Genomic DNA, 224,376 nt, shown 5'->3' with positions numbered 1-224,376 from the left:
TTCATCACAGCTCCTCGGTGAGGGCGACCCGGCTCAGCAGGTCGGGGAAACGGCGGCGGGTGCGGTGCAGCCGGGCCTTGACAGTTCCGACCGGTACGCCGAGAGCGTCCGCGGCCTCGGCTGTGGTGAGTCCGGACCAGACGACGAGCTCGAGCGTCTCGCGTTCGTGCCGGGGGAGTTCGGCCACGGCGCGACGGATCGCCGACATCCGGCGTTCGTCGTCCAGGCGGCGGGCGACGTCGGGCGCATGATCGTGGTCCGGTACCGGGTCGGGCAGGTGGGTGAGCAGGTTGCGCATCCTGGCCGCCGTACGGGCCAGCGCCCGGCACTCGTTGCCGGCCACGACGAGCAGCCAGCCGCGAGCGCTAGGGGCGGTCAGTGGGCCCGGTGGATTGCGCTGGAAGCGCCGCCAGGTGCTCAGGAACGTCGACTGGACCACGTCGTCGGCAGTGCTCCACGAGGCCGTACGCCGGAACGCGAACGCCCGTACGTCGTCCGCGTACCGGTCGAACAGCTCGCCGAGTGCGAAATGGTCCCCGACGCGCAACCGCTCCCAGAGCTCCTGGTCGGACCCCGTCGCCATGGCCGGCTCCGTATCGTCAGTCAGGGTGATCTTCACACTCTCTAGTGACCGGCCACCGGATGGATGGTTGCATCAGAGCCGGTTCAGGATGTCTCGCAGCCCGTCCGTGACGTCGTCGGGCAGGTCGATGAGCAGGCCGCGGTGGACGCCGTACCAGGGGGAGAGGCGAGCCCAGTCGTGAGCGCGTTCGACCTGGTGAGGGGTGGGTTGGTAGACCTCCAGCAGACCGGCTTGGACGGCAGCTGGGGCGCCGGTGAGGGGCCAGCACAGGTCCAGGGCGGGGTCGCCGATCACTGCGTCGGTCCAGTCGATGATGCCGGTGATCCGGCCGTCGGTCATGAGGATGTGATCGGGGCCGAGGTCGCAATGGATGAGCGACGTGCGGACGCGGGCCACGCGGGCGAGCAACTCCAGTGCTCGAGTCCGGGCCTCTGCGGGGAGCAGCGGCACGATCTGCGTCCTGCAGTCCTCCAGGAAGCTCGCCTTCTCCGCATCCGCTGTGGCGGCGTCCAGAGCGCCGCGAGCGACCGCTTCGACCGGGTCCACGCCGTGCAGGGCCTTGAGGAAGGCGCCCAGCTCGCGGCCGATCGCCGTACCGCCGTTGGTGAAGGGTGAGCCGGGGAGCATCAGGTGCCGTACGCCGTTGTCTGTCAGCTCAGGCACCGGGACCGGCAGAGGTAGTTGGGGAGCGAGCCAGGGGAGGAGCGTCGCCTCGGCCAGCAGGCGCGGCCGCACCGCGGGCCGTCGCGGGGATCGGTGGATCCACGGACCCTCGATCCACGCCTCGCTGTCCCAGCCCTCGAGGATCGTCACACCAGGCTCCGGACGTACGCACCGAGCAGGCCGACCGCGTCCGGCATGAACGGCCACGAGGGGTCGTCCAGCTTGGCGACAAGCTCGGCGGGGGACATCCACGCACCCCACTCGACTTCCTCCGGCTGGTGCCGCACCGGGCCGTCCCAGACGCAGGTGTACAGGTACGCGTGGTAGCGCGTGTGGTCGTCGGCGTAGTCGCCCTCCGGCAACCGGGTCAGCTCGACGCCTGAGATCCCGAGCTCCTCCTCCAACTCCCGTACGACGGCGTGGAAGGGGTCCTCACCGGCCGCGACGACTCCGCCGGCGGAGAAGTCGTAATGGCTCGGGTAAACGTCCTTGATCGGCGTACGGCGGTGCACGTAGATCTCGCCGGCCGTATTCCGGACGACTACGCCGGTGGCGGAATGCCGCAGGTTGTCGCGCCGCATCACCGACCGTGGCACGGCTCCGGTGACCTGGTTGTCGTCGTCCAGGATCGCCACCAATTCGTCCACGCGCGCAGTCTCACATATGGGCGGCACACGTAACCCTGTGGACACAGCAACCCCTTTAGTCGTCGGTACCGCGTAGGCTCGTTCGCATGAGTGTTCGGCGGATCATGGGTACCGAGACCGAGTTCGGGATCTCGGTGCCGGGCCAGCCCGGGGCCAACCCGATGCTGACCTCGAGCCAGGTGGTGAACGGCTACGCGCAGACGCAGCCGCTCGCGCGCAAGACGCGGTGGGACTTCGACGAGGAGCACCCGCTACGTGACGCGCGAGGTTTCGATCTGAGCCGGGAGGTGGCGGACTCCAGCCAGCTCACCGACGAGGAGACCGGCCTGGCGAACGTGATCCTCACGAATGGCGCCCGGTTGTACGTCGACCATGCCCACCCGGAGTACTCCGCTCCGGAGACCACGAACCCGCGGGACGCGGTGGTCTGGGACAAGGCCGGCGAGCTGGTGATCATGGAGGGCGCGCGCCAGGCCCGGCTGATCCCCGGCGCCCCCCAGCTGAACCTGTACAAGAACAACACCGACAACAAGGGCGCGTCGTACGGCTCGCACGAGAACTACCTGATGCGCCGGTCCACGCCGTTCGCGTCGATCGTGCGGCACCTGACGCCGTTTTTCGTCAGCCGTCAGGTGGTCACCGGCGCCGGCCGGGTCGGTATCGGCCAGGACGGCGCGGCGCACGGCTTCCAGATCAGCCAGCGGGCCGACTACTTCGAGGTCGAGGTCGGCCTGGAGACGACGCTGAAGCGCCCGATCATCAACACCCGCGACGAGCCGCACGCGAATCCGGATCGGTACCGCCGGCTGCACGTGATCATCGGCGACGCGAACCTGTCCGAGATCTCGACGTACCTCAAGGTCGGTACGACGTCGCTCGTGCTCGCGATGATCGAGGACGGCTGGCTGACCGACGACCTGGGTGTCGACCGTCCGGTGTCCGCGCTGCACGAGGTCAGCCACGACGCGTCCTGCACGCACCTGCTCACATTGAAGGACGGCCGCAAGATCACCGCCGTCCAGCTGCAGGCGGAGTACCTGGAACAGGCCCGCAAGTACGTCGAGGACAAGTACGGCGACGACGCGGACCGGCAGACCAAGGACGTGCTGCACCGGTGGGAGCAGATCCTCGACCAGCTCGCGATCGACCCGATGAAACTGTCCGACCAGCTCGACTGGGTCGCGAAGTACAAACTGCTCCAGCAGTACCGCGACCGCGACGGCCTCGAGTGGGACGACCCGAAGCTGCACCTGATCGACCTGCAGTACGCCGACCTGCGCCCGGACAAGGGCCTGTATTACAGGTTGGTGAAATCCAACCGGATGCAGCGGATCGTCACCGACGAGGAGATCCGGATGGCGGTCGCGCACCCGCCGACCGACACCCGGGCGTACTTCCGCGGCCGCTGCATGCAGCAGTACGCACCGCAGGTCGCGGCTGCCTCCTGGGACTCGGTGATCTTCGATCTGCCGGGTAAGGAGTCACTGCAACGGATCCCGACGCTGGACCCGTTGCGGGGCACCAAAGCGCATGTCGGCGCACTTCTTGACCAATGCGACACCGCCAGTGACCTGGTTCGCACCATTACTGGGGGCGCCGCCGGGTAGGGTCGCCATATAGAGAAAGCACTGCGGAGGGTCGGTTGGGCGTCCGACGCAGTCGGCGGTTCTAGGAGGTGTGTGTCATGGCGAAAGACGGTGGACAGCAGCACAAGCAGTCCAAGCGTTCGTCGACCGAGGAAGAGGTCGAGCAGGTCGAGGCGTCCGAGGACGTCCAGGAGCGCAAAGAGCGACTCGACGAGGACGTCGACTCGATCCTGGACGAGATCGACGAGGTGCTCGAGGAGAACGCCGAGGAGTTCGTCCGCGGATTCGTGCAAAAGGGTGGGGAGTGAACCGCTCGATGACTTCTGATGCCTCCGGCCGGTTGCCGGAAGCCTTCCTGACCCCAGGTGGCTCGTCGTTCATGGACTTCCTGGCCGGGCATGCGCCCGACCTGTTGCCGGGACGACGGGCCCTGGGGTCGGGCGACCTGTCCAGCGAAGTCCCGCACGGTACGACGATCGTGGCGGCCACCTTCCCCGGTGGCGTGATCATGGCCGGCGACCGGCGGGCCACGATGGGCAACATCATCGCCCAGCGTGACATCGAGAAGGTGTTCCCGGCCGACGAGTACTCGGCGGTCGCGTTCGCCGGCTCGGCCGGCTTCGGGATCGAGATGGTCCGGTTGTTCCAGGTCGAGCTGGAGCACTACGAGAAGCTCGAGGGCGCGACACTGAGCCTCGACGGCAAGGCCAACCGGCTCAGCGCGCTGATCCGCGGCAACCTGCCGATGGCGATGCAGGGCCTGACCGTGGTGCCGCTGTTCGCGGGGTACGACCACGACATCAACGCCGGCCGGATCTTCTCCTACGACCCGACCGGCGGTCGGTACGAGGAGACCCACTTCTACAGCGTCGGCTCGGGCTCGTTGTTCGCCCGCGGCGCGCTCAAGAAGCTGTACCGCGAGGACCTGTCCGAGACCGACTGCGTGACGGTGATGATCCAGTCGCTGATCGACGCGGCCGACGACGACTCGGCGACCGGCGGCCCGGACATGCTCCGGCGCATCTTCCCGGTGGTCGGCGTGGTCACCGCGGACGGTTACCGGCGGCTGCCGGAGGACGAGGTGGCGGCGCTCGTCGACGCGGCCTGGAGCCAACGGCACCGGCGTCCCGACGGCCCGGCCGCGACGTCCCTGACCTGATCCCCGCCTTTCGACTGATAAGAGGACGACACCTTCGATGAGCGTTCCGTTCTACGTCTCGCCCGAGCAGCTGATGCGGGACCGGGCCGACTTCGCCCGGAAAGGCATCGCCAAGGGCCGCAGCGCGATCGCGCTGCAATATGCCGACGGCATCCTGTTCGTGGCCGAGAACCGCTCGCCCGCGCTGCACAAGGTGGCCGAGATCTACGACCGGATGGCGTTCGCCGCCGTCGGCCGGTACAACGAGTTCGAGAACCTGCGGATCGCCGGCGTGCGGCTGGCCGACATGCGCGGGTACTCCTACGACCGGCGTGACGTCACCGGCCGGGCGCTGGCCAACGCGTACGCGCAGACGCTCGGCGCGATCTTCTCCTCCGGCGGCGAGAAGCCGCTCGAGGTCGAGATCCTGGTCGCCGAGATCGGCGCGGCCCCGGCCGACGACCAGGTCTACCGGCTCACGTACGACGGCTCGATCGCCGACGTGCAGGGGTACGCCGTGATGGGCGGCCCGGCCGACCAGGTCGCGGACTACATCGGCGAGCACTACTCCGAGGGCATCTCGCTCGCGGGTGCGCTCCGGCTCGCGGTCGATGCTCTCGGCCACGACGGCACCGAGGTCCGGCAGCTGACCCCGGACCAGCTCGAGGTCGCGGTGCTCGACCGGACCCGGACCCAGGTGCGCAAGTTCAAGCGGATCTCCGAGGAGACGCTGGCCCGCATCCTGTCCGAGTCCCGCCCCGCCGAGGAGGCCACTGAGCCGGCCGACGCGGGCGAGAAGACGGACACGGCGGAGACCGGCGCGTCGGACGGCGACACACCGGTCGCCCCGCCGGCGGATGATGCACCGATCGCTCCGCCGGAAGATCCCGACGACAACCGTCCCCTGTGACGGACCAGCACGAGACCTCAGCCGTCACCGACAACGTGGCGGCTGAGCCGTCTCACGGGCCGTCTCAAGGGTCGTCTCGGGTGTCGTCTCGGCCCGCCGATCCCGCTCCGTGGGAGTTGCTCGGCGAGGAGCCAGGCTTCCAGCGTTTCCTCACCGTCCGGCTGCGGCGCTACCGGATGCCCGACGGCCGCGAGGTCGAGTGGGACGTCTTCGGGCCGGAGGCCGGCATCACGTCCGGGATCACCGTCCTGCCGCTGACCCCGGAGGGCCGGATCGTCACGATCCGGATGTTCCGCGCCGGCCCCGACAGCGTGGTCACGAACCTCCCGGGCGGTCTGGTCGAGCCCGAAGAGGACGTGGCCGTTGCCGGCGCGCGGGAGCTCGAGGAAGAGACCGGCTACACCTGCGAGACGCTCGACGTCGTCGGCTGGCAGTGGTCCGGCGCCTCGTCGACGTTCCGCAAGTACGTCGCGATCGCGCGCGGCTGCCGCCCGGACGGCAAGCAGCAGCTGGACGAGGCCGAGGACTGCGTGCCGGTCGAGCTGTCCGTGGACGCGTTCCGTGCCGAGCTGCGCACGCCGGGTGCGATGACCGGAATTGATGCGGCCTATCTCGCGTTGGACCACGCAGGCTTGCTCTAGAAAATCTGCGGAGGAATCGATATGAGCGACTGGAACGCGAACGTCATCACCCAGTTCCGGGAGAACGAAGGCAAGGTCGGCGGCAACTTCGAGGGTGCGCCCATGGTGCTTCTGCATCACGTCGGCCGTCGGAGCGGGCAGGAGTTCATCGCCCCGACGATGTACCTGGCCGACGAGACCGACCCGAGTGTCATCTACGTGTTCGCCAGCAAGGGCGGCGCGCCGACGAACCCGGACTGGTACCGCAACCTGGTCGCCGCCGGTGAGGGCGTCGTCGAGGTCGGCACCGAGACGTACAAGGTGTCCGTCGAGGACGTGACCGGCGCCGAGCGCGACCGGATCTACGCCGAGCAGGCGAAACGCTACCCGGGCTTCGCGGAGTACGAGGTCCGTGCGGCCGGCATCCGCACGATCCCGGTCCTCAAGCTGACCCGGGTGTCTTGACGGGCGGGTCCGCGCGCTGAGTGGATAGGGGCGTGACCCCTGAAGCTCAACAGACCAGCACCCGTCCGGACGGGTTCGACCTCGGTGCCACGGTCGGCCTGGTGCACGGGCCGACCACCGATCCCGATGCCGAACGGATCGTCCGGGACACGCTGACCCGGGCCGGCGTGAACACGATCGTCGACGGCGAGGCCGCGGTGACGGTCCACCTCGGCGGCACTGGCCTCGGCGTCGAACCGGCCACCGGCCTGCCGGCCGAGGGGTACGTCGTTGCCGTCGGCGACCACCGCATCGTCCTCGACGGCGTTGACACCCGCGGCACGTACTACGCCGCGCTGACCCTGGACCAGCTTGTCCAGGGCAACGATGTCGGCCATATGGATGGCGTCGAGATCCGCGACTGGCCGACGCTGGCGTACCGCGGCTCGATCGAGGGCTTCTACGGCACGCCGTGGTCGCACGCGGACCGCCTCGACCACCTGGACTATCTCGGCGCGCACAAGATGAACACGTACCAGTACGCGCCGAAGGACGACGTGTACCACCGCGAGCAGTGGCGCGACCCGTACCCGGCCGACAAGCTGGCCGAACTCGGCGAGCTGATCGAGCGGGCTCGGCGGAACAAGGTCGATTTCACCTTCGCGCTCTCGCCCGGGCTGTCGATCGCCTACACCTCCGACGAGGACTTCCAGGCGCTGATCGCGAAGTTCGAGGCGCTGTACGCGCTGGGCGTCAGGGTGTTCAACGTGCCGCTCGACGACATCGAGTACGAGAAGTGGCACTCCGACGAGGACGCCACGAAGTACGGCACGGGTGGCGGCGCGGCCGGGGCCGCGCAGGCCGACCTGTGCAACCGCGTCCAGCGGGAGTGGATCGCGACCAAGCCGGACGTCGCTCCGCTGCAGATGGTCCCGACCGAGTACTACGACCTCGAAGAGACGCCGTACAAGCAGGCGCTGCGGGAGCAGCTCGATCCGGCCGTGATCGTGCACTGGACCGGTACTGCGGTCGTTCCGGAGCGGATCACGAGCGAACAAGCGGCCGCGGCGAAAGCGGTGTTCGGGCACGACATCCTGATCTGGGACGACTACCCGGTCAACGACTACGCGCACGGCCGGATCCTGCTCGCGGCGTACACGGGCCGCGAACCCGGACTCGCGGAGCACGTCGTCGGTGTGATCTCGAACCCGATGAACCAGGCCGCGGTCAGCAAGCTCGCCCTGTACTCGTTCGCCGAGTTCGGCTGGAAGCCCGCGACGTACGACGCCGACGCGTCCTGGCACCGTGCGATCGCCGAGCGTGCCGGGGGAGACGCGGCGACAATCGCGGCGCTGGAGGTGTTCGCGGACCTGACGACGTACGACGGGAAGCTGCATCTCATCAACGCGCCGGTGCTGGCGTCGAAGATCGCGGCCTTCAAGGCGACCTGGGACGACGGCGATCTGGCCGGCGCGATCGCTGACCTCGAGCCATACCTGGAAGCGATCGAGAACGCGTCCGCGCAGATCCGCAGCGGTGTCGTCGACCCGGAGTTCGAGGCCGAGACCGACTCCTGGCTGGACGCCTCGTTCTACTGGGGCGGCGCGCTGCGGCAGGCGCTGCGCGTGTTCGAGGCACAGGCGCAGGGCAACGCCTCGGACGTCGCGACCGCCCGCGACGAGATCGAACACCTGATCACGCAGGCCAATGAGATCCGCGACGTCCGCCTCCCGCACAGCAAGGTCCCGCTCCGGATCGGCGACGGGGTGGCCGACGCATTCGTAGCCCAGGCGACCGGGTCGGTATCCTGAGGGCGGACCGCGACTGGCGCTGAGGTGGACGACCACCGGGGAACGGTCTGCCATCCGGCTTTCGCCGCGCGCCTGGGCACCCTTTGACGAGGAGGAGTGCGCAGATGACTGCCGAGCTGATGATCGGGACCGACCTGGCCGCCGAGATGGTGGCCAAGGCGGCGGAGCGTGCCGCTGCGCTGCAGGAGCAGTACGGCGTGCAGCCGTGCCTGGCGACCGTGCTGGTGGGTGACGATCCGGCGTCCGCGACGTACGTGCGGATGAAGCAGAACCGGTCGAAGAAGGCTGGGATCGCCTCCCGGAGCGTCGTCCTGCCGGCCGCGACGACGACCGACGAGCTGGTCGCGGAGATCCGGAAGCTGTCCGATGACCCGGAGGTGCACGGGATCCTGCTGCAGCACCCGGTGCCGGCGCAGATCGACGAGCGGGCCGCGTTCGAGGCGATCGACCCGGCCAAGGATGTCGACGGCGTGACGATGCTGTCGTTCGCGGCGATGGCCCTCAACGACGCGAGTGAACCTGGTTTCCACTCAGCGACGCCCGGCGGGATCATGCGGCTGCTCGCGGCGTACGACGTACCGCTCGAAGGCGCGCACGCGGTCGTGATCGGCCGCAGCCCGATCCTCGGCAAGCCGGCCGGGATGTTGCTGCTGGCATCGAACGCGACGGTGACCTACGCGCACTCGCGGACCCGGGACCTGCCCGAGCTGGTCCGGACCGCGGACGTGGTGATCGCCGCGGTCGGCAAGGCGAACTTCGTCCGCGGCGACTGGCTGAAGCCGGGCGCGGTCGTGGTCGACGCCGGCTACAACGAGGGCAACGTCGGCGACGTGCACTTCGAGGAGGCGGCCGAGGTGGCCCGCCTGATCACGCCGGTCCCGGGCGGCGTCGGGCCGATGACGATCGCGCTCCTGCTCGAGCAGACGGTCGATGCCGCCGCGGCCCAGCTGGGTTGACGGCCGCACCCGTTCGCGCCGTGCACGATCCGAGACGGCTGTCCACTCCTTGACTACTCTGGCCTAGGGTTGGGGGAGACGAACCGGAGACCAACCGGTAACGAAGTATGGAGGCGAGCACGTGGCGGTACGCGCGATCCGGGGTGCCACCCAGCTGGACGTGGACGAGCGCGAGCACCTGCTCGAGCGGTCCGCGGAGCTGGTGAAGGCGGTCCTGGAGGCGAACGATCTGGAGAACGAGGATCTGATCAGCATCCTGTTCACCGTCACGTCGGACCTGCGTTCGGAGTTCCCGGCCGTCGCGGGGCGGCAGATCGGGCTGACCGACGTACCGCTGATGTGCATGCAGGAGATCCCGGTCCCGCACGCGCTGCCCCGCGTGGTCCGCCTGATGGTGCACACCGAGACCTCACGCTCCCGCGACAAGATCCAGCACGTCTACCTCCACGGCGCCGTGGCCCTCCGCCCAGACCTGACCGGCGCCCAGTGACCGAATTGCGGGGTCCTGTTCGCATCGTCGGCACCGGATTGATCGGTACGTCGATCGGCCTGGCGCTGGCCCGACTGGGTGTCGTCGTGGAGCTCGTAGACGGGAACCCGGACAACGCGCTGATGGCCGAGCGGATCGGTGCCGGCTCCCGCCTGGTCCAGATCGAGCCGCAGTTGGTCGTGGTCGCCGTACCGCCGGACCATGTCGGCGCGGTGGTGGCCGAGCAACTCCAGCAGACCGACGCGGTGGTGACGGATGCGGCCAGCGTGAAGTCCAAGCCGCTCGCCGACGCCCGCCGGCTGACCGGCGACCTCAGCCGGTACGTCGGCAGCCACCCGATGGCCGGCTCCGAGCGGAACGGTCCGCTCGCCGGACGTGCCGACCTGTTCGACGGCGCCACCTGGGCGATCACGCCGCACGAGACGAGTTCTCCGGACGCGGTCGACCTGGTACGCCGGCTTGCCGAGGCGGCCGGCGCCCGTACCGTCGAGATGTCCGTCGAGGACCACGACCTCGGCGTCGCTCGCGTGTCGCACCTGCCGCACCTGATGTCCGCGCTGGCTGCCGGGACGCTGGCCGACGCACCGTCGTCCCACCTCGAGCTGTCCGGTCAGGGAGTCCGCGACGTCACCCGGATCGCGGCCGGCGACCCCACGCTCTGGACCCAGATCGTGTCCGCGAACTCGGGCGCGCTGACCGGCCTGCTGGAGCAGATCCGCGGCGAGCTCGACCGCCTCCTCGTTGCCCTAGGCAAGGAAGAGGCCGGCGACGAGCTGACCGCGATCCTCGGCCAGGGCGTCTCCGGCGCGGTCCGGGTCCCCGGCAAGCACGGTACGCCACACATCGACCTGGTCACGGTCCTGGTGACGATCCCCGACCGGCCCGGTCAGCTGGCCAAGTTGTTCGCCGACGCGGCCGAGTCCGGCGCCAACGTCGAGGACCTCCGCATCGACCACAGCCCCGGCCGCCCGGTCGGTGAGGTCGAGCTCGCCGTCAAACCCGCCTCGGTCGACCAACTTGTCGATGTGCTGACCGACCGTGGTTGGGTGGTCCACCGGTAATTCTGTCCCCCTGCGAAGGTAATCTTCGGGGCATGATCATCGCTGTGGACGGCCCGAGCGGCTCCGGTAAGTCGAGCACCGCCCGCGGAGTGGCCACCCGGCTCGGACTGCGGTTCCTCGACACCGGGGCGATGTACCGCGCGGTGACCTGGTCGGCGGTCGAGCACGGGCTGGATCTGGACGATACCGCCGCGGTCGCGCAGCGGGCCCGGGACCTGCGCCTGGAGATCAGCACCGACCCCGGCCACCAGTTCGTGATCGCCGACGGCACCGACGTCACGGCCGCGATCCGGGAGCCGCGGATCAGCGAGGTGGTCTCGAAGATCGCCACCAACCTCGAGGTGCGCAAGGAGCTGATCCGGCGGCAGCGGGCCGTCATCGACAACGCGCAACCGTCCGGCGGGATCGTGGTCGAGGGCCGCGACATCGCCACCGTGGTCGCGACCGATGCCGAGCTGAAGGTGCTGCTGACCGCCGACCAGGAGGCCCGGATGGCGCGCCGCGGCGCCGAGGTCGGCTCGTTGACCGCTGAGCAGCTGCGGGACCAGATCATCCGGCGCGACGCCGACGACTCGACCGTGTCGGAGTTCCAAGTCGCCTCCGACGGCGCTGTCACGATCGACTCGACGTACATGACCCTCGAGGAGGTCATCGACGCGATCAGCCGACTGGCAAAGGAGAGTGTCCCTCAAGGCCAGGATCGATGACGGCGGAAGTTACCGGGCACAAGGATCTGCCCCGCACAGATGATCTGCCGCCGTTGCCGTACCGGATGGCGCTGCCGATGCGGAAACTCGCGCGGCCGTACTTCCGGCGCAAGTACAACCTGACCATCCACCATGAGGACCGGTTCCCGCTGACCGGTCCGCTGCTGATGACGCCGAACCACCTGAGTCTGCTGGACGCGCCACTGCTCGGCGCGATCGCGCCGCGGATGCTGCACCAGCTGGGCAAGATCGAGGTCTTCGGCGGTCTCCAGGGCGCGCTCCTGCGCCGGATCGGCCAGATCCCGGTCGACAGGTCGTCGTACGACATGCTCGCCGTCCGGCGGTCGATCCAGGTGCTGCGGGACGGGCGGGTGCTGAACATCTACCCGGAGGGCACCCGCGGACCGGGCGATTTCAGCCGGATCCGGATCGGCGTGGCGTACCTGGCGATGGTCACCGGGGCCCCGATCCTCCCCGTGGCGCTGATGGGGACACGCCTGCCGTTGGGTAGCGTGGAGGGTCATCCACCGGCCGGGAGCCGGGTCGACGTCGTGTATGGCGAACCGTTCGCCGTCGACCGCGTACCCTTTCCTAGGAGACATTCCGACGTACAGGCGGTTGCCGACCACATCGGCGACGTGCTGCGCGCCCATGTGAAGGCGGCCGTCGAAGAAACCGGCCATCCTCTTCCGGGCTGGCGAGACGAGAAGGACCCTGATGACTGACCTGCCCACCGAAGTACCGACGCACGACCGTGAGGACACGGGCCCGCTCCCGGTGCTCGCGATCGTCGGGCGGCCGAACGTGGGCAAGTCCACGCTGGTCAACCGCATCATCGGCCGCCGCGAGGCGGTCGTCGAGGACACCCCGGGCGTGACCCGGGACCGCGTGTCGTACGACGCCAACTGGGCCGGCCGGGAGTTCACGGTCGTCGACACCGGCGGCTGGGACCCGGACGCGGTCGGCATGGCCGCCCTGGTCGCGGCCCAGGCGGAGGTCGCGATCAACGCGGCCGATGCGGTCCTGTTCGTGGTCGACGCCGTGGTCGGCATCACCGACGCCGACGAAGCGGTCGTCCGCGTACTGCGGAAGTCCGGCAAGCCCGTCGTACTCGCCGCGAACAAGGTCGACGACCAGCGCGTCGAGTCCGAGGCGATGAACCTGTGGAGCCTCGGCATCGGCGAGCCGTTCCCGGTCTCCGCGATGCACGGCCGCGGCACGGGCGACATGCTGGACGCGGTGCTCGCTGCGCTGCCCGAGGCCCCACCCGAGCGCGACGGCGAGCTCAGCGGACCGCGGCGCGTCGCGATCGTCGGGAAGCCGAACGTCGGCAAGTCCTCCCTGCTGAACAAGGTCGCCAAGGAGGACCGGGTCGTCGTCAGCGACGTCGCCGGGACCACGGTCGACCCGGTGGACGAGCTGATCACGCTCGGCGGCAAGGAGTGGCGGTTCATCGACACCGCCGGCATCCGGCGCAAGGTGAAGAACTCCCAGGGCCACGAGTACTACGCCTCCCTGCGGACCAACGCGGCGATCGAGCGGGCCGAGGTGGTCGTGGTCGTCATCGACGCCTCCCAGTCGATCACCGAGCAGGACCTGCGGATCATGAACGCGGTCGAGGAAGCCGGCAAGGCGCTCGTGATCGCGTACAACAAGTGGGACCTGATGGACGAGGAGCGGCGCTACTACCTGGAGCGCGAGATCGACCGCGACCTCGTGCAGTTCCGCTGGGCGCCGCGGGTGAACATCAGCGCGCTCACCGGCTGGCACATGGAGAAGCTGGTGCCCGCGATCGAGGCCGCGCTGGAGGGCTGGCAGACCCGGGTCCCGACCGGTCAGCTGAACGCGTTCCTGGGCCGGATGGTTGCCGCCCATCCGCACCCGGTCCGCTCCGGCAAGCAGCCGAAGATCCTGTTCGGGACCCAGGCCACGACCATGCCGCCGACCTTCGCGATCTTCACCTCAGGCCAGATCGAGGCGTCGTACCAGCGCTTCATCGAGCGCCGCCTGCGCGAGGACTTCGGTTTCGTCGGCAGCCCGGTGCACGTCCAGATCCGGGCCCGCCAGAAGAACAAGAAGCGCTGAGGTGCCCTGGTCAGGACCAGGGCACCGAATGCTGTAAGGTAAAGCCCGCTCACCTCAACGGCGAGCAACGGGCTGTGGCGCAGTTTGGTAGCGCACCGGTCTGGGGGACCGGGGGTCGCAGGTTCAAGTCCTGTCAGCCCGACACGCGAAGAGGGGCACCGACATCGTCGGTGCCCCTCTCGGCGTCTCTGTTGTTCAGTGGACCTCTGCGAGTTCCTTCTCCTCCGGTTTATCGGGGACGTTCAGTGACTCGCCCTCGATGTCGACCTTCGGGGTGATCCGGTCGAGCCACTTCGGGAACCACCAGGCGCGGTCGCCGAGCAGGCTGAGGATCGCCGGGACCAGCGTCATCCGGACCACGAACGCGTCGATCAGGACGCCGATCGTGAGGCCGAAGCCGATCGCCTTGATGATCGGGTCCTCGACCAGGATGAAGCCGGCGAAGACCGACGCCATGATCAGGGCGGCGGCGGTGACGACGCGGGCGCCGTGGCCGAGGCCCTGGATGGTCGCGTCGTTCGCGTGCCGGCCGTGGACGAACTCCTCGCGGACGCGGGAGACGATGAACACCTCGTAGTCCATCGCGAGCCCGAACAGGATGCCCATCATGATGATCGGCAGGAAGCTCACCAGCGGACCGGGGGAGTCGATCCCGACCAGCTTCGCCAGGTGCCCCTGCTGGAACACCGCGACCGTGATCCCGAACGTCGCCCCGATCGTCAGCACGAACCCGAGCGTCGCCTTCAACGGCACCAGCACCGACCGGAACGCCAGCAGCAACAGCAGGAACGACAACCCGATCACCACGAACAGGTACGTCGGCAACGCGTCGGAGAGCTTGTTCGACACGTCGATCCCGACCGCGGTGTTCCCGGTCACGGAGATGCTCGCGTCGCCGGCGGCGAGCGGCTTCACCGCGGAGCGCAGGTTCTTGACCAGGTCGGAGGTCTCCTCGCTGGCCGGTCCGCTCTTCGGGATCACCTGCAGCAGCCGCGTCGTACCGTCCTGACTTGCTGCGGCCGGCTGTGCGGCGACGACGTCGGGCAGACCCTGTGTCTTGCCCAGCACCTGCTGTGCCAGCGCGTTCGAGGTTGCCGGGTCGTTGCTCTGCACAACGACTACCAGCGGTCCGTTCGCGCCCGGTCCGAAGGCGGCGGCGGTCAGGTCGTACGCGACCCGCTGGTTGGTGCCGGCCGCCGCCGACGCGCCGTCCGGCAGCGCGAGCTGCATGTCCTTCACCGGGAGCGCCAGGAACCCGAGCCCGATGATGCCGACAGCAACGATCGGCACCCGCAGCCGGGTCACCAACCGGCCCCAGCGGAAACCGAACCCCTCCTTGTGCGCAGCCGCGGTCGGCGCCTTCCGCATCTTCCGCGGCAGCACCCGGTTCCCGACGAAGCCGAGCAACGCCGGCAGCAACGTCAAAGCGACCAGTACGGCGGTCAGCACCGTCGCGGCAGCGGCAAGACCCATCGCGGTAAGGAACGGCACCCCGACCACCGACAAGCCGGCCAACGCGATGACCACCGTCGCGCCGGCGAACAACACCGCCGATCCCGCCGTCGCGGTCGCCCGCGCGACCGACTCCTCCGGATCCATCCCTTCACCCAGTTGCGAGCGGTGTCGCGAGCTGATGAACAACGAGTAGTCGATCCCCACAGCAAGCCCGAGCATCAACGCCAGGATCGGCGCCGTCGACGACACATCGGTGAACGCGGTCACGATGAACAGGCCGGCCATTCCGGCCAGTACACCGAGCAGCGCCGTCACCAACGTCATGCCGGCGGCGACGAGCGACCCGAACGTGACGACCAGTACGACGGCAGCCACCGCGACACCGATCACCTCGGTCGCACCGATCTCCGGAACACCAGCCTTGATCTGCCCGCCCGGGACGACCTTGAGATCACCCGAACTCAGTCCGCTCAGACCGTCGTACCCGTCGACGCTCTCGTGTGACAGCTCATCGGCAGGTTTGTCGAACTGGACGCTGATCAGTCCCGTCGTACCGTCCGGGCTGATCGCCTTGCTGGTGAACGGGTCGACCGCACCGATCACCTCGGGCACCTTGGCGACCTTGGCAACCGTCGCGCCGACCGCCGCCTTCACGGTCGGGTCGGCGAGCGTCTTGCCCTCGGGCGCCTTCACCACGACCGTGGACGACGCACCGCTCGCGGCCGGCAACTCCTGCTTGAGGGCATCGAGCGCCCGCTGCGACTCGGTGCCCGGGATCGAGAACGTGTTCGCGGTCTTGCCGCCCAGCGTCAGCGCACCGACGCCCAGCAGAACGAGGAACAACGCCCATACGGCGGCGACGAGCCGCCTGCGCTGGTAGGAGAACCGGCCGAGCCGGTACAGCAGATTGGCCATCGGGAAGTGCATCCGTTCGGGTCGGTACGGCGTACGGGCAGAGGTGATCGTCCGCGCGGTGGCGGAGGGCGGGTCAGGGCTCAGGCGCGGCGGAGCAGTCTCCGCAGGGCGATGTCGCAGAGTCTTCGGAGGTCGTCGTCGGTGCGCTCCCCGGAATGCCGGCACTCGCCGAGCAGACCGTTGATGGCGAACTTGGCGAGGTCCCGTTCGAGCGGGTCGTCGGACCCGGCCATGTAGTCGGTCAGTCGCATGCCGTCGGCGACCAGCTGCCCGAACTCGGGCATCTGCTCGATCACCGCCAGGATGTCCTGGAGCACGTCGACCACCCCGCGGTGCTCGACGGCGAGATCGATGAAGCGCTGGATCGCGAGCTCCTGCGCCTCGGCGCGAGGCAGTTGGGCAGCGGCCTTGACCAGCTCGGCGACGTCGGCCGCGGCGGGCTCGAGGACGGCCGCGAGCACGGCCGGCTTGCCGCTGAAGTGGTACAGCACCGTCGCCTTCGAGCAGCCGGCCGCCGTCGCGATGTCCTGCAGTGACGTCGCGTTGTAGCCGCCGGCCTGGAACAGGTTCATCGCCTGCCGGACGATCTCGTGCCTGGTCCGCTCCCGGGCCGGGGTGGTGACTGCCATGTCAGCATCTTGACTGACCGATCGGCCAGTTTTCAACCGATCGGTCAGTATTGTGGCCCGGTTCACCTGCTGGTCCGAGTTTGCTTGCGGTGTAATCCTGTAATTCAGGAGGCATGGCCATGACTGACGAGATCGCTGGGGACGACGTACTGGATGCCTACTCCCGGGTGGTCTCGGGGGTGGCCGAACACCTGATCCCGCGGGTCGCGAGCCTGCGGATCCACAGCCGGCGCGGCGACTCGTCCGGCTCCGGCGTGGTGCTGACCGGCGACGGTCACCTGCTCACCAACGCGCACGTGGTCGGCGACGGATCCGAGGCTTCCGCGGAGTTCGCCGACGGGACGACGGCACAGGCCCGTGTCGTCGGAGTGGACCGGCTGTCCGATCTCGCTGTACTGCGGGCCGACCGCGACATCCCGGATCCGCCAGAGTACGGCGACGCGGATCACCTGAAGGTCGGGAACCTGGTGGTTGCCGTGGGTAACCCGCTCGGCCTGGCCGGGAGCGTGACAGCCGGTGTGGTCAGCGCGCTAGGCCGGTCGCTGCCGGTGCGGAGCGGTTCGGCGCAGCGGATCATCGAGGACGTCATCCAGACCGACGCCGCACTGAACCCAGGCAACTCCGGAGGAGCGCTGGCCGACGGCAACGGTCGCGTGATCGGCATCAACACCGCGGTCGCCGGGATCGGCCTCGGCCTGGCCGTCCCGATCAACCCGACGACGCGCCGGATCATCTACTCGCTCCTGCATGACGGCCGCGTACGCCGCGCGTACCTCGGCCTCGTGACCACGCCCGCGCCGCTCCGGCCGTCACTTGCGGAACGGTTCGACCAGCGGACAGCGCTCCGGGTCGTCGAGGTCATCCCGGCGAGCCCGGCCGCCGCCGCGGGCCTGCGCCAAGGAGACCTGGTGCTGGCGGTGGACGGCGTACCGCTCCGGGACGCTCAGTCGCTGCAGCGGCAACTGTTCGAGGACGCGATCGCCCGCCGCACGGAGATCACCGCGATCCGCAACAACGCCCTGGTCGACGTGATCGCCTACCCCGCCGAGCTCACCGACCGTTGAGGCCGGCCCGGAGGAGGACGCAGGTGCCGGGCTTCAGCGGGGCGCCCGGGAAGATGAAGTCGCGGGTGACCTCGGTGAACCCGAAGCTCTTGTTGAGGTCGAGGATCGCGGCGTTCGCCTGGTTGGCGAAGTAGTAGACGGCGTCGGCGCGCTCGGCGGTCCAGCGTAGGCGGTCGCGGGTCAGCAGCTCGCCGATGCCGTGGCGGCGCCAGGCGGGGGAGACGATCAGGCCGATCAGGTAGTACCCCGTCGGAGCGGTTGTCGGCGGGTCGTCGGGTTTGAGTTCGTGGTGGATCACGCCGCCGTACCCGACGACCTCATCGCCGACGACCGCGACGGCGATGTATTTGTCCGGGTCGGCGAGGTCGGCCACCAGCCGCTCGCGCCGCTCGGCCGCGGACCCGTGGGTCCGCGACACGATCAGCTCGGCACACGCGTCCAGGTCACGCAGTTCTCCCGGACGCACCTGGACGTCGACGGTCTGCCGGGCGACATCCGGCTCGTAGTCGGCGAATCCGGTCACCAGCCGCGCTCACGCCACTCGGCGAGGTGCGGCCGCTCGGCGCCGAGGGTGGTGTCGGAGCCGTGGCCGGGGTAGACCCAGGTCTCGTCGGGGAGCTCGTTGAACAGCTTGGTCTCGACGTCGTTGATCAGCGACGTGAAGCGCTCCGCGTCGCCCTGCGTGTTCCCCACGCCTCCCGGGAACAGCGAGTCGCCGGTGAACAGGTGCGGGGCGCCGTCCGGGTCGTCGTACACCAGGGCGATCGAGCCGGGGGTGTGGCCGACGAGGTGGATCACGCGCAGGCTGCACTGGCCGACGGCGATGTGGTCGCCGTCGTCGACGAGCTGGTCGGTCGGGACCGGGATGCCCTCGGCGTCGTACCGCCCGGCGACGGTGGTGGCGCCGGTCCGCGCGACGACCTCGGCCAGTGCATCCCAGTGGTCCTGGTGGCGGTGCGTGGTCACGACACGCGCGAGACCGCCGTCACCGATCAGCTGGAGCAGTGTGTCCGCGTCGTTCGCGGCGTCGATCAGGACCTGCTCGTCGGTCTGGCGGCACCGCAGCAGGTAGGCGTTGTTGTCCATCGGCCCGACGGCGACCTTGGTGATCATCAACTGGGCCAGCTCGTGTGTCTGGGCCGGTCCGCCGACCTTGACGTTCCCGTGGTACTCCGGCATGCGCCTCTCCCTGGATGTCGGGTGATCCTGTGCGACACCGCCGATCCTCGCACTGATCGCACCGGCTGCGCAGACCACCCTCGGCGATCGAATATACTTTCGAAGCACCCCGCGGAGAAAGCAGTGCGGCCGGCGGCGGAAGTTTTTGTCGGTGGGCCTCGTTAGCATGACGGGGCATGCCCCGGATACCCTCGAGAACGGCTGAGAGTGAGCTTGTGTCTGACCGTCTGATCGTGCGTGGAGCGCGTGAGCACAACCTGAAGGACGTCTCGGTCGACCTGCCGCGGGACGCCATGATCGTCTTCACCGGACTGTCCGGGTCCGGCAAGTCCAGCCTGGCCTTCGACACGATCTTCGCCGAGGGCCAGCGGCGCTACGTCGAGTCCCTCTCGGCGTATGCCCGCCAGTTCCTGGGGCAGATGGACAAACCGGACGTCGACTTCATCGAGGGGCTGTCGCCGGCCGTCTCGATCGACCAGAAGTCCACCTCGCGCAACCCGCGATCGACCGTCGGCACGATCACCGAGGTCTACGACTACCTCCGGCTGCTGTTCGCCCGGGCCGGGCGGCCGCACTGCCCGGAGTGTGGTGAGCCGATCGCGCGGCAGACGCCGCAGCAGATCGTCGACCGGGTGCTCGAGCTCGACGAGGGCACCCGGTTCCAGGTGCTCGCCCCGGTCGTCCGCGGCCGCAAGGGCGAGTATGTCGACCTGTTCCGGCAGCTGACCGGTCAAGGCTTCTCCCGGGCACGCGTCGACGGCGAGACGATCCAGCTCACCGATCCGCCGAAGCTCGACAAGCAGAAGAAGCACAACATCGACGTGATCGTCGACCGGCTCGCGGTGAAGGGTTCGGCCAAGCAGCGACTCACCGACTCGGTGGAGACCGCGCTCGGGCTGGCCAGCGGTCTGGTCGTGCTCGACTTCGTCGACCTCCCGGACGACGACCCGCACCGCGAGCGTCGCTTCTCCGAGAAGCTCGCCTGCCCGAACGATCACCCGCTGGCCATCGACGAGCTCGAGCCGCGGTCGTTCTCGTTCAACTCGCCGTACGGCGCCTGCCCGGTCTGCACCGGGCTCGGCACCCGGATGGAGGTCGACCCGGAGCTGCTGGTGCCGGATCCGTCCAAGTCTCTCGACGAGGGCGCGATTCAGCCGTGGGCCGGGCAGAACGTCTCGCAGTACTTCGAGCGTCTGCTCGACGCGCTGGCCAGGGACCTGAAGTTCAAGACCAGCACGCCGTTCGGCGAGCTGCCGGCGAAGGCGAAGAAGGCGCTGCTCACCGGTCACGACAAGCAGGTCCACGTCTCCTACCAGAACCGCTACGGCCGCGAGCGGTCGTACTACACCAGCTTCGAAGGCGTGATCCCGTATGTGGAGCGCCGGCACACGGAGGCGTCCAGCGACACCGGCCGCGAGCGCTTCGAGGAGTACATGCGCGAGGTGCCGTGCCTGGCCTGCAACGGCGCGCGGCTGAAGCCGATCTCGCTGGCGGTCACGCTCGGCGGGAAGAACATCGCGGAGATCAGCGCGATGTCGATCGACGAGGTGCACGACTTCCTCGTGCAGATGGAGCTGAGCCCGCGGGAGAAGCAGATCGCGGAGCGGGTGGTCAAGGAGATCGGCGAGCGGCTGCGGTTCCTGCTCGACGTCGGCCTGGACTACCTCGCGCTGAGCCGGCCGGCCGGTTCGCTGTCCGGTGGTGAGGCGCAGCGGATCCGGCTGGCGACCCAGATCGGTTCAGGTCTGGTCGGCGTGCTGTATGTGCTCGACGAGCCGTCGATCGGTCTGCACCAGCGGGACAACCGGCGGCTGATCGAGACGCTCGTCCGGCTCAAGGAGCTCGGCAACACGCTGATCGTCGTCGAGCACGACGAGGACACCATCGACCACGCCGACTGGGTCGTCGACATCGGCCCCGGCGCCGGTGAGCACGGCGGCCAGGTCGTCGTCTCCGGCACGGTCGAGGACCTGCGGAACCACCCGGACTCGATCACCGGTCAGTACGTGTCCGGTCGCCGGGAGATCCCGATCCCCGCCGTCCGGCGGCCGCTGACCGAGGGCCGTGAGCTGACGGTGTACGGCGCCCGGCAGAACAACCTGAAGGACATCGACGTCACGATCCCGCTCGGGGTGTTCGTCGCGGTCACGGGTGTGTCGGGGTCGGGCAAGTCGACGCTGGTCAACGACATCCTGTACACCTCGCTGGCGCGGCAGATCTACGGGGCTCGCACGGTTCCCGGCCGGCACACGAAGATCTCTGGGATGGAGCTGGTCGACAAGGTCATCCACGTCGACCAGTCGCCGATCGGGCGGACCCCGCGGTCGAACCCGGCGACCTACACCGGAGTGTGGGACCACATCCGCAAGCTGTTCGCGGAGACGCCGGAGGCGAAGGTCCGTGGGTACCAGCAGGGTCGCTTCTCGTTCAACGTCAAGGGCGGCCGGTGCGAGGCCTGCTCGGGTGACGGCACGCTGAAGATCGAGATGAACTTCCTTCCGGACGTGTATGTCCCGTGCGAGGTGTGCCACGGCGCGCGGTACAACCGCGAGACGCTCGAGGTGCACTACAAGGGCAAGACGGTCGCGGACGTGCTGGACATGCCGATCGAGGAGGCCTCGGAGTTCTTCGCGGCGATCCCGGCGATCTCGCGGCACCTGAAGACACTCGTCGAGGTCGGCCTGGGGTATGTGCGACTCGGCCAGCCGGCGCCGACGCTGTCCGGTGGTGAGGCGCAGCGGGTGAAGCTGGCGTCGGAGCTGCAGCGGCGTTCGACCGGCCGGACCGTGTATGTGCTCGACGAGCCGACGACCGGTCTGCACTTCGAGGACATCCGCAAGCTGCTGGGCGTGCTGAGCGGTCTGGTGGACAAGGGCAACTCGGTGCTGGTCATCGAGCACAACCTCGACGTCATCAAGACGGCCGACTGGCTGATCGACCTCGGTCCGGACGGCGGTCGCCGCGGCGGCACGCTGGTCGCGGAAGGTACGCCGGAGGAGGTCGCGGCGAACCCGGCGTCGTACACCGGGCAGTTCCTCGCCGAGATCCTCGAGGGTCGGGCGGCGAAGCCGAGCGCGAGGCAGCAGGCCGCGAAGGCAGCGCCGGTGAACTCAGGGCCGGTGAAGGCAGCGTCGGCGAAGAAGGCCGCCGCGAAGAAGACGGTGGCAAAGAAGGCTGTCGCCAAGAAAGCGGTGAAGAAGGCCGCGCCGGCCAAGAAGGCGGCGACCCGGAAGCGCGTCGCCGGCTGACCAGCCCTTTCGTCAGCGGCGGAACAGCTGCTGGACGAGGTGCCGGACCCAGGTACGGCGTGGCGACGGCAGGAGCGCCGCCGGCAGCATGACTGTCGGCGGCTCGGCCAACGTGACCGGCACCTGGACCATCCGGTCGCCCTGCAGCCAGAACACGTCCGGACTGCACTGGTCCGGCGCGTCGCGATAGGTGTCCGCGACGAACTTCGCCAGCCCGTCCGCCGCCTCCTGCCCGGCATCCGCGGCGCAGAAGGCGACCGTGCTCAACCGCGGTACGCCGAGTAGTACGCCCAGGCCGAGAGACGCCTGCGGCAGCAGATTCTCGCGATCGACGACCGCCATCGACACGAGCGGGTCGTCGTCCCGGCTGAGCACCGAGAACCCGTCGTGCTCGACCGGCCGCAGGTCGGAGATCTGCTCCAGCGTGAGCTGCACCGGCGACGGCACGGCCGGATCGCCGAGGCCGAGCATCGATCGCCGTACGACGGTCAGCCGCCGCAGCTCGGTACCGGTGCGGATGAACACCACGACCTCGAAGTGGTCCCCGAACGGGATCAGCGCGTCGGCCACCGGGCCGGCCGTGCGGGCGGACCACCCGCGTTGCACGAGCAGCGCCCGCTGCCGCTCCGCGACGTCGCCGAACCGGTGCTCCTCGGTGGCCAGCTCACCCTCGGCGACGACGGCGCGGAGCCAGGCCTCGATCTGCTCGGCCCAACGGTGCTGCGGGACCTGATTGCACCGATCGATGATCTCGCCCAGCCCGACGACCGCGGACATCTGCAGGGCGCCGCGGCCCCAGCCGACCTCGACCGTGCGCTCGGCGGTGTCGACGACGCAGCCCGGCATCCACATCGGTGCGAGGTCCGCGATCGCCCGAAGGACGGTCGAGTCGTTCGTCGTTCCTGTCATCCCATGGCCTTCCCCACGCCCAAAGTCTGTCAGGCACCCGGTCGACGCGAGCCCTCGCGGGGGGTGGCGGCCAGCAGATTCGCAGCGGGTTCACAGCAAACCTTCAAACTGCAGTTCAATCCTGAAGTCGTTGAACCGTTCGGGTCATCCGGTCGTTTGACCCGGTATATAGCGTTCAACTACTTCGACCAGCAGGCTCCTGGAGGTCCAGATTCATGAGCGATGACACGATGGCACCAGCCACCCCGCAGCAGACCGAGGCCGTGCCCAGCGCAGCGGCGGACGGTCGGCGCGACCGGAGGACGGTGCTCCGCTGCGCGGCCATGGCCGCGCTGGTGGGTGCCAGCGCCCCGATCCTCGCGGCCTGCGGCGGCAGCGACGACGCCTCCGGCGGTGGCGCCTCGACGCCGTCGGCCACCGGCTCGAGTTCCGCGCCCACAGCGAGCACTCCTAGCGCGTCATCGAGTGCACCGTCGTCGAGCGCTCCCGCCAGTGGCGGGACGGTCCTCGGCCCGGTGTCCGACGTACCGGTCGGCGGCGGGAAGGTGTTCACCGACGCCAAGGTCGTGGTGACCCAGCCGACCGCGGGTCAGTACAAGGGCTTCTCCGCGGTCTGCACGCACCAGGGCAACATCGTCGGCTCGGTCGAGGACGGACAGATCGTCTGCCCGTTCCACAACAGCCACTTCAAGATCACCGACGGCAGCGTGACCAGCGGTCCGGCGCAATCGCCGCTGCCCGCGGTGAACGTCGCCGTCCAGGGCAGCAACATCGTTCAGTCCGCCTGACCCTTTGCTGGGCCGGCCAGCCAATTTGATAGGTCCACCAGGCAACTTGATAGGTCCACCAGGCAAGTGGGGGGTTCCCCACCCGGAGTCAGGGTGGGGAACCCCCGACTTCGTGGGTCAACCCATGAAATGCGTCGAGCCGGGACATGGGTCTGGCCGGGAGGTGGGTCTAGCCGGGATGTGGGTCAAGCCGGGATGTGGGTCAAGCCGGGACGTGGTCAGGACTGGGCCGGGTCGGCCTTCCCGACGTACAGCAGCTTGTTCGGCGAGGCGTCGCCCGGGTCGCCGACCTTGTCCGGCGTCGAGTTGCCGACCAGCGCCTTCGCGACGTCGGCCGGTGTCGCGTCCGGGTGGTCGGCCAGGTAGAGCGCGATCCCGCCGGCGACATGCGGCGTCGCCATCGACGTACCGCTCATCTTCGCGGTCGCGTCCGGGTCGGTGATGCCGACCGAGGTGATGTCGACCCCCGGCGCGAACAGGTCGACGCACTTGCCGAAGTTCGAGAACGACGCCCGCTTGTCCTGGTCGTCGGTCGCGCCGACGGTGATCGCCGAGGGCTCCCGGGCCGGCGAGCTCAGGCAGACGTCCGCACTATCGTTGCCAGCAGCAACGGCATAGGTGATGCCGGCGCCGACCGAGGCTTTGACCGCCGCGTCCAGCGCGTCGTCCGCGCCACCGCCCAGGCTCATGTTCGCGACCGCGGGCTTCTTGGCGTTCTTGGTCACCCAGTCGATCCCGGCCACCACGGACTCGGTCGACCCGGATCCCTTACAGTCGAGAACCCGGACCGCGATCACCTTCGCACCCTTGGCCAGGCCGTACGTCGTGCCCGCGATCGTGCCCGCCACGTGGCTGCCGTGGCCCATGCAGTCGACGCCGTTCTGGCCGTCGCCGACGGTGTCGGTGCCGACCGACGCGCGGTCACCGAAGTCCTTGTGCTTGGCGTAGATGCCGGTGTCGATCACGTAGACGTTCACGTTGTCGGCGGTGGTCGAGGCCTCGTACTTCTTGTCCAGCGGCAGGTCGCGCTGGTCGGCCCGGTCCAGGCCCCACGGCGGGTTGTCCTGGCTGACGGTGATCTTCTGGTTCTGCTGCACGAACGCGACCCGCGAGTCACCGGCGAGCTTCTTCGCCTGGTCCTCACTCATACTCGCGGAGAAGCCCTTGATCGAGGCGTCGTACTGGTCCTTGACCTTGACGTCGTAGCTCGTCGCCAGACTCTGCGTGGTGACCCGGGTCTGGGCCTGCGACCGCTGGCCGTTCAGTACGACGATGTAGCTGCCGGGGATCGCGTTCGAACTGCCGGCGCCGCGGATCGTCACCGGCGCCTGCTGGGATGCGTTGCTGCCGGCCGCCGTCGCGACGATGCCGGTGACCGCGAGCGCTGAAGCCGCGACCGCACCGAGTAGTGCGCGTGGCATGCTCAGGGATGGGGACATGGGCGGAACTCCCTCGAGTCAGCGCAAGGCCTTGTTGCCTCACGCAAAGGTCCTGCACATCTACCCTGGGTCACACGCTAGAGACGTCGCTCATCCCAACCGGGGGTCAAACCGGGCTTATGGGCCAAGCCGCAACACGACTGCAAAGTTCACTGGGTTTGGCGGGATTGATGGTTGGCGTACTTACGGGCCGCGAACTCGTACGCCTCCTGCACCAACGGGACGAGCGGCGGCGCCTCAACCGGATTCACCACGGCAATCCAGTACTGCGCGGCGTAGAACGGGTGCGGCATCAGCGTGTTCCGTGCTGTGTAGTCATGCACCGAGTCGAGCACCCAGTCCGCGTCCCGCTCGGTCGGCACCGGACCGAAGAGTGAGGTGTACGTCGCCTTGGTGAGGCCGAGGTTCAGCCGCCAGGCGCCGGGCTCGTCCAGCCGGGACACCTTCTCGTAGTGGTCGCCGGTGACAATGGTGGCGAACGGCTGCTGTCGCTCCGGCGGGAGGTCGGCGGCCGGATCGTAGAGGTAGAAGAGGTCGTCCTGGGCCTCGAGCACCCGGACACCGTCGTACGCGCGGATCATCCGATCCAGGTCGTCAATCGTCATACCTTCAAGTCTGTCATTGAACTTGCGGTAGAAACTTTGCCGGAATTCCGGATTGTCGGCGACCCGAACTAGGGTGGTTGGGTGGCTGATCCGTCCTCGTACCGTCCCGCTCCGGGATCGATCCCCGACTCACCCGGCGTCTACCGTTTCAGCGACTCCGCCGGGCGGGTCATCTACGTCGGCAAGGCGAAGAACCTGCGGGCCCGGTTGTCGTCGTACTTCCAGGATCTGGTGAACCTGCACCCGCGGACGCAGGCGATGGTGACGACGGCCTCGAAGGTCGAGTGGACCGTGGTCGCCAGCGAGGTCGAATCGCTCCAGCTGGAGTACTCCTGGATCAAGGAGTACGACCCGCGCTTCAACGTGAAGTACCGCGACGACAAGTCGTACCCGTGGCTCGCCATCACCCTCAACGAGGAGTACCCGCGGGTGATGGTCGGCCGAGGTCAGAAGAAGAAGGGCGTGAAGTACTTCGGTCCGTACAGCCACGCCTGGGCGATCCGCGAGACCGTCGACCTGCTGCTGCGGGTGTTCCCGATGCGCTCGTGCAGCAAGGGCGTCTTCAACCGGCACCGCCAGATCGGCCGGCCCTGCCTGCTCGGGTACATCGGCAAATGCGCCGCGCCCTGCACCGGGCAGGTGAGCCAGGAGGAGCATCGCCAGATCGTCGAGGACTTCGCGGCGTTCCTGTCCGGCCAGACCGCGACGTACGTGCGCCGGCTGGAGAAGGAGATGAAGGCCGCGGCGGCCGAGCTGGAGTACGAGCGGGCCGCGAAGATCCGCGACGACCTGGCCGCGCTGGAGAAGGCGCTGGCCAAGAACGCCGTGGTTCTCGGCGACGGCACCGACACCGACGTGATTGCGCTGAGCGAGGACCCGCTCGAAGTCGCCGTGCAGATCTTCTACGTCCGTGGCGGGCGGATCCGCGGTGAGCGCGGCTGGATCGCCGACAAAGCCGACGGCACGGCAACCACCGGCGATCTCGTCTCGCGCTTCATCCAGCAGATGTACGCCGACGACTCGGTCGACGCGATCCCGCGCGAGATCCTGGTCCCGACGATGCCGGAGGACGCCGACGCGCTGACCCAGTGGCTGGAGGGGATCCGCGGCGCGCGGGTGTCGATCCGGGTCCCGCAGCGCGGCGACAAGAAGGCGCTGATGGAGACCGTCGAGCGGAACGCGCTGCAGACGCTGACCATGCACAAGACCAAGCGGGCCAGCGATCTGACCACCCGCAACCAGGCGCTCGAGGAGATCCAGGCCGGGCTCGACCTGCCCGAGGCGCCGCTGCGGCTGGAGTGCTACGACGTCTCCAACCTGCAAGGCACCGAGGTGGTCGCCTCGATGGTCGTGTTCGAGGACGGCCTGCCCCGCAAGAGCGAGTACCGGCGGTTCGTGATCAAGGGCGTCGACGGCCAGAACGACGTCGCCTCGATCGCCGAGGTCCTCACCCGCCGCTTCAAACGCCTCCTCGACGAGCGCGCCACGATGACCGGGGACGACGACCCGAACGGCGCGCTGATCGACCCCGAGACCGGGCGAGCGAAGAAGTTCTCCTACGCGCCGGGGCTCGTCGTGGTCGACGGTGGTCCGCCCCAGGTTGCCGCGGCCCGCCAGGCGATGGACGAGCTGGGGCTCGGCGACATCCCGGTCTGCGGTCTCGCCAAGCGGCTCGAGGAGGTCTGGCTCCCCGACGAGGAGGACCCGGTCATCTTCTCCCGTACGTCGGAAGGCCTGTACCTCCTGCAGCGACTGCGGGACGAGGCGCACCGGTTCGCGATCACACACCACCGCAGCCGGCGATCGAAGTCGATGGTCGAGAGCACGCTCGACGAGGTCCCCGGTCTCGGCGAGGTGCGGCGCAAGACGCTGCTGCGTCATTTCGGCTCGCTGAAGAAGTTGCGTCAGGCCACCGTCGACGAGGTGGCGAGTCTCCCCGGATTCGGGCCGCGGCTGGCGGAGTCGGTCGTACTGGCGGTTAACGCTGCCGCAACGAAGGCGGAAACCGGCCGGGCACCGTCGGTCAACACGGCCACGGGCGAGATACTGGGCGACGACGTCCCGGCGCCGGCCGGACTGTCGTCAACGGATTTGGCCGACGGGGACCCAGGGAGAACTGAGAACTGATGGACGACACGGGCGGCAACCTCATCATCGTGTCCGGCATGTCCGGCGCGGGACGAAGCTCCGTCGCCGACGTACTGGAAGACCTCGGCTGGTTCGTCGTGGACAACCTGCCGCCGATGTTCCTGACCACGCTCGTCGAGCAGGTCATCGGCACCGGCGCGGCGCCGCGGCTCGCGGTCGTGGTCGACGTCCGGACCGGCCTGTTCTTCGAGGAGCTGAGCTCGGCCATCCACGACCTGCGGCTGAAGGGGTACCGCCCGCTGACGCTGTTCCTGGAGGCGTCCGACGATGTGATCGTGCGCCGGCAGGAGAGTGTCCGCCGGCCGCACCCGCTGCAGGGCGAGGGCCGGCTGCTCGACGGCATCCAGCGCGAGCGCGAGCTGCTCGGCGACATCCGGGCCGGCGCCGACCTGGTCATCGACACGTCGAGCCTGAACATCCACCAGCTCGCCGCGAAGATCGTGAACGCGTTCGGCGACGAGGAGAACGCCGAGCTGCGCGCGACTGTGGTGTCGTTCGGGTTCAAGTACGGCATCCCGGTCGACGCCGATGTGGTCGCCGACATGCGCTTCATCCCGAACCCGTACTGGCAGCCGGACCTCCGCCCGATGACCGGCCAGGACAAGCCTGTGTCAGACTTCGTGCTCGGCCATCCGCTGGCCCAGCAGTTCCTGCAGAACTACGTGGACGTGCTGGACACCTTGCGGAGCGGCTACCTGAACGAGGGCAAGCGCTTCGTCACCGTCGCGATCGGCTGCACCGGGGGAAAGCACCGCAGCGTCGCGATGGCCGAGGAGATCGCCCGGAGGCTGCGCGAGAAGGGCTCACCGACGTTGGTGGTACATCGTGATCTGGGGCGGGAGTGACCCAGAACGCTTGGGACAGCTCTGCCCGCGAAGAGCACGGGCCTGAGCGCTCTGATGTTTCCTCTGGGGGGCGACCCTCAGACCCCCGCCCGTCTCCCAAGGTCGTAGCACTTGGCGGGGGACACGGCTTGGCTGCCTCTCTCTCCGCGCTTCGTCACGTCACCGACCAGCTGACCGCGGTCGTCACGGTCGCCGACAACGGCGGCTCGTCCGGGCGGCTGCGCCAGGAGCTCGGCGTACTGCCTCCGGGTGATCTGCGGATGGCGCTGGCCGCGTTGTGCCGCGACGACGAGTGGGGCCGCACGTGGGCCGACGTACTGCAGCATCGCTTCCGCAGCAACGGTGAGCTGCACGACCACGCGGTCGGCAACCTGCTGATCGTCGCGTTGTGGGAGCTGCTCGGCGAGGCGGTCGACGGACTCGACTGGGTCGCGCGATTGCTCGGTGCACAAGGGCGGGTGCTGCCGATGTCCTCAGTACCGCTCGATATCACCGCGCGGGTGCTCGGGCTCGATCCGGCCCATCCCGAGGCGATCACCGAGATCCGCGGTCAGGCCGAGGTGGCGACGACCGAGGGGCACGTGGTCGACGTCGCGCTCGACCCGGCCGACCCGCCCGCGTGCCCGGAGGCACTCGTCGCCATCGCGGAGGCCGACTGGGTCGTGGTCGGCCCGGGCTCGTGGTTCACGTCCGTGATCCCGAATCTGCTGGTCCCCGAGCTCTGCCGCGGTCTCGAGCTGACCAGTGCCCGCCGGCTCCTCACGCTGAACCTGGGGGAGCAGAAGGGCGAGACCGACGGCTTCTCGCCCGAGACCCACCTCGAGGTGCTGGCCGCGCACGCCCCCGACCTGCGGATCGACGTCGTCCTCGCCGACACCGGCCACGTGCCCGACCCCGAGTCACTCCGCCGTACGGCGGAATCCCTCGGGGCCGAGCTGGTGATCGCCGATATCGCCGACGACGAACAGGAGCTGCACCACGCCCCGGACAAGCTGGCGAAGGTCTACCGCGAGATTTTCAGCTAGTCGAAGTCGACGTCCAGGTCCATGGGCTGGTTGTAGATCTGCTTGCCCTCGGCGTCGTACCCGTGCACCCGGACGCTCTTAACGTTGGAGTTCCCGCCGGTCAGGCCCCAGATGAAGAAGCCGTTCGACATCAGTGCCCGCGTCGGTCCTGCCGGCAGGTCGACGACGATCTGCGCGACCCCGTCGGGAACCATCGCGAAGTCGGGCGACTTCGCGAACTTCCCGTCGGCCTGGACCGCGCCGCGGGTGTAGTCGTACGCACCCTTGGCCGTCGGCGTCAGCATGTGACACCACGCGAACACGCGCTTGTCCGGCGAGATCAGCAAGGCCGTCAGCTTGTCGCCGGTGCCGGTCTTGAGCGCCACCTGCCACGCCCGCGAGATGGGTCCGGCGGCCTTGATCACTGCGTCGTCGGTGTTCACGCCGCCCTTGTCGAGATCCTTGAAGTAGATCTCGTCGACGCCTTCGCACCGAGTGGTGACCTGTTCGTCGGTGAGCGGACTGACGGGTGGCGCGGCGATGAGCGGCCTCCCGGTCCCGGGCTCCTTCGTGAGCACGACCACCGGCGTGATCGCCTGCGCGGTCTTGACGGTCACCGCCGGATCGACGGTCCGGGCCGGGGCAGCGAACGGCTTGGGCGTCTGGTCGTAAACCTTCTTGCCGCTCGAGTCGTAGCCCCGGATGCGATTCAGCGTGATGAGCTTGTTGTCCTTGCCGAGATGCCCGAGGGTCGCATATCCGTCCGTTCCGACCAGGGCCTCGCGAGGACTGCTCTCCCCGGCGATGTCGAGCAGCACGCGGCTCACACCGGGCACCGGAACCCGGAATCCCTCCTGCATGGTCAAGGGATTCCGGTACCGGCTCCTCTCCTCGACCGTCGCCGCACCGGAGCGGGCGAGGCTGTCCGGCTTCGTCGGGCCGCTCATCGTGCACGTCGCGACGATCGACTTGTCGGGCGAGAGGAGCAGGGCGTTCAGTACGGACTGGTCGCCGCTCTTCACGAGGACCTTCCACCGGCCGTTGATCGGACCTGCATGGTCGATGGTCTTGCGCTCGCTGTGGGCGAGGCGCTGGTAGGCCAGGTCGTAGCGCGCGCAGCGGTCCAGCACCTCGGCGTCCGGCAACGGGCTCATCGGCGGCGCCGGCACGACTGTCTTGCCGGTCTCGTTGTCGACGATGCGGCCGGTCTTGACGTCGATCGTGATGGTCTGACCCGTCGGCGTACCGGCCGGGCCGGCGCTCTCGTCACGGGTCGCGGACCAGGTGGCGATGCCCCCGATGATCGCCGCAGTGGTGAGGACCGCGGTGGAAGCGGTCGCGATCCTGGTTCGGCGGACCGAACGCCGGGCCCGGATCAGCAGGTCGTCGACGTCGGTGTTCAGCGGCCGGTCGGTGTCGTCGGCGGCGGTCGCCAGCAGGTGTTCGATGTCGTTGTTCACGGGGCGCTCCTTTCGGTCTGGTCGAGAAGTTCGCGGAGGCGGGTGAGGGCTCGGGAGGTCTGGCTCTTCACGCCGCCGACGCCGATCCCGAGGACGGCGGCGGTTTGTTCGATGCTGAGATCGCCGTAGTGACGCAGTACGACGCAGGCTCGTTGGCTCGGTGGCAGCGCGGCCAAGGCCTCGACGACCAGCATCCGGTCGTCGACGACACCGGCCGCGTCGGGCAGCATCCGGTCCAGGTCGTCGGCGTCGACGAACCGCTCGCGCCGCCACGGCTTGCGGGACTGGTCGAAGACCGACGTGACCAAGCACTGGTGGGCGTAGCTGTTCAGGCCGTGCGTGCGGTCGATCCGGTTCCAGCGGCGGTACACCTTGACCAACGCGTCCTGCGCGGCATCCTCGGCGCGGTGCCAGTCACCGCACATCAGGTACGCCGTACGCCGCAGCCGCCGGATCATGGCGGCGGCGAACTCGGTGAACTCGGCTTCATCCGATGCCTTCATGCGCCTCCTCTCACAATGTCGCCGGGGTAACGCGATCAACGTGCCGGAAGGTTGCAGCGGCCCGGATGCCCGTAACCGGGGCGGCTCGGGGCCGTTGGTGGTCCAAGGGTCTTTGACATGGGTGGGAGGATGGCCTTCATGGCGATGACAGCACAGGTGAAGTCCGAGCTGACCAGTATTCAGGTGACGAAACCGTGTTGCCGCAAGGCCGAGGTCTCGTCGATCCTGCGGTTCGCGGGCGGGCTGCACCTGGTGTCCGGACGGATCGTCGTGGAGGCCGAGCTCGACAGCGGCGCCGCGGCCCGGCGGTTGCGCAAGGACATCGCGGAGATCTTCGGTCACCCGTCGGACGTGGTGGTGATTTCCCCGTCCGGCATCCGCAAGCAGACGAAGTACGTCGTCCGCGTGGTCCGCGACGGTGACGCGTTGGCGCGGCAGACCGGGCTGGTGGACAACCGTGGCCGACCGGTGCGAGGCCTTCCGCCGGCGGTCGTGTCCGGCGCTTCGTGTGATGCCGTCGCGGCCTGGCGGGGAGCGTTCCTCGCGCATGGCTCGCTGACCGAGCCCGGCCGGTCGTCCTCGCTCGAGGTGACGTGCCCCGGTCCGGAGGCGGCGTTGGCTCTGGTCGGTGCGGCGCGGCGGCTCGGCATCGGTTCGAAGGCCCGCGAGGTGCGGAACGTCGACCGCGTCGTGATCCGCGACGGTGACGCCATCGGCGCGCTGCTCACCCGGCTGGGTGCGCACGAGTCGGTGCTGGCGTGGGAGGAGCGCCGGATGCGTCGCGAGGTCCGCGCGACCGCGAACCGGCTGGCGAACTTCGACGACGCAAACCTGCGCCGCTCCGCCCGGGCTGCGGTCGCGGCCGGTGCACGCGTCGAGCGGGCGCTGGAGATCCTCGGCGACGACGTACCCGATCACCTGCAGATCGCGGGCAAGCTGCGTCTCGAGCACAAGCAGGCAAGCCTCGAGGAGCTCGGCCAGCTGCACGAGCCAGCTCTCACCAAGGACGCAGTAGCCGGCCGCATCCGCCGCCTGCTCGCCATGGCCGACAAGCGCGCCGCCGACCTCGGCATCCCCAACACCGAAGCCAACCTGACCCCAGAAATGCTCGACCCGGCCTGACCGGATCGTTATCTGAAACGGCTCATCCGGCTCTTGCACCTCTGGTTGCATCGTCGCACCACGACGATGGGAGACCGATGGGTACGGCAGAGGACGAGGCAAGGGCGCGCGACGAGTTGGAGCGCGTCCGGACCGAGAACGCCATCAAGGAGATGGAACGGCAGCGGGCTCTGGAGGAGTACCGCAAGCAGCAAGCGCAACAGGGCAAGATGGTCGCCGACCCGGAGTCTCCTGTTGCGAACTGGCCGGACGACGGGTTCCAGGCGGCTGCGCCGGGCCGGCTGGACGGTGTGAAGGCGACGCTGGCGATCGGTGCGCCAGGAGATGCGGCGTTGGCCGCGAAGCTGCTGAACACCGGGCACGCACCCGCGGGGAGCGCAGCGCCGGCGGCGAGTGCGGACGGCGCGAAGGAGCAGACCGGCAGTGCTTCGGCGGCGCGCGCCGCGGGTGCCGCGCTCGGGTATTGAGGTCACCAGCTGGTCAACTGGTATTCAACAGGCTGCCCCGGAAGGTTTCCGGGGCAGTTGTGTGTGCGGGTGGTCTGCTCGGACGGCTACCCGCGGGTCATGGTGGTCTGATGTGGACGCTACCAGTTGGCCAGGTGGGCTGTTGGGCTAATGTTCGGACTGTAGGGCAGTGCTCGAACGCCAGATCTGAGGAGACGCAGTCCCGTGACCGTACGCGTAGGTATCAACGGCTTCGGCCGGATCGGCCGTAACTTCTTCCGCGCCGTGCAGGCGTCCGGTGCCGACATCGAGGTCGTCGCCGTCAACGACTTGACCGACAATCAGACCCTCGCTCACCTGCTGAAGTACGACTCGATCCTGGGCCGCTTCCCGGGCGAGGTCTCCGCGACCGACGACGACATCACCGTCGGCGGCAAGAGCTTCAAGGCGTTCGCCGAGCGCGACCCGGCCAACCTGAAGTGGTCCGACGTCGGCGCCGACGTGGTGATCGAGTCGACCGGCTTCTTCACCGACGCCACCAAGGCCAAGACCCACGCCGACAACGGCGCCAAGAAGGTCATCATCTCCGCCCCGGCGAAGAACGAGGACCTGACCGTGGTGATGGGCGTGAACCACGAGCTGTACGACGCCGAGAAGCACACCGTGATCTCGAACGCGTCCTGCACCACGAACTGCATCGCCCCGCTGGCCAAGGTCCTCAACGACGCGTTCACGATCGAGAAGGGTCTGATGACCACGATCCACGCGTACACCCAGGACCAGAACCTGCAGGACGGCCCGCACAAGGACCTGCGCCGCGCCCGCGCCGCCGCGCTGAACATCGTGCCGACCTCGACCGGCGCCGCGAAGGCGATCGGCCTGGTGCTGCCGGAGCTCAAGGGCAAGCTGGACGGCTACGCGCTGCGCGTGCCGGTGCCGACCGGCTCGGCCACCGACCTGACCGTCACCGTCGGCCGTGAGGTCACCGTCGACGAGGTCAAGGAGGCCTACAAGGCCGCCGCGGCCGAGGGCTCGCTGAAGGGCTACCTGACCTACACCGAGGACGAGATCGTCTCCACCGACATCGTCACCGACCCGGCCTCCTGCATCTTCGACGCCGGCCTGACCAAGGTGATCGGCAACCAGGTCAAGGTCGTCGGCTGGTACGACAACGAGTGGGGCTACTCCAACCGCCTCGTCGACCTGGTCAAGCACGTCGGCGCCTCGCTCTGACCCAGCTGAGACAGCTCTGATGTTCCCCCGCTTGCGTCCGGAGAGCCCTGGTGCTTCTTCGGACGCAAGCTCGTTCACCCGAGAAAGCTGAACTGTGAAGACCATCGAAGATCTCGGCGACCTGGCGGGCCAGCGGGTGCTGGTCCGGTCCGACCTGAACGTGCCGATCAAGGACGAGGTGATCGGCGACGACGGCCGCATCCGCGCCTCGCTGCCGACCCTGATCAAGCTCGCCAAGGCCGGCGCGAAGGTGATCGTCACCGCGCACCTCGGCCGTCCGAAGGGCGAGCCGAACCCGGCGTACACGCTGGCCCCGGTGGCCAAGCGGCTCGGCGAGCTGCTGCAGCCCGAGGGCATCACCGTGCACTTCGCGACCGACGTCACGGGCGAGAGCGCCCAGGAGGCGGTCCAGGAGCTGGACGAGGGCGAGGTCCTGCTGCTCGAGAACGTGCGGTACGACCCGCGCGAGGAGAGCAAGGACGAGGCCGAGCGCGGCGCGCTGGCCGATGAGCTCGCGGCGCTGGCCGACGTCTTCGTCAGCGACGGCTTCGGTGTCGTGCACCGCAAGCAGGCCAGCGTGTACGACGTGGCCCGCAAGCTCCCGCACGCGGCCGGCGGCCTGGTGCTCGCCGAGGTCGAGGTGCTGAAGAAGCTGACCGAGGACCCGGCCCGTCCGTATGTCGTCGTGCTCGGCGGCGCGAAGGTGTCGGACAAGCTCGCGGTGATCGACAACCTGCTGGCCAAGGCCGACAAGCTGCTGATCGGCGGCGGCATGGTCTTCACGTTCCTCAAGGCCCAGGGCCACGAGGTCGGCAAGAGCCTGCTCGAGGAAGACCAGCTGGACATCGTCCGCGGGTACCTGAAGGACGCCGGCGACAAGATCGTGCTGCCGACCGACATCGTGGTCGCGCCCGAGTTCAAGGGCGACTCGCCGGCCACCGTCGTCGCGGCCGACGCGATCCCGGCCGACCAGCTCGGCCTCGACATCGGTCCGGAGTCCGGCAAGGCGTTCGCGGCCGAGATCTCCGGCGCGAAGACCGTGTTCTGGAACGGCCCGATGGGTGTCTTCGAGATGGCGGCGTTCGCCGGCGGAACGAAGGCCGTCGCGCAGGCGTTGACCGAGGTGGACGGGCTGAGCGTCGTCGGTGGCGGTGACTCCGCGGCCGCCGTGCGGCAGCTAGGCTTCGCGGACGACGCGTTCGGGCACATCTCCACCGGCGGTGGCGCCTCGCTCGAATACCTGGAGGGCAAGGAGCTCCCGGGTCTCGCCGTACTGGAAGAGGACTGAGCAACCATGGCAGACGCTGCCCGTACGCCACTCATGGCGGGCAACTGGAAGATGAACCTCAACCACGTTGAGGCCGTGCACCTGCTGCAGAAGCTGTCGTGGACGTTGCAGGACAAGAAGCACGACTTCGAGCGGGTCGAGGTGGCCGTGTTGCCGCCGTTCACCGACCTCCGCAGCGTGCAGACGCTGGTCGACGGTGACCGGATGAAGATCAAGTACGGCGCCCAGGACGTGTCCACGCACGACCCCGGCGCATACACCGGCGAGATCGCCGCGTCGATGCTCACCAAGCTCGGCTGCACGTACGTGCTGACCGGCCACTCGGAGCGCCGGCAGTACCACCACGAGACCAACGAGCTGGTCAACGCCAAGACCGCGAAGGCGCTCGAGTCCGGACTGATCCCGATCGTGTGCGTCGGCGAGGGCCTGGAGGTCCGCAAGGCGAACGGTCACGTGGAGCACTGCGTGGCCCAGATCGACGCCGCGCTCGCCGGGATCAAGGCGGACGACGTCCGCAAGCTCGTCATCGCCTACGAGCCGGTCTGGGCGATCGGCACCGGCGAGGTGGCGACCCCGGAGGACGCGCAGGAGGTCATCGCCGCGATCCGTGGCCGGCTGGAGGAGACGATCTCACCCTCGGTCGCCGACTCGGTACGGATTCTTTACGGTGGATCGGTGAAGATGGCCAGTGCAGGTGGCATCATGGCCCAACCGGATGTCGACGGCTGCCTGGTCGGAGGCGCGAGCCTTCAGGTGGACGAGTTCGCCGGCATCTGCCGTTACCTGGACCTTCAGTTAGGCTACTCCTCGTGATTCTCGCTTTCTCGATCGTCGTGATCGTCTGCAGCCTGTTCCTCACGCTGCTCGTACTGCTGCACAAAGGCCGCGGTGGCGGCCTCTCGGACCTGTTCGGTGGCGGTGTGTCGTCCAGCCTGGGCGGCTCGTCGGTCGCGGAGCGGAACCTGGACCGGATCACGATCGGTGTCGGTCTGATCTGGTTCGCCAGCATCGTCGCGGTCGGCCTGCTCTACAAGCTCGGCTGAGGGGTCGGTTCCCGTGGCTGGTGGAGGCAGTGCGATTCGTGGCAGCCGGGTCGGTGCCGGGCCGATGGGCGAGGCGGAGCGCGGCGACACCGCGCCCCGGCAGCGCATCGTGTTCTTCTGTGCGAACGGGCATGAGACCGCGACCTGGTTCGCGGTCGAGGCGTCGATCCCGGAGGAGTGGGACTGTCCGCGGTGCGGTCTTCCGACCAGCACCGATGTGAACAACCCGCCCCCGCCGCCGAAGATCGAGCCGTACAAGACGCACCTGGCCTATGTGAAGGAGCGCCGCTCCGAGCAGGAGGCCCAGGAGATCCTCGACGAAGCCCTCGAGAAGCTCCGCGCCCGCCGCGCCCGCGGCGAAGTCATTTTCTGAGCTGCACCGCGAGTAGCCCGGATCGACCTGGTCGGTCCGGGCTGCGGCGTTGGGGAGCGCACTATGGCGCGGTGTGGCGCAGTGTGAGTGGATCGGCGCAGCGCGCTAGGGTCTGCGGCATGACGTCGATCGCACCCGTTCGCTGGACCCCGCCGCCCGCTCCGCCGGCGCGGCACCCGAAGAACATCGACGTGGATGTGATCGCGTTGCCCGGCGCGGGTCCCGAGGACACGCTGATCAACGACGACGGCAGCGTCCTCACCGGCCTGTACGACGGCCGCATCCTGCGCGTCAGCGCGGACGGCAAGACCATCAACACGCTCGCCGACACCGGCGGCCGACCGCTCGGCCTGGAGTGGTTGCCCGACGGCAACGTGCTGATCTGCGACGCGAACCGTGGCCTGCTGACCCTCGACAAGAACAACCGGATCGCGACGCTGCTGTCCGAGATCGACGGCCGCCCGATGCGGTTCTGCAACAACGCCGACGTCACCGAGGACGGCACGATCTACTTCACCGACTCGTCGACCCGGTTCGGCATCGACGAGTGGATGGCCGACCTGCTCGAACATTCGACCACCGGCAGCGTCTACCGCCGTACGCCGGACGGCGAGGTCACCCGCCTGGCGACCGGACGTGCTTTCCCGAACGGCGTGGCGCTCAGTCGCGATCGCCGTACGCTCTTCTGGGCCGAGACGGCGACGTACGGGCTGTACAAGCTGGACCTGACCACCGCGGGCGCGGAGCCAGTGCAGGTCGCGTCGATCCCGGGGCTGCCGGACAACATCGCGCGGGGGTCGGACGGGCTGATCTGGGTCGCGGTCGGTTCGCCGCGCAACGCCGTACTCGATTTCCTGCTGCCCAAGCCACCGGTCTTCCGCAAGATCGTCTGGGCCCTCCCGGACGCGCTGAAGCCGAAGGCCGCCGACATCATCGAGATCCAGGCGTACGACGAGAACGGCGCGCTGGTCCACGACCTGCGCGCGCAGCACCCCGGCTTCCACATGCCGACCGGTGTCCGTGAGCGCGACGGCAAGGTCTGGCTGGGCAGCATCGGCACCAGTTCTCTGGCGACGTTCCCGACGCCTTAGTGTGGCGCTCATGCGTTTCGGGATTGCGATCCTGCCGGAGTACCGCTGGCAGGACGCCGCACGGCGGTGGCGGCAGGCGGAAGAGTACGGCTTCGACCACGCGTGGACCTACGACCACCTGACCTGGAGCGGTCTCCAGGACTCGCCGTGGTTCGGGACCACGCCGACCCTGACGGCGGCCGCGACGGTCACCTCGACGATCAAGCTCGGCACGTTCGTGACGTCGCCGAACTTCCGGCACCCGTTGGCGCTGACCCGCGACATCCTCGCGATCGACGACGTCTCCGGCGGCCGTTTCCTGTGCGGGATCGGCGCCGGCGGCAGCCTGGACGCGACCATCCAGGGTGGCCCGGACCTCACTCCGCGGCAGCGGCAGGACCGTTACGAGGAGTTCGTGACGCTGCTGGACACCCTGCTGACAACCGACGGCGTCGACTTCAAGGGCGAGTACTACGAGACGCGCAACGGCCGCACGCTTCCCGGCTGCATCCAGCAACCGAGGGTCCCGCTCATCCTGGCCGGCAACGGCCCGCGCTCCGTCCGCTTCGCCGCCGAACACGGCGACGGCTGGATGACGACCGGCGGCGACAAGACGACCCTCGACACCTGGTTCGCCTCCCTCGCCGACCTCAGCCATCGCCTCGATGACGCGCTGGAGGGTCGCCACCTCGACCGCTACCTGTCGATGGACAACGCGCAGTACGCGCTCTCGAGCACGGCCGCCTTCGAGGAGATCACCACTCGCGCAGCCGCCCTCGGCTTCACCGACCTCATCACCCACTGGCCGCGCGCGGAAGGCGTCTACGGCGGCTCCGAGGACGTCCTGGAACAGGTCGCGACCGAGGTCATTCCTCGTCTGCGTTAGTACGCCGGACCCACGCGGGGACGACGTACCAGAAGAGGGCGAACAGGAGCAGGACGACGGCGACGACGATGATCGCGACGGGGCGGGACAGTACGACGTCCGCTGCGAGCAGGACGCCGCCGGCGATGGCGACGATCAGCAGGAGCATGCCGCCGATGGTCATCCGGTTGGCGATCGGGAGCATGCGGTCGCGGAGCTTCTGGCGGTAGATGATCCGGTGGAACGAGACCGGTGCGAGGAACAGGCAGACGGCCAGTGCGGACGCGATCAGCGTGACGGCGTACACGTCGTGGGTGAAGCTGTCCGCGTCCTGGAAGCGGGTCTGGAACGCGATGCTGAGCAGGAACGCGAACAGGATCTGCGTGCCGGTCTGGGCCAGCCGGAGTTCCTGGAGCAGTTCGTTCCATTGCCGGTCGAGCCGCTCCCCGGCGTCTTCGTCAGGCCGGCCGTAGCGCGGGCTGCGGGGGCTGTTGGTCACAGTCCTATTAGACCGGGAACAGCGGAAGGGCCGCACACCTGATGGTGTGCGGCCCTCCTACTGGTTCAAGAAAGGGTGATCCGAAGACTCAGATCGCGCGGATGTTCTCCGCCTGCAGCCCCTTCTGGCCCTGGGTGATCTCGAACTCGACCCGCTGGTTCTCGTCCAGCGAGCGGAAGCCCGACATCTGGATGGCCGAGTAGTGCGCGAACACGTCCGCGCCACCGTCATCCGGGGTGATGAAGCCGAAGCCCTTGTCAGCGTTGAACCACTTGACAGTACCGACAGCCATTTGTCTATCTCCTCGATGGCTTATAACAATCCGTGAACCACACCTCATGGATCACGCGTCGCCGAAAGGCCCCAGACGACAGACCGGCCATGCAGCACAGCAAAGTCAGGGAGTCCAAAACTGCAACGCCATAACTGTAGCCGTTCTGCGGCCTGATGGTAGGGGTGACCACAAACACGTGTCGCTGATTGTCAGGGGCCGTTACGCTCTGTGGTCGCGTCGATGCGGCCTCGGGAGGGCCGGTCCGGAGCCCGAAATCCCGCGCCTACCTGCTGGTTCGCGGCCGGGAACGGGTGCGGCACGATGGCAACGAAGGACAATTGACCGGTACGCCGGGTAGCGGGCGCATTTTTCTGATCATTCGTCCCGGCGTGTCGCGCGGGCATGAACAGGTACATGGGCAGTACATGGACCGGTACTGCGAGGGAGGCAAGCGTGATCGTGACAGTGACCCGCAGCGGGGGTTTCGCCGGGCTGACCAAGCACGCTGAGTTGGACACCAGCGACCAGCCCGACGCAGCCAAGCTCGAGGACGCGGTCCGGGCGCTCGGCGCGAAGGACCTGGGCTCCGGCCGCCCGCAGCCGGACCGGTACGTGTACCGGCTGGAGGTGCGCGACGCCCAGGACGAGGACGCCACGCACCACGCCGGCCACCCCAGCCACGCCATTCACACGGTGGCCGAGCAGGACGTGGATGCCACCACGGCCTGGCTGCTCGACCGGATCCTCAGCAGTTAACGCCAGTCCATCTCCGGCGCCCGGTAGAAGTTGACCCCGAGCACCTCCCAGCGCGGACCCTGCTCGGCCAGACGCTCGCGGTACGCCGTCCAGTCGAGCGCGGACTCCTGAGACCAGCCGAGCTCGGCGATCCCCGGCAACCGCGGGAACACCATGAACTCGACCTTCTCCAGGTCGTCCAGCGTCTCGGTCCACAGCGGCGCCTCGACGCCGATGATCGCGCTCGCGGGTACGCCCGGGACCAGCGTGGCCGGGTTCCAGCTGTAGGACTGCTCCACGCTGACCAGACCGGCCCAGTCGAGGCCGAGAGGCGTCTCAGCGTCGTACTTCATGTCCAGGTACGCCCGGTTGGCGGGGGAGAGCACCAGCGTGGCGCCCTGCTCGACCGCCTTCTGCGCCAGCACCTGAGCCTTCGGGTCCTCGGTGCCCCAGTACTGCACCACAGTCCCGGCAGGCAGCGGCCCGTCGGCGATCTCGTGCCACCCCATCACCCGCTTGCCGTGCTTCAGAACCAGCTCGGCGGCCTTCGGCACGAAGTCGAGGTACTCCGAGTGCGGTGTCGAGTGGGCCTCGTCCCCGCCGAGGTGCAGGAGCTCGCCGGGCGTCTGCTCGGCCACCTCCCGGAACACGTCGTCGAGGAACTCGTACGTGACGTCCTTGTCGATGGCGAACGAGCTGAAACCGACCTCCGTCTCGGTGTAGAGGTCCGGCGCCTGGTCGCCCTTGTTCAGCTCGGCGTACGACGCCAGCGCCGCGTTCGTGTGTCCTGGGGTGTCGATCTCCGGCACGACCGTGATGTAGTGCTCTGCGGCGTACTGGACGAGGTCGGCGTACTCCGCCTTCGTGTAGTAACCGCCGGCGCCTCCGCCCACCTGCAGGCTGCCGCCGTACTCCGTGAGCCGCGGCCAGGAGTCGACCTGGATGCGCCAGCCCTGGTCGTCGGACAGGTGCAGGTGCAGCCGATTGAGCTTGTACTGCGACACCACGTCGATGAACTTCTTCACCTGCTCGACCGTGAAGAAGTGCCGCGTGACGTCGAGCATCACCCCGCGGTACTCGTATCGCGGGGAGTCGGAGATCGTCGTACCTGCGATCTCCCACGGGCCGTCCTGTGCGGTGTCGGCCTCGGCCTTGGCGGGGAGGAGCTGGCGGAGCGTGGTGACGCCGCGGAAGAGTCCCTCGGCGGTGGCTGCGATGACGGTGACGCCGGATGCGTCCGCGCGCAGCTCGTAGCCTTCGTCACCCAAGGACTCCGGGCCGCTGGTGGACAGCGTGATCGTGCCGGTCCCGTCCTGCACCGGCAGGGCGTATCCGGTGGAGCGACGGAGCTGCGCTGCGAACCGGTCAGTGATCAGCTGGGCGGAGGGGTCGTCGAGGCCGATCGTGGCGTCGGCCTCCAGCAAGAACGTCTCATCGGCCAGCGCCTGCTGTGCCGTGGGCTGCGGAATCATGATCGAAAGTGTTCGCGCCCCCTCATAATTCGTCAAGTCCCTTCAAAACTTCTTGGCGAGAGCCGTCGCCTGCGCCAGATAGGGCCCGCCGAACAGCACCGCATGCACCAGCAACGGATGGAGTTGATGGAGCTCGATCCGGTGACGCCAACCGTCCGCAAGCGGGTGCACCTCGTCGTACGCCCGCAGAACCCGCTCGAGCCTGGGCAGTCCGAAGAGGCCGAGCATCGCGAGGTCCGTCTCGCGGTGACCGCCGTGCGCGGCGGGGTCGATCAGGTGTACGCCGTCCGCGGTCCAGAGCACGTTGCCCGACCACAGGTCGCCGTGGATCCGCGACGGTGCGTCGGACGCGTCGTCGTACACGCCTGCTTCCAGCCGGCTGCACAGCCGCTCGAAGACATCGAGCCTGATGTCTGCCGCTCGCAAATACGGCCGGAGGCGCAAGTTGGCGTAGAACTCGCCCCACGACATCACCGGCTCGCGTGCGTGCGGCAGCGCGATCGCGCCGATGTACCCGTCACCGTCCCAACCATCAGGTGGTACGCCGTAGTGCCGCGCGCCGGCGTCGTGGGTGACGGCCAGCCGCCGGCCGAAGTCCTCTGCCAAGGCATCGGTCGGCGGCACCGCGTCGAGCATTCTGGTCGTCAGCTGGGTGGGGGAGACGTCGAGCGGCTCGGCGACGGGCACACCGTCCGGTACGGCGAGCCAGCGCAGACCGGCTGCCTCCACCGGGAAGAAGTCTGGTGGCGCGTCAGGCCGGCTCTTCACAAACCTGGCGGTCATGGGCGCACTCTTCCATCAGCGGCCGGCGACGGGCCAGCCGCGGCTCGCACAGCATCACCAGCGCCGCGATCGCGGTCAGCAACCCACCGGCCAGAGCGACGCTGCGGACAGTCGTGTGGTCGATCAGCGCGCCACCGGCGAACGCACCGGCGGCGATGCCGACGTTGAACGCCGAACTCGCCCCGGCCGACGCGATGTCGGTGCTGCCCGGAGCGACTTGCAGCGTCCGGCTCTGCGCCGCGACCGCGAGCGCACTGAAGGACAGCCCGATCAACGCGACCAGGAGGGCCGTCGCCACCTTGTGCTCTCCGAGGGCGAACAGCCCCAGCAAGCCGACGGTGATGAGCCCGAACGGGATGACGACAGCACCCCACGGATACCGATCGAGGACCCGGCCGACGATCAGCGTGCCCGCGAACCCGCCCGCACCGCTGGCCAGCAGCATCGGACCGAGCGCGTCGGACGAGAATCCGGTGATGTCCAGCAGGAAGGGCGTGACGTAGGTGTTGAACGTCAGGAAGCCGGTGACCCCGATCGAGGCGGCGACCAGCAGCACGACATACCTCCGCAGGTCCGGGGTGCTGCCCCGACGTGACGGACTGTCGTCGACCTCGGTGCGCGGGAGCAGCGTCACGATGCCCGTGAAGGCCGCCGCTCCAAGCACAGCCATCACCACGAACGGGACCCGCCAGCCGGCCTGCTCGCCGAGCCACGTGCCGAACGGGATCCCGAGGATCGGCGCCAGCGCCGTGCCGATCGCGAGCCGTGCGACCACCCGGCCGCGCAACTCCGGCGGGAACAGGCTGGTCGCGATCGGCGGCGCGATCGACCAGAACAGCGCCTGCGAGATCGCGATCACCAGCCGGCCGGCGAACAGCACCTCGTACGTCGGGGCGGCGGCGGAGAGCGCGGTCGCCACGGTGAGGACGGCGAGCGTGCCGCCGAGCACCAGGCGGCGGGGGAGATGGGTGGTGAGCCGGGCCAGCGGGATGGAGGCGAGCACGACGACGACCGCGTACCCGGTGACGAGGAGGCCGATCTGGGACCGCGACCGGCCGAGATCGTCGGCCATCACGGTGAGCAGCCCGATCGGCAGCACCTCGATGGTGACGAATGAGAACGTCGAGACGCCGAGGAACACCAGCGCGGCGGCGGCTCGGCGGGACGAGAGGGTCATGAGGTCACCTGATCCCGGTAAAAGAAGTGATGCTGGTAGCATCTCATCCATGACCGACAGTTCTCACACCAGATTTCGTATCGTGGGCGGACATCCTGCCCTCGACCTGGTGAACACGGTCACCCCCCGCGCGCGAGGCGCCTCGATCGAGCACGACTACCTCACGTCGCCGGCCGAGCTGCTCGACTGGAGCCGGCGGATCGAGCTGATCGATCTGCGCGACTACAGCGCCGTCGAGGGCACCTGGCGCTCGGCCCCGGAGCTGGCCGCGAAGGCGCTCGGCGCGACGGTGGAGATCCGCGAGGCGGCGTACGACGTGCTCGCGCCGCGGGCGGCCGGCTCCGTCGTCGCGACGGACGGAGTCAAGCGCAGCGAGGGATCTGCCTTCGAGCGCTTGATGTTGCGCTGGTCCGCGGCGGCCGCGCGTTCGATGCTGATCCCGGACGAGCGGCGAGAGCGTGGCATCGCGGAGCTGATCGTCGGTACCTCGCCGGCGCAGCTCATCCCGGACCGGCTGGTGGTGGCGGCGGTCGAGCTGATCCGGACGGTCGAGCTGCGGCAGTTGCGGGCCTGCCCGGTCGACGACGGCGGCTGCGGCTGGCTGTTCCTGGACCGCAGCCGGAACGGTTCCCGCCGTTGGTGCGCGATGGAGGATTGCGGGACGCGAGCCAAGATCCGCAAGCTCGGCGAGCGCCGACGCGCTACCGCCGTACCGCAGTCTTAGCGGTAGCGAGAGCGAACCTTCACTGTCAGCGATCGGCTCACTGGTCGAGAACGCGTGTCGAAAGGTGCGAATTGTCCCTCCGACCTGTCATCGTAGGCGGCCGGGCCTTCCGACAAGAGGGACCTGGCCGGGCCTGCCCCGGACGAGGACGCAGGCTGACGCAACAGAATGTGGAGGACAGATGACGCAGGTGGCAGAGCAGCCGGGCAGTACTGCCGGGCGGCTCGGCTCGGTGGTGCTGGAATGCCCGGACCCACTCGAGCTCGCCCAGTTCTACTCAGCGCTGCTGGGGCTGGACATCGACGAGAACGGTGACGACGACTGGCGGAGCCTGACCGGCCCCGGCTCCTCGCTCGGGTTCTCGACGCTGGCCTTCCGGCGCTCGGAGCAGTACGTGCCGGCCACCTGGCCCGGCACCGACGCGCAGGATCTCCATCTCGACCTGATCGTCGAGGACCTCTCGAGCGGTCACGCGACCGTGGTCGCCCTTGGCGCCGAACCGCTCGACCCACTGGACCCGCCGCCCGCGGAGAACGCGCGCGGCTGGCGGATCTACGCCGACCCGGCGGGCCACCCGTTCCGGATCTGCCTCGAGTAATACCTTGGAAGCCCGCCCCGGCCGGGGCGGGCTTTCGCATGTTCAGACCAGCGATTCCAGGTAGGCGATCGCGTCCGACTGCTTGAACCATTTCGCCCAGCCGAGGACGTCGGCGTTGAAGCGCGGATCGGTCGACGAGAGGTCAGCGCCGCGCTCGACCAGGAACTTGAGTGTGTCCAGCGTGCCGGTTCCGGCCGCAAGGTGCGCTGCGGTGAAGCCGTCCTGCGTGCGCTCGTCGACGCTGAAGCCTAGGTCGGCGAGCTTCGGGATGACCTCCCAGCGCTGTGCCGCAGCCGCCTCGGCGAGGAGCGCCGGCCGCTCTGCCGGTGTGACCTCACCCGCGAGGGCGGCCGCGAACGGGTCCTCGGGATGCGCTCCTCGATAGAAGTCGCGGACCGTGCCGACCTCCGCGCCGTGGTGGATCAGTTCGTCCAGGATGTGCAGCGCGAAGGACGTGCCGTCGTGCTCGGCGTACAACCCCGCGGGCTCGCCCATCGGCCGGTCGAGGACGTCCTGGCTGAGCGCCGCGAGGCGTCGACGCCATACGTCGTACGCATGATCCAGTGCGGCCAGAGCGTCCGACGCGGAACCCGGCACGGGCGGTTGGCCGTCCTCCGGGTCGGGCTGGTCGCCGAACCAGGTGGCGGTGCGATCCTCCTGCAGGATGTCGACGATGTGCGTGATCCGCCACGCCAGGGTGGTGAACGGCGCCGGCTCCGGCGGGATCAGGCTGCCGTCGGGGACATACCCGTCCTCGGTCTTGCGGACCGACCAGCAGCCGTCAAACGGCTCCCAGAAGTACTCGTCGTCGGTGAGACCTTGCACCCGGCCCCGCAGGCGTTGCCAAGCGAAGTCGGACAGGTCCAGGAGATTCTGCGAGAGCGTCGTCATGGTGCCACCGTAGGACGACCTGCGGACAGGATCGGTCCGCAGGTCGAGGCAGAATGGCCTGACCATGGATACCGCGGCCAGATTGCTCCGCCTGCTGTCGTTGCTGCACTCGCGTCCGCAGTGGGACGGCGCCGAGCTGGCAGCGAGGCTCGACGTCACGCCGCGGACCGTACGGCGGGACGTGACGCGACTGCGTTCTCTCGGCTACCCGATCGACGCCGAGGCCGGGATCGGCGGCGGTTACCGCCTCGGCCCGGGCGGCCGGCTTCCGCCGCTGCTGCTCGAGGACGAGGAGGCTGTCGCGATCGCGGTCGGCCTGCGCGTCGCGACGACCACCACCGTGTCAGGCGTCGAGGAGGCCGCGATCTCGGCGCTGGCCAAACTTCATCAGGTCCTGCCCACCCGGTTGCAGGAGCAGGTCGCGGCCATCGGCGCGCATACCACGCAACTGCCACAGGGAGAGCTGCCGCAGGTCGACGGCGAGGTGCTGGTGACCCTGGCCGCCGGTTGCCGTCATGTCGAAGGGATCCGGTTCCGCTATCGCACGCACGACGGCAGTGAGTCCGAGCGCAGCGTCGAGCCACTGCAGATCGTCCACACCGGCCGCCGCTGGTACCTGGTCGCCCGCGACCGCGATCGCCAGGCCTGGCGTACCTTCCGTGTCGACCGCATCAGCGAGCCCGTGCTGACCGGCTCGCGCTACCGGTTCGAGGACCCGCCCGACCCGGTCGCGCTAGTTGCCGAGGGCACCGGAGTGGCGCCGTGGGACATCGTCGCCCGGGTCCGCGTGCAGGCCGATGCCGCGACCGTCTCCCGGCTGATTCCGCCGAGCCAGGGCGTGGTCGATCCCATCGACGCGACCACCTGCGAGGTCCGCTTCGCCGCGAACGACCTGGGACCCCTCGTCTCAGGGGTCATCCGCCTCTACTGGCCGTTCGAGATTCTCGAACCACCCGAGCTCCGCACCGCCGTCCACGAACACGCCCGCCGGCTACTGAACGCCTAGCTCTTGACGGGTGAGATCGGTGAGGAGCAGCTCGGCACGCTGCACGAACAGGTATGCCTCCTGCCGCCCGGCCACAGCCCGTGCCTCCTCGGCCAGGCGTACGGCGCCGCCCGGGTCGGCGAGCTTCTTCGCCAGTTGGGCCCGGACGAGCAGGAGCAGACCGTCCGCCGATCGCTGCCCGTAACGGTCCCGGCAGTTGTCGGCCTGGTCGAGCGCAACGGCCGCGGCGTCCGTGGTACCGGCTGCCACCCGCATCTCCGCGAGGAGCGCATACCAGGTGGAGACACAGGATCGGATGGGTTTCGTCAGGTTGGCCACGATGAGCCGCTCGGCCGCGTCCGCGGCCGCGCCGGGATCGTGACCGGTCATCGCCAGGGCCCAGTGCCGGGCCAGGCGCAGATAGGTGCCGAGAAAGCCGAACGAGAACTGCGGATCCGCCGCGATCCCACGGCCCGCAGCCTGCAGAGCCCATTCCGGGTCGCCGACGACCGAGGCGACCCGGGAGGCCATGCAGGTCGCGACTGTGGTCGCATAGGCATCGTCCGCCGCGTCCGCGACGAGCCGGTCCAGGACGGCTCGTGCCTGAGCGGACTTCCCGTGGTAGGCGGAGATCTCGGCCAGCGTCGCCACGATCAGCAGCCGGAGCCCGTCCCGCACCGGGTCGGGGCGGTGATCGCCGGCCAGCCCGAGCGACGCTGCCGCGGTCAGATGGCGGTACGACGCTCCGACACGTCCGAGGTGCCACTGCTGAATTCCCCACGCGGCGTCCCCGTAGCCGCGGACGACCGGATCGCTGGAGGCCGATCCCTGCTCCAGCAGGCGGTCCGCGAGCGGGCAGCTACGTTCGTGCTCGAGGCCCTGCACGTGTGCGGTCCATCGGGAGAAGAGGAAGCCGGCGGCCTGGCGCTCCCGGCCGAGTGCCTTCGCCACTGTTTCCGCTCGTTCCAGCAGGTCGACGGACGCGGCGGCGTACATGGAGCGCATCCCGGCCACCGCGATCAGGCGGGACAGCGCCTCCAGTTCGACGTCGAGCAGGGCCGCTGCGCGGGCTCGCTCGACGGCCCGGACGAGGTGCCGTTCGGCATCTCGGAGTGCGGTCTTCGCCGTCGCCCGGGCCCCGGCCCGGAGCAGGGCCGCGACCGTACGCGCCGGGTCGATGAGCGGACCGGCCTCCCAGAGATGGTGCGCCGCTCGCTCGGCGAGTGAGTCGTCACCCGGGCCGATGGCCTCGATCGCGTCGGCGACAACACGGTGCAGCGAAGCCGCGCGGCCGGGCGGGATGGCCTCGCAGACCGCCTCGCGGACAAGATCGTGGGTGAAGCAATAGCTGAAGGGATCTCCCGGAGCGGGACCGGCGAGACCCAGGTCGCGGACCGGCTCCAGCCGCTCGAGACAGGTCGGCACGTCCGCGCCCGCGATCCGTGCGAGCAGCACCAGTTCGACACTCCGGCCGGCGAGCGCGGCCAGCTGCAGAAGCGCCTGAACGTCGGGATCAAGCGCAGCCATGCGGTCGCGCACCACGTCCCGGACGGTCAGTGGGACACCGCTGCGCAGCACGCACTCCTCGGTCAGGCTGCTGCCGTTGGTGAGAACCCGCGCCACCTCCTGCACGAAGAACGGGTTGCCGGCGGTTCGCGCATGGACTGCACGCGAGACTTCCGCAGCGGGCAGGTCGCCCGTCTCGCGTCGCATCAGCTCGGCAACGCCGCCTGCGTCGAGCGGTCCGACCAGAAGCCGGCGATGACCGGGCATCCGGCTCGCAGCGGCAAGGACCCGGGCCAGCTCGATGCTGAGCGACGGATCCCGGTTGCGCAGCGCCGCGACAACCGCGGTGCCGGCGGGAAGCCGGGCGACCACATGGTCGAGCAGGTGCAAGGAGGCGGGGTCGGCCCACTGGAGGTCGTCGAGGACGATCACCAGGGGACGCTCGGATGCTGCTTCGGAGATCGCGCCGACGACCTCCTCGAACAGCCGGAACCGGGTGCCGTCATCCGGGACTGCAGGTGCTGCCCCGGCGGCGTCACGAGAAGCGGTGAGGCGGCTCAGATCGCCTGCGAGCCACTCCGCTCGGCGAGTCGTCGACCGGCTCTCGAGAAGACTCTCGATGACCTCGACCCACGGCCACATCGTCGGAGCACCGCCGCCCTGGAGGCCATGCCCCCACACCACGCGGGCGGTCCGATCCTGGGCGTGACGGGCGATCTCCTGGAGCAGACGCGTCTTGCCGATGCCGGGCTCACCTTCGAGCAGAACGACAGCCGTTCCGGCCACGAGTGCCGGCTCGACGGCGCTGCGGAGCATGCTGAATTCCTCCGTGCGCCCGACCAGCTCACCGTCGAGACCGGCCGGCACGGCCCGCAGCGGGGGCGGCGCGGACTGCGCACTCTGCTCGAGTACGTGCCGCTGGGCGGACTGTAACGCCGCGCCGGGGTCGATGCCGAGGTCGTCCGCGAGCCGGCGGCGGATCATGTCGTACGCCGTCAGCGCCTCTGCCTGCTGGCCGGCGGCGCACAGCGCGCGGACCAGGCCGGCATGCACCGGCTCATGCAAGGGAGCCATCGTCGAGGCAAGGTGGAGCGCCGGCAGCACCCGGTCAGGCCGGTTCAGCGAGACAGCGAGCTCGGCCGCCTCGACACAGGCGCCGAAGAACTCCTCGTCGAGTCCGGCGAAGATCGGCGCCGCGACGGGGCTGTGTGCGGCGCCCCCACCGGCCTGGCCGCTCCACAGCTCCAGCGCGGCGGCGTACTGGTCGAGCGCGGCTGCCTCGCGGTTGTTTTCGAGGGCCGTCCGAGCCCTGGCGAGGAGTTGCCGGAAGCCCGCGAGGTCCAGGACGTCCGGACCGGCGGTACACAGGTACCCGTTGGCGCTCCGCACGATGAAGGCGCCCGGTTGCCGGGGCCGCAGGGCGGGCTCGAGGAGACGGCGGAGCGATCCGACGTACTTGTGGATCACGTTCAACGCGCTGGCCGGCACGTTCTCGCCCCAGATCAGGTCGATCAGCTCGCCGGCGCCGATCGGTCTTCCGACGCGAGCCAGCAACAGTGCCAGCAGGTAGGCCTGCTGGCGTGGACCGGGGTCGACCTCGACGCCGCCGTGCCAGACTCGCAGCGGACCCAGGACCTGCAGCCTCAGCGAGCCGACGTCGCCCGAAGGCCGCGCGTCGACGCTTCGAGGTACCAGCGTCTCCGTCATGTCCGGCCCCTTCCCGATGGTCCGGCCGCCGTGGCACCTGGCGTCACGCGCTTCGGTCAAGTCGAACTCTAGAGGCTGGAGCCACGCTCCAGCCACCAATCCACTGCAAATCCACTGGCCGTCAAGTGTGGATCCCTACCGTCGGACGTGGCGTGCACGCTCTCGCCCCGGAGCGACAGCCCGCACCACGTCGATCGAGAAGGCGAGAACACCATGGCAACGATCACGACCCCCGACGGGGTGGAACTGTTCTACAAGGACTGGGGATCGGGCCGCCCGATCGTCTTCAGTCACGGCTGGCCGCTGTCGGCCGACGACTGGGACAACCAGATGCTGTTCTTCCTCGGCCAAGGCTTCCGGGTGATCGCGCACGACCGCCGGGGACACGGAAGGTCCGCCCAGGTCTCCGAGGGCCACGACATGAACCACTACGCCGACGACCTCGCGGCGCTGGTCACCCACCTCGATCTCCGCGACGCCGTCCACGTCGGCCACTCGGCGGGCGGTGGCGAAGTGGTGCGCTACCTCGGGCGGCACGGCGAGAGCCGCGCGGCGAAGGCCGTCCTGATCAGCTCCGTCGTGCCGTCGCAGCAGCTCACCGACGAGAACCCCGACGGCCAGCCGCCGGAGGCCTTCGCGGGTCTGAAGCAAGGCATCGCGGCGAACCGGTCAGCGTTCTTCCGCGAGGTGGCCGCCGGGCCCTTCTACGGGTACAACCGGCCGGGTGCCGAACCGTCCGAGGCAGTGATCCAGAACTGGTGGCGCCAGGGCATGATGGGCTCGGCGAAGGCTCAGTACGACTGCGTAGACGCGTTCGCCCAGGAGGACTACACCGACGACCTGAAGAAGATCAGCGTGCCGGTCCTGGTCCTGCAAGGCGACGACGACCAGATCGTTCCCTACCGCAGTACCGCGCCGCGGGCCGCCGAGATCCTGGCGAACGCCACGCTCAAGACCTACCCCGGCTGGCCGCACGGCATTCCGACCACGAACGCCGACGTCGTCAACGCGGACATCCTCGACTTCATCAAGTCCTGAGAGCCGGACGTCGCGCGCCGGGCGCGCTCCGATAGATTCGCCGCGGACCGGCCGCGCTCGCGGTGACGGGATCGTCGGAGATCGAAGGTGGGTGCCGGTGCCAGAGCACGAACAGTCCCGGAGCCGGCGCGAACTGTACGCCGAGACGACCCGACGGGAGGTGGTGCGCTCGGCGCGGAAGTTGTTCGGCCGGTACGGGTACTCGCAGACGACCGTCGAGAGCATCGCCCGGGACGCCGCGGTGTCACCGGCGACCGTCTACGCACAGTGCGGCGGCAAGGAGGGCCTGCTCCAGACGTTGATGGACCTGTGGACGACCAGCAACCTGGTGCCGAGCATCATCGCCGAGTGCGCCGCCGCCGAGTCGGCGCACGCCAAACTGGACGCACTCGCGAAAGGCTACGTCGCGATCTACGAGGAGTCCGGCGACATCATCCAGATCGTGACCCGGGCCGCGGCGGGCGCGCCCGCCGCGGAGGCGTTCCTCAAGGTCGCCGACGAACGTCACCAGAACGCGCTCCGCGAGATCGTCACCGGTATCCGGGACGTCGGGGGCCTGGCCGACAACATCTCGGTGGAGGAAGCCGTGCAGGTCATCTTCTTCCACTTCCGGTACGCCCAGTTCGCGCTCGCCGCGGACGAGTTCGGGTGGGGTGCCGAACGCGCGACCCGCTGGCTCACCGAGCGGGTCGCGTCCGCGATCCTGAACACCTAGCTCTCGGCCAGCGCCTTCCGGATCCGCTTCTCGGAGACGGGGTACGGCGTACCGAGGGTTTGCGCGAACAGGCTGATCCGGAGTTCCTCGAGCATCCAGCGGACCTCGAGCAGACCCTGGCTCGGGTACTTGCCGGTCGGAACCGCGCGGAGCTTCTTGCGGTACTCGGCGGTGAGCATGTCGACGACGGCCATTCCGGAGCGGTCGCGCGCCGCGTTCGCACCGAGCTTGTCCAGCCGTTGCTCCATGCCGCGCAAGTACCGGACCAGGTCGGGCAGTCGCTTGGCTCCGGTCTCGGTGATGAATCCGGGGTGCACGAGACCTTCGAGCTGGCCCCGTACGTCGGACAACGCCGCCAGCAACGCCGGCGACGACGCGCGCGAGATCTGCTTGTCCACGGTCCGGGCATGTCCGAGCACCTGCTCCACCTGCTGCAGGATCGTCAGCACGGTGTCCGCGAGGTCCGACCGTACGGCGTCACGCAGGATCGCGAATGCCGTGAGGTTCCACGCCGGACCACCCGCGGCCGTCATCAACTGATCGACTGCCGCGCCGATCGCGTCGTCCAGCAAATCGCCGACGTTGCGATGCGGACCCGCCATCAGCGTCATCTTCTGCTGGTTGCTCAGCTGCCGCTGGACGACATCGATCACCGAGGGCATCGTCAGCAGCAGGAGCCGGCGCGTGCCCGTCCACATCGCGGCGGCCTGGTCGCGCTCGGTCTCCTGCAGCCGGATCGCGACGGTCTTGCCCTCGTCGACGAGCGCCGGGTAGCCGGCGACCGTCAGGCCGTTGCGGCGTTCGGAGAAGCTGCGCGGCAGGTCACCGAAGGTCCAGTCGGTCAGCCCGGACTTCTCCAGCCCGCTGACCGCCTTCGACGCGACCTGCGAGATCGCCGCTGTCGTCTTCGGCTTCAGCTTCTCCTTCAGCTTCGCGAGGTCCTTGCTCTCAGCAACAGTCTTGTGCTTGTCGTCCTCGACCCGGAACGTCATCCGCAGGTGCTCGGGCACCCGGCTCCAGTCCCAGTCACCCGGCTCGATCACGACACCGCGCAGCTCCCGCAGAGCGCGAGCCATCGCATCGGTGAGCGGCCCGGACGCCGGGTCCAGCTCGGGCAGGATCTGGCGGGCGTGATCCGGCGCCGGCACGATGTTGCGCCGGATGGTCTTCGGCAAGGACTTGATCAGGGTGGTGACCAGCTCCTCGCGGAAGCCCGGCACACTCCACTCGAATCCGTCCGCGGTGACCTGGTTGAGCACCAGCAGCGGGATGTGGACCGTCACACCGTCGGCATCCGTCCCCGGCTCGAACGCATACGTCAAGTCGAAGGTCATCCCGTTCTGCACCCAGTGCAGCGGGAACTCCTCCTCCTTGACCTCGGCGCCCTCACGAACGACGAGCGACCGCTCGAAGTCGAGCAGGTCGTGATCGCGTTGCCGGGCGGTCTTCCACCAGGTGTCGAAGTGCCGTCCGGTGACGACCTCGGGGCCGATCCGCTCGTCGTAGAACGCGAACAGGGTCTCGTCGTCGACGAGCAGGTCACGGCGCCGGGTGCGCTCCTCGAGCTCCTCGACTTCCTCGATCAGCTTGCGGTTCTCGTGGAAGAACTTGTGGTGCGTGTCCCAGTCGCCCTCGACCAGCGCGTGCCGGATGAACAGCTCGCGCGACACCTCGGGGTCGACCTTGCCGTAGTTCACCTTGCGCCTGGCGACGATCGGTACGCCGTACAGCGTGACCTTCTCGTAGGCCATCACGGCGCCGGCTTTGCGTTCCCAGTGCGGTTCGGAGTACGACCGTTTGATCAGGTGCGGTGCGAGGTCCTCGGCCCACTCGGGCTCGATCTTCGCGTTCACCCGTGCCCACAACCGCGAGGTCTCGACCAGCTCGGCGGCCATCACGAACTGCGGTGGCTTCTTGAACAGGCCGGAGCCGGGGAAGATGGCGAACTTGGTGCCGCGGGCACCGATGTACTGATGCTGGTTGGCCGGATCCTTCATCCCGAGATGCGACAGCAGGCCCGACATCAGCGAGATGTGCACGCTCTGCGGGTCGGCGGGCTCGCCGCTGTTGAGCTTGACGCCGATCTGGGACGCGACCTGACGAAGTTGGGCGTAGATGTCTTGCCACTCGCGGACGCGCAGATAGTTGAGGTACTCGCTGCGGCACATCCGGCGGAACTGGTTGCCCGAGAGCTCCTTCTGCTGCTTCTTCAGGTAGCTCCAGAGGTTCAGGTAGCCGAGGAAGTCGCTGTTCGGGTCGCGGAACCGGGCGTGTGCCTGCTGGGCCTGAGCCTCGGCGTCCGTCGGCCGCTCGCGCGGGTCCTGGATGGACAGCGCGGCGGCGATGACCATGACCTCGCGGACACTCGCGTGCTTGTCTGCCTCGACGATCATCCGGGCCAGCCGTGGGTCCAGCGGGATCTGCGCGAGCTGGCGGCCGATCGGGGTCAGCCGGCCGCCCTTCGGGGTGTCGATCGCGCCGAGCTCGGTGAGCAGTTGCAGGCCGTCGGTGATACTGCGCTTGTCGGGCTCGTCGATGAACGGGAACGCCGCGATGTCGCCGAGCCCGATCGCGGTCATCTGCAGGATGACCGAGGCCAGGTTCGTGCGCAGGATCTCCGGGTCGGTGAACTCCGGGCGGTTGGTGAAGTCCTCTTCGGAGTACAGCCGGATGCAGATGCCGTCGCTGGTCCGGCCGCTGCGGCCCTTGCGCTGGTTGGCGCTCGCCTGCGAGACCGGCTCGATCGGCAGGTGCTGGACCTTGGTGCGGTGGCTGTAGCGCGAGATGCGCGCCGTACCGGGATCGATGACGTACTTGATGCCGGGGACGGTCAGCGAGGTCTCGGCGACGTTGGTCGCGAGCACGATCCGGCGCGCCGAATGCGACTGGAAGACCCGGTGCTGCTCGGCGTTCGAAAGCCTCGCGTAGAGCGGCAGGATCTCCGTCGTACGCCGTTCGCCGCGGAACTTGTCGGTCAGCGCGTCGGCGGTGTCGCGGATCTCCCGCTCACCGCTGAGGAACACGAGGATGTCGCCGTCGGCCTCGTACTCGAGTTCGTCGACCGCGTCCAGGATCGCCTGGGTCTGGTCGCGGTCGATCGTCGCCGGGTCCTCGGGGTCGTTGACCGGCCGGTACCGCACCTCGACCGGGTAGGTCCGGCCGGACACCTCGACGATCGGGGCCGGGTTGCCCTGCGCGTCGGCGAAGTGCGCGGCGAAGCGCTCCGGGTCGATGGTCGCCGAGGTGATGATGACCTTGAGGTCGGGGCGGCGGGGGAGAAGGCGCTTGAGATAGCCGAGGATGAAGTCGATGTTCAGGCTGCGCTCGTGCGCCTCGTCGATGATGAGCGTGTCGTAGCGGGTGAGGTCGCGGTCACGCTGGAGCTCGTTCAGCAGGATGCCGTCGGTCATCAGCTTCACCAGCGACCGCTCGCTGACCTTGTCGGTGAACCGGACGGCGAAACCGATCGTCTCGCCGAGTTCGGTGCCGAGCTCCTCGGCGATCCGCTCGGCGACCGTCCGCGCGGCGAGCCGGCGGGGCTGAGTATGCCCGATCATGCCGTGGATGCCGCGCCCGAGCTCGAGACAGATCTTCGGGATCTGGGTGGTTTTGCCCGAACCGGTCTCGCCGGCGACGACCACCACCTGGTGGTCGCGGATCGCCGCCGCGATCTCGTCCTTCAGCTGGCTGACCGGCAGCTCTTCCGGATAGGTGATCTCCGGTACGGCGTTCCGTCGGACCTCGACCCTGCGCTCGGCCTGCTGGATCGCGCCGAGCACCCCGTGCAGCGCCTGCTCACGCTTCCGGGCTTCCTTGGTGGTCCGAACCCGCTCCAGCCGCTTCCCCAGCTGCTCCCGGTCGTACGCCGTCAGCCCGTCCAACCGGGCAACCGCATCCGCCAGACTCACTCCGTCGTCGTTGGAGGAGCCGTGGTTGGAGGAGCCGGCGCCGGTGGGCGCGGGAGTGGGGGTCTTGGCCGCCGACCGTGGCCTGCGGCGACGGGGCCGTCGAGCAGCGACTGGGTCTTGGGAGGGAACTGGGGATGGACTCGGGGACTCGGTCCGGGCATCAGGCATAACCAGTCCAGTTTAGGCGTCCACCCCCAGCGCCTCATCCGGATTACCGCAGGTGGCCCGCCAGCGCCTTCAACGCCGCGATCTGCTCCGGGATCGGGGTGCCGACGAGGTTGAGGTCCCAGTCCACCCGGGTGATCCCTTCGGCAGCGGCTCGCCGCAGGTCGTCGAGGATCGTCTCGGGCGTGAAACCCGCCGGTCCCTGCAGCATCGGATGCGGCTTCATCGGCCCGGCCCGGAGGATGATCGGCCCGGAACCACCCGCGTCGTGATACCAGCTGATCGCCGCACACGTGGACTCCCAGTCACGATGCGCAAGCGTCAGCCCGTTTGCGATCCGGGCAGCGCGTTCGATCGCCGGCCGCGCGACCCCACCGCCGTACAGCGTCAGCGGTTCCACCGGCTTCGGCCCGAGCGTCGCCATCGGCACGGTGTAATGCTCGCCAGCGAACTCGACCGGATCAGGCCCCCAGCAAGCCCGCAGTACCGCGACCGACTCCTCGAACGCTTCAACCCGGCCGCGCGCCGGCACGCCAGTAGCGACGAACTCCTCCGGCAGCCAACCGAGCGCGATGCCCAGATCCATCCGCCCGCCGGAGAGCTGATCGATGGTCGCCACCCGCCGCGCCAGCACGACCGGTTGCTGGAACAGCGGCACGAGTACGGCGGTGTGCAACCGCACCCGCTCGGTCCGCGCCGCGACGTACGTCAGCGTCTCCAAGGCGTCGTACGCCGACTCCCTCGGCAACCCGGCGTGGTTCACCCAATCCGGCGCCGCCGGCACCAGCAGCCGCTCGAAGACCGACACCGCCGCGAATCCGAGCTCGTCGGCGGCCGTCGCGATCTCGACGACGGCATCCGGCCCGCGCAACCCGACCACCGGCAGCCCGACGCCAACCTCGGGATATGACATCCGCAGTTCCTTCCGCTCCAGGGCACCCCGAAGGCGCCCGTTCACCCGTGGGTCGGAGCGGGTTCCGGGTTCTTGCGGTCAGTCCGGTCAGTCGTGCGGCGACGGCACCTTGACGGCGAGAACCGGAACAGGCGACTCGAGCAGGACGCGCTGAGCGGTGCTGCCGAGGATCAGCTTGCCGACGGGGGAGCGGCGACGGAGACCGAGCACGATCAGGCCGACGTCCTCCGCGGCGGCCGCCTTGAGCAGCGCGCCGGCCACGTCACCTTCGGTGACCGCCTGCTGGATCGTCACCTCGACGCCCTGTTCGCGCAGCTTGGCCTCGGCGGCAGCCATCTCGTCGGCGTTGGCGTAGCGGGCGTCGATGTAGGAGTCGCCCCGGCTGGTGTTCAGGAGCAGGACGGAGGCGCCGCGCAGCGAGGCCTCGGTCGCCGCGGCGGCCAGCGCCGCCTCACCTTCGGGCGATGGCACGTATCCGACGAGAATCTTCACGGCCCCACTCTCCCATCAATCGTCCTCGCCGAAGGTCAGCCGGTTAAGGTCAAGCGCATGGTTGAGCTGCAGGTGGTCCTCCCGGACGAGTCGGCAGCGATGCCGCCCGAGCGCTTGGTCGAGCTGGCCGTGGCAGCCGAGGAGCTGGGCTACGGCACGGCGTGGTTGCCCGATCATCTGCTTCCGCCGGGAGAGTTCGGCTCGACATACGGCGGGGTGTACGAGCCGCTCGTGACGATCGGGTACCTCGCGGCCCGCACGAGCAGGATCCGGTTCGGCACATCCGTACTGGTGCTGCCGATCCGGAGCGCGTTCGTCGTCGCCAAGCAGGCCGCGACCCTGCATCGGCTGTCGGGCGAGCGCGTCGTACTCGGGCTCGGTGCCGGCTGGGCTCGCGAGGAGTTCGCGGCGGTCGGCGTCCCGTTCGAGGAGCGTGGGCGGCGTACGGACGCGTCGCTGGAGATCGTCCGCGATCTGTTCGAGGGACGCGATCGCGGCGGGGTGTTCGAGCCGAAGCTCCGGGCGCCGTTGCCGATCATGATCGGCGGCACGACGACGCCGGCGCTGCGGCGGGCGGCCAGGTTCGGCGACGAGTGGCAGGGGCTCGGGCTGGACGGCGCCGGTTTCAGCGCGGCGGTCGCGCGACTCCGGTCGTTCGGGGAGCGGAAGGTGAAGGTCGGCACCCGGCTCGACTGGTCCGGTGGCGATCCGGAACCTGTCGTCGCGATGGCGCATGAGCTCGCCGAGGCCGGTGCCGAGACGGTCGCGGTGTCGTTCGGAGACGAGAGTGACGTGCTCGAGCGGATGACGCGGTTCTACGGTCTGTTCACGGCGGGCTGAGTCTGCTGCGCAGGACCTTGCCGGTGGCGTTGCGGGGGAACTCGTCGAGGATCACGATCTGGCGCGGGGTCTTGTAGCGGGCCAGGTTCGCCTTCACGTGCGCGATCAGTTCGTCCTCGGTCACCGGCTCGCGGAGGACGACGTAGGCGACGAGACGTTGACCGAAGTCGTCGTCCGGTACGCCAGTGACGACCGCCTCGGCGACCGCGGGGTGCGCCGCGAGGCACTCCTCGACCTCGACCGGGTACACGTTCTCGCCGCCGGAGACGATCATGTCGTCCTCGCGGCCGTCGACGAACAACCGGCCGGCCTTGTCGAGATGGCCGAGGTCGCCGGTGCTCATCCGCCCGTCGACCACGGTCTTGCTCGAGCCGTCGGAGTACCCACCGAACACCAGCCCGCCGCCTGCGAAGATCCGCCCGGTCGTGCCGGTCGGCACCTCGTGGTCCTGATCGTCGAGGATCCGGATCGAGCTGCCGAGGCACGGGCGACCAACCGTGCCGGGCGCGTCGAGCAGGTCTGCGGAGTTGGCGATCGTGGCGATGCCGACCTCGCTCGACCCATACGCGTCGCACAGCACCGGACCGAACCGCTCGATGAACCGCTCGGCCAGCGGCACACCGAGCTGCGACGCACCGGAGATCACCGCCCGCAACGAACGCAGGTCGTACTCCGCGATCGCCTCCGGCCCCAACTCCAGCAACCGCCGCAACATCACCGGCACGGCGACCACCGCACCCGCGCGAGTCGTCTGCACATCCTCGAGCAAGGTCACGGCGTCGAACCGCGGCCGCAAGACCAACGGCGCCCCGAGAAACAACGCCAGCATCGACGTCAACAACCCGAGCCCGTGAAACAGCGGTGGCCCGATAACCACCGGCTCACCCGACCGCACCCCGAACCGACTGAGCGCACTCGCCGTCAACCCCGCCAATCCCAGCGCGGTCGGCACCCGCGGCGCCGCTTTCGGCGTGCCCGTCGTCCCCGACGTGAGGATCGTGATGTGCCCAGGCGTCGGGGGAGCCGATGCACTCGCGGCCCGGCTCCCCGCGAGCTCGTCCAGGCCGGTGGGGCTGGCCAGGACGGCCAGGAGCTCGGCCGGAGCGGCGAACTCTGGATCGTGGACCAGGAGGTCCGGGCGGTGGCGTTCCAGGACCGACTTGAGTTGCGGCGGGGCGAACTCGGTGTTGACGAAGAGGACGTCGGCGCCGATCCGGGAAGCAGCTAGCGTCGCCTCCAGGAAACCGATGTGGTTTCGGCAGAGCACGGCGACCTTGCTACCGGCAACGATGTTGTACTGCGCGTGCAGGCCGGCCGCGATGCGCTCGCACCGGCGGTCCAGCTCGGCGTACGTGAGCTGGTGATCACCCGAGATCACCGCCGTGCGATCGGGATACCGGATCGCCGCGATCACCCCGAGCGCGGCCATCGACTGCCCCCACGTCCGCAGTGCCCGCTCGATCCGCACGAGCTGCGCCGGCCCGGCCGACCGCCAGACCCCGGACCGGATCAGCGCGACCGACAGCTCGCCGACCTCGGCCGCGCCCTGGATCAGCCACTCCGGGGGACGCATCGGCCCGATCGGGCGGATCGTTCTCATCGCTTCTTCCCGCCTCCGGTACGCCGGAAGTACTGTTCGAGCAGCCGGTCCGTCGGCACCCGCAACAAGTTGCCCACGGCATCGGCCGGCCGGACGAACGGCGGGGTGATGTTGTGCGGCCGCTCTGCAACCGCCGTACAGACCTGATCGGCGGCCTGCGCCGGCGTGAGGCCCGGCATCTTGTTGAGCAGGGGCGTCGGCTCACTCATCCGGGTGTGCACGAGTCCCATGTACACGGTCGACGTCGTCACCCCGTCCCCGCGCACCTCTTGCGCCACGCAGCGCAGCCACACGTCAAAGGCACTCTTCGACGCCAGGTACGCCGACCACCGCGCCATCGGCGGGGTCCGCACCCCGGCCGTCGACACGTTCACGATATGACCCGAGCGGCGCTCCCGCATCGACGGGAGCAGCTCGAGCACGAGCTTCGCCGGGCCGAGGTAGTTGATCGCGTTCGTCCGCTCGATGTCGTGGAACCGCTGGTACGTGTCCGCGACCGACCGCCGGATCGACTTGCCCGCGTTGTTCACGAGTACGTCGACCCGCTCGTGCTCGGCCAGCACCGTCCGCACAAGCTCCTCGACCGCCGCAGGTTCGGCGAGGTTCGCCGGATACACGTATGCCGACCCGCCGCTCGCGCGGATCTCGTCGGCCACGACCTGCAACTGCTCCCCGGTCCGCGCCACGAGCAACACCGTCGCTCCGGCCGCAGCCAACCGTCGTGCGGTCGCTTCGCCGATCCCGTACGACGAACCGGTCACCAGGATCACCTTGTCCCGCACGGCCGCGGTCAGCCGTTCGTCGGAGATCCTGGTCCGCCCGTTGGTCAGCGCGACAAGCAACGGCCAGCCGAACGGACGCTTCCCAGTCACCATGCGGCCGACATTACCCGCTGGTAGCCACGCGCGGGAGCCCCTAACCGACTCTTTGCAACCACTCCCGCACCAGCGCGCCGAGCAACTCAGGCTGCTCGATCTGCAGGTTGTGCCCGGCCACGTCGAGGACGGCGAACGTCGCGCGCGGGTAGTGGGGGAGCAGCTCGTACCAGTCCTCGTACCCGGTGACGGCGTCCTGCCGTCCGCACAGCACCAACGTCGGCCGGGTGTAGACCGGTCCGCTCTCCGGAGCCGTCGACAGCGCCCAGTTCTCCTGGATCCGGTCCATGGCAGCCAGATCCGCGATCGCGATACCGGGCGCGACATCGGCGCGATAGGCAGCCAGCGCGGCCGCGGTCTGGACCACCGCCAGCTCGGTGAAGTCTTCACCCTCGGTCAGGGATTCGAGCACGCCCGGCTCGGTCCGCAGTACGACGTGTTCGGGGACCTTCCGGTCCTTGTGCCACAGCGTGCCGGTCGGGCAGATCAAGCCCATGCCCAGGATCTGCTCCGGGCGCTCGGCGATCAGGCCGCGGGACAGGTATCCGCCGTACGACTCGCCCATCAGCAGGAACGGCTCGTCACCGATCTGCTCGTCGATGAACCCCCGGACCGCGGCCATGATCCCGTCGGAGCTGTCGATGTCACCGGCCGGGCTCTGGCCCATCGCGGGCAGGTCGGGATAGAGCCGCCGGTATCCGGTCAGTTCGCTGAAGATCGGTTCGAGGCAGCCGGTCATCAGCCGGTGGTCGGGAGTCCAGCCGTGCAACGCAAGAACCGGAACGCCCTCGCCGAAGGTCACATGGTGCAGAGTCATGGAGGAGGTTTTAGCAATCGCTCCCGACAGTTTTAGAGTCGACCCCATGGCCCGTCGCTCAGCACTGCCTCCGATTCCCGACTTCGCCGTCCTTCGTTCCCGCCTCGATCGCGCCCGCGAGGCTGCGGCGGGCACCGGTCTGGTGATCGCGCCGGGCTCAGATCTGCGCTACTTGATCGGTCAGCCGGGTGGTTCGTTCGAGCGGCTCACCGCGCTGCTGATTCCTGCGGACGGCGCCCCGGCGCTCGTCGTGCCGAAGCTCGAAGCGCCGGGGTTCACCGGTTTGGAAGAGCTCGGGGTCGACGTCATCACCTGGGTGGACGGTGTGGATCCGTACAGCCTGGCTGCCGAGCGGCTCGGTGGTGTCGAACGGGTGGCGGTCAGCGACTTCACGCCGGCGCTGCATGTGCTGGCGATCCGCGACGCGTTGCCGAAGGCCGAGCAGATGCTGGCCGGGCCGATCGTCCGGGAGTTGCGGATGCGCAAGGATGCGGCCGAGATCGAGGCCCTGCGGAAGGCGGGTGCGGCGATCGACCGCGTGCATGCCCGGGTCGGCGAGTGGCTGAGGCCGGGGCGGACCGAGGCAGAGGTCGGTGCCGACATCGCCGCCGCGATCGTCGAGGAGGGTCACACCGAGGCGGACTTCGTGATCGTCGCGAGCGGTCCGAACGGCGCCAGCCCGCACCATGCGCTGTCCGAGCGGGTCATCGAGGCCGGCGACGTGGTGGTCGTCGACATCGGCGGACCAGTTGCCGAGGGCTACAACTCCGACTCGACCCGCACGTACGCCGTCGGCGCACCGCGAGACGCCGACGTGACCGCGACGTACGCCGTGCTGCAGCAGGCTCAGCAGGCAGCGGTCGACGCCGTTCGGCCTGGTGCGACGGCGGAGTCGATCGACGCGGCCGCGCGAGACGTGATCGCGGCGGCGGGCTTCGGTGAGTACTTCATCCACCGGACCGGGCACGGGATCGGGCTGGACGTGCACGAGGAGCCGTACATCGTCGCGGGCAACGACCTGCCGCTCGAGGCGGGGATGGCGTTCAGCGTCGAGCCGGGCATCTATCAGCCGGGCCGGTGGGGAGCGCGGATCGAGGACATCGTCGTGGTCACCGCGGACGGCGGAGAGTCGATGAACAACCAGCCGCACGACCTCGTAGTGCTCTGAGGTTCAGCCCACCCGGAAGGTCTTGCGGTAGGCGAGCGGCGAGACGCCGAGCTCGGAGCGAAGGTGGTGGCGCAGCGATGCGGCGGTCCCGAGACCTGCCTCGTGGGCTACACGGTCCACCGACAGGTCGGTCGTCTCCAGCAGGTTGCAGGCGTGCCGGACGCGATGCTGCAGCAGCCAAGTGCCGGGTGACTGCCCTGTCTCGGCCTTGAAGCGCCGGCTGAAGGTACGCACGCTCATCTGCGCGTACGCCGCCATCGCGGCCAGGCTGATCTCCTCGCCGAGTCGTGCGAGCGCCCAGGCCCGCGTCGGCGACGTACCCTCGCTGCCCTCCTGTGGAATGGCCCGCTCGATGTACTGCGACTGTCCGCCGTCCCGCCACGGCGGCACGACGCAGTGCCGGGCGGCCCGGTTCGCGACCTCACTGCCGAAGTCGCGGCGGATCAGGTGCAGGCAGAGGTCGACGCCCGCGGCGAGGCCGGCCGACGTGAGGATGTCGCCGTCGTCGATGAACAGCTTGTCCTCGTCGAGCTTCACCTGCGGGTAGACGCTGCGGAACAACTCGGCCCGCTCCCAATGAGTCGTCGCGGGCCGGCCGTCCAGGTAGCCGGCGGCGCCGAGGACGAAGGCGCCGGTGCAGATCGAGGCGATCCGGGTCCCCGGCCGGATCGTCGCGAGCGCAGCGGCCAGGTCGTCGGGCAGCGTGCCGTCGTACCGCGGCTGGTGGATGTAGGTGCCGGGCACGATCACGGTGTCGGCCTCGGCCAGCGCCTCGGGTCCGTGGTCGGGGACGAGATTGAACCCCGCTCCCGCCCGAACCGGGCCGCCGAGGCCGCAGATGCGGACGTCGTACAGCTTCGTGCCGTCGGCCTTGGTCGCCGCGCCCAGGACGGTCGGCGGGATGGTCAGGTCGAACCCGACGACCGGCTCGAGGGCGAGGACGGCGACCACGTGCGGACCGACGGAGGTCAGGTGGCGAGGGCTCCGTTGAGACATGGCCATATTTTGACACATGTTGTCCATCTGGCCACTAGTTCGATGATGGTCGAACCCGCACCCTTGATCGGGTGACGCAGATTCTCGAGACGAAGAAGACTCCCCGGGTACATCTGGCCTGGGCGGTCGCTGTGGTGGGGTTCGTGACCCTGATCGGTGCGGCCGGGTTCCGTTCGGTGCCCAGTGTGCTGCTCGATCCGCTGCACGAGGAGTTCGGGTGGTCGCACGCGACCATCTCGTCGGCGGTCTCGATCAACCTGCTGCTGTTCGGCGGCATCTCGCCGTTCGCTGCCGCGCTGATGGACCGGCTCGGTCTGCGCAAGGTCGTCAGCGGTGCCCTGGTGCTGATCGCGCTGGGCAGCGTCCTGACCGTCTTCATGACGTCTGCGTGGCAGCTGCTGCTCTGCTGGGGGCTCCTGGTCGGCGTCGGCACCGGATCGATGTCGATGACGTTCGTGGCGACGATCACCGGGCGCTGGTTCGTCCGCCGCCGCGGTCTGGTCACCGGGATCCTCACGGCCGCCGGTGCGACCGGCCAACTGGTCTTCCTGCCACTGATCGCGTCCCTGGCGGCGCACCACGGTTGGCGGGTGCCTGCACTCGTGGCCGGCGGCGCTGCGCTGGCCGTCGTACCGCTGGTGCTGCTGTTCCTCCGTGACTACCCGAGCGACGTCGGGCTGAGAGCGTACGGCGCTCCGGAGGGGAGTACTGCGGGACAGCGCGTCGAGACGACCGGTAGCAGCGCAGTGCGAGCAGTGCGTGCGCTAGGGATGGCTGTACGGCGGCCTGCGTTCTGGCTGCTTGCGGGTGGATTCGCGATCTGTGGCGCGTCGACGAACGGTCTGGTCGGCACGCACTTCGTGACGGCAGCCCACGACCACGGCATGCCCGCGACGACCGCTGCGTCGTTGCTGGCGCTGGTGGGCCTGTTCGACGTCGGCGGGACGATCTTCTCGGGCTATCTGACCGACCGGTGGGATCCACGGTTCCTGCTGATCGCCTACTACTCGCTGCGGGGACTCTCACTGCTGGTACTGCCGTCGCTGCTCGGACCGACCGCCGCGCCAAGCACGTGGGTCTTCATCATCTTCTATGGGCTGGACTGGGTGGCCACCGTGCCGCCGACCGTTGCGCTGTGCCGTGAGTGGTTCGGGCAGGACGGCCCGATCGTGTTCGGCTGGGTCTTCGCGTCGCACCAGGTCGGCGCGGCGCTGGCGGCGACCGGCGCCGGTGCGATCCGGGACGCCCAGGGCAGCTACAACCTGGCCTGGTACCTGGCCGGCGGGCTGTGCGCGGCGGCCGCGCTGATGTCCGCGAGCATCGGACGCCGACTCGTTGCCGCCTGACCCTGTCCGCTAGCCTCGATATAAGTTGAGGTTGGAGGGATGGCGATGGATATCGAGCCTGGTGAGCTGACGGTCGGGCAGCTGTCGCAGCGCAGTGGCGTGGCGATCTCCGCCCTGCACTTCTACGAACGCCAGGGTTTGATCCTGAGCCGCCGTACGTCGGGGAACCAGCGTCGGTACAAGCGGGACACCTTGCGCCGGGTGGCGTTGGTGCGGATCGCCCAGCGGGTCGGCGTACCGCTGGCCGAGGTCGCCGCGATCTTGAAGCTGCTACCGGAGAAACGGACGCCGACGCGGGCCGATTGGGAGCGCATCTCGGAGTGCTGGCAGGCGGAGCTCGACCGCCGGATCCTGCATCTCGAGCAACTCCGCGACGACTTCAAGGACTGTGTCGGCTGCGGTTGCCTGTCCCTCGACCGATGTGCGCTGGCAAACCCGTACGACGCGTTGGCCGCGAAGGGTCCGGGACCGCGCCGGCTGATGGACAACGACGGCGAGCCGTGTCATCCGGGGTCGTGTGATCCAGAGAAGTGCGCCTGAGGTTATCCACAGCTCCGGGGTCGCGCCCAGCGGACTGGGGGTGCGGGCGTCTAGGGTTTCCGGCATGGCTGAGACCAACGCGAATCCTGACTCCAGTGCGAGCCTGACCGAGGCGCGGGCGAAGGTCGCCGGTGAGGTGATCCGGGCGATCGCCGGTGACGAGGCACGCCTGCGTGCCGATCAGGAGACGGCGGTCGCAGCGCTGTGCGAGCCGGCGGCGCGGGTGCTCGTCGTGCAGGCGACCGGCTGGGGCAAGTCTGCTGTGTACTGGGCTGCGACCGCGATCAGACGGTCGGAGGGCGCGGGGCCGACGCTCGTGGTTTCGCCGCTGCTGTCGCTCATGCGCGATCAGGTCGCGGCCGCGAGCCGGGCCGGGTTGCGCGCCGCGACGCTGAACTCGAACAACATCGACGCCTGGTCAGGTATCGAGCAGGACCTGCGGTCGGGCGCGATCGACGTGCTGCTGGTGTCGCCGGAGCGGCTGGCCAACCCGGGGTTCGGGCGGCGGGTGCTCGACGGGCTGGCCGGCCAGGTCGGGCTGCTGGTGATCGACGAGGCGCATGCGGTGTCGGACTGGGGGCATGACTTCCGGCCGGACTATCGCCGGGTGTCCGACGTGCTGCAGCAGCTCAACCCGAAGACGCCGGTGCTTGCGACGACAGCCACGGCCAACTCGCGGGTGACCGAGGATGTGGCGAAGCAGTTGGGGGAGTCGACGCTCGTACTGCGTGGGCCGCTCGCGCGGGCGAGTCTGCAGCTTGCCGTCGTGGACAAGCTGTCTCCGCTCGATCGATTCGCGTGGGTCGTCGATCAGCTGCCGAAGCTTCCGGGTTCCGGGATTGTCTACGCGTTGACCGTCGCTGATGCGCAGCGGCTGGCCTCGGTGATTCGAGAGGTCCACGGCCGGGATGTGCCGGTCGCGGCGTACACCGGTCAGTTGGAGGCGGGGGAGCGGGAGAGCCTCGAGGACGCGCTGCGGGCAAATCAGTTGAAGGCGCTGATCGCGACGTCTGCGTTGGGGATGGGATACGACAAGCCTGACCTCGGGTTCGTGGTGCACGTGGGATCGCCCCCGTCGCCGGTGTCGTACTACCAGCAGGTCGGTCGTGCCGGGCGCGGGATCGATCACGCGGTGGTGGCCTTGCTGCCGTCGGACGCGGACTCGGGTGTCTGGGACTACTTCGCGACGGCGACGATTCCGGTTCCGGAGAATGTGCAGCGGCTGCTGCGGGCGTTGGAGGGGTACGGCCCGGATGAGCCGGCCACCGCGCCGGCGCTGGAGGCGGAGACCGGTCTGCGGCGTACGCGGGTCGAGTTGATGTTGAAGCAGCTGGCCGTGGACGGAGCGGTCGACCGGGTCGAGCGAGGCTGGGTGCGGACCGGGGCAGACTGGAGCTTCGACGCGGAGCACTACGACGGGATCGTGTCGGTGCGCCGGCGCGAGGCCGACATCATGCGCGCGTACACCCGTGGTGATCGTTGCTTGATGCAACTTCTCCAGGAGTCGCTGGACGACCCGTCGGCGGAGCCGTGCGGGCGCTGCTCGGTCTGCCTGGGGGAGTTGCCGGCGCCGCTGGAGTCGCGACCCGACCCAGAGACGGTGGCGACGATCGTCCGCTTGCTCCGCGGCGAGGTTCACGTGCTCGAGCCACGCAAGATGTGGCCCGGCGGTGCGTTCGGCGCCCGCGGGAAGATCCCGCCGGCACTGTCGGCCGAGCCCGGCCGCATCATCGTGTACGCCGACGCACCCGAGTGGCGCGAGGTTCTGCAGGGTGCCTTCGGCGGTTCGCCGGAGCCTGACGCGTTGGAGGCCCTGAAGTCCGGTGCAGTGGCCGCGCTGTCGCGGTGGCGCGGTTCGTGGTCGGGACGCCCGGAGGTCGTCGTACCACTGGCCGCCGGCGGTCACCCGGAGCTCACCTCCGCCATCGCCGACCACGTGGCCACCGTCGGCCGGCTCGACCGGGCGGAGCTGACAGTCGACCGCACCGGTTACACCGACGACCTCTCCTCAGCAGAAGAGGCAAGAGTCTGGCGAGACGGCCTCCAGGTCGACGACCTCACAGCCCAGGCAATCGCCGGCCGCACGATCCTCCTGCTCGTGGACGCCACGTCGTCCCAGTGGCCCGTCACGGTAGCCGCCGCCAAACTCCGAGAAGCCGGCGCCACCGCCGTCCTGCCCCTGGTCATCCACAAACGCCCGTAGCGCTGCTAGTGCACGGGGGACAGCTCGAGGAGGGATTTCAGGTCGGACAGCAGCGCCGGCCATCCGTCTTGGATCATGGTTCGCAGCACACTGTCCGGCCCGAAGCCGCTGTGGATGACGGTCAGCTTCACCTTGTCATCGACCGGCTCCAGCTCGAAGGTCGCGGTGGACAGCGGTTCGCGGCTGGTCTTCTCGTACACGTCGGCCGGTAGATCGACAGCCTTCGCGAAGTCCGGCGTGATGTGGTGCCAGGCGTACGACAACCGCGTGTACGGCGTGTGCTCGAGGACGACCTGCCCCGGGCCGGTCATGGACACGTCGCCCATGTGCCAGACCATCTCCGAGCCGGGTTTCCAGTCGGTCTCGTGGGACAGGTTCCAGTACTGCTCGGTGAACTTCGGCTCGGTGAGCGCCTGCCAGAGCCGCTCCGGCGTGGTCCTGATGTAGGTCGTGTAGACGAAGTCGTTGTCGCTCATGGTCGGTTCGGCCTCCAAAGCCGTCTTGAGATCGGCGAACAGCTGCGCCCGCCGACGGTCGTACTGGGTCATCCAGCGGTCGGCGATCGCGTTGATCGGCTCGGCGTTGAGGTAGTGCAGCTTCTCCCGCCCGCGCCACACGGTGGTGACGAGGTTCGCGGTCTCGAGGATCGTGAGGTGCTTGCTCACCGACTGCCGCGCCATGTCCAGCCCGGCGCAGAGCTCGCGCAGCGTCTGGCCGTTGCGGGCGTTCAGCATGTCGAGCAGCTGCCGCCGGCTCGGGTCGGCCAGCGCACGGAACACCTCGTCGTCCATCACGCCTCCGATGGTCATGCAGCCGCTTGGCTGCGTGACAAACATAGGCAGCCAGACGGCTGCATGTCAAGGAGAACTCGATTGACGCGACAGTGAGGATGGAAGTGTGGAGATCACGAGCCTCGGTTACCGCACCGACCTGTTGCTGCTGGAGCTGGGCGGAAGCACCTTCCGCGACACCGGTGAGTACGTCGTCGTGCGTACGCCGGCCAACCCCGGCTTCTGGTGGGGCAACTTCCTGCTGTACCGCACCCCGTTCGCGCCGGACGACGCGAAGATCCGCCTGGAGGACTTCCGCCGCGAGTTCCCTGCCGCGAAACACGTTGCCCTCGGCATCGACAGCGTGGACGGCGAGATCGGCGCGGAGAACGAGGTGACCGCCACCGGCCTCAAGGTCGACCGGAGCGTCGTGATGACGGCCGATCGGGTCGTCCCGCCGCCGCGGCCGAACACCGAGGCGACGTACCGCTTCCTGGACGGTGACGACGACTGGGCGCAACTGTTCGATCAGGGCATCGCCACTGCGGATATGACGGTCGACGCCGACTACGAGGACTTCACCCGGCGCAAGGTGGCGACCCAGCGCGCGCTGGTCGAGGCCGGCCACGGCAAGTGGTTCGGTGCGTTCGACGGCGATCGGCTGCAGAGTTCGCTCGGGCTGATGTTCGACGGCAAAGGCGTTGCACGTTTCCAGACTGTGCAGACGTCGCACGAGGATCGCGGTCGCGGTCTGGCCGGCACACTCGTCCACCACGCGTCGACGTATGGACTGACCGAGGGCGGCGCACGGACGCTGGTGATGGTCGCGGATCCGGACTACCTCGCGGTTCGGATCTACCGCTCGGTCGGATTCAACGACACCGAGACCCAGTTGCAGTTCGTCCTGCCGCCTGCGTGACCGCCGGATGACAGCGTGGGCCGCATGAAAGAGTGGGCCGCATGAGTGTCGGACGTGGGGTAGTGCTGGTCACGGGTGGGAGTCGCGGGATCGGCGCGGCCGCGTCAGTCGCGCTCGCGGCGGACGGCTGGGATGTGGGCGTCAACTACCGGACGCGAGCCGACGAGGCGGCCCGCGTGGTGAAGGCGTGCGAGGAGCTCGGACGGCGCGCGATCGCCGTACAGGCTGATGTCGTCGAGCCGGACCAGATCGAGCGCCTCTTCGACACCGTGACCGCCGAGCTCGGTCCGATCGGTGCCGTGATCAACAACGCCGGTGTCGTCTCGCCCGGGGGCCGCGTCGCGGAGTACGACGCCGAGCGGCTCGACCGGGTGTTCCGGATCAACTCGATCAGCGCATTTCTCGTCGCCGGTGCCGCAGTACGCCGGATGTCCACGGCGTACGGCGGCGCCGGGGGAGTGATCGTCAACGTCTCGTCTCGGGCGGCGGTCCTCGGGTCGGCCGGCGAGTACGTCGACTACGCCGCGAGCAAGGCGGCCGTCGACGCGCTCACCACAGGCCTGGGCAACGAGGTCGCGAAGGAAGGCATCCGGGTGCTGGGCGTGCGCCCCGGCCTGATCGAGACGGACATCCACGAGGCGGGCCGACTGGATCGCCTCGGTGCGACGCCTCCGCTGGCCCGTCCCGGCAAGGCCGAGGAGGTCGCGGAGGTGATCGCGTTCCTCGCCTCGGATCGCGCGTCGTACATGACCGGGACGACGGTCGACGTCTCCGGCGGCCGGTGACACATGGGCCTCCGGCCGGTTGACCTGGCCCGCCGGGCCGGGGTCTCGACCCAGCTCGTTCGCAACTACGAAGCGGCCGGCATCCTGCCGCCGGCGCCGCGGTCCGACACCGGGTACCGGCAGTACGGTCCGGAGCACGTCTCGGCGCTGTTGACCTACCGCGCGCTCGCGCCGGGCTTCGGCGCGGAGACCGCCAGCGAGATCATGCGCGCCGTCCACGACGGCGACGAAGGGCGTGCCTACCGCCTCGTCGACGCAGCCCACGCCGCACTCCACGAGCAACGCCTCGCAACCGACGCCGCGAGTGAAGCCCTCGCCGCACTCGCCGCCGAGAACGTCGACGAACTCACCGGGCCGTCCCTGCTCGTTGGCGAGTTGGCGCACCGCCTGGGCATTCGAACCTCGGCGTTACGAGTCTGGGAAGCTGCGGGCCTGCTCGCGCCAACCCGAGAGCCGGGAACGAAGTACCGCCGCTATGGACCCGAACAGGTCCGTGACGCACGGATCATCCACATGCTCCGCCAAGGTCGGTACTACTTCGAGCAGATCAGACCGGTCCTCGACGGCCTCCGAAGGACGGGCAGCACCGAGGCCCTGCGTACTGCGATCGCCGAGCGTCGCGCAGCACACGACCGCCAGACCAAGGCGATGCTGTACGGCTCCGCGCTGCTGCATCAGCTGATCAGCCAGGGACAGCCAGCCGAGTCGGAGCCGACCGTCCGCGCACAGTGATCTGCTCGGTGGTCCGCCACTGATCGGCCTCGACCGGCGCCGACTGCTCGACCGCGGCCATCGAGGCGATCAACCGACCTGGTGCAGCCTTCGCCAGCTCGCTCAGCCGCGCCGCCTCGTTCACCGGATCGCCGATCACGGTGTATTCGTGCCGCCGCACGTCGCCGACCGTACCGGCCACCACGATCCCGGCCGTCACGCCGATCCCGGCGGTTGCCTCCGGCAACTCTTCGTCGAGCCGGCGCGCCAGCTCCCGCCCGGCGCACAACGCGCTCCCGGCCGGATCCGCGAGCTCGGCCGGCGCCCCGAAGATCGCCAGCGCCGCATCACCGGCGAACTTGTTCACGAACCCGCCCTGCCGGTCCACCTCGTCGACCACGATCGCGAAGAACCGGTTGAGCAGCTCCACGACCTCGGTCGGCGGCCGGTCCAGAGCGAGTTCGGTCGAGCCGACCAGATCGACGAACAGCACCGCGACGTACCGCTCCTCGCCGCCGAGCCGGTCGCTGCTCAGCGCCTCCTGCACGACGCCGGGACCGACATACCGGCCGAAGACGTCCCGGATCCGCTCGCGGTCGCGCAGTCCTTCGGCCATCCGGTTGAACCCCGCCTGCAACGAACCCAACTCGGTGCCGTCGAAGACCGGGATGCTCACGTCGAGCCGGCCTTCGCCGATCAGGCTGAGCGCGTCCCGCACCGACCGGACCGGCGCCACCACGGACCGCGCCGACAGCATCGTCAGCAGCCAGCCGTTGCCGAGCGCCACGATGCCCAAGGCAAGGATCACGACCGAGAGTCGCGTCGAGGTGACATCGCCCTCGATCAGCGCGAGTACGGCGGCCACCATCAGCCCGGCCACCGGTACGCCGGAACCGACCGCCCAGAAGAAGACCGTCCGCGCCTTCAACCCCGCCGCGAGCAGTCGTCGCGGCGGCGGTGAGTCGGCCAGCGCCCGCGCGGCGACCGGCCGGAGCGCGAACTCGGTCAGCAGATACGAGACCGAGCAGGTGATGATCGCGCCGTCGATGACCGTGAGGGCGACGCGCAGCGCGTTCTCCGGCTGCAGGAGCACTGTCATCACGGTGAAGATCAGGGCTGCGACCAGCCAGAGCAGCACCTGGATGAGCGTGAGTCGCAGCGGCAACTGCAGCGTGGCGATCTGCTCCCGGCGGGTGGCCGGCCGCTCGAGCTCCACCCAGCGTGTCACCCGACGGGTCAGCCGCGTGCTCCAGACGCATCCGACCGCGATCGCGAGCACGAAGTACGCCGGGATGATGATCGCGTCCGCGAGCTGCAGCTGATCGATCAGCGACGGGCCCGGGAGCACGTAGACCGCGAGGACGAACACCACCAGCGCGCCGATCAGGTTGGTGCCGATCGAGAACGTGGTCATCAGGACCTGCAGGCGCAGCCGCAGCCGCCGCGTGCTCTGGTCGGCCGGACCGAGCAGCCAGGATCCGAACGGCCGCTTTCTCAGCACCAGATCCGGATTCCCCTGGGTCATCATGGTCACAGTCTGCTAGGCCGCACCCCCGTTTCCGCAACCTGTGTCAGGACCGAAGCAGGGTTTTGGCACGGTGGTGCGGCTGGCTCAGATCGGACGTCCGATCTGGCTGGGACCTGGGTACTGTTCCCCGGACGCCTCACTCGGGGAGCTTCCGTGACGCACGATCGCCACTCCTACGCCGAGCCTGCCCTGGTTCGGACCACCCATCTCGAGCTCGACCTCGGGCTCGACTTCGACGAGAAGGTGCTGGCCGGTAGTGCCACGCACACTCTCGCCTGGACCGGCACAGAGTCACACAGCGGTGACCGCCTCGTCCTGGACACCCGCGACCTCACCGTGCTGGGCGTCGAGGGGCAGACCGCCGACGGCTGGGAGCCGCTCGAGTACAGCCTGGCCGTTCCGGACAAGGAGCTCGGCGCCGCGCTGACGATCCGTACTGCGAGACACCCGCGGGTCAAGGTGAGCTACCGGACGGCGCCGACCGCGACCGGTCTGCAGTGGCTGGAGCCCGCGATGACGGCCGGCGGCGTGATGCCGTTCATGTTCAGTCAGTCGCAGGCGATCCATGCCCGCAGCTGGGTCCCGGTGCAGGACACCCCGAGCGTGCGGTTCAGCTACGCCGCTCACGTGACCGCGCCGCCGGAGCTGATGGTGCTGATGAGTGCCGACAACGGCACGACGTCGCGCCGGACCGGTTCGTACGACGTGGTGATGCCCGAGCCGATCCCGTCGTACCTGCTGGCGATCGCGGCGGGCGACCTGGTGTTCGAGCCGCTCGGCGAGCGGTCCGGCGTCTGGGCGGAGCCGGCGACGGTGCGGCAGGCGGCGACCGAGTTCTCCGACACCGAAGAGATGATGCGGGTCACCGAGGAGCTGTTCGGCCCGTACCGCTGGGGCCGGTACGACCTGCTCGTGCTGCCGCCATCGTTCCCCTACGGCGGCATGGAGAACCCGCGGATGACGTTCGCGACGCCGACCGTGGTGATCGGGGACAAGTCGCTGGTCAGCGTGATCGCGCACGAGCTCGCGCACAGCTGGTCGGGCAACCTGGTCACGCAGGACAGCTGGGACGACATCTGGCTCAACGAAGGCTTCACGTCGTACGTCGAGAACCGGATCGTCGAGGCTGTCTACGGGACCGAGTTCGCGCTGATGGAGACCGCGATCAAGCAGCACGCGACGGTCGTGAAGCTGGACCCGCTGACACCGGCCGAGCTGGCGGTCGAGCTGCCCGGGCTGCACCACCGCTCGGAGTACCACGGGAAGACGTCGACCGGCCCGCTGAAGGGGTCGTGGTTCCTGTCGTGGCTGGAGGAGCGGTTCTCGCGCGAGGTGTTCGATCCGTTCCTGCGCGGGTACTTCGACCGGTTCGCGTTCCGGAGCATCAACACGGACAACTTCGTCGAGCACCTGCAGGAGCACCTGATCTCGCAGCACCCGGATGTGGTGACGGACGACGAGCTCGCGGCTTGGTTGTACGAGCCGGGCATCCCGGCGTTCGCGGCGCGTGCGGTGTCGCAGCGGTTCCAGGTGGTCGACGAGGCGCGCGATCTCTGGCTGAAGACGGGCGAGCTGCCGCAGGGCGCGGGGCAGTGGACCACGCAGGAGTGGCTGCGCTTCCTCGACGCGGCCCCCGACGTACTGAGCCCGCTTCTCCTGCAGCAGCTGGATCGCGCGTTCGGCCTCACCGGCACTGCGAACGGCGAGATCGCCCGCCGCTGGTACCAGATCGTCGCCGCCAGCAGCTACGAGGCGGCGTACGCCGAGATGGCCGAGTTCCTTACCAAGGTCGGCCGGATGAAACTGGTCCTCCCCGTCTACCAGGCCCTGGCCGGCACGGACCGAGCCTTCGCCGCCGAAGTCTTCGCCAAAGCCCGCCCCGGCTACCACCCGATCACGACCGCGGCCGTTCAAAGGATCCTCGGCCAGTAGTCAGACGTCCAGCTTGCGGCGGTTGACCTCGTAGCCCGGGCGGTAGCCGAGGCGGGTGTTGGTTCGGCGCATGGCGGCGTTGGTGTCGACGGTGTCGGTGAGGAGGCCGTCGAGGTCGGGGAAGCGATGGCGCGTCTTGTGGATCTGGGCGGCCTTCATCCAGAGGGCGAGGCCGCGGCCGCGGTGGGCGGGGAGTACGGCGGTGCCGTAGTGCTGCCCGTCGCCCTTCCCATCGCCTGGTACGACGACCTCGGTGAAGCCGACGATCTGGCCGGTCTCATCGACAGCTGCAACGACGGAAAGGTGATCGCCACGTTGGGCGATCACCTGCGCGGCGTGCCGCGTCCGCTCGACATCCCACACGTCCGGCCCGGCCGAGATCGTCCCCATCGGCGCGTCGTCCATCCCGGTGCGGGCATCGGTGAACGACTGCACCAGCTCATCCGGTACGACGCCATCCCACGAGATCAGCCGATACCCGGACACCTCGGGTACGTCGGGAACCGTGTCGGACAGGTCGAGCCGCGTGTAGATCAGCGTCAGCCCGATCTCGAAGCCGTGATGCTCGAGGAAATGGTCGCCGACCGACTCGACGTTCACATCGGCGAGCAGCGTCCGGACCTGGTTGTCCCGCGCGCCGGCGACCACCGCATCGAGCAACTGCGACCCGATTCCGCGGCGACGCTCGGCCGGGTGCACGGTGAGCTCGAACTCACCCAGATGCGAGTACTTGGGCCGGCTGTCGAGCCGGAGGAACGCGGACCCCACCGGCGTGCCGTCGTCCTCCGCGGCCAGCCACGCGATGCGGCGGCTGGACGGCCGGCAGTCGGGATCTGTCAGGGGAATCAGTCGAATGCTCAAGCCGCCAACTTAACCCGCTTGCGGGATCACGTGCCGCCGGTCGGCCGATCGGCTACCGTGGCGCGCAGGTCACACGGGGAGAGGCGAACGGGGAGAGGAGCGAACGGGTGGAGCAACTGGATGGGGAGGCCACGCGGGACCAGGCGATCCGCACGATCGGTGCCGATCATGTCGCGCTGCGCGAGCAGGTGCTCGCGGAGCTGCGCCGGCGGATCATCGACGGCGATTACCGCCAGGGGGAGCGGCTGACCGAAACCCGGCTCGCGGACGACTTCGGGGTCTCGCGGAACCCGGTGCGTGAGGCGCTCCGAGTGGTCGAGGCCGAGGGTTTCGTCCAGATCCTCCCGCGCCGTGGCGCCGTAGTCGCGACCCTCGACGAGACCGCGGTCCGCGACCTGTTCGCCGTGCGGGAACAGCTCGAAACGCTGGCTGCGGGTCTCGCGGCCGAACGCGCGACGTCCGAGGGGATCGCCACGTTGCGCAGGCTGATCGACGATGCGAGCAAAGCCACCGAGGTCGAGGACTTCGACCGCGTCGCCGAGCTCAACAGTGCGTTCCACCGCGCGGTGATCGAGGTCAGCGAGAACCGCTGGCTGCACTCGATCTCATCGGCGATGTACTACCACGTCCACTGGGTGTTTCGTGTCGGTGCGGCCCAGCGCGCGCCGCACTCGTCCGAGGAGCATGTCCGCCTCGTCGACGCGATCGAGGCACGTGACGCAGCCGCCGCCACCACGGCCGCCCGCCTGCATGTGGAGGCGGCCGCGAAGGCAGCGTTCGGTCAGCGTCCGACTGCGTAGCCCTGCATCCCGCGCGGGTTGGCCGCCGCGGCCAGCACCCCGTCGGCTTCCTTCCGTACGGCGCACAGCCGGCCGAGGCTCCACGGATCCGAATCGGTGACGACGTGCCCGCGCCGTACCAACTCGTCGCGGATGTCCTTGCCGACCCGGGTCTCGACGACCACGCCGCCGGGCTCCGTGGTGCGCGGGTAGAACGACGACGGGAAGCCGGTGGTGTGCCAGGCCGGCGCGTCGATCGCCTCCTGCAGATCCATCCCGGCGCCGAGGTGCCGGAGCAGGAACAGCAACTGCCACTGGTCCTGCTGGTCGCCACCGGGTGACCCACACGCCATCAGCGGTTCACCGTCACGGAGCACGAGGGTCGGCGTCAACGTGGTGCGCGGCCGCTTGCCCGGCGCGAGCGAGGCCGGCAGCCCTTCCTCGAGCCAGAACATCTGCGCCCGGCTGCCGAGGCAGAACCCGAGCTCCGGGATCGTCGGCGACGACTGCAGCCAGCCACCGCTCGGCGTCGCGGAGATCATGTTGCCCCACTTGTCGATCACGTCGACATGGCAGGTGTCACCGCGCGTCACGCCACCGGACGACACCGTCGGCTCGCCGGTCGTTGCGTCACCGGTTGCGGTGCCGATGCTGTTGTCGGTGGCATACGACGCGAGCCGCGGCTCGCGCCCGTCCGGACTGCCGGGTCGAAGGTCGAGCGACGCGTTCCGACCGATCAGCTTCGCCCGGTCGGCGGCGTACCCGGGCGAGAGGAGCGTGTCGAGCGGTACGTCGGCGCCGTCGCCGTACCAGGCCTCGCGGTCGGCGTACGACAGCTTCATCACCTCGACCGTCGCGTGCACGCCCTCGGCGCTGTCCAGGTCGACGTCGCCGAGCGCCGCGAGCACGGCGAGCGACTGCAGCAGGCCCGGCCCTTGTCCCCAAGGACCGGTCTTGGCGACCGTGTACCCGTTCCAGTCGTACGTCGCGGGGTCCTCCCAGGTCGCCTCGAAGGCGGCCATGTCAGCGCCCGTGATCAGCCCGGCGTGGTCCTCGCCGCTGGAGTCACGGTGTGGCAGCCGCGCGAACTTGTCCACGGCCTCAGCGACGAACCCTTCCCGCCAGCTCCTCCGCGCCTGCTCGATCTGGGACTGCCGGTCCGCCCCAGCCGCCTCGCCTTCGACGACGAGCTTCTCGAGCGTCGCGGCGTACGCCTCGTTGCTGAACCGTCCGCTCACCGGCCGGCCGTCCTTGAGCCAGAGCGCGGCCGATGTCTGCCAGTGGTTCTCGAACAACTCCTGCACGGTGCTGATCGTGTCGGCGACCCGCGGCACCAGCGGATGGCCGTTACGCGCGTACTCGATCGCGGGCTCCAGTACGACGCGCAGCGGCAGCGTGCCGTGATCACGCAGCAGGAGCAGCCAGGCGTCGACGGCACCCGGGACCGTCGCGGCCAGCGGGCCTGAGCCGGGCACCAGCGTAAGGCCGAGCGAGCGGTAGTACTCGATCGTCGCGCCGGCCGGGGCGACACCTTGGCCGCACAGCACGCGCGGCGCGGGGTCGTCGGCGGTCGCGATGATCGCCGGCACCTCACCACCGGGCCCGTTGAGGTGCGGCTCGACCACGTGCAGCACGAATCCGGCCGCGGCGCCCGCGTCGAACGCGTTCCCGCCGAGCTCGAGGATCCGCATGGCCGACTGCGACGCCAGCCAATGCGTGGACGAAACCATCCCGAACGTGCCCCGCAGCGTGGGCCGGGTGGTGAACGTCATCGGGCTACTCCTTCTGTTGGTCGTACGTCGGGTCCGGTGCCGTCGTCGTTGACGAGGTGGCAGGCCACCTGGTGTCCAGCCTCGCCGATCGTGCGTTTCTCCGGCACGACTGTCCGGCATTTGTCCACGGCCACCGGGCATCTCGTGTGGAAGCGGCACCCGGGCGGCGGATCGATCGCCGACGGCAGGTCGTCGCCGAGCAGGACGGGCCGTCGGGCACGCTGCTCGGCTGGATCGGGTACGGGCGCCGCGGACAGCAGCGCCTGCGTATAGGGATGGGACGGGCTGCCGAAGATGCGGGCCCGCGGACCCTGCTCGACCAACTGGCCGAGGTACATCACCGCGACCTCGTCCGCGAGGTACTCGACCGCGGACAGGTCGTGCGTGATGAACAGACAGGCAAACCCGAGGTCCCGCTGGAGGTCGGCGAGCAGATTGAGGACGGAGGCCTGCACCGACACGTCCAACGCACTGGTCGGCTCGTCTGCGACCAATAGCCGAGGCTCGGAGATCAGTGCGCGCGCAATGCTGACCCGCTGGCGCTGACCGCCCGACAGCTCATGTGGGGCGCGCTGGGCGACCTCAGGGCGCAGACCGACGCGGCGCAGTGCCTCACGGACCTTGGCGGGGATGTCCTTGCGTCGCATCAGCCGCAGCGGCTCGCCGACGATGTCGCCGACGGTAAACCGAGGGTCGAGCGATCCGGCCGGGTCTTGGAAGACGATCGACACGTCGCGGCGGTGCGGGCGGAGTTGACGACGGGACAGATGGGTCACATCGACTCCGGCCAGCCGGACCGTTCCATCGGTGGGCTCCAGCAGCCGGACTATGCAGCGGCCAACGGTCGACTTCCCGCTACCGCTCTCGCCGACCAACGCGACCACAGAGCCTTGCTTGATCCGGAGCGTGACCCCGTCGACGGCGCGCACCGGCCCGAAGTGCATGACGAGGTCCTCCACCTCCAGGGCGACGGATTCCATCAGACCTCCACGGCTTCTCGGACCGGGTGCCAGCACGCGACCCGATGTACGCCGGCGGTGAGCTCGGGCTGCGACGTCGTACAGGTCTCGCCGGCCCGGGAGCAGCGGTCGGCGAACGTACAGGCGTCCGGCTGCTCGGACAGGACCGGCACGAGGCCGGGAATCTCGCTCAGTCGATGAGTCTCCGCATGCCGTCCGGCGGCCGGGGACGCACCGAGCAGTCCGACCGTGTACGGGTGCTGGGGCCTGGCGAAGATCTCGTGCACCTCCGCGGTCTCGACCACGCGCCCGGCGTACATCACCGCGACCCGGTCGGCGAGGTCCGCGACGACGCCGAGGTCGTGCGTGATCAGGACGATGCTCGTGCCGAGGCGTTCGCGCAGACCTCGCAGTACGTCGAGGATGCCGGCCTGGATCGTGACGTCGAGCGCCGTGGTGGGCTCGTCGGCGATCAGGACCTTCGGGTCGCAGGCGACGGCCATCGCGATCATCACTCGCTGGCGCATACCGCCGGAGAGTTGGTGTGGATAGTCGCTGATACGACGCTCCGCGGACGGGATGCCGACGAGTTTGAGCAGCTCGATCGCGCGGGCCTCTGCTGCCTGGCGGTTCAGGCCGATGTGCGTTCGCAGTACTTCGCTGATCTGGTGGCCGACGGTGAAGACCGGGTTCAGCGAGGTGGTCGGCTCCTGGAAGATGTACGCGACCTCGCGGCCACGGATCGAGCGGAGCGTGCGTTTGTCGGCGCCGATCAGCTCGGTGCCGTCGAGCCGGACCGAACCGCCGACGGTCGCGGTGCGGGGGAGGAGCCCGGCGATGCTCATCGCGGTGACACTCTTGCCGCAGCCGGATTCGCCGACGACCGCGAGGACTTCGCCGTCCGCGACGTCGAAGCTGACGTTGTCGACCGCCGACACCCGGCCGTCCTCGGTCCGGAACGTGACGGACAGGTCTTTGACTGCGAGGACTTGCCCGTTAGTAGATCCATTAGTGGATACAGTCATCGGCGGCTCGCCTTCGGGTCGAGGGCGTCGCGGAGGCTGTCGCCGACGATGTTGAACGCCAGCGTCAGCAGCATGATCGCGACGCCGGGCATCACCGCGGCCCAGGGCGCCCGGGACGCGAACTGCTGGGCATCGGCCAGCATCGTGCCGAGGCTCGGTGCCGGCGGCTGGATGCCGAGGCCGAGGAAGGACAGCACGGCCTCGCCGAGGATCGCGGCCGGGATACCGACGGTGGCCTGCACGATCACCGCCGAGCCGGCGTTCGGCAGGATGTGCCGACCGAGCACCCACGCATCACTGGCGCCCTCGACGATCGCGGCGGCGACGAAGTCGAGCGACTTGAGCCGCAGCGTCTCCGAGCGGACGATCCGGATCATGCCGGGGATCTGAGCGATGCCGATCGCGATCGCCGCGTTGCCGAGACTCGCGCCGCGGATCGCGGCCAGCCCGACGGCGAGGATCAGGAACGGGAACGCCAGGACCAGGTCGGTGAACCGCGAGATCAGCGCGTCGACCGTACGGAAGTATCCCGCGATCAGCCCGAGCGGCACGCCGATCACCAGCGAGAACGCGACCGCGAGAAGGCCGACGTGCAACGACGCACGCAGGCCGAACATGATGCGCGACAGGACATCCCGGCCGAGGTCGTCGGTGCCCAGCAGATACCCGGCCGTCCCTGGCGGGGCGAACGCGTTGCTCAGGTGCGTCTGGGTGGGGTCGTGCGGCGCGAGCCAGTTCGCGAACACCGCGAGGACGACCCCGATCGCGAGTACTGCGAGGCCGGTCAGTGCGAGCGGGTTGCGGAACACCCGGCGTACCACTCGGCGGCTGTTGCTCCGCGGGGGCGCGATCGCTTCGGCGACTGCCATCATGCCTCACCTCGCACGCGGATCCGCGGGTCGATGACGGAGTACAGGAGGTCTACGAGCAGATTGATCACGATGTACGCCGTCGCTGTGACGAGCACGACCGCCTGGATGACCGGGTAGTCGCGCTGGAAGACGGCGTCGACGGTGAGCTTGCCGAAGCCGGGCAGCGCGAAGATCCGTTCGGTGACGACGGCGCCCGAGATCAGCGCGCCCAGCTGGAGCCCGACGATCGTGACGACCACGATGAGACTGTTGCGCAGGGCATGCTTTCCGATCACTGCCTTGGGCGGGAGGCCCTTGGCTTCGGCCGTCCGGATGTAGTCGGCACTGAGCGCGTCGAGCATCGAGGATCTGGTCTGGCGCATGATGACCGCGGCCAGGCCGGTGCCGAGGATCAGCGCGGGCAGGATCAGGTGGTGAAGGTTGTCCACCGGGTTGGTGAAGAACGGGACGAAGCCGGACGCGGGAAAGAGGCCGAGGGCAACGGACAGGTACAGGATCGCCATCAGCCCGAGCCAGAAGTGCGGGACCGATAATCCCAGCAGTGCAAGGGCGTTCGCGGCCCATTCGGCCGGCCCACCCCGCCGTACTGCGGCTACGACTCCCGCGCCGACGCCGATGACGCCGGCGATCAGGATCGCGAGCACCGACAATTCGATCGTCACCGGCAACGCGCTGAGGATCATCGACCGCACCGGGGCGCCGGTCCGGATCGACTGGCCCAGATCGCCCCGCGCGGCATGACTGACGAACTGCCAGAACTGCACCAGCCACGACTGATCCAGACCGTACTGCTGCCGGATCGCCCGCAACGACTCGGGGTCGCGATCCTCTCCGGCGAGCGCCAACGCCGGATCACCCGGCAACGCCCGGACTCCGACGAACACCACGATCGTCGCGAGCACGAGCGTCACCAGCGATTGCCACAGCCGGTTGAGGAGGTACCGCCTCACTTGGCGAACCCCGCGAAGGCTGTGCGGATCACGCCGTCCGGGTAGACCTGGATGCCGAGGAGCTTCTTGGAGACGCCGGTGAGGTTGCGCTGGCGGTACATGTAGATGATCGGGTCGTCCTGCTGGAGCTTGGTGACCACGTCGCCGTACAGCTTGACGCGCTGCGCCTGGTCGGTGGACTGACGCGCGTCGGTCAGGAGCTTGTCGAGGTCCGGGCTGCTGTAGCCGGAGACGTTCTGGCTGCCGGTGGTGCCGACGAAGTTGAAGATGTTGGCGTCGGGGTCGACCCGGCCGGACCATCCCAGCTGGAGCAGTTCGAAGTCACCACGGTCCTGCTGGTCGAGCAGCGCGGCGTACTCGACCGGCTTGATCACCAGGTCGAATCCGCCCTCCTTCACCATCCCCTGCAACGCCTGCGCGAGCCGCAGGCTGTCCGGGTTGTTCGACGTGACCATCTCGACCTTGTACGGCGTATTCACGCCCGCATCGGCGAGCAACTGCTTCGCCTTCGCCGGATCGTGCGCCGGGCAGACCTGCGCCGCATCCGAGGTGAACTCGCTCTTCGGGGAGATCGGCGAGCAGGCAACGGTGTTGAGGCCGCCGAAGAGCGACTTCACCAACGCGTCGCGGTCGATCGACAACGCCAGCGCCTGCCGCACCCGCGGGTCCTTCGCGAGCGGAGTACCGAGCGACTTCAGCGGATTCCCGATGCCGTTCGAGTTGCCGATGTTGATGGTCAGACCCTGGTACCCGAGCGACTGCGACTGCAGCACGGTCACACTGTCGTCCTTCTGCAACGCCGGGGTGTCCTGCGTCGACAACGAGTCGGCCACCTGCGCGTCGCCGGATTTCAGGTTCGCCGATCGGATGCTCGAGTCGGTGATGATCCGGTACTCGATCGCGTCGAGGTGCACCTTCGCGGCGTCGTAGTACAGCGGGTCCTTCACGACCTTGATCGAGTTCTGCGCGACGCGGCTGGCGAACTTGAACGGGCCGACGCAGACCGGCGCGTTGGAGAAGTTCGCACCGAGCTTCGCGACGGCGGCCGGGCTGAGCACCATGCCGGCCCGGTCGGCCAGCGCGGCGGTCAGCGGGGCGAACGGCTTCGACAGCTTGATGACGACCGTCTTCGGGTCCGGCGTCTCGATCGAGGTGATCGGGCCGAGCTCGCTCTTGCGGGCGGAGCCGGCGAGCGTGAGGTCTCGGTTCAGCGAGATCTTCACCGCGTTCGAGTCGAACGTCCCGCCGTCGGCGAACTTCACGCCCTGCTTCAACGGGATCGTCAGGCTCAGGCCGTCGGAGGAGATCGTCGGCAGCGCGGTGGCGAGCTGCGGCACGACCTTCGCGTCCGATCCGAGGTCGTAGAGCTTCTCGCACATCGTGTGGAAGACGTAGCGCGAGTAGAGGCTGCGTGACAGCGTCGGGTCGAGCTTGTCCGGGTCGGCGGACAGGGCAACCGTCAGCGTGCCGCCCTGTTTGACCTGCGAGGCGTCGGCAGGCTCGCCGAACACGTCCTGTCCGCTCGGCGTCTGCGCGCCGCTGCTGGTGTCGTTCGCGGCAGGCTGAACGGGGGAGCAGGCCGTGCCGACCAGGGCCAGCGCGATGGCAGCGGCGGCGGCTCCGGCTGCTTTCCGGTGGCGGTTACTCACGGTGAAACGGGTCAGCGACAGCGGAAGTCGACGAGTCATCGCGGGCTCCTGAGTAGGCGGTTCCGTCGACTGTTTCATGTATACAAGGTGGGTGCGCAAGTGATTCGGCGAGTTTGGCTGAACCTTTTACGACCGCTCGCCGTACTCGCAGTGGAACGTTCAACGCCGACGACCGTAGGGTCGCCGGAGGCTGCGGCACGGCCTCCGGCGACCCGATTTCAGACGGTGACGGGGTACGTGAGATCCCCGGCCGGCACGGCGCGGTCGTCCAGCGCGAGCGCCATCAGGTTCGGTCCGTCGTACTGCGGGTGATGGACGCCGAACTCGGTCGCCTGCCGGAAGCCGAACCGCGGGTAGTACGTGTCGTGACCGAGCACGACAACCGTTCCTTCGCCACGGTCACGTGCCGTGGCCAGCGCGGCTCTCACGGCCGCACTGCCGGCCCCTTGCTTCTGGTACGCCGGAAGCACGGCGACCGGCCCGAGCGAGAGGACGGGCTTGTCGCCGATATGGCAGCGGGTGAGAGCCGCGTAGGCAACCGGCCGATCGTCGGGCGTGGTCGCGACGATCATGAGACCGGGAAGCCAAGCGACCGGGTCGGCGCGATGGGCGTCGAGGAAGTCGACCTCGTACTGGCGGCCGAAGGCCTGCCGGGTGATGTCGCGGATCAGTTCGACGTCGGCCGGTGTCTCGACGCGCGTGTTCCAGGTGATGGACAACGATGGTCCCTTTCGAAGGTTGGTGGATGAGGTTGAGTGACCGGGCGCGCGGCAGCCCGGAACATCGCGGTCATCAACCCACCTCCTCCTTCGAAGTCGCGGCCACCCTAACCGGGTGGACCGGGTGGGCGCACCGGATTTACCAGTCGGCGACGAGCGGATCCGGGGACGGGGGAGCGGCCGGCGTCCAGACGTCGTCGACGAGCCGGTACGGGTGCCATCGGCCGTTGCGATCGAGCCTGACCTGGGCGTCGGTGCCGATCGTCAGCCGGTTGTCCGAGGCGGTGACGTCCGCGGCCTGGAGCCCGGTCCGTGCCCGGTTGAGGTCGGCAGGGTTGGGCGTCCAGGTGTGTTCGAGGACGTCGAGGCCGGGCGCGCCGCCGTAACGCCAGGCTTGGATGCCGAGGGCAAGGTCCTTGCCGGTTGCCTCGGCCAACGGTGTGATGAGCTCGGGGAAGTCTGCAGCCAGGCGGATGGCGTCCTGCCACTCGTCCAACGGTTGCGGCTCCGGGATGGCGTGGAGGAGAGCGTTGAGGATGACTCTCGCTCGGCGGGCCGCGTCGAGGACGAGGAGTTGGAGGACGGCCGGCCCGATGCCCTCCGGTGGTTCGATAGCCGTGACCGCCAGGTCGTCGAGGCTGACCTTCTTCGGCAGGTCGGGCACGTCCGGCAACGCTTTGGGGGCTGCCACGAGGACCTCAGCTACCGACACCCCGGGCTCGGTCGGTTCTGAGGGTTGAAGTCCGTCAAGGAGGCTCTCGCGCGTGCGGCCGCGAAGCAGGAGCAGGACGAACGGGTCGGCGTCGAGGAGCCAGGCGACCTGGTAGCAGAGGGCGGCCGCGTGCTGGCACGGCAGCTCCCATGCGTCGCACGTACAGCTGGGGTCGAGGTCGCCGATGCCTGGCAAGAGCGTGACTCCTGCGTCGGCGGCGGCCTCGACCAGGTCGTGCGGCATTTCACCATCCAGCAACGCCGCGATGTGACCGGACCGCGCCGCGACCTGGTCACTGAACCGTCGCCAGTCCTCGGCGCTCAACTCGTCGACGTGGACGACCGACTCGTACGTGTCCTCGGGCGAGTACACCGTGGCGGCGATCCGGCCCGGGCTGATCGCGATCGTCCCGACCTGTCCCGAGTTGGCGTACCGGCGCCCCTTGCGCAGCTGGTCGGAGTCCAGCGACGTGTCCTCCATCGCCTGCACCCACGCCCGTGCCCACCACGACCGCCCCCGAGTACTCCGCTGTTGCCGCGCGAACGCCGGGAACCCCTGTGCGTCGTTCATCGCAGACCTCCTCGCAGCTCGACGAGATCGGCGAGCTCCGCGTCGGACAGCTCGGTCAACGCGGCCTCGCCACCACTGAGAACGGCTTCGGCCAGCTCCCGTTTGGCGGCGAGCATCGCGCCGATCCGGTCCTCGATGGTGCCCTCGGCAATCAATCGGTGAACCTGCACCGGACGCGTCTGTCCGATCCGGTACGCACGGTCCGTCGCCTGATCCTCGACGGCCGGATTCCACCAGCGGTCGTAGTGCACGACGTGATCGGCCCGGGTCAGGTTGAGACCGGTGCCGGCCGCCTTGAGCGAGAGGAGGAAGACGGTCACCTCGCCTGCCTGGAACCGGTCGACCATGGCCTCGCGCTGCGCGACGGGCGTGCCGCCGTGGAGGAGCTGGGTCTGGATGCCGCGCTCGTCGAGGTGGCGCTCGAGCAGGCGGGCCATGGCGACGTACTGCGTGAAGACGAGGACAGCGCCGTCCTCGGCGACGATGGTCTCGAGCAGTTCGTCGAGGAGTTCGAGCTTGCCGGAGCGACCGCTGAGGCGGGCGTTGTCGCCTTCCTTCAGGTACTGCGCCGGGTGGTTGCAGATCTGCTTGAGGCCGGTGAGCAGCTTCACGATCAGTCCGCGTCGCGCCATCTGGTTGCTTGCCCGGACCTCGGCCATCAGCTCGCGGACTGTTGCCTCGTACAACACGACCTGCTCGCGCGTGAGCGAGACCGGCTGGTCGGTCTCGGTCTTCGGCGGTAGCTCCGGTGCGATGCCCGGGTCGGACTTCTTGCGTCTGAGCAGGAACGGGCGGACCAGCTTCGCGAGCCGTGCGGCGACCTCCTCGTCCTTGTCGGCCTCGATCGGCGCGGCCCACTGGTTGCGGAACGTCCCGAGTCGCCCGAGCAACCCGGGTGTCGTCCAGTCGAGGATCGCCCACAACTCGGACAGATTGTTCTCGACCGGCGTGCCCGTCAGCGCGACCCGCGCTTGTCCCGGCACGGTGCGCAGGGCCTTCGCCGTACCGGATGACGGGTTCTTCACGTGTTGCGCCTCGTCGGCGACGACCAGGCCCCACCGATGGTCGGCCAGTCGTACGGCGTCGCGGCGCAGGGTCCCGTACGTCGTCAGCACGAAACCGTCCTGTGCGTCGTCGAGTGAACGGGCGGTGCCGTGGAATCGGCGTACCGGGGTGCCAGGGGCGAATCGTTGGACCTCGCGCTCCCAGTTGCCGAGGAGTGACGCGGGGCAGACAACGAGGGTCGGGCCGGCGGTGTCGGTGGACTGCTGGCGGTGGAGGTGGAGTGAGATGAGCGTGATCGTCTTGCCGAGACCCATGTCGTCGGCGAGGCAGCCGCCGAGGCCGAGCGAGGTCATCCTTGCGAGCCAACGCAGACCACGCAGTTGGTAGTCGCGCAGTGTTGCCTGCAGCCCGGCGGGTGCTTCGATGGGCTCGTCAGTCCTGTCGGGGGCGTCGGGATCGGCGATGCGGGCGCGGAGGTCGTCGAGCCACTTGGTCGGGGTGACGGTGATCTGGCGGCCGTCGATCTCGGTGGTGCCGGTCAGCGCGGCGCCGAGGGCGTCGATCGGCGTGACCGGTTTGAGGATGCGCTCGCGAGCTTTGCGGGCGAGCTCGGGATCGATCAGCATCCACTGGTCGCGCAAGCGAACCACCGGGCGGGTGGCTTCGGCGAGCTGGTCGAGCTCGGCCTCGGTCAGCGGATCGTCGCCGACCGCGACCTGCCAGCTGAAGTCGAGCGTTTTGTCGCCGCTGAAGAATCCGGGGAGGTTGCTCGGCGGGCCGTCCGCGGAGGTGATCGCGGCGCGGGCCGTGAGCGCTCGGCCGAGGCTGCGTGGCCAGTGCAGATCCACCCCGGCCGCCGTCAACCGCTGCGCCGACCCGGCGAGCAGCTCGGCGACCTCTTCGTCCGACAATTCCATACGGTTTGGTATGGCGGAAAGGAGCAACCGCTGGAGGGCCGGCCAGACCCGCGCGGCACGACGGATCGCGAGCGTCGCGTCGATCCGGGCCCGTGGCCCGAAGCCGGCGACATCCTCGGCCCAGACGTCATCCGCGTCCCGCACGAGCGTCGGGTCCTTCAGGCTGTGTAGCTGCACGACCGCGCTGAACGCCAGCGAGTCAGCCAACTCGATCCGCAACGAGATCCGCACCCCGCTGTCGAGCCCCGCCGAAACCTCGTCCGCCCAACTCCGCAACCGCCCGGCCCGCTGCGGCGTAGCGCTGGCGAACAGATTCGTCCGATGCGCCTTCGCCGCCGCAGGCGACCGAGGCATCCCATCGGCCACCGCATCAAGAAACTCCCGCACCAACTCCTCAGCCACCGCCAACCGCACCCCACCAACCGAGCCCCGTACAGCCGACGCGCTAGAGGCGCCTCCGGACGGTCTCGAGGTAGACGCCCGTGCGGCCGCGCGATGAGAGCCGGCTCCCGGGCCAGTCGCGCCGGGCGCGGCGTCCCCCTCCGCCGAGCCAGGCGCGCCTTCCGGCGTTCCAGCGCTCGAGGCGCCCGAGCTAGACGCGCCACCGGGGGGTCCCGAGGTGGACGCCCGTGCGGCCGCGCGATGAGAGCCGGCTCCCGGGCCAGTCGCGCCGGGCGCGTCGTCCGCCTCCGCCGAGCCAGGCGCGCCTCCCGGCGTTCTCGCGCTCGAGGCGCCCGAGCTAGGCATGCCTCCCGGCGCGACCGGGGTGGACGCGCGTGCGGACGCGTGGGGAGAGCTGGCTCCGGGGTCGGCCGAGCCCGGCGCGGCTTCCACCTCCGCCGAGTGAGGCGCGGTGGCGAGCGGGAGGGCTCGGGCCGAGGGGGGCATGGCTTCGGCGAGGGTGAGGATTCGGGTGACGTCGTCGGCGTCGAGCGGCCCGACGCGCCAGGCGTCGTACCCGCCGGGGGACACGCCTGGAAGAAGCTTGCCCCGGGCAACCAGCTGCAACGCGACCAGCGAGGCTCCGCCCCAGAACGCCGCCGACTCGTGAGCCCCGACCGCCCGCCGCATCCGCCCCAGCACCGGAACCGCGTCCGCCACCGGCAACTCGATCGACCGCACCGACTGAAGCCGGGAATCGACGACCAACTGCAGCTCGACCTGCTCACCGACGCCTAGTGGAAGCTCTCCGCCGGCAGGGTCCCAGAACGCCATTCGGCTCGTGCGTGGTGGATCTGCCGGCCGGAAGACCACCGCGCATCCAGCCAGCTCCTGCCCCGTACCCACCAACCCGACATCCTCCTGTCCACCGTCAGTAACAATGACGCTATCCCGCTGGCGGGATATTTGACCGCTGACCCGCTACATCCGGCCCCCGTCACACAACCCGCTACTGGTGCCCAAGGCAACCATCTACACCGGGACAGCATCGGCCCCAGGCTGCTCGAACTGTGTCCGGTAGAGCTCCTCGTACCGCCCGCCGGCCGCCAGCAACTCCGCGTGCCGACCGCGCTCCACGATCCGCCCGGCCTCGATCACGAGGATCTGGTCCGCGGCCCGGATCGTCGACAGCCGGTGCGCGATCACCACCGCCGTACGACCGGCAAGCGCTTCCGTCAGCGCCGCCTGCACTGCAGCCTCGTTCGTCGAGTCCAGCGCGGCGGTCGCCTCGTCGAGGATCACGACCCGGGGCTGTGCGAGCAGCAATCGCGCGATCGTCAGCCGCTGCCGCTCGCCACCCGACAATCGGTACCCACGCTCACCGACGACTGTGTCGAGCTGATCGGGCAATGACCGGATCAGCTCACCCAACCGAGCCCGCTCGAGCGCATCCCACAGGTCCTCCTCGGATGCCTCCGGCCGCGCGAGCAGCAGGTTCTCCCGGATCGAATCGTGGAAGAGATGACCGTCCTGCGTCACCATGCCGAGCGTCTCCCGCAACGACTCCGCGGACACATCCCGTACGTCGGCCCCGGCAAGCTTCACCGCCCCCGAGTCCACGTCGTACAACCGCGGAATCAGCTGGGCGATCGTCGACTTGCCCGCACCGGACGATCCGACGAGCGCCACCATCTGCCCGGGCTCGGCCCGGAACGAGACGTCGTGCAACACCTCGACCCCACCGCGGGTATCCAGCTTCGCGACCTCTTCCAGCGAAGCCAGCGAGACCTTGTCCGCCGAGGGATACGCAAAGCTCACATTCGCGAACTCCACCGCCACCGGCCCCTCAGGCACCCGCCCCGCGTCCGGCTTGTCCTTGATGAGCGGCTCCAGATCCAGTACTTCGAAGACCCGCTCGAAACTCACCAGCGCCGTCATCACCTCGAGCCGCGCGCTCGCCAGCGCAGTGAGCGGCGCGTACAAGCGCGTCAGCAGCAGCGCCATCGACACGACCGCACCCGCATCGAGCTGATCCCGCAGCGCGTAGAACCCGCCGAGTCCATAGACAACAGCCAGCGCGAGCGCCGACACCAACGTCAAGGCCGTCACGAAGATCCACTGCACCATCGCCGTCCGTACGCCGATGTCCCGCACGCGTCGCGCGCGGATCGCGAACTCGAGCGACTCCCGCGCCGGCCGCCCGAACAGCTTCACCAACGTCGCACCCGGCGCGGAGAACCGCTCGGTCATCTGTGTGCTCATCGTGGCGTTGTAGTTCGCCGCCTCTCGCTGCAGACCGGCCAGCCGCGCCCCGATCCGGCGCGCCGGGATCACGAAGATCGGCAGGATGATGAGGGCGAGCAGGGTGATCTGCCACGACACGCCGAGCATCACGACCAGTGTCAGCGCCAGCATCACCAGATTGCTGACGACGCCCGACAGCGTGTCGCTGAACGCCCGTTGTGCCCCGATCACGTCGTTGTTCAGCCGGGACACCAGCGCGCCGGTCCGCGTCCGGGTGAAGAACGCGATCGGCATCTTCTGGATGTGGTCGAACACGGCGGTCCGCAGATCGAGGATCAAACCCTCGCCGATGCTGGCGGACAACCAGCGGGTGAGCAGGCTGAGCGCCGCTTCCGCGACCGCGATCAGCGCGATCGCCACTGCCAACTGCAGCACGACGCTGAAGGCCTTGCCGCCGACGATGGCGTCGACCACCTTCCCGGCCAGAACCGGGGTGGCGACGGCCAGCACGGCCGCGCCGATGCTGAGCACCAGGAAGGCGAGCAGGTGTTTGCGGTGCGGTCGGGCGAAGGCGAGGATGCGCTTCATCGTGGCCCGTGAGAACGGGCGTTTGTCGTCCTGGGCGTGCATCGCGTGGTACATCGAGTTCCACGCGGTCATCTCCATGCTCACAGCAGTGATCTCCAGGCTCGGCCGAATCGATCGGAACCGTCGATGATTCCGTGCCCCACCGACAAAACCCGACGCTAGAACCTCGACAAAGATTGAGGTCAATTGCGTACGGCGTACGAAGTATCGCTGTCCACACGGGTCAGGGCTGCCGCGGGGAGTGAGTCCGACGTTCCGTATGATATCGATCATGCGTTCGAATACGGTCGCGAATGCCTCACTGCCGGCGTTTCCGCGCTGGTGATGAACCGGTCTGTGCCGGACAGGTAAATGTAGTTGTGAGTGAGTACTCACTCAGTTACCTTTGATCCGTGACACCACGAGCGACCCCACTGCCACCCGACGAGCGACGCGCGGCCATCGTCGAGGCCGCGCTGCCGTTGCTCGAGGAGTTCGGGGCCGACGTCAGCACCAAGCAGATCGCCGAAGCGGCCGGGATCGCCGAGGGGACGATCTTCCGGGCGTTCGGCAGCAAGGACGCGCTGATCGAGGCCGCGATGGCGACCGTGTTCGACACCTCGGATCTGGTCCGGGCGATCCAGCGGGTCGACCCCTCGCTCCCGCTGCGGGAGCGGACCATCGCCGCGGTGGAGATCGGTCAGAAGCGGCTCCGCGGGGTGTTCAAGCTGATGTTCGCGCTGCGGATCCGCCGGCCACCGGAGTTCCGGAACGCGACCCCGATGGACGAGGCTCGCCGGCAGCGACACTCGGACCTGGCGAACCTGGCGTTCGCGGACCTGCTCCGGCCGGACGCGGACCAGTTGCGACTGCCGCCCGAAGACGTGGTCCGCCATATCGGGCTGCTCACCTTCTCGGCCACCCACCCACTGATTTCCGGCGGCCACGCGCTGACCGCCGAGGAGATCGTCGACTTCGCGTTCGACGGCCTCCGCAAGCACCACACCGGTCAGCCACCGGCCACCGAGGACATCGTCGAGTACGCGCTCGGCGGTGCCCGCCATCACGACTCTGGGGATGATTGATGTTACTTCGTGTCTTGCGTACGCACCTGCGTCCGTACGCGGGAAACCTGTCCTTGGTGGTGGTCCTGCAGTTGATCGGGACGATCGCCTCTCTCTACCTGCCCAGCCTCAACGCCGACATCATCGACAACGGCGTGGCCAAGGGCGACACCGCCTACATCATGCGCACCGGTGGCTGGATGCTCGCCGTCAGCCTGGTGCAGATCCTCTGCACGATCACCGCGGTGTACTTCGGTGCGAAAACGGCCGCCCTGTTCGGCCGGGACGTCCGCGCGGCGGTCTTCCACCGGGTCGGCGAGTTCTCCGCCCGCGAGGTGAACCAGTTCGGCGCGCCGACGCTGATCTCGCGGAGCACCAACGACGTACAGCAGATCCAGATGCTCGTCGTGATGACCACGACGATGCTGGTCGCGGCGCCGATCACGATGGTCGGCGGCGTGATCATGGCGGTCCGCGAGGACGTCGGGCTGTCGTGGCTGGTCGCGGTCGCCGTACCGCTGCTGGCCGCATGTGTCGGCTTCATCGCGAGCCGGATGGTCCCGCAGTTCCGGAAGATGCAGAAGAACATCGACGGGGTGAACCGGGTACTGCGCGAGCAGATCTCCGGCATCCGGGTGGTCCGTGCGTTCGTCCGCGAGCCGCACGAGGTCGAGCGCTTCGGTGAGGCCAACCAGAAGCTGACCGACACCGCGATCAGGGCCGGCCGGTTGATGGCTCTGATCTTCCCGACCGTGATGCTGATCCTGAACCTGTCGAGCGTGGCGGTGCTGTGGTTCGGCGCCTCCCGGATCGAGAACGGGACGATGGAGGTCGGGGCGCTGACCGCGTTCCTGAGCTATCTGATCCAGATCCTGTTCTCGGTGATGATGGGCGTGTTCGTGATGATCATGGTGCCGCGTGCGTCGGTCTGCGCGGACCGGATCTCCGAAGTACTCGACACGGATTCGTCGGTGCGGCCGCCGGTCACGCCGATCAAGACCTTCACCGGTCGCGGGCAGCTGGTGTTCGAGCACGCCTCGTTCAAGTACCCGGGCGCGGCCGAGCCGGTGCTGCACGACATCAACCTCGTCGCGTCGCCGGGACAGACGACCGCGATCATCGGCAGCACGGGCGCCGGCAAGACGACACTGCTCTCGCTGGTGCCGCGGTTGTTCGACGCGACCGAAGGGCGGGTGCTGGTCGACGGCATCGACGTACGCGAGATCGAGCCCGAGGCGCTCTGGGAGCGGATCGGCCTAGTGCCGCAACGGCCGTACCTGTTCTCGGGGACGGTCGCCAGCAACCTGCGGTACGGCAACCCGGACGCCACCGACGAGGAGCTCTGGGAGGCGCTGGAGATTGCCCAGGGCAAGGACTTCGTCGAGGCAATGGCCGAGGGACTGGAAGCGCCGATCGCACAGGGCGGCACGAACGTGTCCGGCGGTCAGCGGCAGCGGCTCGCGATCGCGCGGGCGCTGGTCCGCAAGCCGGAGATCTACCTGTTCGACGACTCGTTCTCGGCGCTCGATCTGTCGACCGACGCCCGATTGCGGGCGGCGCTGCGGCCGGTGACCCGGGAGGCCTGTGTGGTGGTCGTCGCGCAGCGCGTGTCGACGATCATCGACGCCGACCAGATCGTCGTGATCGAGGACGGCGCGATCGTCGGCAAGGGCACGCATGACGAGTTGCTCGAGACGTGTCCGACGTACGTCGAGATCGTCGAGTCCCAGCGTTCCGCGGAGGAGGCGGCATGAGCGAGTCGACCACGCCGTCCCCGAACGGACAGGCGCCCAAGGTTGTGAAGGCGACCGAGCGGCCGACCACCGGTCGCGGGTTCGGTCCGCCCGGAGGTATTCCCGGCGACAAGTCCATGAACTTCCTGCCGTCGGCGAAGCGGTTGCTCGGGCGGTTGCGCCCGCACCGGCTGCAGGTGTCCGGCGTCATCCTGCTGGCGGTCTGCAGCGTCGGTCTGTCGGTGCTCGGCCCGAAGATCCTCGGCCGTGCGACCGACATCATCTTCGCCGGTGCCATCGGCAAGCAGTTGCCGAACGGGCTGACCAAGGCACAGGTGATCGAGCAGACCCGGGCCTCCGGCAACGGCCGGCTGGCCGACCTGCTGCAGGGGATCGACCTGATCCCGGGCGTGGGGATCGACTTCGATGCTCTACGCAACGTTCTGCTGCTGGTCCTGGCTCTGTACGTCGGTGCGTTCTTCCTCTCCTGGGCGCAGGGCTACATCCTGAACGGCGTCGTACAGCGGACGATCCTGTCGCTGCGCAAGGATGTCGAGGACAAGCTCAACAGGCTGCCGCTGAGCTACTTCGACGGTGCGCCGCGCGGTGAGCTGCTCAGCCGGGTGACGAACGACATCGACAACATCTCGACCAGCCTGCAGCAGACGCTGAGCCAGCTGCTCACCTCGCTGCTGACGGTGATCGGCGTGATCACGCTGATGTTCGTGATCTCTCCGGTGCTGGCGCTGATCGCGCTGGTCACGATCCCGATCACGATGATCCTGACCGCGGCGATCGCCAAGCGCTCGCAGGTCCGGTTCATCGCCCAGTGGCGCCACACCGGTGCGCTGAACGGGCAGATCGAGGAGGCGTTCACCGGGCACGAGCTGGTGAAGGTCTTCGGTCGGCAGAAGGAGATCGAGGCCGAGTTCGCGAAGAAGAACGACGAGCTGTACCAGGCGGCGTTCGGGGCGCAGTTCATCTCCGGGCTGATCATGCCGGTGATGATGTTCATCGGGAACCTGAACTACGTGGTGATCGCGGTCCTCGGCGGTCTGCGGGTTGCCTCCGGCACGATGTCGCTGGGCGACGTGCAGGCGTTCATCCAGTACTCGCGGCAGTTCACCCAGCCGCTGACCCAGGTCGCCTCGATGGCGAACCTGCTGCAGTCGGGTGTCGCATCCGCGGAGCGTGTGTTCGAAGTACTGGACGCGCAGGAGCAGATCCCGGACGACGCGACGCCGGAGAAGGTCACCGATTCGCGCGGACGGGTCGAGTTCGAGCACGTGTCGTTCTCGTACGACCCGGACAAGCCGCTGATCACGGACCTGAGCCTGGTCGCGGAGCCCGGGCAGACGGTCGCGATCGTCGGCCCGACCGGTGCCGGCAAGACGACCCTGGTCAACCTGATCATGCGGTTCTACGAGCTGAACGGCGGCAGGATCACGCTCGACGGTGTCGACATCACCGAGCTGACCAGGTACGACCTGCGCTCGCGGATCGGCATGGTGCTGCAGGACACCTGGCTGTTCGGCGGCACGATCCGCGACAACATCCTCTACGGCAACCTGAACGCCACCGAGGAGGACATGCTGGCCGCTGCGAAGGCCACGTACGTCGACCGCTTCGTGCACAGCCTGCCGGACGGCTACGACACGGTGATCGACGAGGAAGGCAGCAACGTCAGCGCCGGTGAGAAGCAATTGCTCACCATCGCGCGAGCGTTCCTGGCAGACCCGCAGCTGCTCATCCTCGACGAGGCCACCAGCTCGGTCGACACCCGCACGGAGGTCCTGGTCCAACGCGCCATGGCCGCCCTGCGCTCGGACCGAACCAGCTTCGTCATCGCCCACCGCCTCTCCACCATCCGCGACGCCGACCTGATCCTGGTCATGGAGAACGGCGCCATCGTCGAACAGGGCAACCACAACGAACTCCTCGCCGTCGACGGCGCCTACGCCCGCCTCTACAACGCCCAGTTCAGCGGCGCCGTAGTAGACATGGACGAGGAAGCCGCCGCCATAGCAACCCCCGTCCCGACCCCCGCCGGCCGCCCCATGGCCCGCTGACCACCCGGACGGGGACGCCAACCAGGCGTCCCCGTCCGTCGTCAGGCCTGTGGATAACTTCCGCGCCGTCACCGCGAACTATGCGGTACTTGAGGCATGCCCAACCATGCGGACTTCGCACGGGAACGCAGTACCCGAACTGCGCTACGAGTTGCAGCGAAGCTGAACCTCTGCGAGGTCGCGGACAAGATGACGCTGCGGGACGCATATCTCGTCGCGTACGAGTTCCCCGCACCACTGATGGTCAGGGTTGCGGACGACATGCTCGCCGATCTGCGTGCCGACGTCGCCGAGCGAAGGGCCGACCGTATCGTTGCGCTCGGCCGCGACGGACATCATCTGGCGCTGGCAATGACGCGGCTGGACGAACAGTTCTTCCGGCGGCACGGATCGAACCTGGTCCTGTCCCGTGCGCTCGTCGAGAACGCGCTTCAGGATCTCGAGCATCACCAGGGGCTCCGATTTCCGCAGGTGGACGGCTTCCGGCGGGTGGCGCCGCGCGTGGATCCTGCGGACACGGTCGGCGGGTTCCGGCAGCTCACCGACTACCTGCAAGCGAATCGGGTCCCGGTCGGCCGACCGGGGAGTCGGGTGACTGTCTTCGACACGAGCTTCAAGGGCACGGTCCAGGAGTTGCTCTCGGCGGTCTATCCGGAGACGGTGATCACCGGGCGTTATGCCTTCCTCGGTGAATCGCCGTACGACCCGCATCCCGGGAGCAAGAAGGGGTACGAGGTGCACCTGTCCGCTTCGGAGGCACGGCAGGGACGGCCGTTCTACGAGCTGCCTGCCGACGAGTCGAAGACGTTCGCGCATCAGCTTGCCCTGAACAGCATCGAGGAGTTGCTCGACGGGCCGATGTCGAGTCCGGTGCGGATCGGTGCTCGCGGTCCTGAACAGTCCGGCCAGCACCGCCATCCGATGCTCCTGGAAGGCCTGAGCAGGGGACGGGTGTCGCCGCGGTTGCGGGATCTTCGGGTCCGGGAGGGCGTCAAGGTCGTGAATCTGATGGCGGTGGCGGACCTGGCCCGGGATGTCGCCGGACTACGCGATGCCGGCGGCAACTATCGGTCCTGGCTGGACGACTGGGCCACCCGGTTCCGGAGCGAGATCCGCGCTTGGATCGGCGACCGTTCACCGGACCCGCGCCTTGCTGAGTTCCTCGACTCGTTCGTCCATCGGAGCGACAAGCAGCAGGCGGATGCGTTGCAGAAGACGCTGGACCGCGGAAAGGTTCCGGAGCGGGACCGGGAGGCGATCTGGCGGGCATAGGAGCGGTGCGGGAACGACAGTGACAAACGGGTGTTCGTAGACAATGTGTTCAATTCCATGCGGATCGGCGGAGGTGGCGATGGGCGGCGGGGAGGTGGATCCCGGGGGCGAGTGGGCGGCGTTGGCCGGGACGAGCGCGAGCTTTGAGGAGTTCGAGGAGCTTGCCGGCCCGCTGATTCGGGGTGGGCCGCCGCCGGCCCTCGGTGAGCCGGCGATCGCGCGGGCGCCGATGATCGTTGACACGGACATTGGTGGGGATCCGGATGACACGGTCGCGCTGGTCGTTGCTGCTCGGTTGGTGCCTGAGTTGCGGTTGGTGATTACCAGCGACGAGTACGGCGGGGAGCGGGCTCGGTTTGCGCGGTACTTGCTGGACCTGGTGGGGCGGACGGATGTTCGGGTGGTGGAAGGGTCCGACCTCGGGAACAGCCGGATGTGGGTGATTGACGGGTTGTGTCCGGCGGAGGTCCCGCGGCAGGGGACCGATGTGGTCGGGGCGGTGAGTGAGCTTTGTACGGCGACGGACGGGCGGATCCGGTGGGTGGGGATGGGGCCGTTGTCGAACCTCGCCATGCTGCAGACAGAGCAGCCTGAGCTGGTGTCGCAGTTGGTTGTGACGCAGATGGGTGGTGCGATCAACTACCGCGACCCGACGCGCGCGGAGCACAACTTCCGGGTGGACCCGCAGGCGGCGATCCGGATGGTGCCGGCCTTGGAGCCATGGCTGCCGACGTTCGTGCTGTCCGACGTGACCTTCAACCCGGCAATGGAGATCACCAAGGATTCTCCGCTCTACCGACGATGGTCTCGGCCGGACGCGCGCCCGTTCGAGCGGTTGTTCCGCGAACACTGCGATCGCTGGATGGCGAAGTACCCGGGCACGATGCAGCACGACGCGCTGACCTTGGCCGCCGCCATGCTCTGGCCCGGCGTGCGGTTCGTCCGCGAGCGGGTCGTGCTCGATTCGAGTGCGCGCATGAGCCAGAGCGACGACGGCACCGAGATCGTCATATCGGTGTCTGCTGACTACACCGCTTTCATGGCGTGGCTGGAGAAGGCGCTGGGCTAGTGCCGGCGAGGGCGTCGAGGAGGAAGGTCCGGAAGGCCTCGGGTGCGGAGAACATTGGCATGTGGTCGGCGTTCGGGAGGATGGTCCGGGTGGCGTTCGGGGCTTCGGATGCCAGGCGGTGGGCCCAGAGTTGGGTGCCCTGGAAGTCGTGTTCGCCGACGAGGATGGAGACTGGTACTGCGAGTTCGGCGAAGCGGTGTTTGATCGGGGGATCGAGCTCGCGGGCGTTGTCCTCGGGCATGAGCATGATCCGGGAGTTGGCGATCGCGAGGCCGACCAGGAAGCGGTGAGCGTCGAGGTCGACCGCGGGGCACCAGGCGGTGATGTCGTTCGCCGCGGCGGCCGGGATGTCGCCGGTCTCGAGGATCTTGGCCTGCTGGGCGAAGTGAGCCCGCATCACCACCCGCGCCGCAGCCTCGGCCGCCGTCGGCGACGGGAACTCGCCGAACGACCCGGCAACCGCGCAGACCCGAGCCACCCGCGACGGATGCCGATGGGCGAACGCCAATGCCTGCCGCGCGCCGTCGGACACCCCCAGCAGTGTCGCCTGCGAGACCCCCGCAACGTCCAGGACCGCAGCCAGGTCGGCGAGCTCGTCGTACTCGGACAACGACACGGACGACAGGCCGCGGTCCCGGCAGTCCCATACGGTCACGCGCGCCACGTCCGCCAGCCACGCGACCGTCGAGCTCCACATCCGGGTATCGGCCAGACCGCCGTTCAGCAGGACCACATCCGGGCCGGCGCCGTGCTGCTCGTAGTACAGGTATCCGCCGGGCACATCAACAAAGGGCATGCCCGCGATTCTGCTGGCCCCCGACCGCCCGCGACATCGGGAATTCTCCCTAGTCGAACGACTCCAGGATCAGATCGGCGTCCTCCTGGCGTTCCGGATCCGGGTCCGTCTGGGCGACCTCGACCAGACGATCGTGATACTGCGGGTACGCCGAGTACGCCGTCGCGTACAGCGCCGCCTCGCGAACCGCGGTGTCCGGGTCCTTCATCGCGGTCGTGATGCAGGCGAAGAAGCGCTCGTCGTACTCGTCCGGTCCCCCCACGCCGGCGCGGGCGACCGCCGCCGCCCGCTCAGGGCCGTCCGACACATCGGCCAGCAGCTCGTCCAGAGTCCAGATCGGCGCCTTGTCCGCGACGATCCGGGTCGTCTGCTCGACTGCGGACTGCTCGTTGCCGGAGAGCACGACGTACTCGACGAGCGACAGCGGGTCGACGATGTACTGCAGCGACACTCCCGGTCCGGCTGCCCAGGAAATCTCGCGGGGATCGGAGGCATCGATCGTCCAGCCATGCTGATCGGCGAACGCTCGGACCGCGGCCTCGTCGCCCTTCACCACCATCCGGCGCGAGCGGTAGTGCGTCATGCGCCGCGTGCCAGCCGGCGCATGGCTAGTTCGGCGAGGAGGGCGGCTCCGTCGGGGAGGATGGAGTCGTCGAAGTCGGCCAAGGGGGAGTGGTTGTCGGGGGCGGCGTCGGGGTCGGCGGAGCGGCAGGCGCTGAGGTTGAGGTAGACACCTGGGATCTCCTCGAGGATGTAGGAGAAGTCCTCGGCGCCGCAGCGCGGGTTGGGGCGTTCGCGGAAGCGGTCCGCGCCGAACAGGTCGACGATCGTGTCACGGGCGAACTCGTACTCCGCGGTGTCGTTGACCGTCACCGGATAGCCGATCTGGTACTCGACCTCGGCCTTCAGCCCGTGCGCCGCGGCCATCGACTCGACCAGTTGCGTCGACGCTAGCTGCACTTTGGCGCGGGTCTCCGCGGAGAACGTCCGGACCGTCGCGTCGAAGAACGCGTCGTCCGGGATGATGTTCTCCTTCGTCCCACCCGCGATCCGCCCGACCGTGAGCACAACCGGGTCGAACACATCGAACTGCCGCGTGATCATCGTTTGCAGGGCCCCGACGATCTCGCACAGCACCGGGATCGGGTCCTTCCCGCGGTACGGCGTCGACCCGTGCGTACCCGAACCGATGACCCGCACATGCAGCTGGTCCGCCGCGGCCATGAACGACCCCGGCTTGCTGCTCCACATCCCCAACGGCTGCGACGCCGACCCGACGTGCAGCCCGTACGCCGCATCCGCGCGCCGGCCCGCCGCGTTCAGCACACCTTCGCGGATCATGATCGGCGCCCCACCCGACGTCTCCTCGCCGGGCTGGAACATGAACACCACATCGCCCGGCAGCTCAGCCTGCAGAGCAGACAGCACCTTCGCCGCCCCGACCAGCCCGGCGACATGCAGGTCATGACCACACGCATGCATCATCCCGGGATGCTGGGAGACGTAAGGCACGTCGGTCCGCTCGGTCACCGGCAGCGCATCCATGTCCCCGCGCAACAACACGACCGGGCCGGGCCCACCGCCACCCCGCAGTACGGCGGTCACCGAGGACAGCTCCTTGCCGAGTGTGATCTCCAACGGCAGACCGGCCAACGCTTCGAGGATCAGCTGCTGCGACTTCGGCAGCTCCAGGTCGTACTCCGGAACCTGATGCAGCGCCCGCCGAAGCCCGACGATCTCGTCGCGGAACTCCTCAGCCAGCTCACGCGTGCGGCTCATGCCTTCGGCCCCAGGTTGAGCGCCGACATCACCCGTTGCGCACTGCCGCCGAGCTCCAGCAGTTCGACGAGGTCGAGCCACCGCTCGGGATCCTTGATCTCCTGCGGGATGCGTGCGTCGTACGTCCCGACCGGTGCGTCCTTCGCGACCGCGACGACCTTCGGCGCGACGTCCAGGTAGTCGCTGTCCGCGAGGATCTTCTTCTTCACCCCGGGCGACATCGGCGTACTCGGGTCGGCCGCGGCGGCACGGATCGCATCCAGATCCCCGTACGCCGTGACGAGCGCGGCAGCCGTCTTCTCGCCGATGCCCTTCACACCGGGCAGCCCGTCGGACGCGTCCCCGCGCAACGTCGCGAAATCGGCGTACCGCTGAGCCGGGATCTCGTACTTCGCCAGCAACGCCTTCTCGTCGTACACATCCGCGCGCCCGACGCCGCGGGCCGCCGTGTAGACGATCCGGATGCCGCGGCTGTCGTCGATCAGCTGGAACAGGTCGCGGTCGCCGGTCACCACGTCGACCGGCATCGTGGCCTGGTGCGACAGCGTGCCGATCACGTCGTCGGCCTCGTGGTCCGGCGCGCCGACGACGGCGATACCGATGGCCTCGAGGCAGGCGCGGATGTACGGCACCTGGACCTCGAGCCGGTCTGGCACGTCCTCGACCTGCTCGCCCTTCGGCGTCACGAACTCGACCCGCTGCGCCTTGTACGACGGAATCAGCGCCACCCGCCAGGACGGCCGCCAGTTGTCGTCCCAGCAGGCGACCAGATGGGTCGGCCGGTGGTTCTCGGCGAGGCGCGCGATGAAGTCGAGCAGCCCGCGGATCGCGTTGGTCGGCGTACCGTCGGCGGCCTTCATGGTGTCCGGCACGCCGAAGAACGCACGGAAGTACAGCGACGCGGTGTCGAGCAGCATCAAGCGCTGGGGTGTCCCTTGATCTGGTACTGGCATGGGGCGATGCTTTCATGCCCGGCGGTCCCGGCAGTAGGGTCTCCAGGATGGAGGACCTGGACCGCAAGATCGTCGGGCTGCTCGCGTCCGACGGCAGGATGAGCTTCACCGACCTGGGCAAGGCGACCGGCCTGTCCACGTCGGCCGTGCACCAACGGGTCAAGCGCCTCGAGCAGCGCGGCATCATCCAGGGGTACGCCGCCAGCGTCGACCACACCGCGCTCGGTCTGCCGCTGACCGCGCTGATCTCGATCCGGCCGATCGACCCGTCCCAGCCGGACGACTCGCCGGAGCGGCTCCGCGACGTACCGGAGATCGAGTCCTGCTACTCGGTCGCGGGCGACTCCAGCTACATCCTCGTCGTGCGGGTCGCCTCGCCGGCCGCGCTGGAGAACCTGCTGGCCGTGATCCGGGCCCGGGCCAACGTCTCCACCACGACGACGATCGTCCTGAGCACGCCGTACGAGCGCCGGCCGCCCGCCCTGTGAGGGCGCTGCTGTCGGACCTGTTCAGCACGCTGATCCCCGGCGGTGAGGCCGAGCGTGCTCTGGTCAACGAGCGGATGGGCGCGGCGCTCGGTGTCGACGCCGTCGCCTTTCAGCGGGAGTTCGATGCGGCGTCGTACGAGCGGTTCATCGGGGCGTACGGCGATCTGCCGAACACGCTCCGGGTGATCGCGGAACGTTGCGGTGGCACCCCGACCGACGAACAGGTGCAGGAGGCAACGAGTCTCCGCCGTACGCTGGCCCAGCGCCTGCTCGGTGCGGCTCCTGCGACGACGCTGAGCACGCTGGCCGCGTTCAAGGCGGCGGGCTGGCGGATCGGGCTGGTCAGCAACATCACCGCCGAGACCCAACTCCAGTGGCCGGGCAGCCCGCTCGCGCCGTACTTCGACGCGACCGCCTTCTCCGCCGAGGTAGGTGCCGCGAAACCCGAGCCGGCCATCTACCTCACGGCGTGCAATGCCCTCGGCGTGGACCCGACCGAGTGCATCTTTGTTGGCGACGGCAACGACAACGAACTGCCTGCCGCTGCCTCGCTTGGAATGCACGCCATCCGCACGCTCGAACATGCCAACACAGCCCCGCACTGGCCCGGCCCCACGATCAAATCCTTCGCCGAGCTGAAAGGGTTGGCGGTCGCTCAGTAGGCCTCGATGACGTCTTCGGTGCCACCCCCTGCATTGGTGGCACCGAAGACGGATTCAGGAGAGGTCCAGGGACTTCTGGGCCTCGGCGGCCGCGCGGGACGCAGCGGCTCGTTGCTCGGCCTCGGCGAGGGTGGTGCCGGCGTGCTGCGTCCACCATTGCTGGCCCTCGACCGGGAGGGTGTCGATCGGGTCGTAGTACTCGTAGGTGCGGTTCAGCGCCTCGGGGTCCTGCTGCTCGATGCCTGTGCGGTAGTTCTTCTTCCAGTACGAGATGCCGCGGACCTCGTCGTACTCCGAGAGCTGGTGCACCCACCGCTTCCCGACGTACGGAACGTCGCAGACGATGCGCGGCGTCGCGAAGCCGGGGAGGTATCCGAGGATGCCGTGCTGCAGGTGCTGCGCGTCGCGCACCGACACCCGCCAGTGCTCGGAGAACGGGATCATGTCGCACATGTAGAAGTAGTACGGCGTGATGTTCGCGCCATCGAGCAGCGCGAAGCAGAGGTCGAGCAGTTGGTGCACCGAGTCGTTGACGCCGCGCATCAGCACGCCCTGGTTGCGGACGTCGCGCAGGCCGGCCCCCAGCATCGCCTTCGACGCCTCGGCGACCAGCGGCGTCACGGACTGGGCCGCGTTCACGTGCGTGTGCATCGCGATCATCACGCCCCGGTTGCGCGCCACCGACGCGACGCGCTCCACGCCGGCCAGGACGTCGGAGGACAGCCAGTGCTGAGGCATCCCCATCAGCGCCTTGGTCGCGAGCCGGATGTCGCGGATGTTCTCGATCTCCAGCAGGCTCATCAGGAACGACTCGAGCCGCGGCCACGGCATGTTCGCCACATCGCCGCCGGAAACGACGACGTCGCGGACACCCGGCGTACGGCGCAGGTAGTCGAGCATGTCGTCGAGCCGGGTCTGCGGCTTGGCGACGAACTTGAGCTTGTCGATGACCGGCGTCGAGTTCCCGACCAGGTCCATGCGGGTGCAGTGACCGCAGTACTGCGGACACGTGGGCAGGATCTCCGCAAGGACCTTGGTCGGGTATCGGTGGGTCAACCCCTCCGTGGCCCACATCTCGTGCTCGTGCAACGAGTCCCGGGTTGCGTGCGGGTGCGACGGCCAGTCCGAACGACGGTCGCTGAACACCGGCAGCATGTAGCGGCGGACCGGGTCCGCGTAGAACGCCTCTGTGTAATCGGCTGCACCGGACGGCACGATCGTGTTGAGCATCTGCGGCGGCAGCAGCATCGACATCGTCGCGCGCTCGGCCTGGTCGCGGGTCAGGTCGTCGTAGAACCGGTCCTCGAGCAGGTCGCCCATCACGTCACGCAACTGCTTCACGTTCTTCACGCAGTGCGACCGCTGCCACTGCACCGAGCGCCACTCCTCGGCCGTGACGTCCTTCCAGCCGGGCAGCCGGGTCCAGTCCGGCTCCACCAGCTCGGCCCGCCGGTACGCGTACGGCTGGCCGTCGCCAGGCTCCGAACGAGCCAGCTCCGGGGTGATCAGATCGGTCACGGGTCCCTCCGCAGGACTTCGGTGGTGATGCGGTCTCATGTGAGGATAGCGATAGAACTTCCCTCAGATCCAACAGTACGCCGCAAGAATTCTCGTCAAGGCGTGGTCTGAGTAGTATTTTGCCTGACCGCTACGAGGAGGACATGTGTCATCGAGCCCGGTAGGACTGCACCGCGTACTCGCGCCGTCCGGCGTCTTGCCGCAGGCGGCGGACAGACTCGACGCACGTCCGGCGATCTGGCCCGACGAGGTCCGGATCGCGGTCGAGCGGCTCAACCTTGACGCCGCGTCGTACCGACAGCTGGCCGAGGCGCACGGCGGCGACGGTACGGCGATCCGCGCGGCGGTCCTGGACATCGTCAAGGCTCGCGGCAAGATGCAGAACCCGGTCACCGGCTCTGGCGGAATGCTCGTCGGCGTGGTTGACGAGGCAGGCCCCGACTCGCCGCTCGGCGTACAGAAGGGCGACCGCGTCGCGACGCTGGTCTCGCTGACGCTGACCCCACTGCAGATCACCGACGAGCTGAAGGACTGGGACGGCAAGAGCGAGCAGGTCCCGGCGCAGGGTCACGCGATCCTGTTCGCCCGGTCGATCGTCGCGAAGCTGCCTGCCGACCTGAAGCCTGAACTCTCGCTGGCCGTCATGGATGTCTGCGGCGCACCCGCGCTGACCGCTCGCGTGGTCCGCTCGTATGTCGACAAAGGCACAAAGCCTGTCGTGTCAGTTATTGGCGGCGCAGGCAAATCCGGCTCGTTGTCGCTGGCCGCGGCCCGCTCGGCCGGAGCGGCCCGGACGATCGGGATCGTGCCGTTCCAGGCCGAGCAGGACAAGCTGACGCAGGCCGGTATCGCCGATGTCGTCGCGCTGGCCGATGCCCGCGATCCGGTGGCGCTCGCCAACGCGGTCGCGGACGCCGGGGGACCCGCGGACATCACCGTTGTCTGCGTCGACGTCCCCGGGTGTGAGCACGGCGCCGTCCTGTCGACCGCCGCCGGCGGCACGGTGATCTTCTTCTCGATGGCGACATCGTTCTCGGCCGCGGCGCTCGGCGCGGAGGGGCTGGCGGCCGACGTGACGATGCTGGTCGGCAACGGGTATGTGCCCGGGCACGCAGACTTCGCGTTGGAGCTGTTGCGTGCCGAGCCGGGTGTCCGTGGTCTGTTCGAGAGCAGGCTGGCGGAGGATTAGTTCGTGCGCACACTTCTGACGAACGGTTCCGTCTACTCGCCTGCCGACCCCCACGCAACCGCGATCGCCTTCGACGACGGGGTGGTGACGTGGCTGGGTGACGACACCGGCGCGAGTTCGTACGCCGAGGGCGCGGACGAGGTGATCGACCTCGACGGCAAGCTGGTCACGCCTGCTTTCGTCGACGCCCACGTGCATGCCGCGGGCACCGGAGCCGTGCTGACCGGTCTCGACCTGGCCGGTACGACGTCGTTGGGCGATGCCCTCGACAAGCTGGCAGCGTTCGCCGCGAACCTGCCGCCGGACGCGGTCATCGACAGCGCCGGCTGGGACGAGACGGCGTGGCCGGAGGGCCGTCCGCCGACAGCGGCGGAGCTGGACCGTGCGGGCGGCGGTCGGCGCGTGTACCTGTCACGGATCGACGGGCACTCCGGCGTGGTCTCGTCGGGTCTGTTCGACGTGGCGCGAGGTGAGGGCTTCGACGAGACCGGACGCGTCGAGCGGCACGCCAACCATGCGGTCCGCGACGCGTTGAGCGAGCTGGTCGGCCCCGACCAGCGTCGGCAGGAGATCCGAGCTGCTCTGAACGCCATGGCCGCAAAAGGCATCGGCGCCTTTCACGAGATGGCGGCGCCGCACATCGGGCCGTTGTGGGAGTTGCCGATCGTCCGTGAGGTCGCCGATGAGCTCGGCCTGTCGGCGACGCTGTACTGGGGTGAACCCGGCGTGTTCGAGCACATCGGCACGTACGGCCTGGCGGGACTCGCGGGCGATCTGAACGCAGACGGTGCGCTGGGCTCGCGCACGGCGGCACTGAGGAGGCCGTACGCCGATCGGGCGGACCACCGCGGCCACGCCTACCTGACGGCCGAGCAGATCGCCGATCACGTGATCGCCTGCACCGAGCGCAACGTCCAGGCAGGCTTCCATTGCATCGGCGACCAGGCGCTCGACAACATTGCCCGCGGCTTCGAGCTCGCCGCCGAGAAGGTCGGCATCCAGGCCCTCGTCGCGGCCCGGCACCGGCTCGAACACGTCGAAATGGTCGATGAGGCAACGATCGCCGTCCTGGCCCGCTGCGGCGTCGTGGCCAGCGTGCAGCCGATGTTCGACGGCCTGTGGGGCGGCCCGGACGGTATGTACGCCGAGCGCGTGGGCGACCGCTGGCAGGGCATGAACCCGTTCGGCTCGCTGGCCCGCGCAGGCGTCGTACTGGCGTTCGGATCGGATGCGCCCGTGACGGAGCTCGGCGGATGGGAGGCGGTCCGTGCGGCCGCGTTCCACCACGAGAAGTCCGAGCGGATCACCGTGCGCGCCGCGTTCCAGGCCCACACACGCGGCGGCTGGCGGGCCGCGGGCATCGACGATGCCGGAGTACTCGCGCCGGGCACGGCAGCGACATACGCGATCTGGCAGACCGATGCGGACCTCGTCGTACAAACCCCGGACGAGCGGGTCGCCGCCTGGTCGACGGACCCCCGCGCGGGCGTGCCGGTGCTGCCGGATCTGAGTGAGGGAACTCCTACCTGCCTGCGGACGGCCGTGGGCGGTCGCGTCATCTATGAAGTCGAGGGATGGTCCGAGTGACTGGTGCAGTGAAGAAGCTCGACCTTGATCCGGTCACTGTCCGGAAGGCGCGCAGTCTGGCTCGCAAGGCCGGGAAGCCGATCGTCAAGCTGGCCCAGCAGCACACCACAGTGTCTGTCGAGCGAGCGGTACTGCGGCTTGCCGGGCTGACCGGCGCGGACACCGAGGGCATCCCGTGGGTGAACCGGCTCGCCGACACCGTCCGCGCCGACGTCGGGCTCGAGCACGGGCTCGCGTTGCCGGTGTGGGATGCGCTGGTCCGCGGTCAGGCCGAGGACCTGGCCGTGCTGGCCCAGAAGGCGGCGTCCGGTTCGGTGACGTTCCGGATGCCCGAGGGCCGGGACCTGGCCCGGGCTCGATCGGCCGCCCGCAAAGCCGCGACCGCCGGGATGAAGCGGATCGACGGCCGGCGGCGCGAGCGGGACCGGCTGATCAAGCGCCACGGCGACCCGGAGCAGCGGCCGTGGATCTACCTGATCGTTGCCACCGGCGACATCTACGAGGACATCCCGCAGGCGCAGGCGGCCGCGCGGGAGGGTGCCGACATCATCGCGGTGATCCGGTCGACCGGGCAGTCGCTGCTGGACTACGTCCCGGAGGGCGCGACCCGCGAAGGCTTCGCCGGCACGTACGCGACGCAGGAGAACTTCCGTCTGATGCGTGCGGCCCTCGACGACTCCTCGCGCGAGTTGGGCCGCTACGTCCGGCTGACGAACTACGCGTCGGGTCTGTGCATGCCGGAGATCGCGACGCTGGCCGGGCTCGAGCGGCTCGACATGATGCTGAACGACTCGATGTACGGGATCCTCTTCCGCGACATCAACCCGATCCGGACGTTCGTCGACCAGCGGTTCAGCCGGCAGATCCACGCCCGCGCCGGGATCATCATCAACACCGGCGAGGACAACTACCTGACCACGGCCGACGCCGTCGAGGCCGCGCATACGGTGACGGTCTCGCAGCTCCTGAACGAGTACTTCGCCAAGGAGGCCGGCCTCGAGGACTGGCAGCTCGGTCTCGGGCACGCGTTCGAGATCAACCCGGACCTGCCGGACTCGTTCCGGATGGAGCTGGCGCACGCGATGCTGGCGCGGCAGCTGTTCCCGAACGCGCCGCTGAAGTGGATGCCGCCGACGCGGCACATGACCGGCGACGTCTTCCGCGGGTACCTGCTGGACGGGTTCTTCAACCTGGTCGGCGCGATGACCGGCCAGGGCATCCTGCTCGTCGGCATGATGACCGAGGCGGTCGTGACGCCGTGGATCTCCGACCGCGACCTGGCACTGCAGAACGTCCGCTACGTGTTGGGTGCCGCAGGCAACCTTCACGAGGACTTCCGGCCGGAGCCGAACGGGTTCATCGCCCAGCGTGCGCGACAGGTGCTGGGGGAGTCGGTGGAGCTGCTGGAGGAGATCGTCGACGACGGTCTGCTCAACGCGATCGGCGACGGCACGTTCGGCCTGATGAAACGTCCGCAGGACGCCGGCCGTGGTCTGGACGGTGTCGCGAAGAAGTCGTCGGAGTACTACAACCCCGCGATCGAGCTGCTGGAAGAGGGCACCCGATGAGCATCGTCCGGCCCTATGGGGACACGACCGGTGACGGGATGGTGCAGCTGTCGTTCACGCTGCCGGTCCCGCACGACAAGCGGGCCGAGGGCGCCGCGGTGCAACTGGCCAACAAGATGGGCATGGATCCCGCCCTGGTCGTGCATTCGAAACCGATCGGCCCGGACTTCACGTTCTTCGTCGTCTACGGTCCGGTGAACCACCTGGTCGACACCTCGAAGGTCGAGGTGATCGAGCGCGACTACCCGCTGCTGTCGCCGAAGGAGGTCAACCTGGCGATCCGCAAGGGCCTGCGCCGCCGGCTGACGGTGGTCGGCGCCTGCATCGGCACCGACGCGCATACGGTCGGCATCGACGCGATCCTCAACATCAAGGGGTTCGCCGGCGAGAAGGGCCTGGAGTACTACCGCGAGTTGAAGGTCGTGAACCTCGGCGCCCAGGTCGCCGTACCCGAGCTGGTACGCCGCGCGAAGGCCGACAAGGCCGACGCGATCCTCGTCTCCCAGGTCGTGACGCAGCGCGAGGCGCACGTACTCAACACCAAGGAGATGTCCGCGGCCTTCCGGGAGGCGTACGCCGAGGACGCCCGCCCGGTATTAGTTGCCGGCGGCCCCCGTTTCACCGAGCAGATGGCAGGTGAGCTCGGTGTCGACCGGGTGTTCGGCCGCGGCACCACCCCGGGTGAGGTCGCCAGCTACCTGGTCGACGCCCTGGTGACGAAGAAGATCCCGGCGAAGAGGAGCGCTTAGGTGTCGAAGGCAACCATCGGGCTGACCGCCACGCATCGGCGGTACGTCCCCTACAGCCACGCCCACTACGCCGGGAACCTGGTCGACGGCGCGTATGTGCTCGCGCTGTTCGGAGATGTCGCGACCGAGGTGTGCATCCGGTCCGACGGTGACGAGGGCCTGTTCGCGTCGTACTCCGACGTGCAGTTCCTGCAGCCGCTGCGGGCCGGCGACGTTGTGGAGGTGAAGGCAACGATCACCCGGGTCGGCAACCGCAGCCGCGACCTCGAGTTCAGCGCGTACGTCGTCTGCCGCGGCCGCCCCGACAAGTCCGGGTCGGCCGCCGAAGAACTGGACGAGCCGCTTGTGATCACACGCGCAAAGGGAACCGTCGTCGTACCGGTTGAGTGACGATTGGTTGCCCTGGGTAACGATCACGTGGAGTGCCGAGACGGCTCTGTAACGTGACCCGGGTGAGAGTTGCTCGTTTTCCCTTGCGGGGCAGGCGATAGTGTTACAACGGGCTCAAGGAGCCGGGGAGAGGTTGACACCGTCGCCGCCAGCGAGCATCGTTTTGGGAGTCGTCATATCCCGTTTGTTCAACGGTCACACGAAGTTCGGCCACCGATGATCCCGCGACGCTGACCAGGTCAGAGCCAGGCTTGAGTCGACGGGGGCTGAGATCGCCGGTGGTTAGCCCCCCGCGGGGCAGAGGTGGAAGAGGCTCGGCGGCCAGTAGACAACAGCCGGACGGTTCGCAGCCAGCGCATCGGCGGTTGGTCCGAAGGCGCGCTGAGCCTCTTTCCTCTACTCACGGACGTGTTCACGCACCGTGAAACGGCGCCGGAACCGAGGTTCTCTCACTTCGTCGCAGTCTGCTGACTCCCCTTCACTTTCCGCAGTCGGTGCCCATTGGCTACTGACCGGATACATTCCCGTGCCCCGAACGTTGTACGGTCGTGCGACCGGTATCAGCCGGGATGTGAGGACAAAGGGGTTACGGCGTGGACCGATTGAAGGCTCTGGGGCGGGTCCTGCCGAGAGTGGTGGTGGCGGTCGCCGCCGGCGCCCTGCTCGGCTTCGCGTTCGAACCGCACGACCACCCCTGGCTGACGATCGTCGCCGTACCGCTGCTGCTGGCCGCGCTGGACGGGATCTCGATGAAGGCCGGCTTCCTCGTCGGCGCCGGATTCGGCATCACGTACTACGCGGTCCTGGTCCCGTGGCTGAGCGTGATCGGCGGCGACGCGGCGATCGCCCTCGCCGTCCTCGAGGGGCTGTTCTATGCCGTCTTCGGGTTGTTCGCGACGCAGGTGCTGAAGCTGAAGCTGTGGATGCTGTGGATCCCGGCGCTGTGGGTGGCGACCGAGTTCGCGACCGCGTCCGTGCCGTTCGGCGGGTTCCCGTGGGGCCGGCTCGCGTGGGCCTTCTCCGATGCGTCGCTGGGCAAGCTGGCGGCGTACGTCGGCATCCCGGGGCTGAGCTTCGTCGTCGCGTTCGTCGGCGTCCTCGTGTACGCCGTACTCCGCCGGGCCGGCGGGTTGCGCCTGCGGGCCGTCGCGCTGGTTGCCGGTCTGGCGATCGTGTTCGGCAGCTCGCTGATCCACCTGTCGATCGCGGGCGACGGGAAGACCGTGAAGGCCGCGATGGTGCAGGGCAACGTGCCGGGCAAGGGACTGGAATTCCTCGGGCGCGCTCGGACGGTCACCAAGAACCACATGAACGCAACCCTCGATCTGGAGAAGCGGGTCCAGGCCGGGACGGAGATGAAGCCCGACCTCGTGATCTGGCCGGAGAACTCGACCGACATCGACCCGTACAAGGACGACGAGACCCGGGCCGACATCGAGGAGGCCGTCCGCGCGGTCGACGTACCGATCCTCGTCGGCGCCGTCACCGAGGGCCCCGGTCCGAACGAGCGGCAGACCACGGGCATCGTCTGGGATCCGGTCACCGGGCCCGGCCAGCGATACGCGAAGCGCCACCCGGTGCCGTTCGGTGAGTACATCCCGTTCCGCAACCAGCTGCTGCCGTACATCAAGCGGCTCGAGATGATCGGCGCGCAGACCGTGCCGGGCGTCGGTCCCGGCGTCATGCCGATCAACGGGGTCACGTACGGCGACGTGATCTGCTTCGAGCTCGCGTACGACAACGTGATCCAGGACGTGGTGAAGGGCGGCGCGCAGGTCCTGATCGTGCAGACCAACAACGCGACGTACGGCGGGACCGGTCAGCCCGAGCAGCAGTTCGCGATCACCCGGATGCGTGCGATCGAGACCGGCCGGACCGTGCTGATCGCGTCGACGAGCGGCATCTCCGGCGTGATCCGTCCGGACGGGACGGTCGAGCACAAGTCGGGCCAGTTCGTGTCCGACGTGTACGTCGCGACCGTGCCGGTCCGCGACGGGCACACGCTGGCGACGACGCTCGGCAGCTGGCCCGAGTGGATCATCACCGGCCTCGGTCTCGTCGGCCTGGTCCTCGCCCTGATCGCCCGGCGTCGCCGCCGTGGTGACGACCCGGAACCCCCACCCGCCCCTGATTCCACCCGGACTCGCGAGAAGGTCCCGGCCTGACCTGTAACACTGGGGTCAGTCGCTCGGAGGGTTGAGACATGCCGTGGTTCATCGCGCTGGCGCTGCTGGTGGTGCCGATCCTGGAGATCTACGTGATCATCCAGATCGGTCAGGTCATCGGCGGCTGGCCGACGGTCGCCCTGCTCCTCGTCGAGAGTGCGCTCGGAGCCTGGATCATCAAGCGTGAGGGCCGACGCGCCTGGAACGCCCTCCAGGCCGCCTTCCAGACCGGCAAGATGCCCGGCCGCGAACTCTCCGACGCCGCCCTCATCCTCGTCGGCGGCACCCTCCTGCTGACCCCCGGCTTCGTCACCGACATCTTCGGCTTCTTCTTCGTCCTCCCGTTCACCCGACCGCTCGCTCGCCGGGCCATGTCGTCGTTCTTCACGCGCCGCTTCAACACACAACTCGGTACTGCGGGTCTGGGAGGCTTCATCCCTGGGCCTGGCGGGGGCCCGACTCCACCACGTCAGTCCTCCTCCGACGATGTGATCCAGGGCGAGGTCATCGACCCGGACAAGACGTAGGCCCGACCGCGCGGGGCTCTTCCACGGGTCTCTCGCCAGATGGCTACCAGGCCGGGCGCCGGTGGGGGAGACTGTCGTGGTGACGACGGTCGGGCGGGTGGTGGCGTGGTTGCGCCGGCGGGATTCCGGGCTGGCCGCTACTCGGCGGGCGGGGCGGACGGCGTTGGTGATGCCTACGCTGTTCGCGTTCTGCGCGGAGGTTCTCCGGGCGCCTGTCGTGGCGACGTTCGCTGCGTTCGGGGCGTTTGCGATGTTGTTGCTCGTCGACTTCACGGGGAGCACCATTCAGCGCCTGCGGGCACAGGTCCAGCTCGCGATCGCCTGGCTTGTGCTGGTCTCTCTGGGTACGTTGGCCGGCCAGTCCGCCTGGTCAGCGATCGTCGGCACGGTCGTCGTAGCTTTCGCCGTACTGTTCGCCGGTGTCGTCAGCTCGGTGCTGGCCGGCGCGAGTACTTCGTTGCTGCTGGCGTTCATCCTCTCGGTGGCAACACCGACGCCGGTGTCGATGCTGTCGGACCGACTCGCCGGCGTTGCGATTGCAGGTCTGGCGTCCGTCCTTGCGGTCTTGCTGCTGTGGCCCCGAGCCGCAGTCGACCCGCTGGGCCTACCGGCGGCGCGAGTATGCCGAGCCGCGGCGATGCAGCTGCGTGCCGAGGCCGGTGACACCGTCGAGGTCTGCACGCTGCGGACCGAGCAGACGACAGCCCTCATCCACGAGCTCCGTCGTACGTTCACTGCGACGCCGTATCGGCCCACCGGCCTCTCCACCGGCTCCAGAGCACTCGTCCGACTCGTCGACGAGCTCACCTGGCTGACCACGATCCTCAACGAGGCCGGCCCGGCCGCCGCCCGCGGAGCCGGCGACGACCCGGACTCGTCGGCAGTCCACCTCGCCGCGGCGACCGTACTCGAGCTCAGCGCCGAGCTACTGGAAGACCCGGCCCTCGCACCGGACAAACTGACCGCCGCGACCGCAGAGCTCCGCGATGCCGTCACCGCGCTCGAAAAGGGCGCGGTCGCCCGACTCCCGGTCGGCCCGGTGACGGGAATGGCGAGCTTCTTCGGCGCCCTGAACGTGTCGTTCCGAGCGCAGGAGCTCGCGTTCGGCGTCCTGCTGATCGGGCAGAACGTCGAGACCGCTCGCGTCGCGGACCAGCGTGGCTGGACGGACCGTCTGCTCGGCCGCGAGCCGAAGTCGCTGACAGCGCCCTTCGCCAGCGCCGCCGAACGCGCCGCCGCGCACCTCGAGCCACACTCGGTCTGGCTGCACAACAGCATCCGCGGCGCGGTCGGACTGGCGATCGCGGTCGGCGTCGCCAACTTCACCGGCGTCGCGCACGGCTTCTGGGTCATCCTCGGCGCGCTGTCGGTACTCCGTTCGAACGCGCTCAACACCGGCCAGAACGCCTACCGCGCGATCGGCGGCACAGTCGTCGGCTCGGTCCTGGGTGCGGGTCTCCTGGCTCTCATCGGCGAGAACCGGATCGCGTTGTGGATCCTGCTGCCGATTGCCGTGCTGTTCGCCGGCATCGTCCCGGCCGCGGTCTCGTTCGCAGCCGGTCAGGCAGCGTTCACCGTCACGCTGGTGATCCTGTTCAACATCGCCGCGCCGGAAGGCTGGTCGCTGATCCTTTTCCGCATCGAGGACATCGCCCTCGGCTGTGCCGTCAGCGTCCTCGTCGGGCTCTTGTTCTGGCCACGAGGAGCATCCGCCGCTGTCGGGAAGGCACTGTCGGAGGCGTACGTCGACAGCGTGAACTACCTGGTCGGCGCCGTCGGGTACGCCGTGTCCTGCTGCGTACCCGGGTCACGCCCAAGCACACCACAAGACAGCCGCCGAGCCGCGGCGGCAGCCCGTCGACTCGACGATGCTTTCCGCACGTACCTCGCCGAACGCGGCCCGAAGCCGATCCCGCTCAGCGAGATGACAGCACTCGTTACGGGCGTCGTCGCGGTCCGCCTGGCCGCGGATGCCGTACTGGAGTTGTGGGAGCGGTCTGCCGATGGCCAACCGCCGTCCGAGGACCGTGCCGCCGCCCAGTCGGCCTTGCTCGTGTTGGCTGACCGCCTGCTCGACTGGTACACGACCCTGGCGGCCGCCCTCGACGTACAAGGCCGGATCCCTGAGCCGCTCGCGTACGACCACGAGACGAAGCACCGCCTGGTCGAGGCGGTTCGCCGCGACCTGTACGACGCGGACGGCCGTGCAACGCCGACTGCGATCCGCATGCTGTGGACCGCCGACCACCTCGAAGTCGTACGACGCCTCCAGCCGGGGCTGACGACCGCGGCCGACCAGACAGCTGCTGACCAGACCGCTACTGCGTGAGGCTGTCGCCGATGAAGGCCGGGGTCTGCGCTTCGACCTGACAGAGCTGCGACTCGATGAGATCGCGGAGCGGCCTGTGGGTCGTGAGGGTCGCTGTGCCGTGGACCGTGGCCCAGATCGGGTACTCGATGCCCTCGCGGCGTTCCGGCGCTAGGACGCCGGCCGCGACCAGGCCCGCGCGGACATCGCCGCGGGGGCGCCGTCGTCGGGGCGGAGCTTCCGGTGCTGGATCGGCCGTCGTCACGCGCTCAGGACAGCAATGTGGACACCGTCCACCACGGGCGCTAATGTGGACAGTGTCCACGAAAGAGGGAGGCGTCCGATGGACGGGAACACAGTCGCGGAACCAGGGCGGCAACTGGACAAGAACAAGGGCGAGAACAAGGGCAAGGCGTGGGTGACGGCGGAGGAGTGGTTCGGCGGCGGTGAGCGCCGCTGGTACGACGCGGCGGCGGCTCGTCTGCTGCCCCGCGCAGAGGGTGAGGCGCGGACCGGGTTGATCAGGGTCTTCGGCCGAACTACCGGCGTGGCGAGTCCGGATGCGGTGTGGCTGACGATGCTGCCCGGATTCCCCGAGGGCTCGTACGGCTGGGCGCAGGTCGATCGGCTCTTGCCGGCCGGTCTCGGTCCACGGCTGTACGTCGAACCGGTGGGACAGGGCGACTCGGACAAGCCGCGGGGTTATGCGTACTCGACCGTCGAGCGTGCCGATCTGATCGGAGCATGGTGGCGGCACCACGGGGTACGTCGTACCGTCGTGGTCACGTTCGACTACACCTCGCTGGCGCTGCTCGAGTTGTTGCGCCGGCAGTTGGAACGGCCGGGCGGACCTGTGATTACCGCCGCGTTCATGATCAACGGCGGTCTGTACGCCGACGCCCACTCCCATCCGTGGCGGGGCACGCCGCTGCTCAGGTCGCCGCTCGGGGCGTTCGTCGCCAAGGGCTCGCAGAAGTCGCCGACCATGCTCGCACAGGGTTTCAAGCAGGCGCGGCTGTACTCGCAGGGCAACGAGCCGGATGAGGCGGAAATGGCCGAGGTGTGGTCGGCCCTGGTGCGGCGCGATGGCGCGCGGTTCCTGCACGAGGGCGCGGGCTTCGTCAAGGAACACCGCCGCACTGCGGGTCGCTGGGACTTCGCCGCGATTGCCCGCGAGCTGAAGGGCTCTGTTGCCCTTGCAGTCGGTGGCAGCGTTGAGGACCCGTACGAGCACCGGCAGGTCGACGCCACGCGCGAACGCGTCCCTGAAGCCGAGATCATCACCTTCCCCGGCGGTCATCTGACCACCAGTGAACAGCCTCGGCTTCTCGCCGACGCGATCGCCCGCTTCGCCGGCCGGCACGGCGTCGAGGAGCCACCCTGACATGCGCAGCACCGTGCTGCCGGATCGCCATACATTACTCAAGGAGGCATTGGTATGAACGACTCAACCGTTCCCGCGCAGTACGCGACCGGCAGAGTGCGGGACGGCATCACCGCAGCTCTGGTTGCTGCGGGCAAGGATCTGGACGGGCTGAAGCCAGCCGATCTCGCGCTGGTCGAGGACTACCACACCGGCGGTCGGCTGGCGACCGTCCAGCTAGTGGACCTGCTCGAGCTGACGCCGGACAGCGAGGTGCTCGACGACGGCTCGGGTATCGGCGGTACGGCGCGATACCTGGCGGACCGGTTCGGGTGCGCGGTGACCGCAGTAGACCTGTCCGACGAGTACTGCGAGACCGCCCACTGGCTCAACCGGCTCGTCGGCCTGGACGACAAGATCGTCGTACGGCAGGGAGACGTGACCTCGCTGCCACTGGATGACGGGTCCGTCGACGTCGTGTTCAGCCAGCATGTGCAGATGAACGTGTCGCGCAAGGACCTGCTCTACCAAGAGGCCAACCGGGTACTACGGGACGGCGGGCGGCTCGCGCTCTGGGACATCATGGCCGGCGACGGCCGTGAGCTCGACTACCCCCTGCCTTGGGCGGACGACAGTGATCACAGCTTCCTCGTCCCGCCGAGCGTCGTACGCACCGAGATCGAGGGAGCCGGCTTCACCTTCACGCACTGGGCAGATCTCACCGACCAGGTTGGCTCCATGATGCGGATGATCCAGTCTCAGCCACCGAGCCCGCTCGGGCTGCACGCGTTCGTTCCGACGTTCCGCGAGCGCGTGACGCACCTGACCGAGGCCCTGACCGACGGCCGGGTCCGCGCCGTCCAGGCGATCGCCACAGTCAGTCGCTGAACGCGTCCTTGAAGACGTGCTCGGTGAAGCGAGCCGCCATGCTCTCGTGGGTCTCCGGGCCGGGATGCAGATCGTCGGAAAGGGGGTGCTCGGCGTTGTCGGCTTCGCCGTACAGCGTGCGGCCGTCGAGGTAGTGGAGGTTGGGGTCTGAGGCGGCGCGCTGGGCGGTGATGCGGGCGAGTTCGGCGCGGATGACCGACAGGGTCAGTTTGCCGGCCGGGATCTCGTCAGGGTTGCCGGTGGCAACGAAGCGGAGTTCGCCGGCGGCCAGCGCGGACAGATCCCAACCGGTCGGGCCCGGAGTGTCCTCGTGGATCGGGCAGAGGATGGGGGAGACGACCAGGAGCGGTGTGTCGGGGTGGCCGTCGCGGATGGTGTCGAGGAAGCCGTGGACGGCGGGTGTGAACGAGCGGAGGCGGAGGTTGTCCGCGTTCACGATGTTGATGCCGAGCTTGACGCTGATCAGATCGGCGGGCGTGTCGCGGATCGTCCGGGCGATGAATGGCTGGAGGAACGCGCTGCCGCCGAAGCCCAGGTTGACCAGCTCCACCCCGGCCTGGGCCGCGGCGAGGGCCGGCCAGGTGCCGGTCGGATGAGTCGCGTTCGAGCCGTGGCTGATCGAGCTGCCGTGGTGCAGCCAGACGCGGCCCGCGGCCGGGACCGGCTCGACCGGCGCGTCGGTGCGCAGGGCAACGAGTTCGGTGGTCTCGTCGTGCGGCAGCCAGATCTCGACGGTCTTCGCCGCTGCGGACAGTCCCGCGATGTGCAGGGTCTGCGGGGTGCCCTCACGGGTCTCGGTGGAGCCGGTCATCAGGTCGATCGTGATGACGTCGCCGCCCGTTGCGGTCAGCTGGGTGACCAGCCGGCCGTCGACGAGTACGTCGTACACACCGTCCGGGCGCGGGGGAGCGCCGGTGTAATCGCGCTTCGTGGGCAGCGTGTCGAGTTCGACGACCGTCGCCCGGGTGGAGAAGACGAGGCGGCCACCGGAGGGCTGGGCCTCGACCATCGTCATCTGGGCGTCGTCGTACTGCGCGCGTGCCCAGGCGGGGAGGCGGTGGGGCAGCACACCGCGACCGGTCGTTTCGAGCTCGAGCGCGCCGCGGAGCAGGTCGATGGTGATGGGGGTGGTGATCAAGGTCAGCTCCAGCTGCGAAGGAGGGTGTCGAGGGCGTCGATGATGCGTGGCCAACTGTCGTCGGAGCTCGGCTCGGTGAAGGCGAACGTGCCGGCTGACTCGAGTTGGATGTAGCCGTGGATGGTGCTCCCCAGCAGGCGCACTGCGTCTGTCTGGGCGGGCTCGTCGAGGTCGTATCCGCGCAGGACGGCCCGGACGAGCTCCGAATGCCTTCGCCCGGCTTCGACCTGCTCAGGAGTCGGGCTACCCGGCACGAAGCGGGTTGCGGCGTACCGGCCCGGGTGTTTACGGGCGTAGTCGCGGTAGACGTCGGCCAGGACGGACAGTGCATCGCGACCAGCTCGGCCCGCTACGGCAGTGGCGGCCTGGTCGGCAAGCTCGGTGAGGGCGACGGTGGCGATCCGCGCCTTGAGGTCGGCGGAGCTGCGAACGTGCGAGTAGAGGCTGGCGACCTGTACGCCGAACTGCCGCGCGAGCGCGGACACGGTGACCTGGTCGAAGCCGACCTCGTCGGCCAGCTCGGCGCCCGCTTGTGCCAGCCGCTCACCGGTCAACCCTGCTCTTGCCATAACTCATTATGAAATTACCTAAAGGCTTTAGGCAAATCGGAGCAGAAAGAAGCCCTCACCGCGCCGTTGCGGTGAGGGCTCTCACATCGGGTCAGGCCGTGCGCTTGGTCCGGTGCAGGTGCGCCGGGCCGATCTCGCCCTTGCGGAGCAACTCGACCCGCTCGGCCAGCAGCTCCTCGAGCTCCGAGATGCTCCGGCGCTCGCGCAGCATGTCCCAGTGCGTACGGGCCGGCTTCTCCTGCTTCGGCTCCGGCTTCTCACCGGTGGACCGGGCGGCCTCGCTGCCGCAGTGGGGGCACTCCCAGACCGCGGGCACCTCGGCGTCGTGCGCCATGGTGACCTCGACCACGTGGCCGCGGGGGCAGTCGTACGTGATCATCTGGCGGGGAGCGAACTCAACACCACGGTCATCCTCGAAGCTGACCCCACCCAGCCCCGAACCACGCAGTACGCGATTAGACATGTCAAACCTCCGAGATCGTCATCCGTGCCAACGGTCGGCCGGCCCGGATCATTCCCATTTTGGCATGTCCGAGCCATATGTACGCACCTGACGGCCCGTGATGCTGCCGTTGTGACCGGCTGTCGTCAGGTGTTCACAGATCACGGTGTGTCGCGAACCGCCCGACGTACGACGCACCAAATCGATATCCGGTTCACAGCCGGTTGCCAGGAATCGAGGATCTCCTCCTCAGCATCTGTCCTTAACGTCTGCATCCATGGTGCTACCCCGCCACAAGCTCCGTGGCCTCAGTTTCGTGAACGTGGCGCTGGTCGCCATCGTGCTCGTCATCGCCATCACCGCCTACTTCCTGTTCTTCAAGAAGGATCCGCCGGCTGCCAGCGCGACCCGGCCCACGGTGGCGGTCCAGCGCGGAGAGGTCACCGCGAGCGTCAGCTCCAGTGGCACTCTGCAGAGCTCGCAGACGGCGTCGCCGCAGTTCGAGACCTCGGGCACGGTCACCCAGGTCCTGGTCAAGGTCGGTCAGGTGGTGGCCAAGGGGGCCGCGATCGCGAAGATCGACCCGTCGGACGCCAATCGCCAGCTCGTGATCGCCCAGCAGAACCAGATCGCCGCGGAGAACTCGGTCAGCGCGGCCGACGAGACACTGAGCGAGGCCGAGGACGCGCTCGACGCCGCCGAGGAGGCCTCCGCCTCCCCGTCGCCGACTCCGACCGCGACTAACGGTCAACAGCAACAGCAGCAGTCCCAGTCTCAAGGTCAAGGTCAGGGTCAGAGTCCGCAAGTTGCCGTCAGCAACGCCGAGGCGAGCCTGGCGAAGGCGAAGGCGGACAAGGAACAGGCCGACCAGAACGTCGAGGCCGCCCAGGCAGCGGTCGACGCGACCACGCTGAAGGCGCCGATCGCCGGCACCATCACAGCCATCAACGGCGCGGTCGGCTCGGTCACCGGCGGGTCGAGCTCGGGTTCAGGCAGTGCCTCGGGGAGCGGTAGCAGCGGCGGTCAAGGCTCAACCTCAGGTACAGGGTCAAGCTCGAGCACTTCGTCCGCGTCCGGCACCGGCTTCGTCGACATCGCCGACCTGAAGGCCCTCCAGGTCATCGCCGCGTTCGCCGAGGCGGACGCGGTCAAGATCAAGGCCGGCCAGTCCGCGACCGTGACCCTGAACGCCGAGCCCGGTACGACGCTCACCGCGTCGCTGGCGTCGGTGTCGCCGACCCCGACCACGACCAACGGCGTCGTGTCGTACTCGGCCACCTTCAGCCTCGCCAAGCTCCCCGCGAACGCCCGGATCGGCCAGACCGCGAACGTCACGGTCCAGACCGCGAAGGCCGCCAATGCCCTCTACGTCCCGAGTACGGCGATCGCCACGAGCGGTACGACGTACACCGTGACGATGGCTGACGGCAGCGGGACGCGGGAGGTGAAGGTCGGCGTACGCGGTGGCAGCTTCACCCAGATCACGTCGGGCCTGAACGAGGGCGACCAGATCGAGCTGTTGCAGGGCGCGATCGGGAACACCGGCACCCAGAACGGCCAGGGCCGGCAGGGGCTGGGTGGCGGCACCGGACAGTTCCCGGCCGGCTTCGGTGGCGGCGGAGGCGGTGCTGGTGCCGGCGGTGCGGGTGGCGGTGGCTTCCGTGGCCGCTGACGCCCTGATCGACATCCGGGACGTCACCAAGACCTACGGCCACGGTGAGACCGCAGTACACGCTCTCCAGGGTGTGTCGCTGCGCGTCCACGCCGGGGAGTACGTCGCGGTGATGGGCTCCTCCGGATCCGGCAAGTCCACGTTGATGAACATCCTCGGCTGCCTCGACGTGCCGTCGCGCGGCGAGTACTGGCTGGACGGCAGCGACGTCGCCCGGCTGAGCGAGGACCAGCAGGCACTGGTCCGCGGCCGCAAGATCGGGTTCATCTTCCAGTCGTTCAACCTGATCCCGCGGACCAGCGCCCTGGCGAACGTCGAACTGCCGCTGACCTACGCACACCTGCGCAGGGCCGAGCGCCGCCGGCGGGCCAACCGCGCGCTGGAGCTCGTCGGTCTCGCGGACCGCACCGGGCACCGGCCGAACCAGCTGTCCGGCGGTCAGCAGCAGCGGGTCGCGATCGCCCGGGCGCTCGCGACGGGTCCGCGGATCCTGCTCGCCGACGAGCCGACCGGCAACCTGGACGCGCACTCGACCGACGAGGTGCTGGGCATGTTCGACGGCCTGCACGCCGACGGCCGGACGATCATCGTGATCACCCACGAGCACGACGTCGCCGCTCGCGCCCGGCGGTTGGTGCAGGTCGCCGACGGCCGCATCGTCTCCGACGAGGTGACGCGCTGATGTCACCACGCGACCTGATGGGCGCCGCACTCCGCGGCCTCACGGCGAACAAACTCAGGTCCCTGCTGACCGTGCTCGGCGTGTCGATCGGGGTCGGCGCGGTCATCGTGCTGGTTGCTGTCGGCAACGGGTCGGGCAAGGCCGTGCAGGCGCGGCTGGAGGCGATGGGTACCAACCTGCTCACGGTCTCCACGACTGGCGGCGGTGGCGGCTTCCAGCGTGGCCAGGCCGGACCGGCGTCCCAGCAGTACAGCCTGACCCTCGACGATGCGGCCGCGTTGGCCGACGCGCGCCTTGCCCCGGATGTCTCCTCGGTCGCCCCGGTGATGACGAGCAGCGGGAGTACGGCGACCAACGGCGACACCAGCTACACCGTCAACCAGGTGATCGGTACGACGCCGGCGTACCTGCCGGCCACCAACACGCCGGTCGGGATCGGGACATCTTTCACCCAGGAGGACGTCGACACGTCGCAGCGCGTCATCCTGCTCGGGCAGACGACCGCGACCGAGTTGTTCACCCGGCCGGCGAGCGCCGTCGGCCAGACGATCAAGCTCGGCGCCGTGGACTTCGTCGTCCGCGGGGTGCTGGCCAGCAAGGACAGCACCGGGTTCAACGACCCGAACGCGATCGCGATCGTGCCGATCAGCACGCTCCGCGCGACCCAGGCGGGGTACGGCGCACTCAGCCAGATCGTCGTCCAGGCCAAGGCCACCGATCGGGTCGACACCGCACAGGCGGAGGTCACGCAGTTGCTGACCGCTCGCCACCAGGTGCCGGCGGATCAGACGTCGCCGTTCCGGATCACGAACTCGGCGCAGATCCTGCAGACTAGCCAGGACACCGCTGCGACGTTCACCGCGCTGCTGGCGACGGTCGCCGCGATCAGCCTGGTCGTCGGCGGGATCGGCGTCACGAACATCATGCTGGTCACGGTCACCGAGCGGACCCGCGAGATCGGGATCCGGAAGGCGCTCGGTGCCCGGCGGCGCACGATCCTCGGGCAGTTCCTGATCGAGGCGACGCTGCTCAGCCTGCTCGGCGGCGCGGTCGGCGTCGGGGTCGCGCTGATCGTCACCCGCTTCCAGCTGGCCGGTGTGCAGCCGGCGCTGGTGCCGTCGTCGATCGGACTCGCGCTCGGCGTGTCCGCGGCGGTCGGCCTGTTCTTCGGCAGCATGCCGGCGCACCGAGCCGCCGGACTCCGTCCCATCGACGCACTACGACACGAATGAAGGTTCTTGCATGAGCAACCAGACGCCCGACGAGTTCGCCCAGATCGGGTCCGACGAGGAGGTCGACGCGGCGTTGAAGCCGAAGAAGACGCTCGCACTGCCGCTGGCGACGGCGATCCTGGCCGGCGTCGTCGTACTCGCCGTCGGCCTCGCCGGTGGGGCCGGCCTGCATGCGGCGTTCGCTTCCGACAGCTCCTCGAACCAGCCGCAGGCCGGGCGTGGTGCCGGCGGGTACGGCGGATTCCGCGGGCAGAACGGCGGGGGAGGCGCCGGCCAGAACGGGCAGGGCAACGGACAGGGCCAGCGGCAGTTCCCGGGTGGTGGCGGCACCGTCGGCACCGTCGTCTCGGCGAACAGTTCCGAGCTGGTCGTGAAGACGCAGAGCGGCAACGTCACCGTGAAGCTCAACGGCGACACGACCTACGAGATCACCTCCAAGGGGACCGCTGCCGATCTCAAGACCGGCGAGCAGGTCGTCGTCACCGGCCAGAACGCGAACGGAACCATCACCGCGAACAGCGTCCGCCAAGGCGGCTTCGGCGGCTTCGGCGGCGGCTTCCGCAACCCGGGCGCGACGCCCTCGTCGCGCTGAGGATCCCCAAGCCACCACAATCGCGGTCGCGGCACGTGCGTAAGCGCGGCGCCCAGCGGACGCGACACGTTGTGATGGCCTGGGGATCCGGCTGAGGACCGCCTGGGAACCACCACAGTCCGTGCGCCCGGCCAGCACCCCGGCCGGGCGCACGTCCGCGCTCAGTTGCGGGTCGCGGTCAGGGCGACGGCCGTGGAGTCGAGGGTGAAACTGCCGCCTGCAGCGTCGATGGCAGCTCCGGTCCGGACGAGCATCTCGTCGAGTTTGCCGGCGTCGGCGAGGGGTTTGGCGATTCCGCTCGTACGAAGTTGGTCGAGCCATTCGTCGCGGGTGTAGACGCGACTCCAGGGGTACGTCGGCCGCTCGAGGTCTCTGAAGGCACCGATCGCGGTCAGGCTGTCGGCGGCGCGGTCGAGGAAATGCTCGTAGGCGCCAAGTGGCGAGGCGGCGACCCGAGAGTTGACCGGACTGTCGGGAAGCACGTCGCGGTGGACCGCGGCGAAGGCGGCGCCTAGCTCGGGCGGCGGCTGCAGCACGGACCAGAAGACCGCGAACCGGCCGCCTGGCTTGAGAACCTCGGCTGCCTTCGCGGCGCCAGCACTCGGGTCGATCCAATGCCAAGTCATACCCGCGACGAGAGCGTCGAACGTGCGACCGGCCGGATCCCAGCTCTCGAACGACGACACCTCGACCTCGACACCGGTACGGCGGGCGAACGCGGCCATGCGCTCGTCCACCTCGACGCCGAGCACCTGGCAACCGGCGGCCTGGAACTGCCGCGCGGCGATCCCCGTCCCACACCCGACGTCGAGCAGCGAGGGGCCGGCCGAGGAAGCAACAACCGCCTCGATCAGAGCGTCGGGGTAGCGAGGCCGGGCTCGGTCGTACAGCCCCGGATCGGCCCCGAACGACTCAGCCATCTCCCGGTGCCGATGCGGATCGCGCCCGTCGGGCGCCTCGGGTGCGGCAGGCGGCTCCTGTGACCGCTCCTGCGATGGTTCTGAGGGTAGAGTGGGCATGCGCCCACGGTAGTGGGCGAGTGCCCACTTATGTCAAGGGAGACGAGTTGCCGACCGGTGTGGCGATGCGGGATGCGCGGGAGCAGTTGTTCGACGCCGCGGAGCGGGTGTTGCTGCGCGACGGCCCCGAGGCGCTGACCAGCCGCGCGGTGACGACCGAGGCCGGGTGCGCGAAGGGCGTCCTGCACAAGCACTTCACCGACTTCGACGGTTTTCTCGCCGAGCTCGTCCTGGACCGGATCCGCCGCCTCGACGACCAGGCGCAGGCACTGCGGAACGCCGTTGGGCAGGGGACTGTCGTCGACAACCTGACGACGATGCTGACCGACCTCTTCGGCTCGGTCGCGGTGGCGATCGTGAGTCTGACGATCTCGCGCGACGGCCTGCGGGCCCGGCTCCGGGAAGCCGTGCCGACCGGCGTACCGATCCTCACCGATGCCGGTCGCATCATCCTCGACTACCTGACCGCAGAGCAGGACCTCGGCCGGATTCGCGCCGACGCCGACCTGAACTCCCTCGGCCTCACGCTCATCGGCTCCGCCCACCTGCTCTTCGCGGACCGCACGGGCGTCCGTCCGACAACCGACGAAGTACGGGCCTTCGTGGCCTCGGTGGTCTAGACGATGCTCGGCTGAGCGTTGCCTGCCTCGGTGATGCCGCGACGCATGTCGACGCGGACCAGCAGCACCAGGCCGATCACGAAGAACAGGCCGAGCGCCACGATCGCCGGGCGGTAGGACCCGGTGATCTGGTGGACCAGACCGAAGACCAGCGTGCCCAGCCACGACGTACCGCGCTCGCCTGCCTGATACAGCGAGAAGTACTCCGCCTCGCGGCCCTTCGGGATCAGCTGGCTGAACGCGGACCGCGACAGCGCCTGCGTCCCGCCCAGCACGATCCCGATCGCCGCACCCATCGCAAGGAACGGCACGATCTGATGCGCCGGCAACAAGAACCCGGCGATCACGATCAGCATCCAGATCACCAGCCCGCCGGTGATCGTGCGATGAGCGCCGTACCGCGCCGCCACCCGCCCGAACACGATCGCGCCGAAGAACGCCACGAACTGCACCATCAGGATCGTCGCGATCAGCACCTGCGTCTCGAACCCGAGCTGCTTCTCGCCATACGTCGAGGAGACCGAAATGACCGTCTGGATGCCGTCGTTGAAGAACAGGTACGCGATCAGGAACAGCATCGTCATCGGATAGCTGCGCAGGTGCTTCAGCGTCGCCGCAAGCTGACCGAAGCTCTGCCGCACCAGGCTGCCGCTGCGGACCTGTACGACGCTGGTCGGTGGACGATCTCGTAGCCGCAGGAACGGGAAGAACGTGAACAGGCCCCACCACAGCCCCGCGCTGAGCAGACTCAGGCGCACCGCAGTGCCCTGACTCATCCCGAGTGCGTCGTGCGCCGTGACCACGGCCAGGTTGACGAGGAGCAGGATGAACCCGCCGGCGTACCCGAACGCCCAGGCACGGGACGAGACCGCGTCGCGCTGATCCGGTGGTGCGATGTCGATCAGGATCGAGTCGTACACGACCAACGACGAGCCCAGGCACAGATTGCCGATGAACAGCAGCAGCGCACCGAGTCCCCAGCGGCCGCCGCCGACGAACACCATGCAGCAGGCCGCCAGCGCACCGGCCCACGCGAACGCGCACATCAGCAGCTTCTTGCGGGCCATCCGGTCCGCGATCGCGCCGACCACCGGCAGGAACAGCGCCGACACCAGCGTCGCCACGGTCACGACGTAGAACGCGAGCGATCCGGGGGAGATCCCGAGCCCGAGTACGTCGAGGTTGGTGCGGCACGGGTGGTCCGTCGTCCCGGAGTACCCGCAGGCGGCGGTCTCCGCGACCGAGGTCAGGTACGGCGCGAACAGGACGGTGCCGACCGTGGTGACATAGCCGGAGTTCGCCCAGTCGTAGAGGCTGAACCCCCAGTACTCACGCTTGTCCACCGCGGCCGGGGCGGAGAGAAGTCCCATGCGCGGCAGTGTGTCAGGTTCGCGGGACGATCCGGGGTACCCGCGGATAACACTTCAGTGCCCGTTATGGCCACTGGCCCCGTTCGACCAGGACGTCCTTGAGCAGATCGGTGCGGTCGGTGATGATGCCGTCGACCCCGGCATCGAGCATTCGCCGCATCTCCGCGGGATCGTCGACGGTCCAGACGTGCACTTGCTTGCCCCTGGCATGCGCTCGTCGGATCAACCCCGGCGTGAGGACCCGCAGCGGTCCGTACGCCTGCGGGATCTGCAGGCAGGCGCCGGCCGACGGCAGCGCGAACGGGAGGAACCGGATCGGCACGATCTCGAACTCGCCGTACCCCGTGCACAGCCGCGGACCGAGCAGCTTGCGGATCCGGCGTACCCGGGACTGGGAGAACGACGAGACACAGACCCGCTCGACCGCGTTCGCGGCCGTGAGCACGCGGGCCGCCGGCTCCAGCCCGCCTTCGGCCTTGATGTCGAGATTGAACCGGATCTGCGGGAAGTGCTCGAGCAATTCGTCCAGGCGGGGGATCGGCTCGTGGCCGTTGATCTTGGCCTTGCTGACCTCCGACCACGGCAGCTCCGCGACCACCCCGGTCCGGTCGGTGACTCGGTCGAGCTTGTCGTCGTGGAACGCGATCACCACGCCGTCGCTGGTGGCGTGCAGGTCGGTCTCGAGGTAGGTGTACCCGAGGTCGACCGCGTTCTGGAACGCGTGCAGCGAGTTCTCGAAGCCGATGTTGTCGGGGTGTTTCGCGCCGCCTCGATGAGCCATCGCGATCGGGCCGACATGGTCGAGGTAGGGATACACGACTGGAAGTATGTACCGTTTGGGTGGTGACGGTACTCAGCCCCCGCCCCGACCTGTGGACCCTCGACCCGGGCGTCCTCCACCTCAACCACGGTTCGTACGGCGCTGTGCCGCGCCGGACCCAGGACGTGATGGCCGCCCTCCGGATAGAGATGGACGCCAACCCGATGGTCTGGTTTCGCACGGTCGCCGACCGGCTGACCACCAGCCGGCTGGCGCTGGCCGCGTTCCTGGAGACGGACCCGGCCGGATTCGCCCTGGTCCCGAACGCGAGCGCCGGCGTCACCGTCGCGCTCGCCACGCTGCCGATCCCGGCAGGCAGCCGGATCGTGCTCACCGACCACACCTACGGCGCGGTCCGGTACGCCGCCGAGCGGTTCGCCAAGGCACACCAGGCCGAGATCGTCATCGTCCACATCCCGCTCGAGGCCGACGACGACACCGTGGTCTCGCTGATCGCCGAACGCCTCGACAACGCCTCCGTGCTGATCGTCGACCAGATCACCTCCGGTACGGCGAAGGTGCTGCCGGTCGACGCCTTGGTCGAGGCGGCGCACGCGCACGGCGTACCGATCGTGGTCGACGGCGCGCACGCCCCGGCGCTGATCGATGCGCCGGCCGCCTCGGGCGCCGACTTCTGGACCGGCAACTTCCACAAGTGGCCGGCCGCGCCGCGCGCGACCGCCGGGCTGGTGGTCGCGGAACGGTGGCGCACGGCAACGATGCCGCTGATCGTCTCCTGGTCGGAGTACGACGAGCGGATGCCGGAGCGTTTCGACATGCAGGGCACGTACGACTACGTGCCGTGGATCGCCGCGCCCGAGTCGCTGCGTGTCCTGGCCGACCTGGACTGGCCGACCCGGCGTCCCCAGCTGACCGCGCTGGTCGAGGAGGGCGCGCGGATCGTGGCGAAGTCGCTGGGCACCGGTGTCGCGGAGGTCGTCCACCCGCCGACGACGATGCGCCTGGTCGAGCTGCCGTCCTCGGTCGACCTGTCCGGCGGCGACGCGCTGAAGATGCGGATCTCGCGCGAGCTGAAGGCCGAGATCACGTTCACCGGCTTCGAGGACCGCAAGTTCATCCGGTTGTCGGCGCACGCCTACAACTCGGTCGCGGACTACCAGAAACTGTCCGAAGGGCTCTCTAGAGTCCTCGCGTGAACGACATCCAAGGGTCATACAACACTGCCGCTGCCGACTACCACGCGATCCTGCGGGACTACCACCGCCAGGACCCGTTCGAGCAGGGTGCGCTCGACTACTTCGCCCAGTTGGTCGAGGGTGGGCCGGTCGGCGACCTGGGGTGCGGGACCGGGCGGATCACGACGTACCTGGCCGGGCGCGGTCTGGACGTGTTCGGGGTCGACCTGACGCCCGGGATGATCGAGGTGGCGCGCCGCGAGTACCCGGAGCTGCGGTTCGAGGTCGGGTCGCTGTTCGATCTGGATCTGAAGGACGGCGAGCTCGCCGGCGCCCTCGCGTGGTATTCGCTCGTTCACACTCCCCGCGAGGACCTGCCGGCGGTGTTCGCGGAGCTGTACCGCGTGCTGCAGCCCGGCGGCTACCTCGTCCACGGCTTCAAGGTCGGCGGCGGCAGCCGTCACCTCAGCAACGCCTACGGTCACGACCTGGACCTCGAGGTCTACAGCTACGACCCCGCGGACGTCGCCGGGCTGCTCGCCGGCGCCGGGTTCGCCGAGGTGGCGACCCTGACGCGCGCGGCGATGCCCGGCGAGAAGGACAAGGCGCAGGCGGCACACATCGTCCGCAAGCCGGCTACCCCTTGATCGCTCCGGAGGTCAGACCGGCCACGATCTGCCGGTTGAAGAACAGGAACATGATCAGCGGCGGGATCGTGATCAGCAGGATGTCCATGAACAGCAGGTTGTACTGCGTCGTGAACTGACTGGAGAAGTTGTACAGCGTCAGCTGCACGGTGGCGTTCTTGTCACCGGGCAGGAAGTACAACGGGTTCACGAAGTCGTTGAACACGTTGACCGACTGCACCACGACCACCGTCACGATCACCGATCTGAGCAGCGGGAACACGACCCGGAAGAACAACTTCAACGGCCCCGCGCCGTCGATGATCGCGGCCTCGTCGAGCTCCCGCGGGATCGTCGCCACGAACGCCCGGAACAACAGGATGCAGAACGACAACCCGTAGGCGATCTCGATCAGGATCAGTCCGGGCATGGTCTTGAACAGCCCGAGCTTCTGCAGCACCCAGATCGTCGGTACGACGGCCGGCGGGATGATGAGCCCGGCCAGTACCAGGAAGTTGATGAACCCGTTCCAGCGGCTCTTCCGCCGCTGCAGCACGAACCCGGCCATGGCCGCGAGCACCACCATCCCGGTGACGCTGGCCACGGTCAGGATCGTGCTGTTGATGAAGGCGATCACCAGCATGAAGTCGCGGGCCTTGATCACCTCGACGAAGTTCTGCACGAACCGGAACTGGTGCGGCCAGGAGAAGCTCAGGTCCGCGGACTGGGTCCGGTCCTTCACCGCGGTGAGCACGATGAACGCGAACGGGATGATGAACACCACGATCGAGACCAGGATCGCGACCGTGCTGAGGATCCACTTGCGCGCCGGCCGGTGGTTGACGAGCTCCGCGGTGCTCACAGGTCCACCTCCTTGCGGTTGAGGAACCACGACAACGGCAGGATGATCGCGGTGACGGTGACGAACAGCACCACGTTGCCCGCGGTCGACAGGCCGTAGAACCCGGCCTGGTACTGCTTGTAGATCACCGAGGCGATCACGTCCGAGGTGAACCCCGGCCCGCCGCGGGTCATCGCCCAGATCAGGTCGAAGGACCGCAGCCCGCCGATCAGCGACAAGATGATGACGGTGACGGTGGCCGGCCGGGACAGCGGCAGCACGATCCGCCAGAACTGCTGCCAGGAGGTCGCGCCGTCGACCCGGGCGGCCTCGATGTACTCACGCGGGATCGAGACGATGCCGGCGATGTAGATGAGGGTGGCGAGACCGACGCCCTTCCACACATCGACGGCGGCGACCGAGAGCAGCGCCCATTTCGGATCGGTCAGCCAGCCGGGACCGTTGATCCCGAGCAGTCCGAGCGACTCGTTGATCAGGCCCTTCTCCGGGTTCATCAGCACGGTGAAGGTCAGGCCGACGCCGATGGTGGAGACCAGCACCGGGAAGAACACCACCGACCGGAGGTAGCCGCGGGCAACGATCTGCGACGTCAGCAGGACCGCGAGCAGCAGCCCGAGCACCACCTTCGACCCGGACGTGATGACGGCGTAGATCAGCGTGTTGGTGAAGCCCTTGACCAGCGCCGGCTCCTGGAAGAACAGCTTGAAGTTGTCCAGTCCGATGAACTTCGACTCGAACAGGCTCCACCGGGTCAGGCTGAAGTAGAGCGAGGCGAACGTCGGGACCAGGAACAGCACGCCGTAGATGACGGCGGTCGGCAGGTAGAACCAGTTCGAATAGGGCCGGTAGACCTTGGCCCCGGTCGTCGAGGTGACCGGGGCGGTCTTGGTGCGCTCCTGTGTGATCGACACAGTCACGGACCTCACCAACCTGCCAGACCGAGTTGTTGCGCCTGCTTCTTGACGTCCTCGTCGTACCGGGCGGCGCCGTCCTTCGCCTTGCGGATGCCGGAGCCGACCTCGACGGTGATCTGCTCGAGCGACGGGCCCTTGACCGGCGAGAGGAACTCCAGCGCCAGGCTCGACGCCCCCGGCTTGTCCAGGTACGGCTGCATGTCCTTGATCGCCTGCGGTACGTCGTTGCCGAGCGTGCAGCCCTTCACGGCGTACGGACCGGTCGGTGCGCCGGCGGTGGTCTGCGAGGCACAGCCGTCCGGGCTGGCGACGAAGGCGAGGAACTTCTTCGCCGCGTCCAGCTTGTCGCCGGTCGTGGTCTTCGGGATGTACAGCCCGCCCGGCGTCCACAGCGTCAGGCCGTTCTTGCTCGCGTCGTCACCAGGCAGCGCGAACAGACCGACGGTCTTGGCCGCGTCCGGGTAGGTGGCGACCATGTTCGCGACCACTCCGGACAGGTTCGGGTAGTGCGCACCCTTGCCGGTGGCAAGCATCTTCAGGCCGTCCGGCAGCTTGGCCGAGGCGAAGTCCTTGTTCTCGTAGCCGGCGTCGTGGACCGCCTCGGTGTGCTCGAAGCCCTTCAGCGCAGCCGGGTTGGTCGCGTACTTCGCCTTGTTCGCGGTGTAGTCGTCCGCGAACGACGGGTCGACGGCGGAGACGTTGTGGAAGTCGCCGAGGACGAACAGCTGCGAGGTCCAGGTCTCGCCGTACGTCTGGATCACCGGGGCGACCCCGGGGTCCTGGGCCTTGATCTTGGCGTTGTTGGCCATGAACTCGGCCCAGGTCTTCGGCACCTTCAGGCCCAGCTTCTGGTACACCGGGATGCTGTAGAGCACCGCGCCGCCCATGAAGCCGCCGACGGGCACGCCGTAGACCTGCCCGTCGGCGGTCACGGTCTTCTTGAAGTTGTCGTCCAGGTTGCCGATGTACGGCTGGTCGCTGATCGACACCAGATTCTTCTGCGGCGCGATCGCCTGGAACAGGGACCCGGTGTTGTAGCCGAACACATCAGGCATGTCACCGGTCGACAGCCGGGTCTTGACGATGTTGTCGCCCTCCGTGCCGGCCGGCCGGGTCTCGGTCTTGATCGTGATACCAGGGTTCTTCGCGGTGAAGTCCTTGATCAGCTGGTTGGCCTCTTTGATGTCCTGATCCTGGTTGCCGATCAGGTAGGTGATCTCGACCGAGCCCTTACTGCCCGAGTCACTACTCGATCCGAGACTGCCCGCGCTGCACGCGGTGAGTACCAGCGAACCGGCGGCGAGAAGCGCCAGTCCACTAGTTCCTGGGCGGAACCTCATCTTGACCTCCAAAGGATGTTGTTCAAAGCAGCGGGGCGGTGAGTCGGGTTTTGTCGGGTGATCGGGATCAGTGGTTGAGCAGGGCTTCGAGCTTGGCCTTCAGGGCCTCGGCGCTCGGGGTGAATCCGCGGGGGCTGATCGCCTCGACCAGTCCGCCGGCCGGCTGGTCGAGGTACCGCTCGAGGCGGGCGGCCAGTTCGGCGTCGTCGGTGACGACCCCGGTCTCGGCGGCCGCCGTCGCGAGTGCGGTCCAGGTCGGTTCGTGGTCCATCAGTTGCCGGATGGTTGCATCGGCGGACAGGGCGGGCAGTTCGGCGTACGGGTCGTCAGCGGTCCACTCGTGCGTACCGTGCCCGACCTCGACGAGACCCTGCCCCGGTACGTCGACCTTGGCCCGGGACCCGACCGGCACGGTGACCGACAGCGTGACGTGGCCGTCGGCGCGGGTCCACGCGACCGACGCCTCGCCGTACGGCGTGAGGTGCTTGGCGGATGCCTTCGTGAGCTGCTCGGTGAACAGCGGCCGGACGTCGATCGTGCGGTAGCCGGGCTCGGCCGCCGCGAGGCCGGCGACCCGGCGGTGCATCCAGTCGGCGACCGCACCGAGCGCGTAGTGGTTGAACGACGTCATCTCGCCGGGGTTGATGCTGCCGTCGGGCAGCATGCTGTCCCAGCGCTCCCAGACCGTCGTGGCTCCCATCGTCACTGCGTACAGCCAAGAGGGGCAGCCTGTCTGTAGCAGAAGGCGGTAGGCCAGGTCAGGATGTCCGGAATCGGCCAATGCGTCGGCCATCAGCGGGGTACCGACGAATCCGGTACTGATCCGGAAACCCGAAGTACGAACCAGGTCGGCGAGTCGTTCGCCGGCCCGCTGCCGCTGCGTCTCGGTCGGCAGCAGCGCCCACTGCAGCGCGAGCGCGTAAGTAGTTGCCGCGTCGCTCAATACACGGCCGCCATCGGTCGTGTACTCGGTCGCGAACGCCTGCCGCACGCGCGCGGCCAGGTCGGTGTACTCACGAGCCAGGTCGGTCTGCCCGACGACCTCCGCGGCCTTGCCGACCACCTCGGCCGAGCGGGCCAGGTGAGCGGTCGCGATCACATCCGGGTCGGCCTTGGCGCGGAACGGGTTCTCCGGCGGGGCTGTCGGGTCGAGCCAGTCGCCGAACTGGAAGCCGCCGGACCACAGCAGGTCGCTGCCGGCCAGGTCGGCCATCTTGTCGACCCAGGCGCGCATGCTCGGCAGCTGCCGCGCGAGTACTCCGGCGTCGCCGCTGCGCTCGTAGATCACCCACGGGACGATCGTTGCCGCGTCACCCCACGCCGCGGTGGCCGGAGCGTCGTGCCGCAGTACGTCCGGTACGACGTACGGCACCGAGCCGTCCTTCTGCTGCTCAGCCGACAGGTCGGCGAGCCAGTTCGTGAGGAAGCCGGCCGTGTCGAACAGGAAGCTCGCGCTGGGGGAGAAGACCTGGATGTCGCCGGTCCACCCGAGCCGCTCGTCACGCTGCGGGCAGTCGGTCGGTACGTCGACGAAGTTGCCGCGCATGCCCCACACGACGTTCTGGTGGAACTTGTTCAGCAGCTCGTTCGACGACTCGAACCAACCGGTCCGCTGCAGGTCGGTCCCGACGACGATCGCCTCGAGATCCTCCTTCGCGAGAGCGTCCACACCGGTGACTTCGGCGTACCGGAAGCCGTGGAAGGTGAGCGGGGAGTCGAGGACGACCTCCTCCGGACCCGCGAGGATGTAGGTGTCGGTCGCCTTGGCGGAGCGGAGCGGACGGACGCCGAGCTCGCCGTCCTCGAGAACCTCTGCGTGGCGTACGACGATCTCGTCGCCCTCGGCGCCGCCGCGGACCTTGAGCCGGACGCGGCCGACGAGGTTCTGCCCGAAGTCGACGAGGGTCTTGCCGGCCGGCGAGCTGGTGATCTCGATCGCGGGCAGGACGTCGGTGATCCGCACCGGCGGCCCGTCGGGAGCGACGAGCAGGTTCAGATCCGCGTCGAGTACGTCGACCGGTGTCGGTTCGCCGGGCTGCTTGCGGAGATCGGTGGTCTGGCCGTCGTACAGGTCGTCGGCGAGCACGTTGCTCTCGCGAGAGGTCCAGGAGCCGTCGCTGCCGAACGTGTGGACCTGGCCGTCCTCGGTGGTGACCTCGAGCTGGGCGAGGACGGCGAGACGCTCGCCGTACAGCTGCTTCTGGTGCATGAAGCCGATGCGGCCGCGGTACCAGGCGTTGCCGACGAGGAACTCGAGCTTGTTCTCACCAGGTTGGACAAGCTCGGTCACGTCGTACGTCTGGTAGCGCAGCCGGTACTGGTACGCCGTCCAGCCGGGGGCCAGTTCCTCGGTGCCGACGCGCTGCCCGTTGAGCTCGGGGATGTAGATCCCGTACGCCGTCGCGTAGAGGCGGGCCTTGACGATGCCTTCCGGAAGGTTCGAGACGCCTGCGATCAGCGGAGCGGGGGAGCCGTGCGGGTTCTCCCGCGGGCTGACGAACCGCGCGGTCCAGTCGTCCGCGGAGAGCAGACCGGCCTCGACGGTCGCGGGCTCGCTCCACTCACTCCAGCCGTCGGCGTCATCCCCGTCGCCCCCGCCGCGGACGCGGACGCGGACCTGGGCCGACTCACGCGAGCCGAGTGGTTCGGCCGGCCAGGGGACCAGGATCTGGTCGGGCGACTGGACCGTGAACGCCTGCGTCGTGCCGGTGCTGATCTCGAGCTCGTACGCCGTCTGCGCGTAGCCGGCGTCGGCCGCCGGAACCTGCCAGGAGATCCGGGGCGTCGCGGTACCGATGCCGACGGCGGGTGCGGGTCGATGCTCGAAGCGGAGGGCGGTGGGTGCGGCGAGGTTCGACATGAGGCTCCAAGTCGCGAGTGAAACGATTCATTGGGTGCGCTGACACAGCGGGGTGATTCTTCGGTTGATTGTCGGCGGGACGTTTCGCCTGTTCCCCGATCCTGTGCCCGGCAGTCGCCGGCGAGTAGCCCGAAGTGCACTCGGTCTAGCACGATCTGCACCTTGGCTCGTATCGTGAACCCATGTCGGACACAGCCGACGAGCCGGTACGGACCCGTGGGACGGTGCTGCACTTCGTCGAAGGGACGATCGTGCACGCCGGTCCACACCTGCACGAAAAGTCCCACCCGTTGCATACGCACAGTTTCTTCGAGCTGTTGCTGGTCACGGGCGGTGAGGGTGTCCACCACAGCCTCGCCGGCCGGCAGAAACTCGAGGCGGGCGATGCGATCCTGCTGCGTCCGGGCGTCTGGCACGAATACGTCGACTGCGACGCGCTCGAGGTCTACAACTGCTGCTTCTCGGCCGATCTGGTCCGCCGCGAACTGGCCTGGGCGCGCGAAGATCCCTTACTGGGTTACCTGTTGTGGACCGGGCCGTTCTCCGCGCAGCGTCGCGGGATGATTGCCACGCACCTCGATCCGGACACCGTCGAGGAGGCCGTCGGACATCTCGAGGGATTGCGCCGGCTGCGCGATCAGCCGCTCAGCCGCAGCCGCGGCCAGATCATCGGTTGGCTGTCGTTGTACCTGAGCTGCGTCGCGCGGACCGTGACCGAGCGTGACGACCGGCGGGAGCACACACATCCCGCCGTCCTCGACGCGATGCGGCTGATGGAGGCCGATCCGGCGCGGCACTGGACGCTGACCGACCTGGCCGGCGAACTGCACCTCGCGCCCGGCTATCTGGTCCGATTGTTCAAGTCGGTGACCGGGCTGCCGCCGATGGCGTACCTGTCACGTCATCGCGTCGAGCTCGCGGCCGACCGGCTGCTGCACACCGAGCTGCCGATCAGCCGGATCGGGGAGTCGGTCGGCTGGCCGGACCAGAACTACTTCGCCCGCCGATTCAAGTCGCACTACGGGTTGTCCGCGTCGGTCTATCGGCAACGTTTCAATGCGGTGAAGTCGACGCCTTCCTACCGCTGATCAGGAGCTCGAGACCGTCCAGTATCCGCTGCAGACCGAACTCCAGCCCTTGGTTCTCGCTGCCGGCCGCCGTGCGCAGTGCGGTCGTGAGGTGGGGGAAACGCGCGGCCTCGGTGGTGAGGATCTGGGTCAGCGACTCCTGCATGTCCTCTTCGGTCAGACCGGTCGTGTGGCCGGGGAACGTCGTCGACTGCTGGGCGATGTTCCGGACGTGACTGGTGACGACCAGAATCGAGTCCATTTGCTCGCCGCCGGTCAGGCCGGTGCCGGTCAGCGCCGCCAGGCCGCGCTCGATCCAGGCGAGTTCGTTCGGTCCGAGCAGGCGGCGGCCGACGGTCGACAGCAGCAGCCAGGGATGGCGCGTGAACCCGTCGTACAGGTCCATGGCCCAGGCGTGGAGCGCCTCTCGCCACGGTAGGTCTGGCCGGTCTGGCGGGGCGCCCATGGCGAGATCGCTCATGACTGCGATCAGCTCGGTCTTGCCGGGGACGTAGCGATAGAGCGCCATCTTCGTCACCGGCAGCTCGCCGGCGATCCGCTGCATCGAGACCGCGTCGAGGCCCTCCGCGTCGGCGATCCGGATGCCCGCCTCGGCGATCCCGGCCAGCGTCACCGCCGGCTTCGGGCCGCGGCTCGGCAGCGACGGCTTGCCCCAGAGCAGCTCAGACATCCTTCGATCCTCTTCCACCTGAAATCGACTTGAACTGTGTCTACCATACACATTACTGTGTCCGGCAGACACAATTACTCCTCAGGAGGATGACGATGAAGGTTCTGGTTTCGGGTGCGAGCGTGGCGGGGCCGTCGGTGGCGCTCTGGCTCGGTCGGGCGGGGCACGACGTGACGGTCGTCGAAATCGCCCCGGCGCTACGGCAGGGCGGGTACGCCGTGGACTTCCGCGGCGAGGTGTTCACGACGGTCCTGGACCGGATGGGGGTGCTGTCGGACCTGCGGTCGCTGCAGACCGGTGGCAACGCGATGCGGTTCGTCGACGCATCGGGCCGCCAACTGATGCGGCTGCCGGCCGAGTTCGCCGGCGGAGAACTGGAGGTACTGCGGGCAGACCTGTCGCGGGTGCTGTACGAGCACAGCCGGGCGCAGGCGACGTACCGCTTCGGGGATTCGATCGCGACTCTGACAGAGCACGCGGACGGCGTGGATGTGCGGTTCGAGAGCGGGCTGGAGGACACCTACGACCTGGTCATCGGGGCCGACGGCATGCATTCCGTCGTACGGCGGCTCGCGTGGCCGAAGGAGCGAGTCGTCGAGCGCCACCTGAACTACTACGTGGGCGGTTGGGAGGTCCCGAACACGCTGGGGATCAGTGGGGACACGCTGATGTACAACGTGCCGGGGAAGCTGGCGAGCGTCGGCGCGGATCGCCGCGACCCGGGGCTGGCGCAGACGCTGTTCGTGTTCAGGTCGAAGGAGCTGACCTACGACCGGCGCGATCTCGACCAGCAGAAGGCGATCCTGCGCGCGCAGTACACCGGCCTGGGCTGGCATGTGCCGGAGCTGCTGAAGGGGTTGCCGGCGGCAACGGAGTTGTACTTCGACTCGATCAGCCGGGTCAGCGTGGATCATTGGTCGACCGACCGGATCGTGCTGCTCGGCGACGCGGGGTACGGTGCGACGTTCGGAGCCCTCGGGACGGGTACGGCGGTCGTCGGCGCCTATGTGCTCGCGGGGGAGTTGGCGCAGGCAGACGGTGACTTCCGCACTGCGTTCGACCGGTACGAGGCGCGACTGCGGAAGTCCGTGTCGACGACCCAGGACGGTAGCCGGGCGGGGTCGTTCATGGCACCGGCCACCCGGTTCGGGCTGACCGCGCGGAACCGGATCCTGGACATCCCGTTCTTCACCAACCAGATGATCAAGATGGCGCAGAAGATGAGCGAGCTCATTGAGCTTCCCACCTACTCGATCGGCACAGACTCAATCAAGGAGGGGAAGTTGGTGCAGGAATGACTCCGACGAGTCCGGGAACCAGCCCGGAACCCCCAGCACAGCCAGGTAGAGCCAGATCGCGACGAGCACGCAGAGGAACAGCGCAAGCGTCCCGAGGGTCTTCAGCCAGGCAGGCTGCTTGCCGGTCCAGGCGGTGAGCGCCTTCACCCAGTCCCGGACCCGGTACAGCAGCCGTTGGGCCCACTCGAACTCGCTGGCCAGCACGGCGAGACCGGCGATGAACAGCGGGATCCCGCCCGGGCCCGGCAGCCAGCCGGTCAGGGGTGCGGCGATGATCAGCAGGCCGCCGAGGACGCCCACACCGATGCGGTAGAACATCAGCTTGCGTGGATTCTCGCGAATCTTCCGGCGCCACTCCCACCGGTCGTCCGCAGCATCCAACGTGATGTTGTGATCGGTGCGGTCGGGACTCCCATGCTCGGCCACACCCTCAGCCTACCGGTCGGCTACGAACTGGCCGGGTTGCCGAACTCCCAGTGCCACGGTTCTTCGCGGCTGCCGCCCTGCTCGGCCCAGGCCGGGTGGAGCCAGCCGTACTTCGGAGCGTGCGACTTCATCCACTGGTACTGGGCGGTGTTGTACTTGTCGATCCCACCGCACAGGTCGACTGCCACGCCCCAGCCGTGGTTGGAGGTGCCGGGGAGGGCAGCCAGTGACGGCTTGCGCGAGTACAGGTCCACCTGGGAGGCGTACGAGCGGTAGGAGTCGGTGATGCACAGCGACTTGCCGAACTGCGCGCGGTAGGCGCCGGACAGTTGCAGGTACGCCGCGGCCGCGTCGCAGCGGAGCATGTGCCCGCCGCCGATCCCGCACAGTTTGCCGGCCGGGATCATGCCGTTGCTGTAACCACCCCAGCCGGTGCTGGCCGAACCGGTCGCCAGGAACGGCATCGGGTTGACCGGATCGCCGCCGAGCCGGACCTCGAAGTGCAGGTGCGGACCGGTTGTGTTGCCCAGCGCCCCGACAGCACCGATCTGCTGACCCGCCCTTACTTGCTGCCCGTCGGTCACGTCGACGCGGCTCAGGTGTGCGTACAGCGTCTCCAGCCCGTTGCCGTGGTCGATGCGGACCAGGTTGCCGGCCCAGGCCGGGTGCTCCACCTGGACAACGCCTGACGTCACCGCGCGAACCGTCGTACCGACCGGAGCGGGGAAGTCCTGGCCGGTGTGGGTCCCGGACGACCACTCCGACCCGGACTGACCGAACGGCGTACCGATCTCGTAGGTTCCGTCCGGCAGCGGCCAGGTCCAGGCGCCCGAGCCGACGTTGTACGACGTTGCCGTGTTGCCGCAGCGGAACGCGTACGCGTCGGACGTCGCGACCGGGGCGACCTGCGGCTTCGTCGGCGCACCGAGGGTCGGACGCAGGGCGGCGTACAGGTTGTCGGGGACGGTGGTGACGACGACCGAACCCTTGGCCTCGTCCGCGGCGATCATCTCGCCGTTGTCGAGCGCGATGCCGATGTGGACCAGCCCGAGCGACTTGCTGCCCATCACGAGCAGGTCGCCCGGCTGGATCTGGGCGTTCGGCACGGCCTGGTAGTCGGGGTACACCTTGCCGACCAGGTTGGGGAGCGTCGTGTACGGCTGCCACGCGACCCGGGCCGCGCCCAGGCATCCGTACTTGTCCGGTCCGGTGGCTGCCACGCCGTACGGCTTGCCGACAAGGCTGAAGGCCTGGTTGACCGCACGGATCGTCTCGGCCGACATGACTCGCACGGTGCGGCCGGCGACCGCCGTCGACGCGACACCGGGGATCGGCGCACCCCGGCGGGTCAGTGGCGCCAGCCCGGCCGGGAGCTTGGCAGGGTTCTTGAGTACGGCGGCCGCCGGGGGAGTGATCTTCGCGGTCGTCAGCTCGGCCAGGTATGCCTGCCAGCGCGCGAGCGCCTGCTGGTTGCGGGCCACCTGCAACTGCTTGGACAGCGCGGAGGCGACGTCGAGGTCGGCAGTCTGGTCGGCCATCGCCGCCGACGCGTCCGCTGCCTTCTGCTGCACCTGCTTGCTCAGGTCCTGGGCCTTACCGGCGGCGTCGTTCGCGGCTTGCCGTTTGGTGGCCGCTTCCGACCTCAGCCGGATCGACTCGGACTCGGCCTCCATCGCCGTCCGGTACTGCGAGACCTGGGTGCTGCCGAGCTGCGTGATCGCGGTCTGCCGGTCGGCGATCTCCTGGAGGTTCTCCGCGACCGGGGCGAGCGACCAGAGCATGGACTCGGTGCCCATCACGGTCGGGATGCCCAACTGGTAGGCCTGCGCGGTCAGGAGGCCGAGCCGGCGGCGCTCCTGGTCGGCCTTGCCCTTGGAAACGGCGGCGGTGGCCTCCGCCTTCTTCGCGGCCGCTTCGGCGGTCTGCGCGTCCTTCAGCGCCTTCGTGTAGGCGATGGTCGCCTTGGCGAAGTCGGCCTGGACGGCGGCGGCCTCGGCCTGGAGCTGCTCGAGCGACCGGTTGACGTCGGTCACCGAGGCCGGCGGCGGGGGTGTCGGGTCGTCGGCGTACGCCGGCAGTGCGAACGCTGCCAGCAGTGTGCCGAAAGCCGCGAATCGCAGCCCCCGACGTCTCCCCAGATCCATCGGTCCCCCATGACATAGCCTCAGGCGCCTGCCCAGCGTAGGCGTCGTACGGTCCTTACGGAACCCCGGTACACACACGGTGACCATGAGTCAGGCCACAGTGCCGACCTTCGTGTCGGATCCGCTGGGGTGACCTATTAAAGTTCACTGCATGGCCTCGCACTTTGACGTTGTTGTCCTCGGCGCGGGTCCGGGTGGGTACGTCGCGGCGATCCGCGCAGCCCAGCTCGGCCTCAAGACCGCAATCATCGAGAAGAAGTACTGGGGCGGTGTCTGCCTGAACGTCGGCTGTATCCCGTCCAAGGCGCTGCTGCGGAACGCCGAGCTGTCGCACATCTTCCGGACGGAGGCGAAGACCTTCGGCATCAGCGGCGAGGTGACCTTCGACTTCCCCACCGCGGTGCAGCGCAGCCGCAAGGTCGCGGACGGCCGGGTCAAGGGCGTCCACTTCCTGATGAAGAAGAACAACATCACCGAGTTCGACGGCTGGGGCTCGTTCACCGACGCGAACACCCTCGACGTCACGCTGAACGACGGCTCGTCGGAGACCGTCACGTTCGACAACTGCATCGTCGCCACCGGCGCGACGACGAAGCTGCTGCCCGGCACGCAGCTCAGCGAGCGCGTGGTGACGTACGAGGAGCAGATCCTCACCGAGGAGCTGCCGGGCTCGATCGTGATCGCCGGCGCCGGCGCGATCGGTGTCGAGTTCGCCTACGTGCTGGCGAACTACGGCGTGGAGGTGACGATCGTCGAGTTCCTCGACCGGGTGATGCCGCTGGAGGACATCGAGGTCTCCAAGGAGCTCGCCAAGGCGTACAAGAAGCTCGGCGTCGAGGTACTGACCGGCACCCGGGTCGACTCGATCGACGACTCCGGCGCTTCGGTGAAGGTCACGGTGACGGGCAAGGATGGCGCCCAGAAGACGATCGAGGCGGACAAGGTCCTGCAGGCGATCGGGTTCCAGCCGCGGGTCGACGGCTACGGCCTGGACAAGATCGGCGTCCAGCTGACCGAGCGCGGCGCGATCGGCATCGACGGCTTCTGCCGGACCAACGTGCCGAACATCTTCGCCATCGGTGACGTGACCGCGAAGCTGATGCTCGCGCACGCGGCCGAGGCGATGGGTGTGATCGCGGCCGAGACCATCGCCGGGCACGAGACGATGGAGCTCGACTACAAGATGATCCCGCGGGCGACGTTCTGCCAGCCGCAGATCGCCAGCTTCGGCTGGACCGAGGAAGAGGCCCGGCTGGAGGGCTTCGACGTCAAGGTCGCCAAGTTCCCCTTCACCGCGAACGGCAAGGCCCACGGCCTCGGCGACCCGACCGGTTTCGTGAAGGTCATCAGCGACGCCAAGTACGGCGAGCTGCTCGGCGCGCACCTGATCGGCCCCGAGGTCACCGAGCTCCTGCCCGAGCTGACCCTCGCCCAGAAGTGGGACCTCACCACCAAGGAACTGGCGCGCAACGTCCACGCCCACCCCACCCTGAGCGAAGCCCTCCAAGAGGCCTTCCACGGCCTCGAAGGCCACATGATCAACTTCTGATCAGCACCGTTTGATCGATCGGGCGCCGGCGGGGTTCCCGCCGGCGCCCGATATCTATGCACCGACGATGTCGACCGAGATCTCCACCGCCGGCACGGTTCCTCTGTTCTCCAGCCAGTGCAGGGTTTTCCGGTCCTCCGGCCAGCCCAGTCCCGGCCCGTAGTCCGTCGACACACCGTCGCGATGGTCCGTGATCGTCCCCTCGAGGACGTACACGGTCCCCGGCCTGCCCACGTGATCGTGAACCGGCCCGAACACCCCTCCCGGTGCGATCGTCACCATCCGCATCCGAAGCCGCCGCCCCTCCATCCCCGGAAGCTCCGGCCCCAGTTCAACCGTGGCCAGGTCCTGCACCGACACGCCCTGACTCTCCGGCGCCACCTCTTGAGCACTCATCCTGCTGTCCTTCCCCTAGGACTGTCCCCGCTGAGGTGATTGTCCACCCGACGCCGCCGTTGGTCCCTTGTGGCGGTCAGCGCGGCGGGTTGTCGGTTCTGGTGGCGCGGCGGCGTTCGGTGAGTCGCCGCGCCTTGGCCGTCGAACCGCAGTCGGCCATGCGGCACCAGCGGCGGGAACCGTTGCGGCTCTGGTCGAGGAACAGCCAACCGCAACCGCCTTCGTCCACAGGACAGCGCCGTACCCGGGTCAGGTCGGCTGTCAGGAGTACGTCGAGTGTCGCCTCGGCCGTCCGGTCGGGTATCAGCATCGCCGGCACCGTGCCGTAGGCGAGCCGCACCTTCGGCGGTTCGCCTACGTCGAGTACGAGTGCCGCTCGGGCGGTCGCCGCGGACCATCGTCCATGGAGTTCGACCAGGGCGGCGCCGGCAGCGATCGATTCGGCTTCGGCGGGGCTGTTCGCGTTGCCCCGCTCCGGCGGGATCGTCGCGAGCAGCGCGAGGTGTAGTTCCTCCCGAATGTCCCGTACGGCGGCCAGCCCGGCCTGTGCGGTGGCGGTATCCGCACGCCAAGCCCGGCGGACTCGCGTGGCCTCCGCGTCGCTGATCAGCCCCACCCTGACAGTCCACCGCAGTAGCGCCGACGTATCGGTCAGGTAGTCGTACGGCGGCTCGCCGTCGATTGGTACTCCGCGTTCGAGCGTGTTGACCAGATCGAGCGCCGGGTGTCCACCGACAAGCGGCAGCTCGGACAGATCGGCGTGCATGCGACTCAAGCTACCACCTAACGGGCTGACGCAGGTTGCAGCACGCTGCTGGCTGGATGCTCGCCGCAACCCGCCGGTGGCTGGAGACGAGCGGTTCGGCCAGCACGACGGCTAACGCGAGCACGCTGAGCAGCGCCCCGGCGAGTGCCGTACTCCGTACGCCCGGACCGGCCAGCAGCACGCTGCCGAGCAACGCTCCAGCAGTGATGCCGGTGTTGAACGCGGTGGAGGTGCCGGCGCTCGCCATGTCCGACGCGCCCGGTGCGTACCGGAGCACCCGTGACCCGAGGACGGCGGGCAGGCCGGCCAGCGTGAAGCCGGACAGGGCGATCGTGATGACGGCCGCGACCTGAGAGGCGCCGAGCGCGTACTGTCCGGCCAACGCAACGACCTGCAGGCCGATGAGCCCGATCATGGTGAGCCGGCCGTGGCGGTCCACGAGGAAGCCGACCACGACTACGGCGGCCAGGCCCGCGATGCCGCGTACCAGCAGCAGTGGACCGAGCGACGAAGCGGCGAAACCGCTGAAGCCGGTCAGGAACGGGCTGATGTAGGTGAAGGCGGTGAATCCGCCGGTGACCGCGATGGCCGTGGTGGCCACGATGGACAGGTACCGGCCGCGGTCGGGCGCGACGCCTCGGTCCGCTGCGCCCTGCCCAGCGGGCGTGTTGGGAAGCAGGGCCGCGACCGCGACCAGTGCGAGTACGCCCGGCCCGGTGAGTAGGACGAACGCCATCCGCCAGTTGGTCTGCTGCCCGAGCCACGTGCCGATCGGGATGCCGGCCAGCGCGGCGACGGAGACCCCGGCGTACAGGATCGACACCGCCCGGCCACGCACCTCGGCCCGGAACAGACCGGCGGCGGCCGGCGTCACGACGCACCAGAACAGCGCCTGGCTCAGCGCGGTCACCATCCTGGCGCCCATGAGCAGCCAGTAGTTCCAGGCCGCCGCCGACAGACAGGTCGCGACGACGAACACGACGAGCAGAATGCACAGCAACCGTCGTCGAGGCAGTCTGCGCGTCAGCCTGGTGAGTGGCAGGGACACCGCCACGATGATCAGGCCGTACCCCGTGACCAGGAGCCCGACCGCCGCTTCGGTGGTCCCGAGGTCGGCTGCGATCAAGGGGAGCAGGCCGATCGGCAGTGACTCGGTCGTCACATAGCTGAAGACCGCCAGGGTGAGGGCGATCAGCGTGATGATCGCCGGCTTGCTTCCGAATCGTTCGCGCATGCTGCCCCCTCGATCGGATTTCACCGTCGTCTTGGGCGATGGCGGTAGCTCTCCAGCGTCATCGTCATGAATATCCCTTTACGAAGACGAATGTAAGAGAGAAGTAGCTACCAGTCAACTGCTGATTGGTGGTAGCGCGATCGATCAGCCGGATACCGGGCGGAGCCCGCGGCAGATGACTTCGATGACCCGATCGGGGTCGGGGCCGTCGTACGCGAGGCAGCCGGCCGTGAGGGCCTTGAGGTCGGCGAAGGTGACAGCTGGATCGACAGCGCCTGCGGCCTGCGCCTCGGTCAGGAGCCTGCGCAGCCGGTCGGAGACATTGCAGCCGGCAGCCGATGCCGCGGCCTCGATGTCGAATCCGCTGCCCGCCAACGCCTCCGCCAGACCCCGATGAGTGGCGCCTTCCTGGATCAGGCGAGTGAAGAGGGCGAAGAACGCCGTACCGGGATCGTGCTCGGTGGCGAGAGTGTCCGCGTACCCGCTGAGCTCGCCCATCCGGTCGAGGAGGACCGCGGCGTACAGCGCCTCCTTGGTCGGGAAGTGCCGGCTGACCGTGCCGGTACCGACACCCGCGCGCTTCGCGATCTCGTGCACCGGTACGGACAGTCCCTCGACGGCAAACGCGTCGGCCGCGGTGCGGAGTACGTGCGCACGATTGCGCTGGGCGTCGGCCCGCATCGGGCGCTGGGATCGGGTCACGGCGGTACCTCTCTTGACAAGCGGGACTGGCATCCCGTTTAGTCGTATCCGGGACAGTCGTCCCGATTATTCCGCAGAACTCTGGAGGACGCGATGGTGACCCGCTGGACCGAGCAGGAAGTCCCCGACCAGAGCGGTCGGACCGTTGTCGTCACCGGCGCGAACTCGGGACTCGGGTTCGAAACGGCACGGGTCTTCGCCCGCCGCAACGCGGAGGTCGTGCTGGCCTGCCGCGACCTCCGGAAGGCCGGCGAGGCCGGGGAGCGGATCCTTGCGGAAACTCCGGCGGCGTCGCTGCACACGCTGGAGCTGGATCTGTCCTCGCAGGCCTCGGTCCGCCGGGCCGCCGATCAGTTGAAGCGGGACCATCGCCGTTTGGACCTGCTGATCAACAACGCCGGGGCATTGATTCGCCGCTACGAGCTCACCGAGGACGGGTTCGAGAGGACCTTTGCGACCAACCACCTCGGAGCGTTCGCTTTCACCGGCCTGACGCTGGAACGACTGCTGGAGACCCCCGGGTCGCGAGTGGTGACGGTCAGCAGCGTCGGTCACAAGAGTGGCGTGATGAACTTCGACGACCCCCACTTCGCCAACGGGTACCGCTCCCACCAGGCCTACTTCCAGTCCAAACTGGCCAATCTGCTGTTCACGTATGAACTCCAGCGGCGACTCGCGGCAGCCGGAGCCTCGACGATCGCCGTGGCAGCCCATCCCGGCAACGCTCGTACCGCATTCGGTGGCGACCAGCTCCACATCCGGATCGCGACCAAACCCAGGCTGCGACTGCTCACCTCGTGGCTGTTGCAGGACTCGTCGACGGCCGCCTTGGCCACGCTCCGTGCCGCCGTGGATCCGGCCGCGACCGGCGGTGAGTACTTCGGACCCGAGGGCCGCAACGAGTGGACAGGGCATCCGATTCAGGTCCGATCCAGCGAGCGGTCCTACGACACCGACGCCCAGGCACGTCTCTGGGAGCTGTCCGAGCAAGAGACTGGCGTGACCTACCCGCTCGGGCTCAGCCCTGTTGCGGATCCCGGGACCAGGACGTCTCGGTAACTCTCAGCGTTCGTCGATTCCGCCCAGCACGGGTTTGACGTCGACGATCGGCGTACCGTCTAGGGCTTCGAGGTTGTTGACCTGGAGGCGGAGGTCGTCGACGGCGAGGACGGTGACCCGGTGGAGGCCGAGGGGGTTCGGGCGGTCGGGGGAGCGGGTGCTGAAGACGCCGGTGGGCGGGCGGGTGGTGTCGCTGCGCGGGTGCACCTTCTGTACGTCGCGGTCGGCGCGGTCGAACCAGGTGATGAGGATGAGCTCGTCGCCGGTCTTGATGTCAGCGAGCGCGTCCCGGACCTTTTCGTCGAAGACGATCCACGCGTCCGGAGCGCCTTCGTCGCCCTGACGTGGAGCGTCGGCGAGATCGCGGAGGCTCGACTCGACGCGGGCTACCTGCTGCAGTTCGAAAGTCATCGCGGATACCTGTAGACCGTTTGGAGGGGCTCGCTGTCCACGTGGACGTGAAAGGCCAGTCCCGGATGGGCGGTGGGGTCTACGACGCTGCCGGTGGGCGCCGTGGGGGGTTCGAACGGGAGGGGGATGGTGGAGCGGATGCCGGGGGCGCCGCGGACGGTGTGGCCGGCGAACGACGTGACGATGGCGTTGTGGACGTGGCCGGTGAGGATTGCTGTGATGGGCTTGCCGGAGAGGACCTCGGCCAGCGCGCCCTGCTCTTCGAGCATCCACTGGTCCATCACCGGGTGGTGCAGCGCAAGCGGCGGATGGTGCATCGCGACGAACACCGGTCCGTCGAAGGGCTCCCGCAGTACGCCGTCCAGCCAGGCGAATGACTTGTCGGACAGCAGGCCGTGGCCCGCGCCCGGCACTGTGCTGTCGAGCAGGACGAACCGGGCGATGCCGACCTCGCGCACCTGGTGGATCGGGTGGCCGTCGCCGGGGGAGTCGACCAGAGCTGCGAGCCCGGCCCGCAGTGGCGCACTGACGTCGTGGTTGCCGGGCAGGACCAGCACGGGCACGTCGAAGGTCAGCTCACCGGCGAGTTCGGCGTACTCCGCCTCGAGCCCGTGATCGGCAAGGTCCCCGCTCACCAGCACGACGTCCACCGACGAAGAACGGACGTACGACGTGATTCGCCGCAGCCGTGATCGCGCCTCCTCCGAACCGTCGAGATGCGGGTCACTGAGGTGCGCGATCACGTACATGTCAGCACAGTACTGGTCAGGCCGGGTGGCGGAAGAGAGTCTGGAGCGGGGCGCCCGGCGTGTAGATGTGGAGGGCCAGACCGGGGTGGGCGGTGGTGTCGTCGACCAGTCCGCCGCCGGGAGCCGGGGGCTCGAACGGGAGCGGCGGGGTCGAGCGGACGCCCGGTGCGACCAGGAACGGCAGCTCGGCGAACGTGGTCGCGAGACCGTTGTGCACATGCCCGGCGAGGATGGCGGTGATCGGCTTGCCGCGGAGCACGGCCTCGAGCTCGGGGCCGGAGCGGAGCAGCCACTGATCCAGCACGGGGTGGTTCAGCTCGAACGGCGGATGGTGGAACGCCACGAACAACGGGCCGTCGACCGGTTCCGCCAGTACGCCGTCGAGCCAGGCGAGCGATTCCGCGGACAAAAGCCCGTGGTCCTCACCGGGCACCGAGGTGTCGAGCAGGACGAACCGTGCGCCGCCGACGTCGTGCAGCTGGTGCACCGGATGCCCTTCGCCGGCCGAGTCGACGAAGTCCGCGAGACCGGCCCGCAAAGGCGCGCTGACATCGTGGTTGCCCGGCAACACCAGCACGGGCACATCCAGCTTCAGTTCCGCGGCGAGCTCGGCGTACTCGGACTCCTGCCCGTGGTCCGCGAGGTCGCCGCTGACCAGCACCACGTCGACAGGCCGTCGGAACTCGCGCAAGTACGACGTGAGCTTGCGCAACCGCGACCGTGCCTCCTCGGAGCCGTCGAGATGGGGGTCACTGAGGTGCGCGATGATGTACATGGCTGAAATTATCTGCCGAATCGTCGCGGCCCGCTGGGATTATCCACAGAAGCCGGCCGGGAGATCGCTGCACGGAACCAGGTCGTCTCGGTCGAGCGCACGTAGTCGAGGAGGGCGGCGGTCAGCGACTTCGCCGCCGGTGCCTTGTAGGTGTAAGCGTGCTCGACTCCCAGAACTTGTACGAGCAGGAACTTGAAGTGGTCGCCGCGGTTGATCGCGAGCTTCGGCGCCGTCCTCACTTCTACGAGACTTCTACGAGTACGGGACGCTAGTGCCCGGCAGTGAGCGGGCGCTTACGGAGTCGTGACGCGCCGGGGGGAGAGTTGGCCCGGTCCAGTCGTTCTGCAAGATTGTCCGCATGGGTGAACAGGTTGACGTGATCGTGGTGGGGCTCGGGGTCGGCGGAGAGGAGACGGCCGGACGCTTGGCGCAGGCAGGCCTCCGGGTGGTCGGCATCGAGTCGCGGCTGGTGGGCGGCGAATGCCCGTACTACGGGTGCATCCCGAGCAAGATGATGATCCGGGCCGCGAACCTGATCGCCGAGACGCGTCGCGTCGACGGCATGGCCGGTACGGCGACGGTGCAGCCGGACTGGACCCCGGTCGCGAAGCGCATCCGCGAGGAGGCGACCGACACCTGGAACGACCAGGTCGCGATCGACCGCCTGGTGAGCAAGGGCGCCACCGTGATCAAGGACCGCGCGACGATCACCGGACCGAGCACGGTCAAGGCCGGCGACCGTGAGTTCGAGGCGGCCCGCGGCATCGTGATCGCGACCGGTACGGTCCCGTCCGTCCCGCCGATCGAGGGCCTCGCCGGTACGCCGTACTGGACGAACCGGGAGGCGATCGAGGTCGAGGTGCTGCCCGCTTCGCTGCTGGTCCTCGGCGGCGGCGCGATCGGGATGGAGCTGGCCCAGGTGTTCGCCCGCTTCGGGGTGAAGGTGACCGTGGTCGAGGGTGCCGACGAGGTGCTGTCGATGGAGGAGCCCGAGTCCGGCGTGCTCGCGCGTGAGGCGCTGCAGCGCGACGGCGTGACGTTCCTGCTCGGCGCCCACGCCACGCAGGTCGGGTACGCCGGGGACAACTTCACCGTCACGCTCGACAACGGTGCGTCGGCCACCGCCGAGAAGTTGCTGGTGGCAACGGGTCGCCGGATCGCGACGGCGGATCTCGGGCTGGAGAAGGTCGGCCTCGACCCGAAGGCCCGCCGGATCGAGGTCGACGAGCACGTCCGGGCCGCCGACAGGGTGTGGGCGATCGGCGACGTCACCGGCGTCGGCGTGTTCACCCACAACGCGATGTACCAGGCCGACATCGCGGTCCGCGACATCCTGCAGGAGCCGGACGCGCCGACCGCGAACTACCACGCGATGCCGCGGGTGACGTTCACCGACCCGGAGATCGGCGCGGTCGGGATGACCGAGCAGCAGGCCCGGGACGCGGGGCTGAACGTGCGGACCGGCTCGACACCGATCCCGGCGTCGACGCGCGGCTGGATCCACAAGGCCGGCAACGAGGGGTTCATCAAGGTCGTGATGGACGCCGACCGCAAGGTGCTCGTCGGTGCGACCAGTGCGGGGCCGACCGGCGGCGAGGTGCTCAGCGCGCTCGCGGTCGCGGTGCACGCCGCCGTGCCCGTGCACACCCTGCGACAGATGATCTTCGCCTACCCGACGTTCCACCGTGCGATCGGAGAGGCGCTCAAGGCGCTGTGAGACAGCTTGTTGCGAATCAGTCGCAACTAGATCAAGAATGTGCGTGTGCATGTTCCTGACGGCTTCTTCGACGCGCCCACGTCCGTCGCCACCGGCCTGATCGCGGCCGGGGCGGTCGGCTTCAGCCTGCAACGGGCGAATCGGGAGCTCCGTGAGACCGGCCCGGCGCTGGCCGGTCTGACGGCGGCGTTCGTGTTCGCGGTGCAGATGGTGAACTTCCCGGTCGGCGCCGGGACGAGCGGCCACCTGCTCGGTGGAGCGCTCGCCGCCGCGCTGGTCGGGCCGTGGACCGCCGTACTGGTGATGTCGACGGTGCTGCTCGTGCAGGGGTTGCTGTTCGCCGACGGCGGTCTGACCGCGCTGGGCACGAACATCACGTTGATGGGGCTGATCACGGTCCTGGTCGGGTACTTCCTGACGCGGGCAGTGTTGAAGGTGATGCCGCGGCGAGTGGGCAGCGTCGTGCCGGCGGCGACTGTCGGCGCTCTTGTGTCGGTGCCGGTCGCGGCGCTGGCGTTCACCGGGCTGTACTCGATCGGTGGCGCGGTCGACATCCCGCTCGCGAAGCTCGCGACGGCGATGGTCGGTTGGCACATCCTGGTCGGGATCGGCGAGGCGGTGATCACCGCGGCCGTGCTGAGCGCGGTCGTCGCGACCCGGCCGGACCTGGTGTACGCCGCTCGGCACCTGCAGCGGGATCTCGTCCTGGTCGATGCCGACGGCAACACCTCGACGGTGTCCCCGGACAGGCCGATCGCCGCCAAGCCGGCCGGACGGTCGCTCGGGATCGGTGTCGCGGTCACCCTCGTCGTCGCGGGCGGGCTGAGCCTGTTCGCGAGTGCGCATCCGGACGGGCTGGAGTTCGTGGGCGCCAAGCTCGGGTTCGACGGCGCCGCGAAGGATTCGGCTGTCGCGGGCAGTCCGCTCGCCGACTACGGCGTCCACGGGATCGGCAACTCGCAGGTGTCCGGCGCGCTGGCGGGCATCATCGGCGTACTGGTGACGATCGTCGTCGGCCTGGCGATCGCGAAGCTCGCGTCGCTGCGTGCGAACAAGGCATCGTGACGGTACTGATGCCGCGACTCCGTCGTGGCGGGTCACGGGGCTGTTGCTCCCGGACTTCCCTCGTCGCTCCGGCCGCTTCGCTCCCTCCGCTCCTCAGTCCAGACCGGGAGGCCCCGTGACCGGCGACGGTCTCCTCGTCGCGGTGGACAGCCCGGTCCACCGGATCCCGGCGCAGGTGAAGCTGGTCGCCCTGTTCGCCTTCGTGCTGGCCGTGGTGTCGACACCGGCTGCCGTCTTCTGGGCTTTCGGCGTGTACGCTGGGATGCTCGTGGCAGCTCTCGTCGTCGCCAAGTTGCCGGTGCCCGTTGTCTCGAGGCGACTCGCGGTGGAGACGCCCTTCATCGTGTTCGCGTTGCTGCTGCCGTTCGTGGCCACCGGTCCGCAAGTATCCGTGCTGGGTCTGGATCTGTCGCAATCGGGTGTGCTCGGCGCCTGGAACGTGCTGGCGAAGGGGACGCTCGGGGTACTCGCCGCGATCTTGCTGTCGGCAACGACCGCGCCCCGGGACCTGCTGGCCGGGCTGGAACGGCTGCGGTTGCCGGCGACGCTCGTGGCGATCTTGTCGTTCATGGTCCGCTACCTGAGCGTCGTGTCCGATGACCTGCACCGGATGCGGGTGGCTCGGGAGTCCCGTGGATATACGGGCGGCCGGGTCGGTCATCTGAAGGCGGTGGCCGGGGGAGTGGGCGCCTTGTTCGTGCGGAGCTTCGAGCGCGGCGAGCGGGTGCATCTGGCGATGCGGTCGCGTGGATACACGGGACGGATGCCGTTGCTGAGTGTGCAGGGTGCGTCGCGCGGGCAGTGGCTGGAAGGAGTCGCGATCTCGGTGGTCGCGGTTGTCGTCGCGGTCGCGGCCAGGATGGTGAGCTCGTGAGTCATCAAGCGATGAGGGTGGTCTGGCCGTGAGCGGTGCTGCGATTCAGGTCGAGCGGCTGGTGTTCGCCTACCCGGACGGGCGGCAGGCACTCTTCGGCGTCGACTTCACGGTCGAGCGCGGCGAACGGGTCGCGCTGCTCGGCCCGAACGGCGCCGGCAAGACGACGCTCGTCCTGCATCTGAACGGCATCCTCGGCTCGGTTGCCGGCGGCACCGGAAGCGGCCGCATCCAGATCGGTGGGACCGGCCTGCACCGTGAGCACCTCGGCGAGATCCGCCGGAAGGTCGGTCTGGTCTTCCAGGACCCGGACGATCAGCTCTTCATGCCGACCGTCCGCGACGACGTCGCCTTCGGTCCCGCGAACCTCGGCCTCCGCGGCTCCGAGCTCGACGACCGGGTGCACGAGGCACTGGTCCAGGTCGGGATGCAAGACCATGCGGACCTGGCCCCGCATCACCTGTCCTTCGGTCAACGCCGCCGCGTGGCTGTCGCCACGGTGCTGGCGATGCGTCCTGAGGTCCTGGTCCTCGACGAACCGTCCAGCAACCTCGACCCGGCCGCCCGCCGTGAACTCGCGGACATCCTCGCCGGGCTGGACGTCACGCTGCTGATGATCACGCACGACCTTCCGTACGCGCTGCAGCTCTGCGAGCGCAGTCTGCTGATGGACGCCGGCCGCATCGTCGCAGACGGCAAAACCCGTGACCTGCTGGGGGATGCCGCCCTCATGGCGGCCCACCGCCTGGAGCTCCCCTACGGCTTCAACCCCCTCTCGGTCCCCGGCCCGGAACTGTGAACCCGGGTGGGGACCGTGAACCCCGGTGGGAACCGTGAACCCCGGTGGGGAGTGGGCACACCCCGGTGGGGACTGGGCACACCCCGGCGGGGACTGGGCACACCCCGTGGGGACTGGGCACACCCCGTGAGGACCGTGAACACCCCGTGAGGACCGAGAACAGGTAATAACCTGTTCTCGGTCCCCAGGAGGTGTTCACACCCCCGGTGAGAGGTCGTCGGCTGCGGTCGTTTGGGTGGTTGATTCGAAGGCGGTGCGGAGGCGGGAGCGGGAGGCGGTGAGGTGGGCGTGCATGGCGGCGTCCGCGGACTGCGTGTCCCGCTGGCGGATGGCCGTGACGATCAGATCGTGCTCGTCCAGCGCGTCCTCGGTGACGCTCGAGTCGCGGAGCAGGCGGAACAGCTGCAGGTGGCAGTGGAGCTTGGCGAAGATCTCGCCGAAGTAGCTGTTGCCGGTCGCCGCGATCACGGCCTCGTGGAAGTCGGCGTCGGCCCGGGCGAAGGCGCCGTACGACATCGTGCCGGCCTGGTAGCGGGCACGCATCTCGGCAGCGATCTGCGCGAGTTGCTCGACCTCGTCGCCGCGGTGCCGGCCGGCCGCGAGGCCTGAGCAGTATGGCTCGATCAGGAACCGGGCCTCGAACAGATCCTCGAACCGCTGCGGGGTCAGCTTTGGCGTGGCGGAATATCCGATCAGATGTGTTTTCGTGACCAGGTCCTCGGCCTCGAGCCGGTTCAGCGACTCCCGGACCGGGGTCTGCGAGACCCCGAGCCGGCGGCTGAGCTCGTCGACGCGGATCCGTTCGCCCGGCTGGATCTGGCCATCCAGCAGGAACTCCTGGAGTCGTTCGTAGACGACGTCACTCATCCGGGGCCGTCCGGGACGCCCGTTGGTCACTGCGGTGCGCTGGCTCATCTGTTGTCCGTCCGTCGGCAGAAATCATGGATTCGTATTCACAGACCATTGCGAATCGTATCCGATCTGATCTAGCCTCCCAAGAAATCGGGCGATGAATACGAATGCAGCGACTCCACCCTGGGACGGTCGACATGCACACAGATCTGCTCACGGCCCAAGCACTGGCCGAACGACTCCTGATCGCCGCCGGTGTGCCGGACCTCGCCGCGGCCCAGCAGGCCGAACTCCTGGTCGTCGCCGAGGCGAAGGGGATGCCGTCGCACGGTCTGCTGCGCCTGCCGAGACTGCTGCGGCGGTTGGGCAACGGCACCGCGAGCCCGACCAGCACCGGCTGCCACACCTGGATGAGCCCCTGCTACCTGTCCGTCGACGGTCAGCAAGGACTCGGTCCGGTGGTCGCGGTCCGCGCACTGGAAGCGATCGTCCCGGCAGCCGAGCAGTACGGCGTCGCGGTCTGCTCGATCACGAACAACAACCACCTCGGCATGCTCGGGTACTACGCCGGCCGCATGGCCGACCGTGGCCTGGTCTGCCTCGGCATCACGACCAGCGAGGCGCTGGTGCACCCGTGGGGCGGGACCGAGGCGATGCTCGGCACCAATCCGCTGGCGCTCGCGGTGCCGGCGCGGCCGCCGCTCGTGCTGGACATGGCCACCTCGCAGGTCTCGATGGGCAAGGTTCATGACCACGCATTGCGCGGCGTACCGCTGGAGCCGGGCTGGGCTTTGGATGCCGGTGGCAACGAGACCGTCGACCCGGTGGCGGCCAAGGACGGATCGATCGCGCCGTTCGGGGGAGCGAAGGGATACGGCCTCGGGCTCGGCCTTGGCGCGATGGTCACCTTCCTGACCGGGGCCGCGTACGGCACCGCGGTCGGCGGCACGCTCGACGACGACCGCCTGAGCAACAAGGGCGACCTTTTCATCCTGCTGAGCGGCGGCCGCCACTCCGCCACTGAGTACCTCGATCAGGTACGCCGCAGCCGCCGCGCCGATCCGGCCACGCCGGTGGCGGTGCCCGGTGACGGCGCCCGCGCGCGATACCGGGAGTCGGTTGCCGATGGCATCGAGATCGCCGACGACCTGTGGCGTGAGCTGACCCGGCTGGACACCGCACGGGATACGGGCCGGCGCGAAGCCGTTCTGGCCGACTGATCCCGCCCGACGACCGGACAAGGACACGAATATGACGATCACCGCCCCAGCCTTCGGCGTGCAACGAGCACCGCGCACGGTTGTCTTCGGCGCCGGCCAGCGCGCCCTGCTCGGACGCTACGCCGCGGAGTACGGCAGCTCAGCGCTCGTCTGCACCGATCAACGGCTGGCCGCGTCGCCCGAGTTCGCGCAGCTGCTCACGGATCTCGAGGACAACGGCCTCAGGGTTCACGTCTGGAGCGACACCTCGCCGGAGCTGCCGATGTCGGACATCGACGCCTGCTTCGACGCGATGGAGTACGCCGGCATCGACGTCGTCATCGGGATCGGCGGCGGCAGTTGCCTGGACCTCGCCAAAGCCGTCGCGCTGATGCTCACCCACGGCGGCCCGATCGATCAGTACTACGGGGAGAACGCCGTACCGAGCCCGGTGCTCCCGATCATCGCCGTACCGACCACCGGAGGCACCGGCTCCGAAGTCACGCCGGTCTGCGTCCTGAGCGACAGCCGTCGAGAACTCAAGGCCGGCATCTCCTCGCCGTACCTGATCCCGTCGGTCGCGGTCTGCGACCCCGAGCTGACCTACTCCTGTCCGCCCAGCCTCACGGCGAGTGCCGGAGCGGACGCGGTCTCGCACCTGGTCGAGTCGTTCACCGCCATCCAGCGCCCGCCGTCGGCACTCGCCGAGGGTCGCGTGTTCATCGGCAAGAACGTCATCAGCGACTCCTACGCCCGCTGGGGTCTCGGGCTCCTCGCGACCGCACTCCCGATCGCCTTCGAGCACCCGCACGACCAGGAGGCGCGAGCCGCGGTCATGCTCGCCGCGAATGCCGGCGGCTACGCGCTAGGAGTCGCCGGCACCGCGGCCGCACACGCGCTGCAGTACCCGCTCGGGGCTCTGACCCATACCCCGCACGGCGTCGGGGTCGGCGTACTCCTGCCGTACGTCATGCGCTACAACGCTCCCGCCCGTGTCGAGGAGTTCGCCGAGATCGCCAAGCTCTTCGGCGTACCGAAAGCAGGTAACACCCAGCAGCAGGCACTGGCCGGGATCGAGGCCGTCGACGGGCTGCTGGACCGTATCGGCATCCCGCCGACCTTGAAGGAGCTCGGCCTCGCCGAGGACCAGCTCGAGTACGTCGCCGAACTGGGCCTGCAGTCGGCCCGGCTGATCGACAACAACCCCCGCCCGCTCGATGTCGACGCGCTGCTCGAGATCACGCGCGCCGCGTACGCCGGCGACCGAACCGACCCGTTCTGACCAGCCCTGACCAGTCCTGACCCGTTCCGACCAGTTCTGATACCCGGAGCCATCCCATGACTTCTCCGCACGATCTGTTCATCGACGGACAGTGGCGCCCGGCCGCCGACGGCCGGCGCTTCCCAGTCCACGATCCCGCCGACGGGTCCGAGCTGGCCCAGTTCGCCGCGGCCACCGAGGCGGACTGCCTCGCGGCGGTCGACGCAGCCGCTGATGCCCTGGCCGGGTGGTCGGCCACCCCGCCGCGGCAGCGCTCCGAGCTGCTCCGCGCGACCTTCGACGTACTGACCGAGGAACGCGAGCAGCTCGCGGCGCTCATCACCGCCGAGAACGGCAAGGCGTACGCCGACGCGATCGGCGAGGCGGCCTACGCGACCGAGTTCTTCCGCTGGTTCGCCGAGGAAGCGGTCCGGATCGGCGGCGACTTCCGCCTCTCACCGTCCGGCGACAAGACCATCGTCGTACGCCGGGATCCGATCGGCGTCGCGATTCTCGTCACCCCGTGGAACTTCCCCGCCGCGATGGCCACCCGCAAGATCGCGCCCGCACTGGCGGCCGGCTGCTCCGTCGTACTGAAGCCGGCCAGCCAGACCCCGCTCACCGCGGCGTACGTCGTCGACGTGCTGCGACGCGTCGGCGTACCGGCCGGTGTCGTCAACCTGGTGACGCCGGTGCCGGCAGGTCCCGCGGTGAGCGCGATGTTGCACCATCCCGCCGTACGCAAGCTGTCGTTCACCGGCTCGACCGAGGTCGGACGGGTGCTGCTGCACGAGGCGGCCGACCAGGTCGTCAGCTCGTCGATGGAGCTGGGCGGGAACGCGCCGTTCGTCGTCCTGCCCGGCGCCGATGTCGACGCCGCGGTGGAGGGCGCGATGGTCGCGAAGATGCGCAACGGCGGATCGGCCTGTACCGCGGCCAACCGGTTCTACGTCCACGACTCGCTGGTGGAAGAGTTCAGCACCCGCATCACCGCGGCGATGAAGGCCGTCACGATGGGACCCGGCGCCGACCGGTCGAACGACCTCGGTGCCCTGGTGTCGCCGGAGGAGCGCGACAAGGTCGCCGGGTTGGTGGACCGAGCCGTTGCCGAAGGCGCCAACCTCGCACTGGGCGGTGAGACGCCCGAAGGTGGCGCGTTCTATCCGCCGACAGTGCTCACCGACGTCAAGCACGGCAGCGAGATCAACCAGACCGAGATCTTCGGACCGGTCACCGCGATCGTCGGTTTCAGCGACGTCGACGAGGCCGTCGCGATGGCCAACGACACCATCTACGGCCTGATCTCCTACGTGTACGGCGATCCCGCGCAGGCGCTCGCGGTGGCGCAGCGGATCGACTCGGGGATGGTCGCGGTCAACCGGGGCGTGCTCAGCGACCCGGCGGCGCCGTTCGGCGGGACCAAGCAGTCCGGTCTCGGCCGCGAAGGCAGCTCCGAGGGAATCCTCGAATTCCTCGAGGAGAAGTACATCGGAATCGAGGTGTGACCCATGGCGAACGCCGTACTGCCCACCGTGTCTCCGCCGGCGGTCGACGGTCCGTCCGCGACGCGCAAACGCCCGAAGGTCAAGCCCAAGCGGCAGAACCTGGCCGGCTGGCTGTTCGTCGGCCCGGTGATCTTCGGGGTCCTGTTCTTCCAGCTCGCGCCGGTGGCAGCCTCCCTGGTGGTGTCACTGACCAACTGGACCGGGCTGAACTCGCCGAAGTTCCTCGGCCTGGGCAACTACAAGGAGCTGTTCACCGCCGACGACACGTTCTGGCCGTCACTGAAGAACACCGTGATCTTCACCCTGGTCGTCGTCGTCCTGACCATCTTCATCGGTCTCGGACTCGCCGTCCTGTGCAACCAGAAGATCAAGGGCATCGGGATCTTCCGGACGCTGTACTACTCGCCCGCGGTCACCAACGTCGTCGCGATCGGCTTCGTATGGTTCTGGCTGTACAACCCCGATAACGGCTTGTTCAACTCCACGCTGAAGACGCTCGGCATCCACGGACCGGCGTGGCTGTCCGACACCAAGACCGCGCTGATCGCGGTGATGATCGTCGCGCTCTGGCAAGGCGTTGGCTACCCGATGGTGATCCTGCTGGCCGGGCTGCAGAGCATCGACCAGTCGCTGATCGAAGCAGCGACCATGGACGGGGCGTCGGCCTGGCGGCGGTTCTGGTCGGTCGTCTTCCCGCTGCTGACCCCGAGCCTGTTCTTCCTGACGATCACGCAGTTCATCACCTCGTTCCAGGTGTTCGGGATCATCTACGTGATGACGTCCGGCGGCCCGAACAACGCCACCTCGGTGTTCATCTTCCAGATCTACGAGGCCGCCTTCGGGCACGGCCGGCTGGGCTACGCCTCCGCGATGGGCTGGGTGCTGTTCGTCATCGTCGGCGTCGTCACCGCGATCCAGTGGCGGACGGAGAAACGGTGGGTGCACTATGACAACTGAGGCGACAACCGAGGCGATAACTGGGGCCGTCCGAGTCTTAAACCGGCCGCCCCGGCACATCCCGCGCCGCGTCGTGCTGATCGTCGTCCTGCTGTTCTTCGCCGTGGTGTTCGCGATGCCGCTGCTCTGGATGATCAGCGCATCGCTCAAACCCGAGAACGAAGTATTGCAGTCGCCGCCGACGTTCCTGCCGTCGGAGTTCCAGTGGGGCAACTACTCGCAAGCCGGCCACGGCCTGCTGCCGTTCTTCCTGAACAGCTGCAAGCTCGCGGCGCTCAACGTCGGCTTCCTGCTGCTGTTCGCGTCGCTGGCCGGCTACGGGTTCGCGCGGCTGAACTTCGCCTTCAAGAACCTCGCCTTCGCGCTGTTGTTGTCAACGGCAATGATCCCGGGCATCGTCTACCTGGTTCCGCAGTACATGCTGTTCCGCCAGATGGGCTGGATCGACACCCACTACCCGCTCTGGGTCCCGAACGTGCTGACGCCGGTGTTCGGCACGTTCCTGCTCCGGCAGGCCTTCCGCGGCGTACCGATCGAGTTGGAGGAGGCCGCCAAGCTCGACGGCGCGTCGATCTTCGGCACCTTCTGGCGGATCATGCTCCCGCAGGTCAAGCCGGCCCTGGCCGCGGTCGGCGCACTGACCTTCATGGGCTCGTGGAACGACCTCTTCGGCCCGCTGATCTTCCTCAACTCGACGCGGCTGCAGACCATGCCGATCGCGCTCGCGCTGTTCAAGGGTGAGTACTTCACCCAGACCAATCTCATGATGGCCGCCGCGACGCTGACGATCCTGCCGCCGCTGCTGCTGTTCCTGCTGGCCCAGAAGTACTTCGTCCAGGGCATCACGATGTCCGGCCTGAAAGGATAAGTATGCGGATCACGAACATCGAGTCGATCATCCTGCTCGACAAGCTGCACATCGTGAAGGTGCACACCGACGAGGGCCTGGTCGGTGTCGGCGAGGTCAGCCCGATGAACGCGCACGTCTCGCACAGCGTCGTGGAGCAGGCGCTGGCGCCGCTGCTCATCGGCGAGGAGGCGACCGATATCGAGCGGCTCTGGCGCCGGCTCTACACCAAGCCGTACAAGCTCGGCCCCGGCGGCGCGCAGCTGAACGCGATCGCGGGCATCGACATCGCCCTGTGGGACCTGCTCGGCAAGGCGGCCGGGCTGCCGACGTACCAGCTCCTCGGCGGCAAGTACCGACAGAGCGCGAAGGTCTACGCGAGCTCGATGTCGCGCAGCATGACACCGGACCAGGAGGCCGAGCGCGCGCAGTCCTTCCAGGAGAAGGGATTCCACGGCTACAAGATCCACTCGTCGACGCCGTGGATGCACGACGACGGCTTCGACCAGACCATCGCCACCGTGACCGCGGTTCGCAAGCTCGTCGGGGACGACTTCCCGATCCTGGTCGACGTCAACAACGCGTACTACGAACACACCGCGATCAAGCTGGCCCACGCGCTGGAGGACCTCGGCGTGTGGCACTTCGAGGAACCGCTCGCCGCCCACGACTATGCGGCGTACGGACGGCTGGCCGACGCGGTCGACATCCCGATCGCGGCGGGCGAGCAGGAGTACACCACCTGGCAGTTCCGGGACCTGATCCTGGACGGCAGGGTCGACATCCTGCAGCCCGACGTCATCAAGTGCGGCGGCATCACCGAGTTCAAGAAGATCGCGGTGCTCGCCGACACCTTCACCAAGCCGATCACCGTGCACAACACACAACAGACGATCGGTACGTCGGCACATGCGCACCTATGGGTCAGTACGCCGTCGTGCGTCTACCCGCAGGAGTACAACATCGAGCACAACCCGATCCTCGACGACGTACCGATCTGGAAGAACCCGCTCGTCCCGGTGAACGGCGAGATCACGCCGTGGGACCTGCCCGGCCTGGGCATCGAGCTGGACGACGACGCGGTCGCCAAACTGCGGACCAATTAACTTCAGAGAACAGGAACGACCATGCCCGCATCAGAGATCTCCCGCCGGTCGGTACTCCGGGCCCTCGGCATCGGCGGCGGCGCGCTCGCCGCCGGACTCCCACTCGCCGCCTGCGGCAGCAACGGCAGCGGCGGAAGTGGAGGCGGTGGCGGTAATGCCTCCTGGATGACCTGGGACACCGAGAGCGGCACCCCGATGTACACGATGGCGCAGAACTGGGCCAAGCAGGCCGGCAAGACCCTCGACATCCAGTCGATCCCCGGTGACGACTACGACACCAAGCTCCGGACCGTGCTGTCCTCCGGCGCGGCGCCGACTGCGATCCGGATCAACGACGACTACGTCCGCGGGTACTACGCGGAGGGTTCGCTGCTCGACCTGCGCCCGTACCTGGAGAAGGACGGGATCAAGCCCGACGACTACTTCCCGGTCGCCTACAACTTCGCCAAGCAGCCCGACGGCGCGCACGCGGCCTGGCCGATCATGACCAACCCCGGCGTGCTGTACTGCAACACCGACGCGTTCGCGGAGGCCGGGGTCGAGCTGCCGCCGAAGGACTGGGCCAAGAGCGGCTGGACGTGGGACGACTTCGTCGAGGCGGCCAAGAAGCTGACCAAGCCGAACGGCGAGCGCTGGGGCGCACTGATCTTCCCCGACTCCTCGCTCGAGACCGTCTTCCCCGTGAGCAACGGCGGCGACGGCATCTACTCGAAGGACGCGACCCGGTTCACGCTGGCCGAACCGCAGGGGACCGAGGCGGTCCAGTGGGTCGCCGACCTCGCTCTGGTCCACAAGGTGCACCCGGACTTCGCCACCGTCACCGCCGGCCGGCAGACCCCGAACTGGGCGCTGGCCCAGCTCGGCACCGGCAAGGTCGCGATGCTGCTCGGCCTGACCAGCGGCATCCCGTACCTGCGCAAGAACGCGAAGGTGAAGTGGGACATCTTCCCGACGCCGATGAAGGTCCGCCGGACGACGGTCAACACGCTGACCGTGCTCGCGGTTCCGAAGGCCTCGAAGGACCCCGACACCGCGTGGAGCTTCCTGAAGTACGCCGCCGGCGCGGAGGCCGCGAAGCTGCTCGCGCAGTCGCGCGGGTTCATGCCGGTGGCGAAGAGCTCGTCAGCGCTGTTCGTGCCCGACGACAAGTCGCCGTCGAACCTTGCGCTGGTGACGCAGGCGCTCGGCAACGCGGTCAACGAGAACTTCAGCCGCTACATCGAACGTGCCCGGACCATCTACCGGCCGGTGCTCGACGACGTCTGGAGCGGTAAGAAGACCGCCGAAGCGGCGCTGGGTAGCGTCAAGCAGAAGGTCGAAGACGTTCTCGCAGGCAAGGGATGACCGGATGAAGATCACCGATATCAGCGTCGAAGTCACCTCCGAACCGAAGGCACACGCGGTCCGCGACGCGATCCAGTTGCTCGACCGCAACGGCCAGACCCGCGTCCGGATCGACACCGACGAGGGCGTGAGCGGCGTCAGTACGACGTACTTCGGCCGGGTCGAGAGCTCGCCCGCGGTGCTGGCCCACCTGATCACCGACCAGTTGGCGCCGGCGATCGTGGGGGAGGATCCCACGCTGATCCGCGGGATCCGGCAGAAGCTCCAGACGCTGACCGATTACCAGGGGACCGCCGGGCTGTCGTCGTACGGCATCTCGGCGATCGACCTGGCGTTGTGGGACCTGCTCGGCAAGTCGCTCGACGTCCCGGTGTGGAAGCTGCTCGGAGCCCAGCGGTCCGCGATTCCGACGTACGCGATGGTCGGCTGGCTCGAGCTGGACGTCGCGGGTCTGGAGAGCGTGTCGGCGAGGGCGATGGAGCAGGGCTTCCGCGGCGTCAAGATGAAGGTCGGCGGCGGACCGCTCACCGAGGATGTGCAGCGGATCAAGGCTGTCCGCAACATCATCGGGCCCGACGCGCCGCTGATGGTCGACGCGAACCAGGCCTTCGGGTACTCCGAGGCGCTGCGACGCGGCCGGGTGTACGAGGAGCTCGACTGCCGGTGGTTCGAGGAGCCGTTGCCGGCCGGCGACACCGATGCTCATGTGCGGCTGGCCGAGAAGCTCGACATCCCGATCGCAACGGGGGAGAACCGGTACGGGCAGGCAGCCTTCCGGGACTTGATCGCGCGGGGTGGCGTCGGCGTCGTACAACCCGATCTGCGGCGGGCCGGTGGGTTGACGGACTGTCTGGAGATCGGGTTGATGGCGGCCGGGTTCGGGGTGCCGTACGCGTCGCACGGCGGGGGAGCGCACATCCACGTGCTCGCCGCGCTGCCGAACACGATCTACGTGGAGAGCGGTCTGCTGCCTGAAGACGGGAGGGTCGAGCTCGTCGACGGTTGCTACCCGCTGCCGCCGGGGCCGGGTCTGTCCTCCTGGAACGGCTAGTTGGTGACTGGCACCGGGAATCCACGGTGAATTTGTTACCAGGACCTTGTGTGTTACTCGTCGGTCAGCGAAGGTGACGTTGAGTACTTCAATCGCCACCCCTCGCGTCCAAAGGCGGTCCGCCCATGAAGTCCATCGCCAGTCTGCTGTCCGCTGCGGCCCTCGGCGCAGCGATGCTCCTCAGCCCGGGAGTCGCGCACGCGGCGGCTCCGAACTACGTCTCACTCGGTGACTCGTACGCCTCCGGTGTCGGGACCCGCACCTACATCACCAGCAGCGGGTCCTGCCAGCGGTCCACCAAGGCGTACTCGTACATCGACGCGGCCCGGATCGGCGCCAACCTGACGTTCGTGGCCTGCTCCGGAGCGAAGGTCGCCGACGTCACTGCGAACCAGTTGCCGTCGGTGACCAGCTCGACCAACATCGTCTCGGTGCAGGTCGGCGGCAACGACGCCGGCTTCTCGTCGGTCATCACCGAGTGCGCGAAGCCGTCGTGGCTCGGCGACTGCACGAGCGCCGTCGCCGGCGCCCAGACCATCATCAACAACACGCTGCCCGGCCGGCTCAACACGCTGTACTCCTCGATCCGGAGCCGCGCCGCGGCGGCGCACGTCGTGGTCGTCGGGTACCCGCGACTGTTCAACGGCACTGACTGCAACGCCGGCACGTTCTTCAGCCCCGACGAGATGACCCGGCTGAACGCGACCGCCGACCTGCTCAACTCCAAGATCTCGGCCGCGGCAAGCGCGGCCGGGTTCACGTTCGTCAACCCGACGAGCAAGTTCATCGGTCACTCCGTGTGCGGCAGCCCCGAGTGGATCAACGGCCTGTCGAACCCGGTCAGCGAGTCGTACCACCCGAACGTCACCGGCCAGGCGGCGTTCGCCGACCTGGTCCAGCCCGCGCTCTGATGCGTTTGGTGGGTATACCCACCGAATGAGGGGTTGGCCACCCGGAATCAGGGTGGCCAACCCCTCATTTCGTTGGTATGCCCACCAGGCGGGGACGATTTCGGGATGCGGACTCGTCCGGTTCGTGGTGTCATGCTGGAGTGGCGCGGAGGACTGTTGACTGGTTACTGGCGGCCAGGATGCAGGCGAACTATTTGGCGCGTCCGGTGAACGAGGCCGGCCCCGGAGGGGTGGCCGACGTCGTACGCCGGACGGGGGGCCTCCAGGCGCAGACGTGGCGCGGCGCCGCGTACGCCGTCCGTGCCCGATCCACCGCGACCACGCTCGCCGACGTCACACACGCCCAGGAGACCGACCGCTCGGTCGTCCGCGGCTGGTTCATGCGCGGAACGCTGCAGTTGGTCGCGGTCGAGGACGCCGGTCCGCTGCTGGGCCTGCTCGGTCCGAAGTTGATTAAGGACACGGAACGCCGGTACGGCGAACTCGGGCTGCCGGCAGGCATCCGCGCCCGCGCGGCCGACGTACTCGAAGAGCACCTGCTGGCGAACGGTCCGTCCAACCGCGCCGAGCTGGCCGAACTCCTAGTTGCGGCGGACCTGATCGCGGAGCCGAAGGGACAGGCTGTCTACGCGCTGATCCGGTATGCCGGGTTGCTCGGCCGGTTGTGTTACGGGCCGGGAGAGACCTGGGTCGCCGTGCGGGACTGGCTCGGGAAGCCGTTTGACCTGGCGGGCGACGTCGAGGATCTGGCCCGCCGCTACCTGAGCGCCTACGGCCCCGCGACGGCACGTGACTTCGCGACGTGGTCCGGGCTGCCCGTGCCCGCCGCCCGCCGCGCCGTCGAGGCGGTCGCCACGAAGTCCTTCGACGTCGATTCCGTGGAGCTGGCTGCGGTCGACGATCTACCTGGCTGTCGGGACGTCCGGATGCTGGGGGAGTTCGACGCGTATCTCCTCGGCTATCAGAACCGTTTCCAGCAACTACCCGCCGCGATCTTCCCCGGCGGCGGCATGCTCCGACCGGCCGTCATCGAGGCCGGCCGTGCGATCGGGTCGTGGACGCACGCCGACCTGTCGGTCGACGTGTTCGACGGCCGGCCGGACCTCTCCGCCGAGCTGAAGGACCTGGCCCGCTTCGCCGGTTGATCGTATATGCCGGAGCGGGTATATATAGATCCATGACCGAGACGCTGAGCTCTGAGAACGGCCGGACCGTCCTGCGGATGCGGCGCGACCTGCGGCATCCGGCAGAGAAGGTCTGGCGAGCAATCACCGACCCGACCCAGCTGGCCGGGTGGTTCCCGGCTGCGGTCGAGCTGGACCTCAGGCTCGACGGCCCGGTGAAGTTCACCTTCGAACAGGACCCGGGAGCGCCCGTCGACGAGCAGAGCAGCGGCGTCATCCGCGCGTACGAGCCGCCCCACCTGATCGAGTACACGTGGGGCGACGAGGTCCTGCGCTGGGAGCTCCACCCGACCCCAGCCGGCTGCACCCTCCACCTCACGGCGACGTACGACGACCGCGCCGGCTCGGCCAGCTTCGCCGGGGGCTGGACCCTCTGCTTCGACGCCCTCGAGCGCGTGCTGGGCGACACGGTCCCGGAACGCGACTACCGCGAGCTCCACGAACACTTCGTCAAAGCCTTCGGCCTGGACCAAGGCGCCGTTTCGGACGACGGCACCCTCCACTTCGAACGCCAGCTGGTCCAGCCGAAGGAAAAGGTCTGGCACCTTCTGACCGGACCGCAACCTGCCACCCCTGGGACGCCACCCCCGCCCGGCTTCGTTGCCAAGGGCATCAATCCCGGCAAGGTAACTGCGGTCGAGGAACCAACCCACCTGACCTACGGCACCGCTGACGGAGAGGTCACCTGGACCCTCCGGGACGGCAACGGCGGAGCCCGCCTCCACCTGACCCACAAGGGTTCCACGGCAGACCACCAGGCGGCCTGGCACGACCACATCGAGGCGCTGGCCGCCGAGCTGTCCAGCTGAAGGCGGTCGACGGGCTAGCTGGTTGCCTTGGTGACTTCGTTCAGGAGCTTCTGGAGTTGGGCGGCTAGTTGGGTGCGGGCCGTGGGGGAGAGGGAGGCGACGAGCTCGGATTCGCGGGTGAGGACCTGGTCGACAGTTCGTTCGATGAGGTCATGGCCGGTAGCGGTGAGCGCGACGACGACCGCACGAGTTCCGTCGTCGGCTCCACGGCGCGTGACCAGTCCGCTGTCCTCGGCCCGCGCGACCCGCTGGGAGATGGCGCCGGCGGTGACCAGGGTCCGGCGGGAGAGCTCGCGGGTGGTCAGTTCGTACGGCGATCCCGCGCGCCGCAGCACGCTCAGCAGATCCAGCGTCGCCGGATCCACACCGGCATCCGCAAGCACCCGGCGCCGATCGTCCGCGAACAGCTTGGCCAGCCGCCACAACGGAGTGACGATCTCGATCGAGTCGGTCGGCGTACCGGGGCGTTCTCGTTGCCAGGCGCGGGCGATCTCCGCCGCGGGGTAAGGACTCGGGGAATCGAGCGGGTAGTTGTCGGCCACGAGACCCATGGTACGTTTAGGCCTAAATATTTAGAGCTAAACGTGAGGTGTGCGATGAGGACGATCGTGGTGACCGGCGGCGCGACCGGGATCGGGCGGGCGACCGCGGAACGGTTCCGCGCGGACGGCGACGAGGTGGTGATCACCGGCCGCCGCGCCGACGTACTCGCCAAGACGGCTGCTGATCTGGGGGTCAGGGGAGTAGTCTGCGACGCGACGGATCCGGTCCAGATCGAGCGACTGCTCCACGAGCTGCCCGAGCAGGTCGACGTCCTCGTGAACAACGCCGGCGGCAACACCGACTTCGGCCGGCCGGACGGGGATCTCGAGCAACTGAAGGCCAACTGGCTCGCCAACCTGGAGGCGAACCTGATCAGCGCCGTCCTCACCACCACCGCGCTCGCCCCGCGACTCACCACCGCAGTCGTCCACCTCGGCTCGATCGCCGGAGCCCGCGGACCCGGTTCGTACGGCGCTTCCAAAGCCGCGCTCGCGCTGTGGAACGCCGACATCGCCGCCGAGCTCGGCCCGCGCGGGATCACCTCGAACGTCGTCGCGCCCGGCTTCACCGCCGACACCGAATTCTTCCGCGGACGCCTCACCGACGAGCGCCGCCAGACGTTGCTCCAGGCAACGTTGACCAAGCGCGAAGGGCAGGTGGAGGACATCGCCGGCACGATCCACTTCCTCGCGTCGCCCGCGGCCCGGCACCTCACCGGTCAGGTACTGCACGTGAACGGCGGTGCGCTGATTACGCGCTGATACATGACAACGTAGGCCAGGTGTGACAATGGGCGACATGCGTCCCACCGTCAAAGATGTGGCCAAGCTGGCCGGGGTGTCGCCGAAGACGGTGTCGAACGTGATCAACGGTGTCGTCTTCGTGCGCCCCGAGACCCGCGCCCGGGTGGAGAGCGCCCTGGTCGAGCTCGACTACGTGCCGAACATGAGCGCTCGCGGGCTGCGCAACGGCCGCTCCGGCATGATCGCCCTCGCGCTGCCCGACCTGCTCCGGCCGTACTCCGCCGAGATCGTCCACCTGGTCGTCGAGCTGGCCCACGAGCGGGGCTGGGGCGTGCAGATCGAGCAGACCGCGGCCGAGCCCAAGCGCGAGTTCGAGCTGCTCTCGAAGGCCCGCGCGTACCTCGTCGACGGCCTGATCCTGAACCCGGTCAATCTCGACGACAGTGCGGTCATGTCGGCCGGTCCGCTGCCGCCTGTCGTGCTGATCGGCGACGTCGACCAGGACGTCGTGAGCCAGGTGGCGATCGACAACGTCGCCGCCGCGCGTGACATGACCAAGCACCTGCTGTCCCGCGGCTGCCGCCGGATCGCAGCCGTCGGTACGCCGGAGATCCCGCGCGGATCGTCGGGCGCCGGCGTGCTCGCGGGATCGGCCGAGGGCCCCGGTACGGCGGCATCGCGGCTCCGGACGACCGGGTACCGCCAGGCGCTCGAGGAGGCCGGCGTACCGATCGATCCGTCGCTCGAGATCAGCCTCGACCGTTGGCGGCCGGAGGGTGCGGCGACCGTCGTCGGGAAGTATCTGGCCGACCACGAACTGCCCGACGCGTTCTTCTGCTTCACCGACTCGCTCGCCTCGGGCGCGCTGGCCGCGCTGTGGGGCGCAGGTATCGCCGTACCACAACAGACGCTGGTCGCCGGGTTCGACAACATCCTCGAGAGCCAGTTCATGATCCCGCCGCTGACCACGATCGATTTCGACCGGCGCGCGTTCGTCGCGGCCGCGCTGGATCTGCTCGCCGAGCGGATGGCCGACAAGGATGCGCCGCCACGCAGGGTGATGATCCCACACCGCATCGTCGAGCGCGCCAGCACCGAACGCTAACGGATACGTTTCCACAAAAACCCACATCGGAGTCTTGTCTTCGGCCATTCTAACGATGTAATTTTCGGTTCGCCTCTCGTAAGGAGACCGAATGACTGACCTCTCCCGGCGCGGCCTGCTGAAAACAGCGGCCGCGCTCGCCGGTGCCGGGTTGCTTGTCGGCTGCGCGCCCGGAGCGTCGCGGAAGACGACCGACCTGAGCTACTGGCACCTTCTGACCGGCGGTGACGGCACCGTGATGGCCGGCCTGGTGGACGCCGTCAACGGCGCGAACCTCGGCTTCCACACGACCCAGACGGTGCTCGCCTGGGGACCGCCGTACTACACGAAACTGGCGATGGCCTCGGCCGGCGGCCGGGCTCCGGACGTCGCGATCATGCACGCGTCCCGGATCGCCGGCTACGCCCCCGGCGGTCTGCTCGAGCCGTGGGACCTCGACCTGCTCGCCGAGGTCGGCCTGCACGAGAGCGACTTCCCGGTCCGCGTCTGGGAGAAGTGTCAGTACGACGGGAAGCTCTACGCGATCGCGCTCGATACCCACCCGTTCGTGCTGTACTACAACACCGAGCACGCCTCGAAGGCCGGTGTCACGGACGCGCTGCGGAGCATGCAGAGCCCGGAGGAGTTCACCGAGGTCGCGAACAAGCTGCAGAAGGTGACCGGTAAGCACGGCCTGTCGTACGGCTATCTCGGTGACGGTTCGCAGATGTGGCGGCTGTTCTACACGCTCTACCGGCAGACCGGCGCCGACATGAAGCTCGTGCCGGGGCAGCAGGCGCAGGTGGACAAGGATGCCGCGGTCAAGACCCTGACCTTCATCCAGTCGTTGCTCAACGACACGATCGCCTCGCGCAGCGGCGACGGCGGTACGGCGACCAGCGAGTTCCTGCACGGCGAGAGCGGGATGTTCTTCGGCGGCGTGTGGGAGCTGCCGGTGCTCAAGGACGCCAAGATGCCCGTTGACGCGGTCCCGATTCCGACGTTGTTCGGGACGCAGGCGGCGTACGCGGACTCGCACACATTCGTGCTGCCGCGGCAGTCGAAGGTGTCGCCGGAGCGCCGCAAGCACGTGTACACGATGGTCGCGGAGATCTTGAAGCGGTCGGTGAAGTGGGCCGGCGGCGGCCACATCCCGGCGTTCCAGCCGGTCGCTAAGAGTGCGGAGTACCAGGCTCTGAAACCGCAGTCGAACTACGCGGGCATTCCGGCCTACGTGAACTACGACCCGGACGCCTGGTTCACCGGCGCCGGCAGCGACTTCCAGAACTACTTCGCCGAGAACGTGCAGAACGTGTTCCTCGGCAGTGGTGACCCGGGGGCTGGGTTCGACGGGTTCGTTGCCCGGCTGAACAAGCTGCTCGACCGTCCGCAGCCGGTGTGAGAGGAGAGACAAGATGACGACTGCCATCGACACTCCGGCCACGGCAGCGGAGAAAGAAGTCAGTGCCCAAGGCAAGGCCCGGGCCAAGCGCGGGGAGAACCTCACCGGTTGGACGTTCGCGGCGCCGTTCGCCGTACTGTTCGGGCTCTTCCTCGTCGTACCTGCGCTGTACGGCCTGTATCTGAGCTTCACCGGTGAGACGCTGACCGGTTCGGGCAGCGGATTGGTCGGCTTCGCCAACTATGCGGACGCGTTGCGCGACCCGGACATGTGGAAGTCGCTCGGCAACACGTTGTGGTTCACGGCGCTGAGCACGATCCCGCTCGTCGTACTGTCGCTCGCTCTCGCATTGCTCGTGAACCTGGGCCTCCCGGGCCGCTGGTTGTGGCGCCTGTCGTTCTTCCTGCCGTACCTGCTCGCCTCGACCGTCGTGGTGATGTTCTGGAGCTGGATGTACAACCCGACGCTCGGGTTGATCAACGGCGTCCTGGCGAAGTTCGGCGCGGCGCCCGTGGCGTGGCTGCAGGATCCGAAGGTGGCGATGATCTCGGTCGTGATCACCACGCTGTGGTGGACGATCGGGTTCAACTTCCTGCTCTATCTGGCGGCGCTGCAGAACATTCCCGAGCAACAGTTCGAGGCGGCGGCGATCGACGGCGCCGGCAAGTGGCGGCAGCTGTTCTCGATCGTGATCCCGCAACTGACGCCGACCACGGCGCTGATCGTGACGTTGCAGATCCTCGCGTCGCTGAAGGTCTTCGACCAGATCTACATGCTCACCAACGGCGGACCGGCCGGCAAGACGCGCTCGATCGTGCAGTACATCTACGAATCCGGCTTCACCGGTTACCGGTTCGGTTACTCCTCAGCCATCTCGTACCTGTTCTTCGCGCTCATCGTCCTGGTGTCGCTGGCGCAGTACAAGCTGATCAACCGCAGGAGCGCCGCATGAGCACCTACACCCTGGCCCGCAACCTCCGGGGCACCGTCAAACAAACGCACAAGCCAGGCGAGAACCCCTGGAGCGTGTCCCGAATCGCCGCGCTGCTGGTTCTTGCGGTCCTGGCCGCAACCTGGCTGGTGCCGTTCGCGTGGGCCGTCGTGACGTCGCTGAAGAGTGAGGCCGACGCCGGTGCGTCGCAGATCACCCTGAACCCGCCGGACGGCTTCAGCTTCGATGCCTACCGCAAGGTGTTGTCAGCGGGTGACATCCCATCGTGGGCCTGGAACAGCCTGATCACGTCGGTCGCGATCACGCTGATCACGGTCGCGACGTCGGCCCTGGCCGGGTACGCGTTCTCGCGGGTGAACTTCAAGGGCAAACGTTGGTTGTACGCCGCGATCATCGCGGCGATCATCATCCCGCCGCAGCTGCTGATCGTGCCGCTGTTCCGGCAGATGCTCGCGTTCAACCTGGTCGACACGTATTGGGGAATCATCCTGCCGCAGTCGTTCGCGCCCGCGATGGTGCTGATTCTCAAGCGTTTCTTCGACCAGATCCCGGTCGAGCTGGAGGAGGCGGCGCGGGTCGACGGCGCGGGCCGGCTGCGGGTGTTCTGGTCGATCGTGCTGCCGCTGTCACGGCCGATCCTTGCCGCGGTGGCGATCTTCGTGTTCATCGGTGCGTGGAACAACTTCCTGTGGCCGTTCATCGTCACGACCGACGCGCACCTGATGACGCTGCCGGTCGGGCTGCAGACCGTCAAGAGTGCTTACGGGTTGCAGTACGCGCAGAACATGGCGTCCGCGATCCTGGCGGCGTTGCCGTTGGTCGTGGTGTTCCTGTTCTTCCAGCGTCAGATCATCAAAGGCATTGCTACCACTGGCTTCGGTGGTCAGTAGGTGATTGGTAGTCGGTGGTAGTTCCCCTGCAGAACAAGGTGTGGACAAAAGTTCCGGTACTCGGGATTCCGATCACGATCCCTTGAAAACGTCGTCACTCTCAGCAAGGGTTGCCTGATCACTTCCGCGTCGTTTCCGGGTGCGGGGAGGACGGGGAAGTGTGCGGTCGTTCGACCGCGTCCACCGCCACTCGGGGACAGTTCACGATGAGAAGGGGGAAGTGTGTCAGCGATGAGAAGGCTCGCCGAGCAGTGCCGTGATGTGAGGAGTCACGGCAACGCGGGGCTCGGACGAGCTGCGATCCAACCGGCGGTCTGCACCGGCATCCACGAGGTGAGCTCGTCGATCAGCCCCGTGCGACCGCGACGCGTGGCGATGCTCAGGTTGAGCAATGGAATGACGACCACGCTGCGACTCGGCGAGGGTGTCACGCTGCCTGCGCCTGGTAGCACTGTTTTCGTCCAAGGTGGCCGGGGCATGGGTGACCAGCCTGCCTCAGGTGGGGTCATCCTCGCGTCCAGCGGGCTTGTCCGGACGTCAACAGTCTGAGTCAGCGACTCGCCGGTCTCAGGTGTCAACGCCCAGCTGAGGCCGGCAAGTTGTTCGAGCCGCCCGCACGATCGAATCCCTGCCGACCGCACCCGGCAGCGCGATCTAGTCAGGCATCGGCTCCATGAGTTCCCGGATCTCGATCGGCGAGTACGGCGCCTCCGGCAGCCGCGCGGCGATCTCGGCCGCCCGCTCGAGTCCGGCGCAGTCGACGACGTAGTACCCGGCCAGCACCTCTTTGGCCTCGGTGAACGGACCGTCCGTGACCGCCGGCACCCCGTCGACCACCCTGACCACCCGCGCGTTCGTGGTGGTGAGGCCGAGGCCGTCGATGAACTCGCCGCTCGCCTCGAGCTCCGCGGTCAGCTTGCGGTGCTGTTCCATCACCTCGTCGATGCCGTTGGCATGCAGGGTGTTCCACGTCTCGTCGTTCCCGTAGATCAGCAGCATGTACTTCATACCAGCCTCCATTCACCCGGAACGTCGCTGCCCGTACCGCGGGTCAGGTCAAGTTGCTGCGGGCAACATCAATCTCGGGCGAATTCTCTGAAAGAGGTCTTTGGTCGGCATTAGCTGGTGCTTGTGGAAGGCAACCGGGCGCTGCTCGGGACCAGCGAAACCTAGAGCAAAATCTAGGGACGTGCGGTGTTCTGCCAATATCAAGTCTTTGGCGTTCCGTAATGGCGGAGAAGTTCTCTTACGGGCAAAAGGTGTCACTTAAGCGGTTTTATGCAGTACCGTCTGTAATAGAGGTGAGAAAGTGTGTTGGGGGCGCGCCGAATGGTGAACAATGCCGACCGGCCAGGGGACTTCCCGGACGCCGGGATCGTGGCGAGGATCGTTCCGATCCTGGTGGCTTTCGGGCCACCGGTGGCTGTCAGCGGCTGGTTGTGGTCGAAGGTTCAGCAGAATCCGGTGGTCAGCATCGTCGTTCTGATGGGCTATTGGTTCCTGGTCGCGGTCGTACGATTCGTCTTCCGGGTCGGCCGTGAGGTCGGGGATTTGTGGATTCCCCGGACCGCCGCGGCCGTCGACCGGAGGGTGAGTGCGTTCCTGAAGGGCTACCGCGCGCGTTATCTGAGCCAGCTGCTCGCCGGCGTGCGTGATGTCGAATTGCTCGGCATGGCCACCCAGGGAGAGTTCTCGCTCCAGCTCCGGCATGTTTATGTCGACGTCAGCCTGGCGCCGTCGCCGTTGCAGACGGCGACGCACGCGCCGTTCGTCGGAGCCGAGATTCCGGCCGGTGAGCGCCGGTCGCTGGACTCGTTCCTGGACAGCCGTCAGCCGCGGGTCTTCGCGGTGATCGGTGGCCCCGGTTCGGGTAAGACGACCCTCCTACGCCGGACGGCGATCACACTGGGAGAGCGGCGCCGGCACAAACGCGGGCTGCCGGTGATCCTTTACCTGCGCGACCATGTCCAGGAGATCATCCGCGATCCCGGGGTGTCGATTCCCGAACTGATCGCGAGCGTTACCTGGTTGAAAGGTACGGTCACGGCGGACTGGTTCGAGCGCGGCCTGACGAAAGGCCGCTGTGTCGTCATGCTGGACGGTTTGGACGAGGTCGCAGTCGAGGAACAACGGCGGCTGACATCCACGTGGGTACAGGACCAGGTCGCGCGCTATCCGGCGAACCATTTCATCCTGACGTCGCGGCCGCATGGCTATCAATCGAATCCGGTGCGGGGCGCCGACGTACTGCAGGTCCGGCGGTTCACCAGCGATCAGATCTTCAGGTTCGTGCACAGGTGGTACTACGCCATCGAGTGCCGCAGCACCGGCGAGACCGGCGAGCGAACCCGGGCGATCGCGAAGGATCATGCCACCGATCTCCTCCGTCGGATGCGCCTGCAGCCGGCCCTGTACGACCTGGCGGCCAACCCGATGCTGCTGACGATGATCGCCAACGTGCACAAGTACCTCGGCGCGCTGCCCGGCAGCCGCTCGGCCTTGTACGGCGAGATGTGCGATCTGCTGCTGCACCGGCGGCAGGAGGCCAAGAACCTGTCCGCGGGATCAGGTCCGAAGGCCGAACAGCGGGCCAAGGTGGTGCGCAAGTTGGCGCTGGCGATGATGACCCGCGAGGTTCGCGACGTGACGCGGGAGTCCGCGAGTGACATCGTCGGGCCGACGCTGGCGAGGATCCCGCGTGCCGCGACGGCCGATGTGTTTCTGGCCGAGCTCACCACGAGTGGTCTGTTCGTCGAACGCGAGGTCGGGATGTACGCGTTCGCGCATCAGACCCTGCAGGAGTACCTCGCGGCCGCGGAGATCCGTGATCATCCCGAGGTGAACGCTCTGGCGACGATGGTCGACAACGACTGGTGGCGCGAGACGATCCTCCTGTGGGCGGCGAACGCGGACGCGTCGCCCGTTGTCGAGGCATGCCTGAAGTCAGGCACGGTCGGCGCACTGGCGCTGGGCTTCGACTGTGCCGACGAAGCCCGCGAGGTCGACGTGGATCTCGTCGAACGCCTCGACGCGACGCTGTACTCGGATCCGCCGGCATCCGATGTCCTGGCACGTGACGCGCATCGCCGGCTGATGGCCGCGGTTCGCGTGTCGCGAAGCCTTCGTCACACCGTGACCCTCAGCAATGGCGCCGTGGCGTGCGCACAGCCTTTCCCGCAGTCGCTGTATCGCCTGTACGTCGACTTGTCGGGCGATCCGGGCGGTTTGGTTCGCAAGCCCGCGAAGGACGACAATGCGGAGGCGGTCGGGGTCTCGGCCGCCGAGGTCGAGAAGGTCGTGATGTGGGTCAACGGCCTGTTCGACGACGGCACCGCCTACCGGCTGCCGGTACGCCGCGAGCTCGCCGATCCGATCACCGGCGTCATCGTCGACCTGACCCGCCGGACCGTGTGGTACGCCGAGGACCCGCTCGCGGTCACGCCGGCGGGAGCGGATCCCCTGCCCGCGGTCCGCACCCGGAAGCGATACGCCGGACCACGGCTGTTCGTGCCACCAGGGGTCTCGCATCCGTACGTCGCGAGCGCCGACCTGCTCGCGGAGACCATCCGGCGCGATCTGCGCTCCGTCGTCGGTGCGCTTCCTTATGTACTGAGCCTTGCTCTCGAGCGGGATCTGGAGCGGGCCCGGACCCGAGACTTCAAGGCGACCCTCGACCGGCTCGATCTGTTGAACCACAGCATGACGCCGGCGCTGGTCAAGGACGCGATCCACGTGGATCGGGCGCTGGCGCGGAGTCGTGGCGGAGACTTGTCGCAGGATCGCGACCTGCACCGGCGGCTCGACCGCCTCAGGGATCTGGCTGATGGTTTGACGGCGGTCACGGACTTCCCCGTCCCGCCCGTGCTGGTGCGCGAGTTCCGGCGTACCCTCCGTCGGGGGCGCGCCGTCGACGAAGCGATCAGTCAGGCGCTCGACATCATCTTGACGCACTCGTTGATGTCCGACGACGTGTCGATGCTTGTCCAGGAGCTGCAGGATCCGGCGACGTTGCCCACCACCGCGCCGACGGGCCGAACCGTGCTGCAATGGGCCCCTCCGCGCATTCATCGCGACCAGTTCGAGCTCACGGTAGTGGCGCTCAGCGTGCTGCTGTCGCTCTGGGAACCGCACAAGACGAAATACCGCCACGACCAGGGATGGCTGCAGTTCGAGCGGTTCCTTGTCGACCTGTTCCCGGCGTCGAGCGAAATGACGCCGGCCATTCCTGACGAGGTCGAAGGTGTCCTGCGCGGGCTCGAGCCGTTGTTGCTCAATGCAACCTGGAGCAGTGGGTCGACTTTCGCGGGAGCCGACTCGGTCCGCGACGAGCAATGCTGGCGGATCCTGGCCCGGCGGATCGTCGTCGTGTCCGCGTCCACGCTCGCGACGACAGTCCACCACCCCGCTGCGCCGCACACCAGCAGCCGGGCGATCCGGCTCGGCTTGCTCGCAGCGACCTGCGTCGCGGACCGATTCACCGACGCCGCGATCGCACAAAGCCTTCGCGGACTGCACAGCAGCCTCACCTGCCTCGACGCCCGTCCCGACGATCCCAGCCTGCCCTCAGAGGTCCTGCTCCTCATGCGTGCGTGAACCGGGCTCCAGGCAACTACACCCGTGTTTGCTCCCTGAAGGCGCGCCACCTGGTCTCCGGCGGGCCGGGGAGGAGCTTGCCGGTCTCAGGTGTCAACGCCCAGCTGAGGCCGGCAAGTCCCTGGACGGTCAGCGCTCCGTCGGATCGGTGAACTCGCGGATCTCGATGGGGGAGTAGGGCGCTTCCGGCAGCCGGGCGGCGATCTCGGTCGCACGCTCCAGGTTGCAGTCGACGACGTAGTAGCCGGCCAGCACTTCCTTGGCTTCCGTGAACGGTCCGTCCGTCACCGTCGGTACGCCGTCCCGCACCCGCACCACCCGCGCGTTCGCCGTGGTCAGCGGCCTGTCGTCGACGTGCTCACCGCACGCCTTCAGTTCGCCGATGAGCTTGCCATGCTGTTCCATCACCTGGTCCATGCCCACGGCCTGCATCGTGTCCCAGGTCTGGTCGTTCCCGTAGATCAGCAACATGTATTTCATCGCTTGCCTCCATTCACCCGGAACGTCGGAGCGCCGGATGCCTTCTCGACATCCGGCGCTCCAGACTAGCTACCGACCAGCCACCGACTAGCTACAGGAGGTGTTACCAGGTGGCGCCGGCGGGCTGGCGAACGGTGGTGTTGATCCGGTTGAACATGTTGGTGAGTGCGATCATCAGCACGATCGCGGACAGTTCCTTCTCGCCGAAGTGCTCGCTCGCTGCTGCCCAGATCTCGTCACTGACCGAGGTCGGGTTGTCGGCCAGCCGGGTCGCGGCCTCCGCCATCTCGAGCGCGGCCCGCTCGGCATCGGTGAACAGGTCGGAGTCCCGCCACGCGGCGACCTGGTGTAGCCGTTCGTCGGTCTCACCGTTCTTCAGCGCCGACTTGATCCCGCCGAACACGCACGGGGAGCAGCCGTTGATCTGGCTGGCGCGCAGGTGCACGAGCTCCAGGATCTTGCCGTCCGTTCCGGACTGGCCGATCGCCTTGTAGATGTTCTGGATCCCTTTGGTGGCGTCCGGCAGGATCTCTGCGGGGTTGGTCATCCGTGCTTGCATGGGAGGTTCTCCGTTACCTTCTGGCAGGTTCGTGGTTTGTTGCCTTCACTCCCTTGACGGATGCTGCGCGGCTGATGTGACAGCGGAGCGGAGATCTTTTGTCAGCCGTTCCTCGACCGGTACGGCGGGATCGGAGTACTGACCGGTCAGGCAGATCGGGCCGGCGTATCCGATCTTCTGCAGTGCGGCGAACACGGCCGGCCAGTCGGCGAGGCCGTCCTCGGCCTCGACGAAGTTCGTCTTCCAGCCGCCGTCCGTGCGGAGGTAATGCACGTTCTTCAGGTTCACGATCCCGAGCCGGTCCGCGCCGAGCTCGAGCGTCACCGCAGGATGGTCACCGGCGAGTGCATCATGCGCGGCGTCCCACACGAGCTTGTACCGACCGGGCAGTCCTTCGAGCAGTTGCAGCACGCCGAGCGTCGACGACACGAACCGGCCGTGATGGGGCTGTACGCCGACCTGCACATCGTACCGCTCTGTGAGTACGGCGGCCTGCTCGAGCAGCGCGCGGTTGCGCTGCACGGATGCGGCGTACCCGTCGGGGCCGAGCTCGGCCATGATCCGGATCATCGGCACACCGGCCTCGGCGCACGCGGCGAACACCTGCTCGGACAGCTCGCTGGCGACACTGATCGGTTCGATGCCTTCGGCACGCAATTGCGCGGTGAACTTCGGCAGCTCGGCCGCGGCGTTCGCCGGGGTGACGTACGCCGTGTCGCGGACCGGGATCTCGGCGCCGCCGAATCCGATCCCGGCAACGAGCCGGCCGAGGTCGTCGCCGGGACGGCCGGCCCAGGGCTTGGTGAAGACGGACCAGAGATAGGTCATTGTTCAGCGGCCTCCCAGCCCGCTCATGGTGATGCCTCGGACGAACCAGCGTTGGGTGAGGAAGAACAGGACGATCAACGGGATCGTGGTGACGGTCGCTGCCATCAGCAACAAGTTCCACTGGGTGCCGTTGGTGTCCTGGAAGACCTGCAGGCCCACCGACGCCGTCCGCGTCGCGTCGCTGTTGGAGATGACGAGCGGCCAGAGCAGGTTGTTCCACTGGCCGATGAACTTGAACACGGCCAGCGTCGCGATCGCCGGGATCGCGAGCGGCACGATCACCCGGACGAACGCCTGCCAGCGGTTCGCGCCGTCGAGCCGGGCGGCTTCCTCGTAGTCGCGCGGGATGCCGAGGAAGAACTGCCGCAGCAGGAACACCCCGATCGCGGTGAACGCGTGCGGCAGGATCATCCCGGGCCAGGTGTCGATGCCGTGCAGCTTCGCCACCAGTACGAACTGCGGGATCAGCGTCACCTGCGACGGGATCATCAGTGTGGCCAGGTAGATCCCGAACAGCCAGCTCCGGCCCGGGAAGTTCAGCCGCGCGAACGCGTACGCCGCGAGCGCGGCCGTGACCGTTTCGAGGATCGTCGTACCGGCGGCGAAGTAGATCGTGTTCAGCAGGTACTTGCCGAGCGGGACCAGTTCGAAGGCGCGGGTGAGGTTCTCCGGGTGCCAGCTGCTCGGCCAGAACGACGGCTTCGCGGCCATCGACTCGGCGTCGGACTGGAACGCGACCAGCACCATCATCACGACCGGGATCAGCGTGAGTGCGCTGACCAGAAAGCACGCGAAGACGATCAGCTTGCGGCGGGCATCAGTTGTCATAATGCACCAACTTGCGCTGGAAGAGGAACTGGCCGGCGGTGATCATCACGATGAACGCGAACAGCACCAGCGACTGTGCCGCGGCGTACCCCTGGTCGTAGTTCTCGAAGCCGGTCCGGTAGATGTACATGACCAGCGTGGTGGTGCGCGTGCCCGGACCGCCGTTCGTCATGATCAGTGCCTGGTCGAACACCTGGAACGATCCGATCACCGAGGTGACGATGACGAAGAACAGGGCGGGGGAGAGCATCGGCAGCGTGATGTGGCGGAAGCTGTTCCAGGGCGACGTACCGTCCACGCGGCCGGCTTCGTAGAGCTGTTGCGGGATCGCCTGGAGACCGGCGAGGAAGACGACCATGCCGAAGCCGAAGCTCTTCCAGACGCTCATCAGGATCAGCGCGGGCATCGCCCAGCCGTCCGAGATCAGCCAGGCCGGTCCGTGGATGCCGAACCAGCCGAGCACGGCGTTCACCAGGCCGTCGTGCGGGATGTAGAGCCAGATCCAGACGAACGCCACCGCGACCGTGATGGTTGCGTACGGCAACAGCAGGAGCGACCGGAACACGGCGACCCGGCGTACGCCCTGGTTGAGCGGCAGTGCCAGGGCGAGGCTGACGACGATCGTCAGCGGCACGCTGACCAGAGTGAAGTACGCCGTGTTGCCGAGCGCGGACCAGAACGTCGGGTCGGGGCCGAGGCGGGCGAAGTTGTGCAGGCCGGCCCAGGTCGGTGCGCTGAACAGGTTCCAGTTCAGCAGCGAGATGACGCCTGCGGCAACGACCGGTCCGGCGGTGAAGATCAGGAAGCCGATCAGGCTGGGCAGGATGAACAGCCAGGCGGTGAGCGCCTCGCGACTTCGCCAGCGCGGAGTCGGTGGGGACGTCGGTCGGGTTGGTGTGGGAGTGCTGACGGAGGGTGCGGTATCTGCTGTTGAGAGAGCCATGGTGTTCACCCCTTCCTGGCGGTGGCTTGGCGGACGGTGTCGAGGTGCTGGCGCATCAGGATGTCGAGGCGCGGGGTGAGGCCGTTGATCGCGTCCGGGACGCTGACCTGACCGAGGAACGTGCGCGGCAGGTCCTGGCCGAGCAGCTGCTTGACCTGGTTCCAGTTCGTGGTGACGTCGAAGGCGTGACCGCCGGCGAGCTTGCCGGCCAGGATCTCCTGGACGATGCCGAGGTTGTCGGGCGGCGGCTGGAACGCGCTGCCGGCGCTGAGCCGGGCCGGGTTGTTGCGGCCGGCCTTGGCGTAGATGTCGAGTGCGCCGGTGCTGGTCAGGGTCTTCATCAGCTTCCACGCGAGGTCGAGCTCGGCTCCCTCGCGCACCCCCGATGGAATCGCGAAGCTGGAGCCCGAGACGCGCGGTTTGCTCCCGGCCGCACCCGCCGGGAACGGGATGATGTCCCAGTCGAACTTCGCCTTGCGCGCGTTGACGACCTGCCACGGGCCGTTCTGCATGAACGCGACGTTGCCCTGCAGGAAGTTCGACAGCGAGCTCTCGGTGACCAGGTTCTTGATCGGCGGGGTGACCTGGTCCTTGACGAACAGGTCGATGACGTACTGCAGGGCCTCCATCGCTTCCGGATCACCGAGCGTGCTGCGGCCGGCGTCGTCGCTCATCACGTTGCCACCGGCGCAGTAGATCCAGGACACCAGGTCGTCGATGGCCGGCGCGCAGGTGAAGCCGTACTGCTGACCGGGCTTGGTGAGCTGCTTGCACAGGTCGCGGAAGGTTGCCCAGGACATCGGTTCGGTCCGGGACGGCAGTGGAATGCCCTGCTTCTTCAGCAGGTCCTTGTTGTAGTACATGACCGTTGGCGCGACGTCGAAGCCGATCGCGTACGTCTTGCCGTTGAAGCTCCCGATCCGCCGGCTCGTCTCGTAGAAGTCGTCGAGCGAGAAGTCCGGGTCGGCGGCGATCAGGTCGTCGAGCGGCCGGTGCGCGCCGCGGGCGGCGTACGTCGGGATCAGGGTGCCGTTGAGCGCGGTCACCAGGCTCGCCGTACCGCTGACCAGCTGGAGATCGAGCTTGGTCGGGTAGCCGGTCGACGGTGTCAGGCTGGCGATGGACTTGACCTTGAGCTGTTGCTCGACGTACTTGCCGAAGTCGTCCCAGACCTTCTTCTCGGCGGCGCTGCTGGACCACATGGACCAGGTGGCGGCACCGGCCGGCGGCCCGGACGAGCACCCGCTCACGGCTCCGGCCGCGGCGACCCCGAGCCCGGCAAACCCGGTCATTCCGAGGAACCTGCGGCGGGACAGGTTTGTTGACATGGTTCTCCTCACCGGTAGAGCAGGTCGATCGACTCGGCGCGGATTCGCTCCTCGTCGACCTGAACGCCCAGTCCAGGGGCGGTGGGGACCGTTGCGACGGCCTTGGTGATGCTCAGCCCCTCGACGTACAGATCGGTCAGCAGCTCCGGCCCGTTGAGCTCGGCGGGCAGGGCGAACTCGAGCTGACTGAACACGTGCAGCGCGGCGGCGAACGCGACTCCGCAGTCGGTCAGGCCGCTGGCCAGAATCTCGAGCCCGCCGGCGAGCGCGGTCTGGGCGGTCTTCAGCGCGTTGCGCAGTCCACCGGACTTGCAGACCTTGACCACGACCAGGTCGGCCGCGTCCAGGCGGATCGCCCGGGCCAGGTCCTGCGCCGAGAAGCTGCCTTCGTCGATCGCGATCGGCAGGTCGATCAGTTCGCGCAGCCGGGCCATCGCCAGCGTGTCCGTACTCGGCACCGGTTGCTCGATGCAATGAATCGTGTGGATGCCGGCGGTCCGGTCGCGCAGCTGCCGGAGCGCACTCGGACGGTAGGACTGGTTCGCGTCGAGCCACAACGGCTTGCCGTCGGCAACCTCTGCGACGGTCTCGATCGCAGCGGTGTCCGCGTCCAGATCCCCGCCGATCTTGACCTTGTACGCCGCATAGTCCGCCGACGCGATTGCATGTTCGCGTACGGCGTCCTGGTCGCCGACCCCGATCGCCGAGCAGAGCGGGATCTCGTCGTGGATCTTGCCCCCGAGCAGCGCATGCACGGGTACGCCGGCCAGCTTGCCGGCCGCGTCGTGCATCGCGACGTCGATCGCGGCCCGGGCGAACGGGAACCCGTTCGACACCGAGGGACTGAGTCGGTTGGCGGCGCGTTGGTGGAACAGCTCGACATCGAACGGTGTGAGTTCGAGCAGGATCGGCGTGAGATGCCGCCGGATCACGACCGCCATCGTCTCGGCGGTCTCGTAGCTCCAACTCGGTAGCGCGCGCTGCTCGCCCCAGCCGACGACGCCGTCCTCGGTGGTGAGCTTCACGAAGATCACCGCGCCGGCCTGGTCGGGCGCCGCGTCGGGGGAGCCGACCGCGCCACTGCCGAGCACGAACCGGCGTGCGAACGGCACTGCGACCGGGAAGACCTCGACATGGGTAATGCGTGACATGGCCGTTCCTCTCACGCAGCGATCGACCACGAGGCGGGATCGACGAAGCTCGGTCCGCGGGTGCCGTCGTCGAGCCATCGGAGTGCGTCCTGGAGCACGTAGCCCGCCAGCGCGAGGTGGCCCTCAGCCGTGTCTCCGGCGATGTGCGGGGTCAGCAACAGGTTCGGGGCGTTCAGCACGTTCTCGTCGAATTGCGGCGGTTCGGGATCGTAGACGTCGAGGGCCGCGTAGATGCGCCCGTCCAGCGCATGCTCGAGCAGCGCTTGCTGGTCGACGGCCGGTCCCCGGGAAGAGTTCACGACGACCGCGCCGTCGGGAAGGCCCTCGATCAGCGCGCGGGTGATCATGCCCTTCGTCTCGGGGACGTTCGGCACATGGATGCTGAGGAACCGTGCAGTGGCCGCGTCCTCCAAGGCGGTGCTCCGGACTCCGAGTTGGGCCGCGCGCTCGGCGCTGAGATAGGGGTCGTAGACGGCCAGGTCGCAACCGAACGGCTTCAGCAGGGTGATCAAGGCCCGCGCCGTACTGCTCGCGCCGATGATGCCGACCTTCGCGCCGGCCAGCTCGTGACCGCGGTACGCCGTCTGCTTCCATCCGCCCGCGCGGACGGCACCGTCGAAGCGGGGGAGGCGGGCCAGTGTGAGCATCGACGCGAGGCAGTACTCGCCGACAGACCAGGCGATCCGCGGACCGGCCGAGAACACCGCGACGCCCTGGTCCAGGATGACCGGGTCGATCAGGTTCTTGACCGTGCCGGCCGCGTGGGCGACGACCTTCGGGCCGTTGCCGTCGGACCACAGCTCCTTGCCGAGGTGAGGCGTACCCCAGCTGGTGAGGAGGACGTCGGCGCCTTTCACCAACTCGGGTACGGCGGCGGGGTCGAGCGCCGGGGGTTTCGCGGCGGATCCGGGTCCGGCGGTGTGCTCCGACGTTGCCCAGACCACGTCGAAACGGTCCTGCAGCAGCTGGCGGGTGTCGGTGTCGACGACATCGGCGGCACGTTCGGGCGAGAAGAGCGCGGCGAGTTTCGGCATGGAACCGACGGTAAGCGCATTCCGTTATGCAGGTCCAAGCCCATTTCCGTATGAACCGATACCGTGTGGGCATGGATCTGTCTCTCCAGCAGCTCCGCGGGTTCGTCGCGGTGGCCGAGGAACTGCACTATGGCCGGGCTGCCCAGCGGCTCAACCTGACGCAGCCGCCGCTGACCCGCCAGATCCAGGGTCTCGAGCGGACCCTGGACGTCCGGTTGTTCGATCGCACCGGCCGCGGCGTACGGCTGACGGCGGCCGGCGACGTGTTCCTCGAGCACGCCCGCCGCGTCCTCGCGCTCCTCGACGTCGCCCCGGAAGCGACTCGCCGTGCGGCTGACGGGACGACCGGGACGCTGCGCCTCGCGTTCACGGCGATCGGCGCGTACGCGGTACTCGCGGACTTCCTGACCATGGTCGGCAAACGCACGCCCGGAGTCACCGCCGAGCTGACCGAGCTCGTCAGCCCGGCGCAGTTCGAGGCCCTGGCGAATCTGGAGATCGATCTCGGGCTCGTGCGGCCGCCGATTCCGGAGCGGTTCGAATCGATGCTGGTGCACTCCGAGGATCTCGTGCTCGCCGTACCGGCGTCCCATCCGCTGGCCGACGGCGACGGGCCGGTCGCGCTGGTGGATGCGACCGACGATTACATCGGCTACAGCCCGGAGGGTTCGCAGTATCTGCATGACATCTGTGCCGCGATGATCGGGATGGACCGGTACGCCGTGAGCCAGCTCGCCTCGCAGGTGCCGACGATGCTCGCGCTGGTCCGGGCCGGACTCGGATGCGCCTTGATCCCGCGGTCGATCATGGCGATGAGGGTCGAGGGCGTCCGGTACCGCGAACTGGACGCGGCTGATGCGCATTCGGTCACGCTGCACGCGTGCTGGAGTCCCGACAATCCCAACCCGGCACTGCAGCGGTTGGCGGAGTCGATGCGGCAGGATCCGCACCTCGGGGCTTGACTTTGAGCGCACTCCAATTCATAGGCTGCTGACCATGGGTGAACAGCACAAGATCGGTTCGGGTTTCGGGCACGACACCACTGCGGATGAGGTCCTCGCGGGGATCGATCTGACCGGCAAGCTCGCGATCGTCACCGGCGGGTATTCCGGTCTCGGTCTGGCGACGACGAAGGCGCTGACTCGCGCGGGCGCGAAGGTGATCGTGCCGGCCAGGCGGCCGGACGCGGCGCGGGAGGCGCTCGCCGGCGTCGACGGTGTCGAGATCGACGAGCTGGATCTCGGTGACCTGGAGAGCGTGAAGGCCTTCGCGGACCGGTTCCTGGCGTCCGGGCGATCGATCGACATCATGATCGACAACGCCGCGATCATGGCCGCTCCGGAGACGCGGGTCGGCCCGGGTTGGGAGGCCCAGTTCGCGACCAACCACCTGGGGCACTTCGCGCTGGTGAACCGGCTGTGGCCGGCGCTCGTGGCCGACGGCGGTGCCCGGGTCGTGTCGGTGTCGTCGACCGGGCACCGGCGGTCGGACATCCGGTGGGACGACCTGGAGTTCCGGCAGGGGTACGACAAGTGGGAGGCGTACGGGCAGGCGAAGACGGCCAACGTGCTGTTCGCGGTCCAGCTCGATGCCCTCGGCAAGGAGTCCGGCGTACGGGCGTTCGCGCTGCACCCCGGCGGCATCATGACTCCGCTGCAGCGGCACCTGACGCGCGAGGAGATGGCCGGCTACGGCTGGCTCGACGAGGACGGCAATCCGGTCGTCGGTTTCAAGACGCCGGAGCAGGGCGCCGCGACGCAGGTCTGGGCCGCGACGTCGCCGCAGCTCGACGGTCTCGGCGGAGTGTTCTGCGAGGACTGCGAGATCGCGGAGGTGTCGACCGACGACGCTCCCGGCGTACGACCGTATGCGATCGACCCGGCCTCGGCAGAGCGGTTGTGGACGGTGTCGGCAGAGCTCACCGGAGTAAATGCTTTCGGATAATCTGTCTTGTGATCACTGTCGTTGAGCGGCTGCGCGCGTCCGGTTCCGTGTTCGCCGAAGACGAGGCCGCGCTGATCGCCGAGTCCGCGCGGGACGAGGCCGAACTGGCGGCCATGGTCGACCAGCGGGTCGCCGGGTTGCCGTTGGAGTACGTCGTGGGCCGGGCGTCGTTCTGCGGGTTGCGAATCGCCGTCGACACCGGGGTGTTCATTCCACGTCGCCGTACCGAGTTCCTGGTGGCGGAGGCGTTGCGGGTCACCGCCACGGGAGCGGTCGTGGTCGACCTCGGCTGCGGCACGGGTGCTCTCGGCGCGGCTGTCGCAGCCCAGCGCGAGGTGACTTTGTACGCCGCCGACATCGAGCCTGCCGCGGTCGAGTGCGCACGCCGCAACCTGCTCGCGTCGGGCGGCACGGTGTACGAGGGCGATCTGTTCACGGCGTTGCCGGATCGGTTGCGCGGGCAGGTCGACGTACTGCTGTCGAACGTTCCGTATGTGCCGACGGACGAGATCCGGCTGCTGCCGCCGGAGGCTCGGCTGTACGAACCGCACGTCACATTGGACGGCGGCGTGGACGGTCTGGCTGTGTTCCGGCGAGTGTCTGCCGAGGCGGCAGACTGGCTGGCACCCGGCGGTCACTTCTTCGTCGAGATGAGTGAACGCCAGGCGCCGGTCGCGCGTGCGGTGATGATCGAGCACGGTCTGGCCGCCGAGATCGTCGAGGACGACGACCTCGGCGCGACCGTTGTGCACGGCGTCTATACCCGCCGCTGAATGTGCAGTAGGTACTCGCGCCGGTTGCGCGGGTCATGGTCGGTGCGCGGCCGTTCCGGGATCGGGCCGGTGACGGGGTGGTAGCGCTCGAACGCGGACTCCAGGACGCCTTCGCCGCGGGTGAGGGCGGGGAGTTGCTGCTCGAGTTCGTAGACGGCGGCCGCGGGGATTTCTCCTTCCAGGGTTGAGGTTTCGGCGGCGAGTGCGGGTACCTGCGGGATCGCGCGGAGGCGGGCGAGGGTCGCGAGGACGGCGCGCGTGGTGTCGGTCGGGATCTCCAGCTGGAAATGGTGCATCGGCTCGTGCACCGTCGTACCTGCCTGCCGGAGGGCCGTCATCAGGACGAGCGGGGTGAGGTTGCGGAAGTCGCCGGCGGTGCTGGACATGCTCTTGTCGAACACGGCATGGGCGTGGCTCTGGCGGGCGGAGTAGCCGGAGTGCGTCATCACGACGTGTGCGTCGGGGATCTGCCAGCCGTGGATGCCCTGGTGCAGCGTTTCGCGGACGGTCTCCTCGACGGCCTTGATGAACGCGTACGGCATCGAGCCGAGCTCGACCTCGAGTTCGAAACTGACGCCGGCGTTCACCGGCGCCGGCTCGACGCGCAGGCCGATGGTGGCGAGGAACGGGTTCAGGTCCTTCTTCTTGAACTCGACCGCCGCGCCGGTGCCGACGAGCCGTTCGATGCAGATCGTGGTCGTCTCGCGGAAGTCGACCTCGATCCCGAACTCGGTCGCCAGCGTCGTCTCGATGACCTCCTTCTGTACTTCGCCGTACAGCGACACGTAGGTCTCCTGGCGGAGGTCGTCCTGGCGCAGGTTGATCAACGGGTCCTGCTCGGCGAGCTGGGTCAGCGCGACGCGCAGGTTGCCCTTGTCGGACGGCTTCCGCGCGGAGATCACCGTCTCGAGCGTGGGCGGCGCGAAGAACGCCGTCGTCTGCCGGGGCTCGGGGTCGTCGAGCGCGGTGATGCGGTCACCGATCTGGACATCTGCCAGGCCCCAGAACTTGCCGATCCGACCGGCCTGTACGGCGTTCGCCGGGCCTTCACCGATCACCTGCAGAGCGGTGATCTTCGCGTCGTTCGCGCCGAAGCGCACTCGGTCGCGGACGTGCACCGTACCGGAGAACAGGCGGACGTACGCGATCTTCTCGCCGGCCGGCCCGCGTTCGACCTTGAACACGGAGCCGTCGAGCTGGGTGCCGTTGGTGCGGGCGCGGGGGAGCAGGTCGCGGATGCCGTCGGTGAGGGCGTCCGTACCGGCGCCGGTGATCGCGGATCCGAAGTACACCGGGTGAACCCGCGCCTGGTGGATCTGAGTGCGGAGCGCCCCGTCCAGTGCGAGCGGTTCGCCGTCGACGTACCGCTTGAGGAGGTCGTCGTCGCGCTCGGTCAGGACGTCGACGAGAGTGGTCTCCTGGAGGATCGGCTTGAACGTCGCCTCAGGCGTGCCGAGGTAGGTCGCCTCGCCCATCGGAACGATCGCAGGCGTCAGCTTGGTCGCGATCTGACGGAGCACACCGTCGTACTGCGCACCCGGTCGGTCGAGCTTGTTGACGAAGATCAGGGTGGGGATGCGCAGGCGTTGCAGGGTCCGCATCAGCACGCGGGTCTGCGCCTGGACACCCTCGACCGCGGAGATCACCAGCACTGCGCCGTCCAGCACGCTGAGCGCACGCTCCACCTCGGCGATGAAGTCCGGGTGGCCCGGGGTGTCGATCAGGTTGACCGTCAGGTCGCCGATCGCGAACGAGACGACCGCGGACTTGATCGTGATCCCGCGCTGCCGCTCGAGCGCCAGTGAGTCGGTCTGGGTGCTGCCGTCGTCGACGCTACCGACCTCGTCGATGACTCCGGCGGTGTACAGCAGCCGCTCGGTCAGGCTGGTCTTTCCGGCGTCAACATGCGCCAGGATCCCAAGATTGAGTACTTCCACGCAGCTTCATGTCCTTTGAACAGGTGACAGTCCGATCAGCAACAGACATGAAGCGAGATCGCATGACGGACTCCTTTACTGAACACCTGCTCGTACGCCCTCGAGTACACCAACTCACCCCGAGCCGCGCCAAACCATTTAGCGCATCCCTACAACTTCCACCTACATGATGGTTGTGCCGACCTGGGTGCCGTTGACGATGGCGGAGGCGGCGCCGGTGCGGTCTATGTCGAAGACGTGGAGGGGGAGGTGGTGGTCGCGCGCCAGGATGAAGGCGGACTGGTCCATCACGCCGAGGCCGCGGTCGATGACTTCGGTGTAGGTGAGATGGTCGAAGCGCTTGGCGTCGGCGTGCTTGTTCGGGTCGGCGTCGTACACACCGTCGGTGCCGTTCTTCGCGACCAGCAGGGCGTCGGCCTCGAGCTCGACGGCCCGCTGGACCGACGGGTAGTCGGTGGTGGTGAACGGCTGCCCGTTGCCGCACGCAAGGAGGACGATCGAGCCCTTCTCCAGGTGCCGCAGCGCGCGCAACCGGATGTACGGCTCGGCCAGGTTGTCGATCGGGATCGCGGTCATCAGCCGTACGCCGTGGGCTCCGAGCGCGGCCAGCCTGCCGCGGAGCAGGACCGCGTTGATGACCGTGCCGAGCATGCCGATGTTGTCCGCCTCGACCCGGTCGATACCCCAGTCGTCGGCCCGGTTCCCGCGGAACACGTTCCCGCCGCCCACCACCACCGCGACTTGTACGCCGGTCGCACGCAACGCGATCACCTCGTTGGCAAGGTGCGTGAGCCGGTCGCTGTTGAATCCGAACTCGTCCGGGCCGGCGATCGCCTGCCCGGACAGCTTGAGCACGAGCCTGCGGTACATGCCGCTCCGTTCCGATCAGAAGGTGTCGTCGTACCGACAACCGCCAGCAGGTTTATCACGGACCCGGTAACACCGGGTCCCTTGTAACCCCAGGCGGCCGCGCGCGAAGGTGGTCCGGTGGCTGAGTCCAGGGAGTCCAGGGAGTCCAAGGAGTTCAAGGAGTTCAAGGAGCAGGATCTGAGCGGCGCTCGGTTCGAGGATGTCCGGCTTCGCGACGCGGTGTTCGACAACGTCGACCTGACCGGCGTCACGATCCGTGCTGCCCGGGTGGTTGACGTTTCGATCGACGGCGATATCCAGAACCTGCGGGTCTGGGGCATCGATGTCGTACCGCTGATCGACGCCGAGCTCAACCGTCGGTATCCCGATCGGGCGAAGATGAGCCCGACGCACGCGGACGGTTACCGGGAGGCATGGGAGTTGCTCGAGCGGTTGTGGGCCGAGACCGTCGAGCGGGCCCGGGCGATGCCGGAGGACTTGCTGCACGAGTCGGTCGACGGCGAGTGGTCGTTCATCGAGACGCAGCGTCACCTCGTCTTCGCGACGGACGCCTGGGTACGCCGAGCCATGCTTGGCGATCCGGCGCCGTGGGACCCGCTCGATCTGCCTCACGACGAGATGTCCGACGTACCCGGCGTGCCGCGTGATCGCGCCGTACGGCCGTCGCTCGATGAGGTGCTCGCGTTGCGGGCCGATCGGATGCGGACCGTGCGGGAGGTGCTCGCCGGGTTGACCGATGAGCAGCTGGGCGAGATGACGGTGCCGGTGACCGAGCCCGGGTATCCGGAGTCGGAGAGCTTCAAGGTGAGCCGGTGTCTCGGCTGCATTCTGAGCGAGGAGTGGCAGCACCGGATGTACGCCGAGCGCGATCTCGCCGTACTGCGTGGGTAGAACTGTCGGAGTGGTGTTCTAGCCTCATTCGGGATTGGAGGTTCGGCATGGTGCTCGCGGACTGGCGGAAGATGGTTCAGGCGCAGCAGGCGAGGTTCGTGACCGCATCGCTGGCTGAAGGTGCGCGGTTTGTGCGAGCGGTCGGTGAGGCGTGCTCGGACGCCGACCAGGTGCCTGAGCTGCGGCTAGGTGCGACGTTCGTCGACGTCTCCAGTCGGGATGAAGCCGTGGCGGAGCAGATCAGCGCAATCGCGGCGGACCACGGTCTGACCGCCGATCCGACGGCTGTGGCGCAGCTGGAGATCGCGCTGGACACGGCCGACCTTCCCGAGATCGGACCGTTCTGGGCGGCAGTGCTGACCGGGACCACGGACTCGTTCAAGGGAAACGACATCCTCGACCCGACGGGCCGCGTCCCGAACCTCTGGTTCCAGGGCACCTCTCCGCATTCGACACCACGACAACGGTTCCATCTGGATCTCTGGCTGCCACCGGAGGTCGTCCCGGATCGCATCAAGGCCGGCCTCGCCGCGGGCGGCACGATCGCGTACGACGACGAGGCGCCGGCGTTCACCGTCCTCGCGGACCCGCAGGGCAACAAGGTCTGCCTGTGCACGGCGGAAGGCCGATAAATAGGCCGCGCGATGAGAGCGGCTCTGCTACGGTCGGGCTCAATCCGAGGAGGTGCGTGATGACTTGCAAGGTGATCCGGTTCCGCGCCAATCCCTCCTCCGCTGTCTGCTGACAGGTCGCTGACAGCTTCTCTCCGGACCTGGTTGGTGCGTCGCGGCGTCAGGCCGCGGATCACGTGTGCGCTGAGTTCATCCCGGCGCGCACTCCGTGCCGACCGAACCGGAGCTTCCGCATGTCCTCCGTGGACACCCAACTTCATGCTGCCCTCGCACGCGCCCTCGACGGCGTCCCGCACCACGAACTACGCCGCCGCGTCGACGCGCTCTCACACCGCTACCGCACCGAGCAGGTCGACGACACCGCTGCCGGAATGCGCGATCACCTCGACGCCCTCGCGTACGCCGTCACCCGCATGCCGGCGACCTTCCGCGCCCTGTACGCCGCACTCTCAGCAGCCGACCGTCACATCGACGCATCGTTCACCACCCACCTCGACCTCGGCGGCGGAACCGGCGCCGCCGCCTGGGCCGCTTCAGCTATCTGGCCGACCATCACCACCGAGATCATCGAACGCCAGCCGGCCGCCATCAGCCTCGGCAAACAGCTTGCCGAAGGCAACCGTTGGCGCTGGACGACCGCAGACCTCCGCCACTGGACCAAGCCCCGCGACCCGAGCGCGTCAGCCGAGTCGGTGGATCTGATCACGATCGGCTACGTGTTGAACGAGCTCACCGACAGTCTCCGCCGCACCCTGATCCAGACCGCAGCCCGGTTCGCCACCACGATCGTCCTCGTCGAACCAGGCACGCCCCACGGCCACCGCCGTACGCTCGAAGCCCGTGATCAGCTGATCGACGACGGCTTCACGATCGCGGCTCCCTGTCCGCATCAAGGCGAATGTCCAACCGACTGGTGCCACTTCGCCGCCCGCCTGCCCCGGACCGAGCTGCACCGCGTGCTCAAGGACGGCACCCGCAACTACGAGGAGGAGAGATTCAGCTACGTCGTCGCGACGCGCGACCCGGTCCGGCCTGCTCCGGCTCGGGTGATCCGCAGACCGGGCAGACCGAAAGGCCGGGTCGTGCTCGAGCTCTGTACGTCGGCCGGCGCCGCGCAACAGCTGATCGTGCCCAAGTCGGATGACGCCTACCGAGCAGCCCGCGGCATCAGTTGGGGAGACGCCTGGAGTCAGAGCTCGTAGCCGCCCGAAGCCTCCACTGTCTGAGCGGTGATCCAGCCCGAGTCGGGGGAGCCGAGGAACGCGATGACCTTGCCGAGGTCGTCGGACTCACCGATCCGGCCGAGAGCGGTCCGTTCCGCGATCGGGGGAATCCACTCGGGATGCTCGGAGAACGCGTCGCCACCAAGACGGGTCCGGGTCACGCCGGGAGCAACGGCGTTGACCCGGATCCCGCGGACACTCAGCTCCTTGGCGAGGTACCGGGTGAGCACGATCTGCGCGCCCTTCACACTCGCGTAGACCGAGTACCCCGGCGACGGCCGCGCCGACTGGAGCGCCGACGTGCTGGTCGTGTAGACGATCGAGCCGTTGTCGGCGATCAACGGAAGGAGAGTCTGCGTGAGGAAGTACGGACCCTTCAGATGGACGTTGACCATCTGATCGAACAGGTCCTCGGTCGTCTCCTCGAACATCACCGGAGACTGCCCGACGCCGGCGTTGCTGACGAGGAAGTCGAACGTCGTCCGATCCCAGTGCTTCAGTACGTCGGTCAGCGCGGCCCGGAACTCCGCAAACGTCTCCGGCCGCGAGACATCGAGCGGCAGCGCAACCGCAGTACCGCCGTCCTTCTCGATCCGCTGGACCGTGTCGAGGCCGCGTTCGCGGCTGCCGTGGTAGGTGACGACGACGGCCGTGCCGCGCTTCGCGATCTCGAACGCGGCGCCCTGGCCGATGCCGGAACTTCCGCCGGTGATCACAGCTACTTGCATAATCGTGCACAACTCCTACTGGGTCAGGAACAGGTACGACACCAGTAGATCTGCTGGGGCTGCGATCTCGTTAGATCAATTCTGGCGCCAGCTTGCCTGATCCTGCTCGATCGCGGCTCGGCGGCGTACCGAACTCGCGGCGGTACTCGCGGCTGAACTGAGACGGGCTGTCGTAGCCCACGGCGTACCCGGCGCTCGTCACGTCCTCGCCGAGTCCGACCACGCGGAGCCGGGCTTCGTGCAGCCGGATCTTCTTCTGGAACTGGATCGGGGTGAGCTCGGTGACGGTGCGGAAGTGACGGTGGAAGGCCGACGTACTCATACCGGCCATCGCAGCCAGGTCCTCGACCCGGAACGGCTCGGTGTAGTGCTTGCGGATCCAGCCGATGACACGAGCGACGTGCGACAGGCTGCTGTCGGCGAGCCCGATCTCGCGGACCGCGGCGCCTTGCGGGCTCCGCAGCAGCCGCCAGAGGATCTCGCGCTGCACGAGCGGCGCGAGCACGGGGGCGTCATCGGGTTGGTGGACCAGTCGGACCAAGCGGACCATCGCGTCGACCAGTTCGGCCGGTGCGTGGTCGACGGTGAGACCGCGGACCGTGCTGCCGGGCTTCTCGCTCGCGTCGAGGAGCAGCGAGGCGATCGACTCCGGTCGCAGCTCGAGCCCGACGCCGAGGCATGGCGCGTCCTTCGATGCCTCGACGAAGTGCCCTGTGACCGGTAGGTCCACGGACACGATCACGTAGTCGCCGGCGCCGTACTCAAACACCTGCTCGCCGAGCGCCAGCCGCTTCCGTCCCTGCGCCACCAACGCGAACGTCGGCGACGCGAGCCCGGCCGTCGGCGGCGTGGGTGCGTCGACAAGCGACAGCAACAACCCGTCGATCACGCCCTCACGCCCGACCGCGCCGACGATCAGCTCGCGCAGCTCCGCCAAGGCTTGGTCCATGGCGAGTCAGACGTGTCCGACCAGCAGGCAGAACGGATGTCCCGCCGGATCGGCGAGGACGTAGAGCGGTTCGTCCTCCTCCGCCTCGCGGTCGTACAGCAACCGCGCGCCGAGCTGCTCGGCCCGCTCGCGATGCCGGTGGAGCTCCTCGAGCGACGGCACGGCGTAGTCGATGTGCAGCTGCATCGGCACTTCGGCCGACGGCCACGTGGACGGCGCCAACTCAGCGACCTGCTGTACGGCGAGCTGGCGGTTCCCGTCCTCGTCGACGAGCACGAGCCAGCTGGCGTCGTCCTCGGACCCGTCCACCGGCGGCTCGTCCCCGGGCCGGTACCGCAGCCCGAGGAACACGCGGTAGAACTCCGCCAAGCCTCGCGAGTCCACCGCGTCCAACGCGGTGTGCATCCGCCGCGGATAGCTGTCCATGGCGCTCACCTTACGGGCTGCGGAAAGCGGTTCTGTAGGCGTTGGGCGGAATGCCCACTACCCGTTTGAACTGACGCCGCAGGGTGGTGGCGGTGCCCAGGCCGGTGGCAGTGGCGACTGCTTCGATGCTGTGGTTGGTGGCCTCCAGCAACTGTTGGGCGCGGCGGACGCGTTGGGTCAGGAGCCATTGGAGTGGCGTCTGGCCGGTCACCGCGCGGAACTGGCGACCGAGGTGGCGCGGGCTGGTGTTCGCACGACGGGCGAGGTCGGTGACGGTCAACGGCTGGTCCAGCCGCTCCTGCGCCCACGCGAGCAGCTCCGCGAGGGTGTGATCGCCGCTCACCGGGACCGGCGTCGAGACGAACTGCGCTTGGCCGCCGGCGCGATGCGGCGGTACGACGAGACGCCGGGCGATCGTGTTCGCGACCGTCGCGCCGTGGTCGAGGTGGATGAGGTGGAGACAGAGGTCGACCGCGGCTGCTTTGCCGGCGGCGGTGAGGACGTTGCCGTTGTCGGTGTAGAGCACGTCGGGGTCGACGGTCGCCGCTGGATACCTGGCGCTGAGGGCGTCGGCATGTCCCCAATGCGTCGTAGCGCGACGACCATCGAGCAGTCCAGCGGCGCCGAGGACGAAGGCGCCGGTGCACAGTGACGCGATTCTGGCCCCTGACTCGTAGGCGGACCGGACGGCATCGACGAGCTCGGGCGCTGGGGGTTCCTCGACGTCGGCGAGGGCGGGGACGATGACGGTGTCTGCTTGCGCGAGGAACGCCAGGTTGTCGTCGGGCTCGACGGTGAACGGGCCGACGCGGACCGATCCCGGTCCGCACAGGCGTACGTCGTACCACTCGTCTGCCCCGAGTGGCGGGTTGCCGAAGATCTCGTACGCGATGCCGAGCTCGAAGTGCAGCAGGTGCCCGGCGGTCGCCAGTGCGACGGTGTGCATGTCCGAAAGTGTACGAACAGTGTCGTTCCGGACTCTCACGCTGTCTCATCCGGTACGGCGAGACTCAACGTATGAGCCGTATGAACGCTGTCGTGGTCTATGGAGCAACCGGTCACACCGGCCGTTTCGTCGTCGAGGAACTGCTGCGCCAAGGTCTGCCGGTCATTGCCTCCGGCCGGAATTCCGGCGCACTCGAGGCCCTCTGGGACTTGGAGATCCGCCCTGCTGCGGTCGACGACCCGCACGCACTCGACCAGGCGCTGAAAAACGCCGCTGCTGTGATCAACTGCGCCGGCCCGTTCGCCGCGACCGCGGACCCGGTGATCGACGCGGCCATCCGTGCCGGGATTCCGTACGTCGACGTCGCCGCGGAGATCGAGGCCAACGTGTCGACGTACGCCAGGCAGAGCGGCACCCCGGTCGTGCCGGCGATGGCGTTCTTCGGCGGTCTCGGCGACTTGCTGACGACCGCGGCGCTGGGGGAGCGGACGAGCGCCGACGAGGTGCACGTCGCTTACGGACTGACCAGTTGGCACCCGACGCCCGGTACGCGCGCCGCCGGCCAGGTGTCGCACGACCGGCGCGACGGCCGGCGGCTCCGCTTCACCGACGGCGCTCTGCAGTACCACGAGGACAAGCCGACGCAGGAGGACTGGACGTTCCCGGAGCCGTTCGGCCGGCGTCGGGTGATCCCCGAGTTCACGATGGCCGATGTCGTCACGATCCCGAGCCACCTCGCGGTACCCGAGGTCCGCACGTATATGACGGTCGAGGCGGCCAGTGATCTCGCGGACACAGACACCCCGGCGCCGGTCGCTGTCGACGCCACGGGCCGATCGGACCAGGCCTTCATCGTCGACGTCCGGGTCCGGATCGGCGGCGAGGAGCGGCGGGCGACAGCCGGCGGGCAGGACATCTACGCGATCTCGGCCCCGCTCGCGGTCGGCGCCGTACGCCGAATCCTCGCGGGTGAGACGCGCTCGACGGGCGTGGCGTCCGCCGGTGCGATGTTCGACGCGGTCGACTTCCTGAGCGATTTACCACTCACCCTCGACCTGCCGTAAACCGATTCCGTGCGGGAGAATGTAGGCCTCCTGCTGACCGCCCATCATCAACTGGGCGCGGTTCGGTTCTGGTGTGGCATAGCCTGGTCGGGTGGAGGGGACTGAGGTAGGGGTGGGGGACGCTCCGTCCAGAACGGGGCGGTACGCCGGGATCGTGGTCGCCGGATTGTTGCCGTGGGCATGGTTCTTGCTCCGGGACCGGCTCGGCGTGGTGACGGACGTGCTGGCGATCCTGTTGCCGATACTGGCGCTGGTCGTGGCCCTGCTCGCGTTGCTGGTGGGTGTGCTCGCGCGCCGTCGCCGACCAGCCTTCGCGGTTGCTGTGTCGTTCGCCGTGTCGACGCTGCTGGTCGGCATCGTCGCTACGGTCGGGCCATGGGTCCCGCACGGCTCGGGGACGGTCGACCCAAGTCGCGGCATCCGGTTCGCCGCGGCGAACATCGGCGCCGGCGAACTCGAAGGCGCGGACGACCTGATCGCGCAGAAAGCCGACGTACTTGTCATCTCGGAGATCGGGCAGCCGCTGACCGAACGGTTGTCCGAGGCGTACCCGGAGCACGTCGCCTATTGGAACGGGCCGGCAGTCGGGGTCTTCAGCCGCTGGCCGATGACCGTGCTCGAACAGCCCGGGCCTGATCTCCCGGGGTACATGCTCCGGGTCCACGCGCCGTCCGGTGACTTCGATCTGCTCGCCGTCCATGTGCCGAAGGCGTGGTACAAGTCCGGCGGGTCGTCGTACAACACGCCGGCCGACACGATTCCGTACGAGACCACCGTCGCGAACCATCATCGGCTCATCGAGCAGATCGCACTGCGAGCAGCCCGCGACGACCACCCGGTCGTGATCTCCGGCGATCTCAACACGACGGACCGCGGCCGCGATTACCGGGTGCTGGCCGATCCGCTGAAGGACGCGATGCTGAACGGGTGGGGCCGGCCGTCGCAGACCGGCAGATGGGCGGCGCTGTTCGTCCGGATCGACCACCTGTTCGTGAAACCCGGTTGGTGCTCGGACGACACCGGCTGGTTCCAGGTGCCGAAGTCGGATCATCACGGTCTCGTCGCCACGATCGGCCCGTGCAAGACGTGACCGAACTCGAACAGCTGGTGGAGACCCTCGACGGGCTGCGCGCCGGCGTACTGAAGAAGCTCGCCGGCCTGAGCGAGGCGGACGCACGCCGCAGTACGGTCGAGTCCGGGACCAACGTGGCCGGCCTCGTCCAGCACCTGACCTTCGTGGAGTCCCTCTGGATCGAGGAGGTCGTCGCCGGCGGCAAGGCCTCCCGCGGCAAGCGCTCGATGACAGTCGACCCCGGCATCTCGCTCACCAAGCTCCGCGCCGACTACAAGGCAGCCTGCGCCGCCTCCAACAAGATCATCGCCAAACTCGGCGACCCGGAGACGCCCGTTACCCGCAACGGCAAGACCCACAATCTCCGCTGGGCCGTCCTGGCCGTCATCAACGAAACCGCGCGCCACGCCGGCCACGCCGACATCATCCGCGAACAACTCGACGGAACCACCGGCCGCTGACCCAACCCTGTGACATCTTGTCGTCGCCGATCTGGAACTACCCCCGAAGGACGCCGATGTCGCAGCCGCATCCTGAGTCAGGCTCGTACCGAAACCCCTCCGACGACGCCTGGTGGCGCCGGGCCCTCGATGCCACCGGGGCCACGATGCAGCTTCGTGCCTACGAGCAGAACGGACAGGAGGTGACCTGGTCGGATGCCGTCATGAACGCGAGTGCCGCGGCGAGCATGCAGTGGCGGCGGGACACCAACGAGCGCTGGGCCAACCTCCCGCCGGGACCGCTCGGCGACCTCTCCGACGGGTTCGCGCAGCGGCTGGCCGAGGAGTACATCGAGAACGGCCGAATGGGCTACCACATCGACAACACCGAGTTCCTGCCGAACGTCCGTGCCCAGATGGCCCGTGGCGACATCGACCGGACCCTCGAGACCGCGGCCACCTCGATCGTCACCTCCGCCGACCCCGGTGAGCGCGGTGAGCGCTGGCACCACCCGGACCCGGACCTGGTCAGCGACGTACGCAACGCGATGAGCAAGCAACTGCTCGACGGCCGGTACGGCGACGCCCAGGTCGCCGGCAACGAAGCCGTCGCCGATCGGAACTTCGCCTACCGTCTCGGGTACGCGACGGCCGACGCCGGCGTGAGAGCAGTGAACGCCGGCATCGCAGCGCGCCCCGACCGTGAGCTGGCCCGGAGTGTCCAGCACACCCTCGGGGCTCAGCCCGCGCCGCGAGTGACGCCCGCCGGCGAGCGGACCGATGGTGCGGGCGGACGTCCGGCGAGCGGTGGACCGGCTGCCGGTGCGGCGAAGGAGAGTGGCGCTGCGCCGCTGACTCGCTAGCGCGGCGGGTGACTTCGGTTGGTTGAGCTGGCAGGATTTGTACCGTGAGTAGTGGAGCGACGGACGAGCAGCGCCTGGCGGATCTGGCGCGGCTGCGGCGGGTGAAGGACCGGATCGACCGGGAGTACGCGCAGCCGCTGGACGTCGACGCGCTCGCCCGTGGTGCGCACATGTCGTCGGGGCATCTGAGCCGTGAGTTCAAGCGTGCTTACGGAGAGTCGCCGTACGGGTATCTGATGACGCGGCGGATCGAGCGGGCGATGATGCTGCTGCGGCGCGGCGGGATGAGTGTCACCGACGTGTGTTTCGCGGTCGGCTGTCAGTCACTGGGCACGTTCAGCACCCGCTTCACCGAGCTCGTCGGTATGCCGCCGAGCGTCTACAAGGACCGCGCCGGCGACGCCACCCTCGGCATCCCCTCGTGTGTCGCGAAACAGGTAACGCGACCGATCAGGAATCGAGAAGCTTCTCCGTCGTCCGGCACGTAGTTTGACGCCATGACGAACAACCCGACGATCAAGATTCACGCCAGCTTCCTGCCGCACACCGATCCCGAGGCGTCCCTGCGCTTCTACCGCGACCTCCTCGGCTTCGAGATCCGCCTCGACGTCGGGTACGAGGGCATGCGCTGGATCACGGTCGGGCCGCCCGGGCAGCCGGACACCTCGATCGTCCTGACGCCGCCGGCCGTCGATCCCGGGCTCACCGAGGACGAGCGCCGTACCATCGGCGAGATGATGGCCAAGGGCACTTACGCCACCCTCGTGCTGCAGAGCGACGACCTCGACGGTCTGTTCGAGCGCCTGCAGGCGACCGACGCGGAGGTCATCCAGGAGCCGATGGACCAGCCGTACGGCGTCCGCGACTGTGCGTTCCGCGACCCGGCCGGGAACCACATCCGGATCAACCAGGCCCCCTGAACCCGTCTTTCCAGAGGAGACACGCATGAGCCGCGACGAACACGTTGCCGACAGCCACGACATGATCCGGGTCACCGGCGCGCGGGTGAACAACCTGAAGGACGTGAGCGTCGAGATCCCGAAGCGCCGGCTGACCGCGTTCACCGGCGTGTCCGGCTCGGGCAAGAGCTCGCTGGTGTTCGGCACGATCGCGGCCGAGTCGCAGCGGCTGATCAACGAGACGTACAGCGCGTTCGTGCAGGGCTTCATGCCGACGCTGGCCCGCCCCGAGGTCGACGTACTCGATGGTCTGACCACGGCGATCCTCGTCGACCAGGAGCGGATGGGCGCCAACCCACGCTCCACGGTCGGTACGGCGACCGACGCGAACGCGATGCTCCGGATCCTGTTCAGCCGGATCGCGGAACCGCACGTCGGCCCGCCCACGGCGTACTCGTTCAACGTGCCGAAGCGGACGGCGACCGGCTCGATGACCGCGGACAAGGGCGCCGGCGAGAAGAAGGTCGTTCGCGAGCAGGTGTACGCCGGCGGCATGTGCCCGCGGTGCGAGGGCATGGGCTCGGTCACCGACTTCGACCTGACCGCGCTGTACGACGAGAACAAGTCGCTGAACGAGGGCGCGCTGACGATCCCCGGCTACAGCATGGACGGCTGGTACGGGCGGATCTTCCGCGGCTCCGGGTTCTTCAACCCGGACAAGCCGATCAAGAAGTACACCAAGAAGGAACTGCACGACTTGCTGTACCGCGAGCCGACCAAGATCAAGGTCGAGGGCATCAACCTCACCTACAACGGCATCATCCCGGCGATCCAGCGGTCGTTCCTGTCCAAGGACGTCGACGCGATGCAGCCGCACATCCGCGCGTTCGTCGAGCGTGCGGTGACCTTCACGACCTGCCCCGACTGCAACGGGACCAGGCTCGGCGCCGAGGCCAGGGCCTCGAAGATCAAGGGCAAGAACATCGCGGACCTGTGCGCGATGCAGATCACCGACCTGGCCGCCTGGATCCGCTCGTTGAAGGAACCTTCGGTGGCGCCGCTGCTCAAGGCGCTGGGCGAGGCGCTCGACGCGTTCGTCGACATCGGCCTCGGGTACCTGTCGCTGGAGCGGCCCGCGGGCACACTGTCCGGCGGTGAGGCGCAGCGGACCAAGATGATCCGCCACCTCGGGTCGTCGCTGACCGACGTGACGTATGTCTTCGACGAGCCGACGATCGGTCTGCACCCGCACGACATCCAGCGGATGAACGACCTGCTGCTGCAGTTGCGCGACAAGGGCAACACAGTGCTGGTCGTCGAGCACAAGCCAGAGACGATCGCGATCGCCGACCACGTCATCGATCTCGGCCCCGGCGCCGGGTCCGGCGGTGGCGAGGTGGTGTTCGAGGGGACGCTCGACAAGCTCCGTACCAGCGGGACTCTGACGGGCCGGCATCTGGACGATCGCGCGTCGTTGAAGTCGTCGTTCCGCTCGGCGTCCGGTGCGCTCGAGGTGCGGGGCGCCTCGACGAACAACCTGCAGAACGTGGATGTCGACGTACCGCTCGGCGTGCTGGTCGTGGTGACCGGCGTGGCGGGGTCGGGCAAGAGTTCACTGATCCGCGGGTCGATCGCCGATCGTGAAGGTGTCGTGGCGATCGACCAGGGCGCGATTCGCGGGTCCCGGCGGAGCAACCCGGCGACGTACACCGGACTTCTCGAGCCGATCCGGAAGGCGTTCGCGAAGGCGAACGGGGTCAAGCCGGCGCTGTTCAGTGCGAACTCCGAGGGCGCGTGCCCGGCCTGTAAGGGCGCGGGTGTGATCTACACCGAGCTCGGCGTGATGGCGACCGTCGAATCGCCGTGCGAGGAGTGCGAGGGTCGTCGCTTCCAGGCCGCGGTGCTGGAGTACACGTTCGGCGGGAAGAACATCGCGGAGGTGCTCGCGATGCCGGTTTCGGAGGCCTTGGGGTACTTCGCCGACGGTGAGGCGCGTACGCCGGCCGCGGAGAAGATCCTCGAGCGGCTGGCCGATGTCGGTCTCGGATACCTGTCGCTCGGGCAGCCGTTGACCACGCTGTCCGGCGGCGAGCGGCAGCGTCTGAAGCTGGCGACGCGCATGGGGGAGAAGGGCGGGATCTACGTCCTCGACGAGCCGACCACCGGCCTGCACCTCGCGGACGTCGAGCAGCTCCTCGGCCTGCTGGACCGCCTCGTCGACGGCGGCAAGTCCGTCATCGTGATCGAACACCACCAGGCCGTCATGGCTCACGCGGACTGGATCATCGACCTCGGCCCGGGCGCGGGCCACGACGGCGGCAAGATCGTCTTCGAGGGCACCCCGGCGGAGCTCATCAAGAAGCCGAAGACGCTGACCGGGAAGCATCTCGCGGAGTACGTCGCCTAACCGGTCAGGAATCAAGAAGCACCGCAGACGTCGGCGCGACTAACGTGACAGTCAGTAAGCGAAACCGGAGTTTGGAGATGCTGAAATGACTTCCACGCAAGGCGTCAAGACGATCCTGCACCCGGTCACCGACCTCGAGAAGGCCAAGCCGGTGTACGCCGCACTGCTCGGCCTGGAGCCGATGGCCGACTCGCCGTACTACGTCGGGTTCGAGGCCGAGGGTCAGCAGATCGGCCTGGTGCCGAACAGCGACATGACCTCGCCGACGGCGTACTGGCACGTCACCGACATCGAGGCGAAGATCGCCGAGGTCACCGCTGCCGGCGGCACCCTGAAGGACGCTCCGAAGGACGTCGGCGGCGGACGTCTGGTGGCCACGCTGACCGACCCCGACGGCAACGTGCTCGGCATCCTGCAAGACCCGTCCTGATGTGCCTGATCCCGAAGCTGTACGTCGCCGCGATCTACGGCGACGTACAGCAACAGGACCCGCCCGAGTCAGAGACTTTGCCTGAGGAGACTCCGGCCGACGAAGCCGTCGAACCGGTCCTGGTCCTAAGCTCGCTCGTGTGATTGCCCAACTCCAGGTCAACCTGTTCTGCGCCGACGTCGACGCCTGTCTGGCGTTCTACACCCGCCTCGGCCTGACCGAGGCCTTCCGCGCACCGGCGACCGGCCCGATCCAGCACGTCGAGGTCGAGGCCGCCGGTGTGCGGATCGGTCTCACCTCGGCGGAGGTGGCGAACAACCTCGTCGAGCTGGGCGTCGCTCCGTCCGGCACTCCGTCGACGGAGGTGGTCTTCTGGTGCGACGACGTCGACGAGTTCTACGAACGCGCAGTGGCTGCCGGCGCGACTCCCGTCGTACCGCCGATTGATTCTCCGGACAATCGGCTCCGGTTCGCGTGGTTTCGGGACCCGGACGCTCACCAGCTGAAACTCGTGCAGAATCGCTCGCATTGCTGATTCGCGGGTCCGGCACGTGTTGTTCGACGCGGACGGCGTTCTGCAGGACCTGCCGGGTGGTTGGTATGCGGCGATGGAGCCGTATCTGGGGGACCGGGCGCGGGACTTTCTGCATGAGACCTGGTCCGACGAACTGCCGATGCTCGCGGGGGAGGGCGACTACCTGCCGGTGCTGGAGGCGTCATTGGTGCGGTACGGCGTGACTACCCCGGTGATCGAGGTGTACGACGCCGTGTGGAAGAACATCGTGCTCATCGAGGAGTCGCTCGACATCGTGCGAGCGCTGAAGCGCAGCGGGTACGGCGTACATCTCGGCACCAACCAGGAGTGTTATCGCGGCGCGCACATGCGGACGGCACTCGGGTACGACGATCTGTTCGACGTGAGCTGCTACTCGTACGACCTCGGCGTGGCCAAGCCCGACCCCGCCTTCTTCACCCGCGCTGCCGACCGCATCGGCGCCGACCCGTCGACGATCCTGTTCATCGACGACACCGCCCGCAACATCACCGGCGCCCGCACCGCCGGCCTCCACGCCGAGCTATGGGACTTCACGCAGGGCCACGACAGGCTGGAGACGCTCCTCGCCGAACACGGCGTCATTCGGTGACGATCTCGACCGAGATGTTGCCCTGCACGGCGCGGGAGTACGGGCAGACTGCCTCTGTTGCTTTGAGCAACTTCTTCCCGACCTCACAGTGCAAGTGGTCGGGGAGTTCGACCCGCAGTACGGCGGCCAGCTCGAACCTTCCGTCAGCGGGAACGAGGCTGACCTCGGCGGTGACGGCGACGTCCGAGGCGTCGATGCCGCGGGCCTGGGCGACGCGGTCGAGGCTGGTGGAGAAGCAGGCGGCCCAGCCGACGGCGAAGAGCTGTTCGGGGTTGATGCCGTCACCGGTTCCGCCCATCTCCTTGGGGAACGCGAGCTGAACGTCCAACTGCCCGTCGGCGGTGATGGCGCGGGACTCGCGGCCAGACGCGGTGGCAACTGCTGTGTAGGTGGGGTTCATGGCGTCAACGATCCGGGGCGCCGGGGGAGAGGTTCAATTACCTCCTTGGTGCAGTTACCTCGCGGGTAATGGCTGGACGGCCGCGGTCCGCCGTACCGTTCAGTTGTTATGACCGTCCTGGACGAGCCACAGACCGCCGGCGAGCTGCTGCGGTTCTGGCGGACGCACCGGCGGCTGAGTCAGCTGGAACTGGCGCTCGAGGCCGAGGTGTCGACGAAGCATCTGAGCTTCGTCGAGACGGGCCGTGCGCAGCCGAGCCGTCAGCTGCTGGTCCATCTCTCGAACCATCTCGACCTGCCGATCGCCGAACGCAACCGGTTGCTGCTCGCGGCCGGGTTCGCGCCGATCTACCTCGACGAGCCGTACAACTCCCAGACCATGCAGCCGCTGCGCGAGTCGCTCGGTCGGCTGCTCGACGCCCACCTGCCCAACCCGGCGCTGATCGTCGACGGGCTGTGGAACCTGATCGACGCGAACGCCGCGGCGTCGCTGCTGTGGGCCGGCGTGGATCCCGAACTCCTGAAGCCGCCGATGAACATGCTCCGTCTGTCGGTGCATCCAGGAGGGCTGCCGAGCATCTCGTCGATGACGGCCGCCTGCAGTCTCCCGCTCATTCATCAGCTGAAGCGCAGGAGCCGCGAGACGGCCGACGATGCGCTGGCCGAACTGCTGGACGAGGTCGAGCCCTACCTGCCTGATGCCCCGCCAACAGTCGCTGCCCAGCAGCCGATGGTCACCCTTGACCTCGAGACCCGTCTGGGGCCGGTCCGTCTCTTCACTTTGATCGCCACCATCGGGGCCCCACTGGAAGTAACGGCCGCGAGCTTAGCCATCGAGACGTTCCTACCGGCCGATACGACGAGCGCCGAGCGGCTGCAAAAGCTCATGAGCTAAGCAGGAAACGGTTTTCCAGCGGCGGGGGAGCTGGGGGAGTATTGGCCAGGTGGATATTTGCCTCGCAGGTCAGACGGATGTGCCGCGACTGGCTCGGCTGCTCTGGCTGAACGCCGCACCTTCGCAACGCGGGGAGCAGCCCGTCGAAGAGTTCGCCGCCGATCTGGCGTCCTGGTGGATCGACAACGACTCGCATTTCGCGTTCGTCGCTCGGCTGGACGAGTCCGAGCTAGTCGGCATGGCGTGGCTGGCGATCGTTGCGCGGGTGCCCAGGCCGGGTGCGACCACGCGCCGTTCGGCCGACATCCAGAGCGTGTACGTCGTACCGGAGGTTCGCGGCCAAGGTGTGGGATCTGCGCTCGTCCAGGCCGCGGCCGATCACGCGTTGGAGCTCGGCGCCGGTCACGTGACTGTTCACTCCGGCCGCAAGGCCGTGCCGGTGTACGAGCGGCTCGGCTTCACGTCGTCCCGCCAGCTTCTGCAGAAGGAACGCATGCCCTCGTGAACTCGTAGGGTTCGTCCATGCCGACGATGGATTACGACGAGTTCGCCGAGGCGTACGCCGCCGACAACGAGACGAATCTGCTCAACGGTCACTACGAACGGCCGGCGATGGTGAGCCTTGCCGGTGACGTGGCCGGTCGTCGCATCCTGGACGTCGGCTGTGGCGCCGGTCCGCTGTCAGCGGCGTTGCGTGACAAGGGCGCGATCATGTCCGGCTTCGACCTGAGCGCGGAAATGATCCAGCTGGCCCGCCGACGACTCGGCTTGGACGCCGACCTGACCGTCGCCGACCTGGCCGACCTGCTGCCGTACGCCGACGCTGCCTTCGACGACGTCGTGGCGTCTCTCGTCCTGCATTATCTGGAGGACTGGACCAAGCCGCTCGCGGAGCTCCGCCGGGTGCTGAAGCCGGGCGGACGCCTGATCATGTCGGTGAACCATCCGATCGTCTACACAGCCCTGAACCCCGACGCCGACTACTTCGACGTCGCCCCCTTCTCGTACGACGCGGAACACGCCGGCCGCACAATCGTCTACACAAACTGGCACCGACCGCTGCACGCCATGTCCGAGGCCTTCACCGCCGCGGGCTTCCGGATCTCCGTCATCAGCGAGCCCTCGATCGCCCCCGACACCCCACCCGAAGTGATCCCGGACCACCTGAAAGACGTAAAGCGGTTCATCAGCTTCATCTTCTTCGTCCTCGAGGCGTACTGAGGGTGGAGCGTGTCTTTCCAGACGGGGATGCCGACGAGCGTGGGGTTCTGACCGCGGCGAACAGCTCGACGGCACCCGCGGGTACTAGTTGGTGGCCGGGAGCGGGGGAGAAGGCCGGGGTACCGTCCTCGTATGCGATGGGAAGGCGACGAAATCGGACGCGGCGTCGGGGACGCCGAACGGTTGGTCCCCGGCGTCAGTGATCTCCTTGCGGCGTTCCAGGAGCCGCTCTGGGTCGCTGAGGAACCAGAGGTTCATCTTCTGCCGCATGTCGAACGATGGTGTGAGAACGACGGGCGACTTGCTGTACTAACTTCCTCGACCGACGACCAGCACACCTTCGTCCTCGACCTCGAATGGCGTGGCGAGCCGACAAGCGTGGGACATGCACGAGCGGCCGTGTTCTCGCTCATCGGATCGTTCGCCGAGAGCGCCACGTACATCCGCCAACGCCGGATCCTGAGTGACGGATCACTGGCAGGCCTCCAGTTCGAGATCGGAACCGGTGAGCTGGCCCCCGACACGAGGTTCCGGCCTCACGGCCACGCCGTACACATCAACGTGGCCGGCATCAGATGATCCGCATTCGAGACGCCATGCTGGGCGACGGAGATGCGCTTGCGGAGTTGCATGCGCGGTCGCGGGCTGTGTACTACGGCGCCGGCGGCCACGAGGTGGCGGCCGTTCCTGACGAGAGATACCGCGAGTCCTGGCACAAGATGGTGGCCGATGATCGACTCACCGTCCTAGTGGCTGTCTCGACCTATGACATCGCCGGTGTAATCACGCTGGACGCCAACGGAGTGTTTCCGACCAACGCACCTGACGAGAAACGCGTTCGGCTCGTAGGGATCTTCGTCGAGCCCAGCCAGTGGTCGAGCGGCGTCGGCAGCACCCTGATGGCACGCTTCGTTTCCATCACACGCCAGGCTGACGCTGTAGGCGAGGTCGACGTCTGGGAGCGGAACTCGCGCGCCATCCACTTCTACAAGCGACACGGCTGGACCCGCGACGGAACCTCGCGCCCGGGCCCGGCCGGGGCCGACTACATCGGCTTCGTACACCAGCAGTAGCAACTCCGGTGGGATAACTGGCACCCCGACGCGTCGCACCGCGACGACTGGGGAAGCCGGAGTCGACCGGGGGGCCGTCGACTCAGGTTCGCATCTCGAATCGCAGAGTAATTCCAGCAAGTTCCTCGACCTCGGCCAGCAACCCTGGCGCGATGGTCACGGGTTCGCCGTCCGCGCGGACTCTGATCCGGGTCGGTGGCTGGCCTTCCAAGGTCACACGTGCCGCCGGCTGGAACTCCGACAAAAGGAACCGAACCCTCTCGAATCCGCGCTCGTCGAACCGGAGCTCGCCGCGTTCCGCGACAAGATCGAACTCGAACGTCACGAGGCAACCTTAGCCAGCACACTCATGCCAGGGCCCATGCGGACTGTGGCATATCAGTGCGTCTGGGCGAACAGCGCAGCGACCTCGTCAGCGCCGATTCTCCCTGCCAGCTCACGCGGAGATGCTCCGGCTTCGTTGACGATGTCCGGATCAGCACCAGCCTCGACGAGTGCTTCGACGGTCGCATCCTTCCCACGCGAGCTGAACACCGCACGCCACAGAGGCGTGTTCCCAAACCGATCTCGCGCGTCCACCGGCGCTCCAGCTTCCACAAGCACCCTGACGGCCTCGGTCTGCGATTCCTGCGCAGCGAAGTGCAGAGCCGTGAAGCCCTGCCTGTCAGCCAGCCCGACCTCGTCACCCGCAGCCAGGCGCTCTCGGATACCCGCGACGTCACCTTCAAGTGCCCGATAGTGAAGCTCCTGACGACCCTCACGATCCATCCCGACAGTCTGTCCCATCACACGATCCAAACCGACAGGGACGGGAATTGAGCAGCCGGGGGTCGCCCGGTTCGCGGCAGAACAGAGCGCTCGGCCTCGATTCGACGGTCCTTTGTTCGCGTCGCCGTCGGTGGATCACGGCATCGTCTGCAGCTGCGGAACCAGGCAGTTGGCCGACAACCTCCCAAGGCTCCGAATCGCGTCCGCTGCACACTCCACGGTGAGACGGCGGCGCGATGTTCGTTGACGACACAGCGGACTTTCCCCGCGCTGTCGACGCGAGCATTGCATCGGACCTGGCACACTGGCTCGGCATGACCTCCGAGACGCAGACTGCCGAGCAGCAACCGGACCACTACGACAGCTTCGCCGAGGCGTATGCGCGCGCGAACGAGAACGGCCTGTTCAACCGGTGGTACGCCCGGCCGGCGGTGCTCGATCTGCTGGGTGACGTCGCCGGGCGCCGGATCTTGGACGCTGGCTGCGGTTCAGGGCCGCTCGTCGCCGACCTGAAAGAGCGAGGAGCGAGCGTGGCCGGGTTCGACGCGAGCCCTGCGATGATCCGGCTCGCCCGGAAGCGGCTCGGAGACGACGCCGACCTGAAGGTTGCCGACCTATCCCTGCCGCTGCCGTACGACAACGAGGCCTTCGACGACGCGTTGGCCGTGCTCGTGCTGCATTACCTCGAGGACTGGTCGGGCCCGCTGACCGAACTGCGCCGAGTGCTGAGGCCTGGCGGCCGGTTGGTCGTGGTGGTGAACCACCCGGTTATCCCGCCGGTGATGTACCCCGAGGTCGACTACTTCGCGACCGTGCCTAACACGGAGGAGTACGACTTCGACGGCGTCTCCGCAACACTCACGATCTGGTATCGCTCGCTGAGCGCAATGTCGGAGTCGTTCACCGCTGCGGGCTTCAGGATTTCTGCGATCAGCGAGCCGCCGGTGTCACCGGACACGCCGCCCGAATTGCTGCCCCCGAGCGACTCCGACCCCACCCGCTTCATCGGCTTCATCTTCTTCGCCCTCGAGGCATCTCCTACTGTCGCACCTGAATCTGATCGCGCCGACGTGGGAGTATTTGCATCTACTTCTACGCCCGTCAGTTAATTGGCAGGAACGGGAGTTGAGGAGCCGGGAGTGGCTGGGGGAGTAACGGCGGTCAGAGTTGGGCATTCGGGTAGGTGACGGCTCGCAGGACCTTCGCAGGCGCGCCGGCCGCGACGGAGTACGACGGAATGTCCTGCGTGACAACGCTGTTGGCGCCGATCACGCACCTCTCGCCGATCGTCACCCCGCTGGTGACGACCACGTTCGCGCCAAGCCAGACGTTGTCGCCGATCCGCGTCGGCCCCTTGGAATCGAACCCCTGCCACGGCACCGGCCGATCCGGATCGTCGAACCGATGATTGGCATCCGTCACGAAGCACCCGTTCGCCAGCATGCAATGGGATCCGATCTCCACCAGGTCGAGCGCCGCGACCATCACAGCGACGTTCAGGAACGTGCCTTCCCCGATCCGCACCCGCCCGTCGTCGCCTATGTGGTGATCCAGACGTTGGGCTCGAACATCGTGTTGGCCCCGACCTCGAGCCGCCCGTCCTGCAAAGCCTCCAGCACGTTCCCGTGCAATGGCCACCGCGCGAAGGCCCCGCGCCGCATCAGCTCCCAGTTGATCCGCCCCCGGTTCCAAGGCAGCGAACTCCGCTGGTACCAAAGCCACTTCTGCACCCAGACTTTCAGCTGCCCACGAAGCTCCTCCACACGCGCCAGCCTACGGGGGCAAGCACCCCATCGACCGTCAACTCGGTGAACCACCAACTCCCGTTGGACAGTCCTGCCGGCTCTCGTTCAGTCCGGTTTGCAGGCCTAGGCGCGGCTGGAGTCGAGAACTGACCTGAGGATGTCTTCCATCTCGTCGAGGCTGTCTTGCTGGCCGTCGAATCTGGTCATGTGGTCGCGTCCCGCCTTGTCACGGAACGCAAGGCTCCGCGTCAAGGTGGTCACCCCATTGCTCTCTTGCAGTACCACCGTCTCGACCGCCTCCACGTCGGGCCAGCAGTTGAACAGCCACGTCTGCACGGTCCGGGTCGGCGGCTCGACCTCAAGATAGGTCCCGCTGAACGAGAACACGTCTCCGTCTCCGGTCACGAAGGAAGAGCGGTAGTTCCCTCCGACCCGCAGGTCGATGGTGCACTCCGTCATCCGGTCCGGGGGAGTCGCACCCCACTTGCTCACATGCTCGGGCTTGGTCAACACGTCGAAGACGAGCGCGATCGGAGCGTCGAACTGTCGGGTGATGACAACCTCAAGCTCGTTCGGGAATGTGATGACTGCAGAACCATGCCGATCAGATGTCACCGTCGTCTCCTTGTCGTTGCAGCTCGCGCTTCGGCCGGGACCTGCTGGATCCGGTGCGACGGTGGTTGATGCCTTGCCTGTCCCGGCTCCTTCAGCGTAGGCGCGCTCAGCCGCGTTGAGCACTCGTCCGCCTCGATCACAGCCTTCTAAAACGGGTCGCCCCATACTCCGGGATGTGGAAGGTTTCGTTTCGTGATGGACGAATTGGTCGAACGGCTCGCTGTCATACCCGGCGTTGTAGCTGTCGTCCTGGGCGGCAGCCGAGCCCGTGGCGAGCACCGTCCCGACAGCGACACGGATCTCGGGATCTACTACCGAGGTCGCCTGGACATCGATCGGTTGCGAGAGCTGGCGGCAGAGGTTGCCTCGAAATACGAGGTGTTCGGCGTGGGCGACTGGGGACCATGGGTGGACGGTGGCGCCTGGCTCACGATCGACGGGCGCGCCGTCGATTGGATCTACCGAGACCTGGATCGCGTGAACGGCGTCTGGGACGAGTGCCGTGCTGGTCGCTTTACGGTCGAACGTCAGGTTGGCCATCCGCTCGGCTTCTACAGCCACACCTATGCCGGCGAAGTCGCGCTGTGCCAGGCGCTGGTCGATCCGACTGGTGAACTCACCCAGCTGCAGGAAGACACCCGGCAGTACCCCGGCGCGCTGGGGGACGCGCTGGTCGAAGCGTTGTGGGAGGCAGAGTTCTCGATCGTCGGCGCTCGGAAGGCGCCGCGAGACACGGTTTACGTTGCAGGCTGCCTGTTCCGCGCGGTCGGTGTGATGGCTCAAGCGCTGCATGGCCGTGCGCATCGATGGACAGTCAATGAGAAGGGGATCGTCGCTTCCGCCGCGAGGTTGCCGCAGGTACCGGGTGGGTTCGAGGCGCTGGCGGAACGTGCCGTGACCGACATCGAGGCCGCTGGGCGTCTCCTCGAAGCCGTACGCGCGGGCGTCGGCGGAGGCACGCCGGCTTGAACAACTGGTACCGCCGGATGTTGGAGTAGCGGGAGTTACTCGACGAGGTCCGCCTCGCAGTCGGCTCTCAGCACGGACGATCTTGGACCAAATCGTTGGCACTAGCCGCCACCGACCTGCAGAGTGCCGGACATGGCAGAGGTCGTAATACCGCTCACCGTTCTCGATCTGACCGAAGAGGACCTGCCCGCCTGTGGTTGGTACGGAACAGCGATGGATCTTGCGTACGTGGCCGAGGCGATCCAGCGCCGCCGCCGCGGCGAGGTCGACTACCTAGCGGTCTGCCCACCCTCCGGTCTGCCAGTTGCGGTCGGCGGGGCCGATTACACGAAGCCGCCGGCGCGGCGACTGTCTGGCAACTGTCGGTCCAGGCGGAGCTGCGCTCATGTGGGATCGGCACGGTTCTTATCGGGGGCGTTAGAGCAGCGGGTCCGTGCCCGCGGGCTGCGCTGGGTGGAGCTGGGCGTGGACGACAACAGTTCGCGGGCGCGCGCGTTGTATGAGCGGCTGGGCTATGTGGTAAGTGGCAGTGAGATCGGCTCGTGGGACCAGGAGGCCGCGGACGGATCCACGACCCGTATGGCACGGCCGATGCCCTGGCTGCGGCGAGTTTCGTCGACCACCATGTTGGCCAGGTACGCCTGTAGTTCTCCATCGCTGAAGAGCTCAGCGAACCCAATGACGGCCCCGTGATCCAGCGCGACGACCGTGGTCACGCCGGGGGCCGTCAGCACTCTTATGGCACGCGCCGGGTCGGCGGGGAACGACGGCCAGTCTTCCTTGGTACAGAGTCGAAGTATTCCGTCGAGATGTGCGGCCACAAACCGTGTGTACTCAGGCATCGGGCTATCGTTTCATCCTCGCGACGGAGACAGGGGCTGTGCCAGCAGGCCGCCGAGTCGCGCACGAGTGCGTGGACGCAACAGAAAGTCTGTCGCCGGGGGCTGACCCTGTTGCGTACGGTTTCGGGATGGAAATCGTCGTGACACTCGACTGCATCGACACCGAAGCTCAAGCAGGGTTCTGGCTGGACGTCCTGAGACCACTCGGGTATCGACGGGCGTTCGACGCACCGCCGTATCTCAGCCTGACCACGCCCAGCTCAGCACCCACGCTGCTGTTGCAGCGAGTTCCGGAAGTCAAGCAGGGCAAGAATCGAATGCACCTCGACCTCGGGGTGGAAGACTTGCCGGCCGAGGTAGAGAAATTGGAGCAGCTGGGCGCGCGGCGACTCTCCAACGAACTCACTGAACACGGCTTCTGTTGGTTCGTTTTCGCTGACCCAGAAGGAAACGAGTTCTGCGTCTTCGTTCCGCCGAAGACCTCAGGTTCGGCGGGATAGGCCAGCTCAATTCCGCTGAGCAACTTCCTGAATTCGGCATGAGTGCGTCCGCGATCAGGTGTCACGGACTGCGACGACGTAGCGGGCGTAGGCAGCGGCAGAGTCGACGGCGTGCCGCTCGATGGTCGCTGGGGAGTAGCCGAGCGCCTCGGCGATGATGGCGACCGGTGCGAGCCTGGTCAGCTCGTGGAGTGTTCCAAGTCGCGCGGCACGTGTGCCAAATACGCCGCGGAGTCGCGTCCGGAGGTGTCCGGGGTCGATGTGGCGGCCGGGAGAGTAGCCCCGGAATACCCAGTTGCTGTTGGGGTGCGCGGCGGTCAAGTCGTTGCCGGGGGTCGCGGCCAGTTCGCGCCATGGTTCGTCGAGCGGGTCCGGCAGTACGATCTCGACTGCACCGATGCGGACGGCGACCAGGTCTTCGGTGACGTCGACGTCGTTCCAGGTGAGTCCGACGACACCCTCGATCTGCTGCCCGAAGACGTGGACGAGAATCGCTGCAGCACGGTCCTGTGCGGTGAGTTCGTCGGTGTGGACGACACGGTTCACCGCCTGCTCCTGGTCGGCCGCGCTCATCCGCGGGCTCGTTCCACGGCGATGGCGCTGGATCTCCAGATCTGGTCGGACCAGCCTGGTCTTGATCGCCCAGCCGCAAACGGTCTCAACACTCCGAGACGGGAGTGCCTGCATCCAATGCAACTCCCGTGATTTAAGCGCCGATAATGAACATTATGTCAACTAGTGGGGATCGGGCCACGCTTCACTGCCCTCCACCACTCCCTCAGGCTTTGCGGCGGAAGTCTGTTGTGGGTGGGAGTTCTTTGAAGCCGGCTGAGGCGTACGCCGCTACGCCGGCGGTGTTGGTGGTTGGTGTGCAGACGGTGGCGCTGGACGCACCTAGGTCTTGTAGTGCGGCGGCTGCGGCGAGTGAGATGGCTTTGCCGTAGCCGTGGCCGCGGTGATCTTGGTGGACGCCTAAGGGTTCGAGCAGGCCGGGGCGTCCGGGGCCGGCTGACCAGACTGTTGCGGCGGCAACTGGGATGTCGTGAGCGTCGTACCCGAGTAGGCAGCGTGCCCTTCGGTACGGCGCGGACGCGGCGACTGCCTGCCAGCGCTCGAGGGTGAGGGTCGAGTTGGGGAACGAGGCACGGTGTACGGCGATCCGCTCCGGGGCGTTGCTCTGGTCGACGATCTCGATCCGGAGGCCCCACTCCTCTACCTTCTCGGTGAGATCACGGCGCAGCGGCGTCCACGACTCGTCCGCGACCCAATCGTTCTGGTGCAGCAACTCACGGAACGCAGCGCCGTACCGGGCCTCGACGCTCGCGCTGCCGGCGGGCAGCACCCCGCGCTCCGGATCCGACAGATCGGCCAGCAACTGGGCGGCGAACGATTCGTCCCGGTCGACAGTCGGCGCGACGGCCATCCGGATCAGGCCGTCCTCGACCATCCCGGCGGCCAGGATCAGCCCATCACGGCGCCACACCCGCAAGGACCTCGCCAGCGCGTCCGCACCGAAACTCGAGTTCCACCCCAGGTCCCCCGGGTGAAGCTGAACCGACCCGCCATCCTGCTGCCACGACGCGACCGCCTCGACAACCTCGTCCAGCGAACCAACGGTCGCGGTCTCCAGCGTGATCGACACGCACCGATCCAACACCACAGACCCGCGACCACGCACAGGGTTTACCGGCGAGCCCCACTGTGTACGTGAATATGCAGGTGCTTCGAGTCCTGGTACTCACCGAGATTCGTCAGCACCGCGGCAGCCCCGGTCGTTCTTTCGGTCTCCCCCGCAATCGATTGCACGACCTCGAACAACCGGCGCATCACCTGCTCGTCGGACGAATCCACTGTGGTCAACGACGCGATATGCCGCTTCGGCACGATGACGATATGCGTCTCCCAGAACGGTCGCGTGTGATGAAACGCCAGTACCAATTCGTCCTCGTGTACGACGTCGAGCCGGCTCGGATCCGGGATCGCGATATCGCAGTAGAAGTCATCACCGCTGTAGTGCGGGGCCGACCACACCCCCAGCCATTGTTCGGCGCCGTATTCGTGGAAACGGGATACCTCGGTGAAGCCGAGTTTCTCGGCGAGACGCAGCGACCGGGTGTTGGCGGTTTGGGTAGTCAGCGCTACGGACTCGCCGGGACGCGCGGTTGCGAACCAATTCGGCGCGGCGGCGCAGGCCTCAGCGGCGTACCCGTGGCCCCAGGAGGTGGGCAGGAACATGTAGCCGAGCTCCGTCGACGCCGCCCCACGTCGGTTCGGGTCGCGCGGGTCCAGCGTGACCATGCCGATCATCTACCCGCCGAGGTCGACGACGAACAGGCCGGGGCGCTTCTCCGGAGACTCAGGGACGGCGCGTTCCAGTTCGTCGCGGTCTCTCGGGCCGCCGATATACGTGCCGACGTCCGGCGACGTGAAGAGTTCGATGACCGCCGTACGGTCGCGGGCCTCGGGTTCACGCAGTACGAGCCGCTCGGTCCTGATGGGGTCGGTCATGGCGGGCAACGTACCAAGGATGCGGCTCTCCCCCGGCGTGGAAACTTTCTTCGACGAAGATTGTCGGATCGGTGTGCAGGCGTTCGTGGAAGGGGTGAGCGGGCCACCGAGGAGCGCTACGGCTGAGGAGCTGATGCGGGATGCAGTACCTGATTTCTGTGATCGACGACGAGAGTACTGCGAACGCGGCGGACGGTTCGGGCGACGTCGACGCGTTCAACGAGCGGCTCAGGACCGACGGGTGCCTGGTGTTCGTGGGCGGCCTCGACTCCCCCGCGACAGCCGCCGTCGTCGACAACCGCGCCGGTGAGGCGATCTTCACCGACGGGCCCTACCTGGAGTCGAAGGAGTACCTCGGCGGCGTCTGGATCGTCGAGGCGCCGGACCTCGACGTCGCGCTCAAGCTCGCCGCGCAGGCTTCACAGGCCTGCGATCGCAAGCTCGAAGTACGCCCGTTCGCGGACGAATGAATCGCGGACCGGATACCGTTTCCGAAGAATTCACCACGGGAGATGATGTGTGATGCAGTTTCTGGTTTCCGTGCTCGACGACAAGACCAATTCGGCCACTCCGGAAGAGATGACCGCCATCACGGCGTTCAACGAACGGATCATCGCCGACGGCAACTGGGTCTTCGCCGGCGGTCTGGCGGCGCCGAGCGCGGCCACGGTCGTCGACAACCGCGGCGGCGACGCGATCTTCACCGACGGGCCTTATCTGGAGTCGAAGGAGTACGTCGCCGGCCTCTGGATCATGGAGGCTGCCGACCTCGATGCGGCCCGTGAGCTCGTGACCGAGGCGTCGAAGGCGTGCAACCGCAGGCTCGAGGTGCGGCCGTTCCTGTGAGCGATGTCCAGGAGACCATCACGCGCGTCCACCACGAGGAGTGGGCGCGGGTGGTCGCGTCCCTGACCAAGCGTTTCGGCGACCTCGACATCGCCGAGGAGGCCGCCGCCGAAGCGTTCGCGACCGCCGTCGAACGGTGGCCGGAGGTCGGCGTACCCCCGAACCCCGGCGCGTGGCTGACCACGACCGCCAACCGCAAGGCCATCGATCGGCTCCGTCGCGAGAACAAGCGCGACGACAAACACAAGGAGGCTCAGATGGCGTACGACGAACCGCCCGAGCCTCTCGGCGTGATCGACGACGAACGGCTCCGGCTGATCTTCACCTGCTGCCACCCGGCGCTCTCGATGGAGACCCGGGTCGCGCTGACGCTGCGCATGGTCGGCGGTCTGACCGTGCCCGAGATCGCACGTGCTTTTCTCGTGCAGGAGACGGCGATGGGCCAGCGGATCACACGCGCGAAGGCCAAGATCAAGGCGGCGCGGATCCCCTATCGGGTGCCTGATGCGGAGGACCTCCCCCAGCGCGTGTCCGGCGTACTCACTGTGTTGTTCATCGTCTTCAACGAGGGTTATCTGGCGACTGGTCCGGATACAGATCCGGTGCGGCACGAGCTGACGTCCGAGGCGATCCGGCTGACGCGGCTCATTCGTGCTCTGATGCCGAACGACGGTGAGGTGGCCGGGTTGCTGGCGTTGATGCTGCTGACTGAGGCTCGTCGTACGGCGCGGGTCTCCGCGAGCGGCGAACTGGTGCCGCTGGACCAGCAGGACCGTGGCTCCTGGGACGCCGCGATGGTGGCCGAGGGGCATCGGCTGGTGCGCGAACGGCTGGCGGCCGGCGTCGCTCCAGGGCGGTACCAGATCCTCGCGGCGATCAACGCCGTACACACGTCGGCACGGGATGTGCGCGACACCGACTGGTCGCAGGTGGTCGCGCTGTACGGGCAGTTGGTCCGCGTGGATCCGTCGCCGATCGTCGAGCTCAATCGGGCGATCGCGGTCGCGGAACTGGATGGGCCGGAGGTTGCGTTGGCGACGGTGGATCGGCTCTCGGAGAAGCTGGACGGGTACCACGCGTACCACGCGACGCGGGCGGATCTGCTGCGGCGGATGGGCCAGAGCCAGCAGGCGCGGGCGGCGTACGACAAGGCGATCGAGTTGGCCGGCAACACCGCCGAGACGGCGTACCTCACCCGCCGCCGCGATCAGCTAGCCGCCGGCCCTTCCGAAGCGAGCTAGGCAGTGCCAGACCTGCTTGATCGATTGCCGCTCAGGGTCCTTGGCGCGACCGAGTAGCTCAGGCGTCAGCTCCGGGCCGAGCGTCCGCGCCAGGTCGACGATGTGCTGACCGCGGTACGCCGGGTCGAAATCGTCTGCTGTGCCGCGAAATCCGGGGTGATACTCGACCGCGCATCCGAGCTTTTGTGCGGCCTCCTCGACCCGTGTGCCGATGAACGATGGGTCGAGGACCAGTGCGTCCACATCGGTGTCGAAGCGTACGCCGCCGTGGACGTGCGCTTCGACGTACTCGTCAAGGTCGTCGTAGCCGGATTCGTCTGCCAGCCGGCACAAATGGTCCAGGAGACTCTTGTCGCCGAAGTGCTCCGGATCCCGCGCAGAATCCGGAAAGCAGAACGTCGCGCGCTCTACCACCTCAGGCTTCAACCGAAAGTACGACGACCCGAACCGGATCCCACCGCCGTACGGATCCTCCCGCCGATTCCACACCCCATAGACGGGCCGCACCACCGGATCCTGCTCGTCGTACTCCCCCGCAAACAACCGACTCTCCCACCGCCACCGGTCACCACCTTTGAACGCCGTCAGTCCTCCATTAGAAACCCCGGTAACAAACTGCGACCGATAAAACCCGTCACTCACCATCGACTCAATCACCATCCGATCCCCCTGCGGCCAATTGGGGTGGAAATGCAGAGTAATCATCAGAATGGACCCGTCACATTTCCGGCGGCGTCGATCATGATCAACCGGAGCTGTTGATCGTGACGACCCTGGGCCAACCAGTGGGCGAAGGCGACTGCGGCTGTCGGTGGCATCTCCAGGGACGCCGGGTCCATCGTCAGCTCGAACCACCGGAGATCGCCCTCCGCGCATTCTGTCGGGACGGGCGATTCGGCGAGCAAGTCGGCGGTGAAGTAGTACGTCGTCCGTACCTCGGTGCCGGTGTCTCTCATCGCGACGTACCGAAGGCTGAAGTTGTCCAGGTGATCATTGGCAACCCCGACCTCCTCGTGGAGCTCCCGGAGCGCGGCCGCTGCCGGGTCGTCGAATTCGCCTGCTTCCACGTGACCGCCGATGCCGACCCAGGAGTCGGCGATCGCGCGGGATCCACGGCGGTACAGCAGAAGCACGCTCCCCTGATGAACCAGGAAGACCGACGTCAGGTGGCGGGTCGCACGCAATGTCATCCGGGTCAGACGTTGATGTTGAAGCCGAGGTCCAGGTCGGAGGCTGGGTGGCCGCCGCGGAGGCCCCAGTTGTGGGTGGGGTGGTCTCGGATGAGGATCGTGACGTGGTCTGCGGGGATGTTGAAGGGCTTCAGGTTGGCGATCATCTGGGTATAGAGCGTGCGCTTGGCGTCGATCGAGCGCCCCGCGAAGCAGTCGACGGTGATCAGCGTGAAGTACTCCGGCTGAGCCAACCGCGGCGAGCACGCAAACCGGTGCGGCGCGTGGACCACCAGTCGCACATCCTTGTCCTGCGCCGGAATCTGAAACCCAATGACCACCGCATCATGCACAGCGTCAATCAGCGCGACTTCCTCCGCCGTGGAATACTCCCGCCGCACTTCAATCATCGTGCTTGGCATACAACAAATCCTCTCAGTGATGCGAATATGTCGGTGGTGGCGACCACACTGCTGCCCCATGAAGATCCCACGAGGTGCCGCGGTCGTGGTCGAGGCCGGCAAGGTCCTGGTCGTGAAGCGCTACCTACGGCTCGGCAGCTCCGCGGAGTGCGTGATGTGCGAGTACGGCGACGCCCCCGGACCGCAGTGCGGCGGCCATCAGTACGCCGTACTCCCCGGCGGTCACGTGGAACCCGGTGAGTCGGCCGCGGCGGCCGCCATCCGCGAACTGAACGAGGAGACAACTCTCACCGCGACCGCGGCCCGGTTGCTGTGGACGGGCACGCACAACGGTCGGCCCGCGTACTACTTCCTTGCGACCGACGTGAGCGGCGTACCGCGACTTTCCGGCGATGAGGCAGTCGAGCATTGTCCGACCAATCATTTCGAATTGCGCTGGGTTGACGCGGAAGATCTGGACGATATTTATCCTGCAGATCTTCAAAGCCGTCTAACAAAGCTAGTTGAGGCTGGCAACCAACCGCGTCAGGCCCAGTAGGTCGCCTTGGTCGGCGTCCAGCATTTGTTCGTCGGGTTTGTAGCCGCGGCCCAGTTCGGCGCAGGTTTTCAGCCAGAGGAGCCACTCGGACCAGCCGTTGGGGAGAAGGTCGGCGGTCTTGACGGTGACGAGGTTTGTGCGTTGCCAGAGTTGGTGCCACCAGTCAGGTGGGAGCCAGGTGCAGAGGTCGGGTCCCCAACGGGTTTCGAGGTACGGCGGGAGGGTGAGGACTGGCGCCGTACGGATGCCGGGGGCGATGACGCCGATCGTGCCGCCGGGGCGGAGGAACTGGGTGACGTAGGCCAAGTAGTCGGCCCCGGTGCCGAAGTAGTTGAAGGCGCCGATGCTGACGATCGCGTCGAAGAAGTCGTGGGCGAACGGGAGTTTGTGCGCGTCGGACTGGATCGGGTGGACGCGGTCGGCGGCACCGGCGTCCTGGATTCGTTGCCAGTTCTCGGTCGGGTCGACCCAGAGGTCGGTCGCCCACACCTCCACGTCGTACTCGCGGGCGAAGAAGATCGACGTCAGCGCCGTACCGCAGCCGAGGTCGAGGACCCGCATGCCCGGATCCAGCGTCATCGCCTCCATCAGACCCTCCGCGCTCCAGAGCGGATGCGGACCCATGAGGTTGTCGACGATCCACTGCTGGTCATAGGTGTTCGACCGCGGATACCGGTCGACGATCAGCGCATCGAGTGCTGAGGACATGAGGCGACGATGCCAGCGTCGCGAAGCGCCGACAACGGAGTTTCGAGGACCGGGTAGGTACGGCGAACTAATTGATGTGGCCGTCACCCCGGCCGCCCTCGAGGAACGCGGACTGGTGAGCCGCGAACCGCATGCCTCCGACCGACGTTGCGCCAGGCGGCCGAACCTCGACTTCCGGCTGACGGTCCTCGAGGACGGCTGTCGCGACTCCGATCCCGAGGTCCACCGCGTGCTCACCGAGAAGGTGTTTCCGCGGCAAGCCGACGTACTGACGATCGACAAGTGGGTCGCCGCCGTCGCCTAGCTGATGGCTTCTGCGATCATGCGGTGGCCCTGTTGCTCGAAGGGTTCGTCGCCGACCTGGTAGGCCCAGATGCAGGTGTTGACGGCCTCGCGGAGTTGAGCCCGGTGCCAGGCGGCCGGCTCGCGTGGGTCTGAGCCGTAGCCGCTCAGGAAGGCTGCCTCCAACTCCGGGTTCGAGCGGAACTGCTGGGCCGCGAGCCGGGCGAGGTCGGTGTACGCCGGGCGGAGGTCGGCTCGGCCGAAGTCGATGACGCGGATGATGCCGCGGTCGGTCAGCCAGTTGCGCGGCTGCCAATCGCCATGGGTCGGCACGAGAATCGCCGGCGGCGTCGGCCAGCCGGCGATCTCTGCTTGCAGGCGCTCGGTCAGGTCGGGTGCGATTCGGTGCGCCTTGCCGAGGTCGGCCAGCGTCCGCTGGTTCTCACGGGATTCGTAGGCGTCGTCCCGTACGGCGGATTGCTGGTGGAACTGCGCCAGCAGTTCACCGGCCTCGTCGTACGTCGCAGGCGCCCATTCGGCAGGCGTGCCCTCGACCAATTCCCCGGGCAGGAACCGTGTCAGGAGCAGCTTGGCGTCGTCGTCGACGCGGACGAACTCGGGCGCCCTCCCCCGCGAGGTCCATGGGGTCAGCCAGTTGCGGTGGGCCCGTATCTCGCGCGCAAGGTGATGGTCGGCCGCGTCGCCGGCCTTCGCGATGTAGCGCTCACCGTTGTGGATGAGCTCAAGTACGAGTGTGCCGATCAGACCCCAGCTGTGGTCCTTGACGAGCTGGGCCGAGGGCAGCCAGGTGTCGAGGAGAACTTGTTGTCGGTCGGTGAGTCCCACGCGCGCAGAATAACGCAGAAAAGTCTGGGAAAAGATGGACGAATGTCCTTCGAGGATTTATCCTGGCCGAATGCAGAATTCACAGGTAAATACGTCTCTGCCATTAAACCTATCATCAGGAATTGCGGAAAGCAAGTCCGGCGAATTCTGGCAGCTCGGGGACATTGCGGTACGGCGGATCGGGTTCGGCACCAAGCGTCTTGCCGGGTCCGGCCCGGATGGGGCGGACCTGCAGGAGCGAGCGGTCGCGCTGCTGCGGCACGCTGTCGAGCTCGGCGTGAACCACGTCGACACCGCGGCGTTCTATCCGAGTCACGGCGGAGCGGGACAGACGTCGTTCGAGAGCCTCGACTGGGCGAACGACGTGATCCGCCGCGCGCTCGCGCCGTACCCGGACGAGTTTGTGGTCGCGACGAAGGTGGGGCCGACAAGGGACGGGCTGGCGCGGCCGGACGACTTACCGGCGCTGCTGGAGCGTGATCTGCGGGCGCTCGGGGTGGAGGTGCTGGATCTGGTCAATCTGCGGCTGCACGGGATGAAGTCGATCGCGGAGCATTTCGGCGTACTGGCCGAGCTGCAGGCGAAGGGCATGATTCGGCACCTGGGTGTGTCGAATGTGCGGGTCGAGCATCTTCACGAGGCGCGGGAGATTGCTCCGGTGGTGGCGGTGCAGAATCGGTACAGCGTCGGATTTGGTCGGGTGAATGACGAGATCCTGGGTGTGTGCGGTGAGCTGGGGATCGCGTTCGTGCCGTTCTTCACGCTGACCGCGGAGTCGCGCGAGGCCGGCGGGGTGCCCGAGTCCGCGGCCGTGCAGGAGGTCGCGGATCGTCATGGTGCGACGCCCGCGCAGATCCGGTTGGCGTGGACGCTGAGCCGGGGCGCGCACGTCCTCGCGATTCCGGGCACGTCGAGCCGGCAGCACTTGGAGGAGAACCTGATGGCGGCCGACATCACCCTCTCCCCCGACGACCTCGCCGTACTCGACGCCGTCTCGGGCTGAATCGGCGAGCCGGAGGCGGCAAGCGTCGCCCCCGCCGTCGCCTAGAAGGTCACCTCGTCGGCGCTCCGTACGGCGGCGGTGCGGCCTGGTGCCCGGTGGTATTGCCAGTACAGGTTGGTGTGGGCGATGACCTTGTCGGGCGTCGGAGCGCCGTACTCCGAGAGGTTCTCGGTCGTGTGAGCGTCGCCGACCAGCGTGACGTCGTACCCGCGGACGAAGGCGCCGTGGATGGTGGAGCGGATGCACTCGTCGGTCTGGGCGCCGCTCACGATCAGGTGGCCGATACCGGCGCGGGCAAGGACGTCCTCGAGGTCGGTCGCTTCGAAGGAGTCGGGGAAGGTCTTGTGGACGAGGGCCTCGGAGCCGTCGCGCGACAGCTCAGGAACGATCTGCCACTCGTCGCTGTCCTTCACGAGGTTGTCGCTCGAGTGCTGGACCCACACGACCGGGACGCCGCCGGCGCGGGCCTTGCCGACCAGTGTGCTGATGTTGGCCACGACCTGATCGCGCTCGTGCGCCTCGGCCACGACACCGTTCTGTACGTCGACCACCAACAAGGCCGTGTTCGGCCGATCAGCCAGCGTTGACATTTCCGCTACCTCCCCATCGTTCATGTACCGCAAAACGCTAGACCCGACCGCCGACAGTTTTCAGGCCCGCAGCCGCAACCGCACGGTCGGCACGTCCCCGTCGTCGAGATCCTCGGCCCGCCGCACCGACGCCTTCACCGGCAGCAGGTACCGCCCGTCCTTCGGAAACATCGACGTGTCCCACGCCGTCCCACCGATCTCCGCGACGACCGGGATCATCCCCCAGCCGTAACTGACAAAGCTCGACTCAGCCTCGAAGTACGCACACTCCTCCTCCGGCACCGTAATGAAGTACCAAGGCGCCGGCCCCCGCCAATACCAAATCTCCCCCGCAAACTCGACCCCATCCATCACGCCTCCCACGTGTCCAGCGTTGCCATGAAGTCATCGAGGAACCCGTACCAGACACAATGCCCCGCACCACGGACAGAGCGGACCGAGAATCCCAGCTCCTCCAGTTCCCGAGCGCGCTCCGTCGACAAGTACCGACTTGGCTCGGCCCTGATCACCAGCGACGGGATGGTCGGCCGGCGTATCACCTGCCCGGGGTAGGACCGCTCGAGCGCCACCGCCGTGTCCACATCGAACTTCGCTGCCGCCTCGGCCTCCCATCGGCAGTCCTCGGCGGACCAGCCTGGGCGTGTGGCGCGCAGCTGGTGCTCGGTACGGGCGGCCCGAGCTGCGGTGAATCGTTCCCGTACGTCGGCGGCCGGCGGATCTCCCGACGGGCTGTCGAACGGTACGTCGACGTAAACAACTCGAGCCGGACGCAGCCGAGGTAGTGCATGAGACAGAACGACTGCGCCGAGCGAGTGGCCGATGGCGAGCGACGGCTTGGGGTCGACAGACTCGAGTACGGCGTCCACGAAGAGGTCCATCGTCGCGTCCGGCGCCGCTGGAGAGTCGCCGTGACCAGGCAGGTCAACCGCGATCGCCCGATAACCACGCTCTGCGAGTGCGGGACCGACTTGGTGGTACTGCGCGGCGCTGCCGAGCATGCCGTGGACGAGGAGGGCGACGCGATCGCCGGAGCCCCACGTCACGGTGTTCAGTCGCATCAGTCCAGGGTGCTTGCGGTGATGAGGCGGCGGCCCAACTCTTGGGAGGCGGATTGGATTTCGGGGCTGCCGAGGATTTGGTAGGGGGCTCGGATGGCGGTTAGTTGGGCGGCGTACCAGTCGGGCTCGTCGGTGCTGGCGAGGAGGCGGGTGTGGGTTTCGTCGATGGCTTCGAGCCGGCCCATGGAGCGTGGGATCCAGCAGGCCGCGTCGGCGCGAGGGGCGTCGATCATGACCTCGATGGGGTATTTCCAGCCGAGGGCCAGGTGCTCCTCGACGGCCGCGAGTGGGTCCAGATCGGGTGGTGGCGTGAAGTCCTGGGTGAGGGGCTCGACCTTGGTGACCTTGTCGACGCGGAGGACGCGTTGGGAGTCCTTGGCGTGGGACCAGCACAGGAGATACCAGCGGCCCCGGCGTACGACGACTGCCCAGGGGTCGACCTCCATCGGCCACTCGCTGTCGTGGTGGCGGCGGTAGTGGATGCGGACCTGCCGGCACTCGGTGCTGTACGACACCAGCGCGGCCGTGATCTCGGGCTCCGGCGTGCGGGCGCCCGGGTCGGGGCCGCGGGCGCTGACCCGGCGGATCGCGTCGGTCGAGCGGGCGATCTGCTCGGGCAGCACGCGGATGATCTTGCCGAGCGCGTTCTCGACCGGGTCCGCCGCGCCGCGCGGTCCTTCCAGCACCGCCATCACCAGGCCGAGCGCCTCGGTCGTGCTGAACATCAGCGGGGGCAGCCGCAGCCCGCGGCCGACGCGGTACCCGCCGTACGGGCCGCGGACGGACTCGATCGGGATGTCGGCCTCACGCAGGATCGCGACGTACCGGCGGGCGGCGCGTTCGGAGACGCCGAGCTTGTCCCCCAACTGATCGGCAGTGATGCCGGGGCTGTTCTGGATCAGCTCGAGGACCATCAAGGTCCGGGCTGTCGGGCTCACGTCGTACGCCATCGCTCACCATTCCGGAAGGTGTCCGTCCGGAACCGAGGCTAGCGTGCACCTCCGACAGAAAGACAGTAGTGCTCACGAGACGAGCAGTTTGTCTGCGACGATCGGAGCGTGCGGGCAGATCGATTGGTAGCGGTGTTGTTGCTGATGCAGGCCCGCGGCCGCGTGACTGCGGCCGACGTCGCACAGGAGCTGGAGATCTCGGTCGCGACCGCGCGACGCGATCTCGAGGCGTTGTCCACAGCGGGCATCCCGGTTTATCCACAGCCCGGCCGTAACGGCGGCTGGCAACTGGTCGGTGGCGCTCGCACCGACCTGAGCGGACTCACGGCAGCAGAAGCGCAGGCGTTGTTCCTCCTTGTCGGCCCCGCGGCGTCGATCGCACCCGAGGCGAAGGCGGCGCTCCGCAAACTCGTCCGAGCGCTGCCGGGCACGTTCCGCGAGCACGCGCAGGCCGCGGCCGAGGCAGTCGTGATCGATCCGGCGCGC

Annotated in this window: 230 protein-coding genes, 1 tRNA gene and 1 riboswitch (2 of these 232 running past the window's edge); of the genes, 127 read left to right on the top strand and 104 right to left on the bottom strand. The window is 68.1% G+C overall.

Features of this window, described 5'->3' with window-relative positions; translation table 11 throughout:
- The 4 genes from EV653_RS10595 to EV653_RS10580 form a co-directional block, all read right to left on the bottom strand.
- Window positions 1-5, bottom strand: the start of a protein-coding gene (locus tag EV653_RS10595) for a hypothetical protein (protein ID WP_134100860.1). The gene continues 778 nt to the left of window position 1, outside the view; 5 of the gene's 783 nt are visible here — the first part of the coding sequence; it begins with the start codon at window positions 3-5; the stop codon falls past the left edge of the window.
- Complete coding sequence (locus EV653_RS10590) at window positions 5-583, bottom strand: RNA polymerase sigma factor (protein ID WP_166679338.1); 579 nt, start codon at window positions 581-583, stop codon at window positions 5-7. Before EV653_RS10590 ends, EV653_RS10595 begins: the two co-directional genes overlap by 1 nt.
- Before the next feature lie 72 nt (window positions 584-655).
- A complete protein-coding gene (locus EV653_RS10585) occupies window positions 656-1,396 on the bottom strand; it encodes a phosphotransferase (RefSeq protein WP_166679337.1) in 741 nt (246 codons plus the stop codon).
- A complete protein-coding gene (locus EV653_RS10580) occupies window positions 1,393-1,893 on the bottom strand; it encodes an NUDIX hydrolase (RefSeq protein ID WP_134100850.1) in 501 nt (166 codons plus the stop codon). The genes EV653_RS10585 and EV653_RS10580 overlap by 4 nt, the downstream gene beginning before the upstream one ends.
- An 86-nt stretch (window positions 1,894-1,979) precedes the next feature.
- Here EV653_RS10580 and dop point away from each other — a divergent pair, with 86 nt between their 5' ends.
- From dop to EV653_RS10510, 14 genes are all read left to right on the top strand, one after another.
- Window positions 1,980-3,500, top strand: coding sequence for a depupylase/deamidase Dop (gene dop, locus EV653_RS10575; protein WP_134100848.1), 1,521 nt, complete (start codon window positions 1,980-1,982; stop codon window positions 3,498-3,500).
- Window positions 3,501-3,577: 77 nt separating this feature from the next.
- Window positions 3,578-3,787, top strand: coding sequence for a ubiquitin-like protein Pup (locus tag EV653_RS10570; RefSeq protein ID WP_134100845.1), 210 nt, complete (start codon window positions 3,578-3,580; stop codon window positions 3,785-3,787).
- A gap of 8 nt (window positions 3,788-3,795) precedes the next feature.
- The gene (gene prcB / locus EV653_RS10565) at window positions 3,796-4,638 is read left to right on the top strand and encodes a proteasome subunit beta (protein WP_134100842.1); all 843 of its coding nucleotides are present in this window, start codon (window positions 3,796-3,798) and stop codon (window positions 4,636-4,638) included.
- A 37-nt stretch (window positions 4,639-4,675) separates the two neighbouring features.
- The gene (prcA, locus tag EV653_RS10560; protein WP_134100839.1) at window positions 4,676-5,527 is read left to right on the top strand and encodes a proteasome subunit alpha; all 852 of its coding nucleotides are present in this window, start codon (window positions 4,676-4,678) and stop codon (window positions 5,525-5,527) included.
- A gap of 80 nt (window positions 5,528-5,607) precedes the next feature.
- Window positions 5,608-6,168: an NUDIX hydrolase gene (locus EV653_RS10555; RefSeq protein ID WP_134100836.1), complete on the top strand. Its 561-nt coding sequence runs from the start codon at window positions 5,608-5,610 to the stop codon at window positions 6,166-6,168.
- 21 nt (window positions 6,169-6,189) lie between these two features.
- A complete protein-coding gene (locus EV653_RS10550; RefSeq protein WP_134100833.1) occupies window positions 6,190-6,612 on the top strand; it encodes a nitroreductase family deazaflavin-dependent oxidoreductase in 423 nt (140 codons plus the stop codon).
- A 32-nt stretch (window positions 6,613-6,644) separates the two neighbouring features.
- Window positions 6,645-8,402: a beta-N-acetylglucosaminidase domain-containing protein gene (locus EV653_RS10545; protein WP_238159669.1), complete on the top strand. Its 1,758-nt coding sequence runs from the start codon at window positions 6,645-6,647 to the stop codon at window positions 8,400-8,402.
- A riboswitch (ZMP/ZTP riboswitch) is annotated at window positions 8,402-8,487 on the top strand. It overlaps the preceding gene by 1 nt.
- Window positions 8,488-8,506: 19 nt before the next feature.
- Window positions 8,507-9,358, top strand: a complete 852-nt coding sequence (locus tag EV653_RS10540) for a bifunctional 5,10-methylenetetrahydrofolate dehydrogenase/5,10-methenyltetrahydrofolate cyclohydrolase (protein WP_134100826.1) — start codon at window positions 8,507-8,509, stop codon at window positions 9,356-9,358.
- A gap of 121 nt (window positions 9,359-9,479) precedes the next feature.
- Window positions 9,480-9,848: a chorismate mutase gene (aroH, locus tag EV653_RS10535; RefSeq protein ID WP_134100823.1), complete on the top strand. Its 369-nt coding sequence runs from the start codon at window positions 9,480-9,482 to the stop codon at window positions 9,846-9,848.
- Window positions 9,845-10,909: a prephenate dehydrogenase gene (locus EV653_RS10530; protein WP_134100820.1), complete on the top strand. Its 1,065-nt coding sequence runs from the start codon at window positions 9,845-9,847 to the stop codon at window positions 10,907-10,909. The genes aroH and EV653_RS10530 overlap by 4 nt, the downstream gene beginning before the upstream one ends.
- A 32-nt stretch (window positions 10,910-10,941) precedes the next feature.
- Window positions 10,942-11,616 (top strand): (d)CMP kinase, encoded by a 675-nt coding sequence (cmk, locus tag EV653_RS10525; protein WP_134100817.1) that lies wholly within the window; start codon window positions 10,942-10,944, stop codon window positions 11,614-11,616.
- Window positions 11,613-12,341 carry a lysophospholipid acyltransferase family protein gene (locus tag EV653_RS10520; RefSeq protein ID WP_134100814.1) on the top strand — a complete coding sequence of 243 codons (729 nt, stop codon included), beginning with the start codon at window positions 11,613-11,615 and terminating at the stop codon, window positions 12,339-12,341. Before cmk ends, EV653_RS10520 begins: the two co-directional genes overlap by 4 nt.
- Window positions 12,334-13,701, top strand: a complete 1,368-nt coding sequence (gene der, locus EV653_RS10515) for a ribosome biogenesis GTPase Der (RefSeq protein WP_134100811.1) — start codon at window positions 12,334-12,336, stop codon at window positions 13,699-13,701. The genes EV653_RS10520 and der overlap by 8 nt, the downstream gene beginning before the upstream one ends.
- 68 nt (window positions 13,702-13,769) lie before the next feature.
- A tRNA-Pro gene (locus tag EV653_RS10510) sits at window positions 13,770-13,843 on the top strand.
- Window positions 13,844-13,896: 53 nt separating this feature from the next.
- Here EV653_RS10510 and EV653_RS10505 read toward each other — a convergent pair.
- Both EV653_RS10505 and EV653_RS10500 read right to left on the bottom strand, forming a co-directional pair.
- On the bottom strand, window positions 13,897-16,071 hold the full coding sequence (locus tag EV653_RS10505; RefSeq protein WP_134100808.1) for an MMPL family transporter: 2,175 nt from the start codon (window positions 16,069-16,071) through the stop codon (window positions 13,897-13,899).
- 80 nt (window positions 16,072-16,151) lie between these two features.
- Entirely contained in the window at window positions 16,152-16,700 is a 549-nt protein-coding gene (locus EV653_RS10500; protein WP_134100805.1) for a TetR/AcrR family transcriptional regulator, read from the bottom strand.
- 119 nt (window positions 16,701-16,819) lie between these two features.
- Here EV653_RS10500 and EV653_RS10495 point away from each other — a divergent pair, with 119 nt between their 5' ends.
- A complete protein-coding gene (locus tag EV653_RS10495; RefSeq protein ID WP_238159668.1) occupies window positions 16,820-17,764 on the top strand; it encodes a S1C family serine protease in 945 nt (314 codons plus the stop codon).
- On the opposite strand, the gene EV653_RS10490 is transcribed toward EV653_RS10495, so the two are convergent.
- Window positions 17,751-18,287: a GNAT family N-acetyltransferase gene (locus EV653_RS10490; RefSeq protein WP_166679336.1), complete on the bottom strand. Its 537-nt coding sequence runs from the start codon at window positions 18,285-18,287 to the stop codon at window positions 17,751-17,753. The two genes, EV653_RS10495 and EV653_RS10490, sit on opposite strands and share 14 nt — an antisense overlap.
- Complete coding sequence (locus tag EV653_RS10485) at window positions 18,284-18,943, bottom strand: MBL fold metallo-hydrolase (RefSeq protein WP_134100797.1); 660 nt, start codon at window positions 18,941-18,943, stop codon at window positions 18,284-18,286. The genes EV653_RS10490 and EV653_RS10485 overlap by 4 nt, the downstream gene beginning before the upstream one ends.
- 215 nt (window positions 18,944-19,158) lie before the next feature.
- Here EV653_RS10485 and uvrA point away from each other — a divergent pair, with 215 nt between their 5' ends.
- Window positions 19,159-22,191 (top strand): excinuclease ABC subunit UvrA, encoded by a 3,033-nt coding sequence (uvrA, locus tag EV653_RS10480; RefSeq protein WP_134100794.1) that lies wholly within the window; start codon window positions 19,159-19,161, stop codon window positions 22,189-22,191.
- A gap of 12 nt (window positions 22,192-22,203) precedes the next feature.
- Here uvrA and EV653_RS10475 read toward each other — a convergent pair whose 3' ends face one another.
- Entirely contained in the window at window positions 22,204-23,100 is an 897-nt protein-coding gene (locus tag EV653_RS10475; protein ID WP_134100791.1) for a hypothetical protein, read from the bottom strand.
- A 215-nt stretch (window positions 23,101-23,315) separates the two neighbouring features.
- On the opposite strand from EV653_RS10475, the gene EV653_RS10470 reads away from it, so the two are divergent.
- Complete coding sequence (locus EV653_RS10470) at window positions 23,316-23,888, top strand: Rieske (2Fe-2S) protein (RefSeq protein WP_238159667.1); 573 nt, start codon at window positions 23,316-23,318, stop codon at window positions 23,886-23,888.
- Between the two features lie 218 nt (window positions 23,889-24,106).
- Here EV653_RS10470 and EV653_RS10465 read toward each other — a convergent pair whose 3' ends face one another.
- Window positions 24,107-25,327 carry a S8 family peptidase gene (locus EV653_RS10465; protein WP_134100788.1) on the bottom strand — a complete coding sequence of 407 codons (1,221 nt, stop codon included), beginning with the start codon at window positions 25,325-25,327 and terminating at the stop codon, window positions 24,107-24,109.
- Window positions 25,328-25,476: 149 nt separating this feature from the next.
- Complete coding sequence (locus EV653_RS10460) at window positions 25,477-25,932, bottom strand: DUF6194 family protein (RefSeq protein ID WP_134100786.1); 456 nt, start codon at window positions 25,930-25,932, stop codon at window positions 25,477-25,479.
- Between the two features lie 81 nt (window positions 25,933-26,013).
- Here EV653_RS10460 and uvrC point away from each other — a divergent pair, with 81 nt between their 5' ends.
- The 3 genes from uvrC to EV653_RS10445 are packed head-to-tail and all read left to right on the top strand — an operon-like array spanning window position 26,014 to window position 29,950.
- The gene (uvrC, locus tag EV653_RS10455; RefSeq protein ID WP_134100783.1) at window positions 26,014-28,059 is read left to right on the top strand and encodes an excinuclease ABC subunit UvrC; all 2,046 of its coding nucleotides are present in this window, start codon (window positions 26,014-26,016) and stop codon (window positions 28,057-28,059) included.
- Window positions 28,059-28,925: an RNase adapter RapZ gene (gene rapZ, locus EV653_RS10450; protein WP_130448361.1), complete on the top strand. Its 867-nt coding sequence runs from the start codon at window positions 28,059-28,061 to the stop codon at window positions 28,923-28,925. The genes uvrC and rapZ overlap by 1 nt, the downstream gene beginning before the upstream one ends.
- Window positions 28,922-29,950, top strand: coding sequence for a gluconeogenesis factor YvcK family protein (locus EV653_RS10445; protein ID WP_370357573.1), 1,029 nt, complete (start codon window positions 28,922-28,924; stop codon window positions 29,948-29,950). Before rapZ ends, EV653_RS10445 begins: the two co-directional genes overlap by 4 nt.
- On the opposite strand, the gene EV653_RS10440 is transcribed toward EV653_RS10445, so the two are convergent.
- Window positions 29,947-31,389 carry a hypothetical protein gene (locus EV653_RS10440; protein ID WP_134100777.1) on the bottom strand — a complete coding sequence of 481 codons (1,443 nt, stop codon included), beginning with the start codon at window positions 31,387-31,389 and terminating at the stop codon, window positions 29,947-29,949. The two genes, EV653_RS10445 and EV653_RS10440, sit on opposite strands and share 4 nt — an antisense overlap.
- Window positions 31,386-31,892, bottom strand: coding sequence for a SigE family RNA polymerase sigma factor (locus EV653_RS10435; RefSeq protein ID WP_134100775.1), 507 nt, complete (start codon window positions 31,890-31,892; stop codon window positions 31,386-31,388). The genes EV653_RS10440 and EV653_RS10435 overlap by 4 nt, the downstream gene beginning before the upstream one ends.
- A gap of 138 nt (window positions 31,893-32,030) precedes the next feature.
- Here EV653_RS10435 and whiA point away from each other — a divergent pair, with 138 nt between their 5' ends.
- The 9 genes from whiA (at window position 32,031) to EV653_RS10390 (ending at window position 39,353) form a co-directional block, all read left to right on the top strand.
- Complete coding sequence (gene whiA / locus EV653_RS10430; protein ID WP_134100772.1) at window positions 32,031-33,014, top strand: DNA-binding protein WhiA; 984 nt, start codon at window positions 32,031-32,033, stop codon at window positions 33,012-33,014.
- 77 nt (window positions 33,015-33,091) lie between these two features.
- Entirely contained in the window at window positions 33,092-33,481 is a 390-nt protein-coding gene (locus EV653_RS10425) for a hypothetical protein (RefSeq protein ID WP_134100769.1), read from the top strand.
- A gap of 204 nt (window positions 33,482-33,685) precedes the next feature.
- Window positions 33,686-34,693: a type I glyceraldehyde-3-phosphate dehydrogenase gene (gap, locus tag EV653_RS10420; RefSeq protein WP_134100766.1), complete on the top strand. Its 1,008-nt coding sequence runs from the start codon at window positions 33,686-33,688 to the stop codon at window positions 34,691-34,693.
- A 94-nt stretch (window positions 34,694-34,787) separates the two neighbouring features.
- Window positions 34,788-35,981 (top strand): phosphoglycerate kinase, encoded by a 1,194-nt coding sequence (locus tag EV653_RS10415; RefSeq protein WP_134100763.1) that lies wholly within the window; start codon window positions 34,788-34,790, stop codon window positions 35,979-35,981.
- A 6-nt stretch (window positions 35,982-35,987) separates the two neighbouring features.
- On the top strand, window positions 35,988-36,794 hold the full coding sequence (tpiA, locus tag EV653_RS10410; RefSeq protein ID WP_134100760.1) for a triose-phosphate isomerase: 807 nt from the start codon (window positions 35,988-35,990) through the stop codon (window positions 36,792-36,794).
- Window positions 36,791-37,024 (top strand): preprotein translocase subunit SecG, encoded by a 234-nt coding sequence (gene secG, locus EV653_RS10405; protein ID WP_130448352.1) that lies wholly within the window; start codon window positions 36,791-36,793, stop codon window positions 37,022-37,024. The genes tpiA and secG overlap by 4 nt, the downstream gene beginning before the upstream one ends.
- A 13-nt stretch (window positions 37,025-37,037) precedes the next feature.
- Window positions 37,038-37,397, top strand: coding sequence for an RNA polymerase-binding protein RbpA (locus EV653_RS10400; RefSeq protein ID WP_130385522.1), 360 nt, complete (start codon window positions 37,038-37,040; stop codon window positions 37,395-37,397).
- 119 nt (window positions 37,398-37,516) lie between these two features.
- Window positions 37,517-38,488 (top strand): SMP-30/gluconolactonase/LRE family protein, encoded by a 972-nt coding sequence (locus tag EV653_RS10395; RefSeq protein WP_134100757.1) that lies wholly within the window; start codon window positions 37,517-37,519, stop codon window positions 38,486-38,488.
- A 10-nt stretch (window positions 38,489-38,498) separates the two neighbouring features.
- Complete coding sequence (locus EV653_RS10390) at window positions 38,499-39,353, top strand: LLM class flavin-dependent oxidoreductase (protein ID WP_134100754.1); 855 nt, start codon at window positions 38,499-38,501, stop codon at window positions 39,351-39,353.
- Here EV653_RS10390 and EV653_RS10385 read toward each other — a convergent pair.
- Both EV653_RS10385 and EV653_RS10380 read right to left on the bottom strand, forming a co-directional pair.
- Window positions 39,334-39,831, bottom strand: coding sequence for a DUF6328 family protein (locus EV653_RS10385; RefSeq protein WP_134100752.1), 498 nt, complete (start codon window positions 39,829-39,831; stop codon window positions 39,334-39,336). The genes EV653_RS10390 and EV653_RS10385 overlap by 20 nt on opposite strands.
- 88 nt (window positions 39,832-39,919) lie before the next feature.
- Window positions 39,920-40,123 (bottom strand): cold-shock protein, encoded by a 204-nt coding sequence (locus tag EV653_RS10380; RefSeq protein WP_134100749.1) that lies wholly within the window; start codon window positions 40,121-40,123, stop codon window positions 39,920-39,922.
- Between the two features lie 435 nt (window positions 40,124-40,558).
- Between EV653_RS10380 and EV653_RS10375 the strand changes: the two genes are divergently transcribed.
- Window positions 40,559-40,861 carry a protealysin inhibitor emfourin gene (locus tag EV653_RS10375; RefSeq protein WP_238159666.1) on the top strand — a complete coding sequence of 101 codons (303 nt, stop codon included), beginning with the start codon at window positions 40,559-40,561 and terminating at the stop codon, window positions 40,859-40,861.
- On the opposite strand, the gene EV653_RS10370 is transcribed toward EV653_RS10375, so the two are convergent.
- Genes EV653_RS10370 through EV653_RS10360 form a run of 3 tightly spaced genes read right to left on the bottom strand, consistent with a single transcriptional unit; the run spans window position 40,858 to window position 44,272 of the window.
- Window positions 40,858-42,312, bottom strand: a complete 1,455-nt coding sequence (locus EV653_RS10370; RefSeq protein ID WP_134100746.1) for a beta-N-acetylhexosaminidase — start codon at window positions 42,310-42,312, stop codon at window positions 40,858-40,860. The genes EV653_RS10375 and EV653_RS10370 overlap by 4 nt on opposite strands.
- Before the next feature lie 42 nt (window positions 42,313-42,354).
- Window positions 42,355-43,095 carry a fructosamine kinase family protein gene (locus EV653_RS10365; RefSeq protein WP_134100743.1) on the bottom strand — a complete coding sequence of 247 codons (741 nt, stop codon included), beginning with the start codon at window positions 43,093-43,095 and terminating at the stop codon, window positions 42,355-42,357.
- Entirely contained in the window at window positions 43,064-44,272 is a 1,209-nt protein-coding gene (locus EV653_RS10360) for an MFS transporter (RefSeq protein ID WP_166679335.1), read from the bottom strand. Before EV653_RS10360 ends, EV653_RS10365 begins: the two co-directional genes overlap by 32 nt.
- A gap of 49 nt (window positions 44,273-44,321) precedes the next feature.
- Between EV653_RS10360 and EV653_RS10355 the strand changes: the two genes are divergently transcribed.
- Both EV653_RS10355 and EV653_RS10350 read left to right on the top strand, forming a co-directional pair.
- Window positions 44,322-44,996, top strand: coding sequence for a CGNR zinc finger domain-containing protein (locus EV653_RS10355; RefSeq protein WP_166679334.1), 675 nt, complete (start codon window positions 44,322-44,324; stop codon window positions 44,994-44,996).
- 181 nt (window positions 44,997-45,177) lie between these two features.
- On the top strand, window positions 45,178-45,594 hold the full coding sequence (locus tag EV653_RS10350; protein ID WP_134100734.1) for a VOC family protein: 417 nt from the start codon (window positions 45,178-45,180) through the stop codon (window positions 45,592-45,594).
- A 42-nt stretch (window positions 45,595-45,636) separates the two neighbouring features.
- On the opposite strand, the gene EV653_RS10345 is transcribed toward EV653_RS10350, so the two are convergent.
- A complete protein-coding gene (locus tag EV653_RS10345; protein ID WP_166679333.1) occupies window positions 45,637-46,485 on the bottom strand; it encodes a DinB family protein in 849 nt (282 codons plus the stop codon).
- A gap of 64 nt (window positions 46,486-46,549) precedes the next feature.
- On the opposite strand from EV653_RS10345, the gene EV653_RS10340 reads away from it, so the two are divergent.
- Window positions 46,550-47,491: a helix-turn-helix transcriptional regulator gene (locus EV653_RS10340; protein ID WP_134100729.1), complete on the top strand. Its 942-nt coding sequence runs from the start codon at window positions 46,550-46,552 to the stop codon at window positions 47,489-47,491.
- On the opposite strand, the gene EV653_RS10335 is transcribed toward EV653_RS10340, so the two are convergent.
- A complete protein-coding gene (locus EV653_RS10335; RefSeq protein WP_134100726.1) occupies window positions 47,477-50,683 on the bottom strand; it encodes a BTAD domain-containing putative transcriptional regulator in 3,207 nt (1,068 codons plus the stop codon). The two genes, EV653_RS10340 and EV653_RS10335, sit on opposite strands and share 15 nt — an antisense overlap.
- Before the next feature lie 213 nt (window positions 50,684-50,896).
- Between EV653_RS10335 and EV653_RS10330 the strand changes: the two genes are divergently transcribed.
- Entirely contained in the window at window positions 50,897-51,721 is an 825-nt protein-coding gene (locus EV653_RS10330; RefSeq protein ID WP_134100723.1) for an alpha/beta fold hydrolase, read from the top strand.
- 97 nt (window positions 51,722-51,818) lie between these two features.
- Complete coding sequence (locus tag EV653_RS10325) at window positions 51,819-52,436, top strand: TetR/AcrR family transcriptional regulator (protein WP_166679332.1); 618 nt, start codon at window positions 51,819-51,821, stop codon at window positions 52,434-52,436.
- Here the strand turns inward: EV653_RS10325 and hrpA are convergent.
- The 3 genes from hrpA to EV653_RS10310 all read right to left on the bottom strand — a co-directional run bounded on the left by hrpA (window position 52,433) and on the right by EV653_RS10310 (window position 57,914).
- Window positions 52,433-56,344 (bottom strand): ATP-dependent RNA helicase HrpA, encoded by a 3,912-nt coding sequence (hrpA, locus tag EV653_RS10320; protein WP_134100719.1) that lies wholly within the window; start codon window positions 56,342-56,344, stop codon window positions 52,433-52,435. The two genes, EV653_RS10325 and hrpA, sit on opposite strands and share 4 nt — an antisense overlap.
- A 211-nt stretch (window positions 56,345-56,555) precedes the next feature.
- A complete protein-coding gene (locus EV653_RS10315; protein WP_134100716.1) occupies window positions 56,556-57,422 on the bottom strand; it encodes a TIGR03619 family F420-dependent LLM class oxidoreductase in 867 nt (288 codons plus the stop codon).
- A gap of 87 nt (window positions 57,423-57,509) precedes the next feature.
- Window positions 57,510-57,914, bottom strand: coding sequence for a universal stress protein (locus tag EV653_RS10310; protein WP_134100713.1), 405 nt, complete (start codon window positions 57,912-57,914; stop codon window positions 57,510-57,512).
- Between the two features lie 57 nt (window positions 57,915-57,971).
- On the opposite strand from EV653_RS10310, the gene EV653_RS10305 reads away from it, so the two are divergent.
- Entirely contained in the window at window positions 57,972-58,754 is a 783-nt protein-coding gene (locus EV653_RS10305; RefSeq protein ID WP_134100710.1) for an LLM class flavin-dependent oxidoreductase, read from the top strand.
- On the opposite strand, the gene EV653_RS10300 is transcribed toward EV653_RS10305, so the two are convergent.
- Genes EV653_RS10300 through EV653_RS10290 form a run of 3 tightly spaced genes read right to left on the bottom strand, consistent with a single transcriptional unit; the run spans window position 58,741 to window position 62,046 of the window.
- Window positions 58,741-60,354, bottom strand: a complete 1,614-nt coding sequence (locus tag EV653_RS10300) for an AMP-binding protein (protein WP_238159665.1) — start codon at window positions 60,352-60,354, stop codon at window positions 58,741-58,743. The two genes, EV653_RS10305 and EV653_RS10300, sit on opposite strands and share 14 nt — an antisense overlap.
- Complete coding sequence (locus EV653_RS10295) at window positions 60,351-61,229, bottom strand: SDR family NAD(P)-dependent oxidoreductase (protein ID WP_134100707.1); 879 nt, start codon at window positions 61,227-61,229, stop codon at window positions 60,351-60,353. Before EV653_RS10295 ends, EV653_RS10300 begins: the two co-directional genes overlap by 4 nt.
- A 40-nt stretch (window positions 61,230-61,269) precedes the next feature.
- The gene (locus EV653_RS10290) at window positions 61,270-62,046 is read right to left on the bottom strand and encodes an alpha/beta fold hydrolase (RefSeq protein ID WP_134100704.1); all 777 of its coding nucleotides are present in this window, start codon (window positions 62,044-62,046) and stop codon (window positions 61,270-61,272) included.
- Window positions 62,047-62,092: 46 nt separating this feature from the next.
- On the opposite strand from EV653_RS10290, the gene EV653_RS10285 reads away from it, so the two are divergent.
- The gene (locus EV653_RS10285) at window positions 62,093-63,214 is read left to right on the top strand and encodes a M24 family metallopeptidase (RefSeq protein WP_134100701.1); all 1,122 of its coding nucleotides are present in this window, start codon (window positions 62,093-62,095) and stop codon (window positions 63,212-63,214) included.
- 3 nt (window positions 63,215-63,217) lie between these two features.
- On the opposite strand, the gene EV653_RS10280 is transcribed toward EV653_RS10285, so the two are convergent.
- Window positions 63,218-64,210 carry a GlxA family transcriptional regulator gene (locus EV653_RS10280; RefSeq protein WP_134100698.1) on the bottom strand — a complete coding sequence of 331 codons (993 nt, stop codon included), beginning with the start codon at window positions 64,208-64,210 and terminating at the stop codon, window positions 63,218-63,220.
- Between the two features lie 71 nt (window positions 64,211-64,281).
- Here EV653_RS10280 and EV653_RS10275 point away from each other — a divergent pair, with 71 nt between their 5' ends.
- The 3 genes from EV653_RS10275 (at window position 64,282) to EV653_RS10265 (ending at window position 68,299) form a co-directional block, all read left to right on the top strand.
- Window positions 64,282-65,556: an MFS transporter gene (locus EV653_RS10275; RefSeq protein ID WP_238159664.1), complete on the top strand. Its 1,275-nt coding sequence runs from the start codon at window positions 64,282-64,284 to the stop codon at window positions 65,554-65,556.
- 45 nt (window positions 65,557-65,601) lie between these two features.
- The gene (gene soxR, locus EV653_RS10270) at window positions 65,602-66,096 is read left to right on the top strand and encodes a redox-sensitive transcriptional activator SoxR (protein WP_134100696.1); all 495 of its coding nucleotides are present in this window, start codon (window positions 65,602-65,604) and stop codon (window positions 66,094-66,096) included.
- Between the two features lie 64 nt (window positions 66,097-66,160).
- Window positions 66,161-68,299, top strand: a complete 2,139-nt coding sequence (locus EV653_RS10265) for a RecQ family ATP-dependent DNA helicase (RefSeq protein WP_134100693.1) — start codon at window positions 66,161-66,163, stop codon at window positions 68,297-68,299.
- Between the two features lie 5 nt (window positions 68,300-68,304).
- Here the strand turns inward: EV653_RS10265 and EV653_RS10260 are convergent, their stop codons facing one another.
- A complete protein-coding gene (locus EV653_RS10260) occupies window positions 68,305-69,108 on the bottom strand; it encodes an ArsR/SmtB family transcription factor (protein ID WP_238159663.1) in 804 nt (267 codons plus the stop codon).
- Window positions 69,109-69,196: 88 nt separating this feature from the next.
- Between EV653_RS10260 and EV653_RS10255 the strand changes: the two genes are divergently transcribed.
- The 3 genes from EV653_RS10255 to EV653_RS10245 are packed head-to-tail and all read left to right on the top strand — an operon-like array spanning window position 69,197 to window position 71,505.
- Complete coding sequence (locus tag EV653_RS10255; RefSeq protein WP_134100690.1) at window positions 69,197-69,988, top strand: GNAT family N-acetyltransferase; 792 nt, start codon at window positions 69,197-69,199, stop codon at window positions 69,986-69,988.
- 41 nt (window positions 69,989-70,029) lie between these two features.
- A complete protein-coding gene (locus EV653_RS10250) occupies window positions 70,030-70,773 on the top strand; it encodes an SDR family oxidoreductase (protein WP_134100687.1) in 744 nt (247 codons plus the stop codon).
- Window positions 70,774-70,776: 3 nt separating this feature from the next.
- Window positions 70,777-71,505: a MerR family transcriptional regulator gene (locus tag EV653_RS10245; protein WP_134100684.1), complete on the top strand. Its 729-nt coding sequence runs from the start codon at window positions 70,777-70,779 to the stop codon at window positions 71,503-71,505.
- Here EV653_RS10245 and EV653_RS10240 read toward each other — a convergent pair.
- Window positions 71,456-73,012, bottom strand: coding sequence for an adenylate/guanylate cyclase domain-containing protein (locus EV653_RS10240; protein WP_134100682.1), 1,557 nt, complete (start codon window positions 73,010-73,012; stop codon window positions 71,456-71,458). The two genes, EV653_RS10245 and EV653_RS10240, sit on opposite strands and share 50 nt — an antisense overlap.
- 153 nt (window positions 73,013-73,165) lie before the next feature.
- Between EV653_RS10240 and EV653_RS10235 the strand changes: the two genes are divergently transcribed.
- The gene (locus tag EV653_RS10235; protein ID WP_134100679.1) at window positions 73,166-74,944 is read left to right on the top strand and encodes a M1 family metallopeptidase; all 1,779 of its coding nucleotides are present in this window, start codon (window positions 73,166-73,168) and stop codon (window positions 74,942-74,944) included.
- Here the strand turns inward: EV653_RS10235 and EV653_RS10230 are convergent, their stop codons facing one another.
- Window positions 74,945-75,805 carry a GNAT family N-acetyltransferase gene (locus EV653_RS10230; RefSeq protein ID WP_134100676.1) on the bottom strand — a complete coding sequence of 287 codons (861 nt, stop codon included), beginning with the start codon at window positions 75,803-75,805 and terminating at the stop codon, window positions 74,945-74,947.
- 107 nt (window positions 75,806-75,912) lie between these two features.
- Here EV653_RS10230 and EV653_RS10225 point away from each other — a divergent pair, with 107 nt between their 5' ends.
- Window positions 75,913-76,605, top strand: a complete 693-nt coding sequence (locus EV653_RS10225; protein WP_134100673.1) for a GntR family transcriptional regulator — start codon at window positions 75,913-75,915, stop codon at window positions 76,603-76,605.
- Here the strand turns inward: EV653_RS10225 and EV653_RS10220 are convergent.
- The 9 genes from EV653_RS10220 to EV653_RS10180 all read right to left on the bottom strand — a co-directional run bounded on the left by EV653_RS10220 (window position 76,587) and on the right by EV653_RS10180 (window position 88,088).
- Window positions 76,587-78,356 (bottom strand): gamma-glutamyltransferase family protein, encoded by a 1,770-nt coding sequence (locus EV653_RS10220; protein WP_134100671.1) that lies wholly within the window; start codon window positions 78,354-78,356, stop codon window positions 76,587-76,589. The genes EV653_RS10225 and EV653_RS10220 overlap by 19 nt on opposite strands.
- Entirely contained in the window at window positions 78,353-79,336 is a 984-nt protein-coding gene (locus tag EV653_RS10215) for an ABC transporter ATP-binding protein (RefSeq protein ID WP_134100668.1), read from the bottom strand. Before EV653_RS10215 ends, EV653_RS10220 begins: the two co-directional genes overlap by 4 nt.
- Complete coding sequence (locus EV653_RS10210; protein WP_134100666.1) at window positions 79,336-80,340, bottom strand: ABC transporter ATP-binding protein; 1,005 nt, start codon at window positions 80,338-80,340, stop codon at window positions 79,336-79,338. The genes EV653_RS10215 and EV653_RS10210 overlap by 1 nt, the downstream gene beginning before the upstream one ends.
- The gene (locus EV653_RS10205; RefSeq protein WP_134100664.1) at window positions 80,337-81,209 is read right to left on the bottom strand and encodes an ABC transporter permease; all 873 of its coding nucleotides are present in this window, start codon (window positions 81,207-81,209) and stop codon (window positions 80,337-80,339) included. Before EV653_RS10205 ends, EV653_RS10210 begins: the two co-directional genes overlap by 4 nt.
- Window positions 81,209-82,162, bottom strand: a complete 954-nt coding sequence (locus EV653_RS10200; protein WP_134100661.1) for an ABC transporter permease — start codon at window positions 82,160-82,162, stop codon at window positions 81,209-81,211. The genes EV653_RS10205 and EV653_RS10200 overlap by 1 nt, the downstream gene beginning before the upstream one ends.
- Window positions 82,159-83,850 carry an ABC transporter substrate-binding protein gene (locus tag EV653_RS10195; protein WP_134100658.1) on the bottom strand — a complete coding sequence of 564 codons (1,692 nt, stop codon included), beginning with the start codon at window positions 83,848-83,850 and terminating at the stop codon, window positions 82,159-82,161. Before EV653_RS10195 ends, EV653_RS10200 begins: the two co-directional genes overlap by 4 nt.
- Before the next feature lie 179 nt (window positions 83,851-84,029).
- Entirely contained in the window at window positions 84,030-84,530 is a 501-nt protein-coding gene (locus EV653_RS10190) for a GNAT family N-acetyltransferase (protein ID WP_134100655.1), read from the bottom strand.
- Window positions 84,531-84,669: 139 nt separating this feature from the next.
- A complete protein-coding gene (locus EV653_RS10185; protein ID WP_134100652.1) occupies window positions 84,670-85,812 on the bottom strand; it encodes an SWIM zinc finger family protein in 1,143 nt (380 codons plus the stop codon).
- A complete protein-coding gene (locus EV653_RS10180; protein ID WP_134104095.1) occupies window positions 85,809-88,088 on the bottom strand; it encodes a DEAD/DEAH box helicase in 2,280 nt (759 codons plus the stop codon). The genes EV653_RS10185 and EV653_RS10180 overlap by 4 nt, the downstream gene beginning before the upstream one ends.
- Window positions 88,089-88,577: 489 nt before the next feature.
- Here EV653_RS10180 and EV653_RS41060 point away from each other — a divergent pair, with 489 nt between their 5' ends.
- Window positions 88,578-88,913, top strand: a complete 336-nt coding sequence (locus EV653_RS41060; RefSeq protein ID WP_166679331.1) for a hypothetical protein — start codon at window positions 88,578-88,580, stop codon at window positions 88,911-88,913.
- 234 nt (window positions 88,914-89,147) lie between these two features.
- Here EV653_RS41060 and EV653_RS10170 read toward each other — a convergent pair whose 3' ends face one another.
- Window positions 89,148-91,019 carry an ABC transporter ATP-binding protein gene (locus EV653_RS10170; RefSeq protein ID WP_202871670.1) on the bottom strand — a complete coding sequence of 624 codons (1,872 nt, stop codon included), beginning with the start codon at window positions 91,017-91,019 and terminating at the stop codon, window positions 89,148-89,150.
- 320 nt (window positions 91,020-91,339) lie between these two features.
- Between EV653_RS10170 and EV653_RS10165 the strand changes: the two genes are divergently transcribed.
- The 5 genes from EV653_RS10165 (at window position 91,340) to EV653_RS10145 (ending at window position 98,133) form a co-directional block, all read left to right on the top strand.
- Window positions 91,340-92,011 (top strand): TetR/AcrR family transcriptional regulator, encoded by a 672-nt coding sequence (locus EV653_RS10165; protein WP_238159661.1) that lies wholly within the window; start codon window positions 91,340-91,342, stop codon window positions 92,009-92,011.
- Window positions 92,011-93,744 carry an ABC transporter ATP-binding protein gene (locus EV653_RS10160; RefSeq protein WP_134100643.1) on the top strand — a complete coding sequence of 578 codons (1,734 nt, stop codon included), beginning with the start codon at window positions 92,011-92,013 and terminating at the stop codon, window positions 93,742-93,744. The genes EV653_RS10165 and EV653_RS10160 overlap by 1 nt, the downstream gene beginning before the upstream one ends.
- Entirely contained in the window at window positions 93,741-95,792 is a 2,052-nt protein-coding gene (locus EV653_RS10155) for an ABC transporter ATP-binding protein (RefSeq protein WP_134100640.1), read from the top strand. The genes EV653_RS10160 and EV653_RS10155 overlap by 4 nt, the downstream gene beginning before the upstream one ends.
- Window positions 95,793-95,888: 96 nt before the next feature.
- Window positions 95,889-97,064: an ABC transporter permease gene (locus EV653_RS10150; protein WP_134100637.1), complete on the top strand. Its 1,176-nt coding sequence runs from the start codon at window positions 95,889-95,891 to the stop codon at window positions 97,062-97,064.
- 79 nt (window positions 97,065-97,143) lie between these two features.
- Window positions 97,144-98,133, top strand: coding sequence for a nucleoside hydrolase (locus EV653_RS10145; protein ID WP_202871533.1), 990 nt, complete (start codon window positions 97,144-97,146; stop codon window positions 98,131-98,133).
- On the opposite strand, the gene EV653_RS10140 is transcribed toward EV653_RS10145, so the two are convergent.
- Genes EV653_RS10140 through EV653_RS10125 form a run of 4 tightly spaced genes read right to left on the bottom strand, consistent with a single transcriptional unit; the run spans window position 98,102 to window position 101,625 of the window.
- Window positions 98,102-98,929 (bottom strand): alpha/beta fold hydrolase, encoded by an 828-nt coding sequence (locus tag EV653_RS10140; protein ID WP_134100634.1) that lies wholly within the window; start codon window positions 98,927-98,929, stop codon window positions 98,102-98,104. The two genes, EV653_RS10145 and EV653_RS10140, sit on opposite strands and share 32 nt — an antisense overlap.
- Window positions 98,930-98,978: 49 nt before the next feature.
- The gene (locus tag EV653_RS10135) at window positions 98,979-99,512 is read right to left on the bottom strand and encodes a hypothetical protein (protein ID WP_134100632.1); all 534 of its coding nucleotides are present in this window, start codon (window positions 99,510-99,512) and stop codon (window positions 98,979-98,981) included.
- Complete coding sequence (locus tag EV653_RS10130; RefSeq protein WP_134100630.1) at window positions 99,509-100,708, bottom strand: M20 metallopeptidase family protein; 1,200 nt, start codon at window positions 100,706-100,708, stop codon at window positions 99,509-99,511. The genes EV653_RS10135 and EV653_RS10130 overlap by 4 nt, the downstream gene beginning before the upstream one ends.
- The gene (locus EV653_RS10125) at window positions 100,705-101,625 is read right to left on the bottom strand and encodes a 5'-3' exonuclease (RefSeq protein ID WP_134104089.1); all 921 of its coding nucleotides are present in this window, start codon (window positions 101,623-101,625) and stop codon (window positions 100,705-100,707) included. The genes EV653_RS10130 and EV653_RS10125 overlap by 4 nt, the downstream gene beginning before the upstream one ends.
- An 83-nt stretch (window positions 101,626-101,708) precedes the next feature.
- Here EV653_RS10125 and EV653_RS10120 point away from each other — a divergent pair, with 83 nt between their 5' ends.
- Together EV653_RS10120 and EV653_RS10115 are read left to right on the top strand one after the other, a co-directional pair.
- Window positions 101,709-102,149 carry an Lrp/AsnC family transcriptional regulator gene (locus EV653_RS10120; protein ID WP_134100627.1) on the top strand — a complete coding sequence of 147 codons (441 nt, stop codon included), beginning with the start codon at window positions 101,709-101,711 and terminating at the stop codon, window positions 102,147-102,149.
- A complete protein-coding gene (locus EV653_RS10115) occupies window positions 102,146-102,811 on the top strand; it encodes an HAD family hydrolase (RefSeq protein ID WP_134100625.1) in 666 nt (221 codons plus the stop codon). Before EV653_RS10120 ends, EV653_RS10115 begins: the two co-directional genes overlap by 4 nt.
- Window positions 102,812-102,865: 54 nt before the next feature.
- Here EV653_RS10115 and EV653_RS10110 read toward each other — a convergent pair whose 3' ends face one another.
- The gene (locus tag EV653_RS10110) at window positions 102,866-104,329 is read right to left on the bottom strand and encodes a KamA family radical SAM protein (RefSeq protein WP_134100622.1); all 1,464 of its coding nucleotides are present in this window, start codon (window positions 104,327-104,329) and stop codon (window positions 102,866-102,868) included.
- A 145-nt stretch (window positions 104,330-104,474) separates the two neighbouring features.
- Between EV653_RS10110 and EV653_RS10105 the strand changes: the two genes are divergently transcribed.
- From EV653_RS10105 to EV653_RS10070, 8 genes are all read left to right on the top strand, one after another.
- On the top strand, window positions 104,475-105,518 hold the full coding sequence (locus EV653_RS10105; protein ID WP_134100619.1) for an L-erythro-3,5-diaminohexanoate dehydrogenase: 1,044 nt from the start codon (window positions 104,475-104,477) through the stop codon (window positions 105,516-105,518).
- Window positions 105,519-105,521: 3 nt separating this feature from the next.
- On the top strand, window positions 105,522-107,105 hold the full coding sequence (locus EV653_RS10100) for an amidohydrolase (RefSeq protein WP_134100616.1): 1,584 nt from the start codon (window positions 105,522-105,524) through the stop codon (window positions 107,103-107,105).
- Window positions 107,093-108,673, top strand: a complete 1,581-nt coding sequence (locus EV653_RS10095) for a lysine 5,6-aminomutase subunit alpha (RefSeq protein WP_238159660.1) — start codon at window positions 107,093-107,095, stop codon at window positions 108,671-108,673. The genes EV653_RS10100 and EV653_RS10095 overlap by 13 nt, the downstream gene beginning before the upstream one ends.
- Window positions 108,670-109,422: an OAM dimerization domain-containing protein gene (locus tag EV653_RS10090; RefSeq protein ID WP_134100610.1), complete on the top strand. Its 753-nt coding sequence runs from the start codon at window positions 108,670-108,672 to the stop codon at window positions 109,420-109,422. The genes EV653_RS10095 and EV653_RS10090 overlap by 4 nt, the downstream gene beginning before the upstream one ends.
- A complete protein-coding gene (locus EV653_RS10085) occupies window positions 109,423-109,812 on the top strand; it encodes a hotdog fold domain-containing protein (RefSeq protein ID WP_134100607.1) in 390 nt (129 codons plus the stop codon). It begins immediately after the preceding gene.
- A 593-nt stretch (window positions 109,813-110,405) separates the two neighbouring features.
- Window positions 110,406-111,977, top strand: coding sequence for an apolipoprotein N-acyltransferase (gene lnt, locus EV653_RS10080; RefSeq protein ID WP_134100605.1), 1,572 nt, complete (start codon window positions 110,406-110,408; stop codon window positions 111,975-111,977).
- Window positions 111,978-112,015: 38 nt separating this feature from the next.
- Window positions 112,016-112,504, top strand: coding sequence for an FxsA family protein (locus tag EV653_RS10075; protein WP_134100603.1), 489 nt, complete (start codon window positions 112,016-112,018; stop codon window positions 112,502-112,504).
- A gap of 76 nt (window positions 112,505-112,580) precedes the next feature.
- A complete protein-coding gene (locus EV653_RS10070) occupies window positions 112,581-114,833 on the top strand; it encodes an FUSC family protein (RefSeq protein WP_202871532.1) in 2,253 nt (750 codons plus the stop codon).
- Here the strand turns inward: EV653_RS10070 and EV653_RS10065 are convergent.
- Complete coding sequence (locus EV653_RS10065; RefSeq protein ID WP_134100600.1) at window positions 114,823-115,077, bottom strand: WHG domain-containing protein; 255 nt, start codon at window positions 115,075-115,077, stop codon at window positions 114,823-114,825. The genes EV653_RS10070 and EV653_RS10065 overlap by 11 nt on opposite strands.
- A gap of 78 nt (window positions 115,078-115,155) precedes the next feature.
- On the opposite strand from EV653_RS10065, the gene EV653_RS10060 reads away from it, so the two are divergent.
- Entirely contained in the window at window positions 115,156-116,196 is a 1,041-nt protein-coding gene (locus EV653_RS10060; RefSeq protein WP_202871531.1) for an alpha/beta fold hydrolase, read from the top strand.
- A 54-nt stretch (window positions 116,197-116,250) separates the two neighbouring features.
- On the top strand, window positions 116,251-117,063 hold the full coding sequence (locus EV653_RS10055; protein WP_134100597.1) for a class I SAM-dependent methyltransferase: 813 nt from the start codon (window positions 116,251-116,253) through the stop codon (window positions 117,061-117,063).
- Here EV653_RS10055 and EV653_RS10050 read toward each other — a convergent pair.
- From EV653_RS10050 to EV653_RS10040, 3 genes are all read right to left on the bottom strand, one after another.
- Entirely contained in the window at window positions 117,053-118,201 is a 1,149-nt protein-coding gene (locus tag EV653_RS10050; protein ID WP_238159659.1) for a GDSL-type esterase/lipase family protein, read from the bottom strand. The genes EV653_RS10055 and EV653_RS10050 overlap by 11 nt on opposite strands.
- Before the next feature lie 2 nt (window positions 118,202-118,203).
- On the bottom strand, window positions 118,204-118,770 hold the full coding sequence (locus EV653_RS10045; protein ID WP_134100594.1) for a TetR/AcrR family transcriptional regulator: 567 nt from the start codon (window positions 118,768-118,770) through the stop codon (window positions 118,204-118,206).
- Window positions 118,771-118,861: 91 nt separating this feature from the next.
- Entirely contained in the window at window positions 118,862-119,233 is a 372-nt protein-coding gene (locus EV653_RS10040) for an RNA polymerase-binding protein RbpA (RefSeq protein WP_130448290.1), read from the bottom strand.
- A gap of 256 nt (window positions 119,234-119,489) precedes the next feature.
- Between EV653_RS10040 and EV653_RS10035 the strand changes: the two genes are divergently transcribed.
- The 4 genes from EV653_RS10035 to EV653_RS10020 are packed head-to-tail and all read left to right on the top strand — an operon-like array spanning window position 119,490 to window position 123,390.
- Window positions 119,490-120,884, top strand: a complete 1,395-nt coding sequence (locus tag EV653_RS10035; protein WP_134100592.1) for an efflux RND transporter periplasmic adaptor subunit — start codon at window positions 119,490-119,492, stop codon at window positions 120,882-120,884.
- Window positions 120,874-121,566 (top strand): ABC transporter ATP-binding protein, encoded by a 693-nt coding sequence (locus EV653_RS10030; RefSeq protein ID WP_134100589.1) that lies wholly within the window; start codon window positions 120,874-120,876, stop codon window positions 121,564-121,566. The genes EV653_RS10035 and EV653_RS10030 overlap by 11 nt, the downstream gene beginning before the upstream one ends.
- Window positions 121,566-122,798: an ABC transporter permease gene (locus EV653_RS10025; RefSeq protein ID WP_134100587.1), complete on the top strand. Its 1,233-nt coding sequence runs from the start codon at window positions 121,566-121,568 to the stop codon at window positions 122,796-122,798. Before EV653_RS10030 ends, EV653_RS10025 begins: the two co-directional genes overlap by 1 nt.
- A 10-nt stretch (window positions 122,799-122,808) precedes the next feature.
- Window positions 122,809-123,390 carry a hypothetical protein gene (locus EV653_RS10020; RefSeq protein ID WP_134100584.1) on the top strand — a complete coding sequence of 194 codons (582 nt, stop codon included), beginning with the start codon at window positions 122,809-122,811 and terminating at the stop codon, window positions 123,388-123,390.
- 161 nt (window positions 123,391-123,551) lie between these two features.
- Here EV653_RS10020 and EV653_RS10015 read toward each other — a convergent pair whose 3' ends face one another.
- Window positions 123,552-124,409: a class I SAM-dependent methyltransferase gene (locus EV653_RS10015; RefSeq protein ID WP_202871530.1), complete on the bottom strand. Its 858-nt coding sequence runs from the start codon at window positions 124,407-124,409 to the stop codon at window positions 123,552-123,554.
- Between the two features lie 20 nt (window positions 124,410-124,429).
- Here EV653_RS10015 and EV653_RS10010 point away from each other — a divergent pair, with 20 nt between their 5' ends.
- Complete coding sequence (locus EV653_RS10010; RefSeq protein WP_238159658.1) at window positions 124,430-125,029, top strand: TetR/AcrR family transcriptional regulator; 600 nt, start codon at window positions 124,430-124,432, stop codon at window positions 125,027-125,029.
- Here the strand turns inward: EV653_RS10010 and EV653_RS10005 are convergent.
- Window positions 125,026-126,399 (bottom strand): MFS transporter, encoded by a 1,374-nt coding sequence (locus tag EV653_RS10005; RefSeq protein WP_134100581.1) that lies wholly within the window; start codon window positions 126,397-126,399, stop codon window positions 125,026-125,028. The genes EV653_RS10010 and EV653_RS10005 overlap by 4 nt on opposite strands.
- Before the next feature lie 64 nt (window positions 126,400-126,463).
- Complete coding sequence (locus EV653_RS10000; RefSeq protein ID WP_202871529.1) at window positions 126,464-127,216, bottom strand: glycerophosphodiester phosphodiesterase; 753 nt, start codon at window positions 127,214-127,216, stop codon at window positions 126,464-126,466.
- 26 nt (window positions 127,217-127,242) lie between these two features.
- On the opposite strand from EV653_RS10000, the gene EV653_RS09995 reads away from it, so the two are divergent.
- Window positions 127,243-128,376 carry an aminotransferase class V-fold PLP-dependent enzyme gene (locus EV653_RS09995; protein ID WP_238159657.1) on the top strand — a complete coding sequence of 378 codons (1,134 nt, stop codon included), beginning with the start codon at window positions 127,243-127,245 and terminating at the stop codon, window positions 128,374-128,376.
- Window positions 128,373-129,002 carry a class I SAM-dependent methyltransferase gene (locus EV653_RS09990; RefSeq protein WP_134100576.1) on the top strand — a complete coding sequence of 210 codons (630 nt, stop codon included), beginning with the start codon at window positions 128,373-128,375 and terminating at the stop codon, window positions 129,000-129,002. Before EV653_RS09995 ends, EV653_RS09990 begins: the two co-directional genes overlap by 4 nt.
- Here EV653_RS09990 and EV653_RS09985 read toward each other — a convergent pair.
- From EV653_RS09985 to EV653_RS09970, 4 genes are all read right to left on the bottom strand, one after another.
- Window positions 128,992-129,843 (bottom strand): carbohydrate ABC transporter permease, encoded by an 852-nt coding sequence (locus EV653_RS09985; protein ID WP_134100573.1) that lies wholly within the window; start codon window positions 129,841-129,843, stop codon window positions 128,992-128,994. The two genes, EV653_RS09990 and EV653_RS09985, sit on opposite strands and share 11 nt — an antisense overlap.
- The gene (locus EV653_RS09980) at window positions 129,840-130,754 is read right to left on the bottom strand and encodes a carbohydrate ABC transporter permease (protein WP_134100570.1); all 915 of its coding nucleotides are present in this window, start codon (window positions 130,752-130,754) and stop codon (window positions 129,840-129,842) included. Before EV653_RS09980 ends, EV653_RS09985 begins: the two co-directional genes overlap by 4 nt.
- Before the next feature lie 11 nt (window positions 130,755-130,765).
- Window positions 130,766-132,097 carry an ABC transporter substrate-binding protein gene (locus tag EV653_RS09975; protein WP_134100568.1) on the bottom strand — a complete coding sequence of 444 codons (1,332 nt, stop codon included), beginning with the start codon at window positions 132,095-132,097 and terminating at the stop codon, window positions 130,766-130,768.
- Between the two features lie 67 nt (window positions 132,098-132,164).
- On the bottom strand, window positions 132,165-134,957 hold the full coding sequence (locus EV653_RS09970) for an alpha-L-rhamnosidase (RefSeq protein ID WP_134100565.1): 2,793 nt from the start codon (window positions 134,955-134,957) through the stop codon (window positions 132,165-132,167).
- A gap of 182 nt (window positions 134,958-135,139) precedes the next feature.
- Between EV653_RS09970 and EV653_RS09965 the strand changes: the two genes are divergently transcribed.
- Complete coding sequence (locus EV653_RS09965; RefSeq protein ID WP_134100562.1) at window positions 135,140-136,045, top strand: AraC family transcriptional regulator; 906 nt, start codon at window positions 135,140-135,142, stop codon at window positions 136,043-136,045.
- Here the strand turns inward: EV653_RS09965 and EV653_RS09960 are convergent.
- Window positions 136,011-136,715 carry a TetR/AcrR family transcriptional regulator gene (locus tag EV653_RS09960; RefSeq protein ID WP_134100559.1) on the bottom strand — a complete coding sequence of 235 codons (705 nt, stop codon included), beginning with the start codon at window positions 136,713-136,715 and terminating at the stop codon, window positions 136,011-136,013. The two genes, EV653_RS09965 and EV653_RS09960, sit on opposite strands and share 35 nt — an antisense overlap.
- Window positions 136,716-136,810: 95 nt before the next feature.
- Between EV653_RS09960 and EV653_RS09955 the strand changes: the two genes are divergently transcribed.
- Window positions 136,811-138,013 (top strand): FAD-dependent monooxygenase, encoded by a 1,203-nt coding sequence (locus tag EV653_RS09955; RefSeq protein ID WP_134100557.1) that lies wholly within the window; start codon window positions 136,811-136,813, stop codon window positions 138,011-138,013.
- Here the strand turns inward: EV653_RS09955 and EV653_RS09950 are convergent.
- A complete protein-coding gene (locus EV653_RS09950) occupies window positions 137,981-138,439 on the bottom strand; it encodes a PGPGW domain-containing protein (protein WP_134100554.1) in 459 nt (152 codons plus the stop codon). The genes EV653_RS09955 and EV653_RS09950 overlap by 33 nt on opposite strands.
- Before the next feature lie 20 nt (window positions 138,440-138,459).
- Entirely contained in the window at window positions 138,460-140,583 is a 2,124-nt protein-coding gene (locus EV653_RS09945) for a peptidoglycan DD-metalloendopeptidase family protein (RefSeq protein ID WP_134100550.1), read from the bottom strand.
- Between the two features lie 151 nt (window positions 140,584-140,734).
- Here EV653_RS09945 and lpdA point away from each other — a divergent pair, with 151 nt between their 5' ends.
- A complete protein-coding gene (lpdA, locus tag EV653_RS09940; protein WP_134100547.1) occupies window positions 140,735-142,132 on the top strand; it encodes a dihydrolipoyl dehydrogenase in 1,398 nt (465 codons plus the stop codon).
- A gap of 54 nt (window positions 142,133-142,186) precedes the next feature.
- Here lpdA and EV653_RS09935 read toward each other — a convergent pair whose 3' ends face one another.
- The 4 genes from EV653_RS09935 to EV653_RS09920 all read right to left on the bottom strand — a co-directional run bounded on the left by EV653_RS09935 (window position 142,187) and on the right by EV653_RS09920 (window position 145,230).
- Window positions 142,187-142,528 (bottom strand): cupin domain-containing protein, encoded by a 342-nt coding sequence (locus EV653_RS09935; RefSeq protein ID WP_134100544.1) that lies wholly within the window; start codon window positions 142,526-142,528, stop codon window positions 142,187-142,189.
- A 76-nt stretch (window positions 142,529-142,604) separates the two neighbouring features.
- Complete coding sequence (locus EV653_RS09930) at window positions 142,605-143,294, bottom strand: CGNR zinc finger domain-containing protein (RefSeq protein WP_134100541.1); 690 nt, start codon at window positions 143,292-143,294, stop codon at window positions 142,605-142,607.
- Window positions 143,295-143,304: 10 nt separating this feature from the next.
- A complete protein-coding gene (locus tag EV653_RS09925; RefSeq protein WP_134100538.1) occupies window positions 143,305-144,528 on the bottom strand; it encodes an MFS transporter in 1,224 nt (407 codons plus the stop codon).
- 144 nt (window positions 144,529-144,672) lie between these two features.
- A complete protein-coding gene (locus EV653_RS09920) occupies window positions 144,673-145,230 on the bottom strand; it encodes a TetR/AcrR family transcriptional regulator (protein WP_134100535.1) in 558 nt (185 codons plus the stop codon).
- Window positions 145,231-145,323: 93 nt separating this feature from the next.
- Between EV653_RS09920 and EV653_RS09915 the strand changes: the two genes are divergently transcribed.
- Window positions 145,324-146,289 (top strand): oxidoreductase, encoded by a 966-nt coding sequence (locus EV653_RS09915; protein ID WP_134100532.1) that lies wholly within the window; start codon window positions 145,324-145,326, stop codon window positions 146,287-146,289.
- A gap of 3 nt (window positions 146,290-146,292) precedes the next feature.
- On the opposite strand, the gene tsaA is transcribed toward EV653_RS09915, so the two are convergent.
- Genes tsaA through EV653_RS09895 form a run of 4 tightly spaced genes read right to left on the bottom strand, consistent with a single transcriptional unit; the run spans window position 146,293 to window position 148,463 of the window.
- Window positions 146,293-146,700: a tRNA (N6-threonylcarbamoyladenosine(37)-N6)-methyltransferase TrmO gene (gene tsaA / locus EV653_RS09910; RefSeq protein WP_134100528.1), complete on the bottom strand. Its 408-nt coding sequence runs from the start codon at window positions 146,698-146,700 to the stop codon at window positions 146,293-146,295.
- The gene (locus tag EV653_RS09905) at window positions 146,697-147,449 is read right to left on the bottom strand and encodes a metallophosphoesterase (protein ID WP_134100526.1); all 753 of its coding nucleotides are present in this window, start codon (window positions 147,447-147,449) and stop codon (window positions 146,697-146,699) included. The genes tsaA and EV653_RS09905 overlap by 4 nt, the downstream gene beginning before the upstream one ends.
- 16 nt (window positions 147,450-147,465) lie before the next feature.
- Window positions 147,466-148,224, bottom strand: a complete 759-nt coding sequence (locus EV653_RS09900; RefSeq protein WP_134100523.1) for a metallophosphoesterase — start codon at window positions 148,222-148,224, stop codon at window positions 147,466-147,468.
- 8 nt (window positions 148,225-148,232) lie between these two features.
- Window positions 148,233-148,463 carry a hypothetical protein gene (locus EV653_RS09895; RefSeq protein ID WP_134100520.1) on the bottom strand — a complete coding sequence of 77 codons (231 nt, stop codon included), beginning with the start codon at window positions 148,461-148,463 and terminating at the stop codon, window positions 148,233-148,235.
- Between the two features lie 119 nt (window positions 148,464-148,582).
- Between EV653_RS09895 and EV653_RS09890 the strand changes: the two genes are divergently transcribed.
- The 4 genes from EV653_RS09890 to EV653_RS09875 all read left to right on the top strand — a co-directional run bounded on the left by EV653_RS09890 (window position 148,583) and on the right by EV653_RS09875 (window position 152,679).
- A complete protein-coding gene (locus tag EV653_RS09890) occupies window positions 148,583-149,941 on the top strand; it encodes a dihydrolipoyl dehydrogenase family protein (protein WP_134100516.1) in 1,359 nt (452 codons plus the stop codon).
- A gap of 45 nt (window positions 149,942-149,986) precedes the next feature.
- On the top strand, window positions 149,987-151,006 hold the full coding sequence (locus EV653_RS09885) for an energy-coupling factor ABC transporter permease (RefSeq protein ID WP_134100513.1): 1,020 nt from the start codon (window positions 149,987-149,989) through the stop codon (window positions 151,004-151,006).
- A 115-nt stretch (window positions 151,007-151,121) separates the two neighbouring features.
- Window positions 151,122-151,880 carry a cobalt ECF transporter T component CbiQ gene (cbiQ, locus tag EV653_RS09880; RefSeq protein WP_134100510.1) on the top strand — a complete coding sequence of 253 codons (759 nt, stop codon included), beginning with the start codon at window positions 151,122-151,124 and terminating at the stop codon, window positions 151,878-151,880.
- A 28-nt stretch (window positions 151,881-151,908) separates the two neighbouring features.
- Window positions 151,909-152,679 carry an energy-coupling factor ABC transporter ATP-binding protein gene (locus EV653_RS09875; protein ID WP_134100506.1) on the top strand — a complete coding sequence of 257 codons (771 nt, stop codon included), beginning with the start codon at window positions 151,909-151,911 and terminating at the stop codon, window positions 152,677-152,679.
- Between the two features lie 195 nt (window positions 152,680-152,874).
- Here the strand turns inward: EV653_RS09875 and EV653_RS09870 are convergent, their stop codons facing one another.
- Entirely contained in the window at window positions 152,875-153,594 is a 720-nt protein-coding gene (locus EV653_RS09870) for a GntR family transcriptional regulator (RefSeq protein ID WP_134100504.1), read from the bottom strand.
- Window positions 153,595-153,728: 134 nt separating this feature from the next.
- On the opposite strand from EV653_RS09870, the gene EV653_RS09865 reads away from it, so the two are divergent.
- The 11 genes from EV653_RS09865 to EV653_RS09815 all read left to right on the top strand — a co-directional run bounded on the left by EV653_RS09865 (window position 153,729) and on the right by EV653_RS09815 (window position 165,705).
- Window positions 153,729-154,751 (top strand): Ldh family oxidoreductase, encoded by a 1,023-nt coding sequence (locus EV653_RS09865; RefSeq protein ID WP_134100501.1) that lies wholly within the window; start codon window positions 153,729-153,731, stop codon window positions 154,749-154,751.
- A gap of 31 nt (window positions 154,752-154,782) precedes the next feature.
- On the top strand, window positions 154,783-156,012 hold the full coding sequence (locus tag EV653_RS09860; protein ID WP_134100498.1) for an iron-containing alcohol dehydrogenase: 1,230 nt from the start codon (window positions 154,783-154,785) through the stop codon (window positions 156,010-156,012).
- A 56-nt stretch (window positions 156,013-156,068) separates the two neighbouring features.
- Window positions 156,069-157,496 (top strand): NAD-dependent succinate-semialdehyde dehydrogenase, encoded by a 1,428-nt coding sequence (locus EV653_RS09855; RefSeq protein ID WP_134100496.1) that lies wholly within the window; start codon window positions 156,069-156,071, stop codon window positions 157,494-157,496.
- A 3-nt stretch (window positions 157,497-157,499) separates the two neighbouring features.
- Window positions 157,500-158,453 carry a carbohydrate ABC transporter permease gene (locus tag EV653_RS09850; protein WP_134100493.1) on the top strand — a complete coding sequence of 318 codons (954 nt, stop codon included), beginning with the start codon at window positions 157,500-157,502 and terminating at the stop codon, window positions 158,451-158,453.
- The gene (locus EV653_RS09845) at window positions 158,443-159,321 is read left to right on the top strand and encodes a carbohydrate ABC transporter permease (protein WP_134100490.1); all 879 of its coding nucleotides are present in this window, start codon (window positions 158,443-158,445) and stop codon (window positions 159,319-159,321) included. The genes EV653_RS09850 and EV653_RS09845 overlap by 11 nt, the downstream gene beginning before the upstream one ends.
- 2 nt (window positions 159,322-159,323) lie before the next feature.
- Complete coding sequence (locus EV653_RS09840) at window positions 159,324-160,406, top strand: mandelate racemase/muconate lactonizing enzyme family protein (RefSeq protein ID WP_134100487.1); 1,083 nt, start codon at window positions 159,324-159,326, stop codon at window positions 160,404-160,406.
- A gap of 21 nt (window positions 160,407-160,427) precedes the next feature.
- Window positions 160,428-161,750: an ABC transporter substrate-binding protein gene (locus tag EV653_RS09835; protein ID WP_134100484.1), complete on the top strand. Its 1,323-nt coding sequence runs from the start codon at window positions 160,428-160,430 to the stop codon at window positions 161,748-161,750.
- 4 nt (window positions 161,751-161,754) lie between these two features.
- Complete coding sequence (locus tag EV653_RS09830) at window positions 161,755-162,801, top strand: mandelate racemase/muconate lactonizing enzyme family protein (RefSeq protein ID WP_134100482.1); 1,047 nt, start codon at window positions 161,755-161,757, stop codon at window positions 162,799-162,801.
- 125 nt (window positions 162,802-162,926) lie between these two features.
- Window positions 162,927-163,712, top strand: coding sequence for an SGNH/GDSL hydrolase family protein (locus EV653_RS09825; protein ID WP_134100479.1), 786 nt, complete (start codon window positions 162,927-162,929; stop codon window positions 163,710-163,712).
- Between the two features lie 179 nt (window positions 163,713-163,891).
- Window positions 163,892-164,857 carry a winged helix DNA-binding domain-containing protein gene (locus EV653_RS09820; protein WP_166679330.1) on the top strand — a complete coding sequence of 322 codons (966 nt, stop codon included), beginning with the start codon at window positions 163,892-163,894 and terminating at the stop codon, window positions 164,855-164,857.
- 32 nt (window positions 164,858-164,889) lie between these two features.
- Window positions 164,890-165,705, top strand: coding sequence for an SRPBCC family protein (locus tag EV653_RS09815; protein ID WP_134100473.1), 816 nt, complete (start codon window positions 164,890-164,892; stop codon window positions 165,703-165,705).
- Between the two features lie 14 nt (window positions 165,706-165,719).
- Here the strand turns inward: EV653_RS09815 and EV653_RS09810 are convergent, their stop codons facing one another.
- On the bottom strand, window positions 165,720-166,247 hold the full coding sequence (locus EV653_RS09810; RefSeq protein WP_370357536.1) for a MarR family winged helix-turn-helix transcriptional regulator: 528 nt from the start codon (window positions 166,245-166,247) through the stop codon (window positions 165,720-165,722).
- Between the two features lie 54 nt (window positions 166,248-166,301).
- Here EV653_RS09810 and EV653_RS09805 point away from each other — a divergent pair, with 54 nt between their 5' ends.
- The 5 genes from EV653_RS09805 (at window position 166,302) to EV653_RS09785 (ending at window position 171,319) form a co-directional block, all read left to right on the top strand.
- Entirely contained in the window at window positions 166,302-167,009 is a 708-nt protein-coding gene (locus EV653_RS09805; RefSeq protein WP_134100467.1) for an SDR family NAD(P)-dependent oxidoreductase, read from the top strand.
- A gap of 37 nt (window positions 167,010-167,046) precedes the next feature.
- Window positions 167,047-168,096: a LacI family DNA-binding transcriptional regulator gene (locus tag EV653_RS09800; RefSeq protein WP_134100464.1), complete on the top strand. Its 1,050-nt coding sequence runs from the start codon at window positions 167,047-167,049 to the stop codon at window positions 168,094-168,096.
- A 91-nt stretch (window positions 168,097-168,187) separates the two neighbouring features.
- Window positions 168,188-169,477, top strand: a complete 1,290-nt coding sequence (locus tag EV653_RS09795) for an extracellular solute-binding protein (protein WP_134100462.1) — start codon at window positions 168,188-168,190, stop codon at window positions 169,475-169,477.
- Window positions 169,478-169,490: 13 nt separating this feature from the next.
- A complete protein-coding gene (locus EV653_RS09790) occupies window positions 169,491-170,429 on the top strand; it encodes a carbohydrate ABC transporter permease (RefSeq protein ID WP_134100460.1) in 939 nt (312 codons plus the stop codon).
- On the top strand, window positions 170,426-171,319 hold the full coding sequence (locus tag EV653_RS09785; RefSeq protein WP_134100458.1) for a carbohydrate ABC transporter permease: 894 nt from the start codon (window positions 170,426-170,428) through the stop codon (window positions 171,317-171,319). The genes EV653_RS09790 and EV653_RS09785 overlap by 4 nt, the downstream gene beginning before the upstream one ends.
- Before the next feature lie 654 nt (window positions 171,320-171,973).
- Here the strand turns inward: EV653_RS09785 and EV653_RS09780 are convergent.
- Window positions 171,974-172,327, bottom strand: coding sequence for a YciI family protein (locus EV653_RS09780; protein ID WP_134100456.1), 354 nt, complete (start codon window positions 172,325-172,327; stop codon window positions 171,974-171,976).
- 321 nt (window positions 172,328-172,648) lie between these two features.
- Between EV653_RS09780 and EV653_RS09775 the strand changes: the two genes are divergently transcribed.
- Window positions 172,649-175,912, top strand: coding sequence for an NACHT domain-containing protein (locus EV653_RS09775; protein ID WP_134100454.1), 3,264 nt, complete (start codon window positions 172,649-172,651; stop codon window positions 175,910-175,912).
- A gap of 129 nt (window positions 175,913-176,041) precedes the next feature.
- On the opposite strand, the gene EV653_RS09770 is transcribed toward EV653_RS09775, so the two are convergent.
- The 8 genes from EV653_RS09770 to EV653_RS09735 all read right to left on the bottom strand — a co-directional run bounded on the left by EV653_RS09770 (window position 176,042) and on the right by EV653_RS09735 (window position 183,063).
- Window positions 176,042-176,392 carry a YciI family protein gene (locus EV653_RS09770; protein WP_134100452.1) on the bottom strand — a complete coding sequence of 117 codons (351 nt, stop codon included), beginning with the start codon at window positions 176,390-176,392 and terminating at the stop codon, window positions 176,042-176,044.
- A 103-nt stretch (window positions 176,393-176,495) separates the two neighbouring features.
- Complete coding sequence (locus EV653_RS09765; RefSeq protein ID WP_238159656.1) at window positions 176,496-176,939, bottom strand: carboxymuconolactone decarboxylase family protein; 444 nt, start codon at window positions 176,937-176,939, stop codon at window positions 176,496-176,498.
- 57 nt (window positions 176,940-176,996) lie between these two features.
- On the bottom strand, window positions 176,997-177,779 hold the full coding sequence (locus EV653_RS09760) for a sugar phosphate isomerase/epimerase family protein (protein ID WP_134100447.1): 783 nt from the start codon (window positions 177,777-177,779) through the stop codon (window positions 176,997-176,999).
- Between the two features lie 3 nt (window positions 177,780-177,782).
- Window positions 177,783-178,607 carry a carbohydrate ABC transporter permease gene (locus EV653_RS09755; protein ID WP_134100444.1) on the bottom strand — a complete coding sequence of 275 codons (825 nt, stop codon included), beginning with the start codon at window positions 178,605-178,607 and terminating at the stop codon, window positions 177,783-177,785.
- Complete coding sequence (locus EV653_RS09750) at window positions 178,597-179,550, bottom strand: carbohydrate ABC transporter permease (protein ID WP_134100441.1); 954 nt, start codon at window positions 179,548-179,550, stop codon at window positions 178,597-178,599. Before EV653_RS09750 ends, EV653_RS09755 begins: the two co-directional genes overlap by 11 nt.
- A 5-nt stretch (window positions 179,551-179,555) precedes the next feature.
- A complete protein-coding gene (locus EV653_RS09745) occupies window positions 179,556-180,878 on the bottom strand; it encodes an ABC transporter substrate-binding protein (protein WP_134100438.1) in 1,323 nt (440 codons plus the stop codon).
- An 8-nt stretch (window positions 180,879-180,886) separates the two neighbouring features.
- Window positions 180,887-182,029 carry a mandelate racemase/muconate lactonizing enzyme family protein gene (locus EV653_RS09740; protein ID WP_134100435.1) on the bottom strand — a complete coding sequence of 381 codons (1,143 nt, stop codon included), beginning with the start codon at window positions 182,027-182,029 and terminating at the stop codon, window positions 180,887-180,889.
- 11 nt (window positions 182,030-182,040) lie between these two features.
- The gene (locus EV653_RS09735; RefSeq protein ID WP_134100432.1) at window positions 182,041-183,063 is read right to left on the bottom strand and encodes a hydroxyacid dehydrogenase; all 1,023 of its coding nucleotides are present in this window, start codon (window positions 183,061-183,063) and stop codon (window positions 182,041-182,043) included.
- 71 nt (window positions 183,064-183,134) lie between these two features.
- Between EV653_RS09735 and EV653_RS09730 the strand changes: the two genes are divergently transcribed.
- From EV653_RS09730 to EV653_RS09720, 3 genes are read left to right on the top strand one after another with little or no spacing between them, the layout of a single operon-like run.
- On the top strand, window positions 183,135-184,025 hold the full coding sequence (locus EV653_RS09730; protein ID WP_134100429.1) for a LysR family transcriptional regulator: 891 nt from the start codon (window positions 183,135-183,137) through the stop codon (window positions 184,023-184,025).
- 34 nt (window positions 184,026-184,059) lie between these two features.
- On the top strand, window positions 184,060-185,007 hold the full coding sequence (locus tag EV653_RS09725) for an SDR family NAD(P)-dependent oxidoreductase (RefSeq protein ID WP_134100426.1): 948 nt from the start codon (window positions 184,060-184,062) through the stop codon (window positions 185,005-185,007).
- 8 nt (window positions 185,008-185,015) lie between these two features.
- Window positions 185,016-185,780, top strand: a complete 765-nt coding sequence (locus EV653_RS09720; protein WP_238159655.1) for a putative protein N(5)-glutamine methyltransferase — start codon at window positions 185,016-185,018, stop codon at window positions 185,778-185,780.
- On the opposite strand, the gene EV653_RS09715 is transcribed toward EV653_RS09720, so the two are convergent.
- Both EV653_RS09715 and pyrH read right to left on the bottom strand, forming a co-directional pair.
- Window positions 185,765-187,717 carry an elongation factor G gene (locus tag EV653_RS09715; protein WP_134100424.1) on the bottom strand — a complete coding sequence of 651 codons (1,953 nt, stop codon included), beginning with the start codon at window positions 187,715-187,717 and terminating at the stop codon, window positions 185,765-185,767. The genes EV653_RS09720 and EV653_RS09715 overlap by 16 nt on opposite strands.
- A gap of 162 nt (window positions 187,718-187,879) precedes the next feature.
- Window positions 187,880-188,587 (bottom strand): UMP kinase, encoded by a 708-nt coding sequence (gene pyrH / locus EV653_RS09710; protein WP_134100420.1) that lies wholly within the window; start codon window positions 188,585-188,587, stop codon window positions 187,880-187,882.
- A 117-nt stretch (window positions 188,588-188,704) separates the two neighbouring features.
- Here pyrH and EV653_RS09705 point away from each other — a divergent pair, with 117 nt between their 5' ends.
- The 3 genes from EV653_RS09705 to EV653_RS09695 all read left to right on the top strand — a co-directional run bounded on the left by EV653_RS09705 (window position 188,705) and on the right by EV653_RS09695 (window position 191,312).
- Window positions 188,705-189,478: a DinB family protein gene (locus tag EV653_RS09705; protein ID WP_134100417.1), complete on the top strand. Its 774-nt coding sequence runs from the start codon at window positions 188,705-188,707 to the stop codon at window positions 189,476-189,478.
- Between the two features lie 47 nt (window positions 189,479-189,525).
- Window positions 189,526-190,110 carry a VOC family protein gene (locus tag EV653_RS09700; protein WP_134100414.1) on the top strand — a complete coding sequence of 195 codons (585 nt, stop codon included), beginning with the start codon at window positions 189,526-189,528 and terminating at the stop codon, window positions 190,108-190,110.
- Window positions 190,111-190,343: 233 nt separating this feature from the next.
- A complete protein-coding gene (locus tag EV653_RS09695; RefSeq protein WP_134100411.1) occupies window positions 190,344-191,312 on the top strand; it encodes a small ribosomal subunit Rsm22 family protein in 969 nt (322 codons plus the stop codon).
- Here the strand turns inward: EV653_RS09695 and EV653_RS09690 are convergent.
- From EV653_RS09690 to EV653_RS09675, 4 genes are all read right to left on the bottom strand, one after another.
- Window positions 191,300-192,061 (bottom strand): SDR family NAD(P)-dependent oxidoreductase, encoded by a 762-nt coding sequence (locus EV653_RS09690; RefSeq protein WP_134100408.1) that lies wholly within the window; start codon window positions 192,059-192,061, stop codon window positions 191,300-191,302. The genes EV653_RS09695 and EV653_RS09690 overlap by 13 nt on opposite strands.
- 70 nt (window positions 192,062-192,131) lie before the next feature.
- On the bottom strand, window positions 192,132-193,010 hold the full coding sequence (locus EV653_RS09685; protein ID WP_134100405.1) for an AraC family transcriptional regulator: 879 nt from the start codon (window positions 193,008-193,010) through the stop codon (window positions 192,132-192,134).
- Between the two features lie 6 nt (window positions 193,011-193,016).
- Window positions 193,017-193,436, bottom strand: coding sequence for a VOC family protein (locus tag EV653_RS09680; RefSeq protein WP_134100402.1), 420 nt, complete (start codon window positions 193,434-193,436; stop codon window positions 193,017-193,019).
- A gap of 10 nt (window positions 193,437-193,446) precedes the next feature.
- A complete protein-coding gene (locus tag EV653_RS09675; protein ID WP_134100400.1) occupies window positions 193,447-194,382 on the bottom strand; it encodes a helix-turn-helix domain-containing protein in 936 nt (311 codons plus the stop codon).
- A 71-nt stretch (window positions 194,383-194,453) separates the two neighbouring features.
- Here EV653_RS09675 and EV653_RS09670 point away from each other — a divergent pair, with 71 nt between their 5' ends.
- The 11 genes from EV653_RS09670 to EV653_RS09625 all read left to right on the top strand — a co-directional run bounded on the left by EV653_RS09670 (window position 194,454) and on the right by EV653_RS09625 (window position 202,702).
- Window positions 194,454-195,446, top strand: coding sequence for an NAD(P)H-binding protein (locus EV653_RS09670; protein WP_134100397.1), 993 nt, complete (start codon window positions 194,454-194,456; stop codon window positions 195,444-195,446).
- A 91-nt stretch (window positions 195,447-195,537) separates the two neighbouring features.
- Window positions 195,538-196,536, top strand: coding sequence for an endonuclease/exonuclease/phosphatase family protein (locus EV653_RS09665; protein ID WP_134100394.1), 999 nt, complete (start codon window positions 195,538-195,540; stop codon window positions 196,534-196,536).
- Entirely contained in the window at window positions 196,524-196,979 is a 456-nt protein-coding gene (locus tag EV653_RS09660; protein ID WP_166679328.1) for a DinB family protein, read from the top strand. Before EV653_RS09665 ends, EV653_RS09660 begins: the two co-directional genes overlap by 13 nt.
- A gap of 56 nt (window positions 196,980-197,035) precedes the next feature.
- On the top strand, window positions 197,036-197,821 hold the full coding sequence (locus tag EV653_RS09655; protein WP_238159654.1) for a hypothetical protein: 786 nt from the start codon (window positions 197,036-197,038) through the stop codon (window positions 197,819-197,821).
- A 44-nt stretch (window positions 197,822-197,865) separates the two neighbouring features.
- Window positions 197,866-198,309, top strand: coding sequence for a helix-turn-helix transcriptional regulator (locus EV653_RS09650; protein ID WP_134100385.1), 444 nt, complete (start codon window positions 197,866-197,868; stop codon window positions 198,307-198,309).
- Between the two features lie 9 nt (window positions 198,310-198,318).
- Entirely contained in the window at window positions 198,319-198,741 is a 423-nt protein-coding gene (locus EV653_RS09645) for a VOC family protein (protein ID WP_134100382.1), read from the top strand.
- Window positions 198,742-198,766: 25 nt separating this feature from the next.
- On the top strand, window positions 198,767-201,127 hold the full coding sequence (locus EV653_RS09640; RefSeq protein ID WP_134100379.1) for an ATP-binding cassette domain-containing protein: 2,361 nt from the start codon (window positions 198,767-198,769) through the stop codon (window positions 201,125-201,127).
- An 85-nt stretch (window positions 201,128-201,212) separates the two neighbouring features.
- Complete coding sequence (locus EV653_RS09635; RefSeq protein WP_134100376.1) at window positions 201,213-201,557, top strand: VOC family protein; 345 nt, start codon at window positions 201,213-201,215, stop codon at window positions 201,555-201,557.
- Complete coding sequence (locus tag EV653_RS41050) at window positions 201,557-201,700, top strand: hypothetical protein (protein ID WP_166679327.1); 144 nt, start codon at window positions 201,557-201,559, stop codon at window positions 201,698-201,700. Before EV653_RS09635 ends, EV653_RS41050 begins: the two co-directional genes overlap by 1 nt.
- On the top strand, window positions 201,697-202,092 hold the full coding sequence (locus EV653_RS09630) for a VOC family protein (protein ID WP_134100373.1): 396 nt from the start codon (window positions 201,697-201,699) through the stop codon (window positions 202,090-202,092). Before EV653_RS41050 ends, EV653_RS09630 begins: the two co-directional genes overlap by 4 nt.
- 16 nt (window positions 202,093-202,108) lie before the next feature.
- Window positions 202,109-202,702: an HAD family hydrolase gene (locus EV653_RS09625; protein WP_238159653.1), complete on the top strand. Its 594-nt coding sequence runs from the start codon at window positions 202,109-202,111 to the stop codon at window positions 202,700-202,702.
- Here the strand turns inward: EV653_RS09625 and EV653_RS09620 are convergent.
- Window positions 202,692-203,102, bottom strand: a complete 411-nt coding sequence (locus EV653_RS09620; RefSeq protein WP_134100367.1) for an Ohr family peroxiredoxin — start codon at window positions 203,100-203,102, stop codon at window positions 202,692-202,694. The two genes, EV653_RS09625 and EV653_RS09620, sit on opposite strands and share 11 nt — an antisense overlap.
- 108 nt (window positions 203,103-203,210) lie before the next feature.
- Between EV653_RS09620 and EV653_RS09615 the strand changes: the two genes are divergently transcribed.
- The 5 genes from EV653_RS09615 to EV653_RS09595 all read left to right on the top strand — a co-directional run bounded on the left by EV653_RS09615 (window position 203,211) and on the right by EV653_RS09595 (window position 206,290).
- A complete protein-coding gene (locus tag EV653_RS09615) occupies window positions 203,211-203,996 on the top strand; it encodes a helix-turn-helix domain-containing protein (protein ID WP_134100364.1) in 786 nt (261 codons plus the stop codon).
- A gap of 49 nt (window positions 203,997-204,045) precedes the next feature.
- Window positions 204,046-204,501: a GNAT family N-acetyltransferase gene (locus EV653_RS09610; RefSeq protein WP_166679326.1), complete on the top strand. Its 456-nt coding sequence runs from the start codon at window positions 204,046-204,048 to the stop codon at window positions 204,499-204,501.
- A 17-nt stretch (window positions 204,502-204,518) separates the two neighbouring features.
- Window positions 204,519-205,217 (top strand): class I SAM-dependent methyltransferase, encoded by a 699-nt coding sequence (locus tag EV653_RS09605; protein WP_134100359.1) that lies wholly within the window; start codon window positions 204,519-204,521, stop codon window positions 205,215-205,217.
- Window positions 205,218-205,349: 132 nt separating this feature from the next.
- The gene (locus tag EV653_RS09600; protein ID WP_134100356.1) at window positions 205,350-205,796 is read left to right on the top strand and encodes a hypothetical protein; all 447 of its coding nucleotides are present in this window, start codon (window positions 205,350-205,352) and stop codon (window positions 205,794-205,796) included.
- Window positions 205,793-206,290, top strand: a complete 498-nt coding sequence (locus tag EV653_RS09595; protein WP_134100353.1) for a GNAT family N-acetyltransferase — start codon at window positions 205,793-205,795, stop codon at window positions 206,288-206,290. Before EV653_RS09600 ends, EV653_RS09595 begins: the two co-directional genes overlap by 4 nt.
- A gap of 82 nt (window positions 206,291-206,372) precedes the next feature.
- On the opposite strand, the gene EV653_RS09590 is transcribed toward EV653_RS09595, so the two are convergent.
- A complete protein-coding gene (locus EV653_RS09590; RefSeq protein ID WP_134100350.1) occupies window positions 206,373-206,615 on the bottom strand; it encodes a hypothetical protein in 243 nt (80 codons plus the stop codon).
- 53 nt (window positions 206,616-206,668) lie between these two features.
- A complete protein-coding gene (locus tag EV653_RS42690; protein WP_134100347.1) occupies window positions 206,669-207,058 on the bottom strand; it encodes an ankyrin repeat domain-containing protein in 390 nt (129 codons plus the stop codon).
- 314 nt (window positions 207,059-207,372) lie between these two features.
- On the opposite strand from EV653_RS42690, the gene EV653_RS09580 reads away from it, so the two are divergent.
- Complete coding sequence (locus tag EV653_RS09580; RefSeq protein WP_134100344.1) at window positions 207,373-208,167, top strand: class I SAM-dependent methyltransferase; 795 nt, start codon at window positions 207,373-207,375, stop codon at window positions 208,165-208,167.
- 52 nt (window positions 208,168-208,219) lie between these two features.
- Here EV653_RS09580 and EV653_RS41645 read toward each other — a convergent pair whose 3' ends face one another.
- The 3 genes from EV653_RS41645 to EV653_RS09570 form a co-directional block, all read right to left on the bottom strand.
- A complete protein-coding gene (locus EV653_RS41645; RefSeq protein ID WP_238159651.1) occupies window positions 208,220-208,582 on the bottom strand; it encodes an acyltransferase in 363 nt (120 codons plus the stop codon).
- Between the two features lie 14 nt (window positions 208,583-208,596).
- Window positions 208,597-208,821 carry a hypothetical protein gene (locus tag EV653_RS41640; RefSeq protein ID WP_202871526.1) on the bottom strand — a complete coding sequence of 75 codons (225 nt, stop codon included), beginning with the start codon at window positions 208,819-208,821 and terminating at the stop codon, window positions 208,597-208,599.
- 105 nt (window positions 208,822-208,926) lie between these two features.
- Window positions 208,927-209,418 carry an SRPBCC domain-containing protein gene (locus tag EV653_RS09570; protein WP_166679325.1) on the bottom strand — a complete coding sequence of 164 codons (492 nt, stop codon included), beginning with the start codon at window positions 209,416-209,418 and terminating at the stop codon, window positions 208,927-208,929.
- 195 nt (window positions 209,419-209,613) lie between these two features.
- Here EV653_RS09570 and EV653_RS09565 point away from each other — a divergent pair, with 195 nt between their 5' ends.
- A complete protein-coding gene (locus EV653_RS09565) occupies window positions 209,614-210,387 on the top strand; it encodes a nucleotidyltransferase domain-containing protein (protein WP_134100338.1) in 774 nt (257 codons plus the stop codon).
- 512 nt (window positions 210,388-210,899) lie between these two features.
- On the opposite strand, the gene EV653_RS09555 is transcribed toward EV653_RS09565, so the two are convergent.
- Window positions 210,900-211,229: a GNAT family N-acetyltransferase gene (locus EV653_RS09555; RefSeq protein ID WP_134100335.1), complete on the bottom strand. Its 330-nt coding sequence runs from the start codon at window positions 211,227-211,229 to the stop codon at window positions 210,900-210,902.
- Window positions 211,230-211,357: 128 nt separating this feature from the next.
- On the opposite strand from EV653_RS09555, the gene EV653_RS09550 reads away from it, so the two are divergent.
- On the top strand, window positions 211,358-211,729 hold the full coding sequence (locus EV653_RS09550) for a VOC family protein (RefSeq protein WP_134100332.1): 372 nt from the start codon (window positions 211,358-211,360) through the stop codon (window positions 211,727-211,729).
- 54 nt (window positions 211,730-211,783) lie between these two features.
- On the opposite strand, the gene EV653_RS09545 is transcribed toward EV653_RS09550, so the two are convergent.
- From EV653_RS09545 to EV653_RS41635, 4 genes are all read right to left on the bottom strand, one after another.
- Window positions 211,784-212,302, bottom strand: coding sequence for a hypothetical protein (locus tag EV653_RS09545; RefSeq protein ID WP_134100329.1), 519 nt, complete (start codon window positions 212,300-212,302; stop codon window positions 211,784-211,786).
- Window positions 212,303-212,507: 205 nt separating this feature from the next.
- Window positions 212,508-213,371: a GNAT family N-acetyltransferase gene (locus tag EV653_RS09540; RefSeq protein WP_238159650.1), complete on the bottom strand. Its 864-nt coding sequence runs from the start codon at window positions 213,369-213,371 to the stop codon at window positions 212,508-212,510.
- A gap of 41 nt (window positions 213,372-213,412) precedes the next feature.
- Entirely contained in the window at window positions 213,413-214,027 is a 615-nt protein-coding gene (locus EV653_RS09535) for a GNAT family N-acetyltransferase (protein ID WP_202871525.1), read from the bottom strand.
- Window positions 214,028-214,036: 9 nt separating this feature from the next.
- Window positions 214,037-214,237 (bottom strand): GNAT family N-acetyltransferase, encoded by a 201-nt coding sequence (locus EV653_RS41635; protein WP_202871524.1) that lies wholly within the window; start codon window positions 214,235-214,237, stop codon window positions 214,037-214,039.
- Window positions 214,238-214,377: 140 nt separating this feature from the next.
- On the opposite strand from EV653_RS41635, the gene EV653_RS09530 reads away from it, so the two are divergent.
- From EV653_RS09530 to EV653_RS09520, 3 genes are read left to right on the top strand one after another with little or no spacing between them, the layout of a single operon-like run.
- Window positions 214,378-214,707 (top strand): YciI family protein, encoded by a 330-nt coding sequence (locus tag EV653_RS09530; RefSeq protein ID WP_134100322.1) that lies wholly within the window; start codon window positions 214,378-214,380, stop codon window positions 214,705-214,707.
- 52 nt (window positions 214,708-214,759) lie between these two features.
- Window positions 214,760-215,083 carry a YciI family protein gene (locus EV653_RS09525; protein WP_134100319.1) on the top strand — a complete coding sequence of 108 codons (324 nt, stop codon included), beginning with the start codon at window positions 214,760-214,762 and terminating at the stop codon, window positions 215,081-215,083.
- Window positions 215,080-216,324, top strand: a complete 1,245-nt coding sequence (locus EV653_RS09520) for an RNA polymerase sigma factor (protein ID WP_134100317.1) — start codon at window positions 215,080-215,082, stop codon at window positions 216,322-216,324. The genes EV653_RS09525 and EV653_RS09520 overlap by 4 nt, the downstream gene beginning before the upstream one ends.
- On the opposite strand, the gene EV653_RS09515 is transcribed toward EV653_RS09520, so the two are convergent.
- Genes EV653_RS09515 through EV653_RS09505 form a run of 3 tightly spaced genes read right to left on the bottom strand, consistent with a single transcriptional unit; the run spans window position 216,295 to window position 217,915 of the window.
- Complete coding sequence (locus tag EV653_RS09515; RefSeq protein WP_255510679.1) at window positions 216,295-217,029, bottom strand: DUF3626 domain-containing protein; 735 nt, start codon at window positions 217,027-217,029, stop codon at window positions 216,295-216,297. The two genes, EV653_RS09520 and EV653_RS09515, sit on opposite strands and share 30 nt — an antisense overlap.
- Complete coding sequence (locus tag EV653_RS09510) at window positions 217,029-217,514, bottom strand: NUDIX domain-containing protein (RefSeq protein ID WP_134100314.1); 486 nt, start codon at window positions 217,512-217,514, stop codon at window positions 217,029-217,031. Before EV653_RS09510 ends, EV653_RS09515 begins: the two co-directional genes overlap by 1 nt.
- Window positions 217,515-217,519: 5 nt before the next feature.
- Window positions 217,520-217,915 (bottom strand): tautomerase family protein, encoded by a 396-nt coding sequence (locus EV653_RS09505; RefSeq protein WP_134100311.1) that lies wholly within the window; start codon window positions 217,913-217,915, stop codon window positions 217,520-217,522.
- A gap of 58 nt (window positions 217,916-217,973) precedes the next feature.
- Between EV653_RS09505 and EV653_RS09500 the strand changes: the two genes are divergently transcribed.
- Window positions 217,974-218,453 carry an NUDIX domain-containing protein gene (locus EV653_RS09500; RefSeq protein WP_134100308.1) on the top strand — a complete coding sequence of 160 codons (480 nt, stop codon included), beginning with the start codon at window positions 217,974-217,976 and terminating at the stop codon, window positions 218,451-218,453.
- Here EV653_RS09500 and EV653_RS09495 read toward each other — a convergent pair.
- Complete coding sequence (locus EV653_RS09495; protein WP_134100306.1) at window positions 218,415-219,161, bottom strand: SAM-dependent methyltransferase; 747 nt, start codon at window positions 219,159-219,161, stop codon at window positions 218,415-218,417. The genes EV653_RS09500 and EV653_RS09495 overlap by 39 nt on opposite strands.
- 76 nt (window positions 219,162-219,237) lie before the next feature.
- On the opposite strand from EV653_RS09495, the gene EV653_RS41630 reads away from it, so the two are divergent.
- Window positions 219,238-219,465 carry a hypothetical protein gene (locus EV653_RS41630; RefSeq protein ID WP_202871523.1) on the top strand — a complete coding sequence of 76 codons (228 nt, stop codon included), beginning with the start codon at window positions 219,238-219,240 and terminating at the stop codon, window positions 219,463-219,465.
- Here the strand turns inward: EV653_RS41630 and EV653_RS09485 are convergent.
- Complete coding sequence (locus EV653_RS09485) at window positions 219,462-220,289, bottom strand: aminoglycoside phosphotransferase family protein (protein WP_134100303.1); 828 nt, start codon at window positions 220,287-220,289, stop codon at window positions 219,462-219,464. The two genes, EV653_RS41630 and EV653_RS09485, sit on opposite strands and share 4 nt — an antisense overlap.
- 70 nt (window positions 220,290-220,359) lie before the next feature.
- On the opposite strand from EV653_RS09485, the gene EV653_RS09480 reads away from it, so the two are divergent.
- Entirely contained in the window at window positions 220,360-221,292 is a 933-nt protein-coding gene (locus EV653_RS09480) for an aldo/keto reductase (RefSeq protein WP_134100300.1), read from the top strand.
- 41 nt (window positions 221,293-221,333) lie between these two features.
- Here EV653_RS09480 and EV653_RS09475 read toward each other — a convergent pair whose 3' ends face one another.
- Genes EV653_RS09475 through EV653_RS09460 form a run of 4 tightly spaced genes read right to left on the bottom strand, consistent with a single transcriptional unit; the run spans window position 221,334 to window position 223,890 of the window.
- The gene (locus EV653_RS09475; protein WP_134100297.1) at window positions 221,334-221,882 is read right to left on the bottom strand and encodes an isochorismatase family protein; all 549 of its coding nucleotides are present in this window, start codon (window positions 221,880-221,882) and stop codon (window positions 221,334-221,336) included.
- A gap of 60 nt (window positions 221,883-221,942) precedes the next feature.
- Window positions 221,943-222,233 (bottom strand): DUF1905 domain-containing protein, encoded by a 291-nt coding sequence (locus EV653_RS09470; protein ID WP_134100295.1) that lies wholly within the window; start codon window positions 222,231-222,233, stop codon window positions 221,943-221,945.
- A complete protein-coding gene (locus EV653_RS09465; RefSeq protein WP_134100292.1) occupies window positions 222,233-222,940 on the bottom strand; it encodes an alpha/beta fold hydrolase in 708 nt (235 codons plus the stop codon). The genes EV653_RS09470 and EV653_RS09465 overlap by 1 nt, the downstream gene beginning before the upstream one ends.
- The gene (locus EV653_RS09460; RefSeq protein ID WP_134100289.1) at window positions 222,940-223,890 is read right to left on the bottom strand and encodes a helix-turn-helix transcriptional regulator; all 951 of its coding nucleotides are present in this window, start codon (window positions 223,888-223,890) and stop codon (window positions 222,940-222,942) included. The genes EV653_RS09465 and EV653_RS09460 overlap by 1 nt, the downstream gene beginning before the upstream one ends.
- Before the next feature lie 108 nt (window positions 223,891-223,998).
- Here EV653_RS09460 and EV653_RS09455 point away from each other — a divergent pair, with 108 nt between their 5' ends.
- Window positions 223,999-224,376 carry the 5' end (the start) of a helix-turn-helix transcriptional regulator gene (locus EV653_RS09455; protein ID WP_134100286.1) on the top strand. Its footprint extends 570 nt past the window's final position, so 378 of the gene's 948 nt are visible here — the first part of the coding sequence; the start codon lies at window positions 223,999-224,001; its stop codon lies off the right edge, out of view.

The sequence above is a fragment of the Kribbella pratensis genome (genome assembly GCF_004365355.1).
In the GTDB taxonomy this organism is placed as follows: Bacteria; Actinomycetota; Actinomycetes; order Propionibacteriales; family Kribbellaceae; genus Kribbella.
The sequence above is the reverse complement of the archived record's forward strand: the minus strand, read 5'-3'. Positions and strand labels throughout refer to the sequence as shown.

Coding starts and splice junctions, on each gene's coding strand:
- EV653_RS10590 (WP_166679338.1), bottom strand. CDS start 583: ATGGCGACGGGGTCCGACCAGGAGCTCTGGGAGCGGTTGCGCGTCGGG.
- dop (WP_134100848.1), top strand. CDS start 1,980: ATGAGTGTTCGGCGGATCATGGGTACCGAGACCGAGTTCGGGATCTCG.
- EV653_RS10570 (WP_134100845.1), top strand. CDS start 3,578: ATGGCGAAAGACGGTGGACAGCAGCACAAGCAGTCCAAGCGTTCGTCG.
- prcB (WP_134100842.1), top strand. CDS start 3,796: ATGACTTCTGATGCCTCCGGCCGGTTGCCGGAAGCCTTCCTGACCCCA.
- prcA (WP_134100839.1), top strand. CDS start 4,676: ATGAGCGTTCCGTTCTACGTCTCGCCCGAGCAGCTGATGCGGGACCGG.
- EV653_RS10550 (WP_134100833.1), top strand. CDS start 6,190: ATGAGCGACTGGAACGCGAACGTCATCACCCAGTTCCGGGAGAACGAA.
- EV653_RS10540 (WP_134100826.1), top strand. CDS start 8,507: ATGACTGCCGAGCTGATGATCGGGACCGACCTGGCCGCCGAGATGGTG.
- cmk (WP_134100817.1), top strand. CDS start 10,942: ATGATCATCGCTGTGGACGGCCCGAGCGGCTCCGGTAAGTCGAGCACC.
- EV653_RS10520 (WP_134100814.1), top strand. CDS start 11,613: ATGACGGCGGAAGTTACCGGGCACAAGGATCTGCCCCGCACAGATGAT.
- der (WP_134100811.1), top strand. CDS start 12,334: ATGACTGACCTGCCCACCGAAGTACCGACGCACGACCGTGAGGACACG.
- EV653_RS10505 (WP_134100808.1), bottom strand. CDS start 16,071: ATGGCCAATCTGCTGTACCGGCTCGGCCGGTTCTCCTACCAGCGCAGG.
- EV653_RS10500 (WP_134100805.1), bottom strand. CDS start 16,700: ATGGCAGTCACCACCCCGGCCCGGGAGCGGACCAGGCACGAGATCGTC.
- EV653_RS10495 (WP_238159668.1), top strand. CDS start 16,820: ATGACTGACGAGATCGCTGGGGACGACGTACTGGATGCCTACTCCCGG.
- EV653_RS10485 (WP_134100797.1), bottom strand. CDS start 18,943: ATGCCGGAGTACCACGGGAACGTCAAGGTCGGCGGACCGGCCCAGACA.
- EV653_RS10475 (WP_134100791.1), bottom strand. CDS start 23,100: ATGACAGGAACGACGAACGACTCGACCGTCCTTCGGGCGATCGCGGAC.
- EV653_RS10470 (WP_238159667.1), top strand. CDS start 23,316: ATGAGCGATGACACGATGGCACCAGCCACCCCGCAGCAGACCGAGGCC.
- EV653_RS10465 (WP_134100788.1), bottom strand. CDS start 25,327: ATGTCCCCATCCCTGAGCATGCCACGCGCACTACTCGGTGCGGTCGCG.
- EV653_RS10460 (WP_134100786.1), bottom strand. CDS start 25,932: ATGACGATTGACGACCTGGATCGGATGATCCGCGCGTACGACGGTGTC.
- rapZ (WP_130448361.1), top strand. CDS start 28,059: ATGGACGACACGGGCGGCAACCTCATCATCGTGTCCGGCATGTCCGGC.
- EV653_RS10435 (WP_134100775.1), bottom strand. CDS start 31,892: ATGAAGGCATCGGATGAAGCCGAGTTCACCGAGTTCGCCGCCGCCATG.
- whiA (WP_134100772.1), top strand. CDS start 32,031: ATGGCGATGACAGCACAGGTGAAGTCCGAGCTGACCAGTATTCAGGTG.
- EV653_RS10425 (WP_134100769.1), top strand. CDS start 33,092: ATGGGTACGGCAGAGGACGAGGCAAGGGCGCGCGACGAGTTGGAGCGC.
- tpiA (WP_134100760.1), top strand. CDS start 35,988: ATGGCAGACGCTGCCCGTACGCCACTCATGGCGGGCAACTGGAAGATG.
- EV653_RS10395 (WP_134100757.1), top strand. CDS start 37,517: ATGACGTCGATCGCACCCGTTCGCTGGACCCCGCCGCCCGCTCCGCCG.
- EV653_RS10390 (WP_134100754.1), top strand. CDS start 38,499: ATGCGTTTCGGGATTGCGATCCTGCCGGAGTACCGCTGGCAGGACGCC.
- EV653_RS10380 (WP_134100749.1), bottom strand. CDS start 40,123: ATGGCTGTCGGTACTGTCAAGTGGTTCAACGCTGACAAGGGCTTCGGC.
- EV653_RS10370 (WP_134100746.1), bottom strand. CDS start 42,312: ATGATTCCGCAGCCCACGGCACAGCAGGCGCTGGCCGATGAGACGTTC.
- EV653_RS10365 (WP_134100743.1), bottom strand. CDS start 43,095: ATGACCGCCAGGTTTGTGAAGAGCCGGCCTGACGCGCCACCAGACTTC.
- EV653_RS10360 (WP_166679335.1), bottom strand. CDS start 44,272: ATGACCCTCTCGTCCCGCCGAGCCGCCGCCGCGCTGGTGTTCCTCGGC.
- EV653_RS10355 (WP_166679334.1), top strand. CDS start 44,322: ATGACCGACAGTTCTCACACCAGATTTCGTATCGTGGGCGGACATCCT.
- EV653_RS10350 (WP_134100734.1), top strand. CDS start 45,178: ATGACGCAGGTGGCAGAGCAGCCGGGCAGTACTGCCGGGCGGCTCGGC.
- EV653_RS10345 (WP_166679333.1), bottom strand. CDS start 46,485: ATGACGACGCTCTCGCAGAATCTCCTGGACCTGTCCGACTTCGCTTGG.
- EV653_RS10340 (WP_134100729.1), top strand. CDS start 46,550: ATGGATACCGCGGCCAGATTGCTCCGCCTGCTGTCGTTGCTGCACTCG.
- EV653_RS10335 (WP_134100726.1), bottom strand. CDS start 50,683: ATGACGGAGACGCTGGTACCTCGAAGCGTCGACGCGCGGCCTTCGGGC.
- EV653_RS10330 (WP_134100723.1), top strand. CDS start 50,897: ATGGCAACGATCACGACCCCCGACGGGGTGGAACTGTTCTACAAGGAC.
- EV653_RS10315 (WP_134100716.1), bottom strand. CDS start 57,422: ATGTCATATCCCGAGGTTGGCGTCGGGCTGCCGGTGGTCGGGTTGCGC.
- EV653_RS10305 (WP_134100710.1), top strand. CDS start 57,972: ATGGTTGAGCTGCAGGTGGTCCTCCCGGACGAGTCGGCAGCGATGCCG.
- EV653_RS10300 (WP_238159665.1), bottom strand. CDS start 60,354: ATGAGAACGATCCGCCCGATCGGGCCGATGCGTCCCCCGGAGTGGCTG.
- EV653_RS10295 (WP_134100707.1), bottom strand. CDS start 61,229: ATGGTGACTGGGAAGCGTCCGTTCGGCTGGCCGTTGCTTGTCGCGCTG.
- EV653_RS10290 (WP_134100704.1), bottom strand. CDS start 62,046: ATGACTCTGCACCATGTGACCTTCGGCGAGGGCGTTCCGGTTCTTGCG.
- EV653_RS10285 (WP_134100701.1), top strand. CDS start 62,093: ATGGCCCGTCGCTCAGCACTGCCTCCGATTCCCGACTTCGCCGTCCTT.
- EV653_RS10280 (WP_134100698.1), bottom strand. CDS start 64,210: ATGTCTCAACGGAGCCCTCGCCACCTGACCTCCGTCGGTCCGCACGTG.
- soxR (WP_134100696.1), top strand. CDS start 65,602: ATGGATATCGAGCCTGGTGAGCTGACGGTCGGGCAGCTGTCGCAGCGC.
- EV653_RS10265 (WP_134100693.1), top strand. CDS start 66,161: ATGGCTGAGACCAACGCGAATCCTGACTCCAGTGCGAGCCTGACCGAG.
- EV653_RS10260 (WP_238159663.1), bottom strand. CDS start 69,108: ATGACCATCGGAGGCGTGATGGACGACGAGGTGTTCCGTGCGCTGGCC.
- EV653_RS10250 (WP_134100687.1), top strand. CDS start 70,030: ATGAGTGTCGGACGTGGGGTAGTGCTGGTCACGGGTGGGAGTCGCGGG.
- EV653_RS10245 (WP_134100684.1), top strand. CDS start 70,777: ATGGGCCTCCGGCCGGTTGACCTGGCCCGCCGGGCCGGGGTCTCGACC.
- EV653_RS10240 (WP_134100682.1), bottom strand. CDS start 73,012: ATGATGACCCAGGGGAATCCGGATCTGGTGCTGAGAAAGCGGCCGTTC.
- EV653_RS10220 (WP_134100671.1), bottom strand. CDS start 78,356: ATGACGTTCACCACCCGGCCCACGCTGCGGGGCACGTTCGGGATGGTT.
- EV653_RS10215 (WP_134100668.1), bottom strand. CDS start 79,336: ATGGAATCCGTCGCCCTGGAGGTGGAGGACCTCGTCATGCACTTCGGG.
- EV653_RS10210 (WP_134100666.1), bottom strand. CDS start 80,340: ATGACTGTATCCACTAATGGATCTACTAACGGGCAAGTCCTCGCAGTC.
- EV653_RS10205 (WP_134100664.1), bottom strand. CDS start 81,209: ATGGCAGTCGCCGAAGCGATCGCGCCCCCGCGGAGCAACAGCCGCCGA.
- EV653_RS10195 (WP_134100658.1), bottom strand. CDS start 83,850: ATGACTCGTCGACTTCCGCTGTCGCTGACCCGTTTCACCGTGAGTAAC.
- EV653_RS10185 (WP_134100652.1), bottom strand. CDS start 85,812: ATGAACGACGCACAGGGGTTCCCGGCGTTCGCGCGGCAACAGCGGAGT.
- EV653_RS10180 (WP_134104095.1), bottom strand. CDS start 88,088: ATGCCTCGGTCGCCTGCGGCGGCGAAGGCGCATCGGACGAATCTGTTC.
- EV653_RS10170 (WP_202871670.1), bottom strand. CDS start 91,019: ATGACCGCGTGGAACTCGATGTACCACGCGATGCACGCCCAGGACGAC.
- EV653_RS10160 (WP_134100643.1), top strand. CDS start 92,011: ATGTTACTTCGTGTCTTGCGTACGCACCTGCGTCCGTACGCGGGAAAC.
- EV653_RS10155 (WP_134100640.1), top strand. CDS start 93,741: ATGAGCGAGTCGACCACGCCGTCCCCGAACGGACAGGCGCCCAAGGTT.
- EV653_RS10150 (WP_134100637.1), top strand. CDS start 95,889: ATGCCCAACCATGCGGACTTCGCACGGGAACGCAGTACCCGAACTGCG.
- EV653_RS10145 (WP_202871533.1), top strand. CDS start 97,144: ATGGGCGGCGGGGAGGTGGATCCCGGGGGCGAGTGGGCGGCGTTGGCC.
- EV653_RS10140 (WP_134100634.1), bottom strand. CDS start 98,929: ATGCCCTTTGTTGATGTGCCCGGCGGATACCTGTACTACGAGCAGCAC.
- EV653_RS10135 (WP_134100632.1), bottom strand. CDS start 99,512: ATGACGCACTACCGCTCGCGCCGGATGGTGGTGAAGGGCGACGAGGCC.
- EV653_RS10130 (WP_134100630.1), bottom strand. CDS start 100,708: ATGAGCCGCACGCGTGAGCTGGCTGAGGAGTTCCGCGACGAGATCGTC.
- EV653_RS10125 (WP_134104089.1), bottom strand. CDS start 101,625: ATGCTGCTCGACACCGCGTCGCTGTACTTCCGTGCGTTCTTCGGCGTG.
- EV653_RS10120 (WP_134100627.1), top strand. CDS start 101,709: ATGGAGGACCTGGACCGCAAGATCGTCGGGCTGCTCGCGTCCGACGGC.
- EV653_RS10095 (WP_238159660.1), top strand. CDS start 107,093: ATGGTCCGAGTGACTGGTGCAGTGAAGAAGCTCGACCTTGATCCGGTC.
- EV653_RS10090 (WP_134100610.1), top strand. CDS start 108,670: ATGAGCATCGTCCGGCCCTATGGGGACACGACCGGTGACGGGATGGTG.
- EV653_RS10075 (WP_134100603.1), top strand. CDS start 112,016: ATGCCGTGGTTCATCGCGCTGGCGCTGCTGGTGGTGCCGATCCTGGAG.
- EV653_RS10060 (WP_202871531.1), top strand. CDS start 115,156: ATGGACGGGAACACAGTCGCGGAACCAGGGCGGCAACTGGACAAGAAC.
- EV653_RS10055 (WP_134100597.1), top strand. CDS start 116,251: ATGAACGACTCAACCGTTCCCGCGCAGTACGCGACCGGCAGAGTGCGG.
- EV653_RS10045 (WP_134100594.1), bottom strand. CDS start 118,770: ATGGCAAGAGCAGGGTTGACCGGTGAGCGGCTGGCACAAGCGGGCGCC.
- EV653_RS10040 (WP_130448290.1), bottom strand. CDS start 119,233: ATGTCTAATCGCGTACTGCGTGGTTCGGGGCTGGGTGGGGTCAGCTTC.
- EV653_RS10035 (WP_134100592.1), top strand. CDS start 119,490: ATGGTGCTACCCCGCCACAAGCTCCGTGGCCTCAGTTTCGTGAACGTG.
- EV653_RS10025 (WP_134100587.1), top strand. CDS start 121,566: ATGTCACCACGCGACCTGATGGGCGCCGCACTCCGCGGCCTCACGGCG.
- EV653_RS10020 (WP_134100584.1), top strand. CDS start 122,809: ATGAGCAACCAGACGCCCGACGAGTTCGCCCAGATCGGGTCCGACGAG.
- EV653_RS10015 (WP_202871530.1), bottom strand. CDS start 124,409: ATGCCCACTCTACCCTCAGAACCATCGCAGGAGCGGTCACAGGAGCCG.
- EV653_RS10005 (WP_134100581.1), bottom strand. CDS start 126,399: ATGGGACTTCTCTCCGCCCCGGCCGCGGTGGACAAGCGTGAGTACTGG.
- EV653_RS09975 (WP_134100568.1), bottom strand. CDS start 132,097: ATGAGGTTCCGCCCAGGAACTAGTGGACTGGCGCTTCTCGCCGCCGGT.
- EV653_RS09970 (WP_134100565.1), bottom strand. CDS start 134,957: ATGTCGAACCTCGCCGCACCCACCGCCCTCCGCTTCGAGCATCGACCC.
- EV653_RS09965 (WP_134100562.1), top strand. CDS start 135,140: ATGTCGGACACAGCCGACGAGCCGGTACGGACCCGTGGGACGGTGCTG.
- EV653_RS09960 (WP_134100559.1), bottom strand. CDS start 136,715: ATGTCTGAGCTGCTCTGGGGCAAGCCGTCGCTGCCGAGCCGCGGCCCG.
- EV653_RS09955 (WP_134100557.1), top strand. CDS start 136,811: ATGAAGGTTCTGGTTTCGGGTGCGAGCGTGGCGGGGCCGTCGGTGGCG.
- EV653_RS09945 (WP_134100550.1), bottom strand. CDS start 140,583: ATGGATCTGGGGAGACGTCGGGGGCTGCGATTCGCGGCTTTCGGCACA.
- lpdA (WP_134100547.1), top strand. CDS start 140,735: ATGGCCTCGCACTTTGACGTTGTTGTCCTCGGCGCGGGTCCGGGTGGG.
- EV653_RS09935 (WP_134100544.1), bottom strand. CDS start 142,528: ATGAGTGCTCAAGAGGTGGCGCCGGAGAGTCAGGGCGTGTCGGTGCAG.
- EV653_RS09930 (WP_134100541.1), bottom strand. CDS start 143,294: ATGCACGCCGATCTGTCCGAGCTGCCGCTTGTCGGTGGACACCCGGCG.
- EV653_RS09925 (WP_134100538.1), bottom strand. CDS start 144,528: ATGCGCGAACGATTCGGAAGCAAGCCGGCGATCATCACGCTGATCGCC.
- EV653_RS09915 (WP_134100532.1), top strand. CDS start 145,324: ATGGTGACCCGCTGGACCGAGCAGGAAGTCCCCGACCAGAGCGGTCGG.
- tsaA (WP_134100528.1), bottom strand. CDS start 146,700: ATGACTTTCGAACTGCAGCAGGTAGCCCGCGTCGAGTCGAGCCTCCGC.
- EV653_RS09905 (WP_134100526.1), bottom strand. CDS start 147,449: ATGTACGTGATCGCGCACCTCAGTGACCCGCATCTCGACGGTTCGGAG.
- EV653_RS09900 (WP_134100523.1), bottom strand. CDS start 148,224: ATGTACATCATCGCGCACCTCAGTGACCCCCATCTCGACGGCTCCGAG.
- EV653_RS09890 (WP_134100516.1), top strand. CDS start 148,583: ATGGGTGAACAGGTTGACGTGATCGTGGTGGGGCTCGGGGTCGGCGGA.
- EV653_RS09870 (WP_134100504.1), bottom strand. CDS start 153,594: ATGAGCCAGCGCACCGCAGTGACCAACGGGCGTCCCGGACGGCCCCGG.
- EV653_RS09865 (WP_134100501.1), top strand. CDS start 153,729: ATGCACACAGATCTGCTCACGGCCCAAGCACTGGCCGAACGACTCCTG.
- EV653_RS09860 (WP_134100498.1), top strand. CDS start 154,783: ATGACGATCACCGCCCCAGCCTTCGGCGTGCAACGAGCACCGCGCACG.
- EV653_RS09855 (WP_134100496.1), top strand. CDS start 156,069: ATGACTTCTCCGCACGATCTGTTCATCGACGGACAGTGGCGCCCGGCC.
- EV653_RS09850 (WP_134100493.1), top strand. CDS start 157,500: ATGGCGAACGCCGTACTGCCCACCGTGTCTCCGCCGGCGGTCGACGGT.
- EV653_RS09845 (WP_134100490.1), top strand. CDS start 158,443: ATGACAACTGAGGCGACAACCGAGGCGATAACTGGGGCCGTCCGAGTC.
- EV653_RS09840 (WP_134100487.1), top strand. CDS start 159,324: ATGCGGATCACGAACATCGAGTCGATCATCCTGCTCGACAAGCTGCAC.
- EV653_RS09835 (WP_134100484.1), top strand. CDS start 160,428: ATGCCCGCATCAGAGATCTCCCGCCGGTCGGTACTCCGGGCCCTCGGC.
- EV653_RS09830 (WP_134100482.1), top strand. CDS start 161,755: ATGAAGATCACCGATATCAGCGTCGAAGTCACCTCCGAACCGAAGGCA.
- EV653_RS09825 (WP_134100479.1), top strand. CDS start 162,927: ATGAAGTCCATCGCCAGTCTGCTGTCCGCTGCGGCCCTCGGCGCAGCG.
- EV653_RS09820 (WP_166679330.1), top strand. CDS start 163,892: ATGCAGGCGAACTATTTGGCGCGTCCGGTGAACGAGGCCGGCCCCGGA.
- EV653_RS09815 (WP_134100473.1), top strand. CDS start 164,890: ATGACCGAGACGCTGAGCTCTGAGAACGGCCGGACCGTCCTGCGGATG.
- EV653_RS09805 (WP_134100467.1), top strand. CDS start 166,302: ATGAGGACGATCGTGGTGACCGGCGGCGCGACCGGGATCGGGCGGGCG.
- EV653_RS09800 (WP_134100464.1), top strand. CDS start 167,047: ATGCGTCCCACCGTCAAAGATGTGGCCAAGCTGGCCGGGGTGTCGCCG.
- EV653_RS09795 (WP_134100462.1), top strand. CDS start 168,188: ATGACTGACCTCTCCCGGCGCGGCCTGCTGAAAACAGCGGCCGCGCTC.
- EV653_RS09790 (WP_134100460.1), top strand. CDS start 169,491: ATGACGACTGCCATCGACACTCCGGCCACGGCAGCGGAGAAAGAAGTC.
- EV653_RS09785 (WP_134100458.1), top strand. CDS start 170,426: ATGAGCACCTACACCCTGGCCCGCAACCTCCGGGGCACCGTCAAACAA.
- EV653_RS09780 (WP_134100456.1), bottom strand. CDS start 172,327: ATGAAGTACATGCTGCTGATCTACGGGAACGACGAGACGTGGAACACC.
- EV653_RS09775 (WP_134100454.1), top strand. CDS start 172,649: ATGGTGAACAATGCCGACCGGCCAGGGGACTTCCCGGACGCCGGGATC.
- EV653_RS09770 (WP_134100452.1), bottom strand. CDS start 176,392: ATGAAATACATGTTGCTGATCTACGGGAACGACCAGACCTGGGACACG.
- EV653_RS09765 (WP_238159656.1), bottom strand. CDS start 176,939: ATGACCAACCCCGCAGAGATCCTGCCGGACGCCACCAAAGGGATCCAG.
- EV653_RS09760 (WP_134100447.1), bottom strand. CDS start 177,779: ATGACCTATCTCTGGTCCGTCTTCACCAAGCCCTGGGCCGGCCGTCCC.
- EV653_RS09755 (WP_134100444.1), bottom strand. CDS start 178,607: ATGACAACTGATGCCCGCCGCAAGCTGATCGTCTTCGCGTGCTTTCTG.
- EV653_RS09750 (WP_134100441.1), bottom strand. CDS start 179,550: ATGGCTCTCTCAACAGCAGATACCGCACCCTCCGTCAGCACTCCCACA.
- EV653_RS09745 (WP_134100438.1), bottom strand. CDS start 180,878: ATGTCAACAAACCTGTCCCGCCGCAGGTTCCTCGGAATGACCGGGTTT.
- EV653_RS09740 (WP_134100435.1), bottom strand. CDS start 182,029: ATGTCACGCATTACCCATGTCGAGGTCTTCCCGGTCGCAGTGCCGTTC.
- EV653_RS09735 (WP_134100432.1), bottom strand. CDS start 183,063: ATGCCGAAACTCGCCGCGCTCTTCTCGCCCGAACGTGCCGCCGATGTC.
- EV653_RS09730 (WP_134100429.1), top strand. CDS start 183,135: ATGGATCTGTCTCTCCAGCAGCTCCGCGGGTTCGTCGCGGTGGCCGAG.
- EV653_RS09725 (WP_134100426.1), top strand. CDS start 184,060: ATGGGTGAACAGCACAAGATCGGTTCGGGTTTCGGGCACGACACCACT.
- pyrH (WP_134100420.1), bottom strand. CDS start 188,587: ATGTACCGCAGGCTCGTGCTCAAGCTGTCCGGGCAGGCGATCGCCGGC.
- EV653_RS09700 (WP_134100414.1), top strand. CDS start 189,526: ATGGTGCTCGCGGACTGGCGGAAGATGGTTCAGGCGCAGCAGGCGAGG.
- EV653_RS09695 (WP_134100411.1), top strand. CDS start 190,344: ATGTCCTCCGTGGACACCCAACTTCATGCTGCCCTCGCACGCGCCCTC.
- EV653_RS09690 (WP_134100408.1), bottom strand. CDS start 192,061: ATGCAAGTAGCTGTGATCACCGGCGGAAGTTCCGGCATCGGCCAGGGC.
- EV653_RS09685 (WP_134100405.1), bottom strand. CDS start 193,010: ATGGACCAAGCCTTGGCGGAGCTGCGCGAGCTGATCGTCGGCGCGGTC.
- EV653_RS09680 (WP_134100402.1), bottom strand. CDS start 193,436: ATGGACAGCTATCCGCGGCGGATGCACACCGCGTTGGACGCGGTGGAC.
- EV653_RS09675 (WP_134100400.1), bottom strand. CDS start 194,382: ATGCACACCGTCGCACTGGCGACCGCCGGGCACCTGCTGCACTTCGAG.
- EV653_RS09670 (WP_134100397.1), top strand. CDS start 194,454: ATGAGCCGTATGAACGCTGTCGTGGTCTATGGAGCAACCGGTCACACC.
- EV653_RS09655 (WP_238159654.1), top strand. CDS start 197,036: ATGTCGCAGCCGCATCCTGAGTCAGGCTCGTACCGAAACCCCTCCGAC.
- EV653_RS09645 (WP_134100382.1), top strand. CDS start 198,319: ATGACGAACAACCCGACGATCAAGATTCACGCCAGCTTCCTGCCGCAC.
- EV653_RS09640 (WP_134100379.1), top strand. CDS start 198,767: ATGAGCCGCGACGAACACGTTGCCGACAGCCACGACATGATCCGGGTC.
- EV653_RS09635 (WP_134100376.1), top strand. CDS start 201,213: ATGACTTCCACGCAAGGCGTCAAGACGATCCTGCACCCGGTCACCGAC.
- EV653_RS41050 (WP_166679327.1), top strand. CDS start 201,557: ATGTGCCTGATCCCGAAGCTGTACGTCGCCGCGATCTACGGCGACGTA.
- EV653_RS09620 (WP_134100367.1), bottom strand. CDS start 203,102: ATGAACCCCACCTACACAGCAGTTGCCACCGCGTCTGGCCGCGAGTCC.
- EV653_RS09615 (WP_134100364.1), top strand. CDS start 203,211: ATGACCGTCCTGGACGAGCCACAGACCGCCGGCGAGCTGCTGCGGTTC.
- EV653_RS09605 (WP_134100359.1), top strand. CDS start 204,519: ATGCCGACGATGGATTACGACGAGTTCGCCGAGGCGTACGCCGCCGAC.
- EV653_RS09600 (WP_134100356.1), top strand. CDS start 205,350: ATGCGATGGGAAGGCGACGAAATCGGACGCGGCGTCGGGGACGCCGAA.
- EV653_RS09595 (WP_134100353.1), top strand. CDS start 205,793: ATGATCCGCATTCGAGACGCCATGCTGGGCGACGGAGATGCGCTTGCG.
- EV653_RS42690 (WP_134100347.1), bottom strand. CDS start 207,058: ATGGATCGTGAGGGTCGTCAGGAGCTTCACTATCGGGCACTTGAAGGT.
- EV653_RS09580 (WP_134100344.1), top strand. CDS start 207,373: ATGACCTCCGAGACGCAGACTGCCGAGCAGCAACCGGACCACTACGAC.
- EV653_RS09565 (WP_134100338.1), top strand. CDS start 209,614: ATGGACGAATTGGTCGAACGGCTCGCTGTCATACCCGGCGTTGTAGCT.
- EV653_RS09555 (WP_134100335.1), bottom strand. CDS start 211,229: ATGCCTGAGTACACACGGTTTGTGGCCGCACATCTCGACGGAATACTT.
- EV653_RS09550 (WP_134100332.1), top strand. CDS start 211,358: ATGGAAATCGTCGTGACACTCGACTGCATCGACACCGAAGCTCAAGCA.
- EV653_RS09545 (WP_134100329.1), bottom strand. CDS start 212,302: ATGAGCGCGGCCGACCAGGAGCAGGCGGTGAACCGTGTCGTCCACACC.
- EV653_RS09535 (WP_202871525.1), bottom strand. CDS start 214,027: ATGGTCACGCTGGACCCGCGCGACCCGAACCGACGTGGGGCGGCGTCG.
- EV653_RS41635 (WP_202871524.1), bottom strand. CDS start 214,237: ATGACCGACCCCATCAGGACCGAGCGGCTCGTACTGCGTGAACCCGAG.
- EV653_RS09530 (WP_134100322.1), top strand. CDS start 214,378: ATGCAGTACCTGATTTCTGTGATCGACGACGAGAGTACTGCGAACGCG.
- EV653_RS09525 (WP_134100319.1), top strand. CDS start 214,760: ATGCAGTTTCTGGTTTCCGTGCTCGACGACAAGACCAATTCGGCCACT.
- EV653_RS09515 (WP_255510679.1), bottom strand. CDS start 217,029: ATGATTACTCTGCATTTCCACCCCAATTGGCCGCAGGGGGATCGGATG.
- EV653_RS09510 (WP_134100314.1), bottom strand. CDS start 217,514: ATGACATTGCGTGCGACCCGCCACCTGACGTCGGTCTTCCTGGTTCAT.
- EV653_RS09505 (WP_134100311.1), bottom strand. CDS start 217,915: ATGCCAAGCACGATGATTGAAGTGCGGCGGGAGTATTCCACGGCGGAG.
- EV653_RS09500 (WP_134100308.1), top strand. CDS start 217,974: ATGAAGATCCCACGAGGTGCCGCGGTCGTGGTCGAGGCCGGCAAGGTC.
- EV653_RS09495 (WP_134100306.1), bottom strand. CDS start 219,161: ATGTCCTCAGCACTCGATGCGCTGATCGTCGACCGGTATCCGCGGTCG.
- EV653_RS09480 (WP_134100300.1), top strand. CDS start 220,360: ATGCAGAATTCACAGGTAAATACGTCTCTGCCATTAAACCTATCATCA.
- EV653_RS09475 (WP_134100297.1), bottom strand. CDS start 221,882: ATGTCAACGCTGGCTGATCGGCCGAACACGGCCTTGTTGGTGGTCGAC.
- EV653_RS09470 (WP_134100295.1), bottom strand. CDS start 222,233: ATGGATGGGGTCGAGTTTGCGGGGGAGATTTGGTATTGGCGGGGGCCG.
- EV653_RS09465 (WP_134100292.1), bottom strand. CDS start 222,940: ATGCGACTGAACACCGTGACGTGGGGCTCCGGCGATCGCGTCGCCCTC.
- EV653_RS09460 (WP_134100289.1), bottom strand. CDS start 223,890: ATGGCGTACGACGTGAGCCCGACAGCCCGGACCTTGATGGTCCTCGAG.